Annotated in this window: 191 protein-coding genes and 1 pseudogene (2 of these 192 running past the window's edge); 83 read left to right on the forward strand and 109 right to left on the reverse strand. The window is 61.2% G+C overall.

Features of this window, described 5'->3' with window-relative positions; genetic code table 11:
- The 10 genes from HJB82_RS02135 to HJB82_RS02180 all read right to left on the reverse strand — a co-directional run.
- Positions 1-807 carry the 5' portion of a carbohydrate ABC transporter permease gene (locus tag HJB82_RS02135; protein ID WP_221115034.1) on the reverse strand. It extends 9 nt beyond the left edge of the window, so 807 of the gene's 816 nt are visible here — the first part of the coding sequence; it begins with the start codon at positions 805-807; its stop codon lies beyond the left edge, outside the window.
- Positions 807-1748 carry a carbohydrate ABC transporter permease gene (locus HJB82_RS02140; protein WP_207584780.1) on the reverse strand — a complete coding sequence of 314 codons (942 nt, stop codon included), beginning with the start codon at positions 1746-1748 and terminating at the stop codon, positions 807-809. Before HJB82_RS02140 ends, HJB82_RS02135 begins: the two co-directional genes overlap by 1 nt.
- A complete protein-coding gene (locus tag HJB82_RS02145; protein ID WP_221131437.1) occupies positions 1748-3076 on the reverse strand; it encodes an ABC transporter substrate-binding protein in 1329 nt (442 codons plus the stop codon). Before HJB82_RS02145 ends, HJB82_RS02140 begins: the two co-directional genes overlap by 1 nt.
- Positions 3077-3132: 56 nt before the next feature.
- Entirely contained in the window at positions 3133-3810 is a 678-nt protein-coding gene (locus tag HJB82_RS02150; protein WP_204330037.1) for a GntR family transcriptional regulator, read from the reverse strand.
- Positions 3811-3817: 7 nt separating this feature from the next.
- On the reverse strand, positions 3818-4702 hold the full coding sequence (locus HJB82_RS02155; protein ID WP_221139495.1) for a dihydrodipicolinate synthase family protein: 885 nt from the start codon (positions 4700-4702) through the stop codon (positions 3818-3820).
- 105 nt (positions 4703-4807) lie between these two features.
- Positions 4808-6112, reverse strand: a complete 1305-nt coding sequence (gene repC / locus HJB82_RS02160; protein ID WP_207584777.1) for a plasmid replication protein RepC — start codon at positions 6110-6112, stop codon at positions 4808-4810.
- A 154-nt stretch (positions 6113-6266) separates the two neighbouring features.
- Positions 6267-7268 (reverse strand): plasmid partitioning protein RepB, encoded by a 1002-nt coding sequence (repB, locus tag HJB82_RS02165; RefSeq protein ID WP_207584776.1) that lies wholly within the window; start codon positions 7266-7268, stop codon positions 6267-6269.
- A gap of 3 nt (positions 7269-7271) precedes the next feature.
- Positions 7272-8465, reverse strand: a complete 1194-nt coding sequence (gene repA, locus HJB82_RS02170) for a plasmid partitioning protein RepA (RefSeq protein ID WP_221115039.1) — start codon at positions 8463-8465, stop codon at positions 7272-7274.
- A 570-nt stretch (positions 8466-9035) separates the two neighbouring features.
- Positions 9036-9806: an alpha/beta fold hydrolase gene (locus HJB82_RS02175; protein ID WP_221139496.1), complete on the reverse strand. Its 771-nt coding sequence runs from the start codon at positions 9804-9806 to the stop codon at positions 9036-9038.
- A 261-nt stretch (positions 9807-10067) separates the two neighbouring features.
- The gene (locus tag HJB82_RS02180) at positions 10068-10820 is read right to left on the reverse strand and encodes an SDR family oxidoreductase (RefSeq protein ID WP_221139497.1); all 753 of its coding nucleotides are present in this window, start codon (positions 10818-10820) and stop codon (positions 10068-10070) included.
- A 340-nt stretch (positions 10821-11160) separates the two neighbouring features.
- On the opposite strand from HJB82_RS02180, the gene HJB82_RS02185 reads away from it, so the two are divergent.
- The 7 genes from HJB82_RS02185 (at position 11161) to HJB82_RS02215 (ending at position 18589) form a co-directional block, all read left to right on the forward strand.
- Complete coding sequence (locus HJB82_RS02185) at positions 11161-14796, forward strand: PAS domain-containing protein (RefSeq protein ID WP_221139498.1); 3636 nt, start codon at positions 11161-11163, stop codon at positions 14794-14796.
- Positions 14793-15434: a response regulator transcription factor gene (locus HJB82_RS02190; RefSeq protein WP_207584772.1), complete on the forward strand. Its 642-nt coding sequence runs from the start codon at positions 14793-14795 to the stop codon at positions 15432-15434. The genes HJB82_RS02185 and HJB82_RS02190 overlap by 4 nt, the downstream gene beginning before the upstream one ends.
- 2 nt (positions 15435-15436) lie before the next feature.
- On the forward strand, positions 15437-15814 hold the full coding sequence (locus tag HJB82_RS02195; RefSeq protein WP_221115051.1) for a response regulator transcription factor: 378 nt from the start codon (positions 15437-15439) through the stop codon (positions 15812-15814).
- Between the two features lies 1 nt (position 15815).
- Positions 15816-16508 (forward strand): response regulator transcription factor, encoded by a 693-nt coding sequence (locus HJB82_RS02200; RefSeq protein ID WP_221132579.1) that lies wholly within the window; start codon positions 15816-15818, stop codon positions 16506-16508.
- 209 nt (positions 16509-16717) lie between these two features.
- On the forward strand, positions 16718-17077 hold the full coding sequence (locus HJB82_RS02205; protein ID WP_221115171.1) for a helix-turn-helix transcriptional regulator: 360 nt from the start codon (positions 16718-16720) through the stop codon (positions 17075-17077).
- Between the two features lie 191 nt (positions 17078-17268).
- Entirely contained in the window at positions 17269-17934 is a 666-nt protein-coding gene (locus HJB82_RS02210) for a nitroreductase (RefSeq protein WP_221115053.1), read from the forward strand.
- An 82-nt stretch (positions 17935-18016) separates the two neighbouring features.
- Positions 18017-18589: an NADPH-dependent FMN reductase gene (locus HJB82_RS02215; protein ID WP_221139499.1), complete on the forward strand. Its 573-nt coding sequence runs from the start codon at positions 18017-18019 to the stop codon at positions 18587-18589.
- A gap of 65 nt (positions 18590-18654) precedes the next feature.
- Here the strand turns inward: HJB82_RS02215 and HJB82_RS02220 are convergent, their stop codons facing one another.
- The 6 genes from HJB82_RS02220 to HJB82_RS02245 form a co-directional block, all read right to left on the reverse strand.
- Positions 18655-19842 (reverse strand): mandelate racemase/muconate lactonizing enzyme family protein, encoded by a 1188-nt coding sequence (locus tag HJB82_RS02220; RefSeq protein WP_207585201.1) that lies wholly within the window; start codon positions 19840-19842, stop codon positions 18655-18657.
- A 12-nt stretch (positions 19843-19854) separates the two neighbouring features.
- A complete protein-coding gene (locus tag HJB82_RS02225) occupies positions 19855-21066 on the reverse strand; it encodes a mandelate racemase/muconate lactonizing enzyme family protein (RefSeq protein WP_221139500.1) in 1212 nt (403 codons plus the stop codon).
- On the reverse strand, positions 21063-22784 hold the full coding sequence (locus HJB82_RS02230; protein WP_221115056.1) for an ABC transporter ATP-binding protein: 1722 nt from the start codon (positions 22782-22784) through the stop codon (positions 21063-21065). The genes HJB82_RS02225 and HJB82_RS02230 overlap by 4 nt, the downstream gene beginning before the upstream one ends.
- A gap of 7 nt (positions 22785-22791) precedes the next feature.
- A complete protein-coding gene (locus HJB82_RS02235; protein ID WP_207584765.1) occupies positions 22792-23913 on the reverse strand; it encodes an ABC transporter permease in 1122 nt (373 codons plus the stop codon).
- A 9-nt stretch (positions 23914-23922) separates the two neighbouring features.
- A complete protein-coding gene (locus HJB82_RS02240) occupies positions 23923-24909 on the reverse strand; it encodes an ABC transporter permease (protein ID WP_207584764.1) in 987 nt (328 codons plus the stop codon).
- A gap of 118 nt (positions 24910-25027) precedes the next feature.
- Positions 25028-26968, reverse strand: coding sequence for an ABC transporter substrate-binding protein (locus tag HJB82_RS02245; protein ID WP_207584763.1), 1941 nt, complete (start codon positions 26966-26968; stop codon positions 25028-25030).
- A 302-nt stretch (positions 26969-27270) separates the two neighbouring features.
- Here HJB82_RS02245 and HJB82_RS02250 point away from each other — a divergent pair, with 302 nt between their 5' ends.
- Genes HJB82_RS02250 through HJB82_RS02290 form a run of 9 tightly spaced genes read left to right on the forward strand, consistent with a single transcriptional unit; the run spans position 27271 to position 35960 of the window.
- Positions 27271-27984, forward strand: coding sequence for a FadR/GntR family transcriptional regulator (locus tag HJB82_RS02250; protein WP_207584762.1), 714 nt, complete (start codon positions 27271-27273; stop codon positions 27982-27984).
- A 21-nt stretch (positions 27985-28005) separates the two neighbouring features.
- Positions 28006-28836 carry an NAD(P)-dependent oxidoreductase gene (locus HJB82_RS02255; RefSeq protein WP_207584761.1) on the forward strand — a complete coding sequence of 277 codons (831 nt, stop codon included), beginning with the start codon at positions 28006-28008 and terminating at the stop codon, positions 28834-28836.
- Positions 28833-29720, forward strand: coding sequence for an SMP-30/gluconolactonase/LRE family protein (locus tag HJB82_RS02260; protein WP_207584760.1), 888 nt, complete (start codon positions 28833-28835; stop codon positions 29718-29720). Before HJB82_RS02255 ends, HJB82_RS02260 begins: the two co-directional genes overlap by 4 nt.
- 19 nt (positions 29721-29739) lie before the next feature.
- The gene (locus HJB82_RS02265; protein WP_221115057.1) at positions 29740-30693 is read left to right on the forward strand and encodes a dihydrodipicolinate synthase family protein; all 954 of its coding nucleotides are present in this window, start codon (positions 29740-29742) and stop codon (positions 30691-30693) included.
- 43 nt (positions 30694-30736) lie between these two features.
- Positions 30737-32323, forward strand: a complete 1587-nt coding sequence (locus HJB82_RS02270; RefSeq protein ID WP_207584758.1) for an ABC transporter substrate-binding protein — start codon at positions 30737-30739, stop codon at positions 32321-32323.
- A 5-nt stretch (positions 32324-32328) separates the two neighbouring features.
- On the forward strand, positions 32329-33426 hold the full coding sequence (locus HJB82_RS02275) for an ABC transporter permease (protein WP_221139501.1): 1098 nt from the start codon (positions 32329-32331) through the stop codon (positions 33424-33426).
- Positions 33427-33430: 4 nt separating this feature from the next.
- The gene (locus HJB82_RS02280; RefSeq protein ID WP_221139502.1) at positions 33431-34366 is read left to right on the forward strand and encodes an ABC transporter permease; all 936 of its coding nucleotides are present in this window, start codon (positions 33431-33433) and stop codon (positions 34364-34366) included.
- Complete coding sequence (locus HJB82_RS02285; protein WP_221139503.1) at positions 34363-35220, forward strand: ABC transporter ATP-binding protein; 858 nt, start codon at positions 34363-34365, stop codon at positions 35218-35220. The genes HJB82_RS02280 and HJB82_RS02285 overlap by 4 nt, the downstream gene beginning before the upstream one ends.
- A complete protein-coding gene (locus HJB82_RS02290; RefSeq protein WP_207584754.1) occupies positions 35217-35960 on the forward strand; it encodes an ABC transporter ATP-binding protein in 744 nt (247 codons plus the stop codon). The genes HJB82_RS02285 and HJB82_RS02290 overlap by 4 nt, the downstream gene beginning before the upstream one ends.
- Before the next feature lie 37 nt (positions 35961-35997).
- On the opposite strand, the gene HJB82_RS02295 is transcribed toward HJB82_RS02290, so the two are convergent.
- On the reverse strand, positions 35998-37377 hold the full coding sequence (locus tag HJB82_RS02295) for a HAMP domain-containing sensor histidine kinase (protein WP_207584753.1): 1380 nt from the start codon (positions 37375-37377) through the stop codon (positions 35998-36000).
- Positions 37374-38048, reverse strand: coding sequence for a response regulator transcription factor (locus tag HJB82_RS02300; protein WP_207584752.1), 675 nt, complete (start codon positions 38046-38048; stop codon positions 37374-37376). The genes HJB82_RS02295 and HJB82_RS02300 overlap by 4 nt, the downstream gene beginning before the upstream one ends.
- A 267-nt stretch (positions 38049-38315) precedes the next feature.
- Here HJB82_RS02300 and HJB82_RS02305 point away from each other — a divergent pair, with 267 nt between their 5' ends.
- Both HJB82_RS02305 and HJB82_RS02310 read left to right on the forward strand, forming a co-directional pair.
- Positions 38316-38897, forward strand: a complete 582-nt coding sequence (locus HJB82_RS02305) for a class I SAM-dependent methyltransferase (RefSeq protein ID WP_207584751.1) — start codon at positions 38316-38318, stop codon at positions 38895-38897.
- Complete coding sequence (locus HJB82_RS02310) at positions 38894-39505, forward strand: DedA family protein (protein ID WP_221139504.1); 612 nt, start codon at positions 38894-38896, stop codon at positions 39503-39505. Before HJB82_RS02305 ends, HJB82_RS02310 begins: the two co-directional genes overlap by 4 nt.
- Before the next feature lie 192 nt (positions 39506-39697).
- Here the strand turns inward: HJB82_RS02310 and HJB82_RS02315 are convergent, their stop codons facing one another.
- Positions 39698-40540: an alpha/beta fold hydrolase gene (locus tag HJB82_RS02315; RefSeq protein WP_221139505.1), complete on the reverse strand. Its 843-nt coding sequence runs from the start codon at positions 40538-40540 to the stop codon at positions 39698-39700.
- Between the two features lie 318 nt (positions 40541-40858).
- Between HJB82_RS02315 and HJB82_RS02320 the strand changes: the two genes are divergently transcribed.
- Entirely contained in the window at positions 40859-43738 is a 2880-nt protein-coding gene (locus HJB82_RS02320) for an AAA family ATPase (protein ID WP_221132574.1), read from the forward strand.
- 182 nt (positions 43739-43920) lie between these two features.
- Positions 43921-44529, forward strand: a complete 609-nt coding sequence (locus tag HJB82_RS02325; protein WP_207584747.1) for a class I SAM-dependent methyltransferase — start codon at positions 43921-43923, stop codon at positions 44527-44529.
- An 88-nt stretch (positions 44530-44617) separates the two neighbouring features.
- Here HJB82_RS02325 and HJB82_RS02330 read toward each other — a convergent pair whose 3' ends face one another.
- Positions 44618-45730: a hypothetical protein gene (locus tag HJB82_RS02330; protein ID WP_207584746.1), complete on the reverse strand. Its 1113-nt coding sequence runs from the start codon at positions 45728-45730 to the stop codon at positions 44618-44620.
- A 327-nt stretch (positions 45731-46057) separates the two neighbouring features.
- On the opposite strand from HJB82_RS02330, the gene HJB82_RS02335 reads away from it, so the two are divergent.
- The gene (locus HJB82_RS02335) at positions 46058-46570 is read left to right on the forward strand and encodes a hypothetical protein (protein WP_221139569.1); all 513 of its coding nucleotides are present in this window, start codon (positions 46058-46060) and stop codon (positions 46568-46570) included.
- 110 nt (positions 46571-46680) lie between these two features.
- Positions 46681-46884, forward strand: coding sequence for a cold-shock protein (locus tag HJB82_RS02340; protein ID WP_003572688.1), 204 nt, complete (start codon positions 46681-46683; stop codon positions 46882-46884).
- Between the two features lie 178 nt (positions 46885-47062).
- Here the strand turns inward: HJB82_RS02340 and HJB82_RS02345 are convergent, their stop codons facing one another.
- The 10 genes from HJB82_RS02345 to HJB82_RS02390 all read right to left on the reverse strand — a co-directional run bounded on the left by HJB82_RS02345 (position 47063) and on the right by HJB82_RS02390 (position 59106).
- On the reverse strand, positions 47063-48688 hold the full coding sequence (locus HJB82_RS02345; RefSeq protein ID WP_221139506.1) for a GMC family oxidoreductase: 1626 nt from the start codon (positions 48686-48688) through the stop codon (positions 47063-47065).
- On the reverse strand, positions 48685-50214 hold the full coding sequence (locus HJB82_RS02350; RefSeq protein WP_221139507.1) for an FGGY-family carbohydrate kinase: 1530 nt from the start codon (positions 50212-50214) through the stop codon (positions 48685-48687). Before HJB82_RS02350 ends, HJB82_RS02345 begins: the two co-directional genes overlap by 4 nt.
- Before the next feature lie 31 nt (positions 50215-50245).
- Entirely contained in the window at positions 50246-51064 is an 819-nt protein-coding gene (locus HJB82_RS02355) for a class I fructose-bisphosphate aldolase (protein ID WP_221139570.1), read from the reverse strand.
- Positions 51061-52809: a glycerol-3-phosphate dehydrogenase/oxidase gene (locus HJB82_RS02360; RefSeq protein WP_221139508.1), complete on the reverse strand. Its 1749-nt coding sequence runs from the start codon at positions 52807-52809 to the stop codon at positions 51061-51063. Before HJB82_RS02360 ends, HJB82_RS02355 begins: the two co-directional genes overlap by 4 nt.
- Positions 52810-52821: 12 nt before the next feature.
- Positions 52822-53814, reverse strand: coding sequence for an aldo/keto reductase (locus HJB82_RS02365; RefSeq protein WP_221139509.1), 993 nt, complete (start codon positions 53812-53814; stop codon positions 52822-52824).
- Positions 53811-54815: a sugar-binding transcriptional regulator gene (locus tag HJB82_RS02370; protein ID WP_164006923.1), complete on the reverse strand. Its 1005-nt coding sequence runs from the start codon at positions 54813-54815 to the stop codon at positions 53811-53813. The genes HJB82_RS02365 and HJB82_RS02370 overlap by 4 nt, the downstream gene beginning before the upstream one ends.
- Position 54816: 1 nt before the next feature.
- A complete protein-coding gene (locus tag HJB82_RS02375; RefSeq protein WP_221139510.1) occupies positions 54817-55809 on the reverse strand; it encodes an ABC transporter permease in 993 nt (330 codons plus the stop codon).
- Positions 55810-55837: 28 nt separating this feature from the next.
- Positions 55838-57376 (reverse strand): sugar ABC transporter ATP-binding protein, encoded by a 1539-nt coding sequence (locus HJB82_RS02380; protein ID WP_221139511.1) that lies wholly within the window; start codon positions 57374-57376, stop codon positions 55838-55840.
- A 170-nt stretch (positions 57377-57546) separates the two neighbouring features.
- Entirely contained in the window at positions 57547-58575 is a 1029-nt protein-coding gene (locus HJB82_RS02385) for a substrate-binding domain-containing protein (protein WP_221115067.1), read from the reverse strand.
- Between the two features lie 222 nt (positions 58576-58797).
- Positions 58798-59106 carry a DUF982 domain-containing protein gene (locus HJB82_RS02390; RefSeq protein WP_311044110.1) on the reverse strand — a complete coding sequence of 103 codons (309 nt, stop codon included), beginning with the start codon at positions 59104-59106 and terminating at the stop codon, positions 58798-58800.
- Between the two features lie 185 nt (positions 59107-59291).
- On the opposite strand from HJB82_RS02390, the gene HJB82_RS02395 reads away from it, so the two are divergent.
- On the forward strand, positions 59292-59861 hold the full coding sequence (locus tag HJB82_RS02395) for a nucleoside 2-deoxyribosyltransferase (protein WP_207584738.1): 570 nt from the start codon (positions 59292-59294) through the stop codon (positions 59859-59861).
- Positions 59862-59958: 97 nt separating this feature from the next.
- On the opposite strand, the gene HJB82_RS02400 is transcribed toward HJB82_RS02395, so the two are convergent.
- Both HJB82_RS02400 and HJB82_RS02405 read right to left on the reverse strand, forming a co-directional pair.
- Positions 59959-60276, reverse strand: coding sequence for a YkgJ family cysteine cluster protein (locus tag HJB82_RS02400; protein WP_207584737.1), 318 nt, complete (start codon positions 60274-60276; stop codon positions 59959-59961).
- Between the two features lie 135 nt (positions 60277-60411).
- Positions 60412-61695, reverse strand: a complete 1284-nt coding sequence (locus HJB82_RS02405; protein WP_221139512.1) for an epoxide hydrolase family protein — start codon at positions 61693-61695, stop codon at positions 60412-60414.
- Between the two features lie 271 nt (positions 61696-61966).
- Here HJB82_RS02405 and HJB82_RS02410 point away from each other — a divergent pair, with 271 nt between their 5' ends.
- Together HJB82_RS02410 and HJB82_RS02415 are read left to right on the forward strand one after the other, a co-directional pair.
- Complete coding sequence (locus tag HJB82_RS02410; protein WP_221115069.1) at positions 61967-62884, forward strand: DMT family transporter; 918 nt, start codon at positions 61967-61969, stop codon at positions 62882-62884.
- A gap of 188 nt (positions 62885-63072) precedes the next feature.
- Positions 63073-63522 (forward strand): pyridoxamine 5'-phosphate oxidase family protein, encoded by a 450-nt coding sequence (locus HJB82_RS02415; protein WP_221115070.1) that lies wholly within the window; start codon positions 63073-63075, stop codon positions 63520-63522.
- A gap of 22 nt (positions 63523-63544) precedes the next feature.
- Here HJB82_RS02415 and HJB82_RS02420 read toward each other — a convergent pair whose 3' ends face one another.
- Entirely contained in the window at positions 63545-64789 is a 1245-nt protein-coding gene (locus HJB82_RS02420; protein ID WP_221139513.1) for a DUF763 domain-containing protein, read from the reverse strand.
- Positions 64790-64907: 118 nt separating this feature from the next.
- On the opposite strand from HJB82_RS02420, the gene HJB82_RS02425 reads away from it, so the two are divergent.
- Positions 64908-66449, forward strand: coding sequence for a phospholipase D-like domain-containing protein (locus HJB82_RS02425; protein ID WP_221139514.1), 1542 nt, complete (start codon positions 64908-64910; stop codon positions 66447-66449).
- Here HJB82_RS02425 and HJB82_RS02430 read toward each other — a convergent pair.
- Positions 66396-67358 (reverse strand): lysylphosphatidylglycerol synthase domain-containing protein, encoded by a 963-nt coding sequence (locus HJB82_RS02430; protein ID WP_207584731.1) that lies wholly within the window; start codon positions 67356-67358, stop codon positions 66396-66398. The two genes, HJB82_RS02425 and HJB82_RS02430, sit on opposite strands and share 54 nt — an antisense overlap.
- Before the next feature lie 115 nt (positions 67359-67473).
- Between HJB82_RS02430 and HJB82_RS02435 the strand changes: the two genes are divergently transcribed.
- The gene (locus tag HJB82_RS02435) at positions 67474-68202 is read left to right on the forward strand and encodes an endonuclease/exonuclease/phosphatase family protein (RefSeq protein WP_207585196.1); all 729 of its coding nucleotides are present in this window, start codon (positions 67474-67476) and stop codon (positions 68200-68202) included.
- A 68-nt stretch (positions 68203-68270) separates the two neighbouring features.
- Here HJB82_RS02435 and HJB82_RS02440 read toward each other — a convergent pair whose 3' ends face one another.
- The 4 genes from HJB82_RS02440 to HJB82_RS02455 all read right to left on the reverse strand — a co-directional run bounded on the left by HJB82_RS02440 (position 68271) and on the right by HJB82_RS02455 (position 72646).
- Positions 68271-68777 (reverse strand): hypothetical protein, encoded by a 507-nt coding sequence (locus HJB82_RS02440; RefSeq protein WP_207584730.1) that lies wholly within the window; start codon positions 68775-68777, stop codon positions 68271-68273.
- A gap of 115 nt (positions 68778-68892) precedes the next feature.
- The gene (locus HJB82_RS02445) at positions 68893-70029 is read right to left on the reverse strand and encodes an FAD-binding oxidoreductase (protein WP_221132565.1); all 1137 of its coding nucleotides are present in this window, start codon (positions 70027-70029) and stop codon (positions 68893-68895) included.
- 189 nt (positions 70030-70218) lie between these two features.
- The gene (locus HJB82_RS31875) at positions 70219-71754 is read right to left on the reverse strand and encodes an amino acid ABC transporter permease/ATP-binding protein (RefSeq protein ID WP_221115073.1); all 1536 of its coding nucleotides are present in this window, start codon (positions 71752-71754) and stop codon (positions 70219-70221) included.
- Between the two features lie 64 nt (positions 71755-71818).
- The gene (locus HJB82_RS02455; protein WP_221139515.1) at positions 71819-72646 is read right to left on the reverse strand and encodes an ABC transporter substrate-binding protein; all 828 of its coding nucleotides are present in this window, start codon (positions 72644-72646) and stop codon (positions 71819-71821) included.
- Between the two features lie 178 nt (positions 72647-72824).
- Here HJB82_RS02455 and HJB82_RS02460 point away from each other — a divergent pair, with 178 nt between their 5' ends.
- Complete coding sequence (locus HJB82_RS02460; RefSeq protein WP_221132563.1) at positions 72825-73895, forward strand: LacI family DNA-binding transcriptional regulator; 1071 nt, start codon at positions 72825-72827, stop codon at positions 73893-73895.
- Positions 73896-73982: 87 nt separating this feature from the next.
- Here the strand turns inward: HJB82_RS02460 and HJB82_RS02465 are convergent, their stop codons facing one another.
- From HJB82_RS02465 to araD, 11 genes are all read right to left on the reverse strand, one after another.
- Positions 73983-74246: a hypothetical protein gene (locus HJB82_RS02465; protein WP_207584725.1), complete on the reverse strand. Its 264-nt coding sequence runs from the start codon at positions 74244-74246 to the stop codon at positions 73983-73985.
- Between the two features lie 134 nt (positions 74247-74380).
- Entirely contained in the window at positions 74381-74611 is a 231-nt protein-coding gene (locus tag HJB82_RS02470) for a hypothetical protein (protein ID WP_221115074.1), read from the reverse strand.
- A gap of 317 nt (positions 74612-74928) precedes the next feature.
- Positions 74929-75177: a hypothetical protein gene (locus tag HJB82_RS02475; RefSeq protein WP_221132562.1), complete on the reverse strand. Its 249-nt coding sequence runs from the start codon at positions 75175-75177 to the stop codon at positions 74929-74931.
- Between the two features lie 67 nt (positions 75178-75244).
- Positions 75245-75649: a hypothetical protein gene (locus tag HJB82_RS02480; RefSeq protein ID WP_207584722.1), complete on the reverse strand. Its 405-nt coding sequence runs from the start codon at positions 75647-75649 to the stop codon at positions 75245-75247.
- A gap of 39 nt (positions 75650-75688) precedes the next feature.
- Entirely contained in the window at positions 75689-75979 is a 291-nt protein-coding gene (locus tag HJB82_RS02485; RefSeq protein WP_207584721.1) for a hypothetical protein, read from the reverse strand.
- Positions 75980-76148: 169 nt separating this feature from the next.
- Positions 76149-77210 carry an Ldh family oxidoreductase gene (locus HJB82_RS02490; protein WP_221139516.1) on the reverse strand — a complete coding sequence of 354 codons (1062 nt, stop codon included), beginning with the start codon at positions 77208-77210 and terminating at the stop codon, positions 76149-76151.
- Between the two features lie 70 nt (positions 77211-77280).
- Positions 77281-78801 carry an ABC transporter substrate-binding protein gene (locus HJB82_RS02495; protein ID WP_207584719.1) on the reverse strand — a complete coding sequence of 507 codons (1521 nt, stop codon included), beginning with the start codon at positions 78799-78801 and terminating at the stop codon, positions 77281-77283.
- Positions 78802-79137: 336 nt separating this feature from the next.
- On the reverse strand, positions 79138-80655 hold the full coding sequence (locus tag HJB82_RS02500; RefSeq protein WP_221139517.1) for an aldehyde dehydrogenase (NADP(+)): 1518 nt from the start codon (positions 80653-80655) through the stop codon (positions 79138-79140).
- Between the two features lie 66 nt (positions 80656-80721).
- Entirely contained in the window at positions 80722-81432 is a 711-nt protein-coding gene (locus tag HJB82_RS02505) for a ribonuclease activity regulator RraA (RefSeq protein WP_221139518.1), read from the reverse strand.
- 22 nt (positions 81433-81454) lie between these two features.
- Positions 81455-82645, reverse strand: a complete 1191-nt coding sequence (locus HJB82_RS02510; protein WP_207584716.1) for an L-talarate/galactarate dehydratase — start codon at positions 82643-82645, stop codon at positions 81455-81457.
- Between the two features lie 9 nt (positions 82646-82654).
- Positions 82655-84391, reverse strand: a complete 1737-nt coding sequence (gene araD, locus HJB82_RS02515; protein WP_221139519.1) for an L-arabinonate dehydratase — start codon at positions 84389-84391, stop codon at positions 82655-82657.
- Between the two features lie 142 nt (positions 84392-84533).
- Between araD and HJB82_RS02520 the strand changes: the two genes are divergently transcribed.
- Positions 84534-85253 (forward strand): GntR family transcriptional regulator, encoded by a 720-nt coding sequence (locus HJB82_RS02520; RefSeq protein WP_207584714.1) that lies wholly within the window; start codon positions 84534-84536, stop codon positions 85251-85253.
- Between the two features lie 29 nt (positions 85254-85282).
- Here HJB82_RS02520 and HJB82_RS02525 read toward each other — a convergent pair whose 3' ends face one another.
- From HJB82_RS02525 to HJB82_RS02570, 10 genes are all read right to left on the reverse strand, one after another.
- On the reverse strand, positions 85283-86230 hold the full coding sequence (locus HJB82_RS02525) for a 2-hydroxyacid dehydrogenase (protein ID WP_221139520.1): 948 nt from the start codon (positions 86228-86230) through the stop codon (positions 85283-85285).
- The gene (locus tag HJB82_RS02530; protein ID WP_207584712.1) at positions 86227-87861 is read right to left on the reverse strand and encodes an ABC transporter ATP-binding protein; all 1635 of its coding nucleotides are present in this window, start codon (positions 87859-87861) and stop codon (positions 86227-86229) included. The genes HJB82_RS02525 and HJB82_RS02530 overlap by 4 nt, the downstream gene beginning before the upstream one ends.
- Positions 87854-88780, reverse strand: coding sequence for an ABC transporter permease (locus HJB82_RS02535; RefSeq protein ID WP_207584711.1), 927 nt, complete (start codon positions 88778-88780; stop codon positions 87854-87856). The genes HJB82_RS02530 and HJB82_RS02535 overlap by 8 nt, the downstream gene beginning before the upstream one ends.
- A 3-nt stretch (positions 88781-88783) precedes the next feature.
- Entirely contained in the window at positions 88784-89698 is a 915-nt protein-coding gene (locus HJB82_RS02540; protein ID WP_207584710.1) for an ABC transporter permease, read from the reverse strand.
- A 149-nt stretch (positions 89699-89847) separates the two neighbouring features.
- Positions 89848-90723 (reverse strand): DMT family transporter, encoded by an 876-nt coding sequence (locus tag HJB82_RS02545; protein ID WP_221132554.1) that lies wholly within the window; start codon positions 90721-90723, stop codon positions 89848-89850.
- Between the two features lie 553 nt (positions 90724-91276).
- Entirely contained in the window at positions 91277-91438 is a 162-nt protein-coding gene (locus tag HJB82_RS02550; RefSeq protein ID WP_207584708.1) for a hypothetical protein, read from the reverse strand.
- 192 nt (positions 91439-91630) lie between these two features.
- A complete protein-coding gene (gene malQ / locus HJB82_RS02555) occupies positions 91631-93496 on the reverse strand; it encodes a 4-alpha-glucanotransferase (RefSeq protein WP_221139521.1) in 1866 nt (621 codons plus the stop codon).
- 26 nt (positions 93497-93522) lie between these two features.
- The gene (gene treZ / locus HJB82_RS02560; protein WP_259673905.1) at positions 93523-95283 is read right to left on the reverse strand and encodes a malto-oligosyltrehalose trehalohydrolase; all 1761 of its coding nucleotides are present in this window, start codon (positions 95281-95283) and stop codon (positions 93523-93525) included.
- Positions 95284-95433: 150 nt separating this feature from the next.
- Complete coding sequence (locus HJB82_RS02565; RefSeq protein WP_221115090.1) at positions 95434-97110, reverse strand: response regulator; 1677 nt, start codon at positions 97108-97110, stop codon at positions 95434-95436.
- Positions 97111-97120: 10 nt separating this feature from the next.
- On the reverse strand, positions 97121-103420 hold the full coding sequence (locus tag HJB82_RS02570; RefSeq protein ID WP_207584704.1) for a HAMP domain-containing protein: 6300 nt from the start codon (positions 103418-103420) through the stop codon (positions 97121-97123).
- Positions 103421-103577: 157 nt separating this feature from the next.
- Here HJB82_RS02570 and HJB82_RS02575 point away from each other — a divergent pair, with 157 nt between their 5' ends.
- The 5 genes from HJB82_RS02575 to HJB82_RS02595 all read left to right on the forward strand — a co-directional run bounded on the left by HJB82_RS02575 (position 103578) and on the right by HJB82_RS02595 (position 107334).
- Positions 103578-104042: a hypothetical protein gene (locus HJB82_RS02575; protein WP_207585195.1), complete on the forward strand. Its 465-nt coding sequence runs from the start codon at positions 103578-103580 to the stop codon at positions 104040-104042.
- Between the two features lie 26 nt (positions 104043-104068).
- Positions 104069-104350, forward strand: a complete 282-nt coding sequence (locus HJB82_RS02580; RefSeq protein ID WP_207584703.1) for a hypothetical protein — start codon at positions 104069-104071, stop codon at positions 104348-104350.
- Positions 104351-104513: 163 nt separating this feature from the next.
- Positions 104514-105539 carry an ABC transporter substrate-binding protein gene (locus HJB82_RS02585; protein ID WP_221139523.1) on the forward strand — a complete coding sequence of 342 codons (1026 nt, stop codon included), beginning with the start codon at positions 104514-104516 and terminating at the stop codon, positions 105537-105539.
- Entirely contained in the window at positions 105536-106576 is a 1041-nt protein-coding gene (locus HJB82_RS02590; protein ID WP_221139524.1) for an iron ABC transporter permease, read from the forward strand. Before HJB82_RS02585 ends, HJB82_RS02590 begins: the two co-directional genes overlap by 4 nt.
- Positions 106573-107334 (forward strand): ABC transporter ATP-binding protein, encoded by a 762-nt coding sequence (locus HJB82_RS02595; RefSeq protein WP_221132546.1) that lies wholly within the window; start codon positions 106573-106575, stop codon positions 107332-107334. The genes HJB82_RS02590 and HJB82_RS02595 overlap by 4 nt, the downstream gene beginning before the upstream one ends.
- 18 nt (positions 107335-107352) lie before the next feature.
- Here HJB82_RS02595 and HJB82_RS02600 read toward each other — a convergent pair whose 3' ends face one another.
- Positions 107353-107820 (reverse strand): Lrp/AsnC family transcriptional regulator, encoded by a 468-nt coding sequence (locus HJB82_RS02600; RefSeq protein ID WP_221139525.1) that lies wholly within the window; start codon positions 107818-107820, stop codon positions 107353-107355.
- A gap of 153 nt (positions 107821-107973) precedes the next feature.
- On the opposite strand from HJB82_RS02600, the gene HJB82_RS02605 reads away from it, so the two are divergent.
- Together HJB82_RS02605 and HJB82_RS02610 are read left to right on the forward strand one after the other, a co-directional pair.
- Positions 107974-109164 carry an amino acid aminotransferase gene (locus HJB82_RS02605; protein ID WP_207584698.1) on the forward strand — a complete coding sequence of 397 codons (1191 nt, stop codon included), beginning with the start codon at positions 107974-107976 and terminating at the stop codon, positions 109162-109164.
- A 27-nt stretch (positions 109165-109191) separates the two neighbouring features.
- On the forward strand, positions 109192-110820 hold the full coding sequence (locus tag HJB82_RS02610; protein WP_221139526.1) for a thiamine pyrophosphate-dependent enzyme: 1629 nt from the start codon (positions 109192-109194) through the stop codon (positions 110818-110820).
- Positions 110821-110826: 6 nt separating this feature from the next.
- Here HJB82_RS02610 and glgB read toward each other — a convergent pair whose 3' ends face one another.
- The 3 genes from glgB to HJB82_RS02625 are packed head-to-tail and all read right to left on the reverse strand — an operon-like array spanning position 110827 to position 119540.
- Positions 110827-113037, reverse strand: coding sequence for a 1,4-alpha-glucan branching protein GlgB (gene glgB, locus HJB82_RS02615; RefSeq protein ID WP_221132543.1), 2211 nt, complete (start codon positions 113035-113037; stop codon positions 110827-110829).
- The gene (treS, locus tag HJB82_RS02620; protein WP_221139527.1) at positions 113034-116315 is read right to left on the reverse strand and encodes a maltose alpha-D-glucosyltransferase; all 3282 of its coding nucleotides are present in this window, start codon (positions 116313-116315) and stop codon (positions 113034-113036) included. The genes glgB and treS overlap by 4 nt, the downstream gene beginning before the upstream one ends.
- Entirely contained in the window at positions 116316-119540 is a 3225-nt protein-coding gene (locus HJB82_RS02625) for an alpha-1,4-glucan--maltose-1-phosphate maltosyltransferase (protein WP_207584694.1), read from the reverse strand.
- A 216-nt stretch (positions 119541-119756) separates the two neighbouring features.
- Between HJB82_RS02625 and HJB82_RS02630 the strand changes: the two genes are divergently transcribed.
- The 3 genes from HJB82_RS02630 to HJB82_RS02640 all read left to right on the forward strand — a co-directional run bounded on the left by HJB82_RS02630 (position 119757) and on the right by HJB82_RS02640 (position 121869).
- Positions 119757-120119 (forward strand): hypothetical protein, encoded by a 363-nt coding sequence (locus HJB82_RS02630; protein WP_207585194.1) that lies wholly within the window; start codon positions 119757-119759, stop codon positions 120117-120119.
- A gap of 69 nt (positions 120120-120188) precedes the next feature.
- Entirely contained in the window at positions 120189-121070 is an 882-nt protein-coding gene (locus HJB82_RS02635; RefSeq protein WP_207584693.1) for an MBL fold metallo-hydrolase, read from the forward strand.
- 25 nt (positions 121071-121095) lie between these two features.
- Positions 121096-121869, forward strand: a complete 774-nt coding sequence (locus HJB82_RS02640) for an aminoglycoside phosphotransferase family protein (protein WP_221139528.1) — start codon at positions 121096-121098, stop codon at positions 121867-121869.
- Positions 121870-121883: 14 nt separating this feature from the next.
- On the opposite strand, the gene HJB82_RS02645 is transcribed toward HJB82_RS02640, so the two are convergent.
- Positions 121884-122927, reverse strand: coding sequence for a magnesium and cobalt transport protein CorA (locus tag HJB82_RS02645; RefSeq protein WP_221139529.1), 1044 nt, complete (start codon positions 122925-122927; stop codon positions 121884-121886).
- A 156-nt stretch (positions 122928-123083) separates the two neighbouring features.
- A pseudogene (locus HJB82_RS02650) lies at positions 123084-123173 on the reverse strand (DUF4272 domain-containing protein); the annotation flags it as partial.
- A 135-nt stretch (positions 123174-123308) separates the two neighbouring features.
- Between HJB82_RS02650 and HJB82_RS02655 the strand changes: the two are divergent.
- Complete coding sequence (locus HJB82_RS02655; protein ID WP_207584690.1) at positions 123309-125192, forward strand: methyl-accepting chemotaxis protein; 1884 nt, start codon at positions 123309-123311, stop codon at positions 125190-125192.
- A gap of 58 nt (positions 125193-125250) precedes the next feature.
- On the opposite strand, the gene HJB82_RS02660 is transcribed toward HJB82_RS02655, so the two are convergent.
- From HJB82_RS02660 to HJB82_RS02680, 5 genes are all read right to left on the reverse strand, one after another.
- On the reverse strand, positions 125251-126702 hold the full coding sequence (locus HJB82_RS02660) for an NCS1 family nucleobase:cation symporter-1 (protein WP_221139530.1): 1452 nt from the start codon (positions 126700-126702) through the stop codon (positions 125251-125253).
- A 157-nt stretch (positions 126703-126859) separates the two neighbouring features.
- Positions 126860-127963 (reverse strand): alpha/beta hydrolase, encoded by a 1104-nt coding sequence (locus tag HJB82_RS02665; RefSeq protein ID WP_259671003.1) that lies wholly within the window; start codon positions 127961-127963, stop codon positions 126860-126862.
- 263 nt (positions 127964-128226) lie between these two features.
- The gene (locus HJB82_RS02670; RefSeq protein ID WP_221115099.1) at positions 128227-131298 is read right to left on the reverse strand and encodes an efflux RND transporter permease subunit; all 3072 of its coding nucleotides are present in this window, start codon (positions 131296-131298) and stop codon (positions 128227-128229) included.
- The gene (locus tag HJB82_RS02675; RefSeq protein ID WP_221139531.1) at positions 131295-132380 is read right to left on the reverse strand and encodes an efflux RND transporter periplasmic adaptor subunit; all 1086 of its coding nucleotides are present in this window, start codon (positions 132378-132380) and stop codon (positions 131295-131297) included. The genes HJB82_RS02670 and HJB82_RS02675 overlap by 4 nt, the downstream gene beginning before the upstream one ends.
- On the reverse strand, positions 132377-133450 hold the full coding sequence (locus HJB82_RS02680; RefSeq protein WP_207584686.1) for an efflux RND transporter periplasmic adaptor subunit: 1074 nt from the start codon (positions 133448-133450) through the stop codon (positions 132377-132379). The genes HJB82_RS02675 and HJB82_RS02680 overlap by 4 nt, the downstream gene beginning before the upstream one ends.
- 112 nt (positions 133451-133562) lie before the next feature.
- On the opposite strand from HJB82_RS02680, the gene HJB82_RS02685 reads away from it, so the two are divergent.
- Both HJB82_RS02685 and HJB82_RS02690 read left to right on the forward strand, forming a co-directional pair.
- On the forward strand, positions 133563-134195 hold the full coding sequence (locus tag HJB82_RS02685) for a TetR/AcrR family transcriptional regulator (protein ID WP_221139532.1): 633 nt from the start codon (positions 133563-133565) through the stop codon (positions 134193-134195).
- A gap of 169 nt (positions 134196-134364) precedes the next feature.
- Positions 134365-135444, forward strand: coding sequence for a LacI family DNA-binding transcriptional regulator (locus HJB82_RS02690; protein WP_207584684.1), 1080 nt, complete (start codon positions 134365-134367; stop codon positions 135442-135444).
- On the opposite strand, the gene HJB82_RS02695 is transcribed toward HJB82_RS02690, so the two are convergent.
- Positions 135441-136469, reverse strand: coding sequence for an AraC family transcriptional regulator (locus HJB82_RS02695; RefSeq protein WP_207584683.1), 1029 nt, complete (start codon positions 136467-136469; stop codon positions 135441-135443). The two genes, HJB82_RS02690 and HJB82_RS02695, sit on opposite strands and share 4 nt — an antisense overlap.
- A gap of 266 nt (positions 136470-136735) precedes the next feature.
- On the opposite strand from HJB82_RS02695, the gene HJB82_RS02700 reads away from it, so the two are divergent.
- Positions 136736-137887, forward strand: coding sequence for an ROK family transcriptional regulator (locus HJB82_RS02700; RefSeq protein WP_221115174.1), 1152 nt, complete (start codon positions 136736-136738; stop codon positions 137885-137887).
- 164 nt (positions 137888-138051) lie between these two features.
- Here HJB82_RS02700 and HJB82_RS02705 read toward each other — a convergent pair whose 3' ends face one another.
- Genes HJB82_RS02705 through HJB82_RS02730 form a run of 6 tightly spaced genes read right to left on the reverse strand, consistent with a single transcriptional unit; the run spans position 138052 to position 146198 of the window.
- Positions 138052-139098, reverse strand: coding sequence for a carbohydrate ABC transporter permease (locus HJB82_RS02705; RefSeq protein WP_221115175.1), 1047 nt, complete (start codon positions 139096-139098; stop codon positions 138052-138054).
- Between the two features lie 13 nt (positions 139099-139111).
- Positions 139112-140107 carry a carbohydrate ABC transporter permease gene (locus HJB82_RS02710; protein ID WP_221139533.1) on the reverse strand — a complete coding sequence of 332 codons (996 nt, stop codon included), beginning with the start codon at positions 140105-140107 and terminating at the stop codon, positions 139112-139114.
- A gap of 2 nt (positions 140108-140109) precedes the next feature.
- The gene (locus HJB82_RS02715) at positions 140110-141216 is read right to left on the reverse strand and encodes an ABC transporter ATP-binding protein (protein WP_221139534.1); all 1107 of its coding nucleotides are present in this window, start codon (positions 141214-141216) and stop codon (positions 140110-140112) included.
- Complete coding sequence (locus tag HJB82_RS02720) at positions 141204-142568, reverse strand: glycoside hydrolase family 28 protein (protein ID WP_221139535.1); 1365 nt, start codon at positions 142566-142568, stop codon at positions 141204-141206. Before HJB82_RS02720 ends, HJB82_RS02715 begins: the two co-directional genes overlap by 13 nt.
- The gene (locus HJB82_RS02725) at positions 142565-143659 is read right to left on the reverse strand and encodes a glycoside hydrolase family 105 protein (RefSeq protein ID WP_221139536.1); all 1095 of its coding nucleotides are present in this window, start codon (positions 143657-143659) and stop codon (positions 142565-142567) included. The genes HJB82_RS02720 and HJB82_RS02725 overlap by 4 nt, the downstream gene beginning before the upstream one ends.
- Before the next feature lie 16 nt (positions 143660-143675).
- Positions 143676-146198 carry a hypothetical protein gene (locus tag HJB82_RS02730; protein ID WP_221139537.1) on the reverse strand — a complete coding sequence of 841 codons (2523 nt, stop codon included), beginning with the start codon at positions 146196-146198 and terminating at the stop codon, positions 143676-143678.
- Between the two features lie 191 nt (positions 146199-146389).
- On the opposite strand from HJB82_RS02730, the gene HJB82_RS02735 reads away from it, so the two are divergent.
- The 3 genes from HJB82_RS02735 (at position 146390) to HJB82_RS02745 (ending at position 150644) form a co-directional block, all read left to right on the forward strand.
- Positions 146390-147676, forward strand: a complete 1287-nt coding sequence (locus tag HJB82_RS02735; RefSeq protein WP_221139538.1) for an ABC transporter substrate-binding protein — start codon at positions 146390-146392, stop codon at positions 147674-147676.
- Between the two features lie 174 nt (positions 147677-147850).
- Positions 147851-149212 (forward strand): MFS transporter, encoded by a 1362-nt coding sequence (locus HJB82_RS02740; protein ID WP_207584676.1) that lies wholly within the window; start codon positions 147851-147853, stop codon positions 149210-149212.
- A gap of 169 nt (positions 149213-149381) precedes the next feature.
- Positions 149382-150644, forward strand: coding sequence for a DUF3422 domain-containing protein (locus HJB82_RS02745; protein WP_221139539.1), 1263 nt, complete (start codon positions 149382-149384; stop codon positions 150642-150644).
- 133 nt (positions 150645-150777) lie between these two features.
- Here the strand turns inward: HJB82_RS02745 and HJB82_RS02750 are convergent, their stop codons facing one another.
- The 6 genes from HJB82_RS02750 to HJB82_RS02775 all read right to left on the reverse strand — a co-directional run bounded on the left by HJB82_RS02750 (position 150778) and on the right by HJB82_RS02775 (position 158577).
- Positions 150778-152922: a methyl-accepting chemotaxis protein gene (locus tag HJB82_RS02750; RefSeq protein WP_221139540.1), complete on the reverse strand. Its 2145-nt coding sequence runs from the start codon at positions 152920-152922 to the stop codon at positions 150778-150780.
- 16 nt (positions 152923-152938) lie between these two features.
- Positions 152939-153868: a substrate-binding domain-containing protein gene (locus HJB82_RS02755; RefSeq protein ID WP_221115108.1), complete on the reverse strand. Its 930-nt coding sequence runs from the start codon at positions 153866-153868 to the stop codon at positions 152939-152941.
- Between the two features lie 195 nt (positions 153869-154063).
- Positions 154064-154948: a carbohydrate ABC transporter permease gene (locus HJB82_RS02760; RefSeq protein WP_221139541.1), complete on the reverse strand. Its 885-nt coding sequence runs from the start codon at positions 154946-154948 to the stop codon at positions 154064-154066.
- Complete coding sequence (locus HJB82_RS02765; RefSeq protein WP_207584671.1) at positions 154938-155864, reverse strand: carbohydrate ABC transporter permease; 927 nt, start codon at positions 155862-155864, stop codon at positions 154938-154940. Before HJB82_RS02765 ends, HJB82_RS02760 begins: the two co-directional genes overlap by 11 nt.
- Before the next feature lie 129 nt (positions 155865-155993).
- Positions 155994-157214, reverse strand: a complete 1221-nt coding sequence (locus tag HJB82_RS02770; RefSeq protein ID WP_221139542.1) for a sugar ABC transporter substrate-binding protein — start codon at positions 157212-157214, stop codon at positions 155994-155996.
- A gap of 49 nt (positions 157215-157263) precedes the next feature.
- Positions 157264-158577 (reverse strand): alpha-L-fucosidase, encoded by a 1314-nt coding sequence (locus HJB82_RS02775; protein ID WP_221139543.1) that lies wholly within the window; start codon positions 158575-158577, stop codon positions 157264-157266.
- Positions 158578-158782: 205 nt separating this feature from the next.
- Here HJB82_RS02775 and HJB82_RS02780 point away from each other — a divergent pair, with 205 nt between their 5' ends.
- The 5 genes from HJB82_RS02780 to HJB82_RS02800 all read left to right on the forward strand — a co-directional run bounded on the left by HJB82_RS02780 (position 158783) and on the right by HJB82_RS02800 (position 163875).
- Positions 158783-159790 carry a LacI family DNA-binding transcriptional regulator gene (locus tag HJB82_RS02780; RefSeq protein ID WP_221139544.1) on the forward strand — a complete coding sequence of 336 codons (1008 nt, stop codon included), beginning with the start codon at positions 158783-158785 and terminating at the stop codon, positions 159788-159790.
- Between the two features lie 245 nt (positions 159791-160035).
- Entirely contained in the window at positions 160036-160767 is a 732-nt protein-coding gene (locus HJB82_RS02785; protein ID WP_207585190.1) for a FadR/GntR family transcriptional regulator, read from the forward strand.
- Positions 160768-161054: 287 nt separating this feature from the next.
- Entirely contained in the window at positions 161055-162068 is a 1014-nt protein-coding gene (locus HJB82_RS02790) for an ABC transporter substrate-binding protein (protein WP_207584667.1), read from the forward strand.
- A 95-nt stretch (positions 162069-162163) separates the two neighbouring features.
- Positions 162164-162982, forward strand: coding sequence for an ABC transporter ATP-binding protein (locus HJB82_RS02795; protein ID WP_221139545.1), 819 nt, complete (start codon positions 162164-162166; stop codon positions 162980-162982).
- Between the two features lie 11 nt (positions 162983-162993).
- Entirely contained in the window at positions 162994-163875 is an 882-nt protein-coding gene (locus HJB82_RS02800; protein WP_207584665.1) for an ABC transporter permease, read from the forward strand.
- A 101-nt stretch (positions 163876-163976) separates the two neighbouring features.
- Here the strand turns inward: HJB82_RS02800 and HJB82_RS02805 are convergent, their stop codons facing one another.
- Genes HJB82_RS02805 through HJB82_RS02820 form a run of 4 tightly spaced genes read right to left on the reverse strand, consistent with a single transcriptional unit; the run spans position 163977 to position 168745 of the window.
- Positions 163977-165377: a sensor histidine kinase gene (locus HJB82_RS02805; RefSeq protein WP_207584664.1), complete on the reverse strand. Its 1401-nt coding sequence runs from the start codon at positions 165375-165377 to the stop codon at positions 163977-163979.
- Positions 165367-166035, reverse strand: coding sequence for a response regulator (locus tag HJB82_RS02810; protein ID WP_007635395.1), 669 nt, complete (start codon positions 166033-166035; stop codon positions 165367-165369). The genes HJB82_RS02805 and HJB82_RS02810 overlap by 11 nt, the downstream gene beginning before the upstream one ends.
- 56 nt (positions 166036-166091) lie before the next feature.
- The gene (locus tag HJB82_RS02815) at positions 166092-166937 is read right to left on the reverse strand and encodes a carbohydrate-binding protein (protein WP_221139546.1); all 846 of its coding nucleotides are present in this window, start codon (positions 166935-166937) and stop codon (positions 166092-166094) included.
- A gap of 11 nt (positions 166938-166948) precedes the next feature.
- On the reverse strand, positions 166949-168745 hold the full coding sequence (locus HJB82_RS02820; RefSeq protein WP_221139547.1) for a heparinase II/III family protein: 1797 nt from the start codon (positions 168743-168745) through the stop codon (positions 166949-166951).
- Between the two features lie 131 nt (positions 168746-168876).
- Here HJB82_RS02820 and HJB82_RS02825 point away from each other — a divergent pair, with 131 nt between their 5' ends.
- From HJB82_RS02825 to HJB82_RS02855, 7 genes are all read left to right on the forward strand, one after another.
- Positions 168877-169863, forward strand: a complete 987-nt coding sequence (locus HJB82_RS02825) for a carbohydrate ABC transporter permease (RefSeq protein WP_221139548.1) — start codon at positions 168877-168879, stop codon at positions 169861-169863.
- Positions 169860-170696, forward strand: coding sequence for a carbohydrate ABC transporter permease (locus tag HJB82_RS02830; protein WP_207584660.1), 837 nt, complete (start codon positions 169860-169862; stop codon positions 170694-170696). Before HJB82_RS02825 ends, HJB82_RS02830 begins: the two co-directional genes overlap by 4 nt.
- A gap of 3 nt (positions 170697-170699) precedes the next feature.
- Positions 170700-171872, forward strand: coding sequence for a glycoside hydrolase family 88 protein (locus HJB82_RS02835; RefSeq protein ID WP_221139549.1), 1173 nt, complete (start codon positions 170700-170702; stop codon positions 171870-171872).
- Positions 171873-171887: 15 nt separating this feature from the next.
- Positions 171888-172997, forward strand: a complete 1110-nt coding sequence (locus tag HJB82_RS02840; RefSeq protein WP_221139550.1) for an ABC transporter ATP-binding protein — start codon at positions 171888-171890, stop codon at positions 172995-172997.
- 20 nt (positions 172998-173017) lie between these two features.
- On the forward strand, positions 173018-173743 hold the full coding sequence (locus HJB82_RS02845) for a YesL family protein (protein ID WP_207584657.1): 726 nt from the start codon (positions 173018-173020) through the stop codon (positions 173741-173743).
- A gap of 40 nt (positions 173744-173783) precedes the next feature.
- Entirely contained in the window at positions 173784-175058 is a 1275-nt protein-coding gene (locus tag HJB82_RS02850; protein WP_207584656.1) for a sugar ABC transporter substrate-binding protein, read from the forward strand.
- 78 nt (positions 175059-175136) lie between these two features.
- Positions 175137-176987, forward strand: a complete 1851-nt coding sequence (locus HJB82_RS02855) for a DUF2264 domain-containing protein (protein WP_207584655.1) — start codon at positions 175137-175139, stop codon at positions 176985-176987.
- 166 nt (positions 176988-177153) lie between these two features.
- Here HJB82_RS02855 and HJB82_RS02860 read toward each other — a convergent pair whose 3' ends face one another.
- Positions 177154-177663, reverse strand: coding sequence for an HIT family protein (locus HJB82_RS02860; RefSeq protein ID WP_207584654.1), 510 nt, complete (start codon positions 177661-177663; stop codon positions 177154-177156).
- Positions 177664-177915: 252 nt separating this feature from the next.
- Here HJB82_RS02860 and HJB82_RS02865 point away from each other — a divergent pair, with 252 nt between their 5' ends.
- Positions 177916-178179: a hypothetical protein gene (locus HJB82_RS02865; RefSeq protein WP_207584653.1), complete on the forward strand. Its 264-nt coding sequence runs from the start codon at positions 177916-177918 to the stop codon at positions 178177-178179.
- Positions 178180-178224: 45 nt separating this feature from the next.
- Positions 178225-178494 carry a cyclase gene (locus HJB82_RS02870; RefSeq protein ID WP_207584652.1) on the forward strand — a complete coding sequence of 90 codons (270 nt, stop codon included), beginning with the start codon at positions 178225-178227 and terminating at the stop codon, positions 178492-178494.
- Between the two features lie 140 nt (positions 178495-178634).
- Here the strand turns inward: HJB82_RS02870 and HJB82_RS02875 are convergent, their stop codons facing one another.
- The 6 genes from HJB82_RS02875 to HJB82_RS02900 all read right to left on the reverse strand — a co-directional run bounded on the left by HJB82_RS02875 (position 178635) and on the right by HJB82_RS02900 (position 182035).
- On the reverse strand, positions 178635-179051 hold the full coding sequence (locus HJB82_RS02875; RefSeq protein ID WP_207584651.1) for an HD domain-containing protein: 417 nt from the start codon (positions 179049-179051) through the stop codon (positions 178635-178637).
- Positions 179052-179055: 4 nt separating this feature from the next.
- The gene (locus HJB82_RS02880) at positions 179056-179382 is read right to left on the reverse strand and encodes a DUF2934 domain-containing protein (protein ID WP_207584650.1); all 327 of its coding nucleotides are present in this window, start codon (positions 179380-179382) and stop codon (positions 179056-179058) included.
- A gap of 55 nt (positions 179383-179437) precedes the next feature.
- Positions 179438-179737, reverse strand: coding sequence for a hypothetical protein (locus HJB82_RS02885; protein ID WP_221115121.1), 300 nt, complete (start codon positions 179735-179737; stop codon positions 179438-179440).
- 145 nt (positions 179738-179882) lie between these two features.
- Entirely contained in the window at positions 179883-180173 is a 291-nt protein-coding gene (locus tag HJB82_RS02890; protein ID WP_221115122.1) for a hypothetical protein, read from the reverse strand.
- Positions 180174-180543: 370 nt separating this feature from the next.
- Complete coding sequence (locus HJB82_RS02895) at positions 180544-181293, reverse strand: SDR family oxidoreductase (RefSeq protein WP_221115123.1); 750 nt, start codon at positions 181291-181293, stop codon at positions 180544-180546.
- On the reverse strand, positions 181286-182035 hold the full coding sequence (locus HJB82_RS02900; RefSeq protein ID WP_221139551.1) for an SDR family NAD(P)-dependent oxidoreductase: 750 nt from the start codon (positions 182033-182035) through the stop codon (positions 181286-181288). Before HJB82_RS02900 ends, HJB82_RS02895 begins: the two co-directional genes overlap by 8 nt.
- A gap of 98 nt (positions 182036-182133) precedes the next feature.
- On the opposite strand from HJB82_RS02900, the gene HJB82_RS02905 reads away from it, so the two are divergent.
- Positions 182134-185190, forward strand: coding sequence for an FAD-binding and (Fe-S)-binding domain-containing protein (locus tag HJB82_RS02905; RefSeq protein WP_221139552.1), 3057 nt, complete (start codon positions 182134-182136; stop codon positions 185188-185190).
- 45 nt (positions 185191-185235) lie between these two features.
- Complete coding sequence (locus tag HJB82_RS02910) at positions 185236-185967, forward strand: FadR/GntR family transcriptional regulator (protein WP_221115126.1); 732 nt, start codon at positions 185236-185238, stop codon at positions 185965-185967.
- A 55-nt stretch (positions 185968-186022) separates the two neighbouring features.
- Here HJB82_RS02910 and HJB82_RS02915 read toward each other — a convergent pair whose 3' ends face one another.
- The 6 genes from HJB82_RS02915 to HJB82_RS02940 are packed head-to-tail and all read right to left on the reverse strand — an operon-like array spanning position 186023 to position 194725.
- On the reverse strand, positions 186023-187708 hold the full coding sequence (locus HJB82_RS02915; protein ID WP_221139553.1) for a thiamine pyrophosphate-binding protein: 1686 nt from the start codon (positions 187706-187708) through the stop codon (positions 186023-186025).
- 21 nt (positions 187709-187729) lie between these two features.
- Positions 187730-188923, reverse strand: a complete 1194-nt coding sequence (locus HJB82_RS02920; protein WP_221139554.1) for an FAD-binding oxidoreductase — start codon at positions 188921-188923, stop codon at positions 187730-187732.
- 9 nt (positions 188924-188932) lie between these two features.
- Positions 188933-189745 (reverse strand): NAD(P)-dependent oxidoreductase, encoded by an 813-nt coding sequence (locus HJB82_RS02925; RefSeq protein WP_221115129.1) that lies wholly within the window; start codon positions 189743-189745, stop codon positions 188933-188935.
- A gap of 12 nt (positions 189746-189757) precedes the next feature.
- Positions 189758-190969: a pyridoxal phosphate-dependent aminotransferase gene (locus tag HJB82_RS02930; RefSeq protein WP_221139555.1), complete on the reverse strand. Its 1212-nt coding sequence runs from the start codon at positions 190967-190969 to the stop codon at positions 189758-189760.
- Positions 190966-192633 carry a hydantoinase B/oxoprolinase family protein gene (locus tag HJB82_RS02935; RefSeq protein WP_221115131.1) on the reverse strand — a complete coding sequence of 556 codons (1668 nt, stop codon included), beginning with the start codon at positions 192631-192633 and terminating at the stop codon, positions 190966-190968. Before HJB82_RS02935 ends, HJB82_RS02930 begins: the two co-directional genes overlap by 4 nt.
- A gap of 10 nt (positions 192634-192643) precedes the next feature.
- Positions 192644-194725, reverse strand: coding sequence for a hydantoinase/oxoprolinase family protein (locus HJB82_RS02940; protein WP_221139556.1), 2082 nt, complete (start codon positions 194723-194725; stop codon positions 192644-192646).
- Between the two features lie 307 nt (positions 194726-195032).
- On the opposite strand from HJB82_RS02940, the gene HJB82_RS02945 reads away from it, so the two are divergent.
- From HJB82_RS02945 to HJB82_RS02980, 8 genes are all read left to right on the forward strand, one after another.
- On the forward strand, positions 195033-196148 hold the full coding sequence (locus HJB82_RS02945) for an ABC transporter substrate-binding protein (protein WP_221115133.1): 1116 nt from the start codon (positions 195033-195035) through the stop codon (positions 196146-196148).
- Between the two features lie 78 nt (positions 196149-196226).
- Positions 196227-197144 (forward strand): ABC transporter permease subunit, encoded by a 918-nt coding sequence (locus HJB82_RS02950; protein ID WP_221115134.1) that lies wholly within the window; start codon positions 196227-196229, stop codon positions 197142-197144.
- A 16-nt stretch (positions 197145-197160) separates the two neighbouring features.
- A complete protein-coding gene (gene livM / locus HJB82_RS02955; protein ID WP_221139557.1) occupies positions 197161-198471 on the forward strand; it encodes a high-affinity branched-chain amino acid ABC transporter permease LivM in 1311 nt (436 codons plus the stop codon).
- On the forward strand, positions 198468-199286 hold the full coding sequence (locus HJB82_RS02960) for an ABC transporter ATP-binding protein (RefSeq protein WP_221115136.1): 819 nt from the start codon (positions 198468-198470) through the stop codon (positions 199284-199286). The genes livM and HJB82_RS02960 overlap by 4 nt, the downstream gene beginning before the upstream one ends.
- Positions 199283-200017 (forward strand): ABC transporter ATP-binding protein, encoded by a 735-nt coding sequence (locus HJB82_RS02965; protein ID WP_221115137.1) that lies wholly within the window; start codon positions 199283-199285, stop codon positions 200015-200017. The genes HJB82_RS02960 and HJB82_RS02965 overlap by 4 nt, the downstream gene beginning before the upstream one ends.
- Positions 200018-200029: 12 nt before the next feature.
- Entirely contained in the window at positions 200030-201460 is a 1431-nt protein-coding gene (locus tag HJB82_RS02970; protein ID WP_221139558.1) for an aldehyde dehydrogenase family protein, read from the forward strand.
- A 9-nt stretch (positions 201461-201469) separates the two neighbouring features.
- Positions 201470-202219 (forward strand): electron transfer flavoprotein subunit beta/FixA family protein, encoded by a 750-nt coding sequence (locus tag HJB82_RS02975; protein ID WP_221115139.1) that lies wholly within the window; start codon positions 201470-201472, stop codon positions 202217-202219.
- 23 nt (positions 202220-202242) lie between these two features.
- A complete protein-coding gene (locus HJB82_RS02980) occupies positions 202243-203172 on the forward strand; it encodes an electron transfer flavoprotein subunit alpha/FixB family protein (RefSeq protein ID WP_221139559.1) in 930 nt (309 codons plus the stop codon).
- Positions 203173-203213: 41 nt separating this feature from the next.
- On the opposite strand, the gene HJB82_RS02985 is transcribed toward HJB82_RS02980, so the two are convergent.
- The 3 genes from HJB82_RS02985 to HJB82_RS02995 are packed head-to-tail and all read right to left on the reverse strand — an operon-like array spanning position 203214 to position 205624.
- On the reverse strand, positions 203214-203492 hold the full coding sequence (locus tag HJB82_RS02985) for a DUF6522 family protein (protein ID WP_221115141.1): 279 nt from the start codon (positions 203490-203492) through the stop codon (positions 203214-203216).
- 41 nt (positions 203493-203533) lie between these two features.
- Complete coding sequence (locus HJB82_RS02990; RefSeq protein WP_221115142.1) at positions 203534-204664, reverse strand: HPP family protein; 1131 nt, start codon at positions 204662-204664, stop codon at positions 203534-203536.
- A gap of 24 nt (positions 204665-204688) precedes the next feature.
- Positions 204689-205624: a LysR family transcriptional regulator gene (locus HJB82_RS02995; RefSeq protein ID WP_221115143.1), complete on the reverse strand. Its 936-nt coding sequence runs from the start codon at positions 205622-205624 to the stop codon at positions 204689-204691.
- 335 nt (positions 205625-205959) lie between these two features.
- On the opposite strand from HJB82_RS02995, the gene HJB82_RS03000 reads away from it, so the two are divergent.
- Positions 205960-206271: a hypothetical protein gene (locus HJB82_RS03000; protein ID WP_207584644.1), complete on the forward strand. Its 312-nt coding sequence runs from the start codon at positions 205960-205962 to the stop codon at positions 206269-206271.
- A 292-nt stretch (positions 206272-206563) separates the two neighbouring features.
- Positions 206564-207607, forward strand: coding sequence for a tartrate dehydrogenase (locus tag HJB82_RS03005; RefSeq protein WP_207584643.1), 1044 nt, complete (start codon positions 206564-206566; stop codon positions 207605-207607).
- A 63-nt stretch (positions 207608-207670) separates the two neighbouring features.
- Here HJB82_RS03005 and HJB82_RS03010 read toward each other — a convergent pair whose 3' ends face one another.
- Together HJB82_RS03010 and HJB82_RS03015 are read right to left on the reverse strand one after the other, a co-directional pair.
- Positions 207671-208339: an aldolase gene (locus tag HJB82_RS03010; protein WP_221139560.1), complete on the reverse strand. Its 669-nt coding sequence runs from the start codon at positions 208337-208339 to the stop codon at positions 207671-207673.
- A 15-nt stretch (positions 208340-208354) separates the two neighbouring features.
- Positions 208355-209353, reverse strand: coding sequence for a LacI family DNA-binding transcriptional regulator (locus HJB82_RS03015; protein WP_221139561.1), 999 nt, complete (start codon positions 209351-209353; stop codon positions 208355-208357).
- A 339-nt stretch (positions 209354-209692) separates the two neighbouring features.
- On the opposite strand from HJB82_RS03015, the gene ltnD reads away from it, so the two are divergent.
- The 9 genes from ltnD (at position 209693) to HJB82_RS03060 (ending at position 221154) form a co-directional block, all read left to right on the forward strand.
- The gene (gene ltnD, locus HJB82_RS03020; RefSeq protein WP_221115146.1) at positions 209693-210637 is read left to right on the forward strand and encodes an L-threonate dehydrogenase; all 945 of its coding nucleotides are present in this window, start codon (positions 209693-209695) and stop codon (positions 210635-210637) included.
- A gap of 13 nt (positions 210638-210650) precedes the next feature.
- Positions 210651-211427: a 2-oxo-tetronate isomerase gene (otnI, locus tag HJB82_RS03025; protein WP_221115147.1), complete on the forward strand. Its 777-nt coding sequence runs from the start codon at positions 210651-210653 to the stop codon at positions 211425-211427.
- A 3-nt stretch (positions 211428-211430) separates the two neighbouring features.
- A complete protein-coding gene (gene otnK, locus HJB82_RS03030) occupies positions 211431-212711 on the forward strand; it encodes a 3-oxo-tetronate kinase (protein WP_207584637.1) in 1281 nt (426 codons plus the stop codon).
- A gap of 727 nt (positions 212712-213438) precedes the next feature.
- Positions 213439-214152, forward strand: coding sequence for an HAD-IA family hydrolase (locus tag HJB82_RS03035; protein ID WP_207584636.1), 714 nt, complete (start codon positions 213439-213441; stop codon positions 214150-214152).
- 62 nt (positions 214153-214214) lie between these two features.
- A complete protein-coding gene (locus HJB82_RS03040) occupies positions 214215-215825 on the forward strand; it encodes an ABC transporter substrate-binding protein (protein ID WP_207584635.1) in 1611 nt (536 codons plus the stop codon).
- Between the two features lie 89 nt (positions 215826-215914).
- On the forward strand, positions 215915-216865 hold the full coding sequence (locus tag HJB82_RS03045) for an ABC transporter permease (protein ID WP_207584634.1): 951 nt from the start codon (positions 215915-215917) through the stop codon (positions 216863-216865).
- Complete coding sequence (locus tag HJB82_RS03050) at positions 216862-217728, forward strand: ABC transporter permease (RefSeq protein ID WP_207584633.1); 867 nt, start codon at positions 216862-216864, stop codon at positions 217726-217728. Before HJB82_RS03045 ends, HJB82_RS03050 begins: the two co-directional genes overlap by 4 nt.
- Complete coding sequence (locus tag HJB82_RS03055) at positions 217725-219380, forward strand: ABC transporter ATP-binding protein (protein ID WP_207584632.1); 1656 nt, start codon at positions 217725-217727, stop codon at positions 219378-219380. Before HJB82_RS03050 ends, HJB82_RS03055 begins: the two co-directional genes overlap by 4 nt.
- Before the next feature lie 448 nt (positions 219381-219828).
- Positions 219829-221154 (forward strand): FAD-binding oxidoreductase, encoded by a 1326-nt coding sequence (locus HJB82_RS03060; protein ID WP_221132525.1) that lies wholly within the window; start codon positions 219829-219831, stop codon positions 221152-221154.
- A 114-nt stretch (positions 221155-221268) separates the two neighbouring features.
- Here the strand turns inward: HJB82_RS03060 and HJB82_RS03065 are convergent, their stop codons facing one another.
- From HJB82_RS03065 to HJB82_RS03075, 3 genes are all read right to left on the reverse strand, one after another.
- Positions 221269-223809, reverse strand: coding sequence for a methyl-accepting chemotaxis protein (locus HJB82_RS03065; RefSeq protein ID WP_221139562.1), 2541 nt, complete (start codon positions 223807-223809; stop codon positions 221269-221271).
- Between the two features lie 169 nt (positions 223810-223978).
- Positions 223979-227686 (reverse strand): trifunctional transcriptional regulator/proline dehydrogenase/L-glutamate gamma-semialdehyde dehydrogenase, encoded by a 3708-nt coding sequence (gene putA / locus HJB82_RS03070; protein ID WP_221139563.1) that lies wholly within the window; start codon positions 227684-227686, stop codon positions 223979-223981.
- Between the two features lie 28 nt (positions 227687-227714).
- A complete protein-coding gene (locus tag HJB82_RS03075; protein ID WP_207584628.1) occupies positions 227715-227918 on the reverse strand; it encodes a hypothetical protein in 204 nt (67 codons plus the stop codon).
- A gap of 173 nt (positions 227919-228091) precedes the next feature.
- Between HJB82_RS03075 and HJB82_RS03080 the strand changes: the two genes are divergently transcribed.
- Both HJB82_RS03080 and HJB82_RS03085 read left to right on the forward strand, forming a co-directional pair.
- A complete protein-coding gene (locus HJB82_RS03080; RefSeq protein WP_207584627.1) occupies positions 228092-228586 on the forward strand; it encodes an Lrp/AsnC family transcriptional regulator in 495 nt (164 codons plus the stop codon).
- A gap of 67 nt (positions 228587-228653) precedes the next feature.
- Positions 228654-230306 (forward strand): acyltransferase, encoded by a 1653-nt coding sequence (locus HJB82_RS03085; protein ID WP_221139564.1) that lies wholly within the window; start codon positions 228654-228656, stop codon positions 230304-230306.
- Positions 230307-230320: 14 nt separating this feature from the next.
- Here the strand turns inward: HJB82_RS03085 and HJB82_RS03090 are convergent, their stop codons facing one another.
- Positions 230321-230686, reverse strand: the end of a protein-coding gene (locus HJB82_RS03090; RefSeq protein WP_221132522.1) for a LysR substrate-binding domain-containing protein. 522 nt of this gene lie beyond the right edge of the window; only the last 366 of its 888 coding nucleotides appear in the window; the start codon falls outside the window, past its right edge; it ends in the stop codon at positions 230321-230323.

Consider the following 230686-nt stretch of genomic DNA (forward strand, 5'->3'; position numbering starts at 1 on the left):
GGCTCCGGCCGTCAGCCCAGCCACGATCTGTCGTTGCGCAAACACCGTCAATATCAGCACGGGCAAAGTGACGATCAGCGCCGCCGCCGCAAGCGGCCCCCAACTGACCTGTTCGAACGAAAGCATGTTGTAGACCGCGACCGGCAGCGTGCGGGTCTCGCGACTGGCGAGCACGATACCGAAGACGAAGTTGTTCCAGGAGAAGATGACCGACAGGATGAAGGCGACGACAATGCCGGGTTTGGCGATCGGCAAAGCGACCAAGCGGAAAATCTGCCAGGGTGTGGCGCCATCGATGCTGGCGGCCTCTTCCAGTTCCATCGGCGTCGTCTCGAAATAACCGATCATGATCCATACGACGATCGGCACTGTGACGACGAGATGGATGATGATCTGCGGCAGGAGCGTGCCGAGCAGGTTCAGCCATTGGAAGAGCAGGAAGAGCGGAATCAGGAAGGAAAGGCCGGGCGTCATACGCGCGATCATGATGACCATCGCCGACTTCTCGGCCTTCAGGCGCGCGATGCCATATCCGGCCGGCACGCCGATCAGCAGTGCCAGAAGCGTGGCGGCACCTGTCACCACCACCGAATTCCACAGATACAGGAAGAAGTTGTTCTCCTCGAAGACCTTCAGATAGTTCGACCAAGCGAAACGCTCAGGAATGAAGATCGGCGGATAGGCACCGCTGTCGATTTCATATTTCAGCGACAGCGAGATCATCCAGAGGAAGAACAGGACGACCGGCGATATCATCACAAGGGCAACAAACAGCAGTCCGATACGATCGAGCGTTCTGCGCTTCATCAGCGTGCCTCCCCGTCAGACCAGTTCGCACGCTGCCGGAGCATCAAAAGGACGAAGGACAGCAGGACGATGAGGATGAAGAAGACAACTGCCATGGCCGAGCCATAGCCGATGTCGTAATAGGCGAAAGCTGTGTTGTAGAGATAGATATTGATCGTTTCCGACGCCGTGCCCGGCCCGCCCTGGGTCATGGCATAGATGATATCGAAACTTTTCACCGCATCGATGCTGCGGATGATCACCGCAATCATCAGGAAAGGCGCGATCATCGGCAGGGTTAGATAGCGGAATTTCTGCCAGACATTGGCTCCGTCGATTTCGGCGCTTTCATAGGGCTCGCGCGGAACCGCCGCCAGACCGCCGAGCACGATCAGCATGATAAGCGGCGTCCATTGCCATGTCTCGACCAGCACCAACGAAGGGATGACGCTGGTCTGATTATAGATCCACTCCTGAGGGCCGATGCCGATCAAGGATAGAAGATAATTGAGGACGCCGAGCTGCGGGTGGAACATCATGGTCCAGACGAGAGCGATGGCGACGGGCGTCGCCATCATCGGCATCACGAATATACCGCGCAGAAGACCGCGGAGCGGAAATTGCGTATCGAAAATCAACGCGGCGAGCGTCCCTAGAAAGAGCGGCGCCACCACCGAGAGCGTCGTGTAGAGCACCGTATGCCAGAGCGACTCCCAGAAGCGCATGTCCACGGCCAGGCGGGCGTAATTGTCCAGTCCTGCAAAGACCTGGGACTGGCCAAGCGTCCAGCTGTTGACGCTCATCCAAAGGGTAAACACCCATGGAAAAACGATGACGGCCGCAATGACGATCAGCGCCGGAATGACGAAGGGCCAGTAGTTGGGAGCAACGCGACCAGCGTTGCTCCTTCCCTTCGAGGCGGCCTTGGCCGCTGCGGCCGTTTCGATGCTTGCCGAGGCCATTATCCCTCGCTCTTCGCCAGGACGGGTTCGAACTGTGCCGTCGCGGCCTTGAGTTCGGTCTCTGGATCGCCGCCGCCGATCATGTTGGTAAGACCGACGCCATAGATGTCGCGGAACTCGGTGACCGGAATGATCACCGGCAGCGCGAGCTGCGAGATCTTGCCGGAACCCGCAACCGCATCAAGCCATGCGGCCGGCATCTTGACACCTTCGCGAACCTTGGCATCCGCAAGGATCGACTGGCGGAAAGGAACGCCGGCACCGGCCTGCAGCAGGCGTGCGCCCATGTCGTGGGAAATCGCCCATTGGCAGAAGAGGTAGGCTGCTTCCTTGTTCTTGCTTGCCGCAACGACACCAAGGCCGTCGCCGAATGTGCCTGCGGCCTGTGCTTTCGGGCCTTTCGGCATCACACCGTAACCGACCTGGCCGACGACACGCGACTTTTCCGGATTCTCGATCGGCGGAGCAAAACCGACGCCGTCCAGCCACATGCCGATCTTGCCCTGCAGGAAGGCCGACTGCGCCTCGGCCCAGTTGAAGCCGGAGACGCCGGGAGGGGCGGTCTTGGTCATTAGTTTCTGGTAAAGCTTGGCTGCGTCGATCGCTTCTGGCGATGTCGTGCGCAGCTTGCCATCGGGGCCGAGCGGGCTCGAACCATAGCCGAGCAGCAGCGACGTCCAGACCGGCGTATTGGCGTTCTTCAGGCCGCGGGCGACGAAGCCGTAGGTATTGGTCGACGGATCGGTGAGTGCTTCGGCCGCACTTACCAGTTCTTCGAACGTCGTGGGATAAGACAGCCCCTTCTTCTCGAACAGCGCCTTGTTCCAGTAGATGATCCAGTAATCGACAGAGAACGGAAGCGAGCGCAGAACGCCGCCAGAATCCTTGGCGAAGGTCAGGCCGGCTTCGGCGAAATCGCTTTCCGTGAGCGACGGATCGGTCAGGGACGAATCCTTGAGAAAGCCGCTGATATCGGCAAGCCAGCCGCCCTTTTCAAATTGCCGCTTCTGCACATGGTAGCTCATGTGGACGACGTCGAAGCTCGGCTTGCCCGAGCTGAGCTCGATGGTCGTCTTCTGGCGCTGCTGTTGTTCGGGCGTCGCTTCGGCATTGACCTTGATGCCGGTGAGTTCCTCGAACTCGGACAGGTATTTGACGAGCGTCTCGCTGCGCGGGCTCTTGACCAGGTTGACTTCGAGTGTCGTCCCGGCAAAGCGCTTCCAATCAACGGCAGCGGATGCCGACCGCATGCCGAGCATGCTGCTGGCTCCAAAAGCGGCGGTCCCCGCCAGAAAGCCGCGCCTCGTCGGATTCAAAAACGATGACATTTGATTGCTCCTCCTCTTGCCGGCGATCTCCTCACCCCCGGCTGCTTATTTTCCGATTATATCCTGAGCGCACGATCTCTTGCATGATTGATATGTGCGACAAGGCTGTTGACGGCGTCCTCCGCCGATCGTCGTTCGATCGCCTCGAGCACCTTCAGGTGCTCACCCATGACAGGTCCGACGTGACCGTCGATGCGAAAACGATCCTGACTGATCAGGCGCATCTTGATCGAGTTTACCCGGTAGGCGTTCGAAATGATGGTATTTCCCAAGGCATCGATAAAAGCGTCGTGCATGCCCCAATCGACGGCCTGCGCGTGCAGTTCCAATTCGTGCGATCCATCGCCGCCGCGAATGGCATCGGCGATATCGCGATGCTGCTTCAAAAGTCTGGCGACCGTCTCGTCAGATGCAGAGCGGGTGAAAAGCGCAACAGCTTCCTTCTCCAGGAAAACGCGCAGCTGGAACGCCTCGCGAATGAGATTAAGGTCGATATGGGCGATCTGTAAGCCGCGCTGAGGCACAGTCTTGATCAGCCCTTCGGCTTCCAGCCTCGGAATGAGCTCTCGGATGGCGCCAAGTGTCAGTCCTGTCAACTCGACGAGGCGGCGCTGCGAAACGAACTGACCGGGGCGCACATCACGCGCAAGAAGGTGGCGCGTGAAGCTCTCATACGCCTTTTCCCGGAGTGTCGGCTGCTCGTCTGTGCCGTCCATCGCCTCTCCCAGAAACATCTTTGCCCTATGCCGCCTTCGAGCGGAAAAGACCATCGAAAGCGAGAGCGAGTTCCGCCTGCCCTTCCGCGGATATTGAAACGAGCGGCGGACGAACAGCAAGCCATATATCATCCGACGTCAGTTGCGCGACCATGACCTTTACGGCAGCCGTCACCGGAAATTTCAGCAGTTCGGCGACGAAGTCCTCGATGCGGGAATCATCCTTGCCTTCCTCCGCCATCAGCTTGACTTCGCGCGGTACGAAATTCGCCATGCCCGAGATTGCACCCTGGCCGCCAAGCCGCACGCCCTTCGCCAAATGACGTTCGTCCCCCACCAGGATGACGAGATCGCCATGCGCTTTCAACAGTGTTTCCGTAAAAGGCCAGTCGCCGGAGGAGTCCTTGACGCCTATGACGACATCGGGAAAGGCTGCCCGCAGCCGGCCGATCAGCGATACGGTCAGCGGAACCATGGTGACCGAGGGGATGTTGTAGACGATAATGTCTCGCGCCTTGTCGCCGAGGGTGGCGAACACAGCCGAAAACCACTGGAACAGGCCGTCGTCACTGACGTTCTTGAAATAGGAAGGGGGAGCAAGCAGAATGTTGCGAACCCCCTTGGAAAGCGCATGACCTGCCTGCGACGCCGCATCCTCGGCGGCGTCGACCAGCACGCCGACGAGGATTTTGCTCGCTTCTATCCCACTCTCGATCATGGAAGCCAGAACACGTTCACGTTCCTGCGTTCCGATGGACGAACCTTCACCCGTCGTTCCGAACAGCGTTACGCTCGAGCATCCGGCAGCGAGGCTTCGCTTTGCCTGCTCGATCATAACATCGATGGCGATATCGCCATTGTTGCCGAACGGCGTGGCGAGAGCGACTGACAGCCCAAATTTCTGGGTCAAATATGCTTCCTCCCGATGATTGAGGCTAGACGTAGCAGAGTGACATGTTAGTTGTAAAGAGGTGATTGCATCCTCAATCGTTATGCGATCGCCGCGCCCGTTCCCTTATCCAACATGCCTTGCTGTTGGTCCGCTTGCCCGCACGAGCGCCATCAGCATCGGGCCGATTGCAAACTCGCCCCGCTCTGTCCTCCGGGTCAGATCCCTGAGATAACCCCCCGGAGAATTGATATGCCCTCCCTTCTCCAGGATGCAGGCAATCACCGTCGCGGCATTTTCCGGCCCCATGCCTAAGCAGGCTTCCTCATAGGCCGAGGGACTGACGCCGAGCATCGAGCGCACGATCACCGCCGCCGACATCAGATCTCGCCAGTTGCCGATGGCTCCGCCGGGACCATAGTCAAGGATTTGAGGGCAGGCTTGCAGAACGAGGCCGAGCGGGAAGGATTTCAGGCTAGGCGCGGCCACCGGATCGGCCGCGCCTCCCGCTCCGTTGCTCATCCTGCCGGAAAGCTTCGGCTGCTCCAGTCTTCGCTCGTCAGGCGGTCCGGCGTTCGGCTCATTATCGGCCACAGCGCTTTCGCCCTGCTTCGTTTCGAAGCTTGGTTCAAGTTCATAGTTGGAGTTGGGGTTTGAATTCTGTTTGTGACGCTCAATATGAGACTCATTGGCGTTTATTTTTTTTCTTTTAACATGTCTTTCCAGCAGGTTGACGGCTTCGTCGCGCAGCAGGCCCATCTCATCGAGCACCGAAGCCAGGCTTTCGACTGTCGCCACGCGCGGAATTCTCGCGACCAGTGCGCGAAACATCAGCGTCATCGTCTCCCAGTCGCCCGGAATCGCTTCGTCGAGCGCCACCGAAATCAGTTTGGAGATATCACGTCGGCAAACCGTCAGGCGCTCTCGGGTCGCTCTCAGCAGTTCCCGGTCGGCGACCGTCTGGGCGGCCAGGCTTTCGATCTCGGCCGCGCGTGCGAGCAGCGGCGCGATACTGAAGCCGAAGGCTTCGCCGATGGCCCCTGCCCCGTCCCGGCGGGCATAGCGCTTTCCATTCGGGCTGTCCTTGCGCAGGATCAGGCCGGACTCGACCAGAACCGCCAGATGCCGCCGCAGCGTCGCCGGCGTCATTCCGCGAGCGCGGAGCGAAAGCTGCGCATTCGACGGGAAGACGATCAGGCCCTTCTCCTCAGAGATTTCATCATCGGGGTAAAAGGTCAAAAGCGCGTCGAGCACCGTCAGCGCCCGATCGGTCACGCCGAGCGACGGCCGCGCCTCGCAGATTGCCCGAAACAGCTTCCACTTGCTGCGTTTCATTCCCGGTTCGATTGTCTCGGCCAGTTGCTGGCTTGCCAGCATGCCAAGTGACATCGGCCGCCGCCCAAAGGGCGTCGTCACATATCCACTCTCCATTTGCCTTCACCTTCGTTCAGGCAAAAGAAAACCATCCACCAATTTGGTGCCTAAGACGCTTGACTGTGATTCGTGGAAATGCGATTCTCGATGTGCTTAAGATCTGAGAAGGGCTTCCACGACGGCGTCGTTGGGGGCCTTTTTCTTTTGCGCGCTACGCTCCTCTGTCCTTGTTGAACTCCTGGAACAGGCCCTTCAGCCTTTCCTGGACGAACTGATCGAAACCGGGTGCGGTCTTGCCGTCAAAGACGAAGGTCGCACCGGACGCTGTCGTTTTGATCATCACCGGCACGCCGCTAAGCTGGGTTTGGGCAATCGTCGGTTTCGCCGACGCCGTCCGTCTGGTAGCCAGCACGAGCGCCCGGTGAAACCGCTCGTCGCTCGAGATTTTTCGAGCGTCGTCCGCGGACAACTCGGCGATGATTTTCTCGATGTCGGCACCTTCAAGCCGCTCGCCCAGCTCCAACCACCGCCGACGACCGATATCGGGCGCCGCGCCGATGGCATTGACGAGATCAAGGGGAACCTGCCGTATGACGATCAGCATTCTCGACAGCGCCGCCTTATCGACGGCGAGAGCCGCCATGATCACATCGCGGCCGAAGCTCCGTTCTTCGAGCCTCGATGCGAAGAGCGCGCGCTCGATGTAGGAAAGATTGGTTCGAGCGCTGTTTTCCTGCCCCTGGCTGACGACCAGTTGACCGTCCGTGAGCTCGCGGATGACAGCGCGCACCCTGATGCCGATTACTCGAGTGGCGGCCAGACGACGATGGCCGTAGGCAACCTGATACCGTCCCTTGGTTTCGGGATGCGGACGGACGAGGATCGGAACCTGCTGACCGTGCTCGCGGATCTGCTCGACAAGCTGCGCGAGTTCGGTCGCGTCGATCGCCAATCGATCGCTGACGAAGGAGGCGTCGATCAGGGCGGGATCGAGCTCGACGATGGTCTGGCCGGCGGCAAGCTGCCGTTCCAGTTCACTCGCCCGCTCCATTTTCTCCGTAATATTGCCCAGCGTCTTGGTAATGCCGCCGACTGGCGCCGCGCTGCGCTCCTGCGGCACGAACCCGGCGATCGGGCGATTGTCGCGCGGTAGGACCATTTCCACCCTAGCCGGGCTCGGAGCAGAGATTTCGATGAGGTTCTTGCGCGCCATCGACTATTTCCTTCCCCAGGTGGAGCGAAGATGCGCCTCGATCTCGCTATTCACCAAGTTGAGGGACTCCAGCGCCCGATCATAGGTTCCGCGGGTGAACTGCGACCGCTCGACCTCGTAAAGGGTCTGCTTTGTGACGCCAGCGTCGGCGACTGCTGTCGACTTCACCATGGCGTTGTGGAGCATTCGGTTACCGAAGATCGCCCGCATGAAGCCAGTCATCTGGCTCTGCGGCCCGTCGTTCGGCTCGAAGCGCGTCACGAGATAGCGCATCCAGTCATAGCTGGTGCGCCCGCCGGCCTTCTCCACGACCGACATCAGCTCGCTCGTCATCGTCAGAAACTGCGACATCGACATGACGTCGAGCATCTGCGGATGGACCGTGATCAACACCGAGGTCGCTGCGCAGAGCGCCGACATCGTCAAGAACCCCAGCTGCGGCGGGCAGTCGATGACGACGACGTCGTAAAGACTTTCGATCTCGGTCAGGACCTCGCCAATGCGGGCGAAGAACATCGTCTCCGCTTTACCCGACGACATCGCCTTCGGCGTCTCGTGCTCGAACTCCATCAGCTCGAGATTTCCTGGAATGAGATGCAGATTGGGCGTATAGGTGGCGCGCACGATGTCGGCGATTGGGCGCGGATCCTCATAGCGGATGGCGCCGTATATGGTTTCGCCCTCACCGACGTCGAATTCCGGCTGATGGCCGAAAAGAGCCGACAACGAGGCCTGCGGGTCGAGGTCGACGGCGAGCACGCGGTAACCCCTGAGCGCCATGAACTGCGCCAAATGGGCTGCGGTCGTAGTCTTGCCCGAGCCGCCTTTGAAATTCATGACGGAGACGATCTGGAGCTTCTCTCCCGGCCTGCGGGCCGGCACATATTTCGGCGTTCCGTTTCGCTCGTCAAGAACCCGGCGAATCCGATCCATATCCGTTGCGCTATAGAGCCGCCGTCCGTTGGCCAGCGGATCGGGCCCATGGCCATCGGCAGCCACCTGCCGGAGATAACCTTCGCCGATGCCGATAAAGGACGCAGCTTCCGCCGGCGAAAATGTTCTGATGGTCTTTTGGGAAAGCGGCGGGAAGATTTTTGCCTGATGCTGCTGAAGTTGATAGGACAACTCCTTCGCATCTGTTGCCAGAAGCGAAGGGAGATGCTCTTGATCGTCCTGAAGAGCAAGACTCGGCTGCATGATCTGTTTCCCAAATAACTGCGCAATTTTGAACGAAAGCGCCCCAGTTGCGCAGTTACTATATGCCGCGATTCGTGACTGAATTACAAATGCTTAACCAAAAGGCATGTCGAGGCATGCGAAACGGCCGCGGGAAGCTGGCGATTTGGCGGACCAATCGGCGGAATTTGCGCCCACCCGAGCTGCAGAAGAGCAAGGCCAATGCCGTCGTTATGCACATGAATTCATCGAATTTGACCCGGAGAAGCCAGCGGGCGGAAAACCTCGCGTCGGTCGGGTCGAGACGATAGCCGGAAATCGTGTAGCGTCCGCTGGCGCCTGGCCGGTCGCCCGATGGAAATCATCCGTTCCGCACAGACCGCGGCCAAGCCTACATAAGGCAATATCGTCGGCAAATGCCCCGCGCCATGGGCGAGACTATGCTCACCATTGCGCGGGGCGGTCGACGAACCGGGGGAGAATGCAACGAATAACGCTGGAGGCGGCATGTTCGATGGCTATCGTTCTGCAATCAAGCTTTTGTCACACCACGACCGGACCAATGTTGATCCGGCCGCGGGACCGTACCGCTTATTTGTTGGACGCAGCGTCTTCGATGACCTTCGCTACTTTATCGGGATGAGAAACCATTACGACGTGGGACGCACCTTTAACCACAACCGTCTCTTTGGAGCCCGCTCTTTCCGCCATCCATGCAAGCGCTGCCGGCGGTATGTTTTTATCCGCATCGCCGTAAACGAACCAGGAAGGGATATTCTTCCAGCTCGCCGAAGTTGAAGCCTCGCCAAGAGCCTTATCCGTGATCGGACGCTGCGTTGCGGCCATCAGCTTGCCCTCCGCCTTAGATACATCTGCGGCGAATTGATCGTGAAACTCGCCCTGCTTGATGTACAGATCCTTTACTCCACCATCCAACAGCACCGGTTCGGCAAGGGTGGGTGCGAGCGTGCTTCCTGGAAACTTACCTGAAAGCGCGAGCGCCGTTTCTCCAACATCGGGCGCGAAGGCCGCGACGAAGACCAGCGATTTAACGTTCGCGCTGTGTGCTGCTGCCTCGTTGATGACTACGCCACCGTAGGAGTGACCGACGAGAACAACATCCGTCTTCAATCCGGCGACCACTTTGCGCACATAATCGCCATCGGACGTGACGCTTCGAAGCGGATTAGCGACCGCCACCACCGGATATCCATCCTTTTCCAGACGTGTGATCACGCCATTCCAACTGGCGGCATCGGCAAATGCGCCATGAACAAGTACAACCGTCGGTTTTTCGGCTGCTTGGGCATTGGAAAGGCCAAAGGCGGTGATTGCGGCGGCGACGACAAACATCTTCAACATCATTAAGCTCCTTTATATCGTGTACGATTTAATTATTCGCAATTCTTCATGAAGACAAGCCTCAACATCCTTGTTCACTTTGATTTGAAGATTGTCCCGTGTTCACGAGCTAACGTCAACTTCGCTCGGTCGGTAAGAAACGTCCAAAGACGATCGCGCAGCGATGGCGGCGATACACGAGGTCGCTCCGAAGTTCAGGGGTCTCAACGGATTTCGGCGTGAATTCCGCCACCGGCGAAGTGAAACAGATCGCCGGCAGAACTAATCCGCCATCGATTGGTAAAGCCAGGCGGAGAGCGTCTCGGCCGCCAGCCGCGCGGCTGCGTCTGGAAGCAGCGCGTCGTCGGTCAATTCGACACCGAAATAAGACGTGGACGGATCCGTTATCACCTGCCGTTCGTCTTCGTTCGCGGCCAGATAGATCCGGGCGAGTTCATCGATGCCGAACTGTTCTGGGCCGCCGATTTCGACAATACCGCCCAAAGGCGTTGCGACGGTCAATTCGGCCAGAAAGGCGGCGACGTCCGCGGCTGCGACCGGCCTGATCAAGGCTGGGGGCAGTCGGAAGACATCGCCTTGCGCACCGATGTCGATCAATCCGCTTATGAACTCGTAAAACTGCGTGGAGCGGAGGATCGTATAGGGGCGATTGGAAGCTCGGATAAGGTTTTCCTGCACCATTTTCGCGTGAAAATAGTCGCTTTCCACGAGCCGAGGCGTGCCGACGACGGAGAGCGCGAGATAATGCCCGACGCCGGCGTCCGCCGCAGCCGCGAGCAAATTCTTCGTCGACGCCTTGAAGAAATCCAGTGCCGTGCTGTCGCCGAAGGATGCGGCATTGGTCGCATCCACGATGACGTCGTTTCCTGCTATAGCTGCGTCGAGACCTTTACCGGTAACCGTATCGACGCCAAGCGACAACGATGCGGCCGTGACCTCGTGGCCGGACCGGCGCAGGCTATCGCTGAGCCGCGTTCCGATGAGACCGCTTGCTCCCACCACGGTAATTTTCATGTCAGCATCCTCGGATCGATTGGACCGACAATGACCGGAAAGTCAAAACCCTTCCACCATGCATGAGGCTTGGCGCCTTAGTCTTAGGTATAGCGGAGCAGATCCAAGGTATAGGATGACCCACCAGGAACGGAAACGTCGTGCCGCTCCTGGTTAGCGCCGAAGATCCAGCCCCGGCGCAACGCTACCTCTCCGCGCAATGCATGGATTTCCATGAGTTGCGGCTGTGGTTCCACGGGGTTACGGTTCGATCATGAGCTCGCCGATCCCGACATCAAAAACGAGTGCTGCACTACATGCTGACGATCCCCCGGCTTTGTCCGTCCGGCAGGAGCGGTTGATGATGAGCGTCTGGTCGCACCGCCCCCGATTCCTCTATCTCACGCTTTTTAACGTCGCCTATGTGCTCGCCTGCGGCTTCGCCCAACTGCTTGCGATCGTGCCGGGAACGGGTATTTCCATCTGGCCCCCAGGCGGGCTTTTCATCGCTACGCTCATCCTCGCCTCCAGGCGCAGCTGGCCATGGTGGATATTGGGAGGATGCCTGGCAGAGCTGTTCAGCAATGCCATCTGGTTCTACAGTCCGCTGCCTGCGGCCTTCCTGATCTATGTCGGCAACGCTCTTGAAGCGGTGGTCGCGGCATGGCTGATCAATCAGGCCTTGAAGCGGCCGGCGCAGCTGGAAACCTTGCAGGAAGTTCTCGCCTTCGTCGTGCTGGGCGCCGGAATTGCGCCAGTCGTGAGTGCGACGGTGGGAAGTGCGACGCTTGCCTGGTTTGGCATCCAATCGCAATCCTTCGTGACGGCCTGGCCTCTTTGGTGGATCGGTGATGCAACCGGCGTCCTGATCGTCGCGCCGCTGGCGCTCGCCGTGGTCCACAACTGGCGCGGCAAGACCCGGCTCTCAGCCGCGCAATGGCTGGAGGCTTGCGTTCTCGGACTGATTTTTCTCGGTGTCGCCGCTCTGTCTCTCAGCGGCTACCTTCCCTTCGCCTACATCATCATGCCCCCCCTTCTTTGGGCCGCGGTCCGCTTCGAGTTCAAGGGCGCCGCCATATCGCTCGTGCTCCTCGCCCTGATCACGGCCGTCTTCACGATAACAGGCGCCGGCCAATCTGTCGGCGATCCCGAGTCCCAGAAACACAAGCAGATCATGCTGCAGCTTTTCCTGGCGATCTCCGCATTTTCGGCGCTGATCGTCGCCGCCATATCCAGGCAACATCAGCTGGCCGTGCTCACATTGCGCCAAAGCGTTGAGACGTTGCGCGACCGGGAACAAGAGCTCTCGCAGCTTGTCGACATGGTTCCGAGCCACGTCTGGCGTCTGTCACCTCGCGGCGAACCAACCTTCTTCAACAGACGAATGATCGATTTCCTCGGTTTGGATGTCGCGGATTCGGACAGGCCGGGCGTGAGCCGATTGGAGGCGGTCATCGCAGCAATCATTCATCCCGATGATGCAGCGAGTTTCAAAGATGCGCTCAACCATTGCCTTGCCACCGGCGAAAACTTCGCCATGCGCTATCGGCTGCGCCGCGCCGACGGCGTCTATCACTGGATGTCGAGCCGCGCCGAACCGATGCGGGATCAGGCCGGCAGCATTGTCCAATGGTATGGCCTTTGCCACGACATCGACGATCAGGTCCGTGCAGAAGAGGCGGTGCGCCAGAGCGAGCGAGCGCTGCAGCAGATGATCGACGCGGTGCCGGTTCGCGTCTGGAGCGTAGAGCCGGCGAGCGGGTCGGTCTATTTCAACAAACGTTATCAGGACCATTTCCGCGCCGTCATCGCCAATTTCGACGCTCTCGGCGCGCCGCGCATCGAAGAGCTGCTGCGGCAGCTGATTCATCCCGAAGACGCGCCCGACGTCCAGCGCACGCTGCGGAATTGTTTTGACAGCGGCGGCGGTACCGCCATGCGGTTTCGCTGGCGCGAAAAAGACGACGTCTACCGCTGGGCGGAATGCCGGGTGGAACCCCGGCGCGACGACAACGGAACGGTCGTACAGTGGTATGGCGTTTCTCTCGATGTCGAGGAGGAAGTGCGCGCCCTGGAGGCGTTGCGTGATCGCGAGCGCGAGCTCTCGCAGCTCGTGGACATGGTCCCGGTGCACATTGCCCGCATGGCGCCCGACGGCAAGCCAACCTTCTTCAGCAGACGCACACTTCAATCCATTGGGGTGGACGACGTCGCGGCCTGGGACACGCCTGACATCAGCCGCTCGGCGGCCATCATCGGGGCGACCGTGCATCCAGAAGATGGGCCGCGCATGAGGGAAGTGCTTGCTCACGCGCTTGCGACCGGCGAGCCCTACACAATCCGGTATCGCCGGCGTTGGGCGGGCGGCGAATATCGCTGGATGGAAGGTCGCGCTGAGCCGTTGCGGGATCAGAATGGAGCGATCGTGCAATGGTATGCGGCTGCGATCGACATCGATGACGAGGTGCGTGCGCAACAGGCCCTGCGAGAGCGAGAACGAGAGCTGTCACAGCTCGTCGACATTGTTCCGAGCCTTCTCTGGCGTCTGAATGCGGAGGGGGAGCCGACCTTCTTCAACCAGCGGCTCATCAATTTTCTCGGTCCCGATATTGCAAACCCGGGCAAGCCCGGCATGAACCTGTCCGCCATCATCGAAGCCGCCATTCATCCCGACGATGCGGAAAGCCTAGCCGAGGCGCTGAAGCATTCCTTCGCCACCGGCGAGCGCTTCTCGAAACAGTATCGCCTGCGACGCGCCGATGGCGTCTACCGCTGGGTCAGAGGCAGTGCCGAACCACTGAGGGACGAAAGCGGACGGATCATTCAATGGTACGGCCTGACCCATGACATCGACGATCAACTTCGCATCGAGGAGGAGTTGCGTGAGAGGGAACGTTCGCTCTGGCAGATCGTCGAAACACTGCCCGCCATGATCGATTGTGCAGCGCCCGATGGGGAGCCGGTCTATCGCAATCCTCAGCTCCGAGACTTCCTCGGATATAAGCTCGAAGAGCTTGATGGAACGGGGAAAACCCGGCTGGACGGCACGCTCGACGCCGGCGTACATCCCGACGACGTGGCGGGGGTCAAAGAGAACTATGCCCATTCATTGTCCACTGGCGAGCCCTATGCGCGCCGGCATCGTCTGCGGCGCTACGATGGGGAATATCGCTGGGTAGAGACGCGTGCGGCACCGATGCGCAATGCCGAAGGCGTTATCGTCCAGTGGAACGTCATCTGCCTTGATATCGACAGTGAGGTTCGCACGGAAGAAGATCTGCGTCAGGCGCGAGAGGGCCTTGCGCGGGCAAGCCAGGTGGCGAGCCTTGCCGAGCTTTCGGCCTCCATCGCCCATGAGGTGAACCAGCCGCTCGCGGCCGTCGTCGCCAACTCGCATGCCTGCCAGCGCTGGCTGATGGCGGAACCGCCGAATATGGAGCGGGCACAGAGGACGGTCGAGCGCATCATCCGCGACGCCAACTCGGCAGCGGATGTCGTCAGCCGTATCCGCGCCCTGTTCAAGCAATCCGCAGACCGGAGGGTCTACACCACGCTCGCCGGCGTCGTCGACGAAGCCCGCAATCTCATGGCCGACGAAGCGGCACGGCGGAGCGTCAGGCTGAACGTGGACGTCGATGCAAACCTTCCGCTTATCGCCATCGATCGGGTCCAGATCCAGCAGGTTCTAATCAATCTCGTCCGCAACGGCATCGAGGCGATGGACACTGTCGCCGGCGACAAGGTGATCGGCATGCGCGTGCGCCATATGGGGAATGCCATTCAGACCGAAATCAGTGATCGCGGTCAGGGTATCGCGTTCCCCGAGAAGATGTTCGAGCCGTTCTTCACGACAAAGGAAAATGGCATGGGCATGGGTCTGGCGATCTGCCGCTCGATCGTCGAGCTGCACGGCGGACGATTGTGGGCAGAGAAGAACAATCCGCACGGAGCGACGTTGATCTTCACGTTGCCGATAGAAACGAAGGCGGCGTCATGACGGTCGATGACCATATCGTCTTCATCGTCGATGACGACGGACGTGTCCGGGAGGCGCTCAGCGAGCTCATGGACGCGCACGGCATGCGCGCCATCGCCTTCGAATCCGCCGGCGATTACGTGAGAGCGGACAAGTCGGATGTAGCCGCCTGCCTCATCCTCGATATCGAGCTGCCTGACATCAACGGCCTCGACCTGCAGAGACAGATCGCCGACGGGGATCATCCGCCGATCGTCTTCATTACCGGACATGGCGACATCCCCTCGTCCGTGCGTGCGATCAAAAGCGGCGCCGTGGATTTCCTGACCAAACCGTTCAGTGACGCGGATCTCATGGCAGCAATCCATGCGGCGCTCGCCCAGGATCGGGTGAAGAGATCGGAACGTGCCGAACTCGATATGCTCAAACGACACTATCTCGACCTGACGCCGCGCGAGCGCGAGGTGCTGCCGCTCGTGGTCAGCGGTCTTCTCAACAAGCAGGCAGCAGCCGAATTGGGGATCAGCGAAGTTACGCTGCAGATCCATAGAAGAAATGTGATGCAGAAAATGGCGGCGGCGTCGCTCGCCGATCTCGTGCGGATCGCGGAGAAATTGGAAATACCGATTACCCACTCGCGCCGAGTGGGGGGGAATTGAACATGAACGAGACAAGACATGTCGTCGCAATTGTCGATGACGATCCAAGACTGCTTGAATCGATGGGCGACCTTCTGGAATCGGCAGGCTATGTCGCCCGCGGCTTCCCGTCGGCGGGCTCGCTGCTCGTCAGCGGGCTGTCGGACCTCGACCTGCTCATCACCGATATCGGAATGCCCGGTATCGACGGCTTCGAACTTCGTGACCTGGTGAGAAAATCGCGCCCCGAGCTGCCGGTATTCCTGATCACGGGCCGCCACGAGATAGCCGATCAGGGCCGTGCTCAGGGCACGGGCGGGTTTTTCCGCAAGCCCTTTGATGCCCAGGCCCTGCTGTCGGCCATCGCCAACGCTTTACACCAATCGAGAGATGGAGGGTAACATGAGAGTTGACCAGCCGTTGCAGCGGAGATCGGCGCCGTTATCATTGCAGGGCAGATGTGAAGAGTTAGAGCCGCTCGTCATTATCGTCGATGACGACGCATCGGTTCGCGAGGCGCTGTCGGAGTTGATCCTGTCGGCGGGTTTTCAGTCGATTAGTTTTGCCTCGACCCGAGAATTGCTTGATGCCGATATAATGGAAAACCCCGGCTGCCTGATCCTCGATGTGCGCATGCCTGGAGCAAGCGGCCTTCACCTGCAGAGCCATCTGGCCGAAAACGGCATTTCCAAGCCGATCATTTTTCTGACCGGCCACGGAGACATCCCGATGACCGTTCAGGCAATGAAGGCGGGTGCTGTGGATTTTCTCACCAAGCCGGTGCGCGACCAGACGCTGCTCGACGCCATCACCGCGGCCATTGCGATGGATGCCGAGCGACGGGCCGAAGCCGCAATCGCCAAACGCAATGTCAAACGCCTGGAGACGCTGACGCAGCGCGAGCGCGAAGTTCTGCACGAAGTGGCGCACGGACGCCTCAACAAGCAGATCGCCTTCGATCTCGGCATCAGCGAAGTGACGGTCAAGCTGCATCGCAGCAACGTCATGCACAAGATGGAGGCCGCCTCGATTGGCGAACTGATCCGGGCCTGGGAGACGCTGCCCGCGCAAATGCGGCAGACAGGCTCGCGTTAATTTTTTTGCCAGGCCCTTTCCAAAACGACGAGACCCGACCTCGCACATCAGCTGCCTGTCCATTTGATGCGCGCCGTATCCGATTCGCGTCGAAAAAGACGGCGCGGCGCCAGCAATGGGTTTCGCCTTGGCACCCATGCGTTATCTCTAAATTAAAGCTCAGGGATATGACCTCATGCCCGGCTTAGATTTCATAAAGGAGATCACGCCTGTACAATCGATCACCAGCCTCGCCCTCCCCTGAAGCCAACGCCTTCGACATCGAAGCAAACTTCTTGTCGGCCATGGGGAACGCCAAACGGCTTCACATTCTGCATCTGTTGACCGAGGGAGAAGTGTCCGTGACCGTCCTGGCTGATGAAGTGGGACTGAGCCAATCTTCGACTTCCCAGCATCTGGCAATTCTTCGAGAACAAGGACTCGTGCAGACGCGAAGGTCTGCCCAGACGATCTTTTATTCACTTCAATCCGGCACGGCCAGGACGATGCTCGATACGCTCGCCGACATCTTCGGATCGTGCCATCGCTCCCCGGTAGACAGCGCCCGAGCCGGGCACCTGACGAAATGACGAGCCCCGCTCTTGCCGCTCGTAATTGGTCTCCGATTCTGCTGAGGATGATCTTGCAGGCGTCAGGTCGGATGCATCGGTTTCTGATGGACGTTTGATGTACGCCTCCTAGACCACGGTGTGATTACGTCTCAATTGCGAATGGAGATAATCAACCACATCAGGAACGGAACGGTCAGCAGGAGGCGATGATGGACGTATATGAGGCAGTCACTAGCCGACGGTCGGTGCGCGGATTCAAAGACAAACCTGTGGCCAGGGAGATACTTGAGCGCGTGCTGTCCGCCGCGGCTTGGTCGCCGTCAGGATCGAACATCCAGCCGTGGAATACCTATGTGATGACCGGCGCGACGCTGGCCGAGCTCAAGACATCCGCCGTCGAGCGCGTGGCCCACGGCGACGCCTGGGATACGCGGCAGTACGAGATGTATCCGCCCGCGATGAAGTCCCCGTACGGGGAGCGCCGATCCGCCTTCGGCAAGGAGCGCTACAGCGCGCTCGGCATTGCGCGCGAGGACTGGGAGGCGCGCCAGCGGGCAGCAATCGCCAACTGGAACTGCTTTGGCGCGCCCGCCGCCCTGTTCTGCTACATCGACCGTGACCTGGGCCTACCCCAATGGGCCGACGTCGGCATGTATCTGCAGACCGTCATGCTGCTGCTGCGCGCCGAAGGACTGCACAGTTGCCCGCAGATGGCGTGGTCACAGGTTCGCGAGACGGTCGCGGAGGTCCTGTCACCCCCGGACGGGCTCATCCTCTTCTGCGGCATGTCGATCGGCTACGAGGACCCAGCGGCAAGTTCTGCCCATACGGGCCGCGCCCCGCTCGCCGAGACGGTCACTTTCGTCGGTGATTAGTGACGTGCGCTCGAAGGACAAGGGAGCCCTTTTATGATTCTTGCGCAAGACGTCCTTGTCATGCGTGATATTGGAGAACGCCATGACCACGCATAAAGTAGGCTATCTCATCGGCAGCCTCGCCAAGGGCTCGATCAATCGCAAGCTTGCCAAGGCGTTGGTGCGGTTCGCCCCGCCGGAACTTGAAATGTCGGAGATATCCTTCAAGGACCTGCCGCTCTACAGCTACGACTATGACGCCGACTATCCCCCGGCCGGCAAGGCATTCAAGGCGGCAATCGCGACCGTCGACGCCGTGCTGTTCATCACGCCCGAATACAATCGATCCATACCTGGCGGGCTGAAAAACGCAATCGACTGGGCAAGCCGCCCCTATGGCACCAACTCGTTCACACGCAAGCCGTCCGCGGTTATCGGCACGTCTCCGGGCGCGATAGGCACAGCCGTCGCCCAGCAGAATTTGCGCAGCGTGCTTAGTTTCTGCAACTCTCCCCAGATGAATGCCCCGGAAGCCTACATCCAGTTCACACCGGGGCTGATCACCGATGACGGCGAGGTCACGAACGACACCACCGCCGATTTCCTTCGCACTTTCATGCGGGACTTCCATGTCTTCATCGCAAGGGTTCGCTCGGTGCTGCCGAAAGACGCCTAGTGGGCACATAAAAGGAACTGGCCGCCCCATGCGGCAGCAGCCAGTTCCCGATTTTCGAGACGTCTCTAAGCGAAGGCGTAAGAACCGTCCGGCCGCTTCGGCACGCGCCGCTGCCAGTGGATATAGCCTTCCTCCTCCATCGCCTTCTCGTCCATCTCGACGCCCCAGCCGGGCCGATCCGGGCGCAGTTCGAGATAGCCGTCCTTCGGTAGATAGGGATCGACGACGTAACGGGTTTCGCCTTCCCGCTTCTCGATATCGTTGCCGCCATAGACGTAGGCCTGGCCCTTCGGCAGCCGGTATTCGAGGATACGAAAATTCTGCGCCGCAGCTGAAAAATGCACGTTGACCGCCGTTGCCAAGGGGCCCATCGGGTTGTGCGGCGCGACGCCGACAAAGAAGGCTTCGGCGAGCGTGGCAATGCGGCGCATTTCGCTGATGCCGCCGACGACGCAAATATCCGGCTGGATCAGATCGGCGCCCTTGACCTGCAGCAGCCGCAGGAACTCGTTCCTGTTGTAGAGCGACTCGCCGGTCGCCAACGTGCAGTTAAGGCCCTGCTTCAGATCGCCCCAGGCCTCGATGTTTTCTGGCCGTAGCGGCTCCTCGAAAAATAGCGGGTCGTAGGGGGCCAATGCATTGCCAAGCTGGCGAGCGGCGACCGGCTCGAAAATCTTCGCATGCGCGTCGAAGGCGATCTCGTATTCGTCGTTGACCGTTTCGCGAAGCGAGCGGAAATAATCCGCCGAGGCCTTCACGACATTGCCCCAGCGATTGGAGTGCATGTCGATCCGCCAGGGGCTGAGCTTGAAGGCGGTGAACCCCCATCCCTCCTTCAGGCGATCGAATTCGTCGCGGGCCGCCGGCGCATCGGGAGCGGTATAGACCCCGGCATAGACCTTGATGCGGTCGCGCACCTCGCCGCCGAGCAGCTTATAGACCGGGAGATTCGCCGCCTTGGCCGCAAGGTCCCACAGGCAATGATCGAGCGCGGAGATCGCGGCAAGGCCAAGCGCGCCCGGCGGGAACCGGCTCTGCTGGACCAGCAGATTGACCAGATACTCGACGCGAGTCGGATCCTGGCCGGACAAAAATCCGCAGAGATAATCGAGCAGCGGCGGAAGCGCCTTGTCCGGCCCGTGATTGTAGCATTCACCCCAGCCCGTAAGCCCGTCATCGGTATCGAGCGCGACGATCACGCGCGGACGGTCCTTGTCGCGGGTCATGAAAACCCGCATGCGGTCGATCTTCATCATTCTGTCCTTCTAGCGATTGAAATAATTGCGACGCGCCACGCGCGTCTGCACGTAGACGTGCTCGTTGTCGGTTCCGGGATTATAGACGCCGGCAGCTGCCGGCACCGAGACGTTGCCGGCACTGGGGAAACGCGCCACGAAGGCTTCGTCGATATCACAGCCAAGTCCTGGGCCATCGGGAACGGCGATCAAACCGTCGACCTGTTGCGGATGCGGCACGATCGTCCGGCGGCGGCCGTCCCAGTCATCGTCGAGGCGCTCGAGAATGAGAGCGTTCGGGATTGCCGCAAGCAGATGCAAGGCCGCATATTCCGCCACCGGCCCGAGCGAGCCGGAATGCGGCGCCATCTGAATATGATGGGCTTCGGCCATGGCGGCGATCTTCTTCATCTGGGTGATGCCGCCTGCCCGGCCGGTGTCCGGCTGGATCACGTCGACCAGTTCCTTCTCGATAAGCTCGCGCTCGCCGAAGATGGTCGCCGAGCGCTCGCCGGCCGCAAGCGGCACATAAGCTGCATCGCGGATACGCCGGTAGCCGTCGATATTCTCCGGCGCGATTGGATCTTCCACCCACATCAATTCATAGGGCTCGAGCGCCCGCACCAGGCGGCAGGCATCCGCAGGCGTCAGCCACGGCGGCCCATGCAGGTCGATGGCAATGTCCATGTCGTCGCCGACGGCATCGCGGAGCGCGGCGACCTTGCGAATGGGATCGGCGACCCCGCCGCACTTGATCGCCTTTATCCCGCGTTCCTTGAGCGCAAGTGCGCGCTCGGGCGTATTCGCATGCGAATAGATCGGTATCCGGTCGCGCACCTTGCCGCCGAGCATCATCCAGACCGGCACGCCAAGCGCCTTGCCCTTGATGTCCCATAGGGCCATGTCGATGCCAGTCATCGCACCGCCTCCGACGGTTCCGAGCATACCATGGCCCATCATGGCGATATGCATCTTCTGCCACAGCCGTTCGATATGGGCCGGATCTTCGCCGATGAGGAGGGGTGCAAGATCATGGATCGCGGTCTCGACGACACGCGGCCAGCCCGAGCATTCACCGATGCCGGTGATACCCTCGTCGGTATCGACCTTCAAAAAGAGCCAGTTTCTGGTGCCGCCGAATTGCTTGGAGGCGCCGCCACCGGAACGCTGATCGGAAGCCCAGTTCGAGGGGTCTGGCTGGCCGACATGCATCAGAAAAGTGCGGATCCCGGTGATCTTCATCTCTGAGAACTTCCATTCCTGAGGTTGTCGGGCGCGACGTAGCGGAAACGCCTGGAATGATCGCGGTCACGCGGATCTGGACGGGGGATCGCTGATATCAGCGCCTGCGTGTAGGCGTGCTCGGGTGTACGGCAGACCTTCTCCGCCTCGCCGATTTCGACGAGTTGGCCTTTGTACATGACGCCGACACGGTCGCACATGTAGCGGATGACGCCGATATCATGGCTGATGAAGATATAGGCGAGGCCGAGTTCGTCCTGCAGGCGCATCAGGAGATCGAGCACCTGCGAGCGCACGGAGACATCGAGCGCCGAGGTTGCCTCATCCGCGACGATGACGCGCGGATTGAGCGTGATGGCCCGGGCAATGCCAATGCGCTGGCGCTGACCACCGGAGAATGCGTGCGGGTAGCGTTCGCGTGCTCTCGGATCGAGGCCAACTTGCTCCATCAGATGGCAAACCCGCTCTTCCAGCGCCCGCCCCTTGGCGACGCCGTTGACGAGCAGCGGCTCGCCGATGATCTGGGAGACGGTCATGCGTGGATTGAGGGAGCCGAAAGGATCCTGAAACACCATACGCAATTCGCGGCGCGCGGCGGCCAGTGTGGGACCTTTTGCCGTCGCCAGATCGATGATGTCGCCATCGGCGCGGCGATACAGGATTTCGCCGGCAGTCGGATCGAGCAGCCGCATGATCGAGCGGCCCATCGTCGTCTTGCCGGAGCCACTCTCGCCAACGATGCCGAGGGTCTCGCCCGGCAGCAGCGAAATGGAAACATCGTCCAGCGCCTTCACCTCTCCGAAATCCATCGAGACGTTGCGCAGTTCGAGGATCGGCGCTTGGGTTCTGTCGAGCGGCGCGCGCGCCAGGCGGATTTCCGCCTTCTGCTCCAGCTTCAGCACCGAGCCGATCAGCATGCGGGTATAGTCGTCTTGCGGCGCATGAAAGATCTGCTCGACCGGCGCATATTCCTTGGCGACGCCGTTATGCATCACCAGCACATCGTCGGCGATCTGGGCCACGACACCCATGTCATGCGTGATGAACAGAACGGCCATTCCATTGGCCTTTTGCAGGCGGGCGATCAGGTCGAGAATCTCGGCCTGCGTCGTCACGTCGAGAGCCGTGGTCGGCTCGTCGGCGATTAGGAGCTGAGGTTTACAGGCGAGTGCCATAGCAATCATCGCGCGCTGGCGCATCCCGCCGGAATATTGAAAGGCATACCGATCCAACGCCTTTTCCGGCGAGGGAATCTCGACCTGCTTGAGCAGCGATATGGCCTCAGTGCGCGCCTCTGCCTTGCTCATCCTGGTGTGGAGACGAAGCGCCTCGACGATCTGGTTGCCGACCGTGTGGATCGGCGACAGCGACGACATCGGCTCCTGGAAGATCATGGCGATGTCGCGGCCACGGATCGCCCGGATCTGACGCCCGCGCGGATTGAGGCTGGTCAGATCGGTCGAGCCGCCGTTTTGATCGTTCAAGATGATCGATCCGCCGGATATGCGGCCAGGCGCGTCGACGATCTGCAGGATCGAACGCGCTGTCACCGACTTGCCGGATCCGCTTTCGCCGACGACACAAAGCGTCTTGCCCGGTTCGATCGAGAAAGACAGGTCGCTGACGGCGCGAAAGATGCCGGTCCGCAGTGGAAATTCGACGGTCAGGTTTTTCACTTGGAGCAGCGGCCTGCCGGCGATGGGAACGATATCGGTCATGCCGGCCTCATTTGTTGTACGGATCGGCCGCATCGCGCAGCCCGTCGCCGAGAAGGTTAAGCGCCATCACGGCGACCACGACGGCGCAGCCCGGCATGAAGAGCCATGGCGCGGTGGCGATCGAGCGAATGTTCTGGGCCTCGCGCAAAAGCACGCCCCAGGAGATGGTCGGCGGCTGCAGCCCGAGCCCCAGGAAGGAGAGAGAGGTTTCGGCAAGGATCATCGCCGGCACCGCAAGCGTGATCGACGCAATGATGTGGCTGGCAAAGCTCGGCAGCATGTGGCGAAAGATGATGCGTCTTTCGCGAACGCCGTCGAGTCTCGCGGCGGCGACGAACTCCTCTGTTCGCAGCGACAGGAAGCGGCCGCGAACGACGCGGGCAAGCTGCGCCCAGCCGGTCAGCGACAGGATGATCGTGATCATCATATACTGCAGCGTCGCCGGCCAATCCTGTGGCAGGGCCGCGGCCATGGCGAGCCAGATCGGTATCGTCGGCAGCGACAGAACGAAATCGATCACGCGCTGCATAAAGAAATCGATGCGGCCGCCGTAATATCCCGAGATACCGCCGAGCACGATACCGAGCATGAGCGAGAAGAAGACGCCGACGAGGCCGATCGACAACGAGATCTGCGAGCCTTGCACCGTTCGGCTGAAAACATCGCGCCCAAGCCTGTCGGCGCCGAAGAGAAGCAGCGGCGTCGTCTTGTCGGGCGAGGCGATCAGGTGGATGTTTGACTTGAACAGACCGAATACGGAATATTCATAGCCGCGCCCGAAAAATTGGACGTCGACACGCTTTGTCGTGTCTTCCTTGAAGATGGCGGCCAGTGTTTCCGGATCGCGGGTCAGCTTCATCGGATAATAATGCGGGCCGAAGGAAAAGCCATTCTGCGTGTCGATCAGATGCAATCTCTGCGGTGGGTGAAAGGTCGCCCGCGCATTTTGCAGGTTCGGATCGTTGATGGCGAAGAAGCCGGGAACCAGGGCAACGATATACATCATCACGGTGACGACAAGCGCCACCATGGCCAGCCGGTGCCGGCGGAAAGCCCACCAGATCAACTGCCACTGCGATGCGACGGCGGCGCGATCCGGCTGAATATTTGTAACGGTGATGTCAGCCACGTTAGGCTCCTATTCCAACCGGATGCGGGGATCGACCAGCGCAAGCAGGATGTCGCTGATCAAAGAGCCTATCAGCGTCAGAGCGCAGATCAGCAGAACGAAGGCACCGGCCAGATACATGTCCTGCGCCATCAGCGCCTGCAGCAGCAAAGGTGCGGCCGTCGGCAGATTTAGGACGATGGCGACGACAACCGAGCCGGAAATGAGGTTGGGCAGCAGCCAGGCAATGGTCGAGATGAACGGATTGAGCGCGATCATCATTGGGTATTTCATCAGCAGCCGGAACTCTGAGAGACCTTTTGCCCTTGCCGTCGTCACGTAAGGCTTCGGCAGTTCATCGAGCATGTTGGCGCGCATGACACGGATGAGGCTCGCGGTCGATGAAACGGCAAGAATGATGACCGGAAGCCAGAGATGCGAGAAGAGATCGATCATCTTGGCGAAGCTCCAGGACGCGTTCTCGTATTCGGGCGAAAACAGCCCGCCGACATCCTGTCCGAATTCGACCGCCGCGACATACATCAGCACCAGCGCCAGCAGGAAGGACGGAACGGCCAGGCCGAAAAAGGTGAAGGCGGTGAAGAAATAGTCCCCGATCGAATATTTGCGCACAGCGGAATAGACGCCGATCGGCAGGGCGATCGCCCAAGTGGCGATCAATGTCGACAGGGCCAGAACAAGCGTCAGCGCCATGCGCTCCCAGATAAGGTCGGAGACGGGCTGCTGCCATTCGAAAGAAATGCCGAAATCGCCGCGCGAGAGGATGCCCCATATCCATTTGAAGTATTGGACGAGCATCGGATCGCCGAGGCCGAAGCGCTCGCGTAATTGTGCCGCCGTGTTCTGATCGACGATTTCGTTGGATGCCGCCAGTGTTGCGATATAGGTCGTGACATAGTCGCCCGGCGGCAGCTGGATCAGCACGAAAGCGAGAAAGCTGACGGCAAAAAGCGATGGAATCATCCATAGGAAGCGTTTGGCGATGAAGACCAGCATAGGGCGTCTCTTGCATTGAACGCCGCCCCGACTCCTTCGGCTGGACGGCCGAAAAGGCATTGGGGGACAGACTTGAAGGAAGACGCCGTGCCTGATGGCACGGCGCCGGAGATCCGAATCAGCTCGTGAAGGTGAATTGCTGTGGCAACGCAGGCCCCGGATTAGGCCAGGACCAGCTATCCGGCTGCTTCTCGGGAACGTTGCGCAGATTGTTGCGGATGATGCCGAACCCGCCGACCGCGAGGCAAAGCCCGACGGTCTCGAATTCCTCCGCGGCGATGTCGAAGATCTGCTTCATGACCGCACCGCGCTTGTCGAGATCGGCCGTCGAACGCGCTTCGTCAAAGAGCTTCATGCGCTTTTTCTGGCTTTCCGGCGGCTCTTCGCCGCGTGCACCGTTGGAGGTGTACCAAAGCGTCCACGGAATGGCGTAACGCGAACCCTGCGGATGGAAGGCGAAGAAATCGCGCGGATCGAGCATCGGATCGAGACCGCCGGGCCCCGGCCACACCTGCGCATCATGGGCATTGTCGTCGCCGCGGGTGTAATAAAGCGCCCGCTCGATGGTATTGACCTTCATGTCGATGCCGATCTGGGCCCAATGCGTCTTGACCAGTTCGAGCGCGTCGACCAGATCGGGATATAACGTCGGAATGACGTCGATCGAGAAGAACACCTTTTGGCCATCGGGCCGAAGGCGGAAGCCGTCGCCGCCCTTCTTGTAGCCGGCCTGATCGAGCATCGCGCCTGCCTTGTCGGCGTCAAATTCGGTGAACTGGCGCGCGTATTTCTCGTTATACCACGGATGGGTTGGACGCGGCCCCGCCTGGTAAGGCTCGCTCTGCCCGAAATAGACAATATCGATGAGCTCTGGGCGATTGATGCCGATCGACAAGGCCTGCCGAAACGACTTGTCCGCAAACATCTTGCGCATGGCAGGATCTTTGTGGGTGATATTGAAATAGATCTGGCATTGTTGCGAGGCCGAAGGCACCAGCGTTAGCAGTCGATAGTCGCCTTTTTCCATGTTCTTGGACAGCGTCGGCTTGTTGGCAAGCACGCTGATATGGCGCTCCTGGATGTCGATCTTTCCCGAAATGACGTTCAGCATCAGCGATTCGACGTCCTGCGAGATGCCGAAGTTGATCTCATCGATGTAGGGAAGCTGGTTGCCTTCGGTATCGACCTGCCAGAAATAGGGATTGCGGGTCATGACGACACGCGTCGCGCCGCCGGCATAAGGCTCTTTCACCACCCATGGATCGAGCGTCGGCTTGTCGACGTTGCCCCACCGCGACGGGATCTCGATGTCACCGCACCGGCTGCGGAACAGCTCCGTCCAGCTGGTGACGCCGGCCTTCTTCGCATCGGCCTCGATATTGGGATTATATTTCGGCAGGAACTGGCTGCAGTAATGCTTTGGAAAGAGCGTCGGATGCTGACCAAGCGGCGTGGCGAGGTTTTCCAGGTAAAGCGCGTTGGCCGCCGCAAAGGTGAACTTCACCGTATAGTCGTCGATTTTTTCGACGGTCACCGGCTTGCCGGCGACAGCAAGCTGCGCTGGTGTCGAGCTGTAGAGCTCGGTATTCTTGACGCAGTCTTCGATCGCAAAAACGACGTCATCGGCCGTAAAGGGATGACCGTCCGACCAGCGCACGCCTTCGATGAGATGGAAGGTGAATTGCGTCGCGTCGTCGCTGACTTCCCAGCGCTCGGCAAGGTTCGGCTCCACAGCGGTAAACTCGAGGTTCCAGCGCACCAGGCTCTGGTTGCCGACCATGCGCAGAATGCCGTTATGGTCGGATGAACCGCGAAGGCCGCGGCGCAGAGAGCCGCCATAGGTGCCGATTTTTTCGAACGGCTTGACGACCATCGGCTTCTTCGGCAGGCGCTCGGCGAGCGGCGGCAGTTTTCCATCTTTCACAAGCTGTGCAAGTGCGGGTGCTTCACCGCCTGCGGCGGCGGAGACGCGACCAGCGACGGATAGCGCGGCGACACCGGCCATGCCGCCAAGCACGGCGCGGCGGGTAACGCCACGCGACAGTATTTCATTAGGCATCGAGTTCCTCCGTTTTTATGCCGGCGCAGCTTTTTAGACCGGCGGATGCGGCGGGCTCCCGACCCGCCGCCTGCGCCCTCCTCGGCGCTACGACCGAACCATAGACACGTTCCCAAATGATTACAAGAGTTGACAGATAATTACAAATTTTGTAGCGATGCAACATCAGAACTTGAATTGCCTGCCCGGAATACAAGGCTACAGCGAACTAAATACGGCGATCTGTTAGAAGCTGTGAGCTGCCATGGAGATATGATGCCGGCGACAGCAAGAGCCCACAGCGTTCAGAGAAAAGGACGATCATGACATTCGCGGTCGACGCCGTTTCGAACAGAGCCGCAACGCGGTTCAGCGACATCATCTACGAGAAAATCGTGGGGATGATCGCCGACGGCAACTTTCCGGTGAACGAACGATTGCCGTCGGAGACGAAGCTCGCTGCTGATTTCGGCGCATCGAGACCGGTCGTGCGCGAAGCGCTCGAACGCTTGAGAGCCGATGGTCTGGTCGTTTCACGCAAGGGCTCCGGCTCCTATGTCAGGCAGAGGCCGGATTCGTCGATGCTGAAAATGGTGCCGGTCGGATCGCTCGCGGATGTTCAGCGGTTTTTCGAATTCCGCGCCGGTCTCGAAGCCGAGGCGGCGGAGCTTGCCGCGCGAAACTGGCAGCCGGACGACAGGGAACGGATAACCGCAGCGCTTCTTTCGATCGAGCAATGCCTGCGCAACGGAGAGCTCGGCGCCGAGGAGGACCAGGCTCTGCATGATGCAATCGCCATGGCGACCGGCAACCAGTTCCACATCACCGTTCGCGAATGGTTCAGGCCGCATTTCGCCATCGGCCATTCGGTTACGCGAAGCTTGAGCCTGAAACGGACCCTGGAGCAGATCCGTAGCGTCCAGGATGAGCACGCGGTGATCGTGGAGGCGATCTTCGCACGGCAGGAAACCGAAGCTCACGATGCAATGAAGAAACACATACTGAATGCCCGCGCCCGCATGTTCCAGGGCGTTTGAGCGAGAATGGGAGGAAGAACGATGAAACGGATCGCTGTGACGGGTGCTGCTGGACGTGTAGGAACCCTGCTGCGCCCGCTCCTCCGCGGGCATGTCGAGCACGTCAGCCTGATCGACCTGCAGGAACCGGCTGAGCTCGGCGGAAACGAGACGTTCGTAAGGGTCGACCTTGCAAAGCTCGACGAGGCAACGGCTGCGCTGAAAGATATCGACGGCATCGTTCATCTGGCGGGCATCGCAAGCGGCATCGACATGAACGCCATTCTGCACGCCAATGTGCTCGGAACCTACAATCTTTACGAAGCGGCACGGATCAACAAGATCCCCAGGGTCGTCTATGCGTCGAGCAACCATGCGACCGGCTTCTATCCGCGTGACGAAGTCATATCGCCGCTCGATCCCATGCGCCCCGACAGCCCTTATGGACTTTCCAAATGCTGGGGCGAACTGGTGGCGGGGCTTTACTACGACACGTCGGGCATTCGCTCCCTTTCCATCCGTATCGGCAATGCCGGCACCTACCCCAACAGCGAGCGATCGGTTGCGATCTGGATCAGCGCGCGAGATCTGGCGCAGCTGGTGCGGATCGGGCTGTCCCACCCGCTGATCGCCGCGACAGTCATCTACGGCGTTTCCGATACCGACGAGAAATGGTGGGATAACGATCTGGCAACGAGGCTCGGTTACCAACCACAGGACCGGCCGCGCGATCACGCCCGCATCGAACAGGGATCTGAAGGGCCGGTAGCGCTTGCGTTCCAGGGTGGCGGGTTCTGCGAGATCAATCACGACGGCACCATCCGCATGCGTGACGCCGAAGGTTTGGCCAAGAGCCTGGAGGCGGCCGAATGACGGCGCCTCGGATCATCCGCCCAGAAATCCGTTCCGTCATCCAGCAGCCGCTGACGGTCGGTGAATCGCCGGTATGGGACGATGAGACCGGCACGCTGTGGCTGGTCGATATCCTGGCGCCAGCGGTTGTCCGGCTTTCGGCGTCAGGACAGATCGATCGTTTCGACATGCCGGCGGCGATCGGCAGTCTCGGGCTGTGCCGAGACAACAGGATCGTCGTGGGCCTTCAGACGGGCGTCCATCTCTTCGATCCCGTCTCGGGAAAAATCGAATTTCTGTGCGACCCGGTCGGGCGGGATATCAATGGCCGCCTCAACGACGGCAAGGTCGGCCCCGACGGCCATTTCTGGGTCGGCTCGATCAGCGAAGCCAAGCCGCAGGTGAATGACGCAGCACTTTTCCGCGTCGGGGCCGATGGCAGCACGCGGACCGTCGCAACGGGGTTGACGAGTTCCAATGGTCTCGCCTGGTCGCCGGACGGCCGGCGGATGTATCACTCCGACAGCCGCCAATGTTTCCTGCAGGCATTCGACTTCTATCCTGAGACGGGCAGTCTCGGTAAAGGACGTCGCCTTCGCAGCTTCACAGAAGATGAGGGGCGGCCGGACGGGGCGACGACCGATCGCGACGGGCTTTACTGGAGCGCCGGCGTCTCCGCCGGCCGGGTCAACCGGATATCGCGCGAAGGCGAAATCGTCGAGATTTACATTCTGCCGGTCGCAGCACCGACAATGCCGTGTTTCGGCGGACCCGATCTCAGCACGCTCTTCGTCACCAGCCTGTCGACGGACCGCACCGGACGGTTCGAGGCGGGAACGGTCATCGCCTTCGACGTGGATGCAGAGGGGCTGCCGCCCTTCCGCTTCGGCAACCAATCATCTTGAAAGCGAACGGGGAAGAGAAATGAGCATCGCGATCATGCGCAAGGCGCTTACCGGCGTGTCGGGCGTTCCCGTCACGGCCTATGACGGTAAAGGCAACGTCGAACCTGCGATCACGGCCAAGGTCTATGCGCGAGTGGCGGCAGCAGGCATCCACAACATCGTTGCTGCCGGCAACACCGGCGAGTTTTACGCCCTGACGCCGCAAGAGATCCGGATCGTCCACGAAGCAGCGGTTTCAGGCGTCAATGGCCGGGCGCCGGTGACGGCGGCCATCGGCCGCTCGCTGCGCGAGGCGATCGGTATGGCGAGGGATGCGGCTGCGATCGGCGCCTCCGCCGTCATGTCGCATCAGCCCGTCGATCCTTTCGCAGCACCATCGGCCCAGATCGGCTATTTCTGCGATCTTGCGGATGCTTCCACCCTGCCGCTCATCGCCTATGTCAGAGCCGAGGGTTTCGGGGTCGACGATATCGTCCGTCTCGCCAACCACGGCAATATTGCCGGCATCAAGTTTGCAACGACCGATCTGATGCTGCTGTCCAGAGCCATCCCCGCAGCCGATCCGGCCGGGGCGCTGTTCGTCTGCGGCCTGGCGGAAAGCTGGGCGCCGACATTTACCGCGGCCGGCGCGCGCGGCTTCACCTCGGGTCTCGTCAACGTTGCACCGCAGCTTTCGCTTGCCGTCCATGCTGCGCTCGAACAAGGCGATTTCGCCGCGGCACGGGCGATCGTCAACCGGCTCGAACCATTCGAGCGGATGCGGACCAAATTCCGCAACGGTGCGAACGTCACGGTCGTCAAAGAAGCCGTCACCTATTCCGGCCTCGATGTCGGTCCCGTGCGCGTGCCGGGATTGCCGCTGCTCGACCAAAATGATCGCGAGGAACTTCATCGGTTGCTTCGAGGCTGGGAGGCCGACGGCACCATTCAAATAGATCCGGACCGGCAGCAATCTGCCAAGGCGGCCGGCTGAATTCGACTATTTCCGCAAAACAACAGGATTGGGAGGTCTAGAGATGCTGAAACAGCTACTGACAACGATCGCAATTACCGGTGCCCTAGTAACGACGCAGCCTGCCTTCGCCGCATCGCCGCCCAATATGCTGGTGATCGGCACCAATCTCACCGGTATCCGGACGCTCGATCCGGCCCAGAATAACGCGCGCACGGTTTCCGAACTGATTTCCAATCTTTACGACAATCTCGTGCAGCTGTCGCCTGAGGATCTCAAGACGCTGAAGCCGATGCTTGCGACGCAATGGAGCGTCTCGCCAGACGGCAAGATCATCACGCTCACCTTGCGCGACGACGCCGTTTTCCAGAGTGGCAACAAGGTGACCGCCGAGGATGCGGCCTGGTCGATCCAGCGCGTCATCAAGATGGGCCAGGTCGGCTCCACCGACGTCGCGCTCTGGGGCTTCACACCAGACAATGTCGAAAAGCTCGTTCGGGCCAAGGATGAACATACGCTCGAGATCGAACTGCCGCAGACCGTGAATACCGATCTGGTGCTCTATTCGCTGGCCGGCTCATCACTCGGCATCGTCGACAAGAAGACGGTGCTGTCGCATGAGGCCAACGCCGATTTCGGCGGCGCCTGGCTTTCCGCCAATTCCGCCGGCAGCGGGCCGTTCAGCCTGGCGCAATGGCGCCCGAACGACGTCGCTATCTTCAATGCGCAACCGAAATATTGGGGCGGCAAGCCGGCCATGGCCCGCGTCGTTGCCCGCCACATCCCGGAATCCGGCAATCTCCGGCTGCAGCTCGAAGCCGGCGACGTCGATGTCGGCCAGTATGTGGCAAGCGGCGATCTCGATGCGCTCGCCACCAAGAAGGATATGGTGATCGAGAACGTACCGGGTCTCGGCTTCTACTACATCGCCCTCAACCAGAAAGACCCGGACCTGCAAAAGCCGAAGGTCCGCGAGGCCTTCCAGCACGCCTTCGACTGGAAGGCGATCTCCGGCAACATCATGCGGTATACGGGCTTTCCCTGGCAGTCGATGATCCCGCGCGGCATGATCGGCGCTCCCGAGCAGGCCGACGTCCGCTATGATTACGATCCCGCCAAAGCCAAGCAGCTGCTGGCGGAGGCCGGATATCCCAACGGCTTGAGGAAGGTGCTCAATCCGTCGGGGGCCGCGACCCTGCCCTTCGCCGAAGCGCTGCAGGCAAGCGCCCGGGCCGCAGGGCTCGATCTCGATCTGGTGCCCGGCGAGTTCACGCCCGCCTTCCGCGAGCGCAAATTCGAAGTGCTGCTCGGCAATTCTGGCGCCCGCCTTCCCGATCCCTTTGCCGTCGCCACACAATATGCCTTCAACCCCGACAATAGCGACGAGGCACGCCTCGGCAGCTATTACCTCTGGCGCACGGGCATGAAGGTGGACGACCTCAATTCGCTCATCGATCAATCGATGAAGGAGCGCGATACGGTCAAGCGCACGGATATCTTCAAGAAGATGGACGGCATTTACTCCGGCATGGCCGCCCCGCTCGTCATCTTCTTCCAGCGAACCGACCCCTATGTCATGCGCGCCAACGTCAAAGGCTATCACGGGCATACGACCTGGTCGACGCGCTGGCATGACGTGACCAAGGAGTAGAGCGCGTGGCAAGCGCCGATCTGACATCGAAGCAGGAGAGCAACCGTCATTCTCAGGCGGGCGGGTTTGCCGATGCAGCCCCGCACCCCTTGACCAGCCTGCTTCGACGCTTAGCGGGGCGTGTGGTGGCTGTTGTCACCACGCTGCTCGGCCTGCTTTTCCTGACCTTTTCGATGGGCCGCCTGCTTCCCGCCGACCCGGTACTGTCAATCACCGGGCCGGAGGTCAGCAAGGAGGTCTATGATCGGGTTTTCAATGAGCTGGGGCTTGGGCAGCCGATCTGGATGCAGTTCCTCTCCTATGTCGGCAAGATCGCCACAGGCGACCTCGGCACGTCGGCGACGACGGGCCAGCCGATCCTCACGGATCTCATGATGATTTTTCCCGCGACGATTGAGCTTGCCATCATCGCCATGATCATCGGCGCCATTATCGGCATTCCCTTGGGCGTCACGGCCGCCGTCAGACGCGGGACGATCATCGATCACATTGCCCGGATCATCGCCCTCGCCGGCCACTCAATCCCGATTTTCTGGACCGGGCTGATGGCGCTCTTCATCTTCTACGCCAAGCTCAAGCTGGTCGGCGCATCGGGCCGGGTCGATGTCTTCTACGAGGGCCTCGTCACGCCGATGACCGGCTTTCTTCTGATCGATGCGGCAATCCAGCAGCAATGGGAAGTGTTTCAGAATGCGGTCGGCCACATCATCCTGCCGGCGTCAATCCTCGGCTATTATTCCGTCGCCTATATCAGCCGCATGTCACGAAGCTTCATGCTGGAACAGCTCAGCCAGGAATACATCATCACCGCGCGGGCAAAGGGGCTCGGCACCCGCAAGGTCGTCTGGCGCCATGCCTTCAGGAACATTCGCGTGCAGCTCTTGACGATCCTGGCGCTGACCTTCGGCGGGCTGCTCGAGGGCGCGGTGCTGATCGAGACGGTCTTCGGCTGGCCCGGGCTCGGCCAATATCTCACCCGCGGGCTGCAGATGAACGACATGAATGTCGTGATGGGTTCGGTGCTGACGATCGGCGCCGTCTTCCTGACCATCAACATCCTGTCGGACTTCCTTTATCGCATTCTTGATCCGAGAACACGGTGACGCCATGACGATCTCCACCGAAGACGTAAACAGCGCCAGTGCCGGCGGCTTCAGAAAATGGCTGCTGGCGCCGGAGCCTCAGGGCTGGTTTCAGTCGTCGACGCAGCAGATCCATCAGGGCTGGCTGAAGTTCAGCCTGCACCCGCTTGGCCTGGCAGGCCTCTTCATCGTCGTGCTGTTGATCGTGGTGGCGACGGCAGCCCCGCTACTGACAAGCTACGATCCGATCGCGCAGGATATGGCCGGGCGGCTGGCGCCGCCCTCGGCAGCCCATCTTCTCGGCACCGACAATTTCGGCCGCGACGTCTTTGCGCGGGTGATCTACGGCGCCCGTACGACGCTCTACATCATCATGCTGGTGACGATCATCGTCGCACCACTCGGCCTGCTGATCGGCACCGTCTCGGGATATTTCGGCGGCATCGTCGATGAAATCCTCATGCGCATCACCGATATTTTCCTCTCCTTCCCCGGGCTGGTGCTGGCGCTGGGTTTTGCCGCAGCGCTCGGCCCTGGTATCACCAACGCGATCATCGCGATCTCGCTGACGGCTTGGCCGCCGATCGCCCGCCTGGCACGCGCCGAGACGCTCAGCCTTCGCAAGGCGGATTATATCGCCGCCGTGCGGCTGCAGGGCGCGACATCACTTGCGATCATCATCCGCCATATCCTACCGATGTGCATCCCCTCGGTGATCGTCCGCGTCACCCTCAACATGGCCGGCATCATCATCACTGCCGCCGGTCTCGGCTTTCTCGGCCTCGGTGCGCAGCCGCCCTGGCCGGAATGGGGCTCGATGGCCGCCAGCGGGCGCGAGTTCATGCTCGACAGCCCGTGGGTGATCGCCGCACCCGGCATCGCCATTGCGCTCGTCAGCCTCGCCTTCAACCTCGTCGGCGATGCGCTACGCGACGTGCTCGACCCGAGAGGTTCGGAATGACCCAGCCGCTCATCGATATCCGCAACCTCGAAATCGCCTATGGCGGCGGCCAAATGCGCGCGGTGCGCGGCGTTAGCTTTACGCTCGGACAGGAAAAACTCGGCATCGTCGGCGAATCCGGATCGGGAAAATCGACCGTCGGCCGGGCGATCATGAAGCTGCTGCCGCCGACCGCGATCGTCCGGGCCGAGCGAATGGCTTTTCGCGACGTCGACCTCCTCAAGGCAGACGAGCGGAGGATGATGACGATCAGGGGGCGGCGGATCGGCCTGATCTTGCAGGACCCGAAATATTCGCTCAATCCGGTCATGCGGATCGGCGAACAGATCGCCGAAACCTACCGCTTCCATCATCCAAAGGTCAGCAAGGCAAAAACCCGCGCCCAAGCGCTCGACATGCTCGAAGCTGTCCAGATCCGCGATCCCGAGCGGGTCGCCCGCCTCTATCCGCACGAGATATCGGGCGGTATGGGCCAGCGTGTTATGATTGCCATGATGCTGATTGCCGAGCCCGAAGTGCTGATCGCCGACGAGCCGACTTCGGCGCTCGACGTGACGGTCAGGCTTGAGATCCTGGCCCTGCTCGACGAACTCGTTGCACGCCGCAATCTCGGCCTGATCTTCATCAGTCACGACCTCAATCTCATCAGGAATTTCTGCGACCGCGTCCTCATCATGTATGCGGGCCGCGTCGTGGAAGTGCTCGAGGCGCGCGATCTCGACAAGGCCAGACATCCTTATACCCAAGGGTTGCTGGCATCCCTGCCGACGATCGACAATCCCCCTGCCCGGCTGCCGATCCTGAAGCGGGATCCCGCCTGGCTTGACGACCTCGCACTGGAGCCGCCGCGGTGATCAGAATTGACAATCTCACCATCCGTTTCGGACACGGCCAGCGGCCGGTTGTCAGAGATGTAAACCTCACCGTCGAGAGGGGAACGGCATTCGGCCTGGTCGGCGAATCCGGCTGCGGAAAATCAACGGTTCTTAGAGCTCTCTCCGGCCTCAACGCCAATTACGACGGCAACATCGAACTCCAGGGCGAGACGCTGGACCGGCAGCGCAGCCGGCCGTTCTATCGCCGCGTGCAGATGGTGTTTCAGGACCCCTACGGATCGCTCCATCCCCGCAAGACCATCCGCTCGCAGCTGAAAGAACCGCTGCGCAACCAGGGGCTGGAGACGAATTCCGTCGACGTCAACGCGGTGCTGAGATCGGTCGGCCTCGATCCGGCGCTGAGCTACCGATTTCCGCATCAGCTCTCCGGCGGGCAGCGCCAGCGCGTGGCGATCGCCCGTGCCCTGATGCTGAACCCGGACGTCCTGCTTCTCGACGAACCGACATCGGCGCTTGATGTGTCGGTTCAGGCCGAAATCCTCAACCTGCTGCAGGATCTGCGCGCCGAGCGCGGCCTTACCTATCTGCTCGTCAGCCACGATCTCGCCGTCGTCTCCCACATGTGCAGCCGCGTCGCCATCATGGAAGCGGGCGAGATCGTCGAACAGGTCGAGATCGAGGCGTTGCGAAGAGGCGCGGTCGAACATCCCTATTCGCAACGCCTGCTGCGCGCGAGCCGGATGTACGGAAGGGCATAGCTAGCGACAGCTGTGGATTTTCGCCGTTGAGATCAGGTTACGGCAGCGGCCTTGCCGGTGGCGTAAGCGGGAAGGTCAGACGGAAGCATGCGCCGGGACCGGGCCGGACTTCGGCGCGTCCCCCATGCAGGCGCATAATCTTCTGGACGAGATCGAGGCCAAGGCCCACCCCACGACCATCGTGCCGCAGGCGATGGAAGGCCTCGAAAATCTGTTCTCGCTCCGCCTCTGGAACTCCCTTCCCCTCGTCACAGACCTCCAGCCATCCGGCTGCGGAGACACGGACGCTGATCGTTCCCTGTCTTCCGCCGTAGTTAATGGCGTTTTGGACAAGGTTTGTCAGTGCGCGCTCGATGGATGTCTCGTCGCCGGACACCAGTATTTTGTCACCCTCCGGTTCGAAGCGCATTTCGTATCCGGCACCGAAGGCCAGCGGCGCAAGGTCGATGACGACGCGCTCGGCAAGGTCCACCAGGTCGACAGCTGTAAACGTGACCATCTGCTGTTCCAGACGCTGCAAGTCGAGAAGCTGGCCCGTCAGCGCGGTCAGCCTGGCGGCATCCTCCAGGAGGCGGACCTTCAACGGCCCGGGCGGAAGCCCCGAAAGGCGCGTCGTCAGGATAGCGATCGGCGTGCGGAGCTCGTGGGCCGCATCGGTCAAAAATCTCCTGTGGCCCGTATATCCCTTGTCGAGCCTGGTAAGCGCTTCGTTGACGGCATTGACGAAGGGTAGAATCTCAAGCGGCACGCCGCTGGCGGACAATCTCGTGCCGCTCCGATGGATATCGATCTTCTTCGTCTCTTCGGCCGCGTGGTCGAGGCCTTTCAGTGCGCGGCGAACGACGAACGGCGTCACGAGGAACGTTGCAACTGCGGTGATTGCGATCAATATCGCCATCACCGTCAGGAGACCTTGGCTCGACTCGAGTATCTGGGCAATGGTGACATGTCCCTGCGCGCCCGACATGATCTTGACCCGCCCGGCAGGCGTTTCCTCCCAGTGGACTATCGCGAGCGGCAATGCGTCCTTCTCGAAATTTTGGATCAGATCGGCATATGTGATAACATCCAACGCCGATACCGCAGACATGACCTCCAATGGGACGCGGCCTTCCGTCAGTTGCTGTCCGTTCGCATCTCGAACCAGAAACCAGAGATTGGGGATCTGCGATCTGAGTTGGACCAGTTCCTGCGTTGGGGAGATGAACAGCTTTCCGTCGGGGCCGCGTTGAATCGCGTTGCGCACCACTTCGGGTGTCGTCCTGTCATTGACCCCGTGATTGATGTATCCGAAGTACCAGAGAAACCCGATAGTGGCGAACATGCCCACGAAGATCACCACCAGCATCACGATCTGCGCGGTTGTGATATGCATGACCAATCGCCACCGCAGAGATCGGGGCTCGACGAGGCTCATGGTTCCTCCCTCAACAGATAACCCACTCCCCTGACACCGTTGACGATGACACCGCTGTCCGCATCCGCAAGTTTTCTGCGAAGGCGCGAAACCTGGGTGTCGAGTGCGTTCGGCTGCACCTCGTCATCGATTGCGAAGACGGCTTCCATCAACGACGAACGCGGCACCATACGGCCGAGGCGTCGCAACAGCGCTTCAAGGACGAGCAATTCTCGGCGTGTCAGCTCAATCGCGTTGTCGCCGACCCTGGCCTCGTGATTGAAGTGGTCATAAGAGAGCCGGCCGATCGTCACGATGTCGCGCTGCATCGTAGCTGGTCGGCGCATGAGGGCTCGAAGCCGCGCCACAAGCTCCTCGAATGCGAAGGGCTTGGTCAGATAGTCGTCCGCGCCTTGTTCGAGGCCCTCGACACGGTCGGTCAGCTCCCCCCGGGCGGTCAGGACAAGTACTGGCACAAGGTTTCCTTTGGCGCGCAGCTTCGGAATCAGAGACAGTCCTTCGCCATCAGTGAGTTGCCGATCGAGAATAAGCACGTCATGCAGGCCGGGCGCAGTGATCAGCTCAGCGTCAGCAAGACTGGTCGCATGATCGAGAACCATGCCGCTACCTGCAAGCGCGTCACGCAGCGCAGATGCCATCTCAGGCTCATCTTCAACCAACAATACTCTCAAGACGAACCTACCTCGTTGGAACGGCTTATCTTCTTACGGGCGCTCCATGTCGGCAACCTTGCACGAGAAACATAAGCCCGGTTTTTCCGAAATTCTGGCCAATCCGGGCTGCGACAGACTGCCGACATGTAAAACTGACATTAGCTGTGTATGAGGCACAAACGCTTTCCGCATTCAGTCTGGTGCCGTGACCCGGATCAACAATGATGTACACCCTAAAAATACTCATGCTCTTGCCATTGCTTTACGAAACGAACGGAGCGCGGCATGGGCATCACTGATATTTTTCTGTTCCTTGGCGAATGGTTTCGCAATCCGCGCAGCGTGGCGGCCATTGCACCGTCCGGCCGCGCCTTGGCTTCATTGATGACAAGGGACATTACGGCGCGGACGGGTAAGGTTCTGGAACTTGGACCAGGAACGGGAGCATTCACGCAGGCCCTGATCGAACGCGGAGTCCGGGAAGAAAACCTCACTCTGATCGAGTGCAGTCCGGACTTCGCAAGGCTTCTGGAAGCGCGGTTTCCCCGGGCCCGGTTGTTGGAAATGAATGCGGAGCAACTGAACCGGCTGACATTGTCCGATATTCCGGTGGGCGCGATCGTTTGCGGCCTGGGACTGCTAAACATGTCGCATCAAAGGGTCGCCAGTATCATGAAAGGCGCCTTCTCCTGTTTAAAGTCCGGCGGCGAGTTCTTCCTGTTCACCTATGGGGCTGCCTGTCCGGTGCACAAGTCCATACTTGCGGAACTCGGTCTTGAGGCCAAACGCCTGGGACGAGCTTATCTCAACCTTCCACCCGCAGCGGTCTATCGCATTACGCGGCGTGTTGAGGAGACGATGGCATGAGCTCATCGGAGCTGTTGCCCCTAGTCGTTCAATTTGGCGTCTTGGGCATGTTCGCCGCGGCGGTGTTCGAAAAGACCATACCCATCGTACCCTCCTATCTCATGCTGCTGATCTTCGGCTCCGCCACGTCGACGATCATGGAGCTGGCTGCCGTCATTGTCGTGACGTCCAGCGGTTCGTTGATTGGGACAGCATGTGTCTACACGTTCGGTCGCTCCTTTGGAGAAGAGCGTGTCACTCGGGCGGTCGACAAATACGGGAGGTTCGTCTTTCTGACCCTCGAACGTTATCGGCATCTTGCCAATGCCTATCGCCGAAATCACTTCGCTGTCTCACTCTGCGGCCAGATAATCCCTGTAGCGAGGCTTTACCTGTCGTTGCCGGCCGGCGTGCTTAAGCTGCGGGCCGATCGTTTTCTCGTCGCCTCGGCGATCGGGATCACGACCTATAACACGTTTTTCCTGACCACCGGATTCGTGTTGCGCGGAGCCGCCCATGACCCGGTCAAAACAGGCGTTCTCTTGTCCTTGGCGCTTGTGGCCGTTGAAATCGTAGTTGCAGGCAGCATGCGATGGCTCATGCGGCGGCAGAGGACGGCGCGAACATAAGCCTCAGACCGAGCAAGGGCTAGTTCGTAGAGTGGGAGGCAAGCATCCCGCTTACCGGCGCGTTGCCAAAGCGGGCGAGATCGTCGAGGTCGAAGAGGTACCGTGGAAACTCCCTATTCGCAACGCCTGCTGCACGCGAGCCGGATGTACGGAAGGGCGTAGCCATCCGGCACGCCCTCGCTCTCTCTTGGATCACCGCAAGTGGGCGTCGATAGCGGAAACGATCTCTTCCCAATCATCGGGATGAATTTCGTGGCCGCCACCTTCGAGCCGAACAAGCTTCGCTCCCCGGACAGTTCTTGCCAGCAGTTCGCCGTGTTCAACCGGATAAATCGGATCCGCCGTTCCGTGTATGACAAGCAGGGGCGCGGCCAGTTCTCCCAATTTTCCTTTCAAGGTCTGGCCGCCCTTCAGCATGAAATGATTGGTGGCGCTGACGAAGCTTTTCGCCCGCCTGACGTCCCGTTCGACAAAGGCGCGCGCCCGCCGTTCGTCGTAGGGATGGGCCACACCGGCGATCTCTTGAGTATCCTTGACAAGGAATTCGATGACCTGGGCATCGTCTGTCCAGTCGACGGTCTCGCCCGTCGCTGCATGCGCCATGTAGGCGCCGGTGGTATGCGGTAGAGCACTGGTATCAATGCCCATCGGCGTGGTGGAAATCAGCGTCAGCGTCTTGATGCGTTCGGGATGCGAGAGCGCTGCGATCTGGGCGATCGTGCCGCCCAACGACATTCCGATCAGATTGGCGCCGTCGATACCGTAGCCATCGAGTATTCTGATGGCGTCCTCAGCCATGTCGTCCATTGTATAGGGAGGTTCCCCCGGCTCGTAGATCGTCGAGCGGCCGGTGTCTCGATTGTCGTAGCGAATGACATAAAATTTGCGATCGGCAAGTGTTTGGCAGAACTCGTCCGGCCACCACAGCATTGACGCCATGGCGCCCATGATCAACAGGATCGGCTGATACGCCGGGTTGCCAAATGCCTGCGTGGCGATCTCGACGTCGTCAAATCTGATAATGCGTTCAATCACTTGGGGCGCCCTTTACGTGTACTGGGTGAAGCGGCGAAAACCTTGGGTCCTGGTATCAGCAGGCATCCCCATATTGGGGCTAAGGCAGCGGTGCCGCATCGGGCATTTTCAGTAGGACAGGTCAAAAACACTCGGGAGCAACAGCGGCGGCACTGACACCAAATCCCCTTCCACCCGTGGAAAATTGAACAGCTGCGCGTCGATGGAGATCGCCGGTGTCCGAAATCGGCACATCGCTCCTCGGCCGATGTTCGCCGCACATGGGATGACTACGTCTCCATCTCTGCTAATCTCAAACCGCACGTACCGGAGGATTTTGTGCCGACATCTCATAGACGATCTCTGTTCTCTGGCCGCGCAGCAGAACTCGATGCGATGGAAGCCGCGTTCCGGGATGTCTCCGGCGGGCGGCAACGTTCCTTTCTTCTCGGGGCAGAAGCCGGCGGCGGCAAGAGCCGGCTGGTTGAAGAGTTTGCCGACCGACTGTCCGGCCGTGCCCTGTTCCTGAAAGGCGGCTGCATCGAGCAGCGGGAATCAGCATTGCCCTATGCGCCTGTGACGGCTGTGCTCCATGAACTGGTTCAGCTGCGCGGCGCGCCATCAGCGCGGTCGCTTGTCGGCGCCGAGGGTGCCCGTGAGTTGGCATGGCTTCTTCCCGAATTCGGCGAGACCTCCGAAAGGTATGATGCGGGCATCGCAAGAGCACGGCTGTTCGAAGCGCTGCGAAAATTGTTCGAAGAGCTTGCACGAGAAATGCCGCTCGTCCTGGTCGTCGAGGATATACACTGGGCCGACCAGACCACGTGCGATCTGCTTCGCTTCCTCGCGGCGCGGCTGAGGAAAATTCGGCTGATGCTGATCGTCACCTATCGACCCGAGGAGACCAGCGGCAGCAACGCACTGCGGACGACTATTGCCGACCTCTCCCTTTCCGAGGGTGCCGAGGTGTTGAAGCTTCCCCGCCTCACGCGGGCGGAGGTCGCAGCACAACTCAAAGGGCTGCTCGGGCGCCCGCCAACACCTGCTGTCATCAATGAGGTTCATACGCGGTGCTGCGGGATACCGCTTTTCACCGAGGCCCTCATCGATGCAAGCGGAGGCTTGCGTACGGATTTTCCCGGCTCGCTCATCGACTACCTGCTCAAAGCCGTCAGGGATTTGCCGGCGTCCACGGCCGAGCTGTTGAAGGTGGCGGCGCTCGGCGGCCCGCATATCGCCCATGGGCTTCTTCGCAGCGTGGCGGATAAGTCCGACCTTGAACTGGCAGATTTGCTGCGCCCTGCGATTTCGGCCGGGATCCTGGTGCCCGATGGCGACGGATATGCGTTCCGCCACGCCCTTATCCACAAAGCGGTGCGAGGCGACCTGATTGCCGGCGAGAGGATGGCCATTCATCGCGCCTATGCCGAAGTGCTCGAACGCGGTCCGGTTCCAAGCTACCGGGTTTGGCATGCCGTTGCGCTCGCCCGCCACTGGCACGGTGCCGGCGAAGCCGAACATTGCCTGCGGTGGGCCTGGCAATCGGCTGCAGAAGGCGCCGCGACTTTCGCCTATGCGGACCAGATGGAGATGCTGAAGCTCGTGCTGGCGGCGTGGCCCGACGTCGATAATGCGGCCGACTTGATCGGCGCGGATCCCTGCAGGGTGCTGGAACTGGCTGCCGATGCCGCCTGCTGGGCAGCGGAAGCGGAACAGGGACTGGCTTTTGTCGAACGCGCACTCGCCGAGGTGGATGCCGAGCGCGACGGCACGCAGCTGGCAGCCCTTCTGCTGCAGCGCGCGGTGATGCGTCAGCACACGCTTATCCCAGGCGAAATCGCCGATCTGGAACGAGCGCTTGATCATGCGCTCGATCCCACAAGGCTGCGCGCGGACGGACTGGGGCAGTTTTCCCGGGCGCTGATATTGCGGGGAGAGTTCGATCGCGCCAGGCGCTTAGGCGACGAACTGAAGGATCTGTCGGAGAGGCTCGATGACGAGGAGTACCGTATCGAGGCGCTGATCGTCGCGGCCTCTGTGGACATGGCATCGGACAGTTCCCGCATCGACGCCCATTGGAGCGTGGCCAAGCGCGCCGAGCAAGCCTCCATCGGCCGGGTCGAGGTGCTGGCGGGTGCCTCCCTCCTTCAAGCCCTGTTTGCGACAGGAAAATACGCTGAGGTCATCGAAGTCGGACCGGCGATCTTTGCGCGGACCGTCGAGTTCGGTCAGGCCCGGTATATCGGGGCGATCGTGGGTTCGCCTTTGTGCCGCGCCTTGCTCGCCGTCGGCCGCGTTTCCGAAGCCATTGAGACGTGCGAACGGATGGCGGCATTGGATCCGCTGCCGCTTGGGCTTGTTCATGTTTTCGAATGCCAGGCGGAGATTGCCCTGGTGTTAGGGGATTCGGATCGAATTGCCGCAGCCGCAAGCTCCTTGCGCGCTCTGCCACCGGGTCCTCAGGTTGCGAGCCGCATGGCGGCCAATCTTCTGAGATTCGATATCGAAAGCTGCGCGCTGGCGGGCGATACGGATCAGTCTGCGATACTGATAAGATCCGCTTCGACCCATATCGAGAAGCAAGGAAGCGTCTCATGGCCGCTGCTGGCCTCGGCCATGCGTGTTGCCGTCGATATGAGTCAGAAAGATGCCGCCCGGCAGCTCGCGGACCTTGCCGCTCGGTCGCCGTGCCGCAACATAGTGGAGGAGGCCGAGAGGCTGGGCATTTCGGCCGAGATGTCGCGCACCGCGGGGTCCGACCTCGATGGCTGGGAAGCGCTTGCCCAAAACTGGGCTGATTTGAGCCAGCCCTTTCGGCAGGCCTATGCCCTTATGCAGGCCGGTGGCGCTGCGGTGAATGCCGGCAAGCGCGCCAGGGGTGCGGGTCATTTACGGCAAGGCGCTGATCTTGCCCATTCGATCGGCGCCCGCCTCCTCTGCGATCAGATCGAGACGCTGGCCGCAAAGGCTCGTATTGATCTTCGAGGTGGGACGGACGGCGGTATGCCGAAGGCACCGCTTGGCCTGACGGACCGGGAATTCGAGGTGCTCCGGCTTGTCGCTGCAGGACAAAGCAATCGCGAGATCGCCGACAATCTGTTCATTTCTTCGAAAACGGCGAGCGTTCATGTCTCCAACATCCTGAGCAAACTCTCCGTCCCCAGCCGCGGCGCTGCAGCCGCGATGGCGCACCGGCTGCGGATGGTTGATCCCGCCTAGATGTTAGCTTCCAGGAGATTGCCTGGCTGAACCCTCCTGATTGGCCGCTCTCACGAGGTCGGCATCGCATTCAATTCTTTCGTTGCCTAGGCATTTTGCCTGATGTGCGTGCGCGGCCTTACGCTGAGCATGGTGATACGAAGCGCTGAGCGGCGTTAGTATTCCATCATTCGGAGGTCAAAATGCCCACTTCTTCCGCCACTTTGGCCGGCACGCAACGCACGATCGATTCCTATGAAGATTGTGCGGATGATTATAGTCGCATCGTTGATCCGTTTCCCTCACCCAGCCTGGAGACGGCGTTGCGTCAAGTCGCCGTCGCCGCCGGCAAAGTAGGCCGGATCCTTGAGATTGGCTCCGGCCCCGGATGGGATGCGGATTTCCTTGAGACCCAGGGCGTTTTGGTAAGGCGAACCGATGCCACGCAACGCTTTCTCGAACTGCAGGCGGCGCGCGGCAAGCAGGGCGAGTTCCTCAACGTCATCACCGACGACCTCGGCGGCCCCTATGACGCTGTGATCGCTCTCTGTGTCCTCATCCATGTGCCTCGCGACCAGACCGGCCAAGTCCTTGAAAAGATCGTCGCAGCGCTACGCCCCGGAGGCGTCTTCCTGGTGACGATGCGTGATGGCGACGGGGAGACGAGCGGTGCCTACCATATGACCTACTGGCGCCGGGACGACTTCGCGCTGTGCATCAAGGCCGCCGGCATGGATCTTGAATGGGACGCATACCGCTTGGGTCGTAACAACGAAGCGTGGAACACATTTTACGCACGGAAACCCGGATGACGCGCAGCGATTTCGTGCGCTTCGCGATGCAAAGGCTGCTATCAGGCGTTCCTTATCAAACGATAGGCGTCGGCTGCGCAGGCCGTTTTCATTTCCAGCTCGTGTAATCGGCGGCGACGCAACCGAACGGCGCGCGATCCTGACCAAACCGCTTCTTTAGTTGCTCGCATCCCCACGCGTTTAACGGCGCCGGCATGAGATTGTTGATGTCCATTCCAGGCGATTGGAATTGCGTCGAGGAGGTTGTGACATACCAAAGCCAGAAGCCGACCACACCGACGACCATCAGAAGCAACACACCGAAGAAAAACTGCAGCCGCTTCCATATCGATACCGTTCTTTTGGCTTCTTCAATCAGCACCGGCACACCCTGATCGCTTGCTTGCTTATGCGCTAAGGGTGCAAGAGCCGCGGTGCGCTCGGCATCCGTGAGCTCGACCCGCTGCAGACGATCGTCCAGAAGCACTGGCAGGGCTGTATTGCCGTGCCGGACAGCCAGTCCGATCGCCTTGCCATTGGCTTCACCGACGATCAGCGGTTCCTGTCCGCTCTTCATCCGCGTGTAAGCCGAACGCCCTGTTTTGTCGGCGGCAATCTTGTCATTGTAGGTGATGGAAAGGACGCCGCGTTTTCGGTCGAATGCGCTGATCTCGACCGGGACCGGGATCAGCCTGGCGGGCCGGCGCAATTGCCCCTTGACCCGCCAAATGCGGATACCGAGAAAAATCATCCCCAGGCTCATGGCGCCAAGCAGGACCACAAACAGAGTGAGGGTGATAATCCTGTTCCAGAGCATGTCTAGACCGAGACTCATCGTCGCGAGTTCCGGATGATCGGCGGAAATCACAAGACCGGTTTCATAATCGCCGGTATGGAAATCGACGAACATGACCTCGACCTCGGTGTCGTAGTTTCGTCCACCGTAGCTGTAGACAAGGCGTGCCTCGCAGTCGGTGAAGACTGCCTTGCGTGTCGTGCATTTCCCGTTTTGCACGTCACCATCTTCGAGTACCAAAGGGTTCTGGCTGATCTGGAAATCGCGGATCACGCCCGGTGCTTCCGAGACGAATAGAAAGACAGCCAACGCCAGGATAATGGGCGTTGACCAGAAGTAGGCGTTCGGCGTGGAGATGACGTTGCGCGCCAATGAAAGCGGGCGACTGGGGAGTACAAGCGAAGACAATGGCGTTGGACCCCTCATGTGACAGCGCCGCGCGCCGGTAAAGCTTCAGACAGCAACCGATGACGAGCAGCGGAGTTGGCGTCATTCTGATCGGCTTGCATAATCCCGATCTACAACTTGATGCGAAGGATTCGCAATCCCTTTATGCACGCTTGGGCAGCATTCCTACGTCGATCCTGTTGATACGCACGCGCGCATGACACCACCGTCGCAAGAGGAGTGAGTTGCAAGCCTGAATGCTTCCCATACGGAACCAAATCACCGCCGAGCGATTATATGACGACCCTTCTCCTCGATTTGCTAAGCGTCGTGATGCTGATGTCCCGTGGGCCAAAAATTACTCACATGATCCAGGTCATTGCATGCTCCGTCGCCATTGCGACCGGGTCGGGGGTCATGGCCGGCGGTGCCCATGCCGACGAATCAGCCTTCCTAAAAACACTTGCGGGAAGTTGGAGCGGTAAAGGGACGGTGAAAGTGCGGACAAATGCACCCACTCTCAAAGTCACGTGCCGCTTCAAGTCGGACACAAACGCGAATTCCCTCGCACTCAATGGGCGCTGCACCAGCCTCATGATCTTTTCCCGCATCATCAGCGCCAATCTCAAGACGAGCGGTGACAGCTACACCGGCTCCTATGTCGGGGCGGGAACCGGCACCGCGGGTCTTGGCGGCAAGCGCAACGGCGATGCCATAAACCTCGCGATAAAGTGGGCCAAGGAGGTAAATGGCGATCGACGTGCGCAGATGACGATCAAAAAGATCGGTGCGTCGGGGATGCGTCTTACGACCGTCGATACCGACCCCGCCACAGGTCGATCGGTTGTCACGAGCCTGATTGACCTTCAACGAAGCTAGTGCCTTCGTTGCTTTTGAATTGCGTCAACGGCATGAAGGTTGATAGAGAAGCGTCGGCGGTATAGTTTCGCTTTCGCAAATCGACGAATGACACAAGGAATAGTTATCTCATGCCGACAGGTACGGTTAAATTCTTCAATGACGACAAGGGCTTCGGCTTCATTACCCCTGAGGATGGCGGACAAGACGTGTTCGTGCACGTGTCTGCGCTGCAGCGCGGCGGCTCGCTCCGCGAAGGCGACAAGGTCAGCTTTGACGTCGGACAGGATCGCAAGACCGGAAAATCAAAGGCTGAGAACGTCTCAACCCTCTGATCGAAAGTCGAAGATTGCCCAGCCCGCGTTAAGCGGGTTGGGCTCCTCGTCGCAGTCCGCAGGCAAGAATGCCTTAGCGCGATAGGCTGTCACGACGGTAACCAAGCGTTGCGCGTGTCGTTTTGGGGTACCGGGACGGCAAGGCGTTTCACGCATTCACTTCAGGCAATCCCAAGAGCTATTGCCCTGACAGGATACTCTCGGCGGCCTTCTCGGCAATCATGATCACCGGCGAGTTGGTATTGCCCGAGACGATCGTCGGCATGATCGATGCATCGACGACCCGCAGCTTCGCCAGCCCATGCACCCGCAATTGTGAATCGACGACCGCCATCGTGTCGCTGCCCATCTTACAGGTGCCCACCGGATGGAAGATCGTGGTGGCGATATCGCCGACGCGACGAATCAGATCCTCGTCACTTTGGTATTCCGCGCCCGGCAGCATTTCCTGTGGCCGGTACTTGGCGATGGCCCCGGCCTCCATCAGCCGGCGGGCATGCCGAATCGATTTTGTTGCAACGATCCGGTCGCCGACGGTCGAAAGATAATTCGGGCGGATTTCCGGTGCCACGGAAAGGTCCGGGCCGCCAACATGCACGGTGCCCCGACTTTCCGGCCGCAGATTGCAGACCGAAACGGTGACGGCGGGATATGTGTGCAGCGGCTCGCCCAGCCGGTCGGTGCTCAAGGGCTGCACGTGATATTCGAGATCGGCGGTCGCAACCGCCGGATCGCTTTTGGCAAAGATACCGAGTTGGCTGGGCGCCATAGACAGCGGACCGGACCGGCGCAGCATATATTCAAGCCCCATGCCCGCCCGGGTGAACAGGTTGTGATAGAGCTGATTCAGCGTCTTTGCGCCCTCGATGCGGAAAACCGTACGGATCTGCAGATGGTCCTGCAGGTTCTCACCGACACCCGGAAGTTCATGGGTGACATCAAGTCCGGCAGCCGACAACACATCCGGGCGGCCGACCCCGGAGAGCTCCAGGATTTTCGGCGAATTGATCGCACCGGCAGACAGAATGACCTCGCGGCCGGCGCGCGCCAGATGAGTTTGCCCGTTCAGCCGGAACCGCACGCCGGTCACCCTCCTGCCGTCGAATTCCAGCCGCTCTGTTTCAGCGCTGGTCAGCACCCGCAGATTGGCCCGCTTCATCGCCGGGCGCAGAAAGGCCTTGGTGGTGTTCCAGCGCAGGCCGCCGCGCTGATTGACCTCGAAATAGCCTGAGCCTTCATTGTCCCCATCGTTGAAATCGTCGGTTTTGGGTATGCCGAGTTCTTCGGCCGCATCGCGAAAGGCATCGAGGATCGGCCAGGAGAGCCGTTGCTTTTCCACCCGCCATTCGCCGCCTGCCCCGTGCATCCGCGACCTGCCACGATAATTGTCCTCGGATTTCAGGAAATAGGGCAGCACGTCGTCCCAGCCCCAACCGGAACTTCCCGCCTGCCGCCAGCCGTCGTAATCGGCCGCCTGGCCGCGCATGTAGATCATGCCGTTGATCGACGAGCAGCCGCCCAGCACCTTTCCACGCGGATAGGGTAGCGACCGGCCGTTCAGTCCGGCTTCCGCTGCCGTCTTCATCATCCAGTCGGTCCGCGGGTTGCCCATGCAGTAGAGATAGCCGATCGGCACATGCACCCAATGATACCGGTCGCTGCCGCCGGCTTCGAGCAGCAGGACGCGGGTTTTCGGATTAGTCGACAACCGGTTGGCCAGAACACATCCCGCCGATCCCGCGCCGACGATGATGTAGTCGTAGCTTCCCGCATCAATGGCGGCATTATTCACACGCATGTTCACGCCGCCACTCCCGCTGCCGCCGGCGCGACTGCCGTCAGACGCCGCCAGAGCGGCGCCATCGCCTCGGCGATTTCAAGATAGAGAGCGTAACGTCGCGCATAATGCCCCTCAAGCGAGACATCCGGCCGGTAATGCCGCTCGGTCTGCACCATCGCCGCTGCACCAGTGCCGAAGTCCGCGAAGATGCCGACGCCGATTCCAGCCGCAATCGCCGCCCCCAGCGCACCGGTTTCGCGCGAGCGGGCGACGGTGACGGGAACGCCGAGCACATCGGCAAAGATCTGCGGCCAGATCAGGCTGCGCGAGCCGCCGCCGGACAGCACGGCTTCATTGAACTCAGCGCCGGCCTTCCGGATCGTCTCGATGTGCTGGCGATGGCCGAAGGCGACGCCTTCGAGAAGCGCGCGCACCAGATGCCCCTTGCTGTGCCAGCCGGCAAGTCCGTAGAAGCCGGCGCGCGCGTGGCCGTCCTGCTGGGCGCCATAGAGATAGGGATGATAGAGCGGGTCGTCTGCCGCGGGCTTGATCGCCGCGGCGAGTGCGCAACAGGAATCGAAGGGCGAAACGCCTTCCGCATGCTCGCCTTCGAAGAATTCCCGCACCAGCCATTCGAGATTAGCGGCCGAGGTGGCGCTGTTTTCCATCGCCATGTAACGCGTGCGATCGAAGGTCGAGGACATGAACACCGGCCCGTCGAGGTCGGGACCGTCGATGATAACCTGGTTGATGCTCCAGGTGCCGGCAATGATCGAGGCGCTGCCGGCGCGCGAAACGCCCGAGCCGAGCGCCGAGGCGACGACGTCGAACAGCCCGCCGACCACCGGCGTACCGGCGGCGAGCCCGGTTTGCGTCGCCACCTCTGCCGTTACCGTGCCGGCAATATCGGCGCTTTCGATGAGTGGCGGCAGGAGATCCATGCAATCGCCCAGTCCATAAGCCTCCATCAGCGCCTTGTCGTAGCGGCGCGCGGCAAGATCGAGCAAACCGGCCCCTGACATGTCGGAAACCTCGCTGACGCGGCGACCGGTCAGGCGGTTGACGATAAAATCCTTGGAGAAGAACACCGTGCCGATGCGGCTGAAAAGCTCCGGCCGGTAACGCTTAAGCCAGGCAAGCAATGTCGGCGTCTGGGACGGCCAAGGACGCTGGCGGGCAATCGGATAGGTCCGCTCTCCGACGCCGGCCTCCCGCCATTCGTCGACCAGCCCGGCCGCCCGCGTGTCGAGTGACTGGATGGCGAGCAGCGGAGCGCCGTCGCGGTCAAGCGCATAGAGACCGTTGCCATGCCCGGCGCAGCCGATCGCGGCGATTTCCTCCGGCCGGATCTTTGCCTTTTCGATGCAGGCGCGGATGACCTGCCGTGCATTCATCCAGAGTTCGTCCAGCCCCCGCTCGACATGCCCGGGGCTCGGCATGCGGCTGTGCCCCTCCTCGGAGGCAGCCGCGACCTCGTTGCCGTGCCGGTCGAAAATCACCGCCTTAATGACGGTATTTCCGGCGTCGAGCCCCAAAAGATAATCTCCCATGCAGAACCCCTCCGAAGGTTCGAAATCGCTCTCAGCCCTGCTGATAGAGCGCAAAGGCCTGTTCGCCGCTCGCATCTTCGTGCACGATCGCCATCAGCCCGCGCACCACGGCACTCGGATTGGCGTGCTGATAGATGTTGCGGCCATAGACCATGCCCACAGCGCCCTGTCGCATCAAGGCCGCCGATTTGTCGAAGACGGCGCGAAGATCTTCCTTGCCGCCGCCGCGGACGAGAACCGGGCACCGGGCCGCTTCCACCACCCTGTGGAAATCCTCGGCATGGGTGGTCGGATCCGCCTTGACGATGTCGGCGCCCATCTCACGGGCGAGCCGGGTCAACGTAACGATCTTGTCGGCATCGCCATCGACCATGTAACCACCCTTTGCGGTGACCGGCTGCATCACCAGCGGCTCGATCATCAGCGGCATGCCATATTTGTCGCAATCGGCCCGCACGCGGGAAATATTCGCAACGCACTGGCGGAACAGGTCCGGCTCGTCCGGCAGCATGAACAGGTTAACGACGACGCAGGCCGCGTCCATCTCGATCGCGCCGATCAACGGCTCGGACTCGTTCTGCAGCACCGCCCACATCTCGCGATGGCGAACGCGGTTATAAGGATTGCCCATGTCGATGCGCATGACCAGCGCCGGCTTGGCCTTGCCGGGCAGGTCCTGCAGCAGGTCCGCCTGGCCGTAATTCATCTGGATCGCATCCGGGCCGGCAGAGACCAGGGCGTTGACGACGGCCTGAATATCCTCCAACCCTTCGAGGAAGGACGGTTCGTTGCAGACGCCGTGATCGATCGCCACGTCGAGGCAGCGGCCGCCGCCGAACAGCCGGTTCATCCGGACTTTGCTGTTGTGTCGCATTCTGTGCTCCTTGGTTCGTTCCTTGCGGAAAGCATGTCTTCGCCGACGCCGTGGCGTTCGTTGAGAAGGGTGAGAAAGCGGTGGCGCTCACTGGCGCGATGGCCCGGCGTCCAGCGCTTTTCCTGCGCCAGCAGGTCGAGGACGGCATCGGTCATGTCGAGCGAAAGCTCGCCCGAAACGGCAAGCGTGGTGCGCCGCAAAAGCAGGTCGTCGAGATGTTCCACCGCCTCATCGCGGATCAGCACCTGCAATTCGCGCACCGAATAGCTTGCGTGCGGCAGGGCTGCATCCGGGCCTGCCGCGATAAAACCGGCAATCGCCTCGGCATCCGTGCCGTACCGGGCAAACAGTTCAGCCATACGCCCGCCGGAAAAGCCTTTGCCGGACGCCACCTGCGAAAGCCAGACGGACGTGTCGGCGGGAAATGCCCGCCCGCCGCCGATTGGCCGATCGGTTGTCGCAACCCGGCGCCTTCTGCCGAGCCTTTCCAGAGCCATGTCGGCCGCCAATTCCCCAAAAGACCGGAATGTCGTCCACTTGCCGCCGATCATGCAGAGCACCGGCGGCCCGCCCTCGGACGGCTCCAGCACGGTGCAGAAATGATCGCGCGGGATGCGTCCGGTAAAACTGTCAGTACTGGCCGGCAGCGGCCGCACGCCGGAAAACTGAAAAACGATCTGCTCCGGACGGATGGTGATATCAGGCAGCACGAAGGCGAGCGATTGCAGGATGTAATCCCGCTCGTCCGTCTCGCAGCGCACCGTTTCCGGATCATCGACGCGGATGTCGGTGGAGCCGACGAGAACCTTTCCGAGATAGGGAAACAGGATACAGATCCGCCCGTCCTCGTTCTCGTAATAGATCATGTGATCGGCAAGTGCGTCGCGCAGCTCCGCATTGTCGATGATCAGGTGCGAGCCTTTGGTGCCGCCCATCAGTGGTGCCGGCTGTGCTTCCGGCGAAAACAGGGTTTGATTGGCGATGTCGATCCAGCCGCCGGTGGCGTTGATGATCAGCGCCGGTTCGACGGCAACCGACGCGCCGCCTATCTGGTCCTCGACGTGATACTGACCATTTTCGGTCCGCCGCAGTTCAGCATAGTTCAGCGCCATGACACCGGACGTGGCTAAAAGACCATCCTGCAGAAGCTCGATGCCCAGCCGCTCCGGATGGCTGACCCAGGCGTCGAAATAGGTGGCTGAACTCTTGATGGCGGGATTGAGCGCCGGCCACTTGGCAAGCGTCGTGCGCCGGCCGCGAAACTTGTGGCGCGGCATCAGCGCCCGCTTGCGCGTCAGGAAATCATAGATGCTCAGGCCAGCCTTGATGGCGACGGCGCCACGGCGGCTCGGGCGGCGGCTGAGGCCCAGGAAGCGGACGATGCCATTGCCGAGGCCGGAAAAGATGTCGAACACCGGCACCGTCGTCGGCAGCGGCGCGACGTAATGCGGCGCGTTGCGCAACAGCCGGTCGCGCTCGACCAGCGATTCCTGCACCAGCTTGAATTCACCGTTTTCAAGATAGCGAAGCCCGCCATGCACCATGCGCGACAGCGCCGAACTGGCACCGGAGCAATAATCGTGCTTTTCGACGAGCAGCACATTCAGCCCCTGCAGCGCCAGCTCCCGAAAGACGCTGATGCCGTTGATGCCGCCGCCGATGATACACACGTCCACCTTCGGGCTCTGGCGAAGCCCGTCCAAGTTCTCTTCACGTTTCATGATGGCGATCCGCTATCTCATGTCAGTCAGTTTCGCCGCTATGGCCGTATCGATGGCCGCACGATCGGCCTCATCCAGCCGGATGGTGCCGGCTCGGGCATTGTCGACGGCCTGTGCCGGATTGCGCGCCCCGCAGAGCGCAAAGGTGACGCCGGGCTGCGCCAGCGTCCAGGCAATCACGGTCTGGGCGATGCTGGCGCCGTGTTTTTCGGCGACCGGCCGGATGGCGTCGGCAAGCGCCATTGCCTTCTGGCGGTTGGCGACCGAAAAGCGCGGGTTATCCTTGCGCTGGTCATCGCCTGAGAACACACGGTGCGGACCGATGGTCCCGGACAGCAACCCCAGCGCCAGCGACGAATAGCTCAGTGTCGCTATCCCGTTCACCTTGGTCAGCGGCAGAAGCTCCGCCTCGATCTCGCGGTCGATCATGCTGAACCGCTCCTGGATGGCATCCAGACCACCGGCATCGATATAGGCATTGAGGTCGTCGCGGCTGACATTGCTTGCCCCGATCGCCCGGATCTTGCCCGCGGTGCGCAGATCTTCCATCGCCCGCATCGTTTCTTCGACCGCTGTCGTCGGGTCCTGCCAATGGGTGATGTAGAGGTCGATATAGTCGGTTCCGAGCCGCCTCAGGCTTTCCTCGACCTCGTGCAGGATCGCATCTCGGCCGAGATAACGGTGGACCGGTTTGCCGTCCTGATCGAAGAAATGACGGCCCTTCTGGGTGTGCCAGACAAGGCCGCATTTGGTGGCGATGACGGCCTTGTCGCGGCGACCGGTCAAGGCCCTGCCGACGATTTCCTCGGACCGTCCAAGCCCATAGGCCGGCGCCGTGTCGATCAGTGTCACGCCGGTATCGAGCGATGCCTGGATCGCGGCAATCGATTCTTTCTCGTCAGTCCCGCCCCACATCCAGCCGCCGATCGCCCAGGTGCCCAGCCCAACCGCCGAGGCGGAAACGCCGGATTTGCCGATCTCACGTGTCAATTGCTGTCCGCTCATGCCCATTTTCCTTCGCCATTCGCCAGTGCCAGCACCTGCGCACCCGTCGCCTCATCGGTCACCAGCGTATCCAGATGATTGCCCCTGAGAACGCTGAGGATCGGGCCTGCCTTGTTCGGCCCGCTCGCCACACCGATCTTGGTGGGGATCGAGGCGAATTCCGCCAGCGTCAACGACACCAGCGAACGGTTGAGGCTGTAGTCGCAGACCCGGCCATGATCATCGAGCAGATGCGCCAGCAATTCGCAGGAGGCGCCGGACCGCTCGATCGCGGCGCGGTCGGTGCTTGAGGAGGGATGCAGGTCGTAATAGCTGGAATCGTCCGACAGGATCGAACCGATGCCGACCACCGCCACCTTCGCCTCGCGCGCCCGTTTGAAAACGTCTGCGACGGAGCGCATGTTGATCAGCATCGCCCGCTGCTCGGCATCGTCGGCAAAGAGCGGTGCGTGGATCTGATAGGAACGTCCTCCAAGCCGGTCGGCCATCAAGGTCGAGACATGGTTGACGTCGGTGTAGTGCTTACCCTGCACGCACCCGGTTGCCGGAATGACTTCGATGTCGAAACGACGCGGCGGCTGCAGACCGGCGACGACGGCGCTCACCCCTTTGCCGCCGGTAATGCAGATCGTATCGCCGTCGACGATCTCTTCCACCAGCAACCGCGCTGCCGCTTCGCCGACAGCTTGCAGCGCCGTCTGCGGATTGTCGGACACTGTCGGCACCACCACCGCACGACCGATGCCGCCAAGCGCCAGCAGCCGTTCTTCCATATCAACCAGCGGCTCGACCGGCGACTTGATCTTGATCTCGACCAGGCCGAGCTGGCGGCCGCGCTTGATCAGGCGGTTGACGGTGGCGTGCGAGATGCCGAGCTGATCGGCAATTTGCGCCTGCGTCAGTCCTTCGAGAAAATGCAGCACCAGAGCCTGGTGCATCTGCCGGGCGATGACGATTTCCTCGCGCGGCGCGTTTGCGGGTCTGAGTTTGGCTATCGGCATATCAGGCAGCCTTCCGCTTGTGCAGGAAATGGTCGATCGAGACGGCGGCAAGCAGAATGCAGCCTTTGATCATGTCTTGCCAATAGACGGACACGTCGAGCAAGATCAACGAGCTTGTGACGACCGACAGCAGGGCAATACCGAGAATTGCCCCGAGGATGGTGCCGGAGCCGCCATTCAGCGATGCACCGCCAATCACCGCGGCGGCGATGATGTTGAGTTCCATGCCGACGCCGAAGGTCGGGGTCGCGGCGCCGAAGCGGGACATGTAGATCACCCCGGCAACACCGGACAGCGTGGTGCAGAGCACCGTCACCCAGAACTTCACCTCGTTGGTCTTGATGCCGGAATAGAGCGCCGCCTTCTCGTTGCTGCCGGTGTAGAACACCTTGCGGAAGGCGGTTGCCCGGCGCAGCAGGAAATCGAACAGCACGACGACGGCAACGAAGATCAAGATCACGTAGGGGACACCGGAGAACGTGCCCTGCCCGATCGCTTTGAACGAGGGTGGCAAAGTGAATAGCGATAACGGCGTGCCCTTGGTGATGATCAGGCAGACGCCGCGCACGATGACCATGGCCGCAAGCGAGGTGATGAAGTGGTTGAGCCCGACGACCGTGACGAAGAAGCCCATGACACAGCCGATCAGGCCGCTGGCAATGATCCCGATCAGGGATGCGCTCCACGGATCGAGCCCCATCAGGAATAGCGAGCCAGACAGCACCATCGAGAAGCAGACGACCGAGCCGACCGACAGGTCAATGCCGCCGACAATCAACAGGATGGTCATTCCGACGACGACGATCCCTTCCACCGAGAACGACATCAGCATCGCCCGAAAATTGCCGAGCGTCAGAAAATGCGGCGAGGCAATGCTCATGACGATGCAGAGCGCCAGGATGATCGCGATCAGTCCCGCCTCGCGCATTGTCCCCAGCCGTTTCCAGCCGGGCGCGCGTGGCTGATGTGCCGTTGCCAACGTTGCGTCCGCCATGACCTTGTCTCCTGCCCCTGCTTTTTCTCTATGCGGCATGCTCTGATGCCCTTGAACTATCGTGACCGCCGATCCCCGACGCCAACCGCATGATCGCCTCTTCCGTCATCGCCTCGCCCTCGACTTCGCCTGCAACCCTGCCTTCGTGGATGACCAGCACCCGGTCGCACAGGCCGAGAAGCTCCGGCAGTTCCGACGAGATGACGACGATGCCGATGCCGGAGCGTGCGAGATCGCGCAGCAGCCGGTGAATTTCCGATTTGGCGCCGACATCGATGCCGCGGGTCGGCTCGTCCATCAGGATGACCTTGGGGTTAACCGCCAGTTGCTTGGCAATCGCCACCTTCTGCTGGTTTCCGCCCGACAGCGACGACATCGGCATGTCGATGCCACCCATCCGCACGCCGAGCCGGCGGACCAGGTCGCGGGCTCGATCCGCCTCGGCTTTGGAATTCAACAGCCCAAGCGGTCCGGTCAGTGATTTCAGATCGAGAACGGCAATGTTCTGGGCGACGGAAAGATCGAGGAATATGCCGGAGCCTTTCCGGTCTTCCGACAGGTAAACGACGCCTGCCTGCGCGGCCTGCGCATAGGACCGCGTCTGCAGCCGCTGCCCATGCAGTTCAACCTCGCCGGCAATCACCGGCCGCAATCCGCAAATACCTTCGGCGATCTCGGTGCGGCCGGAGCCGATCAACCCGCCGACACCAAGAATTTCGCCCTTGCGCAGTTCGAAGCTCACATCCGTGAAGCGGCTGCCGTCGCCGAGATCGCTGACGCTTAGAATGATCTCGTCGGTCCGCTCCGCCGGCGCCTGCTTTTCCGGATAGAGTTGGGTGATCTCGCGTCCAACCATGCGACGCACCACATCATCCGGCGTCAAATCCACCACCTTCTCCGTCGAGACATAGCGGCCATCGCGGAACACGGTGACCCGGTCGCACAGGCTGAAGGTTTCGGCCATGCGGTGGCTGATATAGATGATCGAAATACCTTGCGCCCTGAGGTCGCGGATGATCCCGAACAGGATCTGCGTCTCCGATTCCGTCAGCGCTGCCGTCGGTTCGTCGAAGATCAGCACCCGGCATTCGAGCGTCAGTGCCTTGGCGATCTCGACAAGCTGCTGGCTGGAAATCGACAGGTCGCCGACTTTACGGCGGACGTCGATCGGCGCCAGCCGGTTCATCACGACCTGCGCATCCCGCGCCAGCTTGCCATAATTCATGAAAGGCGAGCGGCGGCGGTTGGTAGCGGCCATGAACATGTTCTCGGCCACCGTCGCATCGGGGCAGAGCGCGATTTCCTGATGCACGAGGCCAAGCCCGAGCGATTGCGCCACGGTCGGCGACGTCACTTTTACCGGCGCGCCGTCGACAAGAACGTACCCCTCGGTCGGCTGCAGCACGCCGGCAATGATGTTCATCAGCGTCGACTTGCCCGCGCCGTTTTCGCCGCAAAGCGCATGAACCTCGCCTTTTTCCAGGCTGAAACTCACCTCCGTCAACGCCTTCACCGCACCGAAGTGCTTGCTGACATTGCGGATTTCCAGAACCGGCACCGACGCCATCATCGTCTCCTCTTCACGCTCGCGATGGCTGTCCGGGGATTCATGCCTCGGACAGCCGGCACCTACTGCGCCGCGCGTCGTTTCAGACGCGCAAAGGTCGCTGTAACGCTTTGGTCCGCTGCATAATTTGTCCTTAAGTCGATTCCGATTTCAGGAATTATGCAGTGGGCTTACTCATCGATGCCTTTGGTGCCCCGCCGTTTGAGGTACTTATCCCAGTAGAAGTCGTCGGCATTATCGGCCGTGACGATCGACAGGCCGTTGTCGACGAATGGAATACTCATCGGGTTGAAGCTGGCGCGCTTGGCGTCGTTCATCGGGTCGATGAGTTCCGGATGTTTGGCCAGCCACAGGAGCATGAAGCCCATGTAACCCTGCATGCCTTGGTTCGGGTTGATCGAGCCGAACACTTCGCCCGCCTTGATCATGTCGAGGATGTTGGCGTTGACGTCGGCGCACATCACCAGGATTTTGCCGCCGCTTTCCTTGTTGGCCTGCGAAGCGCCGATCGCCGAATTCGCTTCCGGCATGAAGACGGCGCCGAGGTTCGGATGTGCCTGCACCAGGCTCATCAGGCCCTGATAGGCCTTGTTCGGGTCCTGGTTGGAGGCAGCGCGGCCGACCAGCTTCATATCCGGATATTTTTCCTCCATACGGGCGATGAAGGCGGCGATACGCTTGTCGTGGTTGTCCTGGCCCGGATTTTCGAGAACGGCATATTCGCCCTTGCCACCCATCTTTTCGGCAATCGCGTCGGCCGCATAGGTGCCCTCACGGGTATTATCCGATGTGATGAACGAAATGCGCTTGGAGAGCGGCGCATCGGCCGCGAAGGTAACGACCGCCGTGCCCTGATCGATAGCCCGGTTGATCGGCTCGATAAACGGGTCGGAGTTCATCGGATGAACGAGGATACCGGCCGGGTTCTGGGCCAGCGCCTGGTCGAAGGTGGCAATCTGCTTGTTGACGTCATATTCCGGCGTGCCGGTATAAGCCGTCTCGCAACCGAGCTGCTGACCGGCCTGCTTGAACATCTCATAGACCGGAAACCAATATTCGACGCCCGAGACCATCACATTCATGACGTATTTTTCGCCCGGCTTGCAGCGGAACGGATTTTCCGTGTCTGCGCTGGCCACGCCAGCCAATAGTGTCGATGCGAGGACCGCCAATGCGGTCGTGCTTAGAAATCTGCGCAAGTTTCCTCCTCGAGGCCGAGGCCCCTCCCAAATATCCGGCGGCACCTGAGCGGCTGCCGATGATCCATTGAAGACCGGAGTTCCTCCTCGAAGTCCGGTATGGGCAGGTAATCCCAACGATAGAGAGCTGTCAATAAAATTCATGCACTGAAATATATTTCACATGAAATCACTGAAGGTCCGACTGTGTGCCCAATCGCTTTTCCTCGACGCAAAGAACGGCTAGCGGTGAAGGACGCCGGCTTCCTCAGCCGCAACTTTGAATGCCAATGCGGCAGCGGATGGATCTGCCCGCCCGTCAACGGCGTCCGTGCAGATCCTCTTCGCGACGGCGAAGGAGGCTGCTCTCTCACGCGGCCAACAGGTCATGAGATATGCGAGCGCGTCCCGGCTGCTGCGGATACTCTTAAGGTGGTCGCCATCCCCAATGATGACCTCAACGGGTTGGTCCCAAAAATCGCGGCGCATCGACATCTCTTCAGCTCCTTCAGCTATCGGCTGAACGTCATCTGCGCGGGCTCGTTCCAGCATAGGGCTTTAGTCCTATGAAGAGCCATCGACCGGACCAACACGCTACGGAACAATTCCATCGGCTAACGATCTGATTGGACCACGCTGCGCGTCGCGGGCGGTTCTCGTCCACTGGATTGTGATCCTCCTTGGCTATACAGCAAGGGAGGTATTCCGAGCCCATCCCATTAAGGTGCAATTCGTCTATGACAAAAAAAGTTTATCTGGCCGGTCCGGAGGTCTTCCTTCCAAACGCCCGTGAAATGCTCGACCGGAAGGCAGCGCTTGCGCGCGAGGCGGGACTTTTCCCACTCTCGCCCGGTGATCTGGAAATCCCGCACACGAACTCGAAGCGCGAGCGCGCAGCGGCAATAAACGCGGTGGACGAAAAGATGATGATGGAGGCTGACGCCATCATCGCCAATCTGACGCCCTTTCGTGGCATTGCCGCCGATACCGGGACGGCCTTCGAACTCGGATTCATGTGCGCAAGTGGTAAGCCGGTATTCGCCTACACGAATGTGGCCCGAGATCACAGCGGACGGGTGAGCGATCTTTACGGCGGGGCCCTCGCCTATGATGCCGACGGTCGACTGCGAGACCCGAACGGGATTGCCGTCGAGGATTTCGGCCTGGCCGACAATCTCATGCTGCACGCCGGGATCGAGCGGCGCGGTGGCGTCCTCATCGTCGGAGACGCGCCTCGGGATGCGCTCTATACCGACCTCGCCGCATTCAAGACGTGTCTCGCCATCGCCGTTGAAAAGCTGCGCTAAAATGCTTGGTTCAGGCGTTCGAGGTCGAGGATAAATCGCCCGAATTCGTTTATCTTCCGCGCAAAGCTATGAATTTGGTTCCCGTTCAAGCGCTGGCCTACCCGAGGATCTGATGCGGCAGCGTTAATCCGAAGGCTTCACGCGCCATCAGGCAGGCATCATCTCCAGGAACGCATTCGCGACAAACGACAGGCCGAATATCGTAAACGAGGCACGATGTCTCAAAACCGACCCGACCTGCCAACGCAGAGCAACGCGACCCGCTACAACGCATTCCCGTCTCATCTGCCGCAACGAAGCGCGGTGGCAGCAAATCGAGAGCAGCATCACTTTCCGTAGAAAATCTTGGCCAATCCGATGAAAAAGAGCAACACGCGCCGCAGCTTTGGCAATCTATATCGCTTAGTGAGTTCATACCCAACTCCTACCACGACACCCGCCCTTAACGCAAAGTGCTTGAAACAGAACTCGAAAGGGATATCGGACGACGCGCTCGCTTGCGGCTGAAGGCGATGGCCGCCGCAATCGCGACGGCCATCAAGCACTCGACTTAGCGTAGCGAACGGAACGCCGCCCGAACTTCGTTCGTGAAGATCGCGGGCTGTTCCCAAGCGGCGAAATGTCCGCCGTTATCAACCTCGTTGAAATAGATCAGGTTGCCGTAGGCTCGCTCTGTCCACGACCTCGGGGCTTGATAAATTTCCCCTGGGAAGACGCTGACCGCCACCGGCAACGTCGGGATCTTGTCGAGGGCATTGAAGTTGTTGGTATGGTCTTCCCAATAGATTTGGGCAGCCGAGGCACCGGTCTCCGTGAACCAGTAGAGCGAAATGTCGTCGAGCATCTCGTCGCGCGTCAGGACCTTTTCCGGCTGCTTGTCGCTAAATGTCCATTCAGCAAACTTGTCGTACATCCAAGCGGCCATTCCGACCGGTGAATCTACCAACGAATAGCCGATGGTCTGCGGACGGGTGACCATCATTTGCGCGTAGGCAGCGCTATCTCGGTAGAAGATCGCCAGCTTATCGAAACAAGCTCGCTCCTCCTCGTTGAACTCTTCGGGTGCGGCGGCGCCTGCAGCGAGGAGAGGTACGATTTCGCGCGGGACGATTGCAGGCATGGTGAGATGAATGCCCAGCAAACCGGGAACGTTCTGATGCGCCATGCGCTGCGAGATGACCGAGCCGCAATCGCCACCCTGGGAGACGTATTTTTGGTATCCGAGCCGGTCCATGAGCGTGCTCCATGCGCGACCGATGTGGTCGGAACCCCATCCCCGCACGTCCGGTTTACCGGAAAAACCGAAGCCCGGAATCGAGGGAACGACCAGATGGAAGGCATCCTCGGCCCTCCCGCCGTGCGCTGTCGGGTTTGTCAGCGGATCGATGACCTTGAGCATTTCAAGGATCGAACCCGGCCAGCCATGGGTCATGATCAACGGCAGCGCGTTCTCGTGCCTGGAGCGGACGTGGATGAAATGGATGTCGAGCCCATCGATTTCGGTAGTGAACATCGGAATGGCATTGAGCTTTTCCTCGACCTTCCGCCAGTCGTAACCGTCCTGCCAATAGTTCACGAGGGCGCGAAAACGGTCGAGCTGGACGCCCTGGGAGTCGTCACCGACGGTTTCCTTGGCGGGCCATCGCGCTGAGGCAAGGCGCTGCTTCAACTCTTGGAGAGCGCTGTCGGGAACGCTTACCTTGAAAGGTCGAATCTCGTGGGCTGCGCCAGTGGAAGCAAATGACATCGCAGGCTTTAATATCGTTGCAGTGCCGGCGATGGCGGCGGCCGCCAGAAAATTGCGGCGGTTAATATCAGGAGGGAGGGACGTCAAAGGGAAACTCCGTTTTAGGGTTGAATTTTCGCCCCAAGACGGTGCCTTTTTCATGTATCCGAGATATGTCCGAGGTCACGCCGATTTGTATCCGCAGATGTCCGGCATAGCGGCGAGGACGCCCCGCTAGGGAACGTGACGGGAGCACCGCGGCCCCAGCGATGGCGGCGATCAATCAAATTGCGGGTGAAACTAACCGTTGACATCGGCGGTGTTAAAGCTGAAGCCGACCTCGGCCGCGCCTGAGCGGCCCCTCTTGCAAGGACGCCATATGAAGACCAAGACGGCCGCAGCCAATGCCGGAAACCTGATCATGACCGGCGTCGTGCTGATGCTGCTCGGCGATCTGCTCTTTGCACTGAACGATGCGATGGGCAAGTGGCTGGTCGCAAGCTTTGCCGTCGGCCAAGTGCTGGTTATCCGCTCCGTCGGCGCTTTCGTCGTGCTCGGGCCGATGATCGCGCGACAAGGGCCGATGGCCCTGTTTCGCGTCGAACAGAAGGGCCTCCAGTTCATCCGGGTCGCCATGGCGACCGCCGATGTTGCCCTGTTCTACGCCGCCGTCGCCTATCTGCCGCTCGCAGATGTCATGACCTTCTATATGGCCGGGCCGATCTACATTGCGGCGCTCTCGCATTTCTTTCTCGGAGAGAAGATCGGCTGGCGCCGCTGGCTTGCCGTTCTGCTTGGCTTTGCAGGTGTCGTCATTGCACTGCGTCCATCGACGGCGATGCTGTCGCTTCCGTCGCTCTTCGGTCTTCTCGGCAGCCTTGCCTTTGCGCTGTCGCTGGTGATGAGCCGCTATCTACGTTCGACCAGCGATACGACGCTCGTGACATGGCAGACGATCGCCGCCCTGGCGACCGGCATCGTGTTGAGCATCGGCCATTGGCAGCCGGCAACACTCGTCGATTGGGCCGGCATGCTATTGCTCGGGATCGTCGCCTCCTGCGCGCACCTGCTGATCACACGCTCGCTGAAGCTCGCGCCGGCATCGCTGTTGGCGCCGCTGCAGTATACGCTGCTGCTCTGGGCGATCATTCTGGGCTATTTCTTCTTCAATGATATTCCCGATGCACAGATCGTCATCGGCGCCGCAATCATCGTCTTTGCCGGGCTCTTCATCTTCCACCGGAAGAACCTGAAAGAGACGGTTCCGGTCGAAGCCGTCCCGCCCGACGGCCATTGAGGGTATAGCGCCGCTTATCTTCAGCTTTGCATAGGACGCTGCTGTAACCCCTGGAATTCCTGCATACTTCCATCCTTAAACCTTGCGGGAATAGATCAAAAGGATGGAGGCTTAGTCACGTAGGCTTTCCACGGAACAATTTGGACGCCTGCACGCTACTCCCGAGCATTCAAACCCGGGAGATCGCAATGGCGTCCATGACCCTCGAAGACCTATCCTCACAACTGAAGAAGATCGATTTCTGCATGCTGTCGACGAACGCCGGGTCGGGCTGCATCTCGGCCCGACCGATGAGCAATAATGGCGACGTCGAATATGACGGGGATTCCTGGTTCTTTTCGTATGAGGACAGCAGGAAAATCACGGAGATCGAAGGCATCGACATCGTCTCGCTGACGTTCACGGCACCTCCCAGCCTCCTCGGCAAACCGGGGATTTTCATCGCTGTCGAGGGCTTCGCCTCGCTGGTGCGGGACAAGGCGGCGTTCGAAGAACATTGGGTGCCCGATCTCCAGCGGTGGTTTCCTGAAGGTGTGGACACTCCCGGGATCGTTCTTATCAAAGTTTCGGCGTCCTCCATCCGGTACTGGGATGGTGAGGAAAACGGCGAGGTCACCCTACCCGGCTCAGCGAGTTAAGACAGTGGCACAAAGGGGTGCCCTACTCTGCGGGCGGCTCCTCACAGCCGAAGACGCTCCGGCCGCCGAAATCGGCGGACTGGCGGAATTCGCCGGCGATAATTTCCTTGAGGTCTGGACCGGTGACGTAGCGTTCCATCTGCCTGGATTGGTCATCGAGGCGCTTCAGCGCCTGCAGTTCCTCCTCCCGTCCGAGCCTGCCTTTCTGTACCGCCGATTTCATCACGCCGATCGTCTCGTCATAGACTTTGAGCGGCACTGGGAAGGGATGGCGGTCCTTGCCGCCATGGGCGATCGAGAAGCGCGCCGGATCGGAAAAACGGCAAGGCGCGCCGTGGACGACTTCGGCCACCAGGGCCAACGCATTCACGGTGCGGGCACCGACACCTGGAACCAGCAGCAGCTCTTCGAAATCCGCCGGTCCACGGTCGGCTGCGGCGGCCAGATTTCCGTGCAGGCGCCTCATGATGATGTCACTTTCGCGAACGTCGTGATGGGTCGGCATGATCAGGTGCGGCAGCATCGGTTGTTCGTCAGGCTCGGGCGCCGGGTGCTCAACACGCAGCAGCGCGGCGGCCTCGCGAACGATCCGGTCGGGACCGAGCGTCGCCAGCAGATCGAGTTGGCCACGCCGAGAACGCTCGGCGCGCCTGTCGGCCAGATTGACGATCTCGCCCTGGCTCCTGCCCTCGATGGCCGCATGCGGCGAGTCGACGAAGCTCTCCAGCCCTTCCGACAGCCAGTGATAGCGCCGGGCCTGCCGCTTGTCGCCATTCATGCCTTGCTGCACGACCACCCAATGGCCGTCATCGGCGACGATGAAGCCGTGCAGATAAAGATCGAACCCGTCCTGAAGGGCGGCGCTGTCGACCTTGGCAATGAGACGGCTCGTCGTCGCCAGCCCCTCCCCATCGAGACCGACCCGTTCGCCGATCGACAGCAGCTCCTGCGGGGTCTTGCGCGACTGCGCGCCGCGGCCGCCACAGACATGCAGGCCGAGTTCGCCGGCGCGCGGCTTCAGTCCGCGTTTCAAGGCGCCGAGAACGCTGGTGGTGATGCCGGAGGAATGCCAGTCCATGCCCATGACCGCGCCGAAGGACTGGAACCAGAAGGGATGCGCAAGCCTGCGCAGGAATTCGTCGCGGCCATAGTGATGAACGATCGCCTCGGTGATCAGCGTACCGAGTCGCGTCATCCGGTCGCCCAGCCAATGTGGCACACGTCCCCCGTGAAGCGGAAGATCGGCACTGCCTGCTCGTTGTGACATCGCGTTTCCTTAGGCTTTCTATCGCCGGACGAAGTCAGCCCGGCCGCCTCTTCCGCCACCGCAGGGAACCCAGAAATATTCCAAGCGTTTGTTTCCCCAGTTAGAGGCAGAGGCAATCATGACCGCAATTGAGAACGTCTTCAATCATCCGACGCTGACACAGGCAAAATTGCCGGCGCTGGTCGGCCATAAAAGGCAAGATTGCAGTGGGTTTGACCTGCAAGGGAGTGCCGCGAAGGCGGCCTTCCTGATCAACGGCAACAGCTATTTTGCCGAGCTGGCGCGGGCGCTACGGCAGGCGCGGCGCACTGTCTGGATCATCGGATGGGATTTCAATCCCGACATCCTGATGGAACCCGATAAATCCGAGGAGACGCTTGCCGACCTGCTGCACGGTCTCGCGGCGGAAAATCCCGAACTGGAAATACGCATCCTCGTCTGGGCGCTCGGCCCCCTCTATTCGAACAAGTCCCTGCAGCTGTTTCGCAAGAAGAATTTCCCGAAGAATGCCCGGATCGATCTGCGCTTCGATTCTGCGCGGGCAGTCGGCGGCTGCCATCATCAGAAACTCGTCTGCATCGACGACGCGGTCTCCTTCATCGGTGGGATGGATCTGACGGCGCGGCGGTGGGACACTTGGCTTCATCGCGCCAAAGACAAACTGCGACGTGATCCCGCCGGCGTTTCCTACGACCCCCTGCACGATGTTCAAGCGATGGTCACGGGCGACGCGGCCAAGCTGATCGGCGATATCGCCAGGCGGCGCTGGGAAGACGCCACCGGCGAAAGCCACTCGCCGCTGGTCGCGAGCGCGCCTTTCGTCTGGCCCGATGATCTGCCGGTTTCGATCGGAGATATTTCGGTCAGCTTCGCGCTGACGGAACCCTCGACGGCCTTGCGGACCGGCGTAAGCGACGGTATCGACATGACACTTGATGTGATCGCCCGGGCGAAGCGATCACTTTACATCGAAGCACAATACCTCGCCTCCTTCCGCGTCGCGGAGGCCATCGCCGCCGGGCTTGAGGAGGAAGACGGGCCTGAAGTCATCATCATCTGTACGCGCAGCTCTCACGGGCTGATCGAAAAGCTTGTCATGGGCAATAATCGCGACCGTGTCATCCGTCGCCTCAAACGCGCTGATCGCGCTCATCGGCTGCGCATCTACTATCCCGTTGTTCCGGGGCCGGTCATGCCCAAAGCCACTGCCCCTGGGCGAGCCCCGCTGGCGTCGAGCACAGAAGTGGAGGTGCTCGTCCACTCCAAGCTGATAATTGCCGATGACAAATTGGTGCGCATCGGCTCGTCCAACATCAACAACCGCTCGGAAGCAATTGATACCGAATGCGATATGCTCTTGGAGGCCGACGGCGAGGATCAACGCCGGGGGATCGTGGATCTTCGCAACAGCCTGCTTTCGGAATACCTAGGAAGGGCGGCCGAGACCTTTGCTGCAGCCTTCGCTCGGACAGGATCGGTGATCGAAGCGATCGAGACGCTGAATGATGGTCGCCGCGGCTTGCGCGAGTTTGCAGTCGACATGGCCGGCAGCACCAAGCCAGTCATGGGAACCGCGCTCTTCGACCCGGGTCGGCCCACCACACTGCTAAGCCGACTGGGCCTCGGCGCCTTCGTCCGCCGTCTCGTTCGCTCCACGTGATCGGCGGCGAAAGACGACCTCGCTGATTGCGAGTAGCGTTGCGCCAAGCGCCAGCGGAATGAAGAAATAGACGCAGCGGAATGCGATCAGCGCGCCGATGGATGCTTCCTTCGGCACCGCATAGGAGACGGTCGCCTCGAGCACGCCGAGACCACCTGGAACATGCGTTGCAAGAATTGCCGAGTTGGCGAGCACGTAGGCTGTTACCGATCTGAAGAAGGCAACATCGCCGAAGGCTGAGAGCATCTGGTGGAGACAGGCAGAAACGAACCCGAAGTTGATCGTGCCGACCCCAACTTGCGCGACCGCTATCGAAAATCGCGGCAACTGAAAGGACCAGCGCCAAAGCCGCAACTTGCTGCGGATGAAAAACGCCAGCCCCGCGTAGACGACCGGCACGATGAGCGCCAGCAAGCCGAAGATGCGCACACCGGCCGGATCGAGCCGCAGCAGGCGCCCGGCGTCGCCGGGATTGATGATCATCGCCAGGCCGCCAAGCGTGATCAGCCCCAGCCCGACTGTGATGCCGCAAAACAGGATGATATTGGCGACATCCTCGGTCGTCAGCCCCCAGCGCGAATAAAAACGGTAGCGGAAGGCGCCGCTGCTCAGTCCGGCAAAACCGATATTGTGGCCGAGCGACAGGCTGATGAACGAAGCCAACGCGATTTTGGGATAAGGCAAGGATTTGCCGAGTGAACGGATCGCCAGGAGATCGAAACAGCCAAGACATAGATAGGATGCCGCCGCAAACAGCAGGGCTACGCAGAAATTCGAAAAAGGTATGCTGCGAACCGATTGGACGATCTGCTCGAGGCTGTACTGTTGGAAGATGCGGTAAAGAAGGAAGACCGCGAAACAAAGGGCAGCAACGAGCAGTCCATTCCAGATCATGTTTTTCAAGCTCATCGATTGTCCTCAGGAGTGCAAACGGGATGGTTCGATAATCTGGAACGATCAAATGAGTTTTGTGTTCCCCTGGGGAACGAGATCCATGTCCCCAAGGACAAGCTTCAGCGGACTCATGTCGGAAAAAACGATCAAACTCTTAACCTATAACGTGCACAGCTGTATCGGCAACGACCGCAAGCTCGATCCCGGACGCATTGCTTCAGTCATCGCCGAGGCGGAAGCCGACATCATCGCTCTTCAGGAGGTCGATGTCCTCAGGCGCAGGACCGGCGGCATCGACCAGGCCCATACGATCGCCGCGCTTCTGGAGATGCAGGCTCATTTTCATCCGGCGCTGTCGATTGCCGAAGAGCAGTATGGCGATGCGATCATCACCGCGCTGCCGACTGGCGCGGTCAAGGCCGGCCCGCTGCCATCCATCGGCGAACAGCGCGGTGCCCTTTCGGTCGAAATACTGGTCGGCGACAGAAAACTGCTGGTCGTCAACACCCATCTTGGCCTTCGCGGCCGCGAGCGCATGCGGCAGATGACGACGCTGTTGAACTCGGGCTGGCTGCGCGGGACAGCGGGCGAATCTCTCCCCACCATCCTTTGCGGCGACTTCAACGCCATTCCGGCATCGGCGACTTACCGACTTGCCACTCAGTCATTGAAGGATGCTCAGCGCGAAGGCAAGGCCACACCAAGAGCAACCTTCCCTTCCCGCTATCCGCTGATGCGCCTTGACCACATTCTCGTTTCCGACGATCTCGTCGTCAAACAGGCGACGGTCCTGGAAAACCGACTGACAAGGGTCGCCTCTGATCACCTGCCTCTCCTTGCGGAAATTAGTTTCGCCTAAACGGACGCCGAGAGAAGGCGATTGAAGCAGAAGTGTGCCGTGCCCGATGTCCCGTTAGAGGACGATGTTCACCTGACGGACTTCCGTTTCATCGCGGCCGCCACCAACGGTAGCGCCGTCGTCGCCACGGTTCCGAGCGGCAGCCGCGTGATGCCTCTGGTGACGACGAATGTTGCCGCCATTGCGCCGGCCAGCTTGAGCCAGGGCTGATTGCCAAGCTGCGCGTGGGCGCTTGCATCGGCCCAGCGGACGTTCGCCGCAACGACGGTCGCAGCCTGATGTTGGATCACCTGAAGGCGGGCGCGGAGGTTTTCGAGTTCTTCTCTCAGTTCTCGCAGACGGCCTTCCAGGGCATGATTGTCAGAGGCCAGGAGAGGCTCCTCAAAGGTGCCTCCAACTGGAGCATGACCACCGAGCGTCGCGATATAAGCCCGATATTCGGCCTCGCTCGCGAAGCCCTCACGCCTGATGAGATCGGGATTGGCGTTTGCATCTTCGAAAGCAGCCGGTGCGGTGCCGGTATTGTCGCGCCTGTCCAGGTTTGTGCCGATGTCCCCGAGTTCGTCCTTGAACATGATGGATCTCCAGTTGTTCCTGGCGATAGAACGCTCGACGGCTCAGAAGGATGCATCGGACGCCGGTCGCGGTTCGCAACGGCGCCGAGTCGGACTTCCGCTCCTTCCACGACCGTCATCCTCGCGACGCGCTGAAACGTTCGGGCCGAAACTCCGCCAGCAGCGGATGACGGCGTCCGGTGGCGATCTCGTCGGCCAGCAGTTCACCGGCGATCAGGCCGAGGGTGGCGCCACTATGGCTGAAGGCGACGAAGTAACCCCAGATCGACGGCAGTTCGCCAAAGACCGGCTCGCCATCGCCCGGAATGGGCTTTGGGCCGACCCCATAATCTTCGATCTCGAGCGTCGGGTTGCCTTCGAGAACTTTTGACGCCTCGCGCAGCAGCCCGTCCAACGTCGATTGTCTGACTTCATAGCCGCCGTCCGGCGTCACTTCGACCTCTTCCTCGGACCAGGCGGAATCGAGGGCGAAGCCGCCATTCGGCATGGGTCGGATGGCGACGCGGGGGGTGTTGAGCACGGCCTTCAGCGAATGGCGGATCGGCTTGGTCCTGACGAGAAGCGCGACCGGCGTTGCATCGTCGATATGCTGGCCGGCTTCGGCAACGATTGCCGGAACGGCGCCGCCCGCGGCGAGCAGCACAGACTCCGCGTCCCAGTGTCTGCCGTCCGCTGCGCTCACGCCGCAGACACGGGCGCCTTCGACATCAATCGCCGCGCGCCCGGCGTCCGTCACGACCTCGCCGCCGAGCGAACGGAATTCCTCCGCGAGAAGGCCGATCAGCGAGGGAAGATCGACCCAACCTTCTCCGGGATTGAAGATCGCGCCCTGCGGCGTCACCGCACCGGCGTCGACGCCGGGCGTCGCGCCGGGAATGTTTTCCTGGGCCAGCCATTGCGCGTGATAGCCGAGGTCGCGCTCGAAGTCGAAGACCTCGGCTATCTCATTGCCGGCGTCATCGGCATCCCAGGTCAGGCCGCCATCGAAACGCAGCCAGGGCGCATCCGGATATCGGGCAGCAAGGGTGCGATAACGGTCGATGCCGGCGAGGCGCAGCCGGTGATAGGCATCAGAGCGTTTCCGGGCCGAATTGAGCCAGGCGAGCGAACGGCCGGAGGCGCCATTGGCAAGCGGCCCATCGCTGACGAGCACGGTGGCGATCCCGAGGCGAGCGAGATGGACAGCCGTCGAGACGCCGAATATGCCGCCACCGATGACGACGACCTTCGAAGGTTTGGGGGAAGCATTCATGTCGATAACCTTGTTTCCTGCTATGTCGAACGAATTCCATGCATCCGTCGTAGGAGCCCTCAGCGGCATGCCTCGCGTCAGGGGCTAAAGCGCGTCGCGATCTTTCAGATTCGTTCCTCGCGCTTTGGCTCTTTGTTTTTTGCGCATGTCGTTGCCGCAAAACCGCTGCACACTTTTGCGCGACATGCTTTAGAGGACTTCCGCAAGGAAGCGTTTCAGCCGCTCGCTGTGGGGATTGTCGAAGATTTGCCCCGGGCAGCCGGCTTCGACGATGCGGCCCTCATCCATGAAGACGACCTGGTCGGCCACCCTGCGTGCAAATCCCATCTCATGCGTCACCACGGCCATCGTCATGCCCTGGCGGCCGAGAGCTGCCATCAAGTCGAGAACGCCTTTCACCAATTCGGGATCGAGCGCACTCGTCACTTCATCGAACAGGATGAGTTCCGGATCCATCGCAAGAGCACGCGCGATGGCGACGCGCTGCTGCTGCCCGCCAGACAGACCTGCCGGGCGATGATTTCTGCGCTCGGCAAGACCGACCTCGGCCAAACGCGCCTCGGCAATGCGTCGCGCCTCCTGCCTCGACATCTTCTTGATCTTCGTCAGTGAAAGCATGACGTTCTCAAGCGCGGTGTGATCGGGAAACAGGTTGAAGTGCTGGAACACCATGCCCACGCGCCGGCGCAACCGCTCTGGTTTCATGGCCAGAATGCTGGCGCCATCGAGCAGGATGTCGCCGCCTTTCGGTTCCACCAGCCTATTCATACAGCGCAGCAGCGTCGATTTTCCCGAGCCGGAAGGACCGATGATGCAGGTGACGGTACCGGCGGCGATGTCGAGATCGACACCCTTCAGCACATCGAGATTACCATAGGCCATGGTGAGATCCCGGACGTTCAGGGCACCACCCTTGAAGCGCGGTTCGGTCTGCTCGACAGATTTTGCCGGGGGTTGCGGACCGGCGGCGCGCATTTCGCTCACCTCGACCAATCCACTCGCAACACCCGAGCTGCGGCCTTGTTTTCCCAGGCGCAGTCGCACATCGATGTAATTGACCAAGTGAGTGAGCGGCACGGTGATGACGAGATAGAAGACGCCCGCCAGCAACAAGGGCGACAGATTGCCCGTTACGACAGCTTGATCCTGCCCGACGCGGAAGATCTCCCGCTCGGAGGCGAGCAATCCGAGAAAATAGACGAGGCTGGAATCCTTGACGTTTCCGATGAATTGATTGACCAGCGCCGGCAGAACCCGCCGGATGCCTTGCGGGATGACGATCAAGCGCATGCCCTGCCCGTAGCTCATGCTGAGCGCCCGGCAGGCTTCCATCTGGCCGCGCTCGACGCTTTGGATGCCTGATCGGAAGATTTCGCCGATGTACGCCCCGGCAATCAGGCTGAGCGCCAGGATGCCGAGCGGAAATGGCGACGGACCGAAGATCTCCCGTCCGATCCGGGCAAAACCCTGACCGATGATCAGGATCGTGACGATCGCCGGCAAACCGCGGAAGACATCGGTATAGACGCGCGCGGGCAGCCGCAGCCAGCGGGACTGCGAGATACCCATGACGGCGAGAGCCATGCCGATAACGACGCCGAGCACGGTCGAGGCGGCGGCCAGGATCAGGGTATTCTTCAGGCCGACGCTGATCATGCTCGGTAGCACTTCGGCCATGGCGTCCCAGTCCAGGAAGCTGCGGCGCAGATTTTCAAGCCAGTTCATCGAGATCCTCATCGAAGCCCAAGCCGGGCATGAAACCGTCCGCCGGAGCGGACGGCTTACGACGTTACTTCTTGGGAAGGTACTGGTCCGGCATCGGCGAACCGGGGAACCATTTTTCATAGAGGGTCTTCCAGGTGCCGTCCTGCATCGCGTCGTGAAGAGCTGTGTTCAACGCCGTGCGGAAGGCGTCATTTCCCTTGCGGATCACGAAGCCCGCTGGCGCATCGAAGGACGGGATGTTGACCGCAATCTTCAGCGCGGGATAGCGCTCGCCATATTGATTGGCAGCCTCGTAGTCGAGAAAATGCGCATCGACCGTTCCGTTGTTGAGGGCAGCCACGGCGGAATTGTTGTCGGGGAATTTCACGAGATCGGCCTCACCGAAATTCTTGGCCGCATAGACTTCCTGCAAGGTCCCCTGCACGACGCCGAGACGCCTGCCCTTGAGGCCGTCGGCATCCTTGATGCCGGAATCCGCCGTCAGGACCGAGAGATAACCGGCAAGATAGCCGTCGGAAAAGTCGACGGTCTTCTTCCGGGCTTCGGTGGTTCCGATCGCCGCGACAGCAACATCGAACCGTTCGTTTGCCACCGACGGCAGAAGTGCGGAGAATTCCTGGCCCGTGAACGTGACCTTGTCTTTCGGAATGCCAAGGCGGGAGACGACGTTGAGAAACAACTCGATATCGAAACCGGTGAACTGGCCGTCCGCCGTCGCAAACGTATAGGGCTTGGCATCGCCCATCGTGCCGACGCTGATCACCCCGGGCTCGATGAGGCTATAGGGATTGTCGGCCGCGGCCGCAGAGCCGGCCCCCATCGCCAGAAGGCACGTCAGAAGGCCAGCCCGCAATGGAGCCGCGACGGCCGCGAAAGATTCAAAAGGCTTCATGTTCGTTCTCCGCTCTGAAGGGATGCTCTTGTCGGCATTCGTTATCATCCGGTCTCGTCGCCCGTGCGACGAAGACTTCTGGACAAGATACCGGTCTTCTATATAAAGAGACCGGTCTCACGACATATTTGATATCTGTCAATTGACCGGCCGTCAACAACTCTTGTAGTGCTGCGCCATGGAAGATTCCGCTGCCCCGAAACGTTCAGTCACGGTTGCCGACGTCGCGAAGGCAGCAAGGGTCTCGAAGGCGACGGCAGCCCGCGTGCTCGGCGGCTATGGCGTCGTCAGCGACAAGATCAAGGATCAGGTGACGGCGGCCGCCGCCGCGCTCGAATACCGCCCGAACGAGCTCGCCCGAAGCATGAGCACGGGACGCTCAGGCATTATCGGCGTGGTGGTCGGCGATATCGAGAATGCTTTCTTCAGCCTCGCCGTGCGCGGCATTACCGATGCAGCCCGGCTTGCGGGCTTCAACGTCATCATCGCCAATTCGGGCGAACAGATCGATGCGGAAAAATCGGCGGTCGACCTGCTGATCGGTAAACGCGTCGATGGCCTGATCGTCACGCCGGCCCGCTGCGATCGCCTCGATCACCTGCAGCACGTCCGCCGCGCCGGCGTGCCATTGGTTCTATTCGACAGGGCCATCCCGGAGCTTGATGTCGACGCCGTGACCGGGGATGACAGGGATGCGGCACTCACCGCGACAAGGTATCTGATCGGCCAGGGCCATCGCCGCCTCGCCTATATCTCCGCCATGGACGCCGAGGACGGCGGGCTCACTGATCTCGGGCGGATATCAAATTCCGCCGTGCGCGAACGCATGGAAGGCTTCGTCAGCGCTCTGACCGAGGCGGGTTTGCCGAACCCTCTTCATTACATCCGGCTCGGCGCCACGAACCAGCAGCAGACAAACGCCGTGATAAAACGCCTGCTCTCGGAGATATCGCCGCCGACGGCGCTGTTGGCATCCGACAGTCTCGTGGGCTTGCGCATTTTCAAGTCACTGCAGTCGCTCGGCTTGTCGATCCCTCAGGATGTCTCGATGATTTCGTTTCTGGACGCCGACTGGACCAGCGTCACCGTTCCGCCGATCACCATCGTCGACCAGCGCGTCTACGAACTGGGCAAACTCGCCGGCGAACGGCTCGTCGCCCGCATCGAACGCACCCCGCTTGCCGTCGAACGTCTGCGCGTTGCCACCAGCCTCGTCGTGCGCGGCTCCGTTGCGACGATCGGCCGGTAAAATCTGGGTTAAAGCGCGTCGCGCTTCAGGTTTTGTCTTTACGCATGTCGTTGCTGCAAAACCGCTGCGCACTTTTGCGCGACATGCTTAGTCGTACAGCTCGCCATGACCAATCTGCTCTTGCCTAGCGGAAGCATCGCTGATGACAGGGTCATCAGCCGGATCGGGATCTTTCTTGTTGGCGTCGCTCAGAAATTGCGCGGCCTTAAGCAGCGCCGCGGTTATCTCTCCGGTTGCCCATCCGGACTCATTGGCGACGGCAATCAGTCTTTCCAATGCGTCGCGCGCGGCCTCGGTTGCCTGTTCAAAGCGTTGCGCGGGAGCTTCGGTTTTCGGCGGTGGAAAGGTCATCGGCATTCACTCCATTAGGTCTGACTGTAGGAGAGGAACGCAGCCTGCGGGAAATGGATGCACAATCATGCCGATTTAGCCAGCGGATGCCTTGTCACGCGGCAGAGACAAGAGGTGGCGACGGTTTCTCCAGGTCAGATGACCGTCTGCAACAGGAACGGAGAGCGCTCCAGCGGACGCTGGGCGAGAATCCTCAGCATCGCCGGGCCTTGTATGCCAGTCGTCGTCGTCGAGCGACCGTCGTGATAGACCACCGTCATGACTCGGCTGAGGCTGTCATATCTGATCTCTGCGATCGTGCGTGTGTGAACCGGAAAGATGAATTCGTGGGGCTGAGATTTTCGCCGGGAGGTCTTCGAGGTCATCGTGATGCCCCATCGAAACAAAAGGAGGATTGCCCCAGCCGTCCACGGCTCAGGACACGCGTGATAGTCGACAGCACATCCCTCATCGAATGTCTCCAATGCGCTTAAAAATCGATCAAACAACAGAGCGGCCGGTTCCCGCCATCAGAACGGCAATCGCTAGGTCTGAGACCTTAGCCTCATCCCAACCATGCCGATCAAGCACATATTGTTTCCATGGTCGCGTGACATCGGCGTGACACGCAGATCGCGGCTCGAAAACACGTCCGGAACGGGCTCCGTGAATTGTCAGCTCTACCTAAGGCAGCGACAGCCCATCAATGCAATGTTCTGTATATGCCGTAGGCTCGTGCGGCCTGCGGCCAACATTCGACGGCGCGTGCAAGTGACCGAATGGCTTCCTCCACGACGAAAACCGCATCCCCGAGCCGTTCGATCTCGCAATCGAGTTCATACACTTCAACTTCGTCAAGGTCTTCACTCTTCAGCAGCTGCTTGCTTGCCTCGATCAGGCGCTCCGTACGCTGAACAATATCAAGAGCGCTCCGTATAATGATGTCGAGCATGCGGTTGCCCTCGCTTCGATGAGCAAGTGTCGGGCATAATCGCGATGCTGACAATCCTGAAATCTTGTCAGATGCGCTCGCGGATCGTGTCGTAAAGATCCCTCAACTCGCGCAGCGATTGATGGCGATGGCGCGGCAGAGAAGCGCGGCGTCCAGCGAAGGCGAACGCACCCGCAACGGCCGCAACGAGGATGAGCGTCGAAGCCGGATAGAGCTTCACAGCCGCTTCCGTCTGCCGCATTGCTTTCCGGGCGCCTCCCTTTAACGATCGGGCACCATCGAACACCTGCCGCTGGAGCGCGTCGATTTGCTGTCGCAACGCGCTCAATTCCTCACGCAGGCCCTGATCAGGCTGCCGGGGAATGCCGACCGAGGCCGCGTTCGTATCGATGATGGCTTTCGGCACCGGTTCGCCGATCTTGGCTCCTTTGGTGTCGAGGGTCGTCGTCTCAGTGCTCTTGCGTCGCGGCACGATCAATTCTCCTTCCCCTGGGGGTAAAATCATCCTGTTCTAGTTATCGTCGAGCGAGAAGACCGGCCGATAGTGGCGCTCGGCGATCAGCAAGCTCCGATCAGGCCGGATGATGTAAATCTCCTCGACCTGGCGTCCCCATTGATCTGTAAAGCTGTGCGGGAAGGAAGAACCCACGGGCGATTTCGTCAACTTCGTGCGAGGCTGACCATGATAGGTGATGCTGCCGGGAATGGGGGCCAGTCCCGCCGACGCGTAATCGCCTGCACCGGTCGTGCAGCCCGTCAGAATAACGGCAAAAACCAGCCCAAACCCTATGCTCCGCTTCATGGAACCTCCAGCTGTTCCCGCCTTTGCGCGTTACTTATTTCATCGCTAATGTAACAAGAGACGATAGAGATTGTTCCATATTTCGGCTGGAAACGTCATGACACACGTCTTCAGGAGATCGAGCTTGGGACTGGCATCGCGCGTTCAAGGCCAGTCTTAGACGCGTGCCTCACGCGGCGACATCAGGAATGCGCAGGCCAAAAAGCGCGGCATATTTACAGAGCTTCTCCCAAGGCACATCGCCGACCGGCACGCCCTCTTCCAACGCCGAGCGGCGCCTGCGGGCTGCGCTGTCACCCGGCATGCGGACCGGGCCATCGTTCCACGGCGCGGATGGGTTGCTGCGGCATGCAGAGGCGAGATAATCGGACTGCGCGGTAAAGGCGTCCAGCCCGGCGAAAAAGGCGGGGTCGATGACCTGAATAAATGCGCTTTGCGAAAACACACCGGGCGGCGCGTTCGCCCGTCCCTTGCCGGAAAGCCCCTGCCCCAGCAGTTCGACGATCAGCCCGAACCCAAAGCCCTTGTGTCCCTTCAACTGACCGCCGAGGGGCATCATTGTCCCGCCACGTTCGGTCACGTCGCGCGGATCATCGGTCGGCTCGCCCGCGGCGGTGAAGGCCCAGGCCTCGGGGAATTTCTTGCCGGCTTTCGCCAGGTTTTGCGTCATCGTCGTGGTGGTGATCGAGGCGGAGACGTCGATCAGAATCGGATCCTCGGATGTCGGAAAGCCGGCCGCCATCGGGTTGGGGGTCAGGAGCGGCTTTGTGCCGCCATAGGGCGCGACTCGGCTTGCCGCGGGATGCGATACCGACAGCTGAACGATGAGGCCCTGTTCGGTAACCTGCCGCATGAAGGCTGACAGTGCGCAGGTGTGATGGCAGTTTCGGATTGCGGCGGTGACGACGCCATGATCGCGTACGCGTTCGCAGGCCTGGTCGATCGCCTTGGTCAGCAGCCATGCGCCGGGCAAAGATTTGCCGTCCCACACAAAGGCTGCGCCGCGGTCATTGACCACCTCGTAGCTACCCGACTTCGCCAGCGAACCATCTTCCAACGCTTCGACATACCAGTTCAAAAGGCTGACGCCATGCGTTTCGTGGCCGATCATGTCGCCTTCCACCAGGACGGCGGCTGTGATTTTGGCCTTGTCGGGTTCCATCCCGGCGCGGATCAATATCTGCTCGGCGAATTGGGTGAGGTCAATGCGGTCAATCAGCGGCATAGGCATCCATCCGTCATGTCATCGAAAGCGCGGGCCATTCAGGGAAGGCGGCCCGCGCGTCAATCCGCAAACCGGCTTACTTGAAGCGGATCTGCGATAGCTGCAGCTCGGAATTCGTCGCGATCGTCGGCTTGAAATCGAGACGCGGCGAAACGCGGGTGAATCCGACCATGTGAAACATCGGGATATCGGCGATGATCTCGGTGTTCACCTTGGCGAAAAGCTCCTTCCAGAGTTTTGTGCGCGCGTCTCCGGTGGCTGAGGTCGCCTTGGCGATGAGGGCGTCGACTGCGGGATCCCGAACCATGGAGTGAGAGCCGTCGGTCGCGTATTTCACGAAGGCGGTGAAGACGGGATCGCCGGTCGCGTTATCGTGCTGCGACTGCGTCAGCGTCGGACCGGAATCGGCGACGAAAGGTGCCACGAAGTAGCCGTTCCACACGGAAACGTCATACATATCGAGCTTTACGTTCAAACCGACGTCCTGAAGCATGGCCATCATCGCTTCCATCGCTTCGGTGGCGTTCGGATATTGCCCGTTGCGGCCGATGATGCGAATCTCTTGATCGACCGGGACGCCGTCAGCTTTCGCCGCCTTGACCAGTTCCTTTGCTTTTTCCGGGTCATAGGGCCAGACGGGAATATCGGCATTGTAACCGATCGTTGTGGGTACGACGAGCTGTGTGGCGATCTTCGCCTGTTCAGGGAACAGCGTTCCGAGCATTGCCTGACGATCGATGGCGAGGTTCATCGCCTCGCGAATGCGCCGGTCGTTGAGGGGTGCCGCGCGCGTATCGATGCGCAGCGATGTCGTCTCCGAATTCGGATAAGCGAAATCTGTTTCCTTGTTGGTGGCATCCTGCACCGATACGGCCGGAACGATATCGGCTTCGCCGGCATCGACCATGGCGGCTGCGACCGCGCTGTCGGAGCGGAACAGATAGGTCGCCTGTTCCACCTGCGGTTTCTCCCCCCAATAGTCCGGATTGCGCTTCAGCACGATCGACTGGCCGATATCCCATTTGTCGAACGTATAGGGGCCAGTGCCGATCGGTTTGCGGGTGAATTCGTCTGCTGGTGTCGCCTCGGCTGATTCCACGGCCATCACCGTCATCAGCAGCGGAAGAATCGGCTGCGCCGGTTTTGTGGTAATGCGGATCGTGTTAGCATCCGGCGTCTCGAAGCTGAATTCCGTGCCGCCGAAATATTTGCCGCCGGTCTCACAGCTGAGCTTCTTGTTCTTGTTGCGCTCGATCGTGAACTGGACGTCTTTGGCGGTGAACGGCTTGCCATCGTGCCATTTGACATTCGGGCGCAGCTTGAATTCCCAGGTGTCGTCGTCGATCTTCGACCATTCCGTCGCCAGACGGGGTTTGAGGCCGCCGTTGACGTAGTCGAATTCGACCAGCATCTCGTTGACGTTCTCGGAAATGACCCGGCCGACGTCCTGGCGCGCCGCCATGCAAGGCTCGACGACATCGACGGTTTCGGCAAGCACAACAGTCACGTTGCTCTTGGCATCCTCAGCGTGAGCCGAGCCACCGCTCAGCCCGATCATCGTGGTTGAAAAGCAGACAGCTAGCAAATGCAGTTTCATTTCGTTCTCCTCCCATGCGCCGTCGGCGCTCCTCAAGCGAATCTTCGTCCCATTTCCGGTGATGCGGCCCTCGCCTCCTCCTGCAAAAGCCGATCTAATGCATAAGTGCACTAATATACTAGTTGAGAGGAGCGATCAAGCGCGACACCCGAAACACGGGCGCCCACCCTGTCTGAAACGCTCGATTTCTAGCCGGCCGAAACAAACAGTCCGCGCGACATCTCGACCTCATCATCGGTAAGATCGGTCGGCGGCGCAGGCATTGATCTGCCTCGAAGCCGGCGAATGATCTTGCGAAGTTCCGTCGCGGCGCGATCAATTTGCTTTTCCCCGGTTTCAGTTGCGCAGGTCTTGGGGCAGCAGGCCGGCGGGGAAATTCTGGTAGGAAACGGGGCGCAGAAACCTGCGGATCGACATGGTCCCGACGCTGGTCGCGCCGAAATTGGTCGAGGCCGGATAGGGGCCGCCATGAACCATGGAATCGACGACCTCGACGCCGGTCGGGAAGCCATTAACCAGCAATCTGCCCGCCTTCCTTTCGAGGATCGGCAGCAGCTCGCGGGCAAGACCAAGATCGGCGTCGTCCATATGGATCGTCGCGGTCAACTGTCCCTGGAAGCTTTCGGCAAGGGAGAGCATCTCTTCTTGCGAGCCGACGCGCACCACGAGGCCGAGAGAGCCGAACACCTCTTCGCTGAGCGAATGATCGGCAAGCCAGGCCGAGCCATTGGTCTCGAACAGGTTCGGGGCTGCATCCCGGCCAGCGCTCTTTCCAGTGAGAACCGGTGCGACTGCATTGCTTGCCCGCATCCGATCGACACCGTCGTGATAGGCGGTGGCGATGCCTTGAGTCAGCATCGTCTGCGGCGCCACCTTTTCAAGCGCCGACTTGGCAGCGCCGGCGAACCTGTCCGCCTCCGGCCCATCGACCACGACGGCAATACCGGGTTTGGTGCAGAACTGGCCGGCGCCAAGCGTCAGTGAGCCGGCCCAGCCTGAACCGATCGCCTCCGCCCGGGCAGCGGTCGCGGCCGGCAGCAGGAACATCGGATTGACGCTGCCGAGTTCCCCGAAAAACGGGATCGGCTCTGGACGCTGGGCGCAAAGATCGAACAGCGCACGACCACCGACCAGCGATCCGGTAAAGCCGACGGCCTTGATGGCGGGATGCGTCACCAGAGCCGTGCCGACGTCGCGGCGCCCGCCCTGGATCAGGCTGAAGACGCCAGCCGGCATTCCGGTGCGTTCGACAGCAGCGGCGATCGCCTCGGCAATGATCTCACCGGTGCCGGGATGGGCTGAATGTCCCTTCACCACGACCGGGCAGCCGGCAGCAAGCGCGGCTGCCGTATCGCCGCCGGCCGTCGAGAATGCCAGCGGAAAATTCGAGGCGCCGAAGACGGCGACCGGGCCGATCGGCCGCTGTACCAGGCGGATCTCGGGCCGCGGCGCCGGTTGGCGATCCGGTTGCGCCGCATCGACGCGCGCGTCAAGATGCGTACGCTTGCGGATATGCTCGGCAAACAGCTTGAGCTGGCCGGTGGTGCGAGCGCGCTCGCCATTCAGCCGGCCCTCCGGGAGCCCGGTTTCCTGAGTTCCGATGAGCGTGACGGCCTCGCCGCGTCTGTCGATCTCCTCGGCGATCGTCTCAAGGAAAATGGCGCGCTCCTCGCATGTCTTTGCTGAAAACGCCGCAAAGGCACCTTCGGCAGCGCGGCAGGCGCGGTCGACCAGATCGGTCGTGCCGACGGCGAAGTCATGCGCCGGGCCGTGCGCCGGCTCGGAGCGAAATGTCGTCGTTCCGGCAATCCACTCGCCGGCGATGAAATGTCTGCCTGAAGGGGTCCAGCTCATTGTTATCCTCCTCGGCGGAGCCTCGCTCCGTCCTGATGCGGTGATCCGTTGTCCAAGATGCCGGCTTTAGTGGCCATTCACCTTCCGCCATTCGGCAAAGAGCGTCAGGTTGCTTTCGTCGGTGGCCGGATAGAGGCCGATGATCGTATGTCCTTGCTTGACGCGCTCGGTGACGAAATCCTCGTAAGCGGTCATTTCCACCGCTTCGTCAGCGATCTCGTCGGCGATCTCGGCCGGGATGACGATCACGCTGTCGTCGTCGCCAACCATGATGTCGCCCGGGAAGACCGCCACATCGCCGCAGCCGATCGGCACGTTGATGTCGATCGCCTCGTGCAGCGTGAGATTGGTCGGGCTGGAAGGACGATTGTGATAGGCGGGAATATCAAGGCCACCGATCGTCACGGCGTCGCGGAAACCGCCATCGGTGACGACGCCGGCACCGCCGCGCATCATCAGGCGGGTAATCAGAATATCACCGGCGGAGGCTGCTCGCGGATCCTTGCGGCTGTCCATCACCAGAACATGGCCGTCGGGGCAGGTCTCGATGGCAAGCCGTTGCGGATGTTTCGGGTTTCGAAAGACGTTCATCGCGTTGCGGTCCTCGCGCGCCGGCATGTAGCGCAGCGTGAAGGCCGGCCCCACCATATTGCGGCCCTTCGGCTGCACGGGCCGAACATCCTGGACCGTCTGATTTCTCAAGCCGCGCTTGAACAGCGCCGAGCAGAGGGTCGCGACCGAGACGCCCATCAGCTTTTCACGGGTTGCGGGGTTCATATTTCCTTCTCCTCGTTCAAATTCAGCCGCCGAAGCTGCGCGTTTCCACTGTCCAGTCACGGGCTTTGCCCGTCAGGCTGCAGCCAAGCCCCGGACGTGCGGGCACGATCATCCGGCCGTCCTTGATGTCGTGCTGCTCGTTGAACAGTGGCGCCAGCCAATCGAAATGCTCTACCCACGGCTCGTGCGCATAGGCAGCCGCCAAGTGCAAATGGATTTCCATGGCAAAATGCGGCGCCAGGCGCAGGCGTTTCGCCTCGGCTTGCGCGCAGATGCGCAGAAAGGGCGTGATGCCGCCGACACGCGGCGCATCCGGCTGAATGAAGTCGACCGCATCGGCGCGGATCAGGGCCATATGTTCGTCGGCGCTTGCCAGCATCTCGCCGGTGGCGATCGGCGTGGCGAGTTCGCGCGCCAGTGCCGCATGGCCCTCGGCGTCATAGGCATCGAGCGGCTCTTCGATCCATTCGAGATTGAGCGGCTCGACAAGCCGGCCGAAGCGCAATGCCGTCGTGCGATCCCATTGCTGGTTGGCATCGACCATCAGCGGCACACGGCCGTCGATATGGCTGGTCACGGCATCAAGCCGGCGAAGATCGGCCATCGGGTCCGGCTGTCCGACCTTGATCTTGATGCCGCCGATACCGGCGGCGATCGAGTGATCGATAGCATCGCGGATTTCCTCGACGCTCGACGACAGGAAGCCGCCTGAAGTGTTGTAGCAGGCGACGCTGTCGCGATGGGCGCCTAGCAATTTTGCCAGCGGCAGGCCTGCCCGTTTCGCCTTCAGGTCCCAGAGGCAGATGTCGATGGCGGCAATGGCCTGCGTCGCAATGCCGGAGCGGCCGACCGAGGCCCCGGCCCAGCAGAGCTTGTCCCATATCCGTGCGGTATCATTGGGGTCTTCGCCCATCAGGTTGTCGGCGATCTCGCAGGCATGTGCATAAAGAGCGGGTCCGCCCGCCCGTTTCGAGTAACTGAAGCCGAGACCGCTATGGCCCGCTTCGGAAACGATCTCGCAAAACAGAAACGCCACCTCCGTCAGCGGCTTCTGCCGGCCCGTCAACACCTTGGCGTCGCTGATCGGCCGCGCCAACGGCAGATAAGCGAGCGACAGGGTGACCGATCGGATGGCGTCCAGCTTGGACGGGCCGGCGGCGAAGCCAGCCTTGGGCGGTTGTGCGGGGATCGAGCGTCGATTGGGATCAAACATCGTGGTTCCTCAATTGATAGCCGGTTCCGGAGTCTTGCCACCGAATTCCGTCGTCAGGAAGTCGAAGTCGCAGCCTTTGTCGGCTTGCTCGATATGCTTGGAGAACATAAAGCCGTAACCGCGCTCGTAATGTCGCGTCGGCGCCACCCAGGCGGCCCGTCGGGCTGCGATCTCCTCTTCGGAAGCCAGCATATTGAGGCTGCGTGCCGGAATATCGAGCTCGACCATGTCCCCGGTTCTCAGCAATGCCAGCGGCCCGCCGATGTAAGATTCCGGCGCGGCGTGCAGCACGCAGGCGCCGAAACTCGTTCCGGACATGCGCGCATCCGAAATGCGCACCATGTCGCGCAGGCCGAGCTTCAACAGCGCCTTCGGCATCGGGATCATGCCCCATTCCGGCATGCCGGGCCCGCCCTGCGGGCCTGCATTGCGCAGCACCAGCACCGTGTCCGGCGTCAGCGGATAATCGGGATCGTCGATGATCTTCTTCATCTCCGCATAACTGTCGGCAACCAGGGCCGGGCCGCAATGGCGATGGAATTTCGGGTCGCAGGCCGCTGGTTTGATGACCGCGCCGTCAGGACACAGGTTCCCCTTGAGCACTGCCAGCGAACCTTCGTGATAGACCGGGTTCGACAGTGGCCGGATAACGTCCTCATTGTAGATCTTCACCTGGTCGAGGCCGTCCACCAGGGGTTTGCCCGTGACGGTTATCGCGGTCGGATCGAGTTTGTCGCCGAGCTGCTTCATGAGCGCCCGCAGGCCGCCCGCATAAAAGAAATCTTCCATCAGGTAGGTCGAACCAGAAGGCCGAATGTTGGCAAGAACAGGGGTCGTGCGACCGATGCGGTCGAGGTCATCGAGCTCCAGCGGGATGCCGGCGCGTCGCGCCATGGCAATCAGGTGAATGATCGCATTGGTGGAGCAACCGGTCGCCATGGCGACGGTGACAGCATTGTCGACGGCCGCCGGCGTTATGATCCGGTCGGGGGTCAGATCCTCCCACACCATATCGACGATGCGGCGACCGCAGGCGGCCGACATGCGCTGGTGGTTGGCGTCGGCTGCCGGAATCGAGGAGGCGCCCGGCAGTGTCAATCCCATAGCCTCGGCGATCGCTGTCATCGTCGACGCCGTGCCCATGGTCATGCAATGGCCGTAGCTGCGGGCAATTCCGCCTTCAATGCCCTGCCACTCCTCCTTGGTGATCGTGCCGGCACGCCGCTCGTCCCAGTATTTGAATCCGTCGGTGCCGGAGCCCAGGCTCTTGCCGGCATAATTGCCGCGAAGCATCGGGCCGGCAGGGAGATAAACAAAGGGAATGCCCATGCTGACCGCACCCATGACAAGGCCCGGTGTCGTCTTGTCGCAGCCGCCCATCAGAACGGCGCCGTCGACAGGATGGCTCCGCAACAGCTCCTCGGTCTCCATCGCCAGCATGTTGCGATAGAGCATCGTGGTCGGCTTGACGAAATTTTCGGAAAGAGAAAGAGCAGGCAGCTCCATGGGAAACCCGCCCGACTGAAGGATGCCGCGCTTCACCCATTCGGCGCGTTCGCGGAAATGCATGTGGCAGGGCTGGGCATCGGACCACGTGTTGATGACGGCAATGATCGGCTTTCCCTGCCAATCCTCCGGCGCATACCCCATCTGCATGGTCCGCGACCGGTGACCGAACGAGCGCTGATCATCCGGCAGCATCCATCGGGCCGACCGCAGTTGCTCGTACGTTTTCCTCGCGGTCACGGCTTTCTCCCACCATTTTGCTTGCTGCTCTACGAATTTCTCCAACTAATATTTTAGTTTGCCATATATATCAACCGCAACTTTGCATTCTTGTGCATTAGGTCACGTAAAGCTATGAATGGTGTAAAAGGATTTGCCTCACATGAATTCTCAGTTCGCTTCCACATTCGGCCTGACCGCACCCGGCTTTCCAGTCGCGGCCGGCAGCACCGTCCAGCGGGTCTATGATGATCTGCGAAAGCGCATCATCACCATTCAGTTGCCGCCGGACACCACGCTGTCGCGCACCGAGCTGACGGAGACCTATGAAGTCAGCCAGACGCCCATTCGTGACGCGTTACAGCTTCTCAAACAGGAGGGCCTGGTTCGTATTTACCCGCAGTCCCGCACTGTGGTGACCAGGATAGACGTCCTGCAAATCTACGAAGCGCATTTCCTTCGTGTCGCGCTGGAATCGGAAGTCTGCCGCCGCCTCGCGACTGACCCGGATCCGGATCCGAGCGTCATCACGCGCGCCCGCTCGATCATAAAAATGCAGTCGGCGGTCGCCGATGACGTCGATCAGATTGCCATCTTCCAGGAGCTCGACGAGCTCTTTCACCAGACATTGTTCGCAGGCGCCAAGCGCAGCAGCCTCCATCAACTGATCCGCGAGCGGTCCGGCCATCTCGAGCGCATTCGACGTCTGCATCTGCCCGAAAAGGGCAAGATCATGAGCATCCTCGATGGTCACCACGCCATCATCGACGCGATTGCCGCTCGCGACGAACAGGGGGCCGTCGATGCGGTCCGCGAGCATCTCAGCCGCACAGTCGCAAAAGTAGAAGAGCTCAGGAAGGAGTTCCCGGACTACTTCGTCTGAACCTGCCGCGCCGCAGGTTTCCGCCGGGGTCAATTGACCGGCGTCAGCAGCGGCCTGCCTGCGAAGAAGGCGGCAAGGTTGTCGAGCGTGAGTTGCGCCATCCTGTCGCGCGTTTCCTCGGTGCCGCTGGCGTGATGGGGATAGAGCACAACGTTATCGAGTGCTGCGAAGCGCCGATCGGGATTGGGTTCGTTGAGGTAGACATCGATGCCGGCAGATGCGATCCGATTTTCCTGCAAGGCGCGGATCAAGGCCGGCTCATCGACCACGGTGCCGCGGGCAATGTTGATGAAGCTGCCCGTTGGTCCGAGCGCATTCAGCACCTCTGCCGAAATCAACCCTTCGGTCGAGGGCCCGCCCGGTGTCGCGACGATCAGGATGTCGGCCCAGTCCGCCAGTTTTACCGGCTCGTCGAAATAGGCAAAATCATTGTCGGCTTTTTTCGTCCGCCCATAATAGCCGACCGCCAGTCCGACAGCTTCGCATCGCCTGGCAATCGCCATGCCTATGCGGCCGAGACCGACGATCCCGGCTTTCTTGCCCGACGTCGATGTCGTCAGCGGCATCATGCCCGTGTGCCTCCAGTCGCCGGAGCGCACATAGCGATCACCTTCCGGCAGGCGCCGGCGTGCCGCCAGCATCAGAAGCAGCGCCATGTCGGCAACGTCGTCGCAAAGCACCTCGGATGTGTTGGTGAGCTTGATGCCGCGCCGCGTCATCGCCTCGACGTCCATCTGGTCGTAGCCGGCCGAGGAACAGGCGGCCAGCTTCAGTGCCGGCAATTTCGCAAGCAGGGCTTCATCGATCGTCACATGGCCGTTGCAGACCAGAGCCGTGCAGATCGGGCCGGCTTTGGCCAGGAGAGCATCGCGTTGCCCGCCTTCTGCAAGATCCAGCCGGTGCAGCGTATAGGTCTCCTCCAGCACCGCCATCTGACGGGACCGGAGCGGATAGGCGACGATGACATCGGGCTTCATACGGAAACGAGTCCTTCCTGTGTGAGACGTGCGGCGCGTCGGGTGGCCTGGACCTCGGGATCGGGATCGAGGCCGGCGGCAAGCAGCGCCTGGGTGTAGGGGTGGGATGGCGCGTTAAATATCTGGCCCACCGGCCCCTCCTCGACAATCTCGCCGGCCTTCATGACGATGACACGATCCGCGAAATCGCGAACCACCGGCAGGTCGTGTGCAATGAAAAGGTAGGACAGGCCGAATTCGCGACGCAGACCCTCGAGCAAGGCAATCACCTGTGCCTGGATCGACACGTCGAGCGCTGAAACCGCCTCGTCGCAGATGATCAGTTTCGGCTCCATCGCCAGCGCGCGGGCAATGGCGATGCGCTGGCGCTGGCCGCCCGAAAATTGATGTGGATACCGGTCCGCCATATCCGGCTTCAGGCCAACCTTGACCAGCAATTCGGCCACCCTCTCCTTCCATCTCGCTTTCGGCAGGATATCCGGGTGAATGACCCAGGCCTCGGAAATCAGCCTGAACACGGTCATCCGCGGGTTGAGCGACTGCGTCGGGTCTTGAAAGACCATCTGCAAATCCCGACGCAGCCCGAATATTTCCCTCGGGCTCATCGCAAGCAGATCATTGCCGCGGTAGAGGACCTGACCCTCCTGTGGGTCGTCAAGGCGAACGATCGCCCGGGCAAGCGTCGACTTACCGGAACCGCTCTCGCCGACAACAGCGACCGTTTCGCCGGGCATGATGACGAAGTCCACGCCTCTCAGTGCCTGGAATGCGCCAAAACTCTTCTTCAAGCCGATGGCGCGCAGCAGCGGTTCGCCCTGCCGGTCACGCTCTTGCGCCATCGCGCCCTTCCCAGGTGCGGCAGCAATCAGCTTCTTCGTATAGGGGTTCTGCGGGTTGCGATAAACTTCGGCGGCATTGCCGGTTTCGACGACGCAGCCGGAATTCATCACCACGACCCGGTCGGCGATCTCTGCAACGACACCAAGATCGTGCGTGATCAGCAACAGGCCCATTCCGGTTTCCTGCTGCAATTCCTGCAGAAGTTCGAGCACTTGTGCCTGCACCGTAACATCAAGCGCGGTGGTCGGTTCATCCGCAATCAGGATTTCGGGCTTGCAGGCGATCGCCATGGCGATCATCAGCCGCTGCCGCTGCCCGCCGGAGAACTGAAACGGGTATTTTCGCATCGCCGCCTGCGGATCGGTGATGCCCACTCGCTGCATGAGTTCGAGCGCCCTGGCACGGGCCTGCTCCGCGGACTGACCATGCGTGGTCATCATTTCGGTGATTTGCCAGCCGACCGTGTAGACCGGATTGAGATGCGCCAGCGGATCCTGAAAGATCATGGCGATCTTGGCGCCGTTGATCGAACGCCGCTCCTCAGGCGTCATTTTCAGCATATCGCGCCCATTGAGGAGGATGGTGCCGCCGGTGATCTTGCCGGGTGGCATATCGATCAGGTTCATGATCGCCGAGGCGGACACCGACTTGCCCGAACCGCTTTCCCCGAGGATTGCCAGTGTCTCGCCGCGATCGAGATGCCAACTGACATCTTGCACTGCCTTGACGGAGCCACTGGCGGTGTGAAACTCGACCGAGAGGTCGCGCACTTCCAGAAGATGTTCAGCCATTTTTCCTGCCCCTCATTTCAAGGCGCCAGCGTTGCGTTGGATTGAGCGCGATGCGCAGCCAATTTGACAGAAGATTGAGCGACAGCGTCGTCAGGATGATTGCAAGGCCCGGCCAGAAGGACAGCCACCAGGCATTGGTAAGGTAAGGCCGCCCTTGGGCAACCATGAGGCCCCAGGTGATTTCCGGCGCCTGAATGCCGATCCCAAGGAACGACAGCGAGGATTCCGCCAGCATGACGAAGGCGAAATCAAGCGTCCCAATGGTGACCAGCGTCGGGAAGATCACCGGCAGGATGTGATGAAAGACAATGCGCCGGGACGATGCTCCCATGACTTTCGCCGCCTGCACGAACATCCGCTCGCGCACTTCCAGCACTTCGGCGCGGGTGGTGCGCAGATAGATGGGAATGCGGGTGATCGCCAGGACGAGGACGATATTGGTGACCGAGGGTTCGAGCATATAGAGCACGATCACCGCCAGAAGCAGCGACGGAAAGGACATGATGACGTCGCCGAGGCGCATGATCCATTGAGCGGCGGAAGAGCGGCTATAACCCGCCACCAGTCCGAGCGCCGTGCCAACGATAGAGGATGCAAGCACCGCCGCCGCAGCAATCAGGATGGTGTTTTGCGCCGCGACGACGACGCGGGCAAGCAGCGGCCTGCCCAGCGCATCGGCTCCAAGGACATAAAGCCATCCGCGGGTAATATCGAAGGGCGGCGCGTTTCGGCCCCGCAGGTTCTGCTTGGTGGCGATGCCCTCCAGCAGAAACGGGCCAAACAGCGCGCAGAGAAGAACGATCAGGAGGAATAGAGCGGCGAAGAATGCGAGCTTGTCCGCCCACAGCATGGTCAGCCAACGCCCGATCGGGCCGCTCGGTTTTTTCTCGATGAGGATTTGTGTGTCGGTCATCGTCATCGCTCAATACCGGATACGCGGATCGAGCAGCGCATAGGCAATGTCGATCAACAGGTTCATGATGAAGATCGCCAATGCCGAGACCATGATGACGGCCAGCACGACGGCGAAATCGCGAAGCAGGATGGAATCGATCATCAGCTTGCCTATTCCGGGAAAGCCGAACACCGTCTCGACGACAACGGCACCGTTCAAGATGGCCGCCGCCTGATCGCCGATCACTGTGATCACCGGCAGCATGGCGTTGCGCAGTCCGTGAATGAAGATGATCGAGTTCGAACGCACGCCCTTGGCGCGCGCCGTCTTCACGTAGGCGGAAGACAGCACGCTGATCATCGAGCCGCGCACCACCTGCAGGATCAGGCCGAAGGGCCGGATGAACAGCACGCTGACCGGCAGGACCCAGTGCCAGAACGTTCCCGTTCCCGATGTCGGCAGGACATGCAGTTTCACGGCGAAAATGACGATTGCCACGATGGCAAGCCAGAAATCCGGGGCGGCAGCGCCGATCAGCGAGAAGAAAGTGGCAAGACGGTCGAAGACCCCGCCGACGCGAAACGCCGCGAGCGAACCAATGACGATCGCAGCGACCGTGACCAGCGCCATGGTGATGACAGCCAGCCAGAAGGTCCAGACGAAGGCCTCCAGCACGACATCCATGGCCGGACGGGCCTGGCGCAGGGACTGACCGAAATTGCCTTGGGCGAGATCCGCGACATAACGGCCGAACTGGATGATCAATGGGTCGTTGAAACCGTTCATCTCACGGAATTGCTGGCGCATTTCCGTGGTCGCGTCGATCGGCAGATAGAGGTCGGTCGGGTCGCCCGTCAGCCGGGAGAGGAAAAAGACGATGACGATAAGCACCACGAGCGATACGCCACTGGCGATCGCACGCTTGCCGATAAAACTCTTCATGCCACTCCTCCCGAGTGAAACCCATACGGACCGTCAGGTCTGGTCTTCGCGTGTTTCGAAGCCCGCCCAGTCATGCCCTTTCCGGCGACAGGCGTGAACTAAAATATTAGTTCATCTAGAATTTTTGTGAACCCCCTTTCTCAAAATCGTCAGCTCTTATCAAACGGCGGCTTGCGCCGCCACGCCATACCGCCCGTTCCAATGATGGTCGCGCCAATGATGACCGCGGCACCAATCCATGTCTGTGCGGCCGGAACCTCCGAGAAAAACAGGAAAGCTATGAGTGCTACGACCGGCAGCCGGAGAAAGTCGAGCGGGGCCAGAACGCTTGCAGCCGCCATACCGAAGGCGCGGGTGATCAGCGTCATGTTGAATGCGCCGAGCGCCCCTTGTATGGCGAGCAGCCCGAGTTGGCTCCAGGTCGGCATCGACCAAACCGGCACCATGACGATCAGGCCAAGCGGCACCGTGGTAGTGAGATTCCACGCAACCAGCCGGTCCGCGCTATCCCTCAACGCCATGCGCCGAAGCATCAACTGGCTAGCAGCCGTCAAGACCGCTCCTGCAAGGGCAAAAAGCAGCCATTGGTCGAAACCTGACGCTCCGGGGCGAATGATGATCATCACGCCGATAAAGCCTGCGGCGATGCCGGCGACGCTGGAGACGCCGACGCGCTCCTTGAGGACAAGCCATGCACCGAGAACGAGAAACATCGGCATGGTGAAATTAATCGCCGTGGCATCGGCCAGTGGCGCGTGCGCAAAGGCGATGAACAAAGCAACCAGTGAGGCAAGCTTCAGACCCGCACGCACGGCGTGCAGAACACGATAGGGAGAGGCTTTCAGACCGACTCGGGACACGATCCACGGCGAGACGACAAGAAGTCCGAAAAACGAGCGGAAAAAGCCGATCATCAAGGGATGCACGTCGCCGGCCAGCAAGCGCACAATGATGGCGTCAAGACTATTCAAAAAGGCGGCGGCCACCATCATGCAGACGGCAAGGCCTGTGCGACCGGGCTGCATCACGCTTCTCCTGATTGAACGATGTGGGCTCTGCCAATATCGGACGTTCGATACGGCAGCGCGTTGAACCAGCAATCCATCAGAAATAAGAGCCTTCCTGGCGTGCAGGTGCCAGGATCGCTCAACTCATCAGGGATGGGCATCGCTATCTGTCGGTCGCGCGATCTGACGGTCTTATCTCGATCCCTCGCCCGGCGTCCACACTAAAATACAAATATATTAGTTTGAAGGCGACAACTGCCATATCCCATCGAGAAACTAGGCTTGATGACACTCGACGGCACGTGACGATGATGGGGGCAGCTGGGAACTCGAAAGCCGGGAGAGCGCCTTCGATGGAATACGCTTTCAATTTTAAAAATACGGCCGGCTGAACTTCGTCGTCGACTTTTCCGATTACCTTAATCGGATGCCGTCAACCTATTCAGACGGGTCGAAAAGCCTGACAATCCGCGCCACGCCGGAAAAGCCGGTTCCCTTTCCGATGCCCAAGACCGACGAAAGCTGACCACTTCGCACGATCCCGGGAAGGAAGCGATTTCCAGGAATTACTCTAAAGCTCATCGCTGCGACGTCTCACGGCGTGCTTCAGAGCCATCATATGTCTTCGCCGCTCCAGCACATAGTCGGCATAGCCGAAGCAGATGAACAGCAACGTCGGACCGGCGTAGATCATGATGAGAGCCAATGCGATAAGGATGAATGCGGTCGTCATGGTCTTGTTTCCATCATATTGGTCGCGCCGCATCTGAAGCGGCGAAAGCGGACAGGCTTATCTCGGCGATCCCTGTCCTTATTCCTTGAAAATTCGCCGGCTTCGTATTCGTTCCCTGCCCGATCGATTTCCATACGCGCGGCAGGCCCGATCGAACGACAATGGCGAAGCTGGCGGTTCATTCGACCTCGATCACTCCCGCGGCCTTTCCTCTCGCATCACCGCCCCCACGATCTCGGGCAGCGGACTAGTCGTCAAATCCTCAAGCCAAACCGATAGCTTCGGCTTCCAGTTCGGATAGCTGTCGCTGGTGCCTGGAACATTGGTCGGCTTTTTTTCGTCGGTGAGATCGGCAAGCCGAACCGCGACGAGCAACGACGGAGTCCGCGCGATGAAGCGATAGGCGCTGACGGTCAGTTCCCTCAGCGTTTCCTCGCTTACCCTTGCGGCAGCAAGGCGGGCCGGCAAATCGATGCCGGCAACCTTGAAGGTGACCTTCAGGTTCCTCCGTTCGTGCTTGCGGTGTTTGAGATGTTCTTCGGTGAGATCGGGCGGTACGATACCGTGTTCACAACGGTCCCGAATGTCGGCGCCGCGCCACCAGCCGGCAAGGGTCTGGTGGTCATGCGTCGAAATGCAGGCGAGCGCGAGGACGGGATAGGCATCGGCCGGCTTGAAGCCCTTGTCGTCCTGTTCGTAGGAAAGGATCCGGTAGGAGAAAATGCCGGCAGCGGCCAGATCTTCCTGCAATCCTTCCGGGATCATTCCCAGGGACTCTCCGATGACGAGGCATCGGTGTTCGGCGGAAACTTCGGCGAGGATCTGCAGCAGCCGATCCTCGGGATAGCGGACATAGGCGCCGCTCTCCGGCCTGTCGCCCAATGGAACCAGGAAAAGGCGACGGATTGCCGGCGCGTGATCGATGCGAATGGCGCCCGCGTAGCGCATGGAGGTGCTGACCATGCGTCGATACGGCGACATCTCCCCTGCGGCAATTTTTGAAGGCAGGTATCCAGCGAGGTGCCAGTCCTGGCCGTCGACGGCGAATGGATCGGGAGGGCTGCCGATGGTGGCCTGGGAGACATAGATATCCGGCTCGCTCCATGTCGCCGAGCCATCGACCGCTTCCCCGACGGCAAGATCAAGATAGAGCCCGATGCGCAGCCCGGCCTTGCGCGCTCGATCTGCTGCCTGCGTCAATTGCCGGTGGGCGAGCCATTGTAGCCACATGTGGAAACGAACATCGTCCGGGTGCTCGCGTTCAAAATCGGTGACGGCAGCGCTGTCGACGCGCTGGAACTCGGCTGGCCACCGTTGCCAGCCGGCGCCCGCTCCGCGCTCGACCATGTAAAACGAGAGGCATTCGAACAGCGCATGCAGCCGCAGGCTGTCGCCGCCTTGCGCGACAAAGGCGTCGAAATCGGCCGGGCCGTCAGAGGCGGCCTTGCGACTGACACGACCCTGGCGCCATGCCGACCAGAGATCACGAAGCGCTCCAAGCTTGGTCCGCGCGACGCCGATGTAATCGACGAGATCGGATTGGCGAAGGCGCTCCAACTCCCGTTCGAGTTCGCGACTGCTGGCAAACCCCGGCACCTGGTCGACTGCGATATAGAGCGGGTTGAGATGCTGACGGCTTGAGGGTTCATAGGGGCTGCAACGGTCGGGATCGGCGAGGAACGGCGCGTGAAGCGGATTGAGTCCGATGAAATCGGCCCCCAGCGATCCCGCCAGATCGGCCATATCAGCCAGATCCTTGAAGTCTCCTATGCCCCAATTGCGTGCCGACCGGAGTTCGTAAAGCTGCAGGCTCACGCCCCAGACCCGTGTGTCGGACAGGAAATCCGGCAGAAATGACACCGGGGGCTTCCCGCGCGCCGGCTTCGCTTCCCGCCGCGGCGCGCCAGTCTCACCCGTCCTCGTCAATTCGATGTTCAGTGCAGAGAGTATCTTGCGCTTGGTCTCGGCGGAAATCGCCACTTCCCGGTTCTCGGGGCTGGGTCTTGTCGGGCTGATGCCGTGGAGCCGGGCGAGCTTATCGAGCTCAGCGGATTTCATCAGTCGATCCTTTCCTCGCACCGCCGTCACGCTTTGCTCATGCTCCAGATCACCGTCCAGGGCGCGAGATCGCCGCCGTCGCTGCCGAGACGGAATATCGTCTCGGCGTCACCCTGTTGCGGGTCAAGCGGCCGTCCCGCCTCGCTGCCTAGGTTGGCGCGCAGATGAAGGTGCCGGCTCTCCGCAAGGGTCCAATCCACCGCGATCGCGTTTCCCGCCGAGCGGTAGACCGCGCTTCCGCCGGCCACACCCTTCAGCAAAGGAACGATCTTCCGATGCCGGAGGTCGAGAAGTGTCCGGTAATACTCAAGCACGTCAGAGGTAGTGCGTTTCGACCAATCCAGTTTGGCGGCCGCAAAGGTCGATGGCGCCGTCGGGTCGAGAAGGTCGTCGGCGTCGAAGCCCGGCAGACGCGAAAGCTCCTCGCGACGGCCTTTCCTGACCTTCTCGTTCAGATCCTCGTCGAAATCGCAGAAAAAAGGAAACGGCTCCTCCGCACCCCATTCCTCACCCATGAACAGCATCGGTATCTCAGGCGCCAGCAGATAGATGGCGATGACGGCCTTGACGGCATTGGCCGGGCTCGAGGCCAGAACCCGATCGCCGAGCGCCCGATTGCCGATCTGATCATGGTTCTGGATGAAGGAAATGAAGGCGGTCGGCGGCAGGTGGCCACTCGGTCTGCCGCGGCCTCCTCCGCGATACGACATATGTTCGCCCTGGAACACGAAACCTTCCGCCAGCGCTCGGCCGAGCTTGCCAGCGTCGCCAGCGTAATCGGCATAATAGCCGAAGGTTTCGCCGGTCGCCGCGATATGCAGCACGTGGTGGACGTCGTCATTCCACTGGGCTGTGAACAGCTTCGCCTCGCCTTTTTCGTCACGCTTCAACAGGTCGCTGTCATTCTCCTCGTTTTCGATGATCAGATGCACATGCCGATCGCTGGCCGCGGCCCTGACGCGGCGGGCAAGCTCGCAAAGAAGATGCTCGTCGCTGTCGTCCTTGATCGCGTGAACGGCATCGAAGCGGAAGCCGTCGAGCCTGAATTCGGTGATCCAGTAAATGGCGTTCTCAATGGCAAATTCGCGGATCATCTGCGATCCGTCGCCGTCGTAGTTGATGCCATGGCCCCAGGGCGTCTTGTGATGGTCGGTAAAGAGCGGCGCATAGGAGGGGATATAGTTCCCATCCGGCCCGAAGTGATTGTAGACCACATCGAGGAACACCGAGATGCCGCGCTGGTGTGCTGCATCCACCAGCGCCATGAAATCTTCCGGCCGGCCGTAACTGCTGTCGGGAGCATAGGGAAGCACGCCGTCATAGCCCCAGCTATAACGACCCGGGAATTCACTGAGCGGCATGATCTGCAGCGCCGTGATGCCCAGCTCTCGCAGATGATCGAGCCGCTCGATCGCCGCCCTGAAGCTGCCCTCCGGCGTGAAGCAGCCGATGTGCATCTCGTAGATAACCATCTCATCCCAGGGCCGGCCAGGCCAGTCGCTCGTGTTCCAGCGATAGGAGGAAAGGTCGACCACCTCACTCGGACCATGCACATCCTGCGGCTGGAACCGCGAGGCGGGATCGGGAATTTCAAGACCGTCCGGCAAAACGAAGCGATAGCGCGTGCCGACATGGGCATTCGGAACTATGCACCGATGCCAGCCATCTTCCGCCGCCTGCATCGGACGCGGATCGGCGCCTTCGATCTTCAACGACACGCTTTCATGCAGAGGAGCCCAGAGGCGAAACAGAATGCCGTCTTCGGTGAACGCGGGGCCGAACGTCATTTTGGTCAAGGGAAAGCCTTCGGTGAGTGGGGATAGATTTATTTAACTTTTGCGGCAGCAAAAAGTTTCGTCCGCAATTGGACACGCGAAAGCAGCAGCGGTCGCGGAGATGGCGGCACTGCTCGCCTTGGTATGTTTACGCTTCGATCGTCAGGCCGCCGCGACCTTGCCGGAGAGCGCCTGATCCATGGCCGCCTGAAGCTGTTCCTGCGTGAAGGGCTTCTTCATCCGCAGCATCCGGCCGAGGCCATGGTCTTCGGAAAATTCGGCATAGCCCGAGGCGAGGATGATCGGTAGGCCCGGGAAAGCCGAGCGGAGGTGGCGCGCAAGCTCGGCGCCTGTCATACCCGGCATGGCATGATCGGTAATGACGAGATCGCAATCCTGTCCGCCGGCAAAGAATTCCAAGGCTTGGGAAGCGGAGGACACTTCCTGCGGCAGGTGCCCGAGATCCTCCAGCATCGCCACGGTTCCCGTCCGGACAAGCGCGTCGTCGTCGACGACGAGAATGGCAAGCGGCCGCGACGCCGGTTTCAGAGGCTCCGTCGCCGGAGCCTCGACGACCGGCTGCACCTCGACGAAAGTCTCGGCGACGGGCAGCCAAAGGGATACGGTCGTGCCGCTGCCCCTGGCGCTCGATATCTGGATCGAGCCCCCGGATTGCGCCGCCAGACCATGCACCATCGATAGGCCGAGACCGGTGCCCTTGCCGACTCCCTTGGTGGTAAAAAACGGTTCGGCGGCACGCGAGACCGTTGCTTCGTCCATCCCTTCGCCATCATCCGACACCGATATTCTGATGTAGTTGCCGCCGGCGAGACCGGCTGGCCGGCCCTCTTCGGCGGCCGCCGCGGCAACCGTTACGGCTCCGCCGCTTTCGAGTGCATCGCGCGCATTGACGAACAGGTTGAGCAGCGCCAATTCCAGTTGGTTGCTGTCCACCAGAAGGGGCGCCAGATCTGCCGGGATGCGCTTGCGGATTTCGATGCGCGGCCCGACCGCCTTGGCGAGAAGATCCTCGACGTTTTCGAACAGCCTGAGGAAGTCGACCGCCTGCGGCTTGAGCTCCTGGCGGCGTGCGAAGGCAAGCAGGCGCTGGGTCAGCGCCGTGCCGCGCTCGGCCGCCTGGATCGCATTGGTCAGCAGCCGTTCGCTGCGTTCATCCACCGGAAGCCGCTTCTTCAGAAGGCCAAGGCTGCCGAGCACCGCCATGAGAAGGTTGTTGAAGTCGTGCGCCACCCCGCCGGTCAGGTGGCCGATGGTGTCGAGCTTCTGCGCCTCGAACAGTTGCGCCAACGCCTCCTCGCGCTCCCGCGTCCTTTGATCGATCCGGTGCTCGAGCTCCTCGTTGAGCTCCCGCAACTGGGCGGCCGAGGCTTCGAGTTCGGCAGTGCGTTGGCGAACCCGGGCCTCCAGCTCCGCATTCAGGCGCTCGAGTTCCCGTGTCTTCCTGTAGAGATCGGCAAAGACCCTGACCTTGGCTCTCAGCACTTCGGGCACGATCGGCACGGAGACGTAGTCGACCGCGCCCACCGCATATCCGCGCAACCGGTCGGGTTCGGCCAGCATCACCGCGGAAACGAAGATAATCGGCGTATCTTGATACCGTGGGTGCTGCCGGATCATGCTGACCAGCTCGAACCCATCCTGTTCAGGCATGCAGACATCGACGAGGATCACCGCGATTTCGGTGCGCAATAGATGCTCGAAGGCTTCGCGCGCCGACTGCGCCTTAATGAGGTTTTCTTCGAGCTCGTCGAGGATGACCTCGTAACTCAGAAGCTTGGCGGGTTGGTCGTCGACGAGGAGGATGTTGACGGGGTTCATGGCCATGTCCTCAGCGGTGCAGCCACATGCGAAGGGCCGACAGAAGCTGTTCGGTATTGACCGGCTTCGCCAGGTAGTCGGAAGCGCCCGCTTCCAGGCATTTCTCGCGGTCGCCCTTCATCGCTTTGGCCGTCAACGCCAGGATCGGCAGCCGCCGGAATCGTGGCTCCGAACGGATGACCTGCATCGTCTCGTAGCCGTCCATTCCAGGCATCATGATATCCATCAGCACGATTGCGACAGAGGGTTCATTGTTGATGACGTCGATGGCTTCGCTGCCGGTCGTTGCTGTCAGCACCCGCATTCCCCGGCGCTCGAGCACGCTGCTCAGCGCGAAGATGTTGCGAGCATCGTCGTCGACGAGCAGTACTGTCTCGCCGACGAGATCCTCGTCCGAGCTGTGCAATTCCTGCAGCGTCGCCTGTTTTGCAGGCGGCAGGTCGGCGAAGACCCGGTGCAGGAACAGCGCAGTTTCATCGAGAAGACGTTCCGGAGACTCCACGCCCTTCACGACGACGCTTCGCGCCATGCTGTGTAGCGTCGCATCCTCCTCGGGGGAAAGCTCCCGTCCAGTGAATACGACCACTGGAACCTCACCGATCTCGGCGTCGTCGCGTATTTTCTCCAGTACGTCGAAGCCGGACATATCCGGAAGGGAAAGGTCGAGCACCACGCAATCCGGAGGATCCTGCCTCAGAGCGTCGAGTGCTTCCGATCCGGAGCCGACGCTGGTGATGTCGATGTCGTCATGTCCGAGAAGGGCAGTGACGCTCAACCGTTCGGCCTCGTTGTCTTCGACGAGCAACAGATGCTTGCGGCGCGGTTGCGCATAGGCTTTCAAACGCGACAGCGCCTTGCCGAGGCCCTCCGGCGTCGTCGGCTTGCTCATGAAGGCGAAGGCGCCGCGGGTCAGCCCATGCTGGCGATCTTCATCGAGACTGATGATCTGCACTGGGATATGCCGCGTCTGCGGGTTCTGCTTGAGCTGGCTGAGCACCGTCCAGCCGAGCATATCGGGCAGGAAGATGTCGAGCGAGATCGCCGCCGGCCTGTAGTCCTGCGCGAGTGCCAGCGCATCGCCGCCACGCATCGCCACCAGAACCTTGAATCCATTGTCACGGGCGAGATCGGCCAAGACGCGGGCGTAGTGTGGATCATCCTCGACGATGAGCAGCACCGAGTCACCGGCCGCTATCCGATGACGATCGTCTTCAACATGTTCGGTTGGTTTTTCGGCACGGCGGATTGCCGCGGCCTCGGCAAATTCCACGACGTTTGCCGGTGGGACGGATTTCGGCGCAACCGCCCCGGCACCGACATAGGTGAGCGGCAGATAGAGGACGAAGGTGCTGCCGACGCCGGGCGTGCTGCGGAGCTGGATCTCACCCCCCAAGAGGTTTGCCAGCTCGCGGCTGATCGCCAGGCCAAGGCCGGTGCCGCCATATTTACGGCTTGTCGAGGCATCAGCCTGCTGGAACGCCTCGAAAATGATGCGCTGCTTTTCCGGGGGGATGCCGATGCCGGTGTCAACCACTTCGAAGGCGATGACGGAGGGCGCGTGCCGGAGCGACGGATGATCGGGCGACCAGCCGCTCGCCGGCAACCCGACACGAAGCGTGACGCCGCCCTGCGCGGTGAATTTGAAGGCGTTCGACAGCAGATTCTTGAGGATCTGCTGCAACCGCTTCGAATCCGTAATGATGCTCTTGGTAATATCGCCACCGACCTCGACCGCGAATGACAGGCTCCGATTTTCCGCCTCATGCCGGAATGGCCGGGCCATCATCTCAAGCAGGTTGCTGACGAAAATCTCCTCGGCATCGACCGAGACCGTTCCGGACTCGATCTTCGACAGGTCGAGGATATCGCTGATGAGGTTCAGGAGATCGGTTCCGGCGCCGTGGATGGTCTTGGCGAACTCGACCTGTTTTCCCGACAGGTTGCCATCCGGATTCTCTCCCAGCTGCTGGCCGAGGATGAGGATCGAATTCAAAGGCGTGCGCAGCTCATGCGACATATTGGCGAGGAATTCGGATTTGTACTTCGATGTCAGCGCCAACTCGGTTGCCTTTTCCTCCAGCGCGCGCCGGGCCTGCTCGATCTCCTGGTTCTTCGCCTCGACTTCGACGTTGCGTTCTTCCAGCTGCTGCGCCTTCTGCCCGAGCTGCTCGTTGGTCTGCTGCAACTCGCGCTGCTGCGTCTGCAGCTCGGCGGCAAGCTGCTGGGACTGCTTGAGCAGGCCTTCGGTCTGCATGGTCGCTTCGATCGAGTTGAGCACGATGCCGATCGACGTCGTCAGCTGGTCGAGGAATGACAATTGCAGCTCGGTGAATTCGCCGGCGGAGGCAAGCTCGATCACCGCCTTCACCTGCCCCTCGAAATGCACCGGCAGCACGATGGCGCTTCTCGGCAGGGTCGTGAACACGCCGGAGCTTATCGGAACGACATTGTCGGGAAGATCGGTGACCAGGATGCGGCGGGCGTCGCTGGCACACTGACCAACCAGTCCCTGGCCGAATTCAAGCCGTGCCGGGTGCGCCGCCTCGACCCCTTGCGCATAGACAGAGAGCAGCGACAAGACCGGCTGCCGTTCATCGGCATCCACCTGGTAGATTACCCCCTGATGCGCGCCGACCAGCGGCGCCAGCTCCGAGAGCAGCATCTTGCCGACCAGCGTCAGATCGCGCTGTCCCTGCAACATATTGGTGAAGCGCGCCAGGTTGGTCTTCAACCAGTCCTGCTCGGTGTTGCGCTCGGTGGTCAGCCGCAGATTGTCGATCATCGTGTTGATGTTGTCCTTGAGCTCGGCCACTTCGCCGCGCGCGTCGACCTTGATCGAGCGCGTCAGGTCGCCCTTGGTGACGGCGGTCGCCACTTCGGCAATGGCGCGCACCTGCGTCGTCAGGTTGGCGGCAAGCAGGTTGACGTTGCCGGTCAGATCCTTCCAGGTCCCCGCCGTGCCCGGAACATTCGCCTGGCCGCCGAGGCGGCCTTCCACGCCAACCTCGCGCGCCACCGTTGTCACCTGATCGGCAAAGGTCGCGAGCGTGTTGGTCATGTTGTTGATGGTTTCGGCGAGCGCCGCCACTTCGCCCTTGGATGCGACGGTGAGGTTCTGCTTGAGGTCGCCGTTCGCCACCGCCGTCACCACCTTGACGATGCCGCGAACCTGCTCGGTCAGATTGGCGGCCATGACGTTGACCGTGTCGGTCAGGTCCTTCCAGGTGCCTGCCACTCCAGGCACCTGCGCCTGGCCGCCAAGCTTGCCTTCGGTGCCGACTTCGCGGGCGACACGCGTCACTTCGCCGGCAAAGGCGTTCAACTGGTCGACCATGGTGTTGATGGTGTTCTTCAGTTCGAGGATTTCCCCCTTCACGTCGACGGTGATCTTGCGCGACAGGTCGCCGCGCGCCACCGCCGTCGTCACTTCGGCGATGTTTCGAACCTGGGTTGTCAGGTTGGCGGCGAGCAGGTTGACGTTGTCGGTCAGGTCCTTCCAGGTGCCGGCGACGCCCGGAACGACCGCCTGACCGCCGAGCCTGCCATCGGTGCCGACTTCGCGCGCCACACGGGTCACTTCGCCGGCAAAGGATCGCAGCTGATCGACCATGGTATTCAGCGTATCCTTCAACAGCAGGATTTCGCCGCGCACGTCGACGGTGATCTTGCGCGACAAGTCGCCGTTGGCGATCGCGGTCGCCACCTCGGCGATATTGCGCACCTGCGCCGTCAGATTGCCGGCCATGGAATTGACGCTGTCGGTCAGATCCTTCCAGGTGCCGGCCACACCGGAGACCTGCGCCTGGCCGCCGAGCTTGCCTTCTGTGCCGACCTCGCGGGCGACACGCGTCACTTCACCGGCAAAGGCGTTCAACTGGTCGACCATGGTGTTGATGGTGTTTTTCAGTTCGAGGATTTCTCCTTTCACGTCGACGGTGATCTTGCGCGACAGGTCGCCACGCGCCACCGCCGTTGTTACTTCGGCGATGTTTCTCACCTGGCCGGTGAGGTTGGAGGCCATGGAATTGACGTTCTCGGTCAGATCCTTCCAGGTGCCGGCGACACCTGGCACCTGCGCCTGGCCGCCGAGCTTGCCTTCCGTCCCGACCTCGCGCGCGACGCGCGTCACTTCCGAGGCGAACCGGTTCAGCTGATCGACCATGGTGTTCAGCGTTTCCTTGAGCTCAAGGATTTCACCCGAGACCGACACCGTAATTTTCTTCGACAGGTCGCCATTGGCAATCGCAGTCGAGACCTCGGCGATGTTGCGCACCTGCGCCGTCAGATTGCCCGCCATGGAATTGACGCTGTCGGTCAGATCCTTCCAGGTGCCGGCAACACCGAGCACGTTGGCCTGGCCGCCTAGCCGCCCTTCGGTGCCGACCTCGCGTGCCACACGCGTCACCTCACCGGCAAAGCCGTTCAACTGATCGACCATCGTGTTGATGGTCTCCTTCAGCTCGAGGATTTCTCCGGACACAGTGACGGTGATCTTCTTGGACAGGTCTCCCTGGGCGACGGCGGTGGCGACTTCGGCAATGTTGCGCACCTGTCCCGTCAGGTTGGAAGCCATGGAATTGACGCTGTCGGTGAGATCCTTCCAGGTGCCGGCAACGCCGCGCACATTGGCCTGGCCGCCGAGCCGGCCCTCTGTGCCGACTTCGCGGGCCACACGGGTCACTTCCGAAGCAAAGGCGTTCAGCTGATCGACCATCGTATTGATGGTTTCCTTCAGCTCAAGGATTTCACCCTTCACGTCGACGGTAATCTTCTTCGACAGATCGCCATTGGCAATCGCAGTCGAGACTTCGGCGATATTGCGCACCTGCGCCGTCAGGTTGCCGCCCATCGAGTTGACGTTTTCGGTCAGATCCTTCCAGGTGCCGGCAACGCCGCGTACATTGGCCTGGCCGCCGAGCCGCCCTTCCGTGCCGACTTCACGGGCAACGCGGGTGACTTCCGAGGCAAAAGCGTTCAGCTGATCGACCATCGTGTTGATGGTCTCCTTCAGCTCGAGGATTTCTCCCGACACCGTCACCGTGATCTTCTTCGACAGGTCGCCATTGGCGATCGCGGTCGAGACCTCGGCGATGTTGCGCACCTGTGCCGTCAGGTTCGACGCCATCGAATTGACGTTGTCGGTGAGATCCTTCCAGGTGCCCGCGACACCCGGCACCTGCGCCTGTCCACCAAGCCGGCCTTCGGTGCCGACTTCACGCGCTACGCGCGTCACCTCGCCGGCAAAGCCATTGAGCTGATCGACCATGGTGTTGATGGTTTCCTTCAGTTCGAGGATTTCGCCGGAGACGTCGACGGTGATCTTGCGCGACAGGTCGCCGCGCGCCACGGCCGTCGTTACCTGGGCGATGTTGCGGACCTGGGCTGTCAGGTTGCCGCACATGGCGTTGACGCTGTCGGTCAGGTCCTTCCAGGTGCCGGCCACGCCGGGCACCAGGGCCTGACCGCCGAGCTTGCCCTCGGTGCCGACCTCCCGGGCGACGCGCGTCACTTCCGAGGCGAAGGACCTCAGCTGGTCGACCATGGTGTTGATCGCTTCCTTCAGTTGCAAGATTTCGCCGCGCACGTCGACGGTGATCTTCTTAGAAAGGTCGCCGTTCGCGACGGCGATCGTCACCTCAGCGATATTTCGCACCTGCGCCGTCAGGTTCGAGGCCATCGAGTTCACGCTCTCGGTGAGGTCTTTCCAGACGCCCGTCACCTCCGGCACCTGCGCCTGCCCGCCGAGTTTTCCGTCGGTGCCGACCTCGCGCGCCACACGCGTCACTTCCGACGTGAAGACGCTGAGTTGCTTGATCATCGTGTTGACGATATCGGCCGAGCGTAGGAATTCGCCTTTCAGCGGTCGCCCGTCGACATCGAGCGGCACGGTCTGCAGCAGATCCCCCTTGGCGACCGCAGTAATCGTGCGGGTGACGGCGGTCGTCGGCCACAGCAGATCGTCAATCAGACCATTGATCGAACCTTCCATCTCGGACCAGGAACCGTCCGACAGGCCGAAGCGCACCCGCGTGCTCGTCCGCCCGTCCCGGCCGACGACTTCGCCGACATGCTCAAGCTGCTGGGCCATGCGCTGGTTGGCAGCGATGATGTCGTTGAGAGCGTCGGCGACCTTGCCGGTAACACCGGTCAGATCCGCTCGCATCCGCACCGAAAAGTCGCCGCGGCGAACCGCGACAAGAACCTCCAGAAGCGCGCTGGCGTCATCGAACGCCATGGTTTTATGGTCGTGCCCATTGACGCCGTCTACCGCAACGACATCGCGCGAAAATTCACTGGTCTGCTTGCTCACGAAATCCCCCTTGTTCGACTGGAGGTAAATTAGTGCTCAAGTGGAAAAAGGGTATGGCTGAGGCGCGCGGTTGCAGAGATCGACGTATTGGGCATCAGCCGTCAAACTTTGCCTGCGCTGGAACAGTTTCCGGCCGGCCGTCGTTTCCAACCTGATAATGGAGAGCGACATGTCGAACGTCTCAAGGACAGGCAAGGAAGAGATCAACAACGCGACCAGCCCGACCACCTTCGGGAGGTCGGTCGAGAGCCAGGCGCAGATGCAGGATGCGGCCGCGCAAGCCTCGCCGGACGCCAGTGGCGAAATGCTGAACATCTACCGGCTGGAACCGATCGCCAAGCCCGACGATCCCAGATGGGCCAACGCTCCCGGACACGGCATCATCGTGGTGGCCGCCCGGACGCCGGGCGATGCGAGGATCGTCGCCGCGGCTCGTGAGCTCGACTTCATGGAAGTGGATGCAGCTCCCGCCGAAGATGTCACCACGGTCAATGCCAGCGCCTTCCGCGACGACAAGCTCTACACCGTCATCGAGATCGATCGGGATAGACGCGACGTCAAACGCGGGATCGTCGACGGTGTAGTTTCGGTCGACACGATCCGACCGGTCGAACTGGATTAAATGCCCCTCTTTTCATTGGAGCTCTCATGAATACGGCCAACCTGCAGCTCAAGGGCCTGATCATGGCAATAGCCTCGATATGCGACGCGATCGTCGAGAAAGAACTGCTCACCCATCAGGAAGTCAATGCCGCGCTCGCGAAAGCCAGAAAGGCCGTCGAAGATGATGACGACAACGAGCTATCCGATTCCAACCGCGCCGCCATCCTGTTTCCCATCCGTGTGCTGATGCTTGCCGACGAGGCAAACAAAAGAGGCGAGCGCTTCACCTTTTCGGACTATGCAAAGCTCGTGGGTAAGCTCACCTGAACATGTTCGACGTGCACGGTTTGGGGATAGACAGCGGCCACCTATTATATTGTCAGCAGTGTCGCTACAGCGATTTTGCAATAAGTTGATATTTTCAGTCTTGTTTTGGACGCGTCCCGTGGCTATACGGCGGCCGCATACACTCACGCACCGGGATCCTTACGTGACCAGCCTCAAATCACTCTTGGCCGCCTGCGGCCTCTCAACCGTGATCGGCCTTGCCGCAACTCCCTCACTGGCCGGTTCGACGACTTACCCGCTGACGCTCGAAAATTGCGGCGCTGAGGTAACGTTCAAGAAGGCGCCCGAGCGGGCGATTGGCCTCGGCCAGAACAGCGCTGAAATTCTGCTGCTGCTCGGCCTCGAGGACAAGATGGCCGGCACCGCTTTCTGGCCGAGCAAGGTCTTGCCGCAGGTTGCCGAAGCCAATGCCAAGGTCAAGCTTCTGACCGTCGAGATGCCGACCTTCGAATCGATCCTCGCCGAAAACCCCGACTTCGTGGCGGCGGCCCTGCCGAGCCTCGTCGGGCCGAACAGCAAGGTCGCCAAGCGCGAGGATTTCGACAAGATCGGCATCGTCACCTATCTCTCGCCCAGCACCTGCCTCAGCACCAAGGACGTGAAGGACCAGTATGGCAGCCGCGCCGAGTTGTGGAACATGGATCTTCTCTACAAGGAGATCGACGAACTATCGCAGATCTTTAACGTCGCCGATCGCGGCCAGGCGCTGATCGCCGACTTCAAGGCGCGTGAGGCCAAGCTTCGTTCCAGCGTCTCGAAGGACGGCAAGAACCTCTCCTACGTCTTCTGGTTCTCCAGCCCCAGCCCGTCCGCCGACGCCTATCTCGGCGGCAAGAACAGCGCCTCCGGCTTCATCGCCGACCTGCTCGGCGGACACAATGCGATATCAGCGGAAGCGGAATGGCCGACGCTCGGCTGGGAAGCCATCATCGCCGCCAATCCCGACGTCATCGTCGTTGCCAGCCTCGACCGCAACCGCTGGGAGCTCGACAAGCCGGAGGCCAAGATCAACTTCCTCAACACCGATCCGGCCGTCAGCCAGATCACTGCCGTCAAGAACAAGGCGATCGTCGTTATGGACGGCCAGGCGATGAACCCTACCGTCCGTACGATCTACGGCGCCGAGCAGGTTGCAGGCCGGTTGAAGGCTCTCGGTCTGTTGAAGTGACGGAAGCGGGCCGTATCTTCCGGCAGCTGAGAACCGCCGTCGCGCTGCTCCTCGCCTCCTTGTGCCTCGTCGCTGTCGCCATTGGCGTCAGCGTCGGGATCGGCGACTTGCCGATCCCGCTTGCAACGACGTTTTCGGCCGTCACCAACCGGCTTGGATGGACCGCGGTCGAGCTGAACCGCATCCACGAGACGGTCATCTGGGATTATCGCCTCAGCCGGGCGCTCGTCGCCGCCTTCTGCGGCGCCGGGCTGGCGCTGTCGGGCGCCACCATGCAGTCGCTGCTGCGCAATCCGCTGGCTGAACCCTATGTGCTCGGCATCTCCGCCGGCGCCTCCACAGGCGCGGTGGCAATCGTCATCCTCGGGCTCGGCGCGGGCGCGGTATCATTGTCGGCCGGAGCCTTTGCCGGCGCCTTCGCCGCCTTCTTCTTCGTGGCGCTCCTCTCGAACGGCACGCGCGGCGGGGCCGACCGCACCATCCTTGCCGGCGTCGCCGCCTCGCAGCTTTTCAACGCCACCACCTCCTATATCGTCACGACCTCGGCCAATGCACAGCAGGCCCGTGACGTGATGTTCTGGCTGCTCGGCAGTTTCGGCGGCGTGCGCTGGCCGGAATTCGCGCTGGTCTCGGTCGTCGTCGGCATCGGCCTCGCCGCCTGTCTGTTCTACGCCCGCGTACTCGACGCCTTCGCTTTCGGCGACGAGGCGGCATCCTCGCTCGGCGTCAATGTCGGCCGCGCCCGCATGGTGCTCTTCGCGCTGACGGCGATGATGACGGCGACGATCGTCAGCATGGTGGGCTCGATCGGCTTCGTCGGCCTCGTCGTTCCGCATGTCGCCCGCTTTGTCGTCGGGCCGCTCCATATTCGCCTGCTGCCGGCCTGTGCCATCGCGGGAGCGATCTTCATGGTGCTCGCCGACATTGCCGCGCGCGCCCTCATTCCCAACCAGATCCTGCCGATCGGCGTCGTCACGGCACTGGTCGGCGTTCCGTTCTTCTCGATCATCCTCTACCGGTTCCAGCGCGCGTCATGAGCATCAAGGCCGACAACCTCATCTGGAAAATTGGCAGGAAGACCATTCTGGACGGCGTCTCCCTGGAGGCGCAGCCGGGCCAGATGCTCGGTCTGCTCGGCCCCAATGGTTCGGGCAAGACTTCGCTGCTGCGGCTCCTCGCCGGCCTGAAGCGGCCGCATGCCGGCCGCGTCACGCTCGACCGCAATGATATCGGCGCGATTAGCCGCCGCTCGATCGCCCGCCGCATCGCCTTCGTCGAGCAGCATGCCACGACAAATGCCAATCTGAAGGTCGTCGACGTCGTCAAGCTCGGCCGGTTTCCGCATCGGTCGATGTTCTCAGGCTGGGCCAGGGCTGACGAAGAGGCGGTCGAAGGCGCGCTGGCGCGCGCCGGCATGGCGGAGAAACGCGACGATCGCTGGCAGAGCCTGTCGGGTGGTGAAAAACAGCGCACCCATATCGCAAGGGCGCTCGCCCAGTCGCCCCAAGAGCTGATCCTCGACGAGCCCACGAACCATCTCGATATCCAGCACCAGATCGGCCTGATGCGGCTCGTCTCCGGCCTGCCGATCACCAGCATCGTCGCGCTGCACGATCTCAACCATGCCGCCATGTTCTGCGATCAGCTGATCATCATGCAGCGGGGCAGGATCGTCGCCTCCGGCGCACCGCAGGACGTGCTGAGCGAAAACCTCCTGCGCGATGTCTTTTCCGTCGAGGCCCGCATCGAAGCCTCACCCCATCATTCCCGCCCGCACATCCACTATCTCAGATGAGAGTAGCTGAAGCCGCTCTCATGTCACGATCTGCAGCGGCAAAGCGGTCGTCTTTTTCAGCGTCTTGAGGACGATGCTTGACTTGACCGAGGCCAGATTGTCGGTGACCCGGATCGTTCTTTCGAGAAACTGGCTGAGATGGTCGAGGTCGCGCGTCATGACCTTCATCAGAAAATCGGCGTCCCCCGTCTGCGAATAGCACTCCAGAATCTCCGGCGCCGTCTCGATGAAGCGATGAAGCCGCTCGTTTCCGCCTTCCGTATGCGCTCTGAGGCTGACAAGAGTATGAGCGACGACGCTGAAACCCAACTTTGCGGGATTGAGGATGGCAACGACATTCTGAATGTATTGCTCGTTGCGCAGCCTTTCCAAACGGCGCGCGCATTGGGTCGCAGAAAGATTGACCTGCTGCGACAACTCGCTCTGCGTCATCTCGCTGTTCTGCTGGAGCGCGGCAAGCAATTTGATGTCGAACTGGTCAAGCATGGTCACGATCCCCAAAAGAGGTGAATTTCTGCGCATTATAGCTACGACACGCCGATTATCTTCATATTTATGTTGAAGCAGGGAGATATTCGCAGAAATTCGCCGCAGGAGTTCAGTTAATCTCCGACCAAGAGATGGAACGGAGGTGGACTTATGTTTGACCAACTGAATAGCCGGCCAGCCGACAGTCTACTTGCCCTGATCAAGGCCTTTCACGCCGACGATCGCAGCGGAAAGGTCGACCTCGGCGTCGGCGTCTATCGCGACATCATGGGACGCACGCCGGTGATGCGTGCCGTGAAGGCAGCGGAGCAGTTTCTTCTCGAGACCCAGGACAGCAAGAAATACCTTGGCCCGGAAGGCGATCTGCAATTCGTGCGCCTGCTGCAGCCTATTATTTTCGGAAAATCACCGACGTTCGGTCATCGCCTTGTCGGCATTCAGACACCGGGCGGAAGCGGTGCGCTGCGTCTAGGCGCCGAACTCATCCAAACAGCAAATCCGTCGGCGAAGGTTCTGCTCGGGACGCCGAGCTGGCCAAACCATGCGCCGATCTTCGGCGCAGCGCGTTTGCCGGTCAAGGCGTACGCCTTTGTCGACCTGACGTTACAGCAGGTGAAATTCGAAAGCGTCATCGAAGCCTTGTCTTCCGCGGGGGAAGGCGACGTCGTGCTCCTTCACGGTTGCTGCCATAATCCGACCGGCATCGATTTCACCATGGAGCAGTGGCGGCAGATCACCGCACTGCTTGTTGCACAGAAGCTGGTGCCGTTCATCGATCTTGCCTATCAGGGGCTCGGCGACGGTCTGGAACATGACGCCGCGCCGACACGCATGATCCTCGATGCCGTCGATGAGGCGCTGATCGCTTATTCCTGCGACAAGAACTTTGGCCTTTATCGCGAGCGTGTCGGCGCGCTCTATGTCATGGCCCGCAATGTCGACGACACCGGGAAGGCCGAAAGCAACATGGCGGCCCTTGCCCGTGTCAACTGGTCTATGCCGCCCGACCATGGCGCCGCGATCGTCAGAACCATCCTCGAGAGTGACGAAATGTCGGCAATGTGGCGCGCCGAACTCGAGGAGATGTGCCAGCGCGTCAACGGCAATCGTGCGGCGCTTGCCGCCGCTGCTCCCGATCTGGCGTTCATTAGCCAGCAGCGCGGTCTGTTCTCCAATCTCTCCATGTCGAAAGAAACGGCAGTAGCGCTTCGAGCCAAGCACGGCATCTATATGGCCGATTCCGGTCGTATGAACCTTGCGGGCATGCAGCCGGACGATGCCTGCGCCATCGTCGCCGCACTTCGCGCTGAAGGCTGCCTAAAATCATCGATGTCGGCCTAAGCGAACTCAAGCCTTTGAGGTTTTAAAATGAGCAGGAAAGAAACGACCGGCCAGGCGATGACCCGTTCGCTCATCGGCCATCGGATCGACACGGTCTTCGGCATCCCGGGCGCCCATATGTATGATTTCAACGATGCCCTCTACGGTGCCAGCGACAAAGTTCGGTTCATCCACACCAGGCACGAACAGGGCGCCGGATATATGGCCTACGGCTATGCCAAATCCACCGGCCGGATCGGCGCCTACACCGTCGTGCCCGGCCCCGGCGTCCTCAATTCCGCCGCGGCTCTGTGCACGGCTTACGGCGCCAATTCGCCGGTGCTTTGCATCACCGGCAACATCATGTCCCATTTGATCGGTCAGGGCAGAGGACAGTTGCACGAGCTGCCGGATCAACTCGCGACGATGCGCGGGATTACCAAGACGGCGGAGCGCATCAATCACCTGTCGGAGGCCGGTCCTGTCATGGCCGACGTCGTCAGTAAGATGCTTTCCGGCCGCCAGGGTCCGGGAGCGGTCGAAGCCCCTTGGGATGTATTTGGCCAATCCGGCCCTGAAATCGAACTTCCCATCGGTTCGAGAGCCCCTCACCCAGCAGTCAACCACGATCAGGTCGCTGCCGCAGCCGCGCTGATATCAGGCGCCAAGAACCCGATGATCATGGTTGGCGGCGGTGCTGTAGATGCCGGCGCCGAGATCGCCGCGCTTGCAAAATTGCTGCAGTCGCCCGTCACCTCCCATCGTTCCGGCAAGGGCATCGTCGCCGACGACCACCCGAACTCCCTGAATTTTGTCGCCGCCTATGAATACTGGAAGAACACCGACGTGCTGATCGGGATCGGCAGCCGGCTCGAATTGCAGTTCATGCGATGGAAGTGGCTCCCCAAGGGCCTCAAGGTGATCCGCATCGATATCGATCCGACCGAGATGGTCCGCCTCAAGCCGAATGTCGGCATTGTCGCCGATGCCAAGGCAGCGACGCAAGCTCTGCTCGATACCCTGGCAGAATCCCCCAGCAAGGATCGCACCCACGAATTTGCCGATCTCAACAAAGGCGCCAAGTCCCGGTTCTCGGAAGTGCAGCCGCAGCTTGCCTATCTCCATGCCATTCGCCAAGCCCTGCCGAGGGACGGCTTCTTCGTCGAGGAGGTCAGCCAGGTGGGCTTTACCGCCCGGTTTGCCTTCCCGGTCTATGGTCCGCGCCAATATGTGACATGCGGTTATCAAGACAATCTGGGTTTCGGCTTCAACACGGCCTTGGGTGTAAAAGTCGCCAATCCCGACAAAGCTGTGGTCTCTGTTTCAGGCGATGGAGGCTTCATGTTCGGCGTTCAGGAGCTTGCCACTGCCGTCCAGCACAAGATCAATGTCGTCGCTATCGTCTTCAACAATTCCGCCTATGGCAATGTGTTGCGAGACCAGAAGCAGGCATATCAAGGCCGCTATCTCGGCTCGGACCTGACCAATCCTGATTTTGTCGCTCTTGCCGAGAGCTTCGGTATCCGCGCATTCAAGGTGACGAGCCCCGGCGAATTGAAAGCCACCATCGAGAAAGCTCTGTCTCTCGACGAACCGGTTCTCATCGAGGTTCCGATCGAAAAGGGATCAGAGGCGAGCCCCTGGCCTTTCATTCATCCGGCTCCGCACGCCGATTGATGCCCATCAAGACGATGGTCCCTTGAGAAAGATCGTCGCCAGCGGCGGCAGCGTCAACGACAGGGAGGCTGCCCTGCCGTGGGCGGGGACCGGTTCGCTCGACAGCGCACCGTTGACGAGGCCGGAGCCGCCATATTCCCGCGCATCCGTCGTTATCCCTTCGACCCACACTCCATCCTTCGGCACGCCGATCCGGTAGCCGTAACGCGGCACCGGTGTGAAGTTCGAGACGACCAGGAGAGAGGAAGTGCGATCGGGGGCATAACGGAGCATGCCGAGGACGGAATTGACGGCGTCGTCGGCTGCCGCCCATTCGAAGCCCTCGGGATGAAAGTCGCCGAATTGCAATGCGGCTTCGTCCCTGTAAAGGCTGTTCAGATCCTTCACCAGCCGCTGAATGCCGACATGCTGGGGCCGATCCAGTACATCCCAGGTCACCGAAGCGTCGTGGTTCCATTCGCCCGGCTGGGCGATTTCGCTGCCCATGAACAACAGTTTCTTGCCGGGATGTCCCCACATGAAAGCGAGATAGCTGCGCAGATTGGCGAATTTCTGCCATTCGTCGCCCGGCATCTTCGTCAGCAGCGAGCCTTTGCCATAGACGACCTCGTCATGGGAAATCGGCAGTATGAAGCGCTCCGAATAGGCATAGATCATGCCGAAGGTCATCGTGCCATGATGATGACTCCGATAGACCGGATCCTTCTCGATGTAGCTCAGGCTGTCATGCATCCAGCCCATGTTCCATTTGATGTCGAAACCGAGGCCGCCCTGCTCGGGTGGCTTCGTGACACCAGGCCAGGCCGTCGATTCCTCGGCGATTGTCATCGCATGCGGGCAGCGCTCGTGAATGATGCTGTTCAGGTGCTTGAAGAATTCGACCGCTTCCAGATTTTCGCGGCCGCCATATTGATTGGGAACCCACTCGCCTTCATTGCGGCTATAGTCACGGTAAAGCATCGATGCCACGGCATCGACGCGCAACCCGTCGATATGGTAGCGCTCCAGCCATTCCAGCGCGCTGGCGATCAGGAAGCCTTTGACCTCGTTGCGGCCGAGATTGTAGATCAGCGTGTTCCAGTCGCGGTGAAAACCCTCGCGCGGATCCTCGTGCTCGTAGAGCGCGCTGCCGTCGAAGCGGGCAAGTCCCCAGACGTCTGTGGGAAAGTGGGCCGGCACCCAGTCGAGGATGACGCCAAGCCCCGCCCCATGGCAGCGGTCGACGAAATAGGCGAAATCCTCAGGCGTCCCATATCGGCCGGTCGGGGCAAACAGGCCAAGCGGCTGATAGCCCCAGGAGCCGCCGAACGGATGCTCCATAATCGGCAGCAGCTCGATATGGGTAAAGCCCATGTCACGAGCATAGGGGACAAGCCGCTGGCTGAGCTCAACCCAGTCGAGCGACCTGTTACCGTCTTTCTGGTCGCGGAGCCAGGAGCCGACATGCACCTCATAAACCGAGACCGCGCCCTCCAGCCTCGCCTGCCGGGATCGGCCCTTCATCCAGCCGTCATCGCTCCATCGAAATGGCGTCGACGATGCGACGATGGACGCTGTGGATGGGGCGGCCTCGCTCGCCCTCGCCACCGGATCGGCCTTATGCGGCAGGCAGGTTCCAGCAGCATCGACGATCTCGAACTTGTATCGTTCGCCAGGCGCCAGCCGGGGAATGAACAGCTCCCAGACACCCGCCGACTGCCTCAGCCGCATCGGGTTTCGCCGACCGTCCCAGGCGTTGAAGTCGCCAACGACCGAGACGCGCCGCGCGTTCGGGGCCCACACGGCGAAACGAACGCCTGATATGCCGTCGATCGACATCGCCACGGCGCCGAGCGTCCGGCTCAGACTATAGTGGGTGCCCTCCGAGATCAGATGGAGGTCGAGTTCTCCGAGCAACAGGCCGAAACTATAGGGGTCCTCGGTGATCTGCACCGCATCCGGCCACGTGATCCGCAGGCGGTATCCCGCCCTGGCGACCGTCGCCGCCGCAAACAGGCCGGACGGGTGGGCGATGCTGAAAGGCGCCACCACTCGACCGCTCGCCGCCTCGATGAGATCGACCGCGTCGGCGCCGGGCAGGTAAACGCGCACGATCGTCATGCCGCTACTCTCATGGGGGCCGAGGATCGAAAAAGGATCGCCGTGGCGTCCCTCGATCAGAGCCTGGAGCTCATCCTGTCCGATGCCCGCCAGCAGTTCCGAGCGCTCAACATTCATGCCGGGACCCCCGCCAGACGCGAAACGATTTCGGTGAAGCCGGAGAGCGGAATGGGAAGCCATTTCGGCCGGTTGCGGGCTTCATAGGCGATCTCATAGGCGGCTTTTTCGAGAAGAAAGGCATCGAGAACCCTCCGTCGTTGACCGGACGGCATATAAAGCGCCTTCGATGCCGACACCGCCTGCGAATAGGCGCCGAGGAACGCCTCCTCTGCCTGGCGCCCGAAGCGGGCGATGGCGTCGCGCCGGACTTCGTTCTCGTGTTCGATGACGGCGTCGTTGTCGAGCTGGGCGGTGGCCACGAGATAGCTCAGCGATCTCAAAAGCCCGGCGACATCGCGCAGCGGGTTGGTCTTGGCGCGGCGCTCGGCCAGGTTTTTAGCAGGCTCGCCCTCGAAGTCGATGATGACGGCATCGCCCTCGCTGACGAGGATCTGGCCAAGATGGAAATCGCCATGCGTGCGAGTCATCAGCGTATGGCGTGCGGCCTCCGCAAGCGTCGCGGCAAGCTCGGCGAGTTCGGTGCGGCGCTCAAGAAGCGGTGCTGCGAGCAGGCCGATCGCGGGATCGGCATTCTCCTCGCGTTCGGCAAGTTTCGACATGGCATAAGCGACCTCGCCGGCAACCGCCTTCTTCATCGTGTCGACCTCGCTGTCGCCGGCGACGACGGGGCTAAAGGCTTCGTCCCCGGTCTCGCCGGCGAGCACGACATGCAGTTCGCCCAATCTCATGCCGACCATCGCGACGAAGCTGATCAGCGGCTGGAAGACGTCGTCGCCGGGCTGGACGGCCGGATCGTTGAGCACGAGTTCGTCTGCCCCACGGCGCAGGTTGTTCAGCATCCAGTTCCAGGCGTCCCCCTGATTGCGGATCGCGCCTTGGACGATGATCAATATCGAACGGCGTCCGCTGGAATCCGTGTGCGCGACCTCGCCCAGCAAGGGGGCGGTGTGGTCATAGCCGGCGCGGGTGAGATAGCGCGTCATCTCGACCTCCGGATGGATTCCAGGAAAGATGTGCCTGATCAGTTTGATCATCGCGAGGTCGCCGACGATCAGCGAACTGTTGGACTGCTCGGCCGAGAGCCAATGGACCGGAAGGTCGTCGGTGACGGCCAGACGGTCGAGCCGCTCCGTGCCGAGAAATTCAAGTGTGCCGGTGCGGCCGGTAATGCGCGAGCGGTCGCCAAGCCCGCGCAGGATACCGCGCGCCATCGCCTCCACAGCAAATCCGTCCGTCAGGAAGCCGACCCGCCTGCCTTGGCGAATCCGTCCGAGCGCGAGCTGCTGGGTCAGTACGGAGGGTTGCGCATCGTCCCAGGCGACTGCCAGCGGCAGCTGGTAGGATTCGCTATGGTTCGGCAGCACGGCCTCCAATTCGCCGAGAACGATCCCGTCGGCAAACGGTATCGGCGTTGCGGAAATCAGGCGCGCCGCCTGAAGCGGCTGATCCTTCGCCCCGAACCACCGCCGCTTGCCGAGATAGGCAGGCAGAATTTCATTGCTGAGGACGCGTGCAAGCTTGGGTTCATCGACAAGATCGAGCAGGCCGCGGCGGATTACCATCGTCACCAGATCGGGAAGCTGCTCCGGCGGCGCGGTGCGCCATGCCGGCGGGTCGGCATCGGCCTCCAATTGGAACCAGAAGAATCCGTAGGGCGGCAGTGTCAGCAGATAGGTCAGCTGGCCGATCGGCGGAAAGGGCGACATGCCGGTCAATTCGATCGGCACGCGGCCCTCGAAACTCGAGAGGTCGAGTTCGACGGCCTGGGGCAGCCGTGAGAGATTTGCGACGCACATCAGCGTCTCGCCTTCATATTCCCTGAGATAAGCGAGGATCTTGCGGTTCTCCGGTGCGAGGAACCGCAACGAACCACGGCCGAAGGCCGGATGCCTGCCGCGCAGCGCCAGCATCTTGCGCGTCCAGTTGAGCAGCGAATGCGCGTCCGTGCTCTGCGCCTCGACGTTGACGGCCTCGAAACCGTAGAGCGGGTCGGCCACCGGCGGCAGGACCAGACGCGCCGGGTCTACCCTGGAGAAGCCGCCATTGCGGTCCGGAGACCATTGCATCGGCGTCCTGACCCCATCCCGGTCGCCGAGGTAGATATTATCGCCCATGCCGATCTCGTCGCCGTAATAGATCACCGGCGTTCCCGGCATCGAGAGAAGCAGCGCGTTCATCAGCTCGATCCGCCGGCGGTCGCGCTCCATCAGCGGTGCCAGGCGCCGCCTGATCCCGAGATTGATGCGGGCACGCTTGTCGGATGCATAGGTCTCCCAAAGATAGTCGCGCTCGGCGTCGGTCACCATTTCGAGCGTCAGCTCGTCGTGGTTGCGAAGGAAGATCGCCCATTGGCAGTTGTCGGGAATCTCAGGCGTCTGCCGCAGGATATCGGTGATCGGAAACCGGTCCTCCTTGGCGATCGCCATATACATGCGCGGCATCAGCGGGAAGTGGAAGGCCATGTGGCATTCGTCACCCTCGCCGAAATACTCGCGCGTGTCCTCCGGCCATTGATTGGCCTCGGCAAGCAGCATCACACCGGGATGGGTGGCATCGAGCGCAGCGCGGATGCGTTTGAGGATTGCGTGGGTTTCCGGCAAGTTTTCGTTGATCGTCCCCTCACGCTCGACGAGGTAGGGGATCGCGTCGAGGCGAAACCCGTCGATGCCGGTTTCCAGCCAGAAGCGCATCACCTTCAGGAGTTCCTCCATGACGAGCGGGCTGTCGAAATTCAGGTCGGGCTGATGCGAATAGAAGCGGTGCCAGTAGTAGGCGCCGGCGACAGCATCCCATGTCCAGTTGGATTTTTCCGTGTCTATGAAAATGATGCGCGTTTCCGGAAACTTCTGATCGGTATCCGACCAGACGTAGAAGTCGCGCTCCGGCGACCCCGCTGGCGCCTGGCGCGCGCGCTGGAACCAGGGATGCTGGTCAGAGGTGTGGTTGATGACGAGCTCGATAATGACGCGGATATTGCGCCGGTGGGCGGCATCGACGAAGGCGCGAAAATCCTCCACCGTCCCGTAGTCGGGGCTGACATTGCCGTAATCAGCGATATCATAGCCGTCGTCGCGGCGCGGAGAGGGAAAGAACGGCAGCAGCCAGATGGCGTTGACGCCGAGCGCTGCGATGTGATCGAGCTTCTGGTGCAGACCGGCAAAGTCGCCGACGCCGTCGCCATTGGCGTCGTAGAACGACTTGATATGCAGCTGGTAAATGATCGCATCCTTGTACCACAGCGGCTGATGCGAGCCATCGGTATTCGTCGTGTCCATTCATGCCTCCCTTGAGCGAATACGCCAGATCGCATAGGGCAGGACGTGGGGATTGAGCCCGATGCTCTGCCATTTGCCAGTCCACTTGAAACGATGCCCGCCGATCAGATCTTCGGCATCCAGCGTGCCGCCATCCCCGAGCGACCACTGCCAGAGCGGCAGCTCGACATCGCTTTGCTGGAAATTGTGGGGGTCGAGGCTGATGGCGATCAGCAGGACGTTGTCACGCGCACGGCTTGCCTTCTCGAAAAACAGGATATTGCCATTTCGTGCATTCAGCAGCGTCAGCCCGAGATGTGAATGCAGCGCGGTATTTTCACTCCGGATGCGGTTGAGCATGCTGATCTCGGCGATGATGTTGCCCGGTCGGTCGTAGTCCCAGGCGCGGATCTCGTACTTCTCGCTATCGGCATATTCCTTGCGCTTGGCATCGGGGCGCCCCTCGCAAAGTTCGAAACCGTTATAGACGCCCCACAGGCCCGAGAGGGTGGCGGCAAGGGCTGCGCGGATCAGGAAGGCCGGGCGCGGTGCGTTCTGCAGGAAATCCGGATTGATATCATGGGTGTTGACGAAAAAATGCGGGCGGAAGAATTCCTTCGCCGCCGTCTCCGTCAGCTCCCGCATATATTGCTCGAGTTCCCACTTGGCATTGCGCCAGGTGAAATAGGTGTAGGACTGGGAAAAGCCGATCTTTGCCAGCCTGTACATGACCTTCGGCTTGGTGAAGGCTTCCGACAGGAAGACGACATCGGGATGACGCGCCCTGATGTCTCCGATCAGCCATTCCCAGAACGGAAAGGGCTTGGTGTGTGGATTGTCGACGCGAAAAAGTTTGACGCCCTGGTCCACCCAAAGCTGGACGACATCCCTGAGCTCCACCCATAGCGAAGGTAGCGCATCCCTGGTGTAGAAATCGACGTTGACGATGTCCTCGTATTTCTTCGGCGGGTTTTCGGCATATTTGATCGTGCCGTCGGGACGCCAGTCGAACCAGCCAGGATGCTCCGTGAGCCAGGGGTGATCCGGCGACGCCTGGATTGCGAGGTCGAGGGCGATCTCCAGGCCATGCCGGCCCGCCGCCTCGATCAGCCGCCGGAAATCCTCGAACTCGCCAAGTTCTGGATGGATGGCATCGTGGCCGCCATCCTCCGAGCCTATGGCATAGGGGCTTCCGGGATCATCCGGCGCGGCTTTCAGGCTGTTGTTGCGGCCTTTGCGGTTGGTCGAACCGATCGGATGAATTGGCGGGAAATAGAGCACGTCGAAGCCCATATCGCGGATGGCCGGCAATCTCGCGATGACGTCGTCGAACGTGCCATGCCGGTCCGGATCGCCACTCTGCGAGCGCGGGAAGATCTGGTACCAGCTGGCAAAGGCGGCGGCCTTGCGTTCGGCATCGACGGCGCTTGCCGCCGAGCAAAGCCGAAACGGCCGCCTGTCGGCCTTGTTCATCAGTTCCGATGTCTTAGGATCAAGCAGGATCGCCGCGCGCTCGGCATCCGGCGCGTGTTCGAGACGGTCGGCAAGGGCTTTCAATTCCGCGCTGAGCGCTGTGCTGGCCTGGGTCTCAGCCGAGCGGACGAGATTCACCCCCTCCTGCAGCTCGAGCTTCAGGTCCAGCCTGGCATCGTTCTTCTTCGTCAGTTCGTAGCGAAAGATCGCAAACAGGTTCCTCCATGCCTCGACGGCAAACTCATAGCGGCCGGTCCGCTCCAACAGGAATTCGGCGCGCCAGCGGTCGTTTTCGACCAGCTGCATCTCCGTCTCGTTCCAGTCCGCCGCATCGAGCGGCCGCCAGAGCAGGACGGCGGCGATCGGGTCGTGGCCGTCTGCGAATATATCTGCCTCGACGGTGACGATGTCGCCGACCACTCGCTTGACTGGGAAGCGCCCTTCATCGACGCGCGGCAGGATGTTTTCGATGGCGAGCCGCGGCGACGCCGTCGCCTGCTCGATATCGAGAATGGGCCGGGATGTGATCGGTGCCGGCGCTTTGCCTTCGATTACCAGGGTCTCCCCTGCCCGCAGCCGTAGAGCCGCGCTGCCGGCAGCCACGGGAAGAAAACCCGAAGCCGCTTCGCGAAGTGCCGTAACCGGAGCGGGCGCGCTTTTCCGAAGGTCCCTGTTGATTAAGATGAAGCGCACATTCTCCGTGCTGCGAAGGTCTTCCGCCTCGGATTGCAGAAGCGCTGAGACCGGGCCATTGGCGTTGCGGATGAGCCGAAGCGTTGCAGCGAAGGCATCTGGGTTCTTGCCGATTTCCGTGTTCGCAAGGCGAATTTGGGAGGAGATATCGAAAGCGAGGTCATGGCGCAGGCCTCGCAAGCCCGTTCCATTCCCATGGGTCGGATCGAGCGGCGTGGCTGCGCCATACTCGAAGCCCATCGGAACCATCACGCCACCACCGAGCGCGGCGGCAAGGCGCAGCGCACGGACGGCGCGCCGTTCGAGGATTTCGCGGCTCTCGGTTCCGTGCGCGATCCGCCGGGAGAATGGCGGCTCCGGAAAGGCGATCTGCCGGCCGAATAACGCCTGCACGCGGTGTTCTTCGATAAACCATCTCTCGTCGAAATCCCACCAGGCCATCGATGAAAAACATCCATCGAAGCCTGCATCCTTGACCGCTTCCCTCGCGCCGAAATCGGTGCCGGGGGTCCAGGCGAAGAATTGCGCGTCCGCCTTCTCGCGCACCGCCGAAATCAGCGATTTGAAGAGCGTCGGCGCGGCGCGATCGATCCCGAGCACCCGGTAGCCGGAGAGGCCTAGAGGGGCCAGTCTTCGCAGCCGTTCGGTCCATTCTTCCAATAGCCGGGATTGAGACTCCGCCGCCATCGCGGACATCGGCTCCGCCGGGTCTAATGGTGAGCGACGAGGGTCGACGGGATGAAAGCCCGCTTCGGGATCCCGAGACTTGCCATCGAGCATCAGGTCCATCATCAAGGCGACACCGCTCTTGCCGGCAGCCTCCGCCAAGCGCGCTACCCCATCCTCGACCGCGCTCCCGAGCGACAGCGGAGGATCGAGGCGATCGAAGTCCCGCGGGGCAAAGACGCTGCACTCCCCGCCCCGGTCGAAGAGAGGCGCCGTCAGCACACGATCGAAACCCGTATCCGCCGCATGGTCGAAAACCTCGCGCCATGCGTCGATGCCCTGAAGTAGAAGCGGATTGACATAATAGATCCGGGGTGGGGTGCTCAACACACCCTGGTTCGTAGAAAATGGCATCGGCCGCCGCCTCGAGTTGCTTTCCATGCAAACTTCCCTTGGCGGTGGTTGTTCCACCGAAACCGCCAATTCGCGATGCGCGACGATCACCGATCGCACCGACGTTCGCTCATCAACGGCGCTCAATGATGCAGAGAGTGCTTGAGGATTCATGCCGCTTTTGGGTAGTCTCGCCTCTCCCAGGAGGGTACCCATTTGGCTGTTGACGGCGCATCGGTGTTTCGAACGATACTCGTCACTGCAACGCTTGCAGCGTGCGTCTCGTCCCTCGCCTCCTGGAGCATCGATACCGATCGTTCGACTCCTCACAAGCACGGCCTGTTTGAGATCCGCGAGGAGGCCAGGCGTTTCATCTCGGGTGAGAACGCCAAGGGGAGCGAGCAATGGCAAGCGTTGGAGCCCAACGCCAAGGTGCTGGTTCCTCGATGCGCGGTCCCGCTCCAAACACAATGGACGCCGACGAGCCTCGGCCGTTCGAAACCCAGCGTCATGGTGATTTGCGCAGCCGCGGTGCCGAACACCGTGATGAAAACTTGGGATGTGCATGTTCCCGTAGAGCGGAAGTCGCACCATCCTTAAGGGCGGGCACCTGAGCAAGATTTGATGTACTGAATGAAAACACTTCGATTGCAATAGAGACAACCAGACGTGGATGTATCGGTAGAACTGTGCTCCTATCCCGAACTTGACGACCGGATCGTGATCGTTCGAGCGGGCGACGAAGTCGATGGCGTGTTTGTCCGGACCGAGAGGTTCAACGTCCTGATCGATACGCTCGGGACGCCCGAGCTATGCCGAATGGCGCTGGATCTGCTTGAAGAGAAGGCTGCAGCTCGCCCGCTGATGGTCATCAACTCGCACATGGATTGGGATCATTTCTGGGGAAATGCCGCCATTGCGGGCCGCGCTCCCATCATAGCGCATGCCGCGGCGCTCGACCGCTTGCGTGATCCCTCCGCGCAGCAGATCCTCAGAGACAAGGCCAGTCAGGAATCGAGATTTCGGAATGTCGAGCTCATCGGTCCCGATATCACCTTCTCCGGCTCGATGGTTCTCAACGGCGGCGATCTCACGCTCGAACTGATCCATACGCCCGGGCACACGCCCGACCATATCGCCGTATGGATCCCCGAACTTCGCATCTGCCTGGCGGTCGATGCGGTGGAATACCCCATTCCCGAAGTCTGGAGCAAAAGTGCCGAAGACCTTCGCCTGATCCGTTCCTCGCTGGAGCGTATCCGTGACCTCGATGCGAGACTGGTCATCCCCGCGCATGGCCAGACGTCTTCACCTTCAACGGTGAATGCGAACCTCGTCTATTTCGAAGCCTTGGCCGATCGTGTCGATGGGTTGAGCGAAAACCAACTGGCGGATGGACAACTCAGCCGCTCAAGCGACTTCCGGCTTGAAGATTTCGTCATCATTCCCGACGGGATGCCTTTGGATACGGTGACATTCTACCGGAACTGCCACGAGACAAATCTTGGCGCCACGGTTCAGGCCCATATCGAAAAACGGAATCACGCATAGGGGATAGCATGCAGGAGACCATGACGTGAAACCATTGGAGGGCGGGCGAGCCGGGCAGATCTGGCGTGACGGCAACACCGTCATCAGACCATCAGGCGTATGGACGCCGACGGTTCATCGGTTTTTGCGCCATCTCAGGACCAGAGACTTTCTGGGAGCGCCGGTGCCGATCGACATCACAGGGGAAGGCCAGGAGATCGTCAGCTACGTCTCCGGGCGCGTCTGCGAAGACTTGCGTGACCCATTTGTCGGATCAGAGACCATGCTGATTTCCGCGGCCAGGCTTCTGCGCGATTTTCACTCGGCGTCTCAAGGGTTTCTGGCAAGGGATGGCGAGGTCCAGACATGGATGCTGCCGCCGCAGGAACCGCGCGAGATCGTCTGCCACGGAGATTATGCGCCTTACAATGTCGCAACCGCAGAACATGAGGCTGTCGGGGTCATCGATTTCGACGCCGCCCATCCCGCGCCGCGCCTATGGGATCTGGCCTATGCTGTTTACCGCTGGGGGCCCTTGTCCGATCCTTCCAATCGCGGCGTGATATCAGGCCTTGATGAGCAGCTGCGGCGGACGGAAATCTTCTGCATGGCTTACGGCACGACGGCAGAAGAGCGGCGCCAGCTGCCGGAGACGATCTGCAGGCGGCTTCAGGCGCTCGTGAATTTCATGCAAACAAGGGCCTCGGCCGGAGACGAGACCTTCGTGGAGGACGTGGCCGCAGGAGACGATCGGCTGTATCTAAACGACATCGACTACATCAGCAAACATCGAGATCGGCTGCTGCGCGCGCTGCGGTGACGCGCCTCTGGCAATTACAGCCACTTCCTTCGGCGGAAAAAACCGAACAGACCCAGACACAAGACGGCAATGACACCCAGCACGAAGAAATAGCCATACTGGAATTTCAGTTCCGGCATATCGCTGAAATTCATGCCGTAGATACCGGCGATCGCGGTGGGAACGGCGAGGATCGCCGCCCAGGCGGCAAGCTTGCGGGCAATCGCCGTCTGCTCCGTCTGGCCGATCATCACACTGGCCTCGAAGGCGAAGGCCAGCACCTCGCGCAGCGCGTCGATATCCTCCTGGACCCGGCGCACATGATCGGTCACATCGCGAAACAGCGATTGCAGCGTCGGATCCATGCCGGGAAGATCGACATGCTCATATCGCCGGCAGACGTCGACGAGCGGCACCACGGCATTGCGCAGCCGCAGAAGCTTGCGGCGTAAGAGGTAAAGCCGTTCGATGTCGGACTTTGCCAGCTGTTCGCGCAGCACCAGATCTTCAAGTTTTTCGACCTCCTCCTGCACGACCTCGATCACCGGCATGTAGTTGTCGACGATGAAATCCAGGATGGAATAAAGAATATAATTCTCGCCGTGGGCCAGCGCCGTCGGCGTCGCCTCGCACCGCTGCCGCACCGCCAGGTACGAGGACGAGTCCCCGTGGCGGACCGAGACGACATAACCGCGACCGACGAACAAATGCGTTTCGCCGAAGACGATTTCGTCATCCTTCATATGGGCGGTCCGGGCAACGATGAACATTGCGTCCCCATAGGTCTCCAGCTTCGGTCGCTGGTGGGGCTGTGCCGCGTCCTCGATCGCCAAGGCATGGAGATTGAACTCGGCCTGGACCTGGTGCAGCAGCACTTCATCCGGCTCGTGCAGGCCGATCCAGACGACGGCATTCTCCCGGCCTCGCCATTCACCGGCCTCTTCTATCCTGATGTCGCGAATGCGTTGCCCATGCTGGTAAACGGCAGCAGCCACGACGCCGGGACGTTCATAGGGCGGCGATGTCGAACCGCTGCCGGCCCGCGGGGAAATGCTGTCCAGATTCTTCAGCTTTTCCAAATCCTGCCGTCCTCCACTCCCGCACGGATCACATATCCGCAGCCATCCGTCTGCCGGTCAGGCGGTCAGCCCATCATAATGCTATTTCGTAAAACATGCATCTGCCTCGATGTGGAGGGCTGACCCAGCGCCTTCATCGTGGCAAGGCGCGTGCAATCACGTATCCGTGGAAATATCGTCCCAGTCCTGATCCATGTAGCCGATCAGCCAGTTGAGAGCGTAGTGGCGTGCGTAGACAGCCCCCTGAGCGCAAAAGCGACATAGGCTTTCCAAAAAGGTGGTAAACGGCGTTTTACATATTGAGCAAATCGTTAAATTGTTTTTGTTAGAAACTCCTCATCCAGTCCGGTCAGAAGCCGGAAGTTCGATCGAGGACTTTCAATGCGCCGCCCAAACATCAAATCAAGTTTGCTGTTGATTTTCAGTGTCATAGCTCTTCTTTTCGGCCTTGTCGCCTATCTCGCGGTCGATGGTCTTCGGAAGACGAACGGATCGACGGAAGAGATTGCCAGTAATTGGTTGCCGAGCGTACAGGCTTCCCAGGCGATCAATCTCGCCATGACGAATTTGCGCCTCGTTTACCGCGATCACATCATTGCGCAGACGGAGGCGGAAAAGAAAACACGCGAAGAGGCCATCAAGGTCGCCGAGGATGCGATTCGCAAATCGGCGGACGCCTACCTTCCTCTGGCTTCATCCGACCACGAGCGCGAGTTGATCAAGACGATCGAGGAAAGCGTCGAAGGCTACATCGCCAGTAGCGCGCAGTTGCTTGATCTTTCCCGCGCCAACAAGACCGAAGAAGCCGGGAAATATCTCGGCGGGGAGATGCGCTCCTATTCGGACAAGCTCAAGGAAGCCACAGCGGCCCTGGTCGAGTTGAACGTCAGTGGCAGCAAGAAGGCTGCCGACCTCAGCAAGGAGACCTTCGCCTCCATAGAATTCTACCTGCTTGCAACGATCGGTGTTGCCGGATTGCTCGTTCTCGGCGCTGTCGCCTTCGTGCTGAAGAGCATCGCCAATCCGATTACCGGCATCACCGCTTCGATGCGACGGCTGGCCGACGGGGACACCGGTTCGGAGATCCCGTTCGCCGACCGCGCCGACGAAATCGGGTCGATGGCGGAGGCGGTCGAAATCTTCCGCCAGGCCGCGATCACCAACAAGCGGATGGCGATGGAAGCCGAGGAGAATCGCAATAGAGCGGAGACCGACCGCGTTGCCGCACAGAGGCAGGCCGAAGCCGACGCCTCGGAGCGGCTACGCATCGCCACCTCGGGCCTCGCCGCCGGTCTAAAGCGGTTGGCCGCAGGCGACCTGGCCTTCCAGCTCAACGAGGCCTTCGCACCCGACTTCGAGGCGCTGCGCCGTGACTTCAACCAGTCTGTCACGCAGCTTGGCACAACGCTTCGAGCGATTTCCGAAAGCATCGGCACGATCGACGAAGGCTCGCGGGAGATCTCCTCAGGTGCGGGCGATCTTTCAAAACGCACGGAGGAGCAGGCAGCGTCGCTCGAAGAAACCGCGGCTGCGCTGGAAGAGATCACGGCGAATGTGTCGAACTCCAGCAAGCGAACTGAGGAGACGCGCACGGTCGCCACCGAGGCAAATCGCAGCGCCGGGATCTCCGCCGAGGTCGTGTCCCACGCCGAGGAGGCAATGGGGCGGATCGAAACCTCGTCTCAGCAGATTTCCAACATCATCAGTGTCATCGATGAAATTGCATTCCAGACCAATCTTCTCGCGCTGAATGCCGGCGTGGAAGCGGCAAGAGCCGGCGAGGCCGGCAAGGGCTTTGCCGTCGTCGCCCAGGAGGTGCGCGAACTTGCGCAGCGTTCCGCAACGGCTGCCAAGGAGATCAAGGGTCTTATCCAGAACTCGTCGAAAGAGGTGGAAAGCGGTGTCAAGCTTGTGCGCGACACCGGCCAGGCCCTGAAGACCATTGGTGGCTTCATCAGCCAGATCAATCACCATATGGATTCGATCGCCACCTCGGCGAAAGAGCAGTCGGTCGGCCTCAGCGAAGTCAACGTCGCCGTCAATCGCATGGATCAGACCACGCAACAGAACGCGGCCATGGTGGAACAATCGACCGCTGCCTCCGATTCGCTAGCCCAGCAGGCCCAGACGCTGCGCGAACTCATCAGCCAGTTCAGGCTCGACGACGCCGCATCTAGCCAATCCTCAGCCCTTCGCTCCACCGCTAGAACAATGGAACAACCAATGGCCCGCGCAACGGTGCATGCGGTTGCCGCACGCCGCTGAACTATCGGCAACAGGAGTCGATAAAGGGCGCGCGGCAATGCCGGGCGCCCTTCGTTTGTCATGACGCGAAGGCTGGATTGCGCCGCGCGCCCATTCTCAGCACGAAATAGATCGCCCCGCCGATTCCGACGCCGAAGAACCAGCCATAGGTACCCCACCAATCCGGCAGGATGCTGGTGAAGGTCGGCAGGATCGAGGAGAAAAGCGCGCCGACCGCGAATGCGATGAAGGCATTGCCGTGCCATCCGTTCTGGAAGCGGAACTCGCCATTCTCATGGTAAAGCGCCTCGACGTTCAGCTGGCTCTTGCGGATGAGATAGTAGTCCACCATCATGACGCCGAAGATCGGTCCCATGGTCGATCCGATGAAATTGACGAAATGCGCCGCACCTGTCTCCCAGGGGGCAAACGGGTAAAGCACGAGAGCGATCATTGCGGCGATATATCCCCCGCGTTTGAAGTTGATCTGGCGTGGGAAGACATTGGCGAAGTCGAAGGCCGGCGACACGAAATTCGCCACGACGTTAATGCCGAGCGTTGCGATCGCAAATGTCAGCGCCGCAAGCAGCGCCAGGAACCAGCTTTCGAATTTCGCCGATATCATTTCCGGATGCAGCAGGACCTCCCCGTAGACGGTGAAGGCGGCGGTGGTCGTCACACCTGCGACGAGGCAGAATGCCAGGAGATTGATCGGCAGCCCCCAAAGATTGCCTTTCCTGAGCGCCTTTTCATTCGTTGCGTAACGCGAGAAATCGCAGAAGTTCAGGTAGAGCGCCGCGAAATAGGTGATCCAGGTGGCGGACACGGCGGCAAGCGCTGCGACCGAGCCTGGCTCGCCCGGCACGCCGGCATCCTTGGTCTTTTCGATCAGCACGTCGCGCGGAATTTCGGCACCGAAGGAGAAGGTGCCTGATTTGACGACCAGATAGACCGCAAGGATCAGCATCATGATCCAGACGGCCGGACCGGCCCAATCCTGGAACTTGCGAACCGTTTCCATCCCCCGCTGAATGATCAGCAGCTGCAGCGCCCAGACGATCACATAGCAGATGAGTTCGAGGGTCGAGTGGCCGAGCATATGGCTGTTCTGATGAAGGGCGAGCAGGCTGTCGTTGCGGATCAGCAAGGCGACGATGGCGCCGGATGCAGCGGCGGTCTGCGCCCCGTACCAGAAGCAGGCGACCACGGCCCGGACAAGGGCCGGAACATTCGCCCCGAATGTGCCGAAGGAGGCGCGCGCCAGCACCGGAAAAGGTACGCCGGTGCGCACGCCGGCATTGCCGACCAAGCTCATCAACACGAAAATGACCAGCGATCCGATGCCGATAGCGATGACGAAATTGACGAAGCTGCCGCACAGCAGGAACAGGCTCGCCGCCAGATAATAGCCCCACAGGCTGTGAACGTCGGATGTCCAGACGTTAAAGATACTGAATGCACCCCATTTACGCTCCTCGGCGGGTGCAAGATCCTCGTTGTACAACGAGGGAGACGGATTTCGAATGCTCATGAATGCCCTCCCATATCCCTGAGGTCAAATCGACCACAGCCGGAAGTCTGCTCCTCCTTTGTGCATCTGACAATTTAATAGTCACATTATGCACATCTCTTGGCGATGCCTGAGAATTAGCCATCGCCGGAGCCGGATCGGTCCTTGGCGAAAGCGTTCACTGTGAGCCGACGACACGCCCAGCCAGGCGAAACGGGCTTGCAACCGCGGCACCTGCGGCGTCGAAGACGTAAGCGCCGACGTCACCAGCGGTCGAACGCCTGCCGCTCTCGAAGGAGGCGAGTTGCGCGCCGAACCTGGCGAGCGATGCGTAGCGGTCGTGCCCCAGCCCGTCGGACGCTTGGATCGACGTGATGTCGATGACCCGAAGCCTTTCCTTCACGGCAGCCTCCTCGACGACGGGATCGTCGATATCAAGGCGCCCGACGCGCGGCCGCTCTCCGGCGATGAAACTCGAGGCCACGAGCGCCCGGTCGTCCTTCGAAACGAGAAGCGATATCGGGATCGGCATCCGCCCGACGTCCTTCAGCTGGGCGCGGAAAACGTCGACATCGATGTCGGGGGCGGCAAGCAACACCGCCAGTTTGCCGATGACATCGTCGCGATGCTGCAGCTTGAGCTGGCGCACCGTTTCCATGACCAGAAACCCGCCCATGCTGTGTCCGAAAAGGACAATACGCTTCACCTTGCCCGAAGCCGAGAGCGACGTGACGAGCGAGGCGAGTTCGGTGCGCGAAGACAGGGCCGCATCGCGGTCGGCGACATAGCCGGCGACCGCCGCGGCCGAAGGCCAGGAGAACAGAATCGGGGCACCCGGTATATTCGCATCCGCGGCGATCTGCGCGGTGCGGTAAAGCGCCTCCTGGTAACTGTAGTTGTAGCCATGCACGAAGATGCCAACGGTGCCGTCGGCCTGCACGGAACCGAGCGCCTGTTGCACGAAGGCATCCTTCGGCAGTTGCTCGCGCTCGATGACGGCAAATTGCCGCTCGGGATCCGGCGTCGCGGTCGGATAGGTGATCGCGGTATCCTTTCGGTCGGGAGGAACCGAAAACTCATACTCCTCATAGGTGAGCGTCTCGGCCCATGCGCTGCCGAAACCGCCGCGCACTCTGTCGGGGGTTCGATTCGTGGCGGCGAGGACCCTCACCCGATCCGGGGCCTTCTCGCCATGAACCTGCTTGTTCAGCGAAACGGGCTTATCGAGATGCACGGGTTGCAGGACATCCGGCGATGGCCGCGTGGCGCAGCCGCCAAGCATCGCCAGGGCGATGCCAATGGTGATGGCCGCAGCGATGCTCGGCGGACCAGCAGGAGTTCCCTTCGACACCTCTCGGGAATGCCGCTCCGCCATCGATCCATTCTTCCAAAGGTCGCTGGCGGTCACGAGTGTGGTTTTGCCCATGTCGTCACTCGGAGTGCGATTCCTGCTCCCGCGTGGGATGGCAATCGCTTGTGCCATCCCACGCATTGCGTTCCAGTCCGTGTTGCAGCCACGGCGGCATGAAATAGCCACTAGCTTCCTCACGCCTCTGCCGCGGCACCGGCCTGGGCGCCTTCATCCCTCGGGATCCTGAACCACGCGACGTAGAGCGCCGGCAGGAACAGCAGGGTGAGCGCGGTTCCGACGACGATGCCGCCCATCATGGCGTAAGCCATCGGTCCCCAGAATATCTCGCGCGAGATCGGGATCAGCGCGAGGGTGGCGGCCGCTGCCGTCAGCATGATCGGCCGCATGCGATGTTCGGTCGCCTCGATGACGGCCTGCCAGGCCGGGACACCTTCGGCGCGCAGATGCTCTATCTGCACGACGAGGATGACGGAGTTGCGGATCAGGATGCCGATCAGCGCCAGCACGCCGAGGATGGCGACGAAGCCCATCGGCGCATGGCTCAGCAACAGCGCCGCAACCACACCGATTAGAGCCGTCGGAGCCACCGCAAAGACCAGGAACAGGCGGCTGAAGCTCTGCAGCTGGATCATCAGGATCGTCGCCATTACGAACAGCATCATCGGAGCGACCGCCGCGATCGGCCCTTGCGCCTCGGCGCTGGATTCGACCGCGCCGCCGATTTCCACCTTGTATCCCACGGGCAGGCTCTTCTGGAATTCTTCCACCTTCGGCTTCAACTGGTCGACGATCGTGGCCGGCTGCGTCGAGCCGATAACGGCTGCCTTGAGCGTGATGGTGGGCTGCCGGTCGCGACGCCAGATCGTCGGTTGCTCGAGCTCGTAGCGGAAATTGGCGACGGCTGAGAGCGGCACGACCTTGCCGTTGGAGGTGGAAAGTTGAAGGTTCTGCAGCGTCTGGATGGAACCGCGCTCCGATGCCCTGGCCCGCCCGATGACATTGACCAGGTAGATGTCGTCGCGGATCTGCGTCGCCGTCGAGCCTTCGACGATGCCGTTAAGGGCGGTGGCGATATCCTCGGAGGAGACGCCGAGTTGGCGCGCCTTGTCCTGCAGCACATCGACCTTGACGACGCGGGAGGGCTCGTTCCAGTCCAGGACCATGTTGGCGAGAAGCGGATGCGTACCGACGATGCCGGCAAATTGCTGGGAGATGTCACGCACCTTTTGGATATCGGGGCCGCTGACCCGGTACTGGACCGGCTTGCCCACCGGAGGGCCGATATCGAGGAGCTTGACGAAGGCGTCGGTGCCGGGAAAGGTTTTCGTCAGATAGCCCTGCAGGTCCGCCCGCACCTTGTCGCGCACGTCAAGCCCCTTGGTGACGATCACCGTCTGTCCGAACGAGACATCAGGCGTCTGCACATCGAAGGAGAGGATGAAGCGCGGCGCGCCCTGGCCGACATAAGTGGTCCAGTGATCGATGTCCTTGTTGCCGGCCAGCATCTCCTTTTCGAACTTGGCCATCTGCCTGTTGGTCTCGGCGATCGAGCTGTTGTGCGGCAGGTTCCAGTCGACGACGAGCTCGGTCCTGTCCGAGTTCGGGAAGAACTGCTGCTGCACCAGCCCCATGCCGACGACCGAGAGGCCGAACACGGCGACGGTGAGCGCGATGGTGATCCAGCGCCAGCCCATCGCCAGCCCCAGAAGCCAGGAGAAGAAGGAGGCGAAGCGGCCCTTCTTCTCGTGATGCGACTTCATGGTCTTCGGCAGGATGGTGACGCCGAGAAGCGGCGTGAACAGCACCGCCACGATCCAGGAGACAACCAGCGAAACCGCGATGACCACGAAAAGCGTGAAAGTGAATTCGCCTGCGGCGCTGTTGTTGAGACCAACGGGAATGAAGCCCGCGACGGTGACGAGCGTTCCCGTCAGCATCGGAAAAGCCGTCGATGTATAGACGTAAGTGGCGGCTTTCTTGAGATCGTCGCCCGCTTCCAGACGGGCCACCATCATCTCTACGGCAATCATGGCGTCGTCGACGAGCAGTCCGAGCGCAATGATGAGCGCGCCGAGCGAAATACGCTGCAGCGAGATGCCGGAATATTCCATCACCACGAAGGTGATGGCGAGCACAAGAGGGATGGAAATCGCCACCACCATGCCGGCGCGCAAGCCGAGGCTGATGAAACTGATGACAAGCACGATAGCGATCGCTTCGAAGAGCGCGCGGGTGAAGCCCGAAACCGCTTCGTCGACGACGGCCGGCTGATCGGAAACGCGGTGGACATCGACGCCGATCGGAAGATCGGCAACGATACGTTTCATCTGCGCGTCCAGCGCCTCGCCGAACTCCAGCAGATTGGCGCCCTGCTTCATGCCGATCGCAAGTCCGATCGCCGGTTCGCCATTGAAGCGGAACAGCGCCGACGGCGGATCGACATAACCGCGCTTGATCGTGGCGACGTCGGTCAGCGGAAAGAAGCGGTCGTTGATGCGAAGGTTGATCGACCGCAGGCTTTCCTCGGAGGTGAACTGTCCGCTCACCCGCAAGGCGATACGCTCCGGCCCGGCATCGACAAAGCCGGACTGGGTAACGGCGTTCTGCGCCTGCAGGGTGCTGATCACCGACTGCTGGTCGATGCCGAGTGCTGCGATCTGGCGCGTGGAGAATTCGAGGTAAATCGCTTCATCCTGAGCGCCGACCACATCGACCTTGCCGACATTGGGCACGGTCAGAACCTCGGAGCGGGCGTTTTCCACGAGGTCGCGAAGCTGCCGCTGGGTCAGCCCATCGCTCGTGAAGGCGTAGATGTTTCCGAACACGTCGCCGAAGCGATCGTTGAAGAAAGGTCCGACGACACCGCTCGGAAAATCTCCCTTAATGTCGGCGATCATGTTGCGGATGCGCAGCCAGGTCGGCGCGACATCCCCAGCCTTGGTGGTCGGCAGCAGTTCGACGAAGACGGTCGTCTGGCCAGCGACGGTCTCACTCTTGGTGTAGTCAAGCGACTCCAATTCCTGAAGCTTCTTTTCGATCCTGTCCGTCACCTGCCGCGTTATCTCTTCGGCGGAAGCGCCGGGCCACTGCGCCGTAATCACCATTGTCTTGATCGTGAAGTTCGGGTCTTCCTCGCGGCCGAGGTTCAAATAGGAGAAGGCGCCGGCGAGAATGAAGACGATCATGAAGTACCAGACGAGCGAACGGTGTTTGAGCGCCCAGTCGGAAAGGTTGAAGGACTTCACTGGCTGATCTCCTGGTCGATCCTGATGGCCTGGCCATCTTCAAGTTTATGCACGCCTGCCACGGCCACCCTGTCTCCGGGGGCAAGCCCCTCTGCGATGCGGACGCTGCCGCCTTCGACGACGTCGCCGTCAATCTTCACGCGGCGCAGCGATACCTTCTTGCCGGGCACGTCGACGATCCAGACGCTCGGGCCCTCGGCGCCGGCAAGGATTGCCGAAGACGGCAGCACGATCTCCGGATCGGCGGCAATGGTGGCCGAGGCTGATATAACGGCACCGAGCCTGAAGGCCTCCGGCGGATCGGTAAGCGCGATCTTCGTTCGGCTCGTGCGAGTGGAGGCGTCCGCCTCCGGCGCGATCTCGCGCACGACCCCTGACGCACGAATTGCGGGATCGAGCTGCAGCGTCACTTCGAAGGGCGCGCCGATCTTCAGTTTCTGGGCAGTGCCCTGCGGCACGTCGACCACGGCGTCGCGCTTGTCCGGCCGCGCGATGGTCACGACCGTCTGGCCGGCTGATACCACCTGCCCGACCTCGGCCGAGGCCGCCGTCACCACACCGTCGAATTCCGCGCGAAGCTGCGCATAGCCGAGCTGCTCATTGGCCTTGTCGAGATTGGCCTGCGCCTTGGCGACCGCGGCCGAGGCCGATCGTCTCGCCAGCTCGGCCTCTTCGAGCGAGGCTTCGGTACCGGAGCGCGATTCCACCAGCGCGCGCTGGCGCTGCTCGGTGGTCACCGCGTTCCTCAACTGGGCGTCGCTGTTTTCCACATCGGACTGGGAGCTGCGCACGGCAAGCTCCAGCGCCAGCGGATCGATGGCTGCGACGACATCTCCCTTCTTGACGACATCTCCGACATTGACGTTGCGGGCGATCATCCGCCCGAGAATCCTAAAGCCGAGCTCGGTCTCGATCGTCGGCTCGACTGTACCGGTCAGGCTGAGACTGGTGGCAGGCGTCTGCGTGACTGTCATCGACAGCACGGGACGCGGCGCTTCTTCGTTGTTATCCTCTTGCCGCGTGCAGGAGGAGATCAGGGCCGTACCCATCATTAGTGCGACTATCTTGGGACGAATACTCACTTGGAAGCTTCCTTGACATAAGAAACGATTTCACCGGGCCTGAGGAACTTTGTTCCTTCAGTCACCACGACCTCTCCTGCCGACACGCCCGATTTCACGATAAAGCTGCCGGTCTCGTAGCCGGTGACATCGACGGCCCGCACAGAGACCTCTGACGATGCGGGATCGGCTATCCAGACGGCTGGCTTGCCGTCCTTGGCGGTCATTGCCGACCAGGGAAGCTGGATGACGTCCTGGGAGACGTAGTTGAATCTTCCGACGACGGGAGCGCCCAGCGGAATGGGAGCGTCGCTCGAGATCGCGACCTTGACCTTGATGGTGCCGGTGGAGGAATCGATCGTCGGCGAAATCTCGCGAACCTTCGCCGTGATCTTTTGCGTCGGGTCCGAAAGGAGGGCCACGGTCCCGTCGCCTGCGATCGGGCGCAGGAAGGCGCTTTCGACCACCTCGAAGACGGCGTCCCGGTCGCCGTCATGAGCAAGGGTGAAGACGACCTGAGCGGCCTGCGCCACCTGCCCGACCTCGGCATTGCGGGCGGTGATCACCCCGTCGACGTCCGCCTTCAGCTCGGTGTAGGACAGGGTGTCCTGGGCGGTTTCGAAAAGCGCCTGCGCCGACTTCGTCGATGCCCGGGCCGTCAGAAGCGCCTCCTGCGCCTGATCGAGCGCAGCGCGGGTCGTCACCTGCGTTCGAAACAGGCTCTGCTGGCGATCGAATGCCAGCTGCGCCTGGGTCTGCTGCGCTTGCGCCGACTGAAGATTGGCCGCCGCCACGTCCAGATCGGCCTTCTGCTCTTCCGGATCGATGCGGGCCAAAAGCTGACCCGCCTTCACGGACTGCCCGATTTCCACCAGCCGTTCGACGATCTTGCCGCTGACGCGGAAGGACAGATCGGTCTGAACGCGGGCGCGGACTTCTCCCGTGATCGCACCGCCCTGGACCAGCGGCTCAGGCTTGGCGACGACAACACCGACCTGCCGCGGGGTTGGTCCGGCCGGTCGGCTGTCATCACTGCATGACCCGAGACCGATGGCGCATACGATCGCTGCGGCGACCTGAATGGTTCTCATAATAGACCTCTTGCTCTCAACGGCAGCTCCTATATAATTGACTGACGCATTAGTCAATGAAACTTTGCGCCGGAGGGAACGAGGGCGCGCACGACAAAGGAAGGCGAGAAAAATGGCAGCTCAGAAGAAACTCACACGCGCAGAACAGAAAGCGCTGCGACCCATCCAGATCATGGATGCCGCTTTCGAGGAATTCGTCAGAAGCGGTTTTGCCGGAACGAGGGTCGAAGACATCGCCGAGCGGGTCGGCGTCACCAAGGGCACGGTCTACGTCTATTTCGAAACCAAGGAAAAGCTATTCGAAGCGATGATCAACCACTTCTCCGTGCCGTTTCAGGAACTGGTCGTGATCGCCGATCGGCTCAGCGGCAGCGCTACCGACAGACTGGTTTCAATTCTGGGACTCTTCTACGAGCAAATTCCCGAGGACCGCGCGACGCGCGAGTTAACGCGACTCGTCATTTCGGAGGGACAGCGCTTTCCCGACCTGATCGATCGCCACCACGATCAGTTCATTGCGCCGATCATCGCCAAGATCGACGCTCTCATTCTGGAGGGCATGGCCTCGGGGGAGTTTCGTCAGGTTCCGGTGGAATTTTCCGACATCGTGGTCGCGCCCATCCTGACGACGACGGTTCTGCGACTGATATTCGACGACCGCCGCGTGCCCACTCCCAACAAGGAGGCCTTCCTGCGGACCTATTTCGACCTGCTGTTCAACGGCTTGCTCGCCAAGCCTCACTGATGGTTCCAGCGCCCGCGATCATCGCTCATTTGCGGCAGCGCTGCGGCCGGTTTTCGCCGAAAGAGGAAAAATAGGCTGCAGCGCACGTAGATTTTCTGAAGTTTTTATGTGAAAACATCGAGTTAGCTTGTGCCTTCGAAGGCACGACCTCAATTCGCGACGGAATAAAGTGGAACGCAAAGTCAATCTCAAGGATGTCGCGCGCGACGCTGATGTATCGCTGAGCACGGCCTCGCACGCTCTGAACGGAACCGCGCCGCTGACGATAGAAGTGCGCGAACGGGTTCTGGATTCGGCCAAACGCTTGGGTTACCTCGACCGCCGGCGAAAGAAGGCGACGATTGCGGCGCTGCGCGTTCTGCTTCTCGCCATTCCCGATGATGCCGCGCCGGAGAGCGACCTTAACCTAGTGAGCTGGACGATCCTCAACGGTCTTCGAAGGGAGTGCGAGCGTCGCGGCATCCGGATCGTACCCTTCGTCAGCACCGGACGGCGCATCGACGGCGCTCATGTCAGGCAGATCGCGCTTTCGGAGCGTGCCGACGGCATCGTGGTCCTGAACGACGATCAGCCGGAACTCATCCGCAGCCTCGCCTCCCCTGACATGCCGGTCGTCATCGTCAACGGCGAGGATCCCGCTATGCTGGTCGATACGGTGACACCCGAAAACCGCTTCGGAGCAAGGCTCGGCATCGCGCACTTGCTGGCGCTCGGGCATCGCCGCATCCTGCACCTGACCTGGAAGGGCCGCACGACGATCCAGCGGAGATATGACGGCTTTTCCGATGCCTATTTCGCCGCCCAGCTTCCCGTGCCGGACGATATGATTCTGGAGGCCGAGGGATATGAGCCGAGACACGGCGAGGCTGCCATCAATGCGTTGCTCGACCGCGATCCTACGCTGAAAGGGGCGACCGCCGTCTTCTGCGCGGCCGACAATCTGGCGCTCGGCTGCCTGAAGGCATTGGCCGATCGCGACATAGGCGTGCCGGAAGCGATCTCTGTGCTGGGCTTCGACGATATCGTCCCCGGCGAATTCAGCCGTCCGCCGCTTTCAACGGTCAGCGTTCCTACCGACAAGCTCGGCGCCGCCGCACTGGCACTCATCGAACAAAGGCTGATCGCCAACGACCCGCAGCGCCCGGCCCATCGCCTGGAACTCGGATGCCATCTCGTCCTGCGCCGCAGCGTCGCGCCGCCGCGTCAAGAACCTGTCGGAAGGCCTCAGAATCCCAAAGGCTTGAATTAACGCAAACGCTCTGCCCGCAGTCGCGTATCCCGCGGGCTCTCGCCAAAGGTGCCGCGGTAGATGATGGAAAACCTGCCCGCATGCGCAAAACCCCATATCGCGCAGATCTCGCGGACGGATCGTTGGTTTGTTGGATCCCGCAGTTGTTCGCGGGCTGCCTGCAGCCGGATGGAGCGCAGATAACAGGCCGGAGAAGTCCCCCTGAAAGCTTTGAATCCCGTCTGCAGCGCGCGAAGTGAAACGCCGACATTATCCGCAACCATCGCCATGGTGAGAGGCTCGGCGATCTTGGCATGCATATAGTCGATGGCCCGTCGGACATGCCAAGGCGCAACCAGCGATATTTTCTTTTTTTCCATTTGACCTGAAAGGCGGTGGTGGCCAAATCGGATCACGAGGTGAGCGAGGGTCTCGCTCATCGTCGCCATGGCGAGAGGGGAGGACAAAAGCGGACCGCCGTTGCGCATACCCTGGACGATTGTCTGTACCAGATTGCCGATAAGCTGGCCCGACTGTGTCGCAAGATCCAGAACGGGCTCAAGGTCGAGCGACTCGGAGAGCGGTGTTTCCATAAGTGAAACGAGCATTCGCTTCACGACTCCCCAGTCGAGGAAGAGTACATCCGAAGTGTGCGGACCTTGGACGAAACGATCATCGGCCTCATGATTATTGGCCATGAGAAGGTGACCCGCTCCACTTTCAACCGACCTTTTTCCAATGGACACCCGAAAGGATCCGGTATGCGGAAGGTAGAAGGCAAGGTGTTGCGGCGTCTCATTGAGCGTTCGAACTGTCCAAGAACTTTGAAAGACGGAGTGAAGAACCGTAAATCCATTGCCTCTTCTCAAGTCTGCCGCCCAGGGGAAGATTCGATCGTTGCCTAGCGGCTGTGCGGCGAAAACCCCATAACCCGCCGACAGTGTTTGAACCATCGACTCGAAGTCGCGGCCTTGATGCATCGGTGCGAACCCATAATTCTCGCGCTCAGGAGCGCGCGCCGTATTCTCGTATCGCGAGGAAATCATGTTGCTCGATCCTCTCTTTCAGCACCCGCCTGCCGCAAGGCCGAGCGTTCCATCTCGCTCGAGCTTGCAGTGATGGCGAATGGGTTCCTCCAAACGCACGGACCCGCTCTTCGAGTCCCTGAAATGCACTCATCTCGGCTGGCTTGGCCAATCTTGATGAGGTAAGCAAGCTCGGCAAACAGGGGATCGAATCCCCTCATTTGACAGAAGCAACATGCACCTGCAATCTGCTTCACACTCACAGTGTAAATCAAAACGAACTGCAAATGAAGTATGATCCGCTAAAACATGTTGCCGCGCATTTTTTGCGAGATGCACAACCGGCCCGAGTGGCGTCCCGCAACGAACGGGACCTCTTGCGGCTGATCTGGAAATCCCCAGGGATCGAGCGCTCCGACCTGACCGAGCCGCTCGATCTCACCCAGCAATCCCTGCACAGGATCGTCGCACGGCTTCATGAGCGAGGAATGATCGTCTTTTCGCATTCTGAAGGCCGACGGTCAGGTCCGCCCAGCCCGGAGCTGTCCCTTCGAAAGGACTGGTGTCTGACACTTGGAATCTCCGTCAACGTCGGCTCGATCGGCCTTTGCCTCATGGGCTTTGGGGAACCATTGGAAAACTTGGAAATCCAGCAGGCGGGCACTTCGCTGTCGGCTGAGCTGGAACAGATCGAAGCGGCGGTCGAAGACATTCTGGCTCGCCGGGGCGCCAAACGCCGCGACATTCTCGGCGTCGGCCTGGCGGTCGCCGGCCACCGTATGCTGGAAACGGCCTTCAATTGTCCTCTGCCGCTCGCTCATTGGTCATTGATCGACCTAGCGCCTTTGCTTGGGAAGCAGCTCGGCTTGCCGGTCTGGGCAGACAATGCCACCAGGACCGCAGCTTTGGCGGAAGCGATCTTCGGCGTTGGCCGTGATGCCGCGGATTTCGCTTATATCGCTCATCTTCATGGCTATGGCGGCGGCCTGGTTTCCGGGGGCATGCCGTTTCGCGGCAGTTTCGGTAACGCCGGTGAATTCTCCGTTCTCTTCGCGCGTCAGGATTACGGCGACCGTCCTGCACTCGGCCAATTGCTTGAATACCTACGCAGCAAAGGTCGCTCCGACTTGACCCTCAAGGATCTGAAGAACGAAAACCTGGTGGATTGGGATGGCGTTCGCGAATGGGTCGACCGCGTCACTCCGGCCCACAATCGCGCCATCAATGCGATCAGCGCGATATTCGACCCGGCACTGATCGTCCTTGGCGGCGAGCTTCCGCATTCACTCGCGAGAATGCTTATCGAACGGACCGAATTCAACAATCTGCCTCGGCACGGCGTGTTGCGCGACGTTCCCAGCCTTGCGGTGGCACAGATCATCGATGCCCCAGGCGCAATCGGCGCGGCCTTGATCCCGCTATTTGAAACTGTTTTGTGATACCTTTGCCAGCAGTGCCTGGATGACGCAGACCTTCGGAACCATGACCAAACCAACGGCCAAAGCGCACCGCATGAATCACGTTCGATGCGACACGCTTCAGCCGGGAGGTACGGGTATGGTTCTTCGATGTTGGGCGCAGGTCTATTTCCACGCCTCGCCCTTCACTTCATCCCTGTTCCGGCGATGCCGGTGGTGATGTATTTCTGCAGGAACAGGAACACGATAGTGACAGGCAGCAGACTGAGGAAGGTCATCGCCAGGATATAGTGCCACTGCACCGAGAACTCTCCCTGAAATGCGTTGAGACCGACCTGCAGCGTGAAATTCTCGCGGCTGTTGAGGACGATGAGCGGCCAGAGGAAATCGTTCCAGCGCCAGAGCACCGAAAAGATCGCCAGCACTGCCAGCGCCGGCGCCGTCAGCGGCAGGATGATGCGCCAGAAAATGCAGAATTCGCTCGCCGCGTCGACGCGCGCCGCCTCGATCAGCTCATCGGGTATGGTCAGCATATATTGCCGCAGCAGGAAGACGGCCGTCGGAGAGGCGACTGTCGGCAGGATGACACCCCAGAGGTTGTCGGCAAGCCCGACCCCGACGATGACGAGATAGGCCGGAACCATGACGACGGCGAGCGGGATCATCAAGGTTGAAATGATGATGACGAAAACAGTTGTGTCGCCACGAAATTTGTATTTCGACAGCGCAAAAGCCGCCATCGCATTGACGACGAGGGTCAGCAGCGTCGCAACCACCGTGACGAACACCGAATTCTTGAGGAAGGTCAGGAAGTTGAAGCGCGTCAGCGGATCGGTGTAGTTCTCGGTGGCAATAGTCAGATGCTGCACCGGCGTCATCCCCTTCACGTCGACGCTGACCGGTGGTCCCGGATTTGCCGGATCGACCACTTGCGCCTTGAGGCCGATGCGCCGCACCATGGCCATTTCGCGCTGCTGACCGTCGATAGTGACCTGCCAGAGACTGAGCGGCTTGTCGAAGCCGGGCACCGTCTGCTCCACGGCGGCGCGCGGAAGCAACGTCGGCGGAAAACGGGTGATCTCGGCCGCCGGCTTCAGCGAAGAGAGGCCCGCCCAGACGACGGGAACGAGCACCGCCAGCGTTCCACCGATCAGCCAGACCCATGACAGAATATCGGTGATGTCTATGCGTCCGGCCCGGCGCGTGCGCGTCATGAAGCTGATCGGGTTCATAGAGCTGGTCATCTCAGGACTCCATTCGCTTGCCGAGGCGCAGCTGTATGAGGGTGAGAACCAGAAGCACCAGTCCCATGAGAACCGATGCGGCCGACGCAAGTCCGAAGAGGCGAAGGTCGCTGCTGAACGCCATCTGGTAGATGTATTGGACGATGAAGCTGTTGGCCGTGCCCGGGCCACCGCCGTTGGTCAGAACCCACGCCTCATCGAAGATTTGCACGGATTTGATCATCAGAAGGATGAAGACGACCAGCAGGTTCGGGGCCAACAGCGGAAGCGTGATCCTGAAAAGCGTGCGGCGCGGCGAAGCGGCGTCGATGGAGGCTGCTTCGTAGAGTTCCTTCGGGATCGCCTGGAGGCCGGCGAGCAGGATGAGCGTGTAAAAGCCCATATGGAACCAGACCGACACCACGACGACGAAGAAACGCGACCAGCCGACATCCAGCAGGAAAATCTCCGGGGGAACGCCGATCATCTGAAAGAAGGCGTTCAGCAGCCCGTTGCGATCGAGGAACCATTTCCAGATCAGGCCGATGACGACGGGCGACAGCAAGACGGGATAGAAGAACATCGCCCTGAAGAAGCCGCGCGCAAAAATCGCCCGGTTGAGGATCAGCGCGGTGATCAGCGCCACCAGCAATGTGGCGACGACGTTGAACGACACGAACCAGAGCGTATTCCACACCGCCGTCCAGAACAGCGATTCCTGGCAGGTTCCCGGCTGCAGGTAATTGCCGCAGGAAAGCAGCGTCCGGAAATTGTCCAGGCCGACGAAGGGCCGCTCCGACACGAAAAGATTGGTGCCGCCGGTGAAGGCGTAACCCACTGCAATCGCGATCGGAAGGAACGTGAAGATCGCGAACAGAACGAGGTTCGGCGCCAGGAACAGCCATGGCATGCGCTTGCGGCCGAAGATGCGTTCAATCACATTAATCGGGGCTTCGACCACCCTCATTGCCGTTTCTCCTGTCTGCGACTGCAATGCACCTGCTTTGAGCGCCGCCATCTTCAGCGTCTCCCCTGTCCGGGCCGCCGGCCAAAGGCCAGGCCGCTTTCGGGATCGAACAGATGAACTCGTTCCGGAGCGGCGTCGATCGAGATCAGGTCGCCTTGCATGGGCGCGAAATGGCCGGCCTCATGAATGATGATCTGCTCGTCGTGGCCGGCAAGGTTGCCGTAGACATAGGTCTCGGTGCCGAGGCCCTCGTGATACTGGACGACGAATGGCAGTCCTTGCTCTCCGACGCGTGAAAAATGCGCAGGCCTTATACCGGCAAGAACGGCCTGCCCGACCGCGATGCCGGCAGGGTCGACATCGCTGACGATCTTGCCGCCGTTGTCGACATCGATGGCCACACCGCTTTCACCGATAGCCGAGACCTTGCCCCTGATGATGTTCATGCGCGGTGAGCCGAGGAAGCCGGCGACGAAGAGATTGCGCGGGTTGTCGAAGAGTTCCAGCGGCGCGCCGACCTGCTCGACCCGCCCGGCGCGCAGCACGACGATCTTGTCGGCCATCGTCATCGCCTCGACCTGGTCATGCGTCACATAGACCATCGTCGTCTTGATCTCGCGGTGGAGCTTGGTGATCTCAGCCCGGGTCTGGACGCGCAGCGCCGCGTCGAGATTCGACAACGGCTCGTCGAAGAGAAAAATATCCGGTTCGCGCACGATGGCCCGGCCGATGGCAACACGTTGGCGCTGGCCGCCCGAAAGTTGCTTCGGGCGCCGGTCGAGATAGGGTTCGATCGCCAGCATCCTGGCGGCCTCGGCAATGCGCGCCTCGATCTCGGCGCGCTTGAACTTCAGATTTTCAAGGCCGAAAGCGAGGTTCTTGCGAACGCTCATATGCGGATAGAGCGCGTAGGACTGGAAGACCATGGCGATCTTGCGCTCGGCCGGCGAGAGTGCGCTGACGTCCCGGCCTCCGATCGCGATTGCCCCCGACGTGACCTCTTCGAGGCCAGCGATGACGCGCAAAAGGGTCGACTTGCCGCATCCCGACGGACCGACGAAGACAACGAACTCGCCGTCCTTGATATCGAGTTCGACGTCGTGCAGGACTTTGACCGAGCCATACGATTTGTTGACGTTGGAAAGTTTCAGTTCTGCCATGCCCCACTCCCATCGGGTGCCGCCGTTTCGAAGACGACGTCAATTGCGTTCCAGCCTTGCGGCAGCGGTGTCGGCCTCGTGATCCGCACCTCGTTCATCAATATCCCGGCAACCCCCGCCACATAGATGGCCGGCATTCCGTCCGGATAATTCTCAAGACCGATCACCCGCCCGTCCGAGCCGCGCGTCCAGGCATTTGCGCGGCCACCGCCGTCGACCTTCGGGGCAAGATCGGCACTGGTCGGGCGCAGGTCGTAGGATTGAGCGGTGCCGAGTTGCCCCGGCTGCTGTTCTAGGCCGATGCGTCTCAGCGATACGTTGCGGATGCCGGCCGGTGCGGCCGCAATGACGGTGATCGCCCCTTGCATCTGCCCGCTGACGTCCTCGACGATGAGGTTCCCGATGGCGCCCGCAGGGCGCTCGGTGACACGGTCGACGACATTAACGGTCAGCGCCTCCCCGGATCCCCAGAACCCATCGGGCGTTTCGCGGCACTCTACCGCGATCCGCGAAAACCGGACGTTCGATATCCGGCCGCCGTCGCGCGAAAATATGCCGAGCGCCCGGTTGGATGATGAGACACTGCAATCCTCGAAAGCGACATTGGTGATGTCGCCATGGGTTTCCGTGCCGATCTTCAGCGCGCAGCTGAGGCTCTGAACCGAGCAGCGGCGGACAAGGATATTTTCGCATCGGCCGATCGCTACACCATCAGGACCGATACTGGTCTTCAGGCAGATGCCGTCATCGGCCGTCGATATCGTGCAGTCCTCGATGACGGCGCCGCGGCAGGCGTCGAGCACGATGCCGTCCGTATTGGGAAGGCGGCGGTCGTTGTCGATCGTCACGTTCCGGACTCTGACATCGGTGCAATCGACAAAATGCAGCGTCCACATAGGCGAGCGGCTGATATGCAGCGCGTTGATCTCGACCTCGTCGCAGCTCTCGAAGACGACGACGCGGGGACGGAATTCGGCGGGGGTGAAAGTTCCCACCGTCTCGTCATCTCCGATGATGAAGCTGTCGCCGCCGGCTTCGATACGCCCTTCCCCCGTCAGGCTGATCCGCTGCGCGCCCTTGGCGACGATCATGCCACGGTCCGACTTCTCGGCGATCACCGAAACAATCGTATGCGCGTAGGCGCTATAATCCGGAACGGGACGCAGGATCGCGCCGGCGGCGAGATGAAGATCGACACCGGAGCGAAGGCGGAGCCCCCGGCAGATGTGGATGCCTGCAAGCAGTTCCAGCCGTCCGCCGCCGGAAGCCGATAGAGCATCGATCGCCGCCTGAAGGCGGGCCGTGTTGTCGCCATGGACCGCCTCAATCGCGACGAGAGATACAGCGCTCATTGGCGACGACCGTTTTCGAGGATGACTTCGGTCAGCAGCAGCATGGTCAGCGCCTGGCCGTAAGGCGTCGGCACGTTCGGGATGCGCCGGTAGAAATCGAGGTCATGGCCCATCGGCGTGCCGTCCGAGACGCCGTGAACGATGCCTTCTTCGTCGATCTGCGCCAGCACCGCTGCAAGCGCGCGCTCCGCATAAGCCTTATCGCTATCGTCGAGAATGCCGGCATCGACGGCGCGCAATATGCCATAGGCAATGCCAGCCGTGGCCGAGGTTTCCAGCGGCGAACAGGGGTCGTCCAGAAGGGTCGTGAACATCCCGTCCGGCCTCTGGTACTCCTTCAGCGAGCGCACCTGGCTGACGAGAACGTTCGAAAGGAACCGCCGGTCCTTTTCGCCAAGCGTCGGAACCAGATCGAAGAGCTCGGGAATGGCGACGGTGATCCAGGCATTGCCGCGCGCCCAGAAGGCATTGGCGAAATTGTGCCGGCCGTTGAAGGTCCAGCCGTGATACCAGAGACCGCTCACCGGATCGGAGAGGTAGCGGGTGTGGATCACGAACTGATAGACGGCCTCGTCGATCCAATCGTTGCGCTCGCAGAGCACGCCGGCTCGGGCGAGAAACAGGCAGGCCATGAACAGCGTATCGTCCCACAATTCGCCGTCGTTGAGGCGCTCCTTGACGACGTGCTGAAAGCCGCCCTCCTCGGTCTTCGGCAATTCCTTGACCAACCAATCGGCCCAGTCCTCGACGAGCGCGCGAAAATCCGGACGGTCGACATGCTGGACGAGGATCGCCAGCGGCAGCATCGGCGCCGTGCTGTTGATCTGGCGCGGCGGCAGACCGCGTTCGATCTGGCCGGCATACCAGGCGACGAGCTCCTCCAGCGCCTTCCGGTCATTGGTGGATATGGCCCGCCGCAGGAAGCCGTAGAGGCCGACGCCGACTTCCCAGTCCCATTCGTCGAACTGGATCCCGGAGGTGGAGCTTCCGGTCACCAGACCTTCCTTGATGCCTCTGAGCCGGCTGAAAGCCGTTGCCACCCGATCGATCGTCGTCAGGAGGGCGGCGTTGTCGACAGATGTAGTGTTCATGCGGGAGCCCTATCTTTCAGGAGTAGAACGGTCTGTCAGCGCCGGCGCCGGAGGCCGCACTGTCGTGGGTGAGGATCGGGTGCGGCTGATCATGCATGAACGGCCGGGGCTGGCCGGCGATCGAAAGACCGTCGGCATAGGAGAGAGAGATCGCCGGGCCACCCGGCGGCGTCAGCGCAAGGCACCGAAGCGCGGGATCGAAGGATACCGTCGTCTGGCACAGGCGCTCGAGGAAGGCTTTGAAGGCGTCGCCATTGCCGCACCCAACGATGGCCGCCCAGCCGCAGAGCGGCCCATAGGAGCGCGCCTCGCGACCGCCGGTCGGGCCGTCGGTGATCAGTTCCAACCCGTTCGAGGCCCAGAGGGCGGAAAATCCCCTGCCCGATCGCGCGATCAGCCACTTGTCTTCGATGATGAGATCGTCGAGCCCATCGCGGCCGATATAGGCATGCATCCATGCATGCCGTGCGTCGCAAGTATCTTCGATCAGGAGGGCGACGTCGCGATGCTGGGCGACGCGGGGCAGGATGCCGTTGCCGGCCCAATAGGATGGCCTTTGATTGCCCCAGGGATCGTCCTCGCCGGGATGATTGACCCAGAGTCTCGCCATCGGATGGCCGGCCAGCCTGATATCGAGAACATGCTGCTGGTGCCCCTTCTGGCCAGTCTTGTGATCAATGACCGTCGAAAGCTGCGCCGCCTCGTTCTTGAACAGCACGAGTTTGCCGCTCTCAAGCCCCTGGCTGTAACGCGCCTCGACGCTTCTGCCCCGCGAAAGTGCTGCAAGCTCGGCGAGATCGGCGGGCGGCTCGTAGCCGCCGGCGCAGAACATGGTCAACGCGGCGACACCGTTGTTCAGCCAACCAGTTCCGAAGGCGACCTGGGCGAAAGGCGCGAGCTCGGTCAGCGGGCCGGCGCGCAATTCCTTGTCGTAAGCGCGGCCCTGCGAACCGGCCGGAACGCCGGCCAGAGTATGAAGAGCGATCATCCGGAAGATGAGGTCGATCTGCCCGCGAGAACGATCGGCGATCTCGCTCTCGGCCCAACGTTCCAATGCGAGCAGGCCGATGAAATCGATCGGGTAATAAGCGGCCGAATTCCACTCCGCCAGGCCATGGGCCTCGACGCTGTCGAACCAGCGCCCGAGGCGCGTGACGGCGAGTTCCGCCTGCTGCCGTCCCGTCCGCCCCGAAGCCGAGAATACCGCGTCGGGGAGAAGAAGCCCGGCCAGCAGCTGACTGGTATGGAAGCAGAGCACGTGGTTCTCGCTCCAGAACCACATCGCGTCATTGCCCGGCTCGTCGACCCAGTAACGGTAGGAGAGAACGGAACGGCGGATGCGTTCGACCGTCGCCTCGGGCATCCGGTCGCCATAGGCGCCGAGCAGCCACAAGAGCGGCACCATAATGAAATCAGAGCAATCCTCCCGTGCCTCGATCGAGGCAAGTGTCGCGTCGACGATGCGGTCGAAGCTTTCCTGGTCTTGATGGCCGATTTCCATCATCGCGATCAGGCGCCCGGCGCGGTTGGCGCCGAAGCGGGCGCTGTATTCCAACGCCTGCTGCTTGCGGGCGGCAAGCGACGGCTCGGGCGGCAATGGCGAAATGCTGCTCATGAACGCGGCATCGATGACGCGGCTGACCGAACCCGGGCCGGAGCCGATCGTCATGTGGATACCGTGATAACCGTCGGCAATGCCGCAGATATCTTCGGCGATCAGACGGCTCTGATGGGCGCGCAGGGTCAGTTTCGAATGGGCGAGAACGGGCCGCTCGTGGCCATGGCCGACGACCTTGAGTTCCACCGGCAGGTCGCGCTCGGGCGCCGTGTCGAAGATGATCTCCAGCGGCTGGTTGACGAAGACGTCGCGGGCCGGCCGCACGCCGCGTGACAGCGCTTCCAGCTCGCGCACCTCGTCCTGATCAAGCGATACCGGCAGCAGCACGCAGAGCGGCTCCTTGTCCAGCATTTCGAGCTCGAAGAACCAGGTCGTGTCGCGCTCGGCAAGATCTTCGGTATGGACGAGAATCTCATTGTCGCCGGCATCGAGCGACAGCGCTATTTCAGTTGCGCTTTCGGTGTTGCGCTTGAAGGGCTCGAAGCGCACCGTCTCCTGCCCGTTGACCCAGATGCGAACGCCGCCGCAGGTCTTGAGCGCGAGATTGAGCGTGCGCGGAGCTTCCGTCCTGAACGTGCCCTTCAGCCATCGCCTGATATGCGTCGGCACATGCCAGAAGCTGGTAAACTCGACGCGGCGGTTCGAGCCCGGGAGATACAGGCTTTCGGTCGGCCAGGACGTGTCGGCGATGAGCGCCCGCCCCACCATGGTCGACCAGAAGGCCTTGCGACACGGCAGGTCGCCGACGTCGACGAAACCGTTGATGAAGCGATAGTTCACGCGATCTTCGGCGAGCGCCGGCTCGCCGGGGAAATAGCTGGCGATGAGGCCCGAAACGGCCCATGCCGTTATCGTCTGGCCCTCGGCCACGCTATAAGCCGGCGCCACGTCACCCGGCTGCTTGATGCTTTCCGTTTTCACAGATCGCCTCCTCCGCAATCAAATGAAAATATTTTCATTATGTTATTCGAGTGCTTGATTTTTGAAAATTGCTCAAAAACATCGCTATTGGCATAGAAAATAGCTTGACGGAATGAATGTCAAGTATATGAAATTCGCCTATCGACGGTTTATGCCGCGATTGATGAAAATGTTTTCATGGGAGGATGAAAATGAAAACCTGCCTTTCAGGGGCTTTCGCACTGGCGCTTGCCACCGTTTCTTTTGCATGGTCCAGCGTGGCCATGGCCGAAACCCAGACGATCACCTTTCTCTTCACCGACGACGACCAGGCTTACGTCGAGCGGATGGAAGCGCTGAGCAAGGAATTCGAGACCGCGCATCCAGACATCAAGGTGAATTTCGTCTCGTCGGGTTATGATGCGGTCGCCAAGCAGCTGCCGGTGCAGCTTGCCGTCGGCGAAGGCCCGGATATCGCCAAGATCACCGATTGGCAGCTGGCGCCCTACTATCTCGATATGCGCCCCTTGATGAAAGACCCGGATGGTTTCGCCAAGCTGCACGGCGACAGCCTGAACACGCTTCGTTTCCCGGGCGTCAACGATCCGAACTCAATCAACGGCTATGTCGCGTCGCAGACCTTCAACCTGCCCTTCGTCAACAAGACGCTCTTCGAACAGGCTAAGGAACCGCTTCCGAAGCTGACCGCCACCTTGAAGGACATCGTCGAAGCTTCCGCGCGCGTCGCCAAGGCGACCGGAGCCCAGATCCCCTTCACGATGGACCGCTCGGGCCACCGCTTTTCCGGCGCGGCCTTCTCCTACGGCTCGAACTACGTCAAGGACGGCAAGTTCGCCTTCCCCGACGACGCCGCCAAGCACTACATCACCGATCTCTATAACTGGACGAAGGACGGCTCTTTCCCGAAGGAAATGTGGGGGGCGGCCGGCGGAACCCAGTACAAGAACATGGGTGACGAGTTCGTCAACGGCAATGTCGTGACCTATGTTGCCGGCAACTGGATGGTCAATCCGTTCCAGAAGAAGATCGGCGACGCCTTCGACTGGACGGCGATCAACGCACCCTGCGGCGATGCCGGTTGCTATGCGATGCCGGGCGGCACCGCGATCGTCGGCTTCAAACGCACCAAGTACCCGCAGGCCGTAGCCTCCTTCATCGAGTTCCTCGGCTCTGAAAAGGTCCAGCGTGAAATCGCCGAAAACTACGTCATCCTGACCGGCGCCGACATCAAGGACCCGCAGTACAAGCTCGAGAGCAAGAACGCCAAGGACGCCATGGCCGTCTTCCTTGCAAGCCGTGCCAGCGCACCGAAGGCAGCCCGCGACCTGGAACGCCTCAAGGGATCTTCGGCCATCTATCAGCTCATCGTCCAGCGCATGAGCCAGCTGATTGTCGGCGAGCTTTCCCTCGACGAGACATTCAAAGCGATGAGTGCAGACGTCGACAAGGTCAACGTGGCGCTCGCTGCCAACAAGTAACCGGCCGCGCCTGCGCCCTCCGCAGAATGCGCGCTGTACAGCCACGGTCTCGCAACGGGCCGTGGCTGATCGTTTTTTTTGCTCTGCTCACATTGCCGTCTCTAACAGTTCGATCGGTTTCGAATTGTCGATGACCTGAATCACGCTACGTCTTGCCGATGGAAAGGTAGCGTCATGAATGTCATCGAACGAAACTCACGGTCCCGCTCGGACCTGAAACCTGCCGCTCTCGCCATTCTCTGCCTCGGCGTGATCGTGGCGCAGGTCGACACATCGGTCGTCAATCTGGCGGTCCAGCCGATAGGCCTCGCCCTCAAGGCGTCGGTCACGCAATTGCAATGGGTCGTCGACGCCTATAACCTCGTTTACGCAGCACTTCTCATCAGCGGCGGTCTGTTTGCCGATCTCTACGGCCGGCGCCGGATGTTCGTCATCGGCTGTGCTGTTTTTACCCTGGCGAGCCTCGCCTGCGCCTTTGCCCCGACCATCGCGATGTTAATCGTGACCAGGGCCTTGACGGGCCTCGGCTCCGCCCTCCTCCTGCCCGCGTCGCTTTCGCTGATCCGGGTCATCTACCGGGATGAGAAGGTCCGCGCACAGGTGCTCGGAATCTGGGCCGGCTGCAATGGGATGTCGCTTGCCTTCGGTCCGACTCTCGGCGGCGTCCTGATCCACGATTTCGGTTGGCGATCCGTCTTCTTCGTCGTCATCCCGATCGCGTTGATCGCGGCGGCAGGAGCGCGGCTTTTCATTCCGGAAAGCGCGGATCGGCAAGGCAGGTCCTTCGACCTGCCGGGTCAATTGCTGGGGATCGCATCCCTCACCGCCCTTACCCTCACCGCGATTGAATCATCGCATCTGCCGCCACTATGGACTGCGCTCCTGGCAATCGGCGGCGCGGCTCTCCTGCTGCTCTTCGTCATGGTGGAGAAGCGCCTGGAGCAGACGGCCCTCGTTCCCATCTCAATGTTCCAGGACAGCCAGTTCCGCGGCGCAATGGCCGGAACGGCGGCGATGACCTTCGGCATGTATGGCACGCTGTTTCTCTTTCCGCTTGCCTCCTTGGGCCTCGGCCGCCTGGCCTCGATTCAAGCAGGACTGTCGCTGTTGCCGATGGCCCTCAGCTTCATCGCGATCTCACCCTTCTCAGGCTCGATCTCGGAGCACCTGGGGAAGAAACGCACCATATCGGCAGGGCTGACGCTGATGGGCATGGGCAACCTCCTGCTCGGCGCGTCCTTCCTGGCCGACTGGTTCATCGCCGAAGAGATCGGACTGCTGCTGACCGGAGTCGGCATGGGCATGGCGACCGGGCCTCTGACCGCGGTCGCGGTTTCAACCGTGAGCGCCGATCGCGCCGGCACGGCGAGCGCCCTGATAAACGTTGCCCGCATGGTGGGCGCGACGATAGGCGTCGCCTTACTCGGAGCGATTTTCGCCTTCCTGGGAGAAGCCGAAACCGGCTTCATCGTCGCGATGTCGGCCGGCGGCGGCGTACAATTACTGGGGAGCTTCGTTGCCTGGCGCTCACTCTGAACGCACGGCTGGGCGACTGGTGCGAAGGCGTCGTGACACGAGCCTCCTGAGAGGCTATAGGCGTTGTCAGCCTTGGCCAGCCCCAGGCGCCATGTCAAATCATAAGCGCCGGCACCCGGTCATTACGCCGGCGACCCAGCGACTGTCTACCGTATAGAGGTGCATCTCCATGCCGATGGGTTCCGAGCATCCGCTGCGCAGGGAGCTTCACAACGAGTTGCATGCCCGGCCGTCGCTTTATTTCGATGGCGACACCGATGTCTGGCATGTCGCGATCGTCGGCGACAATGCCCCTCCCTCGATCCTGGAGCGCCTGCCGGGATTGGAAGATGTCACTATGACCCTCGGGGGCAACCACGGCATCGGCCGCGTCGGCGCCGGTCGGCTGAAGTGGGAGGCGCATACCGAGTTCCTGACCCTCACCTTCGTCGTTCCCGCTTCGTCCGAACCCGGCAGCAATCCGCCGGAAGCCTTTCAGGCCTGTTACCGTCAGATCGAAGGAAAGGTCATGGCGGCCATCCGAGTGCTGGTGCGCGACGAGAAGGATGGACAGCGTCTCGAAAAACCAAAGCTGGACTATGTCGCATCCCAGGTCGGCGGCGGCGATGCGGAAGTGCATTCGAACTTCCGCCTGACCGACAGCGGGTTCGTCGAATTCCTGTTCTTCAACCGCAACCTCAACGCCTATCGCACCGGCCGCATGGTCCGGCGTTTCCTGGAAATTGAGACATACCGGATGATGGCGCTGCTGGCGTTACCGATGGCGCGCGAGACCGTCTCGAGGCTCTCAGCTTTTGACCGGCGCCTCGATCTGCTGATCGCGCATATGCAGAGCGCCATCAAGGTCGACAAGGCGCTGCTGTCCGAGGTGACTAGGCTCTCTTCCGACGTGCTGAACTTCTCCGCACTCGCCCGCCACCGCTTCGGCGCGACGAAAGCCTATGCCGAGATCGTCGCGAGCCGGCTCTCCGAGCTCAGAGAAGAGCGGGTCGAACAGAGGCAACGGCTGGGTACGTTCATCGACCGGCGCTTCCAACCGGCTGTGCGCTCGGTCTATGCGGCAGAGCGGCGCCTCGATGAACTGGCCGAACGCGTCAGCCTGGCCGGAGACTTGCTCAGAACCACCGTGCAGGTTCAGCTCGAAGATCAGAACGCCTCGCTGCTGACGTCGATGGAAGAGCGGGCCCGCATCCAGGTGCATATCCAGCAGGCGGTCGAAGGCTTCTCCGTCATTGCCATTACCTATTACACCGTCGGCCTGGCGAAGATTTGCCTCGAAAGCATTTCCGAACTGGGCGTCGATCCGCACGTGACAAAACTCGCTGTTCTCGGCGCTATCCCGCTCGTGCTCTTCGCCGTCTGGACCGCTGTCCGTCATGTGCGCAGGAGCATCGCCGGTGCGCCGCACGACCCGGCAGCCGAAAGCCACTGACGCCGGGCCTACCACACCGCGTCCACCGAAATAGGCAGGAGCGGCGCCGCCCTTCCAGCGGCGCTCCTAGATTATCTGCATCAGCAGAGCATCACGATGCCATTGCGTATAGATTATCTGCATCAGCAGAGCATCACGATGCCATTGCGTAGTGGCGATGGTCCGATGCCCGGCCGCTGCTCGTCCTGAACCGCAGCAGCAGCTGGGCAAGGCTTTCGGTTTCCTGTGTCAGGCTCTGGGCGGCCGCCGTGGTTTCTTCGACCATCGCGGCGTTCTGCTGCGTCACCTTGTCCATCTGGTCGTCGGCGGCCGAGACCTCGCGCAGGCTTGTCGCCTGTTCGCGGGCGGCAACGGCGATCTCGGCGACGGTCGCATTCATCGCAGTGACCTGCTCGACGATCTGTTCGAGCGAGAGGCCGGATTGGCCGACCAGCTCGACGCCGGTCTTGACCTGCGCCGAGGAGGTCGAGATCAGTTGCTTGATCTCCCTTGCCGCATTGGCAGAACGCTGGGCGAGTTCGCGGACTTCCTGGGCGACCACCGCAAAACCCTTGCCGGCTTCACCGGCGCGCGCGGCTTCGACGCCGGCATTCAGCGCCAGCAGGTTGGTCTGGAAGGCGATCTCGTCGATGACGCTGATAATGTTGCCGATCTTCGAGGACGAATTCTGGATCTCCGTCATCGCGTCGATGGCGCGGGCGACGATCTCGCCGCCCTTTTCGGCATTGGTGCGGGCCGTCGCCACGACGGCCTGGGCGCGGCCAGCGCCCTCCGCCGTGCCGTTGACGCCGCGGGTGACGTCGCCGAGTGCTGCGACCGTTTCTTCCAGGGAGGCTGCCTGCTGCTCGGTGCGGCGGGCGAGATCGTTGGAGGCCGTGGAGATTTCCGACAGACCGGACCGGATGGTGGCGACCGCGCGAATGACGGAGTCGACGGCTTCCTCGAGGCTCGCAACCGAGTTGTTGAAATGATCCCGGATCCTGACGTAGCGATGGTCGACTTCGCCGACGCGGACGGTGAGATCACCCTTCGACAACGCATCGAGGCCGACGGAGATCTGGCGGAAGGCATGTTCCATCACCTGCGCATCGCTGAGCCGCTCGGCCTCCTGGCGGAGCCGCTCTTCTTCGGCGGCCAGGCGAGCCCGTTCGGCATTGGCTTCCGCGATCAGCTTGGCGCGGCCGGTCTCCTGGAACACTTTCAGCGAACGCGCCATGGCGCCCAGCTCATGGCGGTGCTCGACGCCCGTTATTGCTATCCCTTCCTCGCCGCGGGCAAGCTGCTCCATCGACTGGGCCATGTTGCGGACCGCCGAGGAAATCAGCCGGCCGACGAAATAGGAAAGCACGAGGCCGATGACGATCAACAATCCGCTGATGGCCAGCGTCGTGCTGGTCGCGGAGGCAACCGTTGCGTCCACCGAACCATCCAGGGTCTTCTGCGCCCCCGCGACAGTTGCCTGCAGGTCCTTGAAACCGCCTGATATTCTCGGTGCAAGCACGCCGAGCTGCGTCTGGCGGATGTTGCCCGAGGCCTGCAGGACGTCCTTCATGTCGCCGAGACGGGCGGTGTAGTTCTGCATGAGCTGGCCGGCGCCCATCAGGCGCTTCTTCTGCAGCTCGTTCTTCGCGGCCTTGGCGGCGGCTTCATTGAGGCTGACCGCTTCGGCAAGTGCAGCTTGCGCCGTGTCATAGGCCGCAAAATCGTTGGAATGCACGAAGCGCTCAGAGAAATAGAGACTGCGGTTCAAGGCCTCCAGCGTCGCCGCCGTCATTTGCAACAGGGCCACATCGTTCTGGCGCCAGGCGCTTCGCACGACGTCGTTGAGAGCAATGCTGGTCCAAGGGCCAAATTCGGTGACCTTGGAGATCAAGGCGTCACGCCGGGCCTGAAGAGAAACGATCTGTTCGAAAGCCTTGCCATAGGCAGCAATGTCCTGGCGGATCGCGGCAAGGCCGGATTGCAGGTCCTTGTTGCCGGCAAAACGCGGGTCGTCGGCGTCGAACGCCTTCACGCCGGCACGGAAGCGGTCGACGACATCCTGCGTCGGCGTAGAGCGGAAAGCTTCAGCCGACATCTGAATCTCGTTCAGCTGGTCGCTGTAGTCCGATATGGCGAGGCTCTGGCCTGCCGTGGTGCGATAGGAGGCGAAAATCGAGGCGAGCCCATTCATGCCAGAGATCGCGCTGACCGTGAGCAGGCTCATCAACAGGATCAGCGGCACGAAGCCGGAGGTGATCTGTGCGCGAATGCCGAATTTATTCCAGAAATGCAACATCATAGTCCTCTTATGCTCACTGGCTCTTCGGCAGATACTGGGCAATGGTCTCAGGTGTGACGAGCTCGAAGGGAACGTTGTTTTCGCGCGGCACCTTTTCCTTATTGACGAGCTTCACGGCAGCATCGACAGCCGTCGCCCCCTGCCCGACGGCGCTCTGGAGAATGGTGACGTCGAGATCGCCGGCCACCATCGCGGCCAGCGCGTCGTCGGTCGCGTCGACGCCGGCGACGACGACGTCCTTCATCGGGATATTGGCCTTCTTCATGGCGCGGATCGCGCCGAGCGCCATTTCGTCATTGTTGGCGATGACGGCATCGAATTTGACCCCGGCCGCGAGCCATTCCTGCATCTGCTGGTCGGCATAATCGCTTGACCAGTAAGCGGCCTGCCGTTCGACGATCTGAAGGCCCTTGCAGTCAGGCGTGGCGATGACGTCGGAAATGTCCTGGGTGCGTGCGCGGGCGGCCGCATGGAAGGGTTCGCCCATCAGCACGACGACGCGGCCTTTGCCCTTAAGGAGGGAGCAGACCTGCTTCGTCTCCAGCGTTCCGGAATCCTTTTCGTTGGAGGCGACCACCACCTGATTGTCCGGCAGGTCCAGCAGGTTGGAGGGGACGTTGTTGATATAGACCAGCGGAATGCCTGCATCTGCGGCCATCTTGGTCATTTGCGGCCCGAGGTCGCCATCGGAGACCGCAAGGATAATCGCGTCGACCTTGTCGGCAATGAGCTTCTGAACCTGCTTCTTCTGCAGCTCGTTGTCGCTCTTGGCATTCTCGGTGACGAGCTTGAGGCCGGATATCGTCTGCCCATGCGCGACGACACCGTTTAGAAGCGCCGTTCTGAATTTGTCGAGATCGGACATCGAAACCCCGATCGTCTGGGCATTGGCGGCAGAGATCGATATCGCCAGGGCGATGGATGCAAGCGTGGCCGTTTTCATGAGTTCCCCTGGGCAAGTCGGATAGAACTGCGTTATTTCAAATTTTGGTTAAATTTTACTTTTCGACGCGAAGCAAAAGTTAAGCGCGAGTGTATTTTGCGGCGCGGGAGCGCCATCTTCGGCGGCCACCAGCCGAACTTGACCAGCTTCGCGTCGAACCTGACGCGGCACGCTCTAATCTGTTTTTTATATAAATTATCGTCCGCCGAAGCCGGACCCGACGGAGATGCCTTTGTAGATTATCCTCTGCATCACGATGGCTAGGATGACGCCCGGCAGCATGGAAATCGTCGCACCCGCCATGATGTAATTCCACGAAGTGCCCTGCTGCGTCTGGAACAGGGTGAGCCCGAGCGGCAGCGTGGCTTTTTCGATGCCGCTGGTAGCGATCAGCGGCCAGAGGAAACTCTTCCATTGCGCGATGAAGGTGAAGAGCGACAGCAGGCCGATCGCCGGCATGGCAAGCGGAACGATCACCGTGACCAGGATACGCAGGCGCGAAGCGCCGTCCATCATCGCCGCCTCGTCGAGATCCTTGGGAATGCCGAGGATAAACTGCCTCAGCAAAAACGTGCCGAAGGAAGAGAAGGCGACCGGCAGGATCATGCCGTGATAGGTATTGATCCAGCCGAGCTTGCTGACCAGCAGGAAGAGCGGGATGACCAGCATCACCTGCGGGATCATCAGCGTGCTCAGATAGGTGAGCAGCAGCCCTTCCCGCCCGGGAAACCTCAGCCGAGCGAAGGCGTAGGCGGAAAGGCATGAAACCGCGACCACGATCGCCGTCACCCCACAGGCGACAATAATGGAATTCAACAGGAAGGTTCCGAACGGCAGCGAAACGAAGGCATCGACGAAGGTGCCCCACTGATATTCCTCGGGCAGAATGCGGACCGGCACGGCCATCACTTCGGCATTGGAGCGCACCGCATTCGACACCATCCAGAAAAATGGGAAGAGGAAAAGCAGCGCGACCAGCGAAATTCCCGCATAACTCATAAAGGTGCCGGCGCGCCGTAGGATGCGCTGCCGATCCGCAGAGACGGAATGCGGATGCCGTGAGGTCGGGTCAGTCGTCATAATGCACCCATTTGCGCTGCATGTGGAACTGCAGAATGGTGAGCGCCATGATCATGACGAACATCACCCAGGCAAGAGCAGAGGCATAACCCATCTGGAAGTTGGTGAAGCCTTTCTGATAAATGGCAAAGCCGAGTGTGGCCGTCGCCGAGCCTGGGCCGCCGCGCGTCATCGCAAAGATCTCGTCGAAGACCTGCAGCGAAGTGATCGCCGTCATCACGGTGGCGAAGAAGACGGTCGGCGAGATGAGAGGCAGGCGGATGCGCCAGAATTGCTGCCAGGCATTGGCGCCATCGATCGTCGCCGCTTCGAGATAATGCTTCGGCACCAGATCGAGCGCGGCGTTGAACATCACGACGTTATAGCCGACATTCGCCCACAGCGTGACCAGGATGATCGCCTGCATGGCCCAGGTCGGGTTCAGCAGGAAATTCGGCAGGCCGAGGCCGAGCGCGCGGATGACGGCGTCGGCCAATCCGTCCGGCGTGAAGATTAGCAGCCACACCACCGACGCGGCGATCGTCGGCGTGAAGGTCGGCAGGAAGAAGATCACCCGGAAGATCGCCTTGCCGCGCTTCAGGCTGGATATCCAGACCGCAAGCGTCAGCGAAACGGCAATGTTCAGCGCCAGGTATTCGACGGCGAAGAACAGCGTATTGCGCAAGATGGTGTAAAACGCCGGATCGACGGTGAAGAGCTTGATGTAATTCTGAAAGCCGACGAAGGATGGCGTCGAGATCAGCTGCCAATTGGTGAAGCTCAGCGCCAGCGACGCCAGGATCGGCAGAGCCATGAAGATCATGAAGCCGAGGAAGCTCGGCAGCAGGAACAGCATGGCGGTCTGGGTCTCGGGCATCAGAAAGCGCCGTGGCTGACCGGGCTGCAGCGGAATTTCGGCGACGGCGCTTTGCGACATGTCTTCCTCCATGCGTGACAATCCTGCCGCGGCGAGAGCTGGCGCATGACCCGTAAATCGAAATCAATTGTCCGAACGATCATGCGCAGATCCAAAGCGACGGCGCGTCTTCTCAGACGCGCGGGCGCTCTATTGTTGCGCAAGGCTCTGGATGGACTCCATCGTCTGCTTGGCGTCGGCGCTGCCGCCGAAGGCCGGCGGGAAATACTGGTTGAACAGGTTTTCGACCGCCGCCCAGTTGTTGGTGATCACGTAGGGCACGGAATGCGCCAGGGAATAGTCGATGGCCTCGCCGCCATTGGTAATGTCCTTGGCCGCTACCTTGTACCACGAGGGTTGCGAAGCCGTGCGCGCCGGCAGCGCACGGCCCTGCTCGGCAAGATACTGCAGCGCCTCCGGGCTGGTCAGCACCTGGATCGCTTTCCACGCCGCATCCTTGTTCTTGCTCGTCGTGGCGATGCCGAAACCTGAGCCCGCCGTGACGGCGGTAAGCTCGCCGTCTCCGCGCGGCAGGGAGGTAGAACCAATTTTGAACTTGACCTTGTCCTTCATGCCAATGATTGACCACGGACCGTCGATATACATGGCGACATTGCCCGAATAAAACCGACCTTGGATGACCGTGCCGGCATCGGCGCTCGACGGCACCAGCGGCGCGACCTTGTCCTTGGCGGCAAAGCCAATCACCCTATCGGCGGCAGCAACGGCACTCGGATTGGTGAGGTCTAGCTCTCCTGCGTCGTTGACATATTTATCGCCCCAGGCGGCGGCCAGAACCGAATAATTGGTCGGGGTGATGCCAAAGCCGTATTTACCGTCCTTGGTCAACTTCTTGGCGGCATCGGTAAATTCGGCAAGCGTCCAGCCCGGCTTCGGCAACGGAACGCCGGCAGCTTCGAGCGCGTCCTGGTTATAATAGATGACCCACGGACCGACGTCGTAAGGCAAGCCGTAAAGCTGCTTGTCGACAGACATGCCGCCGATGATCGAGGGCGTAAAGGCGCCGACGTCGAACTTGTCGGCCGCGATCCGCTTATTCAGAGGCTCGAGCAGCGAAACAAAATTCGGCATGCGCAGCGACTGCATGGAAACGATGTCGGCGAGCTGTCCGGATGCCGCCAGCACCGGCAGCCGCGTCCAGTAGTCGACCCATCCCGTCGTCGTCAGCGTCACCTTGATATCGGGGTATTTGGTGGTCACCATGTCGGCCAGGTGCTGCCAGCCCTTGGTGTCGGCATCGGAACCGGTCCACATCTGCCAGGTCAGGTTCACCTGCTCGGCCGATGCGGTGGTGGCCAACAGACTGCCGCCGATTGCGGCGAGCAAAAGCGTTTTCTTCAGAACCTTCATGGGTTTCTCCTCCCTCCATGACGCAATGAACGTGCGGATGCGACCGAGCTCACACCTTGAGGATGATCTCGATTACCGGAACGGTGACATCAGGTCGCCGGACCGGCAGTTCGAGCATGATCATGCCTTCCGGCACCATCACGCCGATATTGGAATCCACATCCCTCGTGTGGTTGAGCCAGCGCACTTCGCTGGCATCGTGCAGGAACTGCGCATAGGCGATCTTGTCGGCGAGGCCCTCGATATGAACGTGGCGGTAGGGCCAGTTGTAGACATGCAGATAAAGGCGGTTGCCGCGCTGGGTGTAGCGGCAGCCGGCCGGCACCGGCAGCTCTGATGGCCCGGCCCCATAAATTGAGCGCCCGTTGACGGCCATCCAGTTCTGGTAAACCTCCAGCGCATCGATGGCGCGCGCATCGAGCGCGCCGCGCCCAGTCGGACCGACATTCATCAGCAGGTTGCCGCCGAGCGCGACGGAATCGATCAGCAGTTGGATGATCTGTTCCGGGCTCTTCCAAGTATCCTCGTCACGGTGATAACCCCAGGAGCCGCTGAAGGTATGGCATGCCTCCCAGAGCACCCCCTGGCTGGCGATAGCTGGCGCCACGCGCGGCGTATATTGCTCTGGGGTCGTTACATCAGGCAGCTTGCCCGATGGCAGATCGAGGCGGTTGTTGACGATGATTTCGGGCTGCAACTCGCGCACCAGCTCGATCAGTTGTTCGCTCTCCCAATCGGCACGCCCCTTGCCCGGCAGACCGTGATATTCGCGGCCGGGATAGCTGAAATCGAACCAGATGATGTCGATGCGGCCGAATCCGGTCAGAAGCTCGCGCACCTGTTCGCGCATATAGGCGGCGTAGTTGGCGATCTTGCGGTCGGCGTTCAGCGCCTTGGCGTCAGGATGGTTGCGCAAGGGATGGTGGACGTCGATCGGAAAGTCCGGGTGGTGCCAGTCGAGCAGCGAATAATAGAAGCCGATCTTCAGCCCCTCGGCGCGAAACGCCTCGACCAGGGGCGTCAGCAGGTCCTTGCCGCAAGGTGTGTTCGTCGCCTTGTAATCGGTGACCTTGCTGTCCCAGAGGCAGAAACCCTCGTGATGCTTGGTCGTCACCACGACATATTTCATACCGGCCAGACGGGCGCGTCGAGCCCATTCCTTGGGATCGTAGAGATCGGGATCGAAATTGTCGAAATAGCGCTGGTAGTGCTCGTCGCTCAGCTCCTCGCGGTTTTTCAACCACTCATGGCGGGCTCCGAGCGCATAGAGGCCCCAATGGATGAACATGCCCAAGCGGTCCTGGCTGAACCAAGCGTGCTTGTCCGATGCCGAATTTTCCAGCTGGCGTGCCGCTATCGTCACAGGTTTCTCCTCCCTGTTTCCGGTTCGTTACATCATCGAACCGGTTCGGTGGCCAGATCATCCGCCGCGAGTTTCGAGCTGTCAAGCCGAAATCCATCTAGTTCAAGTCGGAATCTCGCCCGCATGTTGCCGCTTTTGCCGTCAACGTGTTGCACCGACAAATAAAATCTGCCATAAATAACCTATAGAACCGGTTCGACAAAAAATGACCACCATACGTGATGTAGCGCGTCTTGCGGGGGTTTCGATCTCGACCGTCTCGCTCGCGCTCAACAGTCCGAAGCGGGTCGGCGCCGAGACGCTCGATCGCATCCAGCAGGCGATAAAATCGACCGGCTACCGTATCGATCCGGTGGCCCAGACGCTGGCGCGCGGACGCAGTTCGCTGATCGGTTTTGTTTCGGCCAATCTCGGCAACATGTTCTTCGGCGACATCCGCCGCGAAATTGAACACCAGGCGCTCGATCACGGCTATTTCGTCCTGATCGCCGACTCCTCCGGCAGGGCCGATCTTGAACGGGCGCTGCTGGAGCGGCTGGAGGCACAGAAGATTGCCGGCATTGCCTTGGCAGCCAACGGGCGCGGCGAGGAGTACGCAACCTTCCTGCGCGACTTCAAGACGCCGATCGTGATGTTCGACCAGAAGGTCGAGGGCGCAGAACGCGATTTCGTCGGCTCCGACAATCCGTTGACGACAACTATCCTGACCGAACATCTGCTGCAGCTCGGCCACCGGCGCATCGGCTTCATCTCCGGCCCAAGCGGCCTGCACACCGCCGACGAACGCCTGAAAGGCTTCATGGATACGATGGCCGGCGCCGGCGCGGACACCGACCCTTCGCTGGTCGTCGAGGGCGGCTACACCAGGACCGGCGGCCATGCGCAGGCGATGCGGCTCTTAACCCGCCGCGACCGGCCGACCGCCATCATCGGCGCCAACAATATGACGGGGCTGGCGGCCCTGCAGGTAATGCAGGAGATGGGTTTCCGCTGCCCTGACGACGTGTCGCTGGCAATGGTCGACGACGTGCCCTGGAGCAACGTCATCACGCCGCGCATCACCATGGTGGTTCAGGATGCACCGAAGCTCGGCGAACTGGCCGCACAGCGTCTGCTGGCAAGAATAGCCAGCCCCGAGGCCGCCGCAGAGCCGCCGCAGGATTTCATCCTGACGCCGAGATTTGTGCGCGGGGAGTCGACCAAGCGCCTCTGAATCGCCCCTCCCTGAACTCTCTTAGTGAGGCGAAGGAAGACGCGGTGCGCGGGCGGATACCTCGCTAACGCCGAAGAGATCTTCTGGGTCGCAGCACCCTACCCGGCAAAACAGGCAAGCAACGGGTGCCGTTCTTCATTGAAAGACGATGCGATTTGTCATACATGTGTGATGAATCGAGATTTCGCATGCCACCAAACTCGGCGGCGTCCGGATCCAGCCGATGCAAGGGGCGAGGCGTGGCTATGCAGGTGAAGGATCGCGGTAAGGGCTCGGGGTCGCTGGTCTCACGGGTCGGCGAGAGCCTGCGACAGGCAATATTGAGCGGCCAGTATTCTGCCGGCGACAAGCTCCCGAGTGAGCATGAACTGACCGAAACACATCGCGTCAGTCGGACCGTCGTGCGCGAGGCGGTGGCCGCACTTCGCTCCGACGGGCTCGTCGAAGTACGCCAGGGCGCCGGCATCTTCGTGGTTGGCGCCGATCTGGGCGCGGCGCTCTCCGGGCGCAACGACAAGGCCCGTGTCGCCTCCGACTTGGAAGTGCTCGAAATCCGAACCCCCGTCGAAATCGAGGCGGCCGGACTTGCCGCCTTGCGCCGCTCGCCGGCGCAGGAGGAAGCGATCTTCGAATGCCACCGGAAGATCCTCCAGTGCATCGAGACGGATCAATCCATCCGCGAGGCGGATCTCGAACTCCATGTCGCGATCGCCGAGGCGACCAACAATCCACTGTTCAAGCACTTCCTTCAATCCCAGGGGTCAGCGATCATCCCGCAATCGAGACTTGTCCCGGAAACAAGGACTGCCGAGCAGACCGCCTACCGAAAGCTGATCCACAGGGAACATGAAGCAATCATCGTTGCGATCTCCGACAGGGACGAGCAGGCTGCCCGCAACGCCATGCGTGAGCACCTGGTCGGCAGTCAGACGAGGTACCGCAACCTGCTGAAGGACCTGCGGAGTTTTGCGACCTGAGTCCAACGAGAAGCTCCCGCCGCACGGCAGGCTTTTCGACAGTCACGACCAACCCATCCAAAAATCGACGCCGAAAGCGACTTTCCCGGCAATTTGAGCAGGCTCCTCCATTGTATGGAAGCGCGCGCAACGCGTTTTTCGGCGTGTCGCATGGATTGGACGCGCTATTTGACCCTTCTGCGGCTGAAAGCTAGTTGAAAGCTTCGACGTCATAGGAAAGGGCAGCATCGTGGAGGAGCACGGTCAAGGTGGCCAGACGACGATGCAAGCACCAGGAGGAGATTTCCATGCGTTCTTCACGCAGCCTTTTTCAAACCGTAGCCCTTTCCACGCTTTTCGCTGCAGCATCTTTCGCTGCGAGCGCCGCAAACGCAGCCGACAAGATCACCATCATGGTCGGCGGCTATGAAAAGCAGATCTATCTGCCGGCCAAGCTCGCCGAATCGCTCGGGTACTTCAAGGACGAAGGCCTCGACGTCGAACTCCTGAACGAAGCTGCCGGCGTCGATGCCGAAAACCAGCTGCTGGCGGGCGCCGTCCAGGGTGTTGTCGGCTTCTACGACCATTGCGTGGACCTGCAGGCCAAGGGCAAGTTCGTCGAATCTCTCGTCCAGTTCAGTCAGGCGCCGGGTGAGGTCGAGATGGTCTCGAGCAAGCATCCGGAGATCAAATCGCCGGCCGATTTCAAGGGCAAGACCCTCGGCGTTACCGGCCTCGGCTCTTCCACCAACTTCCTGACGCTCTTCATGGCGTCGAAGGCCGGCCTGCAGCCGGGCGACGTCGTCACCGTTCCAGTCGGTGCCGGCGGCACGTTCATCGCCGCCATGCAACAGGATCAGATCCAGGCCGGCATGACGACGGAACCGACGATCTCGCGCCTGATCAAAACCGGCGAAGCCAGCGTTCTCGTCGACATGCGCACGGTCGAATCGACCCGAAAGGCGCTCGGCGGGACCTATCCGGCCGCCTCGCTCTATATGGAAACCGCTTGGGTCGATGCGCACAAGGACGAGGCACAAAAGCTCGCCAACGCTTTCGTGAAGACCCTGCGCTACATCAACACGCATTCTGCCGCCGAGATCGCAGACAAGATGCCGAAGGACTTTTACGTCGGCGACAAGGACGGCTACATCAAGGCTTTGAACGACGGCAAGGGCATGTTCACCACTGATGGTGTCATGCCGGAAGACGGTCCGAAGACCGTGCTTGCCGTGCTCTCGGAATTCTCCAAGAACGTCAAAGGCAAGCAGATCGACCTTTCCAAGACCTACACGACGGAATTCGTCAAGAACGTCAAGTAACGCGTGATATCGCTTCCGGCTTCAGCCGGAAGCGGCCTCCGATCGATCCATGGGCATTGCGTGCACGCGCCCTAAGGCACGCCTCAGGTATCATCATGCAACATGACAACAAGCAGATCCCGGCGATCGAGCTGATCAACGTCAGCCGGCGCTTCGTCTCGCCGACCGGAAAATCCCTGACAGCCTTGCGCGATTTCAACATGACGGTTGCCCGCGGAGAGTTTGTCGCCGTCGTCGGTCCTACCGGATGCGGGAAATCGACGACGCTCAACCTCGTGACCGGTCTCGCACGCCCAAGTGCCGGCGAAGTCCGGCTGATGGGCGGGCCCATCACCGGCATTGACCCGCGTGTCGGCTTCGTATTCCAGACCGACGCGCTCTTTCCCTGGAAGAACGTCATCGACAATGTCATGGCCGGTCCACTGTTCCGCGGAAAGTCCCACGCCGAGGCGGAAAAGAGCGCCCGCGACTGGATCGCCCGTGTCGGTCTTTCGAAATTTCTCCATCACTACCCCCACCAGCTTTCGGGCGGCATGCGCAAGCGCGTCTCGCTGGCGCAGACCTTCATCAACGAGCCCGAAATCCTGCTGATGGATGAGCCGTTTTCGGCGCTCGACGTGCAGACCCGCACAGTCATGCATGAAGAGCTCTTGAAGCTTTGGGCGGAGCGAAAGGCCTCGGTAGTGTTCGTGACCCACGATCTCGAAGAGGCTGTGGCGCTCGCGGATAAAGTCTATGTGCTGACCGCCGGCCCCGCGACGGTCAAGTCGGTCTACACGATCGATCTCCCACGCCCGCGCGTCGTGTCGGAAATCCGCTACGAGCAGAGCTTCATCGACTATTGCAAGACGATCTGGGAGGACCTCCGCGAAGAGGTCGAGACCAGCTACCGCCGCGCAAGCGAAGCGGCCTGAGGGAGGATATCATGGCACACACCACTCTTGAGGCCGGTTCGGCCACCATGTTTCGGCCGGGCACGTCTGATACAGAAATCGAGGCGTCGGCGCTGAAGGCGATGCGTCAGCGGAAATTTCTGGTGCGTTTCTGGCAGATCGCCATCCTGGTCTTCGCGATCGGCATGTGGGAACTCTCCTCCAATATGCAGTGGATCGACCCGTTCTTCTATTCGAGCCCGAGCGGCGTCGTTCAGCGCCTCTATGAATGGGCAACGGAAGGCACCACCGAAGGTTCGCTGTGGTACAATCTCTGGGTGACGATGGAAGAGGCGCTGATCGGCTTCTTCGCCGGCTCGATCACCGGCGTTTTCGTCGGCGTCGGCCTCGGCCGCAACCGCTTTCTGTCGGACATCTTCTCCGTCTACATCAAGGCGATCAACTCGATACCGCGCGTCGTTCTCGCCCCCATTTTCATCATGATCATGGGCCTCGGCCTGCCCTCCAAAGTCGCTCTCGCCTTCATCATGGTGTTCTTCGTCGTGTTTGCAAACGCCTTCCAGGGCGTGCGCGAGGCCGACCGCAATATGATCGCCAATGCCCGCATCCTTGGGGCCTCGGACTGGCAGGTGACCCGCGCGGTGATCATTCCTTCGGCGATGAGCTGGATCTTCGCCAGTCTGCACGTGTCCTTCGGTTTCGCGATCATCGGCGCAATCGTCGGCGAATTCGTCGGCGCCCGGTTTGGCATCGGTCAGCTCATCTCGATCGCCAAGGGTACGTTCGATGCGGCCGGCATGTTCGCGGCAATCCTCCTCGTCATGGTCGTCACGCTTGTTGCGGAATACATCATGACGTTGGTCGAGAACCGTCTGGCGAAGTGGCGGCCGCAGCAGCACCTCGACACGCAGTAAACAGATCGATCCTCCCTAGGCAGATCGTACTGAAGGCCGGGCGCCATGCCCGGCCTTCTTTCATTGATGCAGTCAATCTTGAAAGGAACCTCGCCTCGGGTTCAGGTCAGCGGAAGCCGCACGGTAACGACAAGACCGCCGCCATCCGCATCATCGAGCGAGACTGAACCTCCCGCACCTTCGACGACCTCCCGGACGATCGCAAGCCCAAGACCGCTGCCCTCCGCTTCGGTCCCCATGATCCGGTAGAACCGTTCGAAAACCTGCTCCCGCTCCCCGTGGGGAATCCCCGGCCCGCTGTCCTCGACGGTAACGACGGCGTTGCCGTCCGCTTGCCCGACCGTGACGGTCACCCGTCCGTTCGGGCTGGTATAGCGGATCGCGTTGTCTATGAGGTTGACCAGCATCTCGCGCAACATCGTCCCGTCGCCTTCGACGATGACGGGACCATCCGCTTCCAGACCGACGTCGATGTTGCGCCTCAGCGCCTCTTCAGCATGCGCCTCCAAAATCTCACGGGCTGCCTTGCTGAGGTCGGCGGCGTCGCTGCGCGGGCGCCGGCTTCCGGGCTCGGCGCGTGACAAGGTAAGGAGTTGGCTGGCGAGACGCGAAATCTGCTTCGTGCTGGTGCGAAGCGCAAAGAGCGCCTCGTCGCGGCGACCCGCATCGTCTTCGCGGGCCGCCACGCTCGCCTGGGTCGAAATCAGCGCCAAGGGCGTTCGCAGCTGATGAGCAGCATTCGATACGAACCGTCGCTGCGCGGCCATCTGGTTCTGGACGCGCTCCATGTAGTCGTTGAGTGCGTGAACGAGCGGTTGCAGTTCGCTCTGCACCATCTCCGGCGGCAGCGGATCGAGACGGTTGCGACCGCGCTGTCGCACAGCGTCCCGCAGTCGCAGAGCCGGCGCCAGGCCCCGTTGAAGCCCGAGGATGGTCACCAGGCTTGCGACGAAGAGGAGCACGAACTGCTTCGAAAAGTCCGAGAGCCACAGCTGCCGTCGCATCGCGTACTGGCTGTTATGGGTCACGGCGACGGTCACGGAGATGGTGCCGTCATCGGGCAGCCCGACGACAGGATGGTCGAGCATTATGACGCGCACATCGGCGCCATGAAACGCGCGATCCTCACCTGCGCGATGGATGGCCGGCAACGGCAGGTCGGGAACGCCGCTCACAAGACTGCCCCACGCAGTGATCACCTGATAGGACACCCGGTCACCGAAGCCTGTATCGAACATCTCCAGCGCGGAAGGCGGCACGTCCACTTGAACATTGCCGCCCTCGTCGACGCGGACGGCCTCGGCGATGACCCGGGCCGAGGCCAGAAGCGTTCGATCCGTCACCAGCTTTGCCGTCGCGTCGGCCGTCCAGAAGCTGTCGTAAAGATTGAAGCCGATGGCGCCGAGCAGGGTCAGCAGCACCCAGCAGAGCAGTTGCACCCTCAGGCTCCGGCTGAGCCGCGCGATCGTCGCCCCTACCTTTGTGACGACGCTACTGGACATGTCTGAGGAGATAACCGAGCCCACGCAACGTCGCGATCTGAACCGAGCTGCTCTCGAGCTTCTTTCGCAGCCTGTGGACGTAGATTTCGATGGCGCTCGGATCCGCCTCGTCGTCGAAACCGAACACGCTTTCAGAAAGCGTGGCTTTCGAGACGGTGGTGCCAAGCTTCATGACGAGCTGCTCAAGGACAGCATATTCTCGCGGCGTCAGTTGCAACAGCTCATCCGCGACGAAAAACTGCCGCGTCCCACCGGAAAAACGTAGGTTTCCGACGGTGATTTCCGACGATGCGCGATCCTGCCCGCGGCGCACCACCGCGCGGATTCTCGCTTCGAGTTCGGCGATTTCGAAAGGCTTGGCGAGATAATCGTCGGCGCCGCTGTCGAGCCCGGCCACACGACCGTCCAGGCTCGCATTCGCGGTCAAGATGATGACCGGCAGCTTGCTTCCCGACTGCCTCAATCGCTTCAAGAGCGTTAAGCCGTCAAGCTTGGGCAGCGCAAGGTCGAGGATCATTGCCGAATACTCGGCCACCTTGAGCATATGCTCGGCGTCCTCGCCGTCATGGGCGATATCGATAGCATATTGTGCCTGTCGCAGGGCTTTCCCCAGCCAGGCCGCCAGATCCTTGTTGTCCTCCACCACAAGCAGTCGCATCCGACCTCCTTAGCATGGGCACATGCTCTGACGGAAGCGACGCGGTTTCTCTGCTATCAGGCGTGCTCAGCTTCGCCTTCGGCAGCAACGGCTGCGACGTTCCGGTCGACGGCGCCCGGCGCTTCCGTTCCCCAGATTTCGACCTGCGTCAGCGCCGGATAAGGCGAGCCGTCCTCCGCCTTGATCAGGCCATGCATTTCGACCCATTCGACGATGCAAGGCTCGATGGAAAAAACCTGCGCGGCGCCAGATTTCACCAGCGGAAAAGAAGAGGTTCTGCCATTCGAGAAGGTGACGCTGGCTTTCTCCCACCAGGAATCATGCGGGAAGTCGGCCCGGAGGTAGAAGACGATCTCATCGATCCGGACGGGCCTGCCGAACTCCACGGTCAGCGCGGCTTCAGGATCGCGATTGATGCCCCAACTGGTGTAAGGCCAGAAGCCATGATCGTCGTTGGCCTTTTCGCCGTCGATCGCGTTGCGCGCCGCAAAGACCGCTTCGCCACGGGTTTCGACATTGGCGCGCGCATGCGGAAACAGCGAATGGTTGGCGTGATCGTCCCAGGGATTCAGGGCGAGATTGCGCCGCTGGGCGATCTCGTCGGGCCGCGCGCTTTTTGCTGAAAGCCGATGGATATCACCCTTAAAGGCGTTCGGCGAATAGGACTTGCGCTTGTCGCCGAAGGGCACGGCGAGGCAATAGTCGCTTTCCCTGATATAGACGAGGCCGGGCTGGATCGCGCTGTCCAGCGCCAGGAACACATGCCCGAGTTCTGAAGCTTCTACGACGACGCAATCGCCCTCCCGATAGCTCTGGCGATAGACTAGAAACGTCTCGTCCTGCCCAGTGGAGCTTGCCAGCACGAACCCATCGGCGTCCGTGATCTTTAGCGTCAATTTCATGCTCGTCCTCCTTAGACGATCCGCAATCTCAGGAGCCTGCCGGCAAACGGTAGGCGCAGCCGGTAGATTTTTTCCGGCCAGGCCGCTCTCAGCCTGATGTCGTCCACGTCGATCTCATCGATTTCGATCGGCCCACTGCCGTCGGCGAAAATGCTGCCGAGATCGGCGAGATCGATCCTGTCCGAGGTTACGGTCGGTGCCAGGCATGTCATCAGCGACAGGATGGCCGGCTTGCCGCCGTCATAGGTGTCGACGATCTCGACATGGCGGCCACGCAGCAGGGAAACGACGCGACGGTAGCTGTGCAACTGCGCTTCGGCGGGATAGGCGCCAGATATATCGAGAGAGATGCGCGCGCTCTGCTCGTCATACCCGACCTCGACATCGCGCGCGCCGAGCGCTTCGCCGGCGGATTGCATGACGCCTGCGAAGGTCGGCAGGTTGTGAAAAGCCGACTGCATCGTCCAAATCTCGTAGCGCCGCGCCGAAAAGGTCTTTGCAGTATAGGTCTCGACACCGACATCGATCAGCAACGGACGACCGTTCTTATAGAGCGTCACGCTTCCGACATCGTTGTGATTGTGGCCCTCGCCGTTGTTGCCGCCCTTGACGGCAAGCGAAAACTGCTCGTCGCGAGCGATGAACAGACCAATGCCGGGATAGAAGATCTCGCGCCTGCGCGCATGACGCGGGTGGACTGCAGCGGGAAGCGTCGGGCCGACCAGCAGTTCCTGCACGCGATACCAGAGGTTCCATTCCCCGGGCAGGTGCGGATTGTCGGCGGCGACCCTGTCGGCTGCGGCGAACTCGGCCAGCATCGGCGAGCCGACCGCCTGTCCGAACAGGTACTCCCGCGCACTGCAGGGTTCGACCACCGCGGAAGAATCGGCGAAGTTGAAATAGTAGCGGCCGGCGACACGCATGTTGGCGATATATTCGGCCATGTTGCGGACCTTCGGCTGCTGCCAGAACCTGGCAAACAGGCCCGGGGCCACGGTATCGAGGATGGTCAATGCACCGTGGAGGCAAAGCGCGGCGTGGCGGTAGTAGACGACGCCCTCCTCGCAGGCGCCGTCCTCGGCGTAGTCCTTCAGGAAAGCATCAAGACTGCCGAGTGCCTTTCTGACGACGGCGTGGCGCGTCGCCTGATCTGTTTTCAGCGAAAAGACCGTCAAGAGGACGTTCTGGGTTATCCATGCCGTCCAGTTGTTCATCCGCTCATCGTCGCGGCCCATCCACCAGAAATGCCGGGCGAGATAGGGCGTAAGGATGCGGGCCTCGATCTCGCGGTCCACCCGTGCGGTGATCTCGGGGCTGATGCCGTCGAGTTCGTCGCCGAGCAAGGCGACGATAGTGGCAAGCAGGGCAGCCGTTTCGGCTGCGAAGAGATCGACGACCGGTTGCGAATTGTCGGGTAGCGGCAGCCGCGCGCCGCTGCGTTCATAGGCATTATGCGCCGGAAGCTGCCAGCCGCTTTCCTCGACGATCAGGAAGATGCCGTCGACGATCTTCGGCAGGAACCGGGCTGCACCTTCGATAAGTTCGCCAAGCACCAGATTGTTGAGCATCCGGCGCCGTGTGAAATAGAGTTCCTCGAAGCGCGAACGGTTGCCCGTCGCGGTGAACGCCCGGTAGTCCGACGCAGTGATAACAGGCCAGGCCCGCGCCAGAGTCTCTTCGGCCTCCCGAACGACCAGTTCGCGCGTCGCCTGCGGCACGGAATTCCATCTGACGCGATCGGAGCAGACCGCCCCGGGCGTGAAATCGCCCAGCACATCCGGCAGCTCTCCTGAAATCTGACTGAACATGTCTCTCCCCGTACCGGAAAAGCATTGATGGGACGTCTGCTTTCCCGCCCACATATCATATGTATTTTGCGATTTCCATAAAATTCATATGACACGTTCAGAACTTGTTTGACCAATAGGGGATTTGTGCTATGTCGATGCGAGAGGAAGAGGAGGCATCGGTGTCCCTATCGAATTCGGTCATCGCAACGGATGGCGCTCTGGCAGCCTCCGGCCGGAAGGTCACGGTCCTGTCCAAGCGCCAGCGCAGGATACGCAACGCGCTTGTCGCCTACTCCTTCATTGCGCCGAATTTCATCGGCTTTGCCGTCTTCACGCTCGGCCCGATCCTGTTCGCCTTCGCGCTCGCCTTCATGCATTGGGACGGCTCGAACGCGATCACATTCGCGGGCCTCGACAACTTCTGGCGGCTGTTCGAGGACAAGGCCTTCATCGCGGCGTTCTGGAACACGGTTATCTACACGGTCGCCTCCGTTCCGGCGACGCTCGTCTGCGCCCTCGGCCTCGCCGTTCTCCTCAACCAGAAGATCGTCGGGCGCGATTTCTTCCGCACGGCGATGTTCTTCCCTTATGTCGCCTCGCTGGTCGCCGTCGCGGTCGTCTGGAACATGATCTTCAACCCCGAGATGGGACCGGTGAACATGGCCCTCTACACACTCGGCCTCGACCCGAAGAACATGCCGGGATGGGCAGCCGATCGCCACTGGGCGATGGTGACGGTGATCCTCTTCGGCATCTGGAAGAACATGGGGTATTACATGGTCATCTATCTGGCCGGCCTGCAGGGCATCAATGCCGAACTCTACGAGGCCGCCGACCTCGATGGCGCCAATTCCTGGCAGAAATTCATCCATGTCACCGTGCCGCAGCTCGGCCCGACGACCTTCTTCGTGACCGTCATGCTGACCATCCAGTCCTTCAAGGTATTCGATCAGATCTACATGATCACCCAAGGCGGACCCGGCACCTCGACGCTGGTCCTCGTCTACCACATCTACAACGAGGCATTCATTTCCTGGGATCTCGGCTACTCCAGCATGGTTTCGCTGGTGCTGTTCTTCCTCGTTCTCGCGGTCACCGTCTTCCAGTTCCGGCGCCAGAGGGAGGACGAGGCATGAGGATCGCCGGACGCAAAGTGACCGTCGGGACGGTCGCGATCTATGCCATCGTCATCGCCGTCACGCTGATCATGCTGATGCCCTTCGCCTGGATGCTTTCGGCATCGCTGAAGCTCAGCCGCGACGTGTTCGCCTTTCCGATCGAGTGGATACCGTCCGTGCCGCAATGGCAAAACTACGTCGATATCTGGACGAAGATCCCGCTCGCCCTCTTCATCTACAACACCTCGAAACTGACGATCATCGTCACGCTGCTGCAGCTTTTGACCTCCAGCTTTGCGGCCTACGCCTTCGCCAAGCTGAATTTTCCCTATAAGAACACTCTGTTCCTCGGCTACATCGCCACCATCGCCATGCCCTGGCAGGTCTATATGGTGCCGCAATTCCTGCTGATGCGCGAATTCGGCCTCAACAACACCCATCTGGCGCTGATCTGCCTGCAAGCCTTCACCGCCTTCGGCGTCTTCCTCATGCGGCAATTCTATATGTCGATTCCGACCGAACTTTGCGAGGCGGCCCGCATCGACGGCATGAACGAGTACCAGATCTGGGCACGCATCATGCTGCCGCTGTCGAAGCCGGCGCTCTCGACCCTGACGATCTTCACCTTCGTCACCACGTGGAACGACTTTCTCGGGCCGATGATCTATCTGACCAAGACCGAGCTGAAGACGGTCCAGATCGGCCTGCGCATGTTCATCTCGCAATATTCGGCCGAGTATGGGCTGATCATGGCGGCCTCCGTCGTCGCGCTCATCCCGGTTCTCGTCGTCTTCCTTGTACTCCAGCGCTTCTTCGTCGAAGGCATCGCCTCGACCGGATTGAAGGGTTAGGCCATGAACGCCATTTCCTCAGTCGCCCCGCAGCCGATCACCGACGAGGAGGTGAAAACCGCGCTCGATCTCGCTGTCGATCAGATCCGGCGCAACCTTCCCGAATTCACCCATGCCGCGCAGAACCATTCGAGCGTCAAGAATTTCTACCCCACTGTCGCCAACGACCAATGGACAGCAGGCTTCTGGCCGGGAGAGCTGTGGCTCGCTTTCGAACACAGCGGCGAGGCAGTTTTCCGAGATGCCGCGCAGACCCAGGTCCAGTCGTTCCTGCATCGGATCATTAACCGCATCGAGACCGATCATCACGACATGGGCTTTCTCTATTCGCCCTCCTGCATCGCCGCCTGGAAGATCGTCGGAGACGAGGATGGGCGCCGGGCTGCGATCCTCGCCGCCGACCAGCTGATCGAACGTTTTCAGCCGATCGGCCAATTCATCCAGGCCTGGGGCCGCAAGGGTAAAGCAGAAGAATACCGCTACATCATCGACTGCCTCTTGAACCTGCCGCTTCTCTACTGGGCAAGCCGCGAGACCGGTGATCCGAAATACCGCGAGATCGCGCTCATCCACGCCCGCACCACGCTCGCCAATTCGGTGCGGCCTGACGATTCCACCTATCACACCTTCTATATGGACCCGGTCACCGGAGCGCCGGTGCGCGGCGCCACCAAGCAAGGCTACAAAGACGACAGCGCCTGGGCGCGCGGACAGGCCTGGGGAATTTCAGGCATGGCGCTCTCCTATCGTTACGAGCGGATCGAGGAATATCGCCAGACCTTCGACCGGCTGCTCACCTTCTATCTCAACCGGCTGCCGGCCGACATGGTGCCCTATTGGGATCTCGTCTTTTCGGACGCAGACGGCGAGCCGCGCGACAGCTCGTCGGCCTCAATTACCGCCTGTGGCCTTCTGGAGATGGCCGATCTCGTCGAAGCCGAAGCCGCCGAGCGTTATCGCACGCTGGCGCGGCGGATGATGAAGAGCCTGGCCGACCACTATGCGGTCAAGGATCCCACGATCTCCAACGGCCTGGTGCTGCACGCCACCTATTCGAAGAAATCACCCTTCAACACCTGCCGCGGCGAGGGCGTCGATGAATGCGTCTCCTGGGGAGATTATTATTACATGGAAGCTTTGACGCGCCTTTCGCGCCGCTGGTCTTCCTATTGGTGAATTCAGGAGGACCCGATGGCCAGCATTTCGCTTAAAGAGCTGAACAAATCCTACGGCGCGCTCACCGTCGTCCACGACATCGATCTGGAAATCGCCGATAAGGAATTCATCATCCTGGTCGGCCCTTCCGGCTGCGGTAAATCGACAACGCTGCGGATGATCGCCGGCCTCGAGGAGATCTCGGGAGGAGAACTGAAGATCGGCGGCGACCTGATGAACGACGTCCCCTCCAAGGATCGGGATATCGCCATGGTCTTCCAGAACTATGCGCTCTATCCGCATATGACCGTCTACAAAAACATGGCCTTCGGCCTGCAGCTCAGAAAAGTATCGCGAGACTTCATCGATGCCCAAGTGCAGGATGCAGCCAAGATCCTCGACATCGCCCATCTCCTGAACCGCAAGCCGAAGGCGCTTTCGGGCGGCCAGCGCCAGCGCGTCGCGCTCGGCCGCGCGATGGTGCGCAATCCCGCCGTCTTCCTTCTCGACGAGCCGCTTTCCAATCTCGACGCCAAGCTGCGCGGCACGATGCGCTCCGAAATCACCAAGCTGCATAAGCGCCTCAACGCCACGTTCATCTACGTCACCCACGACCAGGTGGAGGCCATGACCATGGCGGACCGGATCGTCGTCATGAAGGACGGCCACATCCAGCAGGTCGATACGCCGCAGAACCTCTACGATCGTCCCGTCAACATGTTCGTCGCCGGCTTCATCGGCGCGCCGCAGATGAACATGCTGCCCTCGACCATCCTGCGCCGGGGCGACGGCTATGTCGCCGTCTTCGATGGTCGGGAATTGCCGCTGCCTGATCATTTCGACAAGGGCAGGATCGCACCCTATGAGGGACGTGAACTGGTGCTCGGCATCCGGCCTGAGAATTTTCACGAACTGCCGCCGGCCGACATCTCGGAAGAGAATCTGGCGCCGCTGGATGCGGTCGTGGAACTTGCAGAACCAATGGGCTCGGAAGTGCACCTGAACATGGTGGCGGGCGGCCGCAATCTCATCGCCCGGGTCTCGCCGCGTTTCCGTCCGGCGATCGGCGAGACGGCAAGGCTCGTCGCCGACATGAGCAATGCGCAGCTGTTCGACAAGGAAACGGAACGCTCGATTCTTTACTGAGGCGACTGCGGGAGAAGGCTATGCAGCGGTTGCGGGACATGTGGACGAGGGAGGGGCCGGGCATTCGAAAGGATGCTCCGAAGCGGACCGGTCTTGCCTTGTTTGCCGAGATCCTCGCCCGCGAATGGTGGGAGATGGTCAAGCTGAACGTCCTGTTCATCCTGGCTTCGCTCTTCGTCGTAACGCTGCCGGCCGCGCTCGCCGCCATGGCCCGCGTCTCGGTGGCCTTCGTGGAGGATCGCAACACCTATCTCCTCAGAGAGTTCACCGAAGCTTTTCTGCGCTACTTCTGGCGCGCCACCGCCTGGGGCCTGGCACTGACGGGCGCTCTTGCGATCTGCATCCATGCGATCATGACCTATGCCGCCGGCGCGCGGGATGACCTGTTGCTCGCCGCACCGCTGACGATCGCGCTCGCCGCCGCCGCCTTCGTCGCGGTTTTCGCCTGTCACCTCATCGTTTTGATGGTGATGCGCGATCTGCCGGCTCTCCGGCTGCTGCGGTTGGCTGCGCTCGCCTCCGTCCTCCGTCCGTTCCCGGCGCTTGCAGCGCTTACCTTCGTCGCCACACTGTGGCTGGCGCATATCCTCTTCTATCCGGTTTCCGCCTTCATGCCGGCAACCGTCAATTTTTCACTCGGAATGTTCGCCGTCGCATTCGGCGTCCATCGGGCGGCGGTGTTGGTGCTGGACTTGCCAGAGGCGACGCAGCCGCACCGTAAACCGCATGCACAAGACGCTTCATAAGATATCTGATTCAGAAACGATCCAGGGAAGGAGAACAGCAATGTATTTGGATAAACTCGGGAGGACGATGAAACTTGCCGTAGCAGGTTTCACGCTGGCAGCGGCAACGGCCGGCGTAGCGCTTGCCCAGGACGCGGTGACGTTGAAATGGGCTTTGTGGGACTGGGACAAGACCGCCTATTACAAGCCGCTGATCGAGGCCTATCAGGCCAAGCATCCGAACGTGAAATTCGAGCCGATGGATCTCGGTTCGCAGGACTACCAGCAGATGATTTCGACGCAGCTGACCGGTGGCTCTAAGGATATCGACATCGTCACCATCAAGGACGTACCGGGCTACACCAATCTGGTGCGTGCCGGCAATATCGCCGATCTCAGCAGCTTCGTGACCGAGCAGAAAATCGATCCAACTCCCTATGGCGGCCTGCTCGAGGAACTGACCATCGACGGTAAGATCTATTCCCTGCCGTTCCGCTCCGACTTCTGGATCGTCTATTACAACAAGGACGTCTTCGACAAATCAGGCGTTCCCTACCCCACCAATGACATGACCTGGGCGCAGTTCGACGCAACCGCCGAGAAGCTTTCGGGCGGCATGGGCGCCAACAAGACCTATGGCGCGCTCTTGCATACCTGGCGTTCGACCGTTCAGCTGCCCGGCATCCTCGACGGGAAACACACGCTCGTCGATGGCGACTACGCCTTCCTGAAGCCTTGGTACGAGCGAGCGCTCACCCTGCAGAAAGATGGGGCCATTCCTTCCTACGCCTTCCTGAAGACATCGAACACGCATTATTCGGCGCTCTTCTTCAACGGTACGATCGGCATGCTGCCGATGGGAACCTGGTTCGTCGGCACCCAGATCGCCAAGGTGAAATCGGGTGAATCGAAGAGCAAGAACTGGGGCATCGTGAAGTTTCCGCATCCGGACGGCGTAGCGGCCGGCACCACGGCTGCCCAGATCTCCGGCCTCGCAGTCAACGCCAATTCCGACCACAAGGCTGCCGCGCTCGATTTCATCAAGTTCGTCACCGGTCCCGAGGGCGCTGCAGTCATAGCATCGACGGGCACCTTCCCGGCGCTTAAGACCGCTGACGTCAGCGCAAAGATCGCCGCAACGCCAGGTTTCCCTGAGGACGCGGCCAGCAAGGAGGCTCTGATACCGTCGAAAGCCTATCTGGAGATGGCGGTCAACCCGAACGCTGCCAAGATCGAGGTCGTGCTCAACCGCGTCCATGACGCGATGATGACCGACAACACCTCCGTCGACGACGGCTTGAAGGAAATGACCGAAGGCGTGAAGGCCATCAAGTAGACTTCATGAGATGCCGACGGCCGCGGACCAGGACATGGCCCGCGGCCAATCCTGTTTCAGGAAATTTCCGAGCTGACGATGATATATGATCCCACCGCGGCCAACCCGCTTTCCGGCAATCCTCTGAAGACGCGCGACGACCTGGCGAAGGCCGTCATCGACCTCTTCGCACCGCTTCTGCCCTATTTTTCCGAAGGCGGCGCCCGTGTGCGCCTCGGTGCTACCGGCGCGATCTTCGACCGGGCAGCGGCGGATCTCGAAGGATTTGCGCGGCCACTGTGGGGCATTGTCCCGCTCGCGGCCGGCGGCAGCCATTTCCCGCATTGGGATCTCTATCGGCGCGGACTGTCTAATGGGACCAATCCTAATCATCCCGAATATTGGGGCGATCTTGCCGACCGCAATCAGCGGCTGGTCGAGCTGGCTGCCGTCGGCTTCGCATTGGCGCTGGTGCCTGAACATATTTGGGAGCCGTTGAGCGATAGCCAGAAGAAGACGGTCGCCGCCTATCTCGTCGCGGCACGAGATCTCGAATTCATCGACAACAACTGGAAATTCTTCCGCGTCCTCATCGATCTCGGGCTGGAGCGCGTGGGTGTTGCGTTCGACCGTGGGAAAACCCTGACCTATCTCGACGAACTCGAGACTTTCGATCTCGGCGAAGGCTGGTATCGCGACGGGCCTGTGCGGCGGGTCGATCATTACATCCCCTTCGCCATGCATTTTTACGGCCTGATCTATGCCGTGCTGGCGCGTGGCGACGAGGCGCGTAAGGACCGCTTCCGCGATCGCGCCCGGACCTTCGCCGGGGATATCCGCCATTGGTTCGGCCCCGATGGCGCCGCACTTGCCTTCGGCCGTAGCCAGACCTACCGCTTCGCGGCCGGTGGCTTCTGGGGCGCACTTGCCTTTGCCGGCGTCGAAGCGTTGCCCTGGGCTGAGATCAAGGGCTACTACATGCGCCATATCCGTTGGTGGTCAGCCATGCCGATTGCGGAGCGAGACGGCGTTCTCTCCATCGGCTATGGCTATCCGAACCTGCTGATGAGCGAGAGCTACAACTCGCCCGGCTCGCCCTATTGGGCGTTGAAATTCTTCCTGCCGCTCGCACTTGCGGGGGATCATCCATTCTGGACCGCCGAGGAAGCGCCGCAGCCGGAATTTTCGGAGCCGGTTGCGTTGAAGCAAGCGGGAATGGTCGCCATGCACACACCGGGAAACGTCGTCGTGCTCTCCTCCGGCCAGCAGCACGACAAGATGCGCGGCGCAAACGAGAAATATTCGAAATTCGTCTATTCCACCCGCTACGCCTTCAACATCGAAGCCGACGACCGGAATTTTTCGGCCGCAAGCTTCGACGGCATGCTCGGCCTCTCCGACGACGGCGTCCACTTCCGCATGCGGGAAACCCTCGAGGAGGCGCTGATATCTGGCGATCGGCTCTATTCGCGCTGGCACCCTTGGAGCGATGTCACCGTCGAGACCTGGCTCATCCCCGAAAACCCCTGGCACATTCGCATTCACCGCATCGCCACGCCGCGGGCACTGAGCACCATCGAGGGCGGCTTTGCGATCGAACGCGCGGATTTCAATGCCGACCGATCCGAACAGGCGAAAGGCCGGGCTATCTGGTACGGCCAGACGGACGTCAGCGCCATCGTGGATCTATCGCCCGATCCGAGGGCCGGCCATGCGATGAGCCCGATCCCGAATACCAACCTCATCCACGCCAAGACCCTGCTGCCGCAGCTACGCGACGAAATCAGTCCGGGAACCACCTTGCTGGCAACCGCGGCAATGGCTTTGCCGAGCCGCGAAAACTGGACAAAGGCGCTGGGCAATCCGCCGGCTGGTCCGGATCTTGACGAGCTGGAGCGGTGCTTCCGTGAGAAAGGCGTGCGTGTGCCGGCCTTTGCTCTGTGGATGTAGCTGCAAATCCCGCCGGCGAGCCACTACGGGCTGACGGGATATGACGCGAGTTACGTCGCCCTGGGGAAAACACAGGGCCTGCCTCTGGCGACGGCCGACCGAAAGATGGCGGACGCCGCACATAGCGAAGGCATCACCATCCTTGGACCACTCGAGCGTCGTAAGGCTAACTGTGATTAGTCCGCTCGGAATAGTACGCTTCAGCGATCCGCTGCGCCAGTTCCGCCATTTGATCATCGGGTATCTGCAGAACGCCGTGTTCGGCCATCAACGCGTGGTATTGCTGCTCCTCAAGCGGGACGCCCGAAGGCAAGGGAACGACGTGAAAATGTAAATGGCTATTGGCTTGCTGACTGCCGAGCGAAAGCACATAAATTCGCTCGGCATCGAACACCCTTTTGAGGGCACGCGACAAAATGTGAACCTTCTCCTGTAGTCGCAGATATTCGTCTGCCGATATGTCTCGCGCCAGATCCTCACGGTGCTCCTTCGGACAGACAAGGCAATAGCCGGGCAGAGTGGGATATTTGCTCAGGAAAATGATGGTCTCGTCGTCGTCATAAACGCGATGATGAAAGAAGGCCGGGTCATCCTCGACCAAGCCGCAGATAAAGCATGGCCTTGTTCCGATGCCTTGCACATAGGCTTTGAGATTAAATGGTTCGCGTTCGATCATTCTGAACCTCTGCCATCTCACGCGTGGCTGCGGTCGCGGACCCCGGAACTACCACAAGCCATTCTCGGAAAACTAACGCAACAGTCAAACCCGCTGCCGACCATAGTATATTCGGATTACTCCGGATAATTATATTTATATTTTTGATGCAGCGATCGCAAACGGCCATTCAACGCAATATTGTTGAAATGAAACTCAGTAAAGCGTAGTGATGTACTCGGCTTTCATTTTCCAATGCCAGAGGAGAAGGCAATGCCTACAATAATGGCCTATCACAATGTAAAAGACACAAAACACTGGCTCGCTTCACCTATGCGTAAACAGGTATTCGAACCGATCGGCGTCACGAACATTCGCACGTTTATAGACCCCCAAACGTCTAACCGCGTCGGCCTGGTCATGGACGTCGCCGATATGGAAAAGTTGATGGCCTTCATGCAGACCAAGGCAGCTGCCGACGCGATGGCGCATGACGGCGTCTTGCCCGAGAGTCTGGTGCTCCTCGTTCAATCATAACACGCGTCCCGACCAAACCTGAAAAATTCAACGCGGGAGGATGATATGACGACATTATTCGTGCGGCACGAGGTCTCCGACTACGCCGCCTGGCGCAAGATATATGATGGGTTTTCTCCGGTGCAGAAGGCCAACGGGGTGATGGCGCAAGCCGTTTATCGCGCGATCGACAATCCGAACGATATTACCGTCACCCACGAGTTTGCCACGCTGGAAGCGGCTCAGGCATTCAGCAAGCTTGACGAGCTGAAAACGGCGATGCGCACGGGAGGCGTGCTCGGCGCCCCGACGGTGTGGTTTACCAACAAAACGTGAAATGGATTGAAGACTTCGGGACGTTGGCACTCGCGGACACAAGCCGCGGGCCCGTTCTGTCGCATGGCTGACGTGAGCGATCATTCGCTACCGCCGATTGCCGAGCTGGGTGGCAATTGCCAGCGAACCGGGCGAATTTATTACCTGCTCTTCAGCTCGCGCAAGAGATCCAGGCCGCGCTGGTATTTTTCCGCGTTCTTGCCGGCCTGTTCGGCTTGACTGAGATTGTCTTCGAGGTCGGCCTGTTTGACCGGCAGGGCCAGCGGGTTTGATGCCGCACGTCTGACGAAGTCGTCATCCGGCTCGTCCGTCCGCCGCGTCAAAGCATCCACCGCGGAGATAATCCCCGGCGGAAAGCCTTCCTCCCTCAGCCTGTCGAGCGTCCACCCACTTCCCTTCTCGACGACGTCGTGAAGGTAGGCGACCGTTCGCGTCTCGTCGCCGGAAACCAGAAGCGCTACCCGCTGGCAGTGCTCGAAGAACGGCCGGTCGGTCTTATCAGCCTGCCCTTCATGCGCCTCGAGAGCGATTTGGATGGCGTGGTCGAGATGCTGCATGGAATTACGGCCCTTCGGCCTTCCTGATCTTCCGCTGGGACGGCTTTTCGCCTGTCGTCATCTCGATATCAGGCATGGTAGTCTCGGCGGCCCGGCCGGGCTTAGGTGGTTGCCGATCGAGATCGCCGCTCTCACCGGCGCCTTGAAGCAGCGCCGCATCATCCCTGTCGTCTTCATCGAGCAGGTCTTGCAGTGTCTCGTGCTCATCCTCGCCGGCCAGTTCATCGCAGGCTTGCAGCCAATGGCGCTGGTCCGCGCCATCCGGCCGGCCCTCGGCCTCCCAGATTTCGTAGGCGCGGCGACGTATCTGCTCGTGCTTGTCTGTAGCCATGACTTCCTCCGAGCGCATTCGAGTGAGCCGTTCGAATATACGGCCGGACTGCCGCTTAGGGCGTGTTTATGGTAGGAAGAAAATCCTCTACCTGTTTGCGCTCATCCTTTGAAAGGGTCTCCACCCTTTCCTTCCAGAAACGCTCAGCCTCCGGCGGATCCTCATCCCACTGGCGGACATCGGTGATGTTGTCGTCAATTTTTGACCGGCGGCGACCGCCAAGGCTGAGATATTTCTTCGCAAGCTTCAGGCTTGGGGTTTCGGTGTCGCTGCCGCCGCCCATGACCGCGCCCGCCTTGCCGCGGGAGCGCTTGTCGTCAGCGCCGCTTTCCGGCCCAGGGGATCTGAACGTCATACCAGTCCTCCTTTCATTCACGCAAAGCATGTTGCGATCTGATAACCCTGGCGGGTAGCGAGAGTTCCAACCGATGGCAATGATTTGGCGGAGGACCGCTTTTAAGCGAGGATCGAGCCGGAGCACCGGCCGGCAATCCCGGCCATCAATGAACGGCCATGCTCATCATCCGATAGGGGTGCACGGCCTCGAACTGCGAGACCATCGCCGTTGCCTGCAGCAACACACGCTCGGCATTATCAGGATCGTCGCGCGCGAGTTCGTCGGCGTTGAAGCGGATCGCTTCAGCCATGTTGTTGGAAAGTTCGGCAAACTGAGTATCGCCCTCGACAAGGGCCTCACGTGCGGTGTCTTCCAGCGTTCGAGCGATATCGACGAAGATTTCCTCGCGTTCCTCGATGCTGAGGTCTTTGATGATAGTGGTCTTCTCTTCCATGTCACGCACTCCAAAAGACCTGAGCCAAAAGACGCAAGGCGGTAATCGAACTCATCGAGCCTCGATCACCGGAGAACCGGAACGCAGCTTTTCGCTTTTCACCGGGCGTCGTCCCAATTCGAACGCGGGAGCCGATCTTCGGTTCCCTCAAGGGACGAGACTGGCGCCTCGGTGTCGGCATGGTTCGCCGTCCAATCGAGGCGCCGGATCGCCGGGATGCCGGAGCGAAAGGTTCGATCATCGTCGGCAAGCTGCCGGACTCAGCAAATGGCGAGGCAGCATCGTCAAACGCTGACGGCAGGATATCGGCGATCCCAATTGCTTGCAGTCGATGATCGCCCGAGGACGGATCGAGACAAACGGGCGCCGGCTACTGGTCGGTGAATTTGACCATGATGCCGCCGCCGGGAGCCTGGTCGGTCGGAAAGACTTCGATCCGGGATACGTCGACGAAGACGGGAAGCTCGAGTGCATTCGCGATGATCGCGGCAATGTGGGAGGGCTGTATCGGGCGGTAGCCGTCGTAAAGCAGGGTACGCGCCTGATTGCCGGCCATTGCGGTTCGATAGAGGTCCGTCTGCACGCGGCCGGGCACCACCTCCGTCACGCGAACCGAGCTTCCAAGCAGGTCGCAGCGGAGATTGTCGCAAAACAGGCTGAGCCCGGCCTTCGATGGCCCGTAGGCTGCCATATTCGGGTATGGCGCCTGGCCGCCGCTGGAACCGATATAGATGAGGTGGCCACGCTTTCGTTCAACCATGGCAGGCAGGAATGCGCGGGTCAGATGCATGGGCGCTTTGAGATTGATGTCGATCATGGCATCGATCTCGGAGGGTTCGATTTCGCTGAATGTCGCCCGCGTCGAGAGGATGCCGGCATTGTTGACCAGGATATCGACATCCACGCCATGAAGCTGCCTGACGATTTCGGCGGTATCGCGGACATCGGCCCGGATCGGCTTCGCGCCGCTTTCCCGAGCCAGTTCATCGAGCGCCTCGGCGTTTCGGCCGACGGCATACACCGTCAACCCCATCTCGCGCAACCTGTCAACGGTGGCGCGGCCGATGCCGCCCGTGGCGCCCGTGACCACGGCGGTCCGATAGGGAAGCGGCTCAGACATAGATATAGCCTCCACTGACGACGACGTTTTCGCCGGTGGCATAGGTGTTGCGGCTCGACGCCATCATGACGATCCATTCCGCCATCTCGACCGGCTCGGCGGCACGGCCGAGCGCGCTGGCCTTGGCCAGCTCCGGCAGGAACCCGAGCTCCTTTGCCCGGTCCGTCGCGAAACCGGCAGGTGCGACGGAATTGACAAGGATCTGATCCTTGGCGCATTCCTGCGCAAAGGATTTCGTCAGGCTGACGACGGCCGCCTTGGTTGCGGCATAATGGGCGTTTTGGGGGTGGGCCTTGAAAGCATCGACCGAGGTCACGTTGACGATCCGCCCCGAAACTGCGGGCGCGTTCAGGTGTTGGCGCATATGAAGGACGGCGGCCACCATCATATGATAGGTGCCCTTGACGTTGATCGCGTTTTCGAGATCCCACTCCTCGTCGGTTATCTCGAGGATGGGGCGCCTTGGATAGATGGCGGCGCTGTTGACGAGCACATGGATCCGGCCGAGCTTGCCGGCGATCTCGTTAAACCCGCGATGCGCCGTTTCCGCTCGGGAAATATCGGCAACGGCCGTTGCGACCTCGGCGCCGAGAGCGCGAAGCGCCTCGGCCGACGAGGCAAGCAGCTGCTCATTGCGATCGATCAGCCCGATCCTGGCCGCTCCATGCGAGATCATCAGCTTGGCCGTCGTCAATCCGAGCCCGGAAGCGCCGCCGACGATGATTGCGGTCTGGTTCTTCAAAGTTCCACCTCCGTGTTTGGCGTTGCGCCACTAGCATTGTATGTTATCACTTATATGCCAACTTCGACAAAGCTCAAGTGCATTCTGAAGGTTTCGAGATGATTCCACGCCTCCGGCCAACCGTAACGATCGCCCTGCCCACTGCTGGATTTTTCGAGCGGCTCGTCGAGGCGGGGTTCGAAGGCGACATCGAGACCAGCGCGGCAAGCCGAACCGTTTTTTCGACCGACAATTCAATCTATCAGGTCGAGCCGACCGGCATTCTTTTCCCCAGAGGCGTCGAAGACCTCCGTGTCACGGCCGGGGTGCTGTCGGAACCGGCTTTTCGAGGCATCACAGTGGCGCCGCGCGGCGGTGGAACCGGCACCAATGGCCAATCCTTGACATCAGGTGTCGTGGTGGATTGTTCGCGCCATATGAATTCCATTCTGGAGATCGACCCGGTCCGCAGGGTCGCGCGCGTCCAGGCCGGCGTCATCAAGGATCAGTTGAACCTTGCGCTGAAGCCCTATGGGCTGTTTTTTGCTCCCGAACTTTCCACCTCCAATCGCGCCACCATCGGCGGCATGGTCTCCACCGATGCCTGCGGCCAGGGTTCGTGCCTCTACGGCAAGACCAGCAACCATGTGCTCGGATTGCGCATCGTGCTTACGGATGGGTCGGAGTGGTGGTCGCGCCCGCTCGTTCCCGAGGCGCTCGATGAGATCGTCGCGCGCCAGGACCGCATCGGCGAGATCCACAGGACGGTCGAACGGATCGCGCGGGAAAAGCACGACCGGATCGCCGAGATCTTTCCGAAACTCAACCGTTACATGACCGGTTACGACCTCGCCCACATCTTGCGCGGCGACGGAGGCTTCGACCTCAACGCCATCCTCTGCGGCTCGGAGGGAACGCTGGCGATGATCGCCGAAGCCGAGCTCAACCTTCTGCCGATCCCCGCCCATGCGGCACTGATCAACATCCGCTACGGCGACTTCAACACCGCCCTGGAGGATGCCCGTAGCCTGGTGGCGCTGAATGTCGCCTCGGTCGAAACGGTCGATGAGAAGGTTCTCGACCTTGCCAAGGGCGACATCGTCTGGACCGGCATTGCCCGCTTTTTTCCCGACGATGCGGGCGGAACCACAAACGGCATCAATATCGCCGAAGTGCTCGCCGACGATGAGGCGGAACTCGAACGCAAGCTGGCGGAAGTGACCACCGCCCTTGCCACCGGCGCGAATGCGCGCCACGCCGGTTATACGATCGCCCGAGGTCATGCCGATGTCGAGGCGATCTGGTCGATGCGCAAGCGAGCGGTCGGTCTGCTCGGCAATGTCGATGGGCCGGTCAGGCCCGTCGCCTTTGTCGAGGATACCGCCGTGCCGCCGGAAAACCTCGCGCCCTATATCAGCGAGTTCCGGGCATTGCTCGATGGCGCGGGCCTTGCCTACGGCATGTTCGGCCATGTCGACGCCGGCGTCCTGCACGTGCGGCCGGCGCTCGACCTCACCCGCGACGACCATATCGGACTGGTCCGGGAGGTCAGCGACGCCGTCGTGGCGCTGACGCGCAAATATGGCGGCGTCCTCTGGGGGGAACACGGCAAGGGGGTGCGCTCCGAATATGTGCCGGAATTTTTCGGCGATCTCTATCCCAGCCTGCAGGAGATCAAGCGGGCTTTCGATCCGGAAAATCGGCTCAATCCGGGCAAGATCGCAACCCCTTCCGGCCAGGCGCTGACGAAGATCGACGACGTTCCGCTGCGGGGAGATATCGACAGGATCATCGGCAATGAGGTCCGCTCGGCCTTCGACAATGCCGCCTATTGCAACGGCAACGGCGCCTGTTTCGATTTCGACGAAACGAGCCCGATGTGCCCCTCCTACAAGGCGACGCGCGACCGGCGATTTTCGCCCAAGGGCCGCGCCGCCCTGATGCGGGAATGGCTGAGGCTGCTTGCCGAGAAGGGCGTCGATCCGCGCCAGGAGACAAAGCGCTTGCGGCGAAGCGGTCCACTCGCGAGCCTGGCGCGGCGCGCCTTCAACTCGCTGAACCCGGCAAACCGGGACGACTTTTCCCACGAGGTGCGCGCGGCGATGGACACCTGTCTCGCCTGCAAGGCCTGCGCGGGCCAATGTCCGGTGAAGGTCAGCGTGCCGGCCTTCCGCTCGAAATTCCTCGAACTTTATTACGGACGTTATCTCCGCCCGCTGAAGGATCCGCTGGTCGCGGCGATCGAAACCACCCTGCCCCTGGTTCGCCGGATACGACCTGCGTACAACCTAATCGTCGGCACACGAGCCGGCAGGACGATGATGCGCGTTGCCGGGCTGACATCCCTGCCGCGTCTGCCGCAGATCTCCCTGGCAAAGGAAGCCGCCCGCCTCGGCGTGCCGCTTGCCACGCCTCAAACGATCGAAGCCCTGTCGCCGGGTGAACGGCAGCGGAGCGTCGTCTTCGTCGCCGACGCCTTTACCGCCTATTTCGACCCGGATGTTGCGCTTGCCGCAATCAGGCTGGCGCGGAAAATGGGGCTTACGCCCTTCCTCGCGGCATCCCACGTCAACGGCAAAGCCCTGCATGTTCATGGTTATCTCCACCGCTTCGAGGCTGCGGCCGGGCGGACGGCGCGTTATCTCCAGCGGCTGGATGAGACTGGCGTGGCGCTGGTCGGCCTCGATCCGTCGATGACGCTCGCCTTTCGCAGCGAATACAAGGGGATGCTGAAGGCGACCATTCTCCTGCCGCAGGAATGGCTCACCGCCAATCTCGACCGGCTTACCGCCCTCTCCTCCACTGCCGACGGCAAAAGCTTCCGGTTGATGGCCCATTGCACCGAGCGTACCAATGCGCCGGCCTCCATCACCCAATGGAAGACAGTATTCGAAAGCCTCGGCATCGATCTTCAGGCGGCACAAACCGGTTGCTGCGGCATGGCCGGCACCTTCGGCCACGAGGCCCACAACCGGCCGATCTCCGAGCGTCTCTATGCCATGAGTTGGAAGCGGGAGGTCGATGCATCAGGCGATGCCGATATCCTCATGGCCACAGGATACTCGTGCCGCTCGCAGGTGAAGGAAATCGACAACAAGCGCCTTCCGCACCCCTTTCAGGTCATCGATAAGATAATGTCTGAAAACGCCGGCATCCCACAATCAGACGTGGCATGATATGTGATATGTGCTAAATTTGATCGGGTAAATCGGAGCGAACCAGTGTCAATCATCACGCAACGAGGCAATCTCGCAGAAATCGTCGTCGCGAAACTGATGGAACGCATCGATTCCGGCCTTTATGCCCCCGGCGAGAAAATTCCGTCAAGTGCCCAGCTGTGCGAAGAGTTCGGCGTTTCCCGAACCGTCATTCGCGAGGCGCTCACCTCGCTCAAGGTTGGCGGCAGGGTGACCGCGCGACAGGGCGCCGGGGTCTATGTCTCCGAGAAGGACGCAAAGACCCTCAATTTCGAGATCAGCCGCATCGAGGATATTCGCTCGGCGATGCAGATCCTGGAATTGCGGCTCGGCGTGGAGATCCAATCCGTGGCCCTTGCGGCGTCGAGGCGGACGCCGGAGGCGCTGGCTGAAATTGCCCGCGCCTACGACTATCTCGAAAACCTGGTCACCGACGATGCCGAGGTCGAGGCCCGCGCCGATTTCGAGTTTCACCTGGCGATCGCCCGCGCCACCCGCAATCCGCACTTCCCGAATTTCCTGGAAGCGGTGATCGAGAGCATCAATTTCGACCTGGTGCTCAAGCATCGCCAATCGGCGCGCGGCTACAGCACCTATCTGAAGAAGATAAACAAGGAACATGCCGCGATCCTGGCCGCGATCACCCAAGGCGATGCCAAGGCCGCGAAGGCCGCGCTGATCGCCCATCTGGAGGAAAGCCTTCATCGTTACCGCACGATGCTCGACGAGCCGGCGAATAGCGAGACGGAGGAATAACGCGCGCCGCCGGCTTTTTCAGGCGGCGCCTTTGCCCGTGATCACTTGCCCATACTCACTTGCCTTGTGCAATCGCATGGTCTCGAATTTGCGTCAGGGTCATCTTCGGCGTCAGCGCTTCCGGGTCGATCCGGATTTCGATGAGGCCGGGCTTGCCGGATGCCTCGCAGCGTTCGAAGGCACCGGCGAAGTCCGCCGTCTTCTCCACCGTCTCGCCGTGCAGGCCGTAAGATCGCGCCAGCGAGGCGAAATCCGGGTTGGTCAGGCGGGTGCCGGAGACGCGGCCGGGATAGCTGCGCTCCTGATGCATGCGGATCGTGCCGTACATGCCGTTGTTGATGACGAGGAAAATCACCCGGGCGTCATACTGCATCGCGGTCGCGAGTTCCTGGCCGTTCATCAGGAAACATCCGTCGCCGGCAAACGCAACCACCGTGCGCGCGGGATCGGTGATCTTGGCGGCGATCGCCGCCGGTACGCCGTAGCCCATGGAACCGTTGGTCGGCCCGAGCTGAGTGCGGAAGCTGCGATATTGATAGAAGCGATGCGGCCAGGCGGAATAATTGCCGGCGCCGGTGGTCAGGATGGCGTCGGGCTTCAGATGGCCGCGCAGCCATTCCATGACCTCGCCCATCTGCACAGGCCCCGGAACCTCTGGATGCCTGAGATTTGCCAGATAGTCGGCATGGGCCGCTTCGGTCCATGCCTTCCATACCGATGCTGCCGGCGGTTTCAGCTTGGCAGCCTGTGACAGGAACCCGGCGACGCTGGCATTAATCGGCAGGCTTGCGTGGTAAACGCGCCCCAGCTCTTCCGCGCCCGGATGGATGTGAACGAGCAACTGTTTGGGAACCGGAATGTCGATCAGCGTATAGGCGCCTGTTGTCATCTCGCCGAGACGGGCGCCGATCGAGATCAGCAGGTCGCAGTCCTTCATGTGCTGGATCAGCTTCGGCCCCGCGGCAAGGCCGAGGTCGCCGGCATAGTTCGCATGCGTGTTGTCGAACAGGTCCTGGCAGCGGAAGGAAGCGGCGACCGGCAGGCCGAAGACTTCGGAAAACGTCTTGAGATCGGCAACCGCCTGCTGCGTCCAGCCGCCGCCGCCGGCGACGACCATCGGGCGCTTCGCCTCTGATAGAAGGCCGAGCAGTTCTTCGAATTGCTGCGGGCCGGCAAAGCCCTCGACCTTCTTGTAAGCCGGGGTGTCGGCGACATCGACCATATCGGTCAGCATGTCTTCGGGAAGCGCGATGACCACCGGCCCGGGCCGGCCGTTGACGGCTCGGTGGAATGCCTGGCTGATGAGTTCGGGAATGCGGGCGGCATCCTCGATCTCGACGACCCACTTCGCCATCTGGCCGAACATGCGGCGATAATCGATCTCCTGGAATGCTTCGCGCTCCATCTGATCGCGTGCCACCTGGCCGATGAACAGGATCATCGGGGTCGAATCCTGGAAAGCCGTATGCACGCCGACCGAAGCGTTCGTCGCACCCGGCCCGCGGGTCACGAAGCAGATGCCGGGTTTGCCGGTCATCTTGCCATAGGCTTCCGCCATATAGGCAGCTCCGCCCTCCTGCCGGCAGATGACGAATTCGATGGCGTCCTCCGCGTCATGAAGGGCGTCGAGGACGGCAAGATAGCTTTCGCCGGGCACGCCGAACGCGCGCTCGACGCCATGGATGCGCAAGGCATCGACGAGCACTTGGCCGCCGCTGCGCTTCAATGTTTCATTTCTCATCGGGAGCCCCTCTCCTAGGTGTTAAATAACGGCGTCTTCGAGGAAGGGCCGGTTTGCCGTCACCCGCTCGTAGCCGAATGGCGAAAGGTCGAGGGTCTTGAAGCCGCCATAGGCAATCAGTTCCGAGAGACCCCGTCCCATTGCGGGCGACTGCTGCAGGCCGTGGCCCGAAAAGCCGTTTGCGAAGAGGAAATTGCTGACCTCCGTATGCGGTCCGAGGACGACATTGTGATCGAGCGTGCAATAGTCGTAATGGCCGGCCCAGGAATTGACGACCTTGATCGCCTCGAAGGTCGGAACCCGGTTCGCCATGATCGGCCAGATTTCCTCATCGAATTCATCGTGCATGACATCGAAATCGTTGGGGTCCACCTCGGGGTCATGCTTCGGATAGGTGCCCATCAGATAGAACTTGCCCTCCGGCCGGAAGAAGACGCCCGTCGGGTCGATCGTCAGGCCGACCTTGCCTTCCAAGGGCGTGCGGCAATCGACGACGAACAGCGAGCGCCGGCGCGGCTCGACGGGAACGTCGAGCCCGGCCATGCGGGCGACCTTCTTGCCATTGGTGCCCGATGTATTGACCATGGTGCCGCAGGCAATCGTCTGGCCGCTCCGCGTCGATACGGAAACGACGCGGTCTCCCTCTCTGTTGACGGCGACGACGTCGTCTTCGATGTATTCGACGCCGAGCGCGCGCGCCTTTTTACGAAAGCCCTGCAGCAGACCGACGCTGTCGAACCAGCCCTCGCCGCGCTCGCCGGTGCTGCCGAGCGTCAATCCTTCGAGATTGAGCCAGGGAAACCGTCGGCCGAGGCCATCGGGATCGAGCAGCGTCACATCAGCCCCGCAGGAGACCTGGGTCTCGTGATTGCGCCGGAGAACCTGATCGCCGCGGTCATCCTCAGCGAGGAACAGATAACCGGCCTCGTGAAAGCCGATCTCGGGCGTGTCGTCGTCGACGGCGACGTTTTCCTTGAAGTTGCGGATGAACTCCGTCCCGAACTGCGAGACTTTGACATTGATCGCATTCGAGAACTGGTGACGGATGGAGCTGGAAGACAGCGCGGTGGCCGACCGCTGATAGGTCCAGTCCTTCTCGATCACCAGGACCGATCCGTTATAATCGGGATTGGTCGCCAGAAAATACGCCGTCGAGCTGCCGACCACGGCGCCGCCGACGATCACCACGTCATAGGACGATTTGGAAGCTGGCATCGGCACGTCTCACTTTTTCTCGTCTTCATAATGGCCGGCGGCAGCAAAGCTGCCGCCCTGGAAGCGCACTGCCGGATCGTTGGGATCGCCCTGCTTCGTCTTGCCCAAGACCTTGTCGGCGTAATCGTCGGCGCGGTCTTCCGGCTTGTATCCAAGCGATGCCGCCGTGCGGTTGTCCCAGAAGGCCCGGCTGTTGTTGGACATGCCGTAGGCAACCATGAAGCCGACGCGTTCGGCCGACAGGCTCTTTTCGACGAGCTGGCGGCAATCTCGATAGGAAAGCCAGGTGATGAGATGGCGCCGGTCCGTCGGCTCCGGGAAGGACGAGCCGATGCGCAGGCTGACGGTCTCGATGCCGAACTTGTCGAAATAGTAACGGCCGAGGTTCTCGACGAAGGTCTTCGACACGCCGTACAAGCTGTCGGGCCGTGTCGGCGCGTTGCCGTCGATCGTCTCGGTGCGCTCGTAAAAACCGATGGCATGAACGGAGCTGGCATAGACGATGCGCTTGACGCCGTGCTGCCGGGCCGCCTCATAGATGTTGTAGCTGCCGACGATGTTGGCGTTGAGGATGGTGTTCCAGGAAGATTCAAGTCCCTGGCCGCCCATGTGAATGATGGCGTCGCAGCCCTCCACGGCTTTCGAAACGGCGTCGAAGTCGGAAAGATCGGCCGGAAAATCCTCCTCGTGCGGCTCGAGGTTCTCGCAGGGCCTGCGTGCGGACAGCCTGAGGATCTTTCCAAGCCTTGTTCCGGATTTGCGCAGCTGGGTTCCGAGAGCCCCGGCCGCGCCGGTCAGAAGCGTGCGCTGATAATCGGTCATCGAATTTTCCCTTTAGCGAAGTTTGGCCAGTGCATCGGCGGTGCGCTCGATGGCAATGGCAAGATTGTCGCGCGATGTCGCGAAGGAGAGGCGAATATAGGGTTCGACACCGAAAGCCGCACCGGGAACGGTTGCGACCTTGCCTTCCCTGAGGAGATAGGAGGCCAATTCGGTATCGTTGGAAATCCTGGCGCCGTCGGGCGTCGTCTTGCCGATATAGTGGGCGCATTTGGGAAAGAGGTAGAAGGCCCCTTCCGGCGCCCGCACGTCAAGACCGGGTATCGCGCTGAAGCCCTTTGCGACGAGTTCGCCGCGCACCCTGTATTCGGCAACCGCCGTCGTGACGAAGTCCTGGGGACCGTTGAGCGCTGCGGCGGCCGCAAACTGGGTGATGGAGGACGGGCAAGTCGTGCTCTGGGACTGGAGCTTGTTCAGAGCCCTGGTCAGTTCCCGCGGGCCTGCCGCATAGCCGAGGCGCCATCCTGTCATGGCATAGGCCTTGGAGACGCCGTTGATGATGAGCGTGCGGTCCTTCAGCTCCGGGCAAGCGACGACGAACGACGTGAAGGGCACGTCGCCGCAGACGATATGTTCGTAGATCTCGTCCGACATGATCGCCACGTGGGGGTGGCGCGCCAGCACCGCACCAAGCGCCTTCAGTTCGTCCGCCGAATAGATCGCCCCCGTCGGATTGGACGGAGAGTTGAACAGGAACCAACGCGTCTTCGGCGTGATGGCTGCTTCCAGCCGCTCGGCGGTGATCTTGAAGGCATCCTCGACACCGCAAGGCACGGTCTTCGGAACGCCGCCGTGCAGGATGACGATGTCGGTGTAGGAGACCCAGTAAGGCGCCGGCACGACCACCTCGTCGCCGGGCTCCAGCGTTGCGAGGAAGGCATTGAAGAGGATCTGCTTGGCGCCGTTGCCGATGGATATCTCATCCATGGCGTAGTCAAGGCCGTTCTCGCGCTTGAATTTGGCGACGATCGCTTCGCGCAGTTCCACCAGGCCATCCGGCGCGGTATAACGGGTGAGCCCCCTGCGCATGGCCTCGATCGCAGCCTGGACGATATGATCCGGCGTGTCGAAATCGGGCTCGCCGAGCGACAGGTCGACGACATGCTCTCCCTTGGCCCGCATCGCCTTGGCGGCGACCGACACCGCCATCGACGGTGAGGATTTGATCGTCGCGACACGCGTGCTTTCGAATGCAATCATATTCATGCCTTGCCTCCCTGGGTCCGGCTCGCGCCGTAGGCTTCAGCCTGTTCTTCGGTAATGTATCCATGCCTCAGATCGTGTTCGATCGCATCGGCCGGGCGATTTGCCGGATCGCCGTAACCGCCGCCGCCCGGAAGCGACAGGACAAGGCGGCGGCCTTCCGGCACGAATTGCAGCCCCTTGCCCTTGAGGATCGTACCGTCGTCGAGAGCGACTGCGCCGGCCGTGCCGTTCAGTCCGCCTTCGCGGCCGCGCGCGGGGTGGTCAAGCCTGTCGAACATGGCGGAGAAGCGGAAGCTGAAGCCTTCGGCCGCTTCGATCTCGATCATCTGGCCGAGACCGCCGCGCTGCGCGCCGGCACCCCCGGAACCCTCGCGCAATTCCTTGCGCCAGATGATGACGGGGCCGACATTCTCCGTCGCCTCGATCGGCATCGTGTGCACACCGCTTGGAAAGGCGGTGGCGTTCAGGCCGTCGAGAGCAGCGCGTGCGCCGGAACCACCGGAATTGAACATCAGGATTTCCGCGCCTTTACCGCCGATCTGGTCGGAGACAGGACGCACACTCATATGCAGGTTCCAGAGCGCGCTGGCGCCCTCCGCCGGGACCTGGCCCGGAAGCGCCTGATGCAGCGCGCCGAGCACGAGATCCGGCACGAAATGGCCGAGAACGTGGCGGACGGCAACCGGCGCCGGCCGCTTGGCATTGAGGATGCAGCCTTCCGGCGCCACCACTTCGAAGGGCGCGAGCGAAGCCGCGTTGTTTGGAATTTCCGGCGCCACGACGCATTTGATGCCGTAGCAGGCATAGGCCTTGGCATAGACGAGCGGCACGTTGATGCCGAATTTGCTCATGCCCGAAGTGCCGTCGAAATCGACGACGATCCCTTCGGGACCGATGCTCAACCTGGCTGCGAGATGCACCGGCTCGTCATAGCCGTCGAGATCGAGGCTATAGTTCCAGGAGCCGTGCGGAAGGTTCCTCAACCGCTCCAGCGTTGCCTCGCGGCTGTGCTTGAGGATGAAGCCGCCGATCGTCGACAAATCAGGAAGATTGAATTCCGTCAGCATGTCGACGAGCCGGCGATGACCCGTTTCGTTGCAGGCGGCGAGCGCATAGAAGTCGCCGACAACCTTATCGTTTTCGCGAACATTGTTTCGCACTATATGGATCAGCGTGCGGTTCAGCTCGCCGCGCTCGAAGAACTTCATGATGGGTATGAAGATGCCCTCTTCATAGACTTCGCGGGCATCCGGGCCGAAACCGCGGCCGCCGACATCGACGACATGCGCGGTCGAGGCAAAATAACCGACCAGCTTGCCGTGATGGAAGGAGGGCGTGACGACAGTGATGTCGTGCAGGTGGCCCGTCCCCTTCCACGGATCGTTGGTGATGTAGACGTCGCCTTCAAAGACGTTGTCCGGCCCGATGTCGGCAATGAAATGCGCGACCGATTCCGCCATGGCGTTGACGTGGCCGGGCGTGCCGGTCACCGCCTGCGCCAGCATGCGGCCTTCCAGGTCGAAGACACCGGCCGACAGATCGCCCGCCTCACGCACCGAGGTGGAGAAGGCCGTGCGGATCAGGGTCTGCGCCTGCTCCTCGACGACGGAGATCAGCCGGTTCCACATGACCTGCATATGGATATCGATCATGGATTGGTTCATGTGATTATCCTCAGATCCGGGTTACGAAAAGGCAGCCGTCGTGCTGGACGATGGCCTTGAAGGAGGCGGTGAGAACCGTCGAGGTCTCGCGCTCGACGATGACGGCGGGGCCGTTGACCACGTCGCCGGGCTTCAGCGTGGTGCGCTCGTGAATGCCGGCTTCGAGATAGGACCCTTGCGAAGCCTCGAACAGGCGGCGGGTCTTGCTTGGTCGCACGATATCGCCTTCGGCGACGGACGGGATGCGCTCGACCGGCGGGAGCGGCGAGCTCGCCTTTACCGACCAGCTGACGATCTCGATAGCGAGACCCTCGATGGCGCGACCGAAGAAGCGCTCATATTCCCTTTCGAACAAGGCGGCGATCGTCTCAGCGCTCGCGGCGTCGAAATTGTCGTCGGTAAACGGCACCGGAATATCCCAGCCCTGCCCGCCATAGCGCATGAACAGCGTGCGTTCGATCACCGGGGAGCCTGCGTCGAGCCCGCCTTCGACGAAGCCGAGCGCTTCGGCCTTCATGGCTTGCAGGAGCCGGTTGGCCTCGGAATATTCGAAATTCGACAGGTTGAAGACGGCGCTGCGAACGGACTCATAGCCGAACGGCGCCTTGAGGAAGCCGATCGCCGAACCGACGCCGGCACCCGGCGGAACGAGGAAGGTCGAGATGCCCATCTTCTCGCAGAGGCGCGCGGCATGCAGCGGCCCCGCGCCACCGAAGGTGATCATGGTGAAATCGGAAATGTTCTTGCCGTTCTCGACGGTGTGAACGCGACCGGCATTGGCCATGTTTTCGTCGACCATTTCGCATGTGCCGTAAGCGGAAGCTTCCGGGTCGAGGCCGATGACCGAGCCGATATCGTCGCTCATCGCCTGGCGGCTCGCCTCGAGCGAAAGCGGGATCGCGCCGCCGGCGAAATTGGCGGGATCGAGCTTGCCGAGGATGAGGTCCGCATCGGTGACGGTGGGGTTCTTGCCGCCGCGCTGATAACAGGCCGGGCCCGGCTCGGAGGCAGCCGAATGCGGCCCGACGCGGATCTGACGCATTGCGTCGATCGAAGCGATCGAACCGCCGCCGGCGCCGATTTCGACCATCTCGACGACAGGGATCGAAATCGGCATGCCGGATCCCTTGCGGAAGCGATAGGTGCGCGCCACCTCGAAAGTCTTGGCCGTCTTCGGCACCTGGTTTTCGATCAGGCAGATCTTGGCGGTCGTGCCGCCCATATCGAAGGAAAGAACCGTATCGAGACCGTATTGACGGGCAATGTCGGCCGCAAAGATCGCGCCGCCCGCCGGACCGGATTCGACCAGGCGGACCGGAAATTCCGAGGCGCTCTCGACCGAGACGATGCCACCGCCGGAGTGGATCATGAAGACCGGGCAGCCGACCCCGATATCCTTCAGCGATACGACGAGACGGTCGAGATAGGATTTGATCGCCGGCTTGACATAGGCATTGGCGCAGACCGTGTTGAAGCGCTCGAATTCGCGCATCTGCGGAGAAACCTCCGACGAGATCGAAACGGAAACGTCAGGAAGGCGCTTCAGGATCGCGTCGCGAACGGCGACTTCATGCGCGCCGTTGGCATAAGCATGGATGAAGCCGATCGCCACGCTTTCATAGCCGCCCGCCGCGATCTTCTCGACGACGGCAGCGACCGAAGCCTCGTCCAGATCAAGCAGAATCTTGCCCGCCGCATCGATACGCTCACGGATGACGAAGCGGTCGGCGCGCCCGATGAGAGCCGGCGGCAGGGTAATATTGAGATCATACTGCTCGAAACGGTTCTCGGTACGCATCTCCAGCACGTCGCGAAAACCTTCCGTCGTCACGAAGGCGGTCTTGGCACCGCGCCGCTCGATGAGCGCGTTGGTGGCAAGCGTCGTGCCATGGATGAGGATGCCGATCTCTGAAAGAGCGATACCCGCCATCTCGGCGACGGCCTTCACGCCCATCAGGATCGCCCGTTCCGGCGCCGTATAATCCGTCAGGATTTTCGTCGAGTGAAGCGCCCCATCGAGGTCGAGAGCGATATCCGTAAAGGTGCCGCCGATATCGACGCCTACCCGGCAGTTTCGTGGCGTGCTCGTCACCGTCTTGTTCCCCGCTTTTCCAACGTTCGAGGCCGCGTTCGCGCAGCCATGCGTCCTGCCATTCTTCACTGTTGCAAGCGATGCCGCAACATTTCCGCTTGACGATCTTCGTATATGTCACTTATCATATAAGTGTCAATTAAGAAAAGGAACAAAACTCGCGAAACCTGCGTTCTCAACGTTTGCATAAAACACAAATTACATAACAAAAATAAGATCTTCGCCTAAATGACGAAGCATGAATGCGGGCTGAACCGCGTCTAGAACGACTAAAAATCGAATGGCTTCAACCAGAGGGAAAAGCACAATGAAATCCATCTCGAAATTTCTCAGCGCCACCGCCATCGCCTCCGCCTTGCTGTTTTCCAATGCTTTGGCCGCCGACACGGTCAAGATCGGCGTCGCCGGCCCGTTTACCGGCGCCAATGCGACCTTTGGCGAGCAGGTGTTCAGCGGCGTCTCCGCCTATGTCAGCGACGTCAATGCGTCGGGCGGCATCAACGGCAAGAAGATTGAACTGGTGAAGGGTGACGACGCCTGCGAACCGAAGCAGGCCGTTGCCGTCGCCAATCGTTTCGTCGATCAGGACAAGGTCCAGGCCGTGATCGGGCATTTCTGCTCGTCCAACACGATCCCCGCTTCCGAAATCTACAATGATGCCGGCATCCTCGAAATGACGCCGTCCTCGACCAATCCGGCCGTGACCGATCGCGGTTTCGACAATTTGTTCCGCGGCTGCGGCCGTGACGACCAGCAGGCGGTCGTCGCCGGCAGCTTCATCCTGGATACGCTGAAGCGGGACAAGATCGCCCTCATCCACGACAAGGACACCTATGGCCAGGGCCTGGTGGACGCCGTCAAGAAGACGATCGAGGCACGCGGCGTAAAGCCGGTGATGTATGAAGGCCTGACACGCGGCGAACGCGACTTCAACGCGCTCGTCACCAAGATCAAGAGCTCCGGCGCCAACGCCGTTTATTTCGGCGGCCTCATTCCCGAAGGCGGTCCGCTGATCCGCCAGTTGAAGGAGCAGGGTGTCGACGTGGTCGTCGTCAGCGGCGACGCCTTCGCCCAGGCGGAACTCGTCGCAGCCGCCGGCGGCGCTCAGAATCTCAAGAACGTCTATTATTCGGCGACGCCGGACCCGCTGGCCGATCCCTCCACACAGGGCGTCCAGGATGCGCTGAAGAAAGCCAACATCACGCCGGCCAACTATGTGCTCTATGGCTACGCCAACGCGCAGGCCGTCGTTGCCGCACTGAAGGCCGGCGACGAGCTGAAGGCCCAGGCCGACTATCTCCGCAGCAACACGGTCGATTCCGCCATCGGCAAGATCACCTGGGACGCAAAAGGCGACATCAAGGACTTCAAGTTCGTCTTCTACAACTTCGACGACAAGGGAACCCCTGTCCTGGTGAAGTAAGGTAATTTCGCCGGGGCCGGCCGGACCTCGAGGTTCGGCCGGCTTACCCATCCCCGAAAAACATAAGAGGGGTTCACCATGGACTTTTACATCCTGGTTCAACAATTGTTCAATGGCATTACGCTCGGGACGATCTACGGCCTGATCGCGGTCGGATACACCATGGTCTATGGCGTCATCCGGATGATCAACTTCGCCCATGGCGACGTCTATATGGTGTCGGCTTACATCGCCGCCATCACGCTTGCCGTCCTTGGTTATTTCGGCGTTCAGTCGGTTCCTTTCGCCTTGATTTCCGTGCTGGTGATCAGTTGCGCGATCACGGCCGTCTATGGCTGGGTGATCGAGCGCGTGGCCTATCGGCCGCTTCGCGGCTCGACCAAGCTTGCACCGCTGATATCGGCTATCGGCATCTCGCTGATGCTGCAGAGCTATGTCCAGATCGCCCAGGGCGCGCGCGACCAGGGTGTGCCGACGCTGATCCAGGGCGCGTTTCGCATCGGCGGCGATGTCCATTTCGCGCAGATTACCTATATGCAGACGGTGATCCTGTTCGCGTCGCTGATCGCCATGGGCGTGCTCACCTATGTGATCAACTACACCCGGATCGGCCGCGAATGCCGCGCCACCCAGCAGAATATCCGGATTTCGGCAATACTGGGGGTCAACACCGACCGGATCATTTCGACAGTGTTCGTCATGGGCGCCGCCACGGCCGCAGTCGGCGGAACGCTCGTTACCTTCAACTACGGTTCCTTCAACTTTTTCATCGGCTTCGTCATGGGTATCAAGGCCTTCACCGCCGCGGTTCTCGGCGGGATCGGCTCACTGCCCGGCGCCGTGCTCGGCGGCATCGTCCTTGGCCTGACCGAGGCTCTGTTCGCCGGCTATGTCAGCACCGACTACAAGGACGTCTTCGCCTTCGCATTGCTCATCACCCTCCTGTTTTTCCGACCGTACGGCCTGCTTGGCCGGCCGGAAATCCAGAAAGTCTGAGAGAGGAGCAAGATCCATGGAATCCAACCGCCTTCGCGCGCTTTTCAAGGAAGCGCTCCTCACCTTTACGGTTTCCCTCATCCTGTTCGGACCCATCTCGGGACTGGTGCTCGACGGATTTTCGTTCACGAACGAACTGATGCGCGCGGTGTTGCTGGCGGCCGTCGTCACGGCAGGCCGATCGGCACTCTCGATTTTCCAGATGAGCCGCCTCGGCCAAAAACTCACCCGGCGCATGGCAGGCAACGGCGCCGGCGTCACCGTCATGACCGGCAGGGAAAGGTCGCCGGCGCTGGTCCTTGCCCTGCTGTTTTTCGCCGGGTTGAGCCTGCCGTTTTTTGCCGACAAATACTTCCTGGGGATTGCAATCCTCGCCCTGATATATTGCCTGCTCGGCCTGGGGCTCAATATCGTCGTCGGGCTTGCGGGGCTGCTCGATCTTGGCTACGTCGCCTTCTACGCCGTCGGCGCCTATCTCTTGGCGCTCGGATCGCAATATCTCGGCATCGGGTTCTGGGGCGCTCTCATCCTTGCGCCTTTTCTCGCCGGTCTCTTCGGCATGATCCTCGCCTTTCCCGTTCTCAAGATGCATGGCGATTATCTTGCCATCGTCACGCTGGGATTCGGCGAAATCATTCGTCTCGTGCTGAACAACTGGCTGGAATTCACCGGCGGACCCAACGGCGCTCCGGTTCCCGCGCCCACCCTCTTCGGCCTCGAATTCACCCGCACGGCCAAACAGGGCGGCGTTCCCATTCATGAATATCTGGGCATCCCCTACAATGCGGACTACCGGTTCTGGTTCCTCTACTTGGTGTTGTTTCTCGTCGTCTGCTTCGTCATCTATGCCGTGGAGCGCCTGCGCGTCATCCCTCTCGGCCGCATGTGGGAAGCGCTTCGAGAAGACGAGATCGCCTGCCGTTCGCTCGGCGTCAATCACGTCTTCACAAAGCTGACGGCCTTCATGCTCGGCGCCTCTACCGGGGGCCTCGCCGGCGTCTTCTTCGCCGCGCAACAGGGCTTCGTGAACCCGACCTCCTTCACCTTCTTCGAATCCGCCCTCATCCTGGCGATCGTCGTGCTTGGCGGCCTCGGATCGACGGCGGGCGTCATTTCGGCAGCGCTCGTTCTCACCATTCTTCCGGAACTTCTGCGTGAGTTCGCCGAATACCGCGTTCTGGTCTTCGGCGTGCTGATGGTGGTGATGATGATCTGGAAACCCCGCGGCCTGGTCCGCATCCGGCGCCCGGCATTCTTTCCGAGTTCGATGAAAGAAGGCATCGGCACCGAACTGTCCTTTGAGGGCAAGGCGGAGGCGGGACGATGAACAGCCCCATCCTCGAAGTGCAGAATGTGACGATGCGTTTCGGCGGCATCGTCGCCAACCGCGACGTCAGCTTCTCGGTCGAACGCGGCGCGGTGACCGCCCTGATCGGCCCCAACGGCGCCGGCAAGACGACGATGTTCAACTGCATCACCGGATTCTATCGCTCCAGCGAAGGCCGCATCATGCTGAACGGGCGCGATGGTCCGACTGACATCGGCGAACTGGTGACGAAACCGATCACCGGCGGCTCGCACCTCGTCACCCGCGCCGGGATCGCCAGGACGTTCCAGAACATCCGCCTTTTCAAGGAGATGTCGGTCATCGAGAACCTTCTGATCGCCCAGCACCTGGCCACCCGCAACAACATCCTCAGCGGCGTTTTCCGGACCCGGGCGTTCCGCAGGGCCGAGGGAGAGGCCATCGACCGGGCCTACCACTGGCTCGGACAAATGAAGCTTGCCGACGACGCCAACCGCCTGGCCGGCGAACTGCCTTATGGCCGGCAGCGCCGCGTCGAGATCGCCCGCGCCATGTGCACGGGCCCGAGCCTCATCTGCCTCGACGAACCGGCTGCGGGCCTAAACCCTTCCGAAACGCTGGATCTGGCCGAGGTCATCCAGCGGCTCTGTGCCGATCACGATCAGACGGTTCTCGTCATCGAGCACGACATGGGTCTCGTCATGCGCATTTCGAACCACATCGTCGTGCTCGATCATGGCGAGGTGATCTCCGACGGCACGCCGCAGCACGTCGCCAACGATCCGGCCGTCGTCGCCGCCTACCTCGGTGTCAGCGAAGAAGAGGTGCAAGCATGAGCCAGTCGTCCGACACGCAGGTACCGCTTCTCGAATTTGCCGGCGTTCACGCCCATTACGGCCCGGTAGAAGCGCTGAAGGCGGTCAACGTTCATATCTCAGCCGGCGAGATCGTCAGCCTGATCGGCGCAAACGGGGCCGGCAAGACCACGCTGCTGTCTTCCATCTTCGGCGCGCCGCGCGCCTCATCCGGCAAAATCCTGCATCGTGGCGAAGACATCTCCCATATGCCGACCAGCAAAATTTCCCGGCGCGGCATCGCGCTCGTTCCTGAGGGACGGCAGATCTATCAGGAGATGTCCGTCGAAGAGAATATGATGATGGGCACGACGCCGATCGGCATGGCCCATTTCGAAGAAGACCGGGACACCATGTTCGAGCTCTTCCCGCGCCTCAAAGAGCGTCGAAATCAGACCGCCGGCACCATGTCTGGCGGCGAACAGCAGATGCTCGCCATCGCCCGCGCCATGATGGCGCGGCCCGAGCTGATCCTGTTCGACGAACCGTCGCTCGGCCTGGCGCCGCTGATCGTCAAGCGCGTTTTCGAGGTTTTGAGGGAGATCGCGGCGATGGGCAAGACGATATTTCTGGTCGAGCAGAACGCCAATCATGCGCTGAAGCTTTCGCAGCGGGCCTACGTCATGGTCAACGGCCGCATCCACCTCTCCGGCGACAGCGCCGCCCTCCTCGACAACCAAGACGTCCGCAAGGCCTATCTCGGACTGCACTGAATGGGGACTTCCATGTTGCACAAAAACCTGATTGCCGGGGAATGGGTTGCCGGCGATACTTCGGTGAACATAAACCCGTCCGATACTAACGAGGTCGTCGGCGAATTTTCCCGCGCCAGCGCTGATGACGTCCGTACCGCTATCACAGCCGCGAAGTCGGCTTTACCGGCTTGGTCCCAATCGCCGATCCTGGTGCGCCACGCCATCTTGAAGAAGGCGGGCGACGAGATATTGGCGCGCAAGGAGGAACTCGGACGCCTGTTGGCGCGTGAGGAAGGCAAGACCTTGCCCGAAGCGATCGGCGAAGTCACCCGCGCCGGTCAGATCTTCGATTTCTTTGCAGGCGAGGTTCTTCGGCTGTCAGGCGAAACGCTGCCATCGGTGCGCCCCGGCATCGGCATCGATATTACCCGCGAACCGGTGGGCGTCGTGGGCGTGATCACCCCGTGGAACTTTCCGATCGCGATCCCCGCCTGGAAGATCGCGCCGGCACTTGCCTATGGCAATACGGTCGTCCTGAAACCCGCCGATCTCGTACCGGGCTCAGCCTGGTCCCTCATCGAGATCCTTCATCGGGCGGGCGCGCCGGCCGGCGTCGTCAATCTCGTCATGGGACGCGGCAGCGTGGTCGGCCAGACAATGCTCGACAGCCCCGATATCAACGCCCTGACCTTCACCGGGTCGACGGCGACAGGAAAACGCGTCGCGCTCGCGTCGATAGAGCATAATCGCAAGTTCCAGCTGGAGATGGGCGGCAAGAACCCCTTCGTAGTCCTTGACGATGCCGATCTCGAGGTCGCCGTCGAGGCGGCCGCCAATTCGTCCTTCTTCTCCACCGGCCAGCGTTGCACCGCATCCTCGCGGCTGATCGTGACCGAAGGCATTCACGACCCCTTCGTGGCGGCACTCTCCAGACGTCTCGAGAGGCTTGTCGTCGACGACGCTCTGAAGAGCGGCACGCATATCGGCCCCGTCGTCGACGAAAGCCAGTTGCGGCAGGACACCGGCTATATCGATATCGGCCGGCAGGAAGGCGCAAGGCTTGCCTTCGGCGGCAACAGGCTGGAACGGGCGACACCCGGCTTCTATCTTGAACCGGCGCTCTTCACCGAAGCGACGAACCAGATGCGGATCGCGCGAGAAGAGATCTTCGGCCCGGTCGCTGCCGTCATCCGGGTGAAAGATTATGACGAGGCGCTCGCCGTCGCCAATGATACCAGCTTCGGCCTATCCTCCGGGATTGCCACCACAAGCCTGAAGCATGCGACGCATTTCAAGCGCAACGCCGAAGCCGGCATGGTCATGGTCAATTTGCCGACGGCCGGCGTCGATTTCCATGTGCCGTTCGGCGGCCGCAAGGGCTCGTCCTTCGGTCCCCGCGAACAGGGCCGATATGCCGCGGAATTCTATACCTCGGTCAAAACCGCCTACACGCTTGCTTAGGGAAAACCGATGAAGATTCTCGTGCCCGTCAAACGCGTCGTCGACTACAACGTGAAGATCCGGGTGAAGCCGGATGGTTCGGGTGTCGAGCTAACCAATGTGAAGATGTCGATGAACCCGTTCGACGAGATCTCGGTGGAAGAGGCGCTGCGGCTGAAGGAAGCCGGCAAGGCCGAGGAAGTGGTGGTGGTATCGATCGGTCCTGCCAAGGCCGAGGAGACGCTGCGGACCGCACTCGCCATGGGCGCCGACCGGGCGATCCTGGTCGAGACCGACGATCAGGTCGAGCCGCTCACTGTCGCCAAGATCCTCAAGGGCGTGGCGGATGCCGAGCAGCCCGGCCTCGTCATCGTCGGCAAGCAGGCGATCGACGACGATTCGAACCAGACCGGCCAGATGCTGGCGGCTCTGCTGGGGCTGGCGCAGGCGACCTTCGCCTCGAAGATCGAGATCGGTGACGGCAAGGCTCAGGTCACCCGCGAAGTCGATGGCGGCCTGCAGACGATCTCGATCAAGCTGCCGGCGGTCATCACCTCGGACCTCAGGCTGAACGAACCGCGTTATGCCTCGCTGCCGAATATCATGAAGGCGAAGAAGAAGCCGCTCGACAAGAAGGTCCCGGCCGATTTCGGCGTCGACACGACGCCGCGGCTGAAGGTGCTGAAGACCGAGGAGCCGTCGGGCCGCAAGGCCGGCGTCAAGGTCAAGTCGGTCGCCGAGCTTGTGGACAAGCTGAAGAACGAAGCCGGCGTGCTTTAAGGCAGGAAAGAGAGAACACCATCATGACCATTCTTCTTCTGGCTGACCACGACAATGTCAGCCTCTCCGACCAGACCGCCAAGGCGCTGACGGCGGCGGCAAAAATCGGCGCCGATATCCATATCCTCGTTGCCGGCAAGGGCGCCAGGGCTGCGGCCGATGCCGCTGCCAAACTCTCCGGCGTCTCCAAGGTGCTGCTGGCCGAAAGCGACGCACTCGCCAACAATCTGGCCGAACCGCTGGCCGACCTGATCGTCTCGCTCGCCGGCTCTTATGACACGATCATCTCGGCCGCCACCTCGGTCGGCAAGAACGTGCTGCCGCGGGTGGCTGCCCTGCTCGATGTCGCCCAGGTCTCGGAGATCATCGAAGTCATTTCCGCCGATACCTTCAAGCGGCCGATCTATGCCGGCAATGCCATCCAGACGGTGCAGGCAAGTGATGCGAAGAAGGTGATCACCGTGCGCACCGCTTCCTTCGCGTCTGCCACCGAAGGCGGCTCCGCCAGCGTCGAGGCGATCCCGGCGGTTGCCGATCCGGGCCTGTCGACCTTCGTCAAGGACGCGCTGTCGGCCTCCGACCGCCCGGAACTGACCTCTGCGAAGATCATCCTCTCCGGCGGCCGGGCGCTCGGCTCTGCCGAGAAGTTCAGGGAAGTCATCCTGCCGCTTGCCGACAAGCTCGGTGCTGCCGTCGGCGCCTCCCGGGCCGCCGTCGATGCCGGTTATGCGCCGAACGACTGGCAGGTCGGCCAGACCGGCAAGGTGGTGGCGCCTGATCTCTATATCGCCGCCGGCATTTCCGGGGCCATTCAGCATCTGGCCGGCATGAAGGATTCGAAGGTGATCGTCGCCATCAACAAGGACGAGGAGGCGCCGATCTTCCAGGTCGCCGACTACGGCCTCGTCGCCGATCTGTTCGAAGCCCTGCCGGAATTGCAAAAGGCGCTCTGAGCAGAGCGGCGGCATCAGGGCAGTTCCTCATGACGATGAGGTCAGCCTGGGTTTCGCCCGGATGGTTTTCCCCGAAGCACGACCATCTGCTCGTGCTGCACCTCATTCGCATCATTCAGTACCGCGCGCCAAAGCCTGTTGCCGAGCCGTAGCGACACCCGCTTGGTGCCCTCGTGTTCAGCGGTGCCGATTTCCACGGTGCTGACGAGGGAGCCACGCCGCATGTGACGGCGGAGATCGGCCAGCGACAGTCCGAACCGTTCCGCGAGTTCGGATGAGTCCAGGATATAATCCCCATTCGCGTCGCGCTCGATCAACACCGTTTCATTCTCCCCTCTGCTTGACACTCTACGACCACCGCTCAGGCCACGGCCGGGATCGGGACGCTGTCCTTCGGTAGCAGCCGCGCCACTGCGCTCAGGAGATCGGTCTGCGATATCAGCCCGAGGATCCGGTGGTCGTCATCGACAATGATGACGGCATGCGTGCGCCCGTCCGTCAGAATGGGCAGCAGCGACAGGGCCGGATCCGAAGGCCTTGCCACCGCCGGTTTTGAAATTGCGCCTGCGATCGTATCGATGCTGGTCGACAATTCCCGCAAGCCGACGCTGCCGATCAGACGGCCCTCCGGGTCCTTCACCGGCAGCGTCCGGATATTGTGCTTCAAAAGCAGGTGCCGCGCGGCATCCGGTTCTGCAGCTTCGCCGACGGCAATCACGTCGCGCGACATGATATCGGCGCAGTTGATCTTGCCGTTTGAGCGGACCGCCGCCTGCAGCTCGACCTGCAGCAGCAGCCGGCCGAGATCGGCACGGTCGATGTCGAAGGTTTCGTCGAGCGCCGCAAGAGCGGCATCGACATCCTCTTCACGAAAACCCACTCGCACGGCAGACGGCAGGTCGATCGTGCGATGAGTGTTCTCCGCCGGTTTGGGAACGACATGCGGATAGTTCCGCCTGGAAAGCTTGTGAAACAACAGGCCGAGGCCGACGAGAATGCAGGAGTTCAAAGCGACCGGCACGAAGGGAAAGAGGAATCCCCAGCCGGCGACGACGGGACCGCCGAGCACGGCGGTCAGTGCCGCGGCTCCTCCCGGCGGGTGAAGGCATCGCGTGAAAGACATGGCGCCGATGGCAAGCGACACCCCGACGCCGGTCGCGATGATCGGATCGTGGATGAAATAGGCGGCGATGATTCCCATCAGGGCGGAAATCGTATTGCCGCCGATGATCGACCACGGCTGCGCAAGCGGGCTTGCAGGCACCGCGAAAAGCAGCACTGCCGATGCTCCCATCGGCGCCACGATCAGGGGAAGATGCGGCCCCTGCCCGAACAAATAGCCGCTGATGACGCCGGTGAGGCCGATAGCCAGCAAAGCGCCGACGCATCCGATCAACCGCTCGCGTAAAGTCGCGCCAGCCAAAATCGGTGAAAACAGACGGAAGCGGTGGAAGCGGCTCGGTCCCACCTTCGGGGAAACGGGATACTGCATGACAAGACCAATTTTGAGCGAGGATTATCCGGCGGTTTGAAGGGAGAGCCAAGGGCTGTTTGTGGCAAGCCTGATATCTCTGCCTTTTGTCGCGTTGAGGACTTCGTGAAATGCGTTGAATGCGCTGGGGCGATCGTTCTTGCGGTAGACCAGCAGCGTCTCAACGAGCCCCAGTTGATGGGTCTGGACGGACGTCGGCCAGGGCATGAGGTCGAGAACGGATCTCGGCATGACGCCGGCGGTATTGCCGGTCGCGACGCTCGCCAGAATCGCATGGTAGGAGCCATGCTCGCTCGTCGGCAGGGCGCTCGATTTGCGCGCCCAGTTTTCGGCGATCCTGCGATAGGTGCAGCCGGGTTCCAAAGCGGCAATCGACCCGACGCGAAGGTCGGCAGCGGATTTGATCGCGGGATGCCCGGACGGCAGCACGATCAACAGGTCTTCGACAAAGACCGGCTCCATCTCCAGCCCCTTGAGCTCGGCCTCGAAACCCACGTCTTCCCCGCGCATCGTCTTCGGCGGGCAGGCAATCAGCGCACAGTCCAGCGCATCGGTCACGACGGCGCGGGCGAGATCGCGGGATGCGCCCATCGTCAGATGAAGCGACACATCAGGCCACATCCGGTTGAATTGCGTCAGCGCCGCCGGCAGCCTGCTTGCCGCCGTGCTCTCCATGGTGCCGACGCGCAATGCTCCCGACGGGGCGAGAGGCCGCACGGCCTGGCGCGCTTCAAGCGCAAGCGCCGTCAGCCGGTTGGCGTAGGCCAGGAACGTCTCGCCCTCTCGGGTCAACGTCATTTTCTTGCCGTCACGGCTGAACAGGGAAACGCCGAGATCCCCCTCCAACTGCTGGATGCGCGTCGTCACATTCGACGGCACCCGCCCGACGGCCTTGGCAGCCTTGGTAATGCTGCGGTCGCTGGCGACAGCGAGGAATATCTCGATCGACGACAGGTCCAATGAAAGATCTCTGTTCCAGAATTAAGGAGAAGGATAATTCTCTATATAAAAATCATTGTCCCAGCTCAAGCCGGTTTCGGCATCGGACGAAAAAGCGAGCCGGAAATCCGGATGGCCTGTTTTGAGGGCTCATCGTCCACGCTCCAATCCCCAACGCGATCGCCACTGAATGTCACGCCATCCGCGAACCGACCAAGCAGGCGAATGCCGAAAAAAGGATCGCTACGCCGCGGAAATAGCCATTAAGCAGCGGCACTGCCCTGCCGTACGGCGATTGCGGCTGGCATGGCGCTTGCATCTGCAAGTCCATCTGCAGATCGATCGGCGACGACCCCATGTTGCACCTTGTCTTGACCTGTCTTCTTTTGAGCGTCGCTTCAGGCTTGAGCATGCGGCGTTTCCTTCTACCATATTTCCCAGGCGGCGATCTCGCCGAGAAAGCTGCCCCTGTGACAATCGTCGCAAGTGCCGTCTTTCTGGCGACAATCGCTTTCACTGTCTCCGATCAGGATCTTTGGGCAAAATTTGTCATCGTGATGCTCGGCCTTTTATTGGCGGCCATGTTCGACGATGCAAGGCCCAAGCTGACGATTGCCCTCTCCGCCGTCAGTTTGGCGACCTATCTCGGGCTGCGTTCGATTATCTGAGCCGCCCGGCCTCAACGGGGACACTGCAGCCTTATTGGCGGTATCGTGCGCTCGGAAACTTTTCCGCCTGGACCGGAACAGGCCGCTCGATACAATTCACTGGCGAGGCCGGCGCAAACACAACAATCGACCAAATCTCGGTCACTTTCGGCAAATAAAGCCTGAGCCTCCCTCTAAAGTCATTGCCGAGCGACCGCGATACGCCGTCTGGGATCGGCAAGGTCCCGGCCGCGAAGCCCAGTTCGCCAACAGCAAGAGCAAGCGTGTGCTCATCAGCCTATGAGGACCTGCGATGAAGACCTACAAGATCGCCCTTCTGCCCGGAGATGGCATTGGCCACGACGTGACGGAAGCAACCTGGGCCGTACTCGAAAAGGCAGCTCAATCGAACGGATTTTCTCTTGATGCAACCAGCTATCCCTGGTCCTGCGACTACTATCTGGCGAACGGCAGCATGATGCCCGGCAATGGCATCGAAACGCTGAGATCCTTCGATGCCATCCTGCTCGGGGCGGTCGGATGGCCTCGCAAAGTGCCGGATTCCGTTTCATTGCATGGGCTTCTGCTGCCGATCCGCAAGGCTTTCGTGCAATATGCCAATATCCGCCCACACCGGCTGCTGCCGGGTGTGCAGGGACCGTTGCGGTCGGAGAACTTCGACATCCTCTGCATTCGCGAAAATACCGAAGGCGAATATTCCGGCGCCGGTGGCCGTGTTCATCAGGGGACCGACAGCGAGGTGGCAGTGGAGACCTCGATCTTCACCCGCAAAGGGGTCGAGCGCATCCTGAGGTTCGGTTTCGAACAAGCCCGTGCGCGCCGCGGCAAGCTTGCCTCGGTGACAAAGTCCAACGCGCAGAAATATTCGATGGTTTTCTGGGACGAGATCACCCACAGGCTTTCCGCTGAATATCCCGATGTCGAGGTGACCAGCTACCATATCGACGCCATGGCCGCCCGCATGGTCATGGCGCCGGAAAGCCTCGATGTGGTCGTCGCGTCCAACTTGTTCGGCGATATCCTGACCGACCTTGGCGCCGCCATCCAGGGCGGGCTCGGCTTCGCGGCCTCCGCCAACATCAATCCCGATCGCTCGGCGCCGTCGATGTTCGAACCGGTGCACGGCTCGGCGCCGGATATCGCCCATCTCGGCAACGCCAATCCGATTGCCGCCATCTGGTCGGGCGCAATGATGCTGGAGCATCTGGGAGAAACGGCTGCTGCCGGAGAGGTAATGGCCGCAATCGAGGCGACGACGGCACGCGGCATCGGCGCAATTCCCGGCAAGGACAAGACGGACGCGATCACGGCATCGGTGCTGTCTGCGCTCGATTAGAGCAGAGTACCGACAAGGGTGAGCGGTTTTCGCGCCCTAAACTCAGAATCTTGTTCTAGCCGTTCAATGGTCGTCGTGATCGTGATGCGAAGGAAGGTCGAGGCCAAACGTGTCGACCAAATCGGTCACCTGCCCGGGGCTGAGGTAACGGGGATTGAGATTGCGCAACAGCAGATAGAGCTTCGCCGTTTCCTCCAGTTCCTCGGTCGCAAAGACCGCCGCCTCCAGACTGTCACCGGCAACGACAGGTCCGTGGTTGGCCAGAAGCACCGACGAATACTTGCCCGCCAGTCCGCGGATGGCGTCGGCCACCGCTGGATCGCCGGGACGGTAATACGGCACCAGAGCGGTTTCACCGGCGCGCATGAGATAATATGGCGTCATCGGCGGCAGGGCGGCGCGCGGATCGATCTCCGGCAGCATGGTCAGCGCCACCGCGTGGGTGGAGTGAAGATGGACGATGGCGCGGGCGCTGCCGCGTGTATCGTAGAGAGCAGTGTGCAGTGGAATTTCCTTGGTCGGCTTGTCGCCGGACAAGAGCCGGCCTTCGGCGTCGAGCCTGGAGATCCGCGCCGGGTCGAGAAAACCGAGCGAGGCATTGGTCGGCGTGACCAGCCAGCCTCCGTCCTCGAGCCGCAACGATATGTTGCCCGAAGATCCGGGCGTCAGTCCGCGCTCGAACAGCGAGCGGCCGTATCGGCAAATTTCTTCACGCTGGCGCGCGTCGGACATGACACTTCCTCCATATTACGCGGTTGCTCCTTCGATCAGTTCAAAACCGAGATCGACGGCCTGGGACGGCGCGTTGGCGACGACCAGTTGTGCGGCTATCTCTCCCGTCGCCACGCGCGGTGTTCGGATGGTCGATAAGGGCTGCGGTATCGCCCGGCCGATATCGAGGCCGTTATAGCCGAAAATGGCGAGCTTCGAGGGGATAGAGATCCCCTCAGCCAGACAGTGAAAATAGCCGCCCAGCGCCATATCATCGTTGGAGAAATAAACCGCATCGAGATCGGTCGTCCGGCCAAGCAGCCGCTCCAGCCCCAGCCTGCCGTTTTCCACAGACGAAGCGCCGGCGAGAATTTCGCGCGCGACGAGGCACGCGCCAGAGGCCTCAAGCGTTTCGCAGAAGCTTGAAAACCGCTTGCCGGCGCGGGTATCACGATTGAGGTCGTGACCGACATAGCCGATCCGGCGATAGCCCCGATTGAGCAGGAAGGCAGCGCTCTCCCGCCCGGCCGCGCGGTTCGAGAAGCCGACCGCGATATCAAGCGCGTCTCCGTCCAGATCGAGCAGTTCCACGACCCGGCACCCGCTGGCGCGCAGCATCTTTACTGTCCCGTCGGTATGCTCGTATCCGGCCAGCATGACCGCCGCCGGCCGCCAGGCCAACATCGCGGCGACGAGCGCTTCCTCCTTGCCCTGATCATAGTCGGTGACGGAGAACACCGCCTGATAACGGTTTTCCTCCAGGACGGCGCTGGCGCCGCGCAGCACATCGGGGAAGACGATGTTGGACAGCGAGGGAATGACGAAGGCAACGAGACGCGAACCGGTGGAGGCCAGCGTCCCGGCGATCCGGTTCGGCACATAGCCCAACCGTTCGACAGCGGCCATCACCCGCTCTCGCGTCTTGCCGGAAAACGAGCCGTGATTGCGCAGCACACGCGACACCGTACTCTCGCCAACACCGGCCGCTTCCGCGACTTCGGCAAGCGTTATCGTCACCTGCTGTTTGAATTCCATGGTATGTCTGAACTCACGCTTTTGGGATGGCTGCTAGATGTCGGCCGGCAACCACCGCTCTGTCACCATTTTTCACTGCCCCTGCCAATAAGCAAGGTTTTTTTGGCAGCGCTACCAATTTGGTGTTGGCAGCGCTGCCAAAATAGACTAATGCAGATGGCAGCGCTGCCACTTGGCGTGCTGCGGGAGGACCGGCAGGAGACCGCGGCAACAATCGGAGGAGAAAATCATGACTCTGTGTCCTTGGCGCGTCTTACAGACGCACTGCGCTCTAAAGCCTCTCCGGGATTGCACCCGGCGGAGCACAGACTTTTTCTCACTGGACTGGAGAACCTCCTGATGTCGCCATTTGCTGAAAACTCGGGGCCTGCCGTCGTCGCGGCCGTCATCGGCCTTGGTTCCATGGGGCTCGGAATGGCCCGGTCGATGAAGCGCGCGGGGCTCGATGTCGTTGGATATGACATCACGCAAGCGGCAGTGGACCGCTTCATCGCCGATGGCGGACGTGGCGCGACGACCCTAGCCGGCGCGGCGAAGGGCGCCAACATCGTCGTCTCCGTGGTCGTCAACGGCGCGCAGACCGAGGCCGTGTTGTTCGGCCCTGAAGGCGTCGCGAGGATGATGAAGCCCGGGGCCGTTTTCATCTCGTCGGCAACCATGGATCCTGCGGTCGCACGCGATCTGGCACAACGGGTCGAGGCTCTCGGCCTGCACTATCTCGACGCGCCGATTTCGGGCGGCGCGGCCAAGGCGGCGCTTGGCGAGCTGACGATCATGGCGTCGGGCTCCAGACAGGCCTTCGACACCGCCCGTCCGGGTCTCGACGCCATGGCCGGCAAGGTCTACGAACTCGGCGATGCGGCCGGAGCGGGCGCGGCCTTCAAGATGATCAACCAGCTTCTCGCCGGGGTGCACATCGCAGCCGCCTGTGAAGCGATAACGTTTGCTGCCAAGCAGGGCCTCGACCTCGACAAGGTCTATGAGGTGATCACGGCCTCGGCCGGCAATTCGTGGATGTTCGAAAACCGCGTGCCGCATGTACTGGCCGGAGACTATACGCCGCTCAGCAGCATCGAGATTTTCGTCAAGGATCTTGGCATCGTCCAAGACATGGCCCGCTCCGAGCGTTATCCGGTGCCGCTCGCGGCAGCAGCCCTGCAAATGTATCTGGCCGCCGCCGGCGCCGGCATGGGCCGTGACGACGATTCCTCGCTCGCGCGGCTTTATGCCCAGCTTTCCGGCGCGGAATTGCCCGGTTCCACCAAAAACCCGCAGAGCCTGTAAAGGAACTCCAATCATGCCGGTTTTCGCCGCCAACCTGACGATGATGTTCAACGAATGGGCATTCCTCGATCGCTTCGACGCCGCAGCCGATGCCGGTTTCTCCGCCGTCGAATATCTCTTTCCCTACGACGCGGCGCCGGACGCAATCGCCGAACGGCTTGCCCGCAACAATCTGCAGCAGGCATTGTTCAACCTGCCGCCGGGCGACTGGGCAGCAGGCGAGCGCGGCATCGCGGCTCTTCCCGGACGGTTCGATGCGCTGAAGGCGGATGTCGAGCGGGCATTGGACTATGCGGCGGCGACCGGCGTCAAGCGGCTGCACCTGATGGCAGGCATCGCCGACCCTGGTGGCCAAGACGCCTCCTCCTCTTACCGGCGCTCCGTCACCTACGCTGCCGGACGGCTCGCGGAAAGAGGCATCGATCTCCTGCTCGAGCCGATCAACCGGCGAAACATGCCGGGATATTTCCTCAGCGACTTCGGCGCGGCGGAAAGCCTGATTGCCGAATGCGGTCTGCCGAACCTGAAACTCCAGTTCGACATCTATCATCGTCAAATCATCCACGGCGACGTCACGATGGCGTTGCGACGCCTGCTGCCGATCATCGGCCATATCCAGATTGCCAGCGTGCCGTCCCGCAACGAGCCGGACGGGGAGGAACTGAACTATCCCTATCTGTTCAGCGAAATCGACCGCCTGGGTTACGACGGTTTCATCGGCTGCGAATACGTCCCGCGCGGCCACACCCTGGACGGCCTCGGCTGGTTCAGACCTTTTGCACGGAGCTAGACGATGGCTATTTTGCTCGGATCAATCGCTGACGACTATACGGGCGCCTCCGACCTCGCCAACACGCTGACGAAGAACGGTCTGCGCACGGTACAGACGGTCGGCATTCCCGATCCGTCGCTCATGCTGCCGGATGTCGACGCCGTCGTCGTTTCCCTGAAGATCCGCTCGGTCCCGGCCTCGGACGCCGTGACGGCCGCGACCAGCGCCGAGCGATGGCTGCGCCGGCGCGGCGCGGGTCACGTGCTTTACAAGATCTGCTCGACCTTCGATTCCACCGATGCCGGCAATATCGGTCCGGTCACAGAGGCGTTGAACGATGCGGCCGGCGGCGGCGTCGTGCTGGTTACACCAGCTTTCCCGGAAACGGGACGCACCGTCTATCTTGGCCATCTCTTCGTCGGCGGACAGCCCTTGAACGAAAGTCCGCTCAAAGACCATCCCCTCAATCCGATGCACGATGCCAATCTCGTGCGGGTCCTCACCCGACAATCGCGTGGCGCTGTCGGGCTGATCGATCTGGCAGCCATTGCGGCCGGACGCGGCGCCATCAAGGCGAGGCTCGACGCCCTGCGCAATGCAGGCGTCACCGCCGCCATCGCCGATGCAATTTTCGAGCGGGATCTCGAAACGCTCGGCGAGATCGCACTCGAAACGCCGGTGTCCACCGGTGCGTCCGGCCTCGGTCTCGGCCTTGCCCGCGCGCTCGTCCGCTCCGGTCGGATATCGTCCGGCGGTGCAGCGCCGGCGGATGCCATTCGCCCCGTTGGCGGGTTTTCAGCGATCGTTGCCGGCAGTTGTTCCAAGGCAACGCTGCGCCAGCTCGACGTCGCCGAACGGTCGATGCCCGTCCTGCGGCTCGACCCGGAGCGGCTGCTTGCCGGCCCGGATGAGATCGCCGCGGCGATTTCCTGGGCGGGAGACCGCATCGCCGCCGGCCCCGTCGTGGTCGCCGCGAGCGCCGCACCCGAAACCGTGTCTCGGCTGCAATCACTTTATGGACGAGAGGCCTCCGGCCACGCGATCGAGACCGCCACATCGATCATCGCCGCCGAGCTGGTGGCAAGAGGCGTGCGGCGGCTCGTGGTCGCAGGCGGCGAAACCTCGGGGGCAGCCGTCGACAGGCTCGCCATTCCGGCATTTCTGATCGGGCCGGAGATTGCGCCCGGCGTGCCGGTGCTGCGCACGGTCGGCAATACCCAGGGCGACATGCTTCTGGCTTTGAAGTCGGGAAATTTCGGAGGCGAAGATTTCTTTGCGGCAGCGCTGGCGATGATGCACTGAGGTGTGTCCCTCGCATGCAGGATACCCCAAGCCGGGGCTTGCAGAAATTCTTGGACTTGTCGCGAATTCTACGCTTAGCCAGCGCGGCTTTGAAATCGGCTATGGCACATCACCCTCCAGGTGCCATCTTAGGCGTCGGGTCGAGACGCGACTCGACCGATCGTTTGCGACCCGCTTCACACGCTACTTCTGCATACCCAAGGATAGCCTGAGCGCAATCAGTTCATCTCGATCGATATTGCGGCCCATCCTGGGTTGGCGCAGGCTTGAGTCCGCATCAGAGCGATGCGCGACTGATGCGGGGCTGGCGCCGCTCAGCGAACATCGGCAGTCGCGGCATCTTCGATTGGGCTGAAAGCACCCTCCTTTTCTCAGCGGGCGTGACGGCGTTCATCGATAGACTGCCACCGGCTGCACCGGAACGCTAAGCTCCGTCCGGCGCACACGCTTCACGCTGGACGAGACTGTGACCGATCGGATGTGCACCGGCGATGCAAGCGCGAGAATATCGCGAAAGGGGCAGATTCGGTATTTTGTGCCGCCATATAGCGCCTTTCAGGAGATTCCGGCGCAGTGCAGGTGACAAACTAATATCGGTGAAGGGCTCGGATCCCGGCAAATGCGGGGCCTTCCACATAAGAGCGGGACAATGATCCTGCCTGCGGGAACAGAATATTCTTCTTCGAGAAACCGCGCTCCCGCTGGAGCCGAACACTGGGGAATTCACGTGAGCAAGAGCCTTCCGGAATTCAGATACATGACATTCGACGTCGTCGGTACGCTCATCGACTTCGAGGGCGGCATCAAGGCCTGTTTCGCCGAGATCGCGGCCGAGGTGGGAAGCACAGTGGATGGCGAGCAGGCGCTTAGCCTCTATCGCGCAGCCCGCTACTCCGAGGATGCCGGCCTATTTCCCGACGACCTCGTGCGCGTTTACCTCGCGATCGCACCGAAGCTCGGTCTGCCTGCTGATCGAAAATATGGCGAACGACTACGGGACTCTGTGAAGAGCTGGAAGGGTTTCGCTGACAGCGCCGCAGCGCTGGCCAAACTCGGGAAGGATTACCGCCTCGTTGCGATGACCAATGCCCGCCGCTGGGCATTTAATTTGTTCGAGAAGGAACTCGGCAATCCGTTTTATGCTGCCTTCACGGCCGACGATACGGGCACCGAAAAACCCGATCCCGCGTTCTTCGCGACGGTCTTCGCCTACGTTGCCTCGGAAGGCCATTCGAAGGACGACATCCTGCATGTCGCCCAGAGCCAGTACCACGATATCGGGATTTCCAGGGAACTCGGGCTGGCCAATTGCTGGATCGAGCGGCGACACGCCCAAAAGGGTTACGGCGGAACGATCGAGCCGGTCGAGTTCACCAAACCCGATTTCCATTTCACGTCCATGGCAGGCCTAACAGATGCCGTGGCTGCTGCACGCGCCTGACTTTAAAACCGGATCGGGCCTGCCCGAAACGGGCAGCCCGCCATAGAAAAAAGGGGAATGAGATGAACAACAAGATCACCAATTGGACCAGCTCCGACGACGCCATGATCGAAACCGCCATCCGTCAAGGCGCGACCCGTCGCGAGCTGCTGCACATGATGCTCGCCGGCGGCGTGGCCATGTCCGCAGGCGGGCTGGTGCTTGGCCGCGCCGGCAAGGCGCTTGCGGCGACGCCCGTTTCCGGCGGCGCCCTCAAGGCGGCCGGCTGGTCGTCCTCCACAGCCGATACGCTCGACCCCGCCAAGGCGTCACTCTCCACCGACTATGTCCGGTGCTGCTCCTTCTACAACCGCCTTACCATCCTCGACAAAAGCGGCAAGCCGCAGATGGAGCTTGCCGAGGCGATTGAATCCAAAGATGCGAAGATCTGGACGGTGAAACTGAGGAGCGGCGTCACATTTCATGATGGCAAGCCGCTGACCGCCGACGACGTGGTATTCTCTCTGAAGCGCCATCTCGACCCCTCCGTCGGTTCGAAGGTCGCCAAGATCGCCGCCCAAATGACGGGCTTCAAGGCGGTCGACAAACAGACCGTCGAGATCATGCTCGCCAGCGCAAATGCCGACTTGCCGACCATCCTGTCGATCCATCACTTCATGATCGTTGCCGATGGGACGACCGACTTTTCGAAGGCGAATGGCACTGGCGCTTTCGTCAAGGAGGTCTTCGAACCCGGCGTGCGCTCGGTCGGGATCAAGAACAAGAACTACTGGAAATCGGGCCCGAACGTCGATTCCTTCGAATATTTCGCAATCAGCGACGACAACGCCCGCGTCAACGCCCTGCTTGCAGGCGATATCCACCTCGCAGCCACGATCAATCCGCGCTCCATGCGCCTCATCGAGGCTCAGGGCGACGGGTTCACATTGTCGAAGACGACCTCCGGCAACTATACCAACCTCAATATGCGGCTGGATATGGAGCCCGGTAACAAGCGGGACTTCATCGAAGGCATGAAGTCTCTCGTCAACCGCGAACAGATCGTCAAATCGGCGTTGCGCGGTCTCGGCGAGGTTGGCAACGACCAACCCGTTTCACCAGCAAACTTCTATCATAATGCGGACCTGAAAGCCCGGGACTTCGATCCCGAGAAGGCGAAGTTCCACTTCGAAAAAGCAGGCGTCCTCGGCCAATCCATTCCGATCATCGCTTCCGACGCGGCGAGCTCGTCGATCGACATGGCGATGATCATCCAGGCCGCCGGTGCTGAAATCGGCATGAAGCTCGATGTCCAGCGCGTGCCATCCGACGGCTACTGGGACAACTACTGGCTCAAGGCGCCGATCCACTTCGGCAATATCAACCCACGGCCGACCCCTGACATCCTCTTCTCCCTGCTCTACACCTCGGACGCTCCGTGGAATGAAAGCCAATACAAGTCGGAGAAGTTCGACAAGATGCTGATCGAGGCTCGCGGTACGCTCGACCAGGAGAAGCGCAAGGCGATCTACAATGAGATGCAGGTCATGGTCGCCCAGGAAGCCGGCACCATCATTCCAGCCTATATATCGAATGTCGACGCCACCACAGCCAAGCTCAAGGGTTTGGAACCCAGCCCGTTCGGCGGCCAGATGGGATACGCATTTGCCGAATATGTCTGGCTCGAAGCCTGATAAAGCACCGGGGGCCGGGGCTGCAATCGCGCCCCCGGCTTCCATTTTCGTTGATTAAGCTCAATTCGAACGCCAAAAGGGAGCCGCGCGTGAACAACCAGGTCTTATCCCTTGTGCTGAGCAGATTGCTCATCGCCCTGATCACCCTGGTGATCGTCTCATTCGCCGTGTTCTTCGCAACAACGCTCTTGCCGGGAGACACGGCGACGATCCTGCTTGGCCAGGCGGCCACACCTGAAGCCATCAAAGGTCTTCGCACGGCCATGCATCTCGACGAGCCGGCGCTCTTTCGTTTCCTGCGCTGGTCCGTCGGACTGCTGCAGGGCGACCTTGGCACGTCCTATGCCAACCAAATGCCGATCGCCGACCTCATTGCCGGCCGCTTCGTCAACACGTTGAAACTCGCCGGCGTCACCGCGCTCTTCTCCGTGCCGATTGCTCTGGCGCTCGGGATCACCGCGGCGATGCTGCGTGGCACTGTTTACGACCGGATCGTTACCGTGATCACCATCGGCGTGATCTCCGTACCGGAGTTCATGGTCGCGACCTCCGCCGCGCTGATCTTCGCCGTCTATCTGAAATGGCTGCCGGCGCTATCTTTCGCCAATGAAATTCACAGCCTGGCCGACATGTTGCGCGTCTATGCCATGCCGGTGATCACCCTGACCTTCGTCGTCTCGGCTCAGATGATCCGCATGACGCGCGCGGCTGTCATCGAGACGCTCAACACACCCTATGTCGAGATGGCGCTACTCAAGGGGGCCTCGCGGCCACGCATCGTCTTTCGCCACGCACTTCCCAATGCGCTGGGTCCGATCGTCAATGCCGTTGCGCTTTCACTGTCCTATCTGCTCGGAGGCGTCATCATCGTCGAGACCATTTTCAATTATCCCGGTATCGCCAAGCTGATGCTGGATGCGGTAGCCACCCGCGACCTGCCGTTGATCCAGAGCTGCGCGATGATCTTCTGCCTGGGCTATCTGCTGCTGATCACCATCGCCGACATCATCGCCATCCTTTCAAATCCGAGGCTCCGATGACCATGACCAGTTCCGAAACCACGTCCGGCCGGCTGTCCGGAACCCGGCTTGGCTATCGCTTCAATATCGTCGGAGCCATCGGCCTTGCCGTCATCCTCTCCTGGGCGCTCGTCGCGATCTTCGCGCCCTTGGTCATCCCCCACCCCGTCGGCGAGATTGTCGATCTCGACTATTTCGGCCCAATGAGCCGGGAACTCTGGCTCGGCTCCGACTATCTCGGCCGCGACATGCTCTCGCGAATTCTGATGGGCGCCCGCTACACGGTCGGCATCTCGCTGGTGGCGGTAACGATCGCCTGCTTCTGCGGCGTCGTGCTCGGCATGATCGCGGCGGTGGCCGGCGGCTGGCTGGACACGATCCTCAGCCGCCTCCTCGACGCCCTCAATTCCATCCCGAGCAAGCTGTTCGGCCTGGTGGTCGTCGCGGCCGTCGGTTCCTCAGTCCCGGTTCTGGTCATAACGCTATCGGTGATCTACATCCCCGGCGCCTACCGCTTCGCGCGGGCGCTTGCCGTGAACATCAATGCGATGGATTTTATCACGGTTGCGCGCATCCGTGGAGAAAGCACCCTCTATCTCATTCGCTCGGAAATCCTGCCTAACATCGTCGGACCGGTGCTTGCCGACCTCGGGATCCGTTTTGTGTTCATCGTTCTGCTGCTTTCCGGGCTTTCCTTCCTGGGCCTTGGCGTCCAGCCGCCCTATGCTGATTGGGGCGCGCTCGTGCGCGAGAACATCGGCGGGCTGCCGTTCGGTGCGCCGGCGGTGATGTTTCCTTCACTTGCCATCGCCAGCCTGACGATCAGCGTCAACCTGCTGATTGACAACCTGCCGCATAAAATTCGCGACCGGAGCGTGTCATGAGCAATTTCATTGAAATCCGTAACCTGAAGGTCGAGGCCACCACCGATTCCGGCCGACGCGTCGAGATCATCAAGGGTGTCAGCCTCGACGTTGCTAAGGGCGAGATCGTCGCGCTGATCGGCGAGAGCGGCTCGGGCAAAACAACCATCGCCCTGACCCTGATGGGCCATACCCGTACGGGCTGTCGCATCAGCGGCGGCAGTGTTTCGGTTGGCGGCAAGGACATGGTCACGCTTAGCGAGAAGCAGCGCGCCAAGGTGCGCGGCACCGAAGTCGCCTATGTCCCGCAATCAGCCGCCGCCGCCTTCAACCCGGCCATATCGATCATGGACCAGGTGATTGAAGTCACGCGTATTCATCAGTTGATGTCGCCGGACGATGCGCGCGCCCGGGCAGTCGAGCTCTTTCGGGCGCTGTCGCTGCCCGAACCCGAGACGATCGGCAGCCGTTATCCCCACCAGGTTTCCGGCGGCCAGCTGCAGCGTCTGGCGGCGGCCATGGCGCTGATCGGCGACCCGAGCCTAGTCATCTTCGACGAGCCGACGACGGCACTCGACGTGACCACCCAGATCGAAGTGCTGCGCGCTTTCAAGTCGGTCATGAAGAAGGGCGGCATAGCCGGTGTCTATGTCTCGCACGACCTTGCCGTCGTCGCGCAGATCGCAGATCGCATCGTCGTGTTGAAAGGCGGGGAGACCCAGGAAACCGGCACGACCAAGGAAATCCTCAATAACGCGAAGCACCCCTATACCAGAGAGCTGCTCGCAGCCTTTGAGCCGAAATCGCGTGGCGTAGCAGGCGCTATAGGAAGCGCGACGGAGCCGCTTCTGAAGATCGACGATCTCGTTGCGGGTTATGGACAACGCCAGGCCGACGGCCTGCCCCTCGTTCGCGCGGTCGAGCACGTGAGCCTGAAGGTGGAAAAAGGGCGCAATCTCGGCATCATCGGAGAATCCGGTTGCGGCAAATCAACGCTCGCCCGCACCATCGCCGGCATCCTGCCGGCCGCAGTCGGCAAGATCGTCTTCGACGGAACGGAATTGCGCCGCAGCGCTCGCGAGCGCTCGCGCGACCAGCTGCGCGAGATGCAGATCGTCTTCCAATATGCCGATACCGCTCTCAACCCGGCAAAATCGGTTGAGGACATCCTCGCGAGGCCGCTGGTTTTTTACCACCGCATGGATCGGCAGGCGCGAAACGCCCGGATCGATCAACTGCTCGACATGGTTCGCCTGCCCCGCAACCTCCGCCATCGCCGGCCGGGAGAACTTTCGGGCGGGCAGAAGCAGCGCGTCAACTTCGCCCGGGCGCTCGCCGCCGATCCAAAGCTGATCCTCTGCGACGAGATTACCTCGGCGCTCGACACCGTGGTTGCCGCCGCGGTCATCGACCTGCTCAAGGAATTGCAGCGCGAACTCGGCCTCTCTTACATCTTCATCAGCCATGATCTCTCGGTCGTGGAGGCGATCTGCGACGAGATCGTGGTGATGTATGGGGGCCGGAAGGTTGAGGAAATCACCCACTCGACGGTGAAGGCGCCGACGCACCCCTATTCGCAACTGCTCTTCTCATCAGTGCCGACGCTTGATCCGGCCTGGCTTGATGGGCTCCAGCAGGATCCGGAATTGGTGCGGGCCTATTGTCGGCAATAAGGGTCGGCGTGCTGATCGTTTTGTCCGGCAACGTTTAGAGCATGATGCCGAAAAGTGTGAGCGGTTTTCGGACGACATCATGCTCTAACTCTATAATGTAGAACAGGATTCAGATTTTAGGCCGACTCGGCCTAAAATCATCCTGTTCTGGCATTCGTGAACCGGCCATTCTTCTGCAATCCGCAAAGGATCTTACCTCGTTCCGATCGAGTCTGATCCTACACCTTCTCCGTTTGAGATCGCTAAGGACGCGGAAGATAGCGATGCGGCTTCTCCGACATCGACTACTCAACCGATGAGGCGACGCTGACCACGTTCCGACATAGGCGGAAGCACGAATGGCTGCCGGGCTCCCCGCAAGACGGAATCTTCTGCTGCCGCCATCTCAACTGCGGCAAAGGCGTGGCGCCAGATCCGCTAGACTACAGGCTGAAACGGAGACCCTGCCATGCCCGCACCACTCGATCGCATCGACACCACGCCGGAGCTGCCCACCGCCGCCGATACGGTGGTGATCGGCGCCGGCATCGTCGGTGTTTTCGCGGCCTATTATCTGGCCCGGCGCGGATTGAAAGTCGCCCTCGTCGAGAAGGGCCTCATCGGTGCGGAGCAATCAAGCCGCAACTGGGGCTGGTGCCGGCAGCAGAACCGCGACGCCCGTGAACTGCCGATGTCGACGAAGAGCCTCGATCTCTGGGAGCGCTTCGCCACCGAGACCGGGGAGGACACGGGTTTTCGCCGCTGCGGCCTCTTCTATCTCAGCAATAGCGACGAGGAACTGGCCGGCTGGGCACGCTGGCGGGATTTCGCGCGCTCGGTCGGCGTCACGACGCATATGCTGAGCGGCGTAGAAGCGACCGAACGCGGGCGCGCCACCGGCACCGCGTGGAAAGGCGGGGTATTTTCGCCGACCGACGGCACTGCCGATCCGGCACGTGCCGCGCCGGCCGTCGCGCGCGCGATCCTGAAGCTCGGCGGCACGGTGCATCAGTCCTGTGCGGCCCGCGGCATCGCCGTCGAAGGCGGCAGGCTCTCGGGCGTCGTCACGGAGCATGGCACGATCCGGACAAAAATCGCGATCCTCGCCGGCGGCGCCTGGGCCTCCTCCTTCTGCCGCCAGCTGGGCATTCGATTTCCGCAGGCATCGATCCGTTCGTCGATCCTTTCCGTTTCACCGGGCGCCAGCGGCCTGCCGGATGCACTGCACACATCTGCGGTCTCCGTCACGCGCCGCAGCGATGGCGGCTACACGCTGGCGATCAGCGGCCGCGGCCGCGTCGATCCCACGGCGCAGCAGCTCCGCTTCGCGTCGCAGTTCTTGCCGATGTTCGCCCGGCGCTGGCGCAGTCTCGCACCCGGTGGGTTGGAGGGGTTTCGCTCCGGTCACGAGTCTCTGGCACGCTGGCGGCTCGACAGGCCGACGCCGATGGAGCGCATGCGCATCCTCGACCCGGCGGTCAACCAGGCCACCATTGCCCTCACGCATTCACGGGCACTCGAGCTTCTGCCCGCCTTGAAAAAAACGAGCATCAGCGCGGCCTGGGCGGGCTATATCGACAGCACGCCGGACGGCGTGCCGGGGATCGGCGAGATCGCCACGCTTCCGGGTTTCATCCTCGCTGCGGGATTCAGCGGCCATGGCTTCGGCATCGGGCCAGGCGCCGGTCATCTGATTGCCGATATCGTCACAGGCGACGAGCCGATCGTCGATCCCCGGCCGTACAATCCCGACCGATTCGGAACGTCCGCCTGGGGCAAAGTGGCCGATTTTTGAATGCGGCTCGGCCGAAAGAGAGCTTCATGAAACGCCCACAAATTCGGTGGTGAATGGGTCGATCCCGACAGGAGACTCATCTGTCGCCTCAAAAAGACCGGGGACAGCAAGTGTTCAGGAGGCCACGGACATCCGCGGACTGTTGGCAGGCGAGGCGGCCTTGCGACCGTCGGCCGTCTGAAAGTGAGAGATTCTTTCGTTCAATACTTCCACCTGCTGCCGAAGCCGATGAATTTCCGCCGTATTTTCCTCGACCATGGCGGCGTTGTGCTGGGTGATGTGCTCGACGTCTCGAACGGCGTTGTTCACCTCATCGATCCCCTTATATTGCGTGGTCGTCGCAGTCGAGATGACCTGCACCAGCCCGTTGATCGCGGTGAAGTGCACCATGATCGAGGAAAGCGCCTCGCCGGTCTCCTCGACGAGCCTGACGCCCGCGCCGACCTGCGATGCGCTGGTGGAGATGAGATCCTTGATCTCGCGGGCAGCCTTTGCGCAGCGCTGCGCAAGCTCGCGCACCTCCTGGGCGACGACGGCAAAACCTCTGCCGGCCTCTCCTGCGCGCGCCGCTTCCACGCCGGCATTGAGGGCGAGGAGATTAGTCTGGAAGGCGATCTCGTCGATCACGCCGATGATGCTGCTGACTTTTTCGGATGAGCGATTGATGGCGCCCATGGCGTCGACGGCCTTGGCGACGACGGCCGCGGAATGCTCCGCCTGACGGTGGGCTTCGCCAACCGAAAGCGAGGTCTGACGGGCGTTTTCGGCTGTCGTCCGCACGCTGACGGTCAATTCGCCCAGTACCCGCGAACTTTCCTCGAGGGACGCGGCCTGCTGTTCCGTGCGCCGCGCCAGATCGTCGGCGGCTCCCGAAAGGTTGGTGCTGCCCTCGGCGATCTCGTAGGTCGTGTTGCGGACCTCGGCGAGCGTCAGGCGCAGCGCATCGATGGCGTGATTGTAGGTTTTCGCCATGGCGACATAATCTGCGGCCAGATCCTCGCTCATTTCGGCGGCAAGGTTGCCATTGGCAAGTTTGCCGAGCATGTCCGACAGAGCATTGAGAGCCTCGCTCTGTTCAGCCTCGACACGCGCCTGTTCGGCGGCGCGGCGGGCCTGCTCCCGTTCGTCCCGCGCCCTGTTTGCTTCGGCCACCTCTTTCAGCCTGGTCTTCTCAAGCGCCTGATCGCGGAAGACGGTGACCGATCGGATCATGTCGCCGATCTCGTCGCCGCGCTTGCCGTCACCGATCGGCACGTTCAGATCGCCGTCGGCAAGCCGCATCATCGTCTGGGTAATCCGCTTCAGCGGCCCGCGCAGGGTTTCGATCAGCATGAGGCCGCCGATGATCGCAAGCACAGTGCCCGCAATCATCGCCGCGAGCGACATCGTCGCCGAGCGCTGGCTGATTTCCTTGCCGCTCTCCTGCGCCGTGCTGACGAACTGCTCGAGCGTGTGGCTTGCCGAGGCCACGAGCTCGGTGGCCGCCCCCTTCTCTGCCCGCCACCGATCCGCAATCGAAATCAGAAGCGACGTATCCTTTTCGATCGCCGCAAGCGAAGGCTCGATCTCTTTCGCGAGATCCTGCAGCGCGGCATTTCGCCCGCTCAAAGGCGCAAGCGTCGCGGCGCTTTCGCGCAGCGCCTTGAGATCGGCGAGAGCCGCATCCCGCGCCTCGGCGTCGACGCGTCTGTTCAGTTCGCTCAGGTGCAGGCGCAGATCGTCGATCGATTTGAAAGCGGCGTTGACGATCATCACCATCGAGCGAAGCGTTGATATGCTCGCATCCATGCCGGCAAAGCGCTCGATCGCGGTGTCCGCATTGCCGGAGGCGAGTTTTGCAAACTGCTCCTGAAAGCCCTGCAGGTCCTGGTCGACGGGAGCGTAACTCTCGAGCGACAAGCTGCTGTCCTTGGCCATGACCGCGAGCTTGTCCAGCATCGGCTTCAGCGCTGCAATCTGGCTTTGAGCTTTCTCGGAGGCAAGCGCCTCGCTTTCGCCCGTCTCCTTGACAAGCGGCGGCAGGAGGCTGGCGATCGCCTGGGCAAGCTTCTGGGGATCGGTCGCCCCTCCGGTCGCCTTGCGCAGTTTTGTAATGCGTCCAGCCAGATTCTTATAGGCCGAGGCGTCGAGAAGAAGCGCCCGGACAAAGGCCTCCTTGCCATTCGCCTGATCCTGGAGAACGTCGAGCTGTTTGCGGGCGGTCTGGCTTTCCTTGAACAGTTGGGCGACCGCGTCGTCGATCGCCTGTTCGTTACTGGCGCGCTCCTGCGCCACCGCCCAGAGCGCGTCGGCGCCGCCCTGCATCTTGCCCCCTAGTTCACGCACCATGGATATCTGCTGTTTCTGCGCGGGATCGGAGAGCATCGCATCGAGCGTCGCAGCGCCCTTATTCTGATCGGAAATGCTGGCGATCAGACGATCGCGGGTGGCGGCAGTGGGAAGATCGGTAAAGGCGGTCAGAGCCGATCGCAGTTGCTGAAAGCTAGAAAGAGCTTCGATCGTCTGCCGGGTCAGGATCATCTGCCCGTTCAGCGTACCGGCGGTGAAATAGCCGAAAAGCCCGATGCCGGCGATGAGGACGATCAGCGGCACCACGAAGAAGAGGACCTTCGTCACGATCCGCATACGCTGCAACAGTCGATCAATCAACGCCATAAGGAAGCCCCGCCCCAGGAAAATAGGCACTTTTACCGGCAGCCCTCTGTTGGGTTGCCGCGCCTCAGCGCACCACAATAGTCACGACTGTTAAAACAATGGTCAATGGTGTCGAGTTTTGGCGGAACATGCGGAGAGGGCGCATTGTCTACGCCCCCATCCGGTTTCCTCAGCCAATGGCCATCAGGCTGGCATTGCCGCCGGCAGCGGCGGTGTTGATCGAGGTCGACACCTCTTCCAGCAGCCAGTTCAAGCAATAGGCCTCGGGATCGCTCGCCAATTCCTCGATCGTCGCGGCCTGGACCAACAGAAGCGGGCCGGGCAGAGCAGCGATCTTCCGATTGACGACCAGAACACTGTCGTGATCCCCTTCGACGAGCGCGCCCGAGAACGGCCCCTCCTTTTCCCAATCCGACGTCCAGGAAACCCGGCCGGCGACAGCCGCCGGGAGATCCGCCAGGACCGATTTCGATAGGGAGCCCGCATCCACGACGATGTGGTTGCCGGTCGACAGGGCTGCGGCGATCTGGCGATGCAGCCCGCTTTCGGTCTGCGGCACGGCAAGAATGCGGCCGCGGGGATGGAGCGCATAGAGATTGAGCTCGCCGACGGGGCCGGTGAGTTCACGCTCAAGTCCGAGCGCTGAACGGCTCGCATAGCCACGCGCTGCCTCTCCCTCGCCCGGCAAGCCCTTCTTGTCGAGCCAGACGATATAGTCGCGAAGGGCGAGGTCCGTATGAACGGAATCCTGCTGCGGCGGCACCGGAGCACGCTGCACCAGCCGGCCGATATAGAGCGGACCGCCGGCCTTCGGACCGGTGCCCGACAGGCCGCGGCCGCCGAAAGGCTGCACGCCGACGACAGCGCCGATGATGTTGCGGTTGACGTAGAGGTTGCCGGCCTTGATGCGGCTGGTCACATGCGCGATCGTTTCGTCAAGCCGGGTGTGAAGCCCGAAGGTGAGGCCGTAACCCGATGCGTTGATGTCGTCGATCAGGCGGTCGAGCCCGTTTCGCTTGAAGCGGACGACATGCAGGACCGGCCCGAAGATCTCCCTCGTCAGGTCCGACAGGGACTTGATCTCGATGATCGTCGGCGGAACGAAGGTGCCGGCCGCCGCACTTTCGGGCAGCGGCAGTTGATCCACCTTGCGACCCATGCCACGCATCTGCTCGATATGCTGGTCGATCTCCGCCTTTGCGCCATCGTTGATGACGGGTCCGACATCGATGCTCAGCCGATCGGTGCGGCCGATCGTCAACTCGCGGAAGGCGCCCTTCAGCATGGCGAGGGTCCGGTCGGCGACATCATCCTGCAGGCAGAGGACGCGGAGCGCCGAGCACCGCTGGCCGGCGCTGTCGAAAGCCGACGCAATGACATCGGCCACCACCTGTTCGGCCAAGGCCGAGGAGTCGACGATCATGCCGTTCTGGCCGCCGGTTTCGGCAATCAGCGGGATCGGCTTGCCGGTCGAAGACAGCCGTTCAGCCAGCTGCGCCTGGATCATCCGGGCGACTTCGGTCGAGCCGGTAAACATGACACCCGCTGTTTCCGGGGCACCCACCATGCCGGCGCCGAGGCGACCGCTGCCGGGCACGAACTGCAAGGCGGCCACAGGCACGCCCGCCTCGTGGAGGATCTTCACGCTCTCCGAAGCGATGATCGGCGTGATACCGGCGGGTTTGGCAAGCACGGGATTTCCGGCCACCAAGGCTGCGGCAACCTGCCCGGTGAAAATCGCCAACGGGAAATTCCACGGGCTGATGCAGACGATCGGGCCGAGAGGCGCATGGGACGGCCCGAGGGTCTTGCGCGCCTGCTCGGCGTAATAACGCAGGAAGTCGATCGCCTCACGCACCTCGCCGACGGCATTGGCCGCCGATTTGCCGGCCTCGCGCATGATGATGCCCATCAGCGTCTTGATGCGGGCCTGCATAATGTCGGCCGCCCGCTCCAGGCAAGCGGCACGCTCCGCGGGCGATACGGCGGCCCATTGCGGCGCATGCTCGGCAGCCATGGCAACGATCCGGGCTGCTTCCTCGACCTTCAGCTCGGTGACCGTGCCGACGATGTCGCGGTGATCGGCAGGATTAAGGACGTCACGCGTCACCCCGTCCGTGGAGCCATCGGCAAGGATCGGACCCGCATGCCATGGGCTCGCTGCCGAGGAAACAAGCGTCTGCGCCAGATCGGAAAGGGTCGCCTCGTTCGAGAGATCGAGGCCGTCGGAATTGGCGCGGGCACTGCCGTAAAGCGCCTTCGGCGAGGCGATCTGCGCGTGCGGGGCGCCGACGACCGGCATGGCGGCAACGGTCTCGGCGGGATCGGCAATCAGCGCCTCGACGGAGACGTGCAGATCGGAGATGCGATGCACGAAAGAGGAATTGGCGCCGTTTTCCAGAAGGCGCCGCACCAGATAGGCAAGCAGCGTCTCATGCGTACCCACCGGCGCATAGATACGGCAGGGCCGGTCGAGTTTTTCCTTGCCGACGACTTCATCGTAGAGAGGTTCGCCCATGCCGTGCAGGCACTGGAACTCGTATTTGCCGACAGCGAAATCCGGACCGGCAAGATGATAGATGGTGGCGAGCGTCTGCGCATTGTGGCTGGCGAATTGCGGGAAGACGGCATCCGGTGCGTTCAGCAGCTTGCGGGCGCAGGCGATATAGGCGACGTCGGTGTAGATCTTGCGGGTATAGACCGGATAGTCGTCGAGACCGTCCAGCTGGGCGCGTTTGATCTCCGCATCCCAATAAGCGCCCTTGACCAGACGCACCATGACCCGGCGCCCGGAACGACGGGCGAGATCGATGACGTAATCGAGCACAAAGGGGCAGCGCTTGCCGTAGGCCTGGACGACAAAGCCCAGCCCGTTCCAGCCGGTGAGATCAGGGGCGAAGCAGAGCTCCTCGAGCAGATCGAGCGAAAGCTCCAGCCGGTCGGCCTCCTCGGCATCGATGTTGAGGCCGATATCATAGGTCTTGGCGAGAACGGCCAGCGCCCTGACCTTCGGCAGCAGCTCGCTCATCACCCGGCCGGCCTGCGCCCGCACGTAGCGGGGATGCAGGGCCGAAAGCTTGATCGAAATACCAGGGCCATCATAGATGCCGCGCCCGTCCGAGGCCTTGCCAATGGCGTGGATCGCCTTTTCGTAATCCTTGAAATAACGTTCGGCGTCGGCGGCCGTCGTCGCGGCCTCGCCCAGCATGTCGTAGGAATAACGGAAGCCGCGCGCTTCCAGCGGCCGGGCACGCTTCAGCGCTTCCTCGATCGTTTCGCCGGTGACGAACTGCTCGCCCATCATGCGCATCGCCATATCGACGCCGCGACGGATGACCGGCTCGCCGGCGCGCGCGATCAGCCGCGTCAGCGCTGCCGACAGGCTGCGGTCGTTGACCGTCGAGGTCAGCTTGCCGGTGACGACGAGGCCCCAGGTGGCGGCGTTGACGAACATGGATTTGCCGCCGCCGATATGCGAGGCCCAGTTGCCCTCGGCGATCTTGTCGCGGATCAGCGCATCGCGTGTGTCCGTATCGGGAATGCGCAGCAGCGCTTCGGCAAGGCACATGAGCGCCACGCCTTCCTGGCTGGAAAGCGAATATTCCTGCACCAGCCCTTCGACGCCGGTGCCCTTGTGTTTGGCGCGCAAAGCCTCGATCAGCGTGCGGGCCGTGCTGCGAATGTCATAGCGTTTCGCCTCGGAGACGCGCGCGGCGGCAACGAGCGGCGGCAGGCATTCGGTTTCCGGGCGGCGATAGGCAGCCGTGATCGCCTGGCGAAGCTCGGATTGCGGCCGGATCGGCGGGGCAAAACCGGAGAACGGCGCGCCATTGGCGGGATTACTGGAGGATGCGGGGTCGATCGCTGCGTTCAACATGGGAGTCCCTATCAAATCGGTGTCTGATCTAACGGATAAATGGAACACCGGGCTCATCGTCCCAGGCATCATCCGTGACAACTGGGCCGGAATATTCCGTCTCGCAAAGCGGGCGCGCATCCGGCTTGTCGCGCTTGACGGTGAATGCCGCCGCCACGGCCCTTATCGCCAGCGGCCGGTAATGAACGAGCAGGTCCGGCTTTTGATCGTCATCCGGCTCTCCCTTGTGCATGTATCATCCCCATTTTGGGTTCGGCGCAGACGGCCATCCCGGCAATCTGCCAGGCGGCTTCGCCCTTCCTCCATTGCCCGTCGACAATCTAACACAATCGCAAATCGCGATCTCACTTGATTTTTTCAGTTTCCAGGCTGTATGAACTTATTAACTCACACCAGAAAGATCAAATGGCTATCGATACCGACATCTTTAGTGAATTGGACCAGTTCGACAGGAAGATCCTCGCCGAACTCGCCGAGGACGGCAGGCTGTCGATCACCGATCTCGCGGCGCGTGTCGGGCTATCGAAGACGCCGTGCCAGATCCGCTTCAAAAGGCTGATCAGCGACGGATATATCGAAGGCTTCAAGGCCGTCCTCAATCCGTCGAAAATGCAGCTCGACCATATCGCCTTCGTCGAGGTGAAACTCTCCGATACCCGCGAGGATGCGCTGAAAAGCTTCAACGAAGCCATCAAGAAGATCAGGGAAGTCGAAGAATGCCATATGATCGCCGGCAGGTTCGACTATCTCCTGAAGATCCGCACCCGCGATATCGGCCGCTACCGCCGCGTTCTCGGCGAGCGCATCTCGACACTGCCCCACGTTGCCAGCACCTCGACGAATGTCGCGATGGAAACGGTCAAGGAGAGCTGGGACAAGTTCGGGTCGAGTCTTTCATGAAGAGTGACGATTGCCGACACTCTTGCTAAGCCAACATTCGGCCACGGAAACGAAGACGAGGATCGAAATGGATCAGGCCAATAATTCGCAAGCATCGGCGAACGAGCAGAGAGAAGCGCGCCGGCTGCAATATCTTCCCTGGGAGCGCATTGCGTCGGACCTCGATCATCCCGCCCATCTCGCCCGTAAGGCGGAGCTTCGGCGAGCCTGCGCTGCTGAATTGGCCGAGACGTCCTATATCGCCGAAGATGCCGCAATCTTCACCGAAAGCCTGGCGATGGGTGAGAGGTCCTGGATTGCCGGGCGCGCGCTTGTTCGGGGTGATGTCATCCTCGGCGACGATTGCTCCATCAATCCCTATGCCTGTGTTTCCGGCAAGGTGACGTGCGGCAATGGCGTGCGGATTGCCTCGCATGCATCGATTGTCGGCTTCAATCACGGCTTCGACGATCCTGATCGACCCATCCATCGCCAAGGTGTCATCAGCCTCGGCATCGTGATCGGCGACGATGTCTGGATCGGTGCCAATTCTGTCATTCTCGATGGCGTCAGCATCGGAAATGGCGCCGTGATCGCCGCTGGGGCGGTGGTCACGCAAGACATTCCCGCCCTGTCGATTGCCGGCGGCGTACCGGCAAAGGTGCTGCGGAGCCGAGGCGCGCCGGCCAGGAAATCCGGCACTGCAGACGTCGAAGATCGATTGATCAGGCTCGGTCAGAAAGCGCAGGAGCAATGGCCTGATATTCTTGCACGCTGGAAAACGCCTGAGGCCTATGAATCGCTGGAGGCGGACGGCATCAGGAGACCGGCGATCCGGCATCTGTGCGATGCAATCGAGATCGCGGCCGGCTTCGGCCACCTGCCGCCCGACATCAATCAGTCGGAGACCGTCCAGCTTCTCCAAAATCTCCAGGAACGAGAGGCCGGCCTGTTCCCGGAAGAGCATTCGCGACTGCATGGCGGGTCATTGAGGGAGGATCCAAAGGCGCTCTATAACGTCCTTGCGGTTGGATATGCGCTTGAGCTGCTTGGCTCCAGTCCAAGGAATCCTGTCCACGCGGTCGAGCTCGGCGCGAAAGAGTTGGACGAATGGCTGAGTGCCCTGCCCTGGTCGACCCGGGCGTGGCAGGCTGGGAGCGTGGTCGATGCCATCGGAACCGCGATGTACTTCAATGCAAAGTATTTCGGCATCAGGCAATCACGCCAGGAACTCTTCGAGTGGTTGAGCCGGCATGCCAACAGCGTCTCGGGCCTATGGGGCGAGCCGACAGCGCTGGAAGGATGGCTGCAACCGGTGAACGGCTTTTACCGTCTGACGCGCGGCACCTATGCCCAGTTCGGCGTCGCGCTTCCACATCCGTACGCCTCGCTCGAAACGGTTCACCTCAACTATCGTAACCACAAGGGCTTCGCTGCTCAGAAATACAATGCGTGCAATCTCCTCGATACGATTCATCCTCTGCTGCTGATTGCCCGCCAGACCGACTACCGACGGGCCGAAGGGGAGGCGATTGCCCGCAATCTCATCTCGAGGGCTCTGGATAGATGGCGGGATGGCGAAGGTTTCCCATTCGCCGACGGTGGTGAACCGAGCCTGCAGGGAACGGAAATGTGGCTTTCTGTCATTCACCTCGCGGCCGATTTCCTCAGCCTCTCCGATCGCTTCGCCTTCGTCCCGAAGGGCGTGCACCGAACGGCGTCTGTGGGACTGGGTTTGTGAATGGGGGCTTTTGATCAACCGTGCAATGATGCCGTCAGCCAGGCGGCGGCAAGGTCGCGGGCATTGCTTCGTTTGGCTTTGACGGGCACGATGACGTTGTATCTGCCTTCGGCGGCAAGCTCGCCGCTGTCGGCCTGCACGAGGGTTCCGTCCTCCAGAAAAGTACCCACCAGCATGCGCCATCCCAGCGCAATCCCCTGCCCTGCGCGGGCGGCGGCGATGGTTTCGGTATAGTGGCTGAACCGAAGCGACGGCTTCATCGCGATATTGGCGCCGGCCAGGGAAATCCATTGTGCCCAGCTATACCAGGAACGATCGAGAACGTCCGTTTCAATGAATTCGTCAGCCGAGCCTAGCGGACCATTGCCTCGACGCCGGAG

This window comes from Rhizobium sp. NZLR10 (assembly GCF_019685125.1).
GTDB lineage: Bacteria > Pseudomonadota > Alphaproteobacteria > Rhizobiales > Rhizobiaceae > Rhizobium.

Coding starts and splice junctions, on each gene's coding strand:
- HJB82_RS02140 (WP_207584780.1), bottom strand. CDS start 1,748: ATGGCCTCGGCAAGCATCGAAACGGCCGCAGCGGCCAAGGCCGCCTCG.
- HJB82_RS02145 (WP_221131437.1), bottom strand. CDS start 3,076: ATGTCATCGTTTTTGAATCCGACGAGGCGCGGCTTTCTGGCGGGGACC.
- HJB82_RS02150 (WP_204330037.1), bottom strand. CDS start 3,810: ATGTTTCTGGGAGAGGCGATGGACGGCACAGACGAGCAGCCGACACTC.
- repC (WP_207584777.1), bottom strand. CDS start 6,112: ATGGAGAGTGGATATGTGACGACGCCCTTTGGGCGGCGGCCGATGTCA.
- repB (WP_207584776.1), bottom strand. CDS start 7,268: ATGGCGCGCAAGAACCTCATCGAAATCTCTGCTCCGAGCCCGGCTAGG.
- repA (WP_221115039.1), bottom strand. CDS start 8,465: ATGCAGCCGAGTCTTGCTCTTCAGGACGATCAAGAGCATCTCCCTTCG.
- HJB82_RS02175 (WP_221139496.1), bottom strand. CDS start 9,806: ATGTTGAAGATGTTTGTCGTCGCCGCCGCAATCACCGCCTTTGGCCTT.
- HJB82_RS02180 (WP_221139497.1), bottom strand. CDS start 10,820: ATGAAAATTACCGTGGTGGGAGCAAGCGGTCTCATCGGAACGCGGCTC.
- HJB82_RS02185 (WP_221139498.1), top strand. CDS start 11,161: ATGATGAGCGTCTGGTCGCACCGCCCCCGATTCCTCTATCTCACGCTT.
- HJB82_RS02190 (WP_207584772.1), top strand. CDS start 14,793: ATGACGGTCGATGACCATATCGTCTTCATCGTCGATGACGACGGACGT.
- HJB82_RS02195 (WP_221115051.1), top strand. CDS start 15,437: ATGAACGAGACAAGACATGTCGTCGCAATTGTCGATGACGATCCAAGA.
- HJB82_RS02200 (WP_221132579.1), top strand. CDS start 15,816: ATGAGAGTTGACCAGCCGTTGCAGCGGAGATCGGCGCCGTTATCATTG.
- HJB82_RS02210 (WP_221115053.1), top strand. CDS start 17,269: ATGGACGTATATGAGGCAGTCACTAGCCGACGGTCGGTGCGCGGATTC.
- HJB82_RS02215 (WP_221139499.1), top strand. CDS start 18,017: ATGACCACGCATAAAGTAGGCTATCTCATCGGCAGCCTCGCCAAGGGC.
- HJB82_RS02220 (WP_207585201.1), bottom strand. CDS start 19,842: ATGAAGATCGACCGCATGCGGGTTTTCATGACCCGCGACAAGGACCGT.
- HJB82_RS02225 (WP_221139500.1), bottom strand. CDS start 21,066: ATGAAGATCACCGGGATCCGCACTTTTCTGATGCATGTCGGCCAGCCA.
- HJB82_RS02230 (WP_221115056.1), bottom strand. CDS start 22,784: ATGACCGATATCGTTCCCATCGCCGGCAGGCCGCTGCTCCAAGTGAAA.
- HJB82_RS02240 (WP_207584764.1), bottom strand. CDS start 24,909: ATGCTGGTCTTCATCGCCAAACGCTTCCTATGGATGATTCCATCGCTT.
- HJB82_RS02245 (WP_207584763.1), bottom strand. CDS start 26,968: ATGCCTAATGAAATACTGTCGCGTGGCGTTACCCGCCGCGCCGTGCTT.
- HJB82_RS02250 (WP_207584762.1), top strand. CDS start 27,271: ATGACATTCGCGGTCGACGCCGTTTCGAACAGAGCCGCAACGCGGTTC.
- HJB82_RS02255 (WP_207584761.1), top strand. CDS start 28,006: ATGAAACGGATCGCTGTGACGGGTGCTGCTGGACGTGTAGGAACCCTG.
- HJB82_RS02260 (WP_207584760.1), top strand. CDS start 28,833: ATGACGGCGCCTCGGATCATCCGCCCAGAAATCCGTTCCGTCATCCAG.
- HJB82_RS02265 (WP_221115057.1), top strand. CDS start 29,740: ATGAGCATCGCGATCATGCGCAAGGCGCTTACCGGCGTGTCGGGCGTT.
- HJB82_RS02270 (WP_207584758.1), top strand. CDS start 30,737: ATGCTGAAACAGCTACTGACAACGATCGCAATTACCGGTGCCCTAGTA.
- HJB82_RS02280 (WP_221139502.1), top strand. CDS start 33,431: ATGACGATCTCCACCGAAGACGTAAACAGCGCCAGTGCCGGCGGCTTC.
- HJB82_RS02285 (WP_221139503.1), top strand. CDS start 34,363: ATGACCCAGCCGCTCATCGATATCCGCAACCTCGAAATCGCCTATGGC.
- HJB82_RS02295 (WP_207584753.1), bottom strand. CDS start 37,377: ATGAGCCTCGTCGAGCCCCGATCTCTGCGGTGGCGATTGGTCATGCAT.
- HJB82_RS02305 (WP_207584751.1), top strand. CDS start 38,316: ATGGGCATCACTGATATTTTTCTGTTCCTTGGCGAATGGTTTCGCAAT.
- HJB82_RS02310 (WP_221139504.1), top strand. CDS start 38,894: ATGAGCTCATCGGAGCTGTTGCCCCTAGTCGTTCAATTTGGCGTCTTG.
- HJB82_RS02325 (WP_207584747.1), top strand. CDS start 43,921: ATGCCCACTTCTTCCGCCACTTTGGCCGGCACGCAACGCACGATCGAT.
- HJB82_RS02330 (WP_207584746.1), bottom strand. CDS start 45,730: ATGAGGGGTCCAACGCCATTGTCTTCGCTTGTACTCCCCAGTCGCCCG.
- HJB82_RS02335 (WP_221139569.1), top strand. CDS start 46,058: ATGATCCAGGTCATTGCATGCTCCGTCGCCATTGCGACCGGGTCGGGG.
- HJB82_RS02340 (WP_003572688.1), top strand. CDS start 46,681: ATGCCGACAGGTACGGTTAAATTCTTCAATGACGACAAGGGCTTCGGC.
- HJB82_RS02350 (WP_221139507.1), bottom strand. CDS start 50,214: ATGGGAGATTATCTTTTGGGGCTCGACGCCGGAAATACCGTCATTAAG.
- HJB82_RS02355 (WP_221139570.1), bottom strand. CDS start 51,064: ATGAACCGGCTGTTCGGCGGCGGCCGCTGCCTCGACGTGGCGATCGAT.
- HJB82_RS02360 (WP_221139508.1), bottom strand. CDS start 52,809: ATGAAACGTGAAGAGAACTTGGACGGGCTTCGCCAGAGCCCGAAGGTG.
- HJB82_RS02365 (WP_221139509.1), bottom strand. CDS start 53,814: ATGAGCGGACAGCAATTGACACGTGAGATCGGCAAATCCGGCGTTTCC.
- HJB82_RS02370 (WP_164006923.1), bottom strand. CDS start 54,815: ATGCCGATAGCCAAACTCAGACCCGCAAACGCGCCGCGCGAGGAAATC.
- HJB82_RS02375 (WP_221139510.1), bottom strand. CDS start 55,809: ATGGCGGACGCAACGTTGGCAACGGCACATCAGCCACGCGCGCCCGGC.
- HJB82_RS02380 (WP_221139511.1), bottom strand. CDS start 57,376: ATGGCGTCGGTGCCGGTTCTGGAAATCCGCAATGTCAGCAAGCACTTC.
- HJB82_RS02390 (WP_311044110.1), bottom strand. CDS start 59,106: ATGCTGGAACGAGCCCGCGCAGATGACGTTCAGCCGATAGCTGAAGGA.
- HJB82_RS02395 (WP_207584738.1), top strand. CDS start 59,292: ATGACAAAAAAAGTTTATCTGGCCGGTCCGGAGGTCTTCCTTCCAAAC.
- HJB82_RS02400 (WP_207584737.1), bottom strand. CDS start 60,276: ATGAACTCACTAAGCGATATAGATTGCCAAAGCTGCGGCGCGTGTTGC.
- HJB82_RS02410 (WP_221115069.1), top strand. CDS start 61,967: ATGAAGACCAAGACGGCCGCAGCCAATGCCGGAAACCTGATCATGACC.
- HJB82_RS02415 (WP_221115070.1), top strand. CDS start 63,073: ATGGCGTCCATGACCCTCGAAGACCTATCCTCACAACTGAAGAAGATC.
- HJB82_RS02420 (WP_221139513.1), bottom strand. CDS start 64,789: ATGTCACAACGAGCAGGCAGTGCCGATCTTCCGCTTCACGGGGGACGT.
- HJB82_RS02425 (WP_221139514.1), top strand. CDS start 64,908: ATGACCGCAATTGAGAACGTCTTCAATCATCCGACGCTGACACAGGCA.
- HJB82_RS02430 (WP_207584731.1), bottom strand. CDS start 67,358: ATGAGCTTGAAAAACATGATCTGGAATGGACTGCTCGTTGCTGCCCTT.
- HJB82_RS02435 (WP_207585196.1), top strand. CDS start 67,474: ATGTCGGAAAAAACGATCAAACTCTTAACCTATAACGTGCACAGCTGT.
- HJB82_RS02440 (WP_207584730.1), bottom strand. CDS start 68,777: ATGTTCAAGGACGAACTCGGGGACATCGGCACAAACCTGGACAGGCGC.
- HJB82_RS02445 (WP_221132565.1), bottom strand. CDS start 70,029: ATGAATGCTTCCCCCAAACCTTCGAAGGTCGTCGTCATCGGTGGCGGC.
- HJB82_RS31875 (WP_221115073.1), bottom strand. CDS start 71,754: ATGAACTGGCTTGAAAATCTGCGCCGCAGCTTCCTGGACTGGGACGCC.
- HJB82_RS02455 (WP_221139515.1), bottom strand. CDS start 72,646: ATGAAGCCTTTTGAATCTTTCGCGGCCGTCGCGGCTCCATTGCGGGCT.
- HJB82_RS02460 (WP_221132563.1), top strand. CDS start 72,825: ATGGAAGATTCCGCTGCCCCGAAACGTTCAGTCACGGTTGCCGACGTC.
- HJB82_RS02465 (WP_207584725.1), bottom strand. CDS start 74,246: ATGACCTTTCCACCGCCGAAAACCGAAGCTCCCGCGCAACGCTTTGAA.
- HJB82_RS02470 (WP_221115074.1), bottom strand. CDS start 74,611: ATGACCTCGAAGACCTCCCGGCGAAAATCTCAGCCCCACGAATTCATC.
- HJB82_RS02475 (WP_221132562.1), bottom strand. CDS start 75,177: ATGCTCGACATCATTATACGGAGCGCTCTTGATATTGTTCAGCGTACG.
- HJB82_RS02485 (WP_207584721.1), bottom strand. CDS start 75,979: ATGAAGCGGAGCATAGGGTTTGGGCTGGTTTTTGCCGTTATTCTGACG.
- HJB82_RS02490 (WP_221139516.1), bottom strand. CDS start 77,210: ATGCCTATGCCGCTGATTGACCGCATTGACCTCACCCAATTCGCCGAG.
- HJB82_RS02495 (WP_207584719.1), bottom strand. CDS start 78,801: ATGAAACTGCATTTGCTAGCTGTCTGCTTTTCAACCACGATGATCGGG.
- HJB82_RS02500 (WP_221139517.1), bottom strand. CDS start 80,655: ATGAGCTGGACCCCTTCAGGCAGACATTTCATCGCCGGCGAGTGGATT.
- HJB82_RS02505 (WP_221139518.1), bottom strand. CDS start 81,432: ATGAACCCCGCAACCCGTGAAAAGCTGATGGGCGTCTCGGTCGCGACC.
- HJB82_RS02510 (WP_207584716.1), bottom strand. CDS start 82,645: ATGTTTGATCCCAATCGACGCTCGATCCCCGCACAACCGCCCAAGGCT.
- HJB82_RS02520 (WP_207584714.1), top strand. CDS start 84,534: ATGAATTCTCAGTTCGCTTCCACATTCGGCCTGACCGCACCCGGCTTT.
- HJB82_RS02525 (WP_221139520.1), bottom strand. CDS start 86,230: ATGAAGCCCGATGTCATCGTCGCCTATCCGCTCCGGTCCCGTCAGATG.
- HJB82_RS02530 (WP_207584712.1), bottom strand. CDS start 87,861: ATGGCTGAACATCTTCTGGAAGTGCGCGACCTCTCGGTCGAGTTTCAC.
- HJB82_RS02535 (WP_207584711.1), bottom strand. CDS start 88,780: ATGACGATGACCGACACACAAATCCTCATCGAGAAAAAACCGAGCGGC.
- HJB82_RS02540 (WP_207584710.1), bottom strand. CDS start 89,698: ATGAAGAGTTTTATCGGCAAGCGTGCGATCGCCAGTGGCGTATCGCTC.
- HJB82_RS02545 (WP_221132554.1), bottom strand. CDS start 90,723: ATGCAGCCCGGTCGCACAGGCCTTGCCGTCTGCATGATGGTGGCCGCC.
- HJB82_RS02550 (WP_207584708.1), bottom strand. CDS start 91,438: ATGACGACCGCATTCATCCTTATCGCATTGGCTCTCATCATGATCTAC.
- malQ (WP_221139521.1), bottom strand. CDS start 93,496: ATGAAATCCGCTGAGCTCGATAAGCTCGCCCGGCTCCACGGCATCAGC.
- treZ (WP_259673905.1), bottom strand. CDS start 95,283: ATGACGTTCGGCCCCGCGTTCACCGAAGACGGCATTCTGTTTCGCCTC.
- HJB82_RS02565 (WP_221115090.1), bottom strand. CDS start 97,110: ATGAACCCCGTCAACATCCTCCTCGTCGACGACCAACCCGCCAAGCTT.
- HJB82_RS02575 (WP_207585195.1), top strand. CDS start 103,578: ATGGAGAGCGACATGTCGAACGTCTCAAGGACAGGCAAGGAAGAGATC.
- HJB82_RS02580 (WP_207584703.1), top strand. CDS start 104,069: ATGAATACGGCCAACCTGCAGCTCAAGGGCCTGATCATGGCAATAGCC.
- HJB82_RS02595 (WP_221132546.1), top strand. CDS start 106,573: ATGAGCATCAAGGCCGACAACCTCATCTGGAAAATTGGCAGGAAGACC.
- HJB82_RS02600 (WP_221139525.1), bottom strand. CDS start 107,820: ATGCTTGACCAGTTCGACATCAAATTGCTTGCCGCGCTCCAGCAGAAC.
- HJB82_RS02605 (WP_207584698.1), top strand. CDS start 107,974: ATGTTTGACCAACTGAATAGCCGGCCAGCCGACAGTCTACTTGCCCTG.
- HJB82_RS02610 (WP_221139526.1), top strand. CDS start 109,192: ATGAGCAGGAAAGAAACGACCGGCCAGGCGATGACCCGTTCGCTCATC.
- glgB (WP_221132543.1), bottom strand. CDS start 113,037: ATGAATGTTGAGCGCTCGGAACTGCTGGCGGGCATCGGACAGGATGAG.
- treS (WP_221139527.1), bottom strand. CDS start 116,315: ATGGACACGACGAATACCGATGGCTCGCATCAGCCGCTGTGGTACAAG.
- HJB82_RS02625 (WP_207584694.1), bottom strand. CDS start 119,540: ATGCCATTTTCTACGAACCAGGGTGTGTTGAGCACCCCACCCCGGATC.
- HJB82_RS02655 (WP_207584690.1), top strand. CDS start 123,309: ATGCGCCGCCCAAACATCAAATCAAGTTTGCTGTTGATTTTCAGTGTC.
- HJB82_RS02660 (WP_221139530.1), bottom strand. CDS start 126,702: ATGAGCATTCGAAATCCGTCTCCCTCGTTGTACAACGAGGATCTTGCA.
- HJB82_RS02665 (WP_259671003.1), bottom strand. CDS start 127,963: ATGCTTGGCGGCTGCGCCACGCGGCCATCGCCGGATGTCCTGCAACCC.
- HJB82_RS02680 (WP_207584686.1), bottom strand. CDS start 133,450: ATGAGAACCATTCAGGTCGCCGCAGCGATCGTATGCGCCATCGGTCTC.
- HJB82_RS02685 (WP_221139532.1), top strand. CDS start 133,563: ATGGCAGCTCAGAAGAAACTCACACGCGCAGAACAGAAAGCGCTGCGA.
- HJB82_RS02695 (WP_207584683.1), bottom strand. CDS start 136,469: ATGATTTCCTCGCGATACGAGAATACGGCGCGCGCTCCTGAGCGCGAG.
- HJB82_RS02700 (WP_221115174.1), top strand. CDS start 136,736: ATGAAGTATGATCCGCTAAAACATGTTGCCGCGCATTTTTTGCGAGAT.
- HJB82_RS02705 (WP_221115175.1), bottom strand. CDS start 139,098: ATGAACCCGATCAGCTTCATGACGCGCACGCGCCGGGCCGGACGCATA.
- HJB82_RS02710 (WP_221139533.1), bottom strand. CDS start 140,107: ATGGCGGCGCTCAAAGCAGGTGCATTGCAGTCGCAGACAGGAGAAACG.
- HJB82_RS02715 (WP_221139534.1), bottom strand. CDS start 141,216: ATGGCAGAACTGAAACTTTCCAACGTCAACAAATCGTATGGCTCGGTC.
- HJB82_RS02720 (WP_221139535.1), bottom strand. CDS start 142,568: ATGAGCGCTGTATCTCTCGTCGCGATTGAGGCGGTCCATGGCGACAAC.
- HJB82_RS02725 (WP_221139536.1), bottom strand. CDS start 143,659: ATGAACACTACATCTGTCGACAACGCCGCCCTCCTGACGACGATCGAT.
- HJB82_RS02735 (WP_221139538.1), top strand. CDS start 146,390: ATGAAAACCTGCCTTTCAGGGGCTTTCGCACTGGCGCTTGCCACCGTT.
- HJB82_RS02740 (WP_207584676.1), top strand. CDS start 147,851: ATGAATGTCATCGAACGAAACTCACGGTCCCGCTCGGACCTGAAACCT.
- HJB82_RS02745 (WP_221139539.1), top strand. CDS start 149,382: ATGCCGATGGGTTCCGAGCATCCGCTGCGCAGGGAGCTTCACAACGAG.
- HJB82_RS02750 (WP_221139540.1), bottom strand. CDS start 152,922: ATGTTGCATTTCTGGAATAAATTCGGCATTCGCGCACAGATCACCTCC.
- HJB82_RS02755 (WP_221115108.1), bottom strand. CDS start 153,868: ATGAAAACGGCCACGCTTGCATCCATCGCCCTGGCGATATCGATCTCT.
- HJB82_RS02760 (WP_221139541.1), bottom strand. CDS start 154,948: ATGACGACTGACCCGACCTCACGGCATCCGCATTCCGTCTCTGCGGAT.
- HJB82_RS02765 (WP_207584671.1), bottom strand. CDS start 155,864: ATGTCGCAAAGCGCCGTCGCCGAAATTCCGCTGCAGCCCGGTCAGCCA.
- HJB82_RS02770 (WP_221139542.1), bottom strand. CDS start 157,214: ATGAAGGTTCTGAAGAAAACGCTTTTGCTCGCCGCAATCGGCGGCAGT.
- HJB82_RS02780 (WP_221139544.1), top strand. CDS start 158,783: ATGACCACCATACGTGATGTAGCGCGTCTTGCGGGGGTTTCGATCTCG.
- HJB82_RS02785 (WP_207585190.1), top strand. CDS start 160,036: ATGCAGGTGAAGGATCGCGGTAAGGGCTCGGGGTCGCTGGTCTCACGG.
- HJB82_RS02790 (WP_207584667.1), top strand. CDS start 161,055: ATGCGTTCTTCACGCAGCCTTTTTCAAACCGTAGCCCTTTCCACGCTT.
- HJB82_RS02795 (WP_221139545.1), top strand. CDS start 162,164: ATGCAACATGACAACAAGCAGATCCCGGCGATCGAGCTGATCAACGTC.
- HJB82_RS02800 (WP_207584665.1), top strand. CDS start 162,994: ATGGCACACACCACTCTTGAGGCCGGTTCGGCCACCATGTTTCGGCCG.
- HJB82_RS02805 (WP_207584664.1), bottom strand. CDS start 165,377: ATGTCCAGTAGCGTCGTCACAAAGGTAGGGGCGACGATCGCGCGGCTC.
- HJB82_RS02810 (WP_007635395.1), bottom strand. CDS start 166,035: ATGCGACTGCTTGTGGTGGAGGACAACAAGGATCTGGCGGCCTGGCTG.
- HJB82_RS02815 (WP_221139546.1), bottom strand. CDS start 166,937: ATGAAATTGACGCTAAAGATCACGGACGCCGATGGGTTCGTGCTGGCA.
- HJB82_RS02820 (WP_221139547.1), bottom strand. CDS start 168,745: ATGTTCAGTCAGATTTCAGGAGAGCTGCCGGATGTGCTGGGCGATTTC.
- HJB82_RS02825 (WP_221139548.1), top strand. CDS start 168,877: ATGTCGATGCGAGAGGAAGAGGAGGCATCGGTGTCCCTATCGAATTCG.
- HJB82_RS02830 (WP_207584660.1), top strand. CDS start 169,860: ATGAGGATCGCCGGACGCAAAGTGACCGTCGGGACGGTCGCGATCTAT.
- HJB82_RS02835 (WP_221139549.1), top strand. CDS start 170,700: ATGAACGCCATTTCCTCAGTCGCCCCGCAGCCGATCACCGACGAGGAG.
- HJB82_RS02840 (WP_221139550.1), top strand. CDS start 171,888: ATGGCCAGCATTTCGCTTAAAGAGCTGAACAAATCCTACGGCGCGCTC.
- HJB82_RS02845 (WP_207584657.1), top strand. CDS start 173,018: ATGCAGCGGTTGCGGGACATGTGGACGAGGGAGGGGCCGGGCATTCGA.
- HJB82_RS02850 (WP_207584656.1), top strand. CDS start 173,784: ATGTATTTGGATAAACTCGGGAGGACGATGAAACTTGCCGTAGCAGGT.
- HJB82_RS02855 (WP_207584655.1), top strand. CDS start 175,137: ATGATATATGATCCCACCGCGGCCAACCCGCTTTCCGGCAATCCTCTG.
- HJB82_RS02860 (WP_207584654.1), bottom strand. CDS start 177,663: ATGATCGAACGCGAACCATTTAATCTCAAAGCCTATGTGCAAGGCATC.
- HJB82_RS02865 (WP_207584653.1), top strand. CDS start 177,916: ATGCCTACAATAATGGCCTATCACAATGTAAAAGACACAAAACACTGG.
- HJB82_RS02870 (WP_207584652.1), top strand. CDS start 178,225: ATGACGACATTATTCGTGCGGCACGAGGTCTCCGACTACGCCGCCTGG.
- HJB82_RS02875 (WP_207584651.1), bottom strand. CDS start 179,051: ATGCAGCATCTCGACCACGCCATCCAAATCGCTCTCGAGGCGCATGAA.
- HJB82_RS02880 (WP_207584650.1), bottom strand. CDS start 179,382: ATGGCTACAGACAAGCACGAGCAGATACGTCGCCGCGCCTACGAAATC.
- HJB82_RS02885 (WP_221115121.1), bottom strand. CDS start 179,737: ATGACGTTCAGATCCCCTGGGCCGGAAAGCGGCGCTGACGACAAGCGC.
- HJB82_RS02890 (WP_221115122.1), bottom strand. CDS start 180,173: ATGGAAGAGAAGACCACTATCATCAAAGACCTCAGCATCGAGGAACGC.
- HJB82_RS02895 (WP_221115123.1), bottom strand. CDS start 181,293: ATGTCTGAGCCGCTTCCCTATCGGACCGCCGTGGTCACGGGCGCCACG.
- HJB82_RS02905 (WP_221139552.1), top strand. CDS start 182,134: ATGATTCCACGCCTCCGGCCAACCGTAACGATCGCCCTGCCCACTGCT.
- HJB82_RS02915 (WP_221139553.1), bottom strand. CDS start 187,708: ATGAGAAATGAAACATTGAAGCGCAGCGGCGGCCAAGTGCTCGTCGAT.
- HJB82_RS02920 (WP_221139554.1), bottom strand. CDS start 188,923: ATGCCAGCTTCCAAATCGTCCTATGACGTGGTGATCGTCGGCGGCGCC.
- HJB82_RS02925 (WP_221115129.1), bottom strand. CDS start 189,745: ATGACCGATTATCAGCGCACGCTTCTGACCGGCGCGGCCGGGGCTCTC.
- HJB82_RS02930 (WP_221139555.1), bottom strand. CDS start 190,969: ATGAATATGATTGCATTCGAAAGCACGCGTGTCGCGACGATCAAATCC.
- HJB82_RS02935 (WP_221115131.1), bottom strand. CDS start 192,633: ATGAACCAATCCATGATCGATATCCATATGCAGGTCATGTGGAACCGG.
- HJB82_RS02945 (WP_221115133.1), top strand. CDS start 195,033: ATGAAATCCATCTCGAAATTTCTCAGCGCCACCGCCATCGCCTCCGCC.
- HJB82_RS02950 (WP_221115134.1), top strand. CDS start 196,227: ATGGACTTTTACATCCTGGTTCAACAATTGTTCAATGGCATTACGCTC.
- livM (WP_221139557.1), top strand. CDS start 197,161: ATGGAATCCAACCGCCTTCGCGCGCTTTTCAAGGAAGCGCTCCTCACC.
- HJB82_RS02960 (WP_221115136.1), top strand. CDS start 198,468: ATGAACAGCCCCATCCTCGAAGTGCAGAATGTGACGATGCGTTTCGGC.
- HJB82_RS02965 (WP_221115137.1), top strand. CDS start 199,283: ATGAGCCAGTCGTCCGACACGCAGGTACCGCTTCTCGAATTTGCCGGC.
- HJB82_RS02970 (WP_221139558.1), top strand. CDS start 200,030: ATGTTGCACAAAAACCTGATTGCCGGGGAATGGGTTGCCGGCGATACT.
- HJB82_RS02975 (WP_221115139.1), top strand. CDS start 201,470: ATGAAGATTCTCGTGCCCGTCAAACGCGTCGTCGACTACAACGTGAAG.
- HJB82_RS02980 (WP_221139559.1), top strand. CDS start 202,243: ATGACCATTCTTCTTCTGGCTGACCACGACAATGTCAGCCTCTCCGAC.
- HJB82_RS02990 (WP_221115142.1), bottom strand. CDS start 204,664: ATGCAGTATCCCGTTTCCCCGAAGGTGGGACCGAGCCGCTTCCACCGC.
- HJB82_RS03000 (WP_207584644.1), top strand. CDS start 205,960: ATGTTGCACCTTGTCTTGACCTGTCTTCTTTTGAGCGTCGCTTCAGGC.
- HJB82_RS03005 (WP_207584643.1), top strand. CDS start 206,564: ATGAAGACCTACAAGATCGCCCTTCTGCCCGGAGATGGCATTGGCCAC.
- HJB82_RS03010 (WP_221139560.1), bottom strand. CDS start 208,339: ATGTCCGACGCGCGCCAGCGTGAAGAAATTTGCCGATACGGCCGCTCG.
- HJB82_RS03015 (WP_221139561.1), bottom strand. CDS start 209,353: ATGGAATTCAAACAGCAGGTGACGATAACGCTTGCCGAAGTCGCGGAA.
- ltnD (WP_221115146.1), top strand. CDS start 209,693: ATGTCGCCATTTGCTGAAAACTCGGGGCCTGCCGTCGTCGCGGCCGTC.
- otnI (WP_221115147.1), top strand. CDS start 210,651: ATGCCGGTTTTCGCCGCCAACCTGACGATGATGTTCAACGAATGGGCA.
- otnK (WP_207584637.1), top strand. CDS start 211,431: ATGGCTATTTTGCTCGGATCAATCGCTGACGACTATACGGGCGCCTCC.
- HJB82_RS03040 (WP_207584635.1), top strand. CDS start 214,215: ATGAACAACAAGATCACCAATTGGACCAGCTCCGACGACGCCATGATC.
- HJB82_RS03050 (WP_207584633.1), top strand. CDS start 216,862: ATGACCATGACCAGTTCCGAAACCACGTCCGGCCGGCTGTCCGGAACC.
- HJB82_RS03055 (WP_207584632.1), top strand. CDS start 217,725: ATGAGCAATTTCATTGAAATCCGTAACCTGAAGGTCGAGGCCACCACC.
- HJB82_RS03060 (WP_221132525.1), top strand. CDS start 219,829: ATGCCCGCACCACTCGATCGCATCGACACCACGCCGGAGCTGCCCACC.
- HJB82_RS03065 (WP_221139562.1), bottom strand. CDS start 223,809: ATGGCGTTGATTGATCGACTGTTGCAGCGTATGCGGATCGTGACGAAG.
- putA (WP_221139563.1), bottom strand. CDS start 227,686: ATGTTGAACGCAGCGATCGACCCCGCATCCTCCAGTAATCCCGCCAAT.
- HJB82_RS03075 (WP_207584628.1), bottom strand. CDS start 227,918: ATGCACAAGGGAGAGCCGGATGACGATCAAAAGCCGGACCTGCTCGTT.
- HJB82_RS03080 (WP_207584627.1), top strand. CDS start 228,092: ATGGCTATCGATACCGACATCTTTAGTGAATTGGACCAGTTCGACAGG.
- HJB82_RS03085 (WP_221139564.1), top strand. CDS start 228,654: ATGGATCAGGCCAATAATTCGCAAGCATCGGCGAACGAGCAGAGAGAA.